214 protein-coding genes, 1 tRNA gene, 1 other RNA gene, 3 pseudogenes, 1 riboswitch and 1 other annotated feature (2 of these 221 running past the window's edge) are annotated in these 230686 nt (G+C 47.9%); of the genes and pseudogenes, 89 read left to right on the forward strand and 130 right to left on the reverse strand.

From position 1 onward, the window contains the following. A pseudogene (locus CWC46_RS13270) lies at positions 1-162 on the forward strand (vWA domain-containing protein) (it extends 1093 nt beyond the left edge of the window). Positions 163-249: 87 nt separating this feature from the next. On the opposite strand, the gene CWC46_RS13275 reads toward CWC46_RS13270, so the two are convergent. Further along, positions 250-915: an HAD family hydrolase gene (locus tag CWC46_RS13275; protein ID WP_021016088.1), complete on the reverse strand. Its 666-nt coding sequence runs from the start codon at positions 913-915 to the stop codon at positions 250-252. Between the two features lie 568 nt (positions 916-1483). Between CWC46_RS13275 and CWC46_RS23675 the strand changes: the two genes are divergently transcribed. Beyond that, positions 1484-1990: a DUF2946 domain-containing protein gene (locus CWC46_RS23675; RefSeq protein ID WP_416354406.1), complete on the forward strand. Its 507-nt coding sequence runs from the start codon at positions 1484-1486 to the stop codon at positions 1988-1990. Further along, entirely contained in the window at positions 1942-3435 is a 1494-nt protein-coding gene (locus CWC46_RS13285; protein WP_021016086.1) for a PepSY-associated TM helix domain-containing protein, read from the forward strand. The genes CWC46_RS23675 and CWC46_RS13285 overlap by 49 nt, the downstream gene beginning before the upstream one ends. A 248-nt stretch (positions 3436-3683) precedes the next feature. Here CWC46_RS13285 and ychF read toward each other — a convergent pair whose 3' ends face one another. Together ychF and pth are read right to left on the reverse strand one after the other, a co-directional pair. Then, entirely contained in the window at positions 3684-4775 is a 1092-nt protein-coding gene (gene ychF, locus CWC46_RS13290) for a redox-regulated ATPase YchF (RefSeq protein WP_021016084.1), read from the reverse strand. Between the two features lie 128 nt (positions 4776-4903). Then, on the reverse strand, positions 4904-5494 hold the full coding sequence (pth, locus tag CWC46_RS13295) for an aminoacyl-tRNA hydrolase (RefSeq protein ID WP_021016083.1): 591 nt from the start codon (positions 5492-5494) through the stop codon (positions 4904-4906). A gap of 362 nt (positions 5495-5856) precedes the next feature. On the opposite strand from pth, the gene ychH reads away from it, so the two are divergent. After that, positions 5857-6123 carry a stress-induced protein YchH gene (gene ychH, locus CWC46_RS13300; protein WP_021016082.1) on the forward strand — a complete coding sequence of 89 codons (267 nt, stop codon included), beginning with the start codon at positions 5857-5859 and terminating at the stop codon, positions 6121-6123. A gap of 222 nt (positions 6124-6345) precedes the next feature. Here the strand turns inward: ychH and prs are convergent, their stop codons facing one another. The 3 genes from prs to lolB form a co-directional block, all read right to left on the reverse strand. After that, entirely contained in the window at positions 6346-7293 is a 948-nt protein-coding gene (gene prs / locus CWC46_RS13305; RefSeq protein ID WP_021016081.1) for a ribose-phosphate diphosphokinase, read from the reverse strand. A gap of 132 nt (positions 7294-7425) precedes the next feature. Next, entirely contained in the window at positions 7426-8289 is an 864-nt protein-coding gene (gene ispE, locus CWC46_RS13310; RefSeq protein WP_101377558.1) for a 4-(cytidine 5'-diphospho)-2-C-methyl-D-erythritol kinase, read from the reverse strand. A 12-nt stretch (positions 8290-8301) separates the two neighbouring features. Next, positions 8302-8925: a lipoprotein insertase outer membrane protein LolB gene (lolB, locus tag CWC46_RS13315; RefSeq protein ID WP_021016079.1), complete on the reverse strand. Its 624-nt coding sequence runs from the start codon at positions 8923-8925 to the stop codon at positions 8302-8304. 210 nt (positions 8926-9135) lie between these two features. Between lolB and hemA the strand changes: the two genes are divergently transcribed. From hemA to kdsA, 5 genes are all read left to right on the forward strand, one after another. Further along, a complete protein-coding gene (hemA, locus tag CWC46_RS13320) occupies positions 9136-10392 on the forward strand; it encodes a glutamyl-tRNA reductase (protein WP_021016078.1) in 1257 nt (418 codons plus the stop codon). 42 nt (positions 10393-10434) lie between these two features. Next, positions 10435-11517 (forward strand): peptide chain release factor 1, encoded by a 1083-nt coding sequence (gene prfA / locus CWC46_RS13325; RefSeq protein ID WP_021016077.1) that lies wholly within the window; start codon positions 10435-10437, stop codon positions 11515-11517. Next, positions 11517-12383: a peptide chain release factor N(5)-glutamine methyltransferase gene (gene prmC, locus CWC46_RS13330; RefSeq protein WP_021016076.1), complete on the forward strand. Its 867-nt coding sequence runs from the start codon at positions 11517-11519 to the stop codon at positions 12381-12383. The genes prfA and prmC overlap by 1 nt, the downstream gene beginning before the upstream one ends. Before the next feature lie 228 nt (positions 12384-12611). After that, on the forward strand, positions 12612-13421 hold the full coding sequence (gene sirB1, locus CWC46_RS13335) for an invasion regulator SirB1 (protein WP_021016075.1): 810 nt from the start codon (positions 12612-12614) through the stop codon (positions 13419-13421). A 38-nt stretch (positions 13422-13459) separates the two neighbouring features. Next, on the forward strand, positions 13460-14314 hold the full coding sequence (kdsA, locus tag CWC46_RS13340) for a 3-deoxy-8-phosphooctulonate synthase (RefSeq protein WP_021016074.1): 855 nt from the start codon (positions 13460-13462) through the stop codon (positions 14312-14314). Positions 14315-14375: 61 nt separating this feature from the next. Here the strand turns inward: kdsA and ydgH are convergent, their stop codons facing one another. After that, entirely contained in the window at positions 14376-15323 is a 948-nt protein-coding gene (gene ydgH, locus CWC46_RS13345) for a DUF1471 family protein YdgH (RefSeq protein ID WP_021016073.1), read from the reverse strand. A 532-nt stretch (positions 15324-15855) separates the two neighbouring features. Here ydgH and pntA point away from each other — a divergent pair. Together pntA and pntB are read left to right on the forward strand one after the other, a co-directional pair. Then, positions 15856-17385, forward strand: coding sequence for a Re/Si-specific NAD(P)(+) transhydrogenase subunit alpha (gene pntA / locus CWC46_RS13350; protein ID WP_021016071.1), 1530 nt, complete (start codon positions 15856-15858; stop codon positions 17383-17385). A 10-nt stretch (positions 17386-17395) separates the two neighbouring features. After that, positions 17396-18784 carry a Re/Si-specific NAD(P)(+) transhydrogenase subunit beta gene (gene pntB, locus CWC46_RS13355; RefSeq protein ID WP_021016070.1) on the forward strand — a complete coding sequence of 463 codons (1389 nt, stop codon included), beginning with the start codon at positions 17396-17398 and terminating at the stop codon, positions 18782-18784. A gap of 94 nt (positions 18785-18878) precedes the next feature. Here the strand turns inward: pntB and uspE are convergent, their stop codons facing one another. The 4 genes from uspE to CWC46_RS13375 all read right to left on the reverse strand — a co-directional run bounded on the left by uspE (position 18879) and on the right by CWC46_RS13375 (position 21979). Next, positions 18879-19841 carry a universal stress protein UspE gene (uspE, locus tag CWC46_RS13360; protein ID WP_021016069.1) on the reverse strand — a complete coding sequence of 321 codons (963 nt, stop codon included), beginning with the start codon at positions 19839-19841 and terminating at the stop codon, positions 18879-18881. Between the two features lie 125 nt (positions 19842-19966). Further along, entirely contained in the window at positions 19967-20719 is a 753-nt protein-coding gene (gene fnr / locus CWC46_RS13365) for a fumarate/nitrate reduction transcriptional regulator Fnr (RefSeq protein ID WP_021016068.1), read from the reverse strand. Between the two features lie 266 nt (positions 20720-20985). Next, a complete protein-coding gene (locus CWC46_RS13370; RefSeq protein ID WP_021016067.1) occupies positions 20986-21711 on the reverse strand; it encodes an SAM-dependent methyltransferase in 726 nt (241 codons plus the stop codon). A 10-nt stretch (positions 21712-21721) separates the two neighbouring features. Further along, entirely contained in the window at positions 21722-21979 is a 258-nt protein-coding gene (locus CWC46_RS13375; RefSeq protein WP_021016066.1) for a YjhX family toxin, read from the reverse strand. A gap of 373 nt (positions 21980-22352) precedes the next feature. Between CWC46_RS13375 and CWC46_RS13380 the strand changes: the two genes are divergently transcribed. Continuing rightward, positions 22353-22943 (forward strand): hypothetical protein, encoded by a 591-nt coding sequence (locus CWC46_RS13380; RefSeq protein WP_021016065.1) that lies wholly within the window; start codon positions 22353-22355, stop codon positions 22941-22943. Between the two features lie 124 nt (positions 22944-23067). Here the strand turns inward: CWC46_RS13380 and CWC46_RS13385 are convergent, their stop codons facing one another. Then, positions 23068-23571: a phenolic acid decarboxylase gene (locus tag CWC46_RS13385; RefSeq protein ID WP_021016064.1), complete on the reverse strand. Its 504-nt coding sequence runs from the start codon at positions 23569-23571 to the stop codon at positions 23068-23070. 99 nt (positions 23572-23670) lie between these two features. Between CWC46_RS13385 and CWC46_RS13390 the strand changes: the two genes are divergently transcribed. Further along, positions 23671-24567, forward strand: a complete 897-nt coding sequence (locus tag CWC46_RS13390) for a LysR family transcriptional regulator (RefSeq protein ID WP_021016063.1) — start codon at positions 23671-23673, stop codon at positions 24565-24567. A gap of 65 nt (positions 24568-24632) precedes the next feature. Here the strand turns inward: CWC46_RS13390 and CWC46_RS13395 are convergent, their stop codons facing one another. Together CWC46_RS13395 and CWC46_RS13400 are read right to left on the reverse strand one after the other, a co-directional pair. Further along, positions 24633-27341 carry a response regulator gene (locus tag CWC46_RS13395; protein ID WP_021016062.1) on the reverse strand — a complete coding sequence of 903 codons (2709 nt, stop codon included), beginning with the start codon at positions 27339-27341 and terminating at the stop codon, positions 24633-24635. A 251-nt stretch (positions 27342-27592) separates the two neighbouring features. After that, positions 27593-28720, reverse strand: coding sequence for an ROK family transcriptional regulator (locus tag CWC46_RS13400; protein WP_084297657.1), 1128 nt, complete (start codon positions 28718-28720; stop codon positions 27593-27595). A gap of 517 nt (positions 28721-29237) precedes the next feature. On the opposite strand from CWC46_RS13400, the gene CWC46_RS13405 reads away from it, so the two are divergent. The 6 genes from CWC46_RS13405 to CWC46_RS13430 all read left to right on the forward strand — a co-directional run bounded on the left by CWC46_RS13405 (position 29238) and on the right by CWC46_RS13430 (position 34773). After that, positions 29238-30317: an ABC transporter ATP-binding protein gene (locus CWC46_RS13405; protein WP_021016060.1), complete on the forward strand. Its 1080-nt coding sequence runs from the start codon at positions 29238-29240 to the stop codon at positions 30315-30317. Then, a complete protein-coding gene (locus CWC46_RS13410) occupies positions 30314-31168 on the forward strand; it encodes an ABC transporter permease (protein ID WP_021016059.1) in 855 nt (284 codons plus the stop codon). Before CWC46_RS13405 ends, CWC46_RS13410 begins: the two co-directional genes overlap by 4 nt. 4 nt (positions 31169-31172) lie before the next feature. Further along, positions 31173-32006 carry an ABC transporter permease gene (locus tag CWC46_RS13415; RefSeq protein WP_021016058.1) on the forward strand — a complete coding sequence of 278 codons (834 nt, stop codon included), beginning with the start codon at positions 31173-31175 and terminating at the stop codon, positions 32004-32006. A 31-nt stretch (positions 32007-32037) separates the two neighbouring features. Then, positions 32038-33153: an extracellular solute-binding protein gene (locus CWC46_RS13420; protein WP_021016057.1), complete on the forward strand. Its 1116-nt coding sequence runs from the start codon at positions 32038-32040 to the stop codon at positions 33151-33153. A gap of 77 nt (positions 33154-33230) precedes the next feature. Then, positions 33231-33992, forward strand: a complete 762-nt coding sequence (locus tag CWC46_RS13425) for a glycerophosphodiester phosphodiesterase family protein (RefSeq protein ID WP_021016056.1) — start codon at positions 33231-33233, stop codon at positions 33990-33992. A gap of 16 nt (positions 33993-34008) precedes the next feature. Then, positions 34009-34773: an inositol monophosphatase family protein gene (locus CWC46_RS13430; protein WP_021016055.1), complete on the forward strand. Its 765-nt coding sequence runs from the start codon at positions 34009-34011 to the stop codon at positions 34771-34773. A 291-nt stretch (positions 34774-35064) separates the two neighbouring features. Here the strand turns inward: CWC46_RS13430 and CWC46_RS13435 are convergent, their stop codons facing one another. From CWC46_RS13435 to CWC46_RS13445, 3 genes are read right to left on the reverse strand one after another with little or no spacing between them, the layout of a single operon-like run. Further along, on the reverse strand, positions 35065-35691 hold the full coding sequence (locus CWC46_RS13435) for a LysE family translocator (protein WP_021016054.1): 627 nt from the start codon (positions 35689-35691) through the stop codon (positions 35065-35067). Positions 35692-35726: 35 nt separating this feature from the next. Beyond that, complete coding sequence (locus tag CWC46_RS13440; RefSeq protein ID WP_021016053.1) at positions 35727-36329, reverse strand: formyltransferase family protein; 603 nt, start codon at positions 36327-36329, stop codon at positions 35727-35729. Positions 36330-36361: 32 nt separating this feature from the next. Beyond that, positions 36362-36670, reverse strand: a complete 309-nt coding sequence (locus tag CWC46_RS13445) for a PLP-dependent aminotransferase family protein (protein WP_021016052.1) — start codon at positions 36668-36670, stop codon at positions 36362-36364. Between the two features lie 32 nt (positions 36671-36702). On the opposite strand from CWC46_RS13445, the gene CWC46_RS23005 reads away from it, so the two are divergent. Further along, positions 36703-36942, forward strand: a complete 240-nt coding sequence (locus CWC46_RS23005; protein WP_162300155.1) for a hypothetical protein — start codon at positions 36703-36705, stop codon at positions 36940-36942. Positions 36943-37021: 79 nt separating this feature from the next. Here the strand turns inward: CWC46_RS23005 and CWC46_RS13450 are convergent, their stop codons facing one another. Then, the gene (locus CWC46_RS13450; protein ID WP_021016050.1) at positions 37022-37429 is read right to left on the reverse strand and encodes a hypothetical protein; all 408 of its coding nucleotides are present in this window, start codon (positions 37427-37429) and stop codon (positions 37022-37024) included. A gap of 218 nt (positions 37430-37647) precedes the next feature. Here CWC46_RS13450 and CWC46_RS13455 point away from each other — a divergent pair, with 218 nt between their 5' ends. Next, positions 37648-39072, forward strand: coding sequence for an aminotransferase class I/II-fold pyridoxal phosphate-dependent enzyme (locus tag CWC46_RS13455; protein WP_051391500.1), 1425 nt, complete (start codon positions 37648-37650; stop codon positions 39070-39072). Between the two features lie 232 nt (positions 39073-39304). Here CWC46_RS13455 and CWC46_RS13460 read toward each other — a convergent pair whose 3' ends face one another. From CWC46_RS13460 to CWC46_RS13480, 5 genes are all read right to left on the reverse strand, one after another. Beyond that, entirely contained in the window at positions 39305-40939 is a 1635-nt protein-coding gene (locus tag CWC46_RS13460) for a ferritin-like domain-containing protein (RefSeq protein WP_021016048.1), read from the reverse strand. A gap of 113 nt (positions 40940-41052) precedes the next feature. Continuing rightward, a complete protein-coding gene (locus CWC46_RS13465) occupies positions 41053-43551 on the reverse strand; it encodes a putative virulence factor (RefSeq protein ID WP_021016047.1) in 2499 nt (832 codons plus the stop codon). Then, entirely contained in the window at positions 43548-46535 is a 2988-nt protein-coding gene (locus tag CWC46_RS13470) for a virulence factor SrfB (RefSeq protein ID WP_021016046.1), read from the reverse strand. The genes CWC46_RS13465 and CWC46_RS13470 overlap by 4 nt, the downstream gene beginning before the upstream one ends. 2 nt (positions 46536-46537) lie before the next feature. After that, complete coding sequence (locus CWC46_RS13475) at positions 46538-47881, reverse strand: SrfA family protein (RefSeq protein ID WP_021016045.1); 1344 nt, start codon at positions 47879-47881, stop codon at positions 46538-46540. A 237-nt stretch (positions 47882-48118) separates the two neighbouring features. Further along, complete coding sequence (locus CWC46_RS13480; protein WP_037382004.1) at positions 48119-48481, reverse strand: winged helix-turn-helix transcriptional regulator; 363 nt, start codon at positions 48479-48481, stop codon at positions 48119-48121. A 170-nt stretch (positions 48482-48651) separates the two neighbouring features. Here CWC46_RS13480 and CWC46_RS13485 point away from each other — a divergent pair, with 170 nt between their 5' ends. Then, positions 48652-49509, forward strand: a complete 858-nt coding sequence (locus CWC46_RS13485) for an SDR family oxidoreductase (RefSeq protein ID WP_021016043.1) — start codon at positions 48652-48654, stop codon at positions 49507-49509. Between the two features lie 717 nt (positions 49510-50226). Then, on the forward strand, positions 50227-51474 hold the full coding sequence (locus CWC46_RS13490) for a cellulase family glycosylhydrolase (protein WP_021016042.1): 1248 nt from the start codon (positions 50227-50229) through the stop codon (positions 51472-51474). Positions 51475-51552: 78 nt separating this feature from the next. Here the strand turns inward: CWC46_RS13490 and CWC46_RS13495 are convergent, their stop codons facing one another. The 3 genes from CWC46_RS13495 to CWC46_RS13505 form a co-directional block, all read right to left on the reverse strand. After that, positions 51553-52830 carry a right-handed parallel beta-helix repeat-containing protein gene (locus tag CWC46_RS13495; protein WP_021016041.1) on the reverse strand — a complete coding sequence of 426 codons (1278 nt, stop codon included), beginning with the start codon at positions 52828-52830 and terminating at the stop codon, positions 51553-51555. 535 nt (positions 52831-53365) lie between these two features. Next, positions 53366-54376, reverse strand: a complete 1011-nt coding sequence (gene gap / locus CWC46_RS13500) for a type I glyceraldehyde-3-phosphate dehydrogenase (RefSeq protein ID WP_021016040.1) — start codon at positions 54374-54376, stop codon at positions 53366-53368. Positions 54377-54456: 80 nt separating this feature from the next. Further along, positions 54457-55422 (reverse strand): GlxA family transcriptional regulator, encoded by a 966-nt coding sequence (locus CWC46_RS13505; protein ID WP_021016039.1) that lies wholly within the window; start codon positions 55420-55422, stop codon positions 54457-54459. A gap of 219 nt (positions 55423-55641) precedes the next feature. On the opposite strand from CWC46_RS13505, the gene CWC46_RS13510 reads away from it, so the two are divergent. Both CWC46_RS13510 and CWC46_RS13515 read left to right on the forward strand, forming a co-directional pair. Continuing rightward, positions 55642-56247 (forward strand): transglycosylase SLT domain-containing protein, encoded by a 606-nt coding sequence (locus tag CWC46_RS13510; RefSeq protein WP_021016038.1) that lies wholly within the window; start codon positions 55642-55644, stop codon positions 56245-56247. Positions 56248-56377: 130 nt separating this feature from the next. Next, positions 56378-56734, forward strand: a complete 357-nt coding sequence (locus CWC46_RS13515) for a cupin domain-containing protein (protein WP_021016037.1) — start codon at positions 56378-56380, stop codon at positions 56732-56734. 74 nt (positions 56735-56808) lie between these two features. Here CWC46_RS13515 and CWC46_RS13520 read toward each other — a convergent pair whose 3' ends face one another. Further along, positions 56809-57003, reverse strand: a complete 195-nt coding sequence (locus CWC46_RS13520) for a hypothetical protein (protein WP_021016036.1) — start codon at positions 57001-57003, stop codon at positions 56809-56811. Positions 57004-58340: 1337 nt separating this feature from the next. Between CWC46_RS13520 and CWC46_RS13525 the strand changes: the two genes are divergently transcribed. After that, entirely contained in the window at positions 58341-68537 is a 10197-nt protein-coding gene (locus CWC46_RS13525) for a non-ribosomal peptide synthetase (RefSeq protein WP_101377502.1), read from the forward strand. A gap of 440 nt (positions 68538-68977) precedes the next feature. On the opposite strand, the gene CWC46_RS13530 is transcribed toward CWC46_RS13525, so the two are convergent. From CWC46_RS13530 to CWC46_RS13560, 8 genes are all read right to left on the reverse strand, one after another. Beyond that, positions 68978-69655 carry a DUF2971 domain-containing protein gene (locus tag CWC46_RS13530; protein ID WP_157831374.1) on the reverse strand — a complete coding sequence of 226 codons (678 nt, stop codon included), beginning with the start codon at positions 69653-69655 and terminating at the stop codon, positions 68978-68980. A 20-nt stretch (positions 69656-69675) separates the two neighbouring features. Next, positions 69676-69852 carry a hypothetical protein gene (locus CWC46_RS22875; RefSeq protein WP_021016033.1) on the reverse strand — a complete coding sequence of 59 codons (177 nt, stop codon included), beginning with the start codon at positions 69850-69852 and terminating at the stop codon, positions 69676-69678. 248 nt (positions 69853-70100) lie between these two features. After that, positions 70101-70433, reverse strand: coding sequence for an AzlD domain-containing protein (locus CWC46_RS13535; protein WP_021016032.1), 333 nt, complete (start codon positions 70431-70433; stop codon positions 70101-70103). Continuing rightward, positions 70423-71118 carry an AzlC family ABC transporter permease gene (locus tag CWC46_RS13540; protein ID WP_021016031.1) on the reverse strand — a complete coding sequence of 232 codons (696 nt, stop codon included), beginning with the start codon at positions 71116-71118 and terminating at the stop codon, positions 70423-70425. Before CWC46_RS13540 ends, CWC46_RS13535 begins: the two co-directional genes overlap by 11 nt. Further along, entirely contained in the window at positions 71105-71998 is an 894-nt protein-coding gene (locus CWC46_RS13545) for a sugar phosphate isomerase/epimerase family protein (RefSeq protein ID WP_021016030.1), read from the reverse strand. Before CWC46_RS13545 ends, CWC46_RS13540 begins: the two co-directional genes overlap by 14 nt. Before the next feature lie 29 nt (positions 71999-72027). Continuing rightward, positions 72028-74382, reverse strand: a complete 2355-nt coding sequence (locus tag CWC46_RS13550) for an ATP-grasp domain-containing protein (RefSeq protein ID WP_021016029.1) — start codon at positions 74380-74382, stop codon at positions 72028-72030. 4 nt (positions 74383-74386) lie between these two features. Next, a complete protein-coding gene (locus tag CWC46_RS13555; protein WP_021016028.1) occupies positions 74387-75652 on the reverse strand; it encodes a PLP-dependent aminotransferase family protein in 1266 nt (421 codons plus the stop codon). 13 nt (positions 75653-75665) lie between these two features. Next, positions 75666-76382, reverse strand: a complete 717-nt coding sequence (locus CWC46_RS13560) for a 2OG-Fe dioxygenase family protein (RefSeq protein WP_157831375.1) — start codon at positions 76380-76382, stop codon at positions 75666-75668. Positions 76383-76676: 294 nt separating this feature from the next. Between CWC46_RS13560 and CWC46_RS13565 the strand changes: the two genes are divergently transcribed. From CWC46_RS13565 to CWC46_RS13600, 8 genes are all read left to right on the forward strand, one after another. Beyond that, complete coding sequence (locus CWC46_RS13565; protein WP_021016026.1) at positions 76677-76949, forward strand: YjbD family protein; 273 nt, start codon at positions 76677-76679, stop codon at positions 76947-76949. A gap of 267 nt (positions 76950-77216) precedes the next feature. Next, positions 77217-78044 carry a mannosyl-3-phosphoglycerate phosphatase-related protein gene (locus CWC46_RS13570; RefSeq protein WP_021016025.1) on the forward strand — a complete coding sequence of 276 codons (828 nt, stop codon included), beginning with the start codon at positions 77217-77219 and terminating at the stop codon, positions 78042-78044. 16 nt (positions 78045-78060) lie between these two features. Beyond that, positions 78061-79287 (forward strand): glycosyltransferase family protein, encoded by a 1227-nt coding sequence (locus tag CWC46_RS13575; RefSeq protein WP_021016024.1) that lies wholly within the window; start codon positions 78061-78063, stop codon positions 79285-79287. A gap of 95 nt (positions 79288-79382) precedes the next feature. Beyond that, a complete protein-coding gene (locus tag CWC46_RS13580) occupies positions 79383-80438 on the forward strand; it encodes an aldo/keto reductase (protein WP_021016023.1) in 1056 nt (351 codons plus the stop codon). Between the two features lie 23 nt (positions 80439-80461). Further along, the gene (gene ydfG / locus CWC46_RS13585) at positions 80462-81211 is read left to right on the forward strand and encodes a bifunctional NADP-dependent 3-hydroxy acid dehydrogenase/3-hydroxypropionate dehydrogenase YdfG (RefSeq protein ID WP_021016022.1); all 750 of its coding nucleotides are present in this window, start codon (positions 80462-80464) and stop codon (positions 81209-81211) included. A gap of 108 nt (positions 81212-81319) precedes the next feature. Next, entirely contained in the window at positions 81320-84085 is a 2766-nt protein-coding gene (locus CWC46_RS13590; RefSeq protein ID WP_021016021.1) for a cation-translocating P-type ATPase, read from the forward strand. Then, entirely contained in the window at positions 84082-85161 is a 1080-nt protein-coding gene (locus tag CWC46_RS13595) for an AI-2E family transporter (RefSeq protein WP_021016020.1), read from the forward strand. The genes CWC46_RS13590 and CWC46_RS13595 overlap by 4 nt, the downstream gene beginning before the upstream one ends. A gap of 240 nt (positions 85162-85401) precedes the next feature. Further along, complete coding sequence (locus CWC46_RS13600; protein ID WP_021016019.1) at positions 85402-85770, forward strand: DUF1283 domain-containing protein; 369 nt, start codon at positions 85402-85404, stop codon at positions 85768-85770. Between the two features lie 76 nt (positions 85771-85846). On the opposite strand, the gene bioD is transcribed toward CWC46_RS13600, so the two are convergent. The 3 genes from bioD to CWC46_RS13615 form a co-directional block, all read right to left on the reverse strand. Further along, positions 85847-86512 (reverse strand): dethiobiotin synthase, encoded by a 666-nt coding sequence (gene bioD, locus CWC46_RS13605; RefSeq protein WP_021016018.1) that lies wholly within the window; start codon positions 86510-86512, stop codon positions 85847-85849. 168 nt (positions 86513-86680) lie between these two features. Then, positions 86681-87898: a sugar metabolism global transcriptional regulator Mlc gene (gene mlc / locus CWC46_RS13610; protein ID WP_021016017.1), complete on the reverse strand. Its 1218-nt coding sequence runs from the start codon at positions 87896-87898 to the stop codon at positions 86681-86683. 141 nt (positions 87899-88039) lie between these two features. Next, positions 88040-88933 carry a LysR family transcriptional regulator gene (locus CWC46_RS13615; RefSeq protein WP_021016016.1) on the reverse strand — a complete coding sequence of 298 codons (894 nt, stop codon included), beginning with the start codon at positions 88931-88933 and terminating at the stop codon, positions 88040-88042. A gap of 139 nt (positions 88934-89072) precedes the next feature. On the opposite strand from CWC46_RS13615, the gene CWC46_RS13620 reads away from it, so the two are divergent. Continuing rightward, positions 89073-90329 (forward strand): MFS transporter, encoded by a 1257-nt coding sequence (locus CWC46_RS13620; protein ID WP_037381750.1) that lies wholly within the window; start codon positions 89073-89075, stop codon positions 90327-90329. Positions 90330-90453: 124 nt separating this feature from the next. Further along, positions 90454-91392 (forward strand): DNA replication terminus site-binding protein, encoded by a 939-nt coding sequence (tus, locus tag CWC46_RS13625; protein WP_021016014.1) that lies wholly within the window; start codon positions 90454-90456, stop codon positions 91390-91392. 122 nt (positions 91393-91514) lie between these two features. Here tus and CWC46_RS13630 read toward each other — a convergent pair whose 3' ends face one another. The 3 genes from CWC46_RS13630 to fumC all read right to left on the reverse strand — a co-directional run bounded on the left by CWC46_RS13630 (position 91515) and on the right by fumC (position 95319). Beyond that, positions 91515-92687, reverse strand: a complete 1173-nt coding sequence (locus CWC46_RS13630) for an MFS transporter (RefSeq protein ID WP_021016013.1) — start codon at positions 92685-92687, stop codon at positions 91515-91517. 98 nt (positions 92688-92785) lie between these two features. After that, a complete protein-coding gene (locus CWC46_RS13635) occupies positions 92786-93784 on the reverse strand; it encodes an ROK family protein (protein ID WP_021016012.1) in 999 nt (332 codons plus the stop codon). Between the two features lie 131 nt (positions 93785-93915). Further along, positions 93916-95319: a class II fumarate hydratase gene (fumC, locus tag CWC46_RS13640; protein ID WP_021016011.1), complete on the reverse strand. Its 1404-nt coding sequence runs from the start codon at positions 95317-95319 to the stop codon at positions 93916-93918. Positions 95320-95495: 176 nt separating this feature from the next. Here fumC and manA point away from each other — a divergent pair, with 176 nt between their 5' ends. The 3 genes from manA (at position 95496) to add (ending at position 99478) form a co-directional block, all read left to right on the forward strand. Next, the gene (manA, locus tag CWC46_RS13645; RefSeq protein WP_021016010.1) at positions 95496-96680 is read left to right on the forward strand and encodes a mannose-6-phosphate isomerase; all 1185 of its coding nucleotides are present in this window, start codon (positions 95496-95498) and stop codon (positions 96678-96680) included. Between the two features lie 81 nt (positions 96681-96761). Further along, positions 96762-98300: a YdgA family protein gene (locus CWC46_RS13650; protein WP_021016009.1), complete on the forward strand. Its 1539-nt coding sequence runs from the start codon at positions 96762-96764 to the stop codon at positions 98298-98300. A gap of 164 nt (positions 98301-98464) precedes the next feature. After that, complete coding sequence (gene add, locus CWC46_RS13655) at positions 98465-99478, forward strand: adenosine deaminase (protein WP_021016008.1); 1014 nt, start codon at positions 98465-98467, stop codon at positions 99476-99478. Positions 99479-99558: 80 nt separating this feature from the next. Here add and CWC46_RS13660 read toward each other — a convergent pair whose 3' ends face one another. From CWC46_RS13660 to CWC46_RS13735, 16 genes are all read right to left on the reverse strand, one after another. Then, a complete protein-coding gene (locus CWC46_RS13660) occupies positions 99559-100017 on the reverse strand; it encodes an SgcJ/EcaC family oxidoreductase (protein WP_021016007.1) in 459 nt (152 codons plus the stop codon). A 29-nt stretch (positions 100018-100046) separates the two neighbouring features. Further along, positions 100047-100925: a F0F1 ATP synthase subunit gamma gene (locus CWC46_RS13665; RefSeq protein WP_021016006.1), complete on the reverse strand. Its 879-nt coding sequence runs from the start codon at positions 100923-100925 to the stop codon at positions 100047-100049. Beyond that, positions 100922-102469, reverse strand: a complete 1548-nt coding sequence (locus CWC46_RS13670; RefSeq protein ID WP_021016005.1) for an alternate F1F0 ATPase, F1 subunit alpha — start codon at positions 102467-102469, stop codon at positions 100922-100924. Before CWC46_RS13670 ends, CWC46_RS13665 begins: the two co-directional genes overlap by 4 nt. After that, entirely contained in the window at positions 102459-103262 is an 804-nt protein-coding gene (locus CWC46_RS13675) for a F0F1 ATP synthase subunit B family protein (protein WP_021016004.1), read from the reverse strand. Before CWC46_RS13675 ends, CWC46_RS13670 begins: the two co-directional genes overlap by 11 nt. Positions 103263-103265: 3 nt before the next feature. Continuing rightward, positions 103266-103547, reverse strand: a complete 282-nt coding sequence (locus tag CWC46_RS13680; RefSeq protein WP_021016003.1) for a F0F1 ATP synthase subunit C — start codon at positions 103545-103547, stop codon at positions 103266-103268. Positions 103548-103565: 18 nt separating this feature from the next. Beyond that, positions 103566-104267 (reverse strand): F0F1 ATP synthase subunit A, encoded by a 702-nt coding sequence (locus CWC46_RS13685; protein ID WP_021016002.1) that lies wholly within the window; start codon positions 104265-104267, stop codon positions 103566-103568. After that, positions 104257-104553 carry an N-ATPase subunit AtpR gene (locus CWC46_RS13690; protein ID WP_021016001.1) on the reverse strand — a complete coding sequence of 99 codons (297 nt, stop codon included), beginning with the start codon at positions 104551-104553 and terminating at the stop codon, positions 104257-104259. Before CWC46_RS13690 ends, CWC46_RS13685 begins: the two co-directional genes overlap by 11 nt. Next, entirely contained in the window at positions 104546-104881 is a 336-nt protein-coding gene (locus CWC46_RS13695; protein WP_021016000.1) for an AtpZ/AtpI family protein, read from the reverse strand. Before CWC46_RS13695 ends, CWC46_RS13690 begins: the two co-directional genes overlap by 8 nt. Beyond that, the gene (locus CWC46_RS13700; RefSeq protein ID WP_021015999.1) at positions 104874-105278 is read right to left on the reverse strand and encodes a F0F1 ATP synthase subunit epsilon; all 405 of its coding nucleotides are present in this window, start codon (positions 105276-105278) and stop codon (positions 104874-104876) included. Before CWC46_RS13700 ends, CWC46_RS13695 begins: the two co-directional genes overlap by 8 nt. After that, on the reverse strand, positions 105253-106683 hold the full coding sequence (gene atpD / locus CWC46_RS13705; protein ID WP_021015998.1) for a F0F1 ATP synthase subunit beta: 1431 nt from the start codon (positions 106681-106683) through the stop codon (positions 105253-105255). The genes CWC46_RS13700 and atpD overlap by 26 nt, the downstream gene beginning before the upstream one ends. Before the next feature lie 296 nt (positions 106684-106979). Then, the gene (locus CWC46_RS13710) at positions 106980-107978 is read right to left on the reverse strand and encodes a bile acid:sodium symporter family protein (RefSeq protein ID WP_021015997.1); all 999 of its coding nucleotides are present in this window, start codon (positions 107976-107978) and stop codon (positions 106980-106982) included. Positions 107979-108071: 93 nt separating this feature from the next. Then, on the reverse strand, positions 108072-109121 hold the full coding sequence (locus CWC46_RS13715; protein WP_021015996.1) for an oxidoreductase: 1050 nt from the start codon (positions 109119-109121) through the stop codon (positions 108072-108074). Positions 109122-109401: 280 nt separating this feature from the next. Continuing rightward, entirely contained in the window at positions 109402-110343 is a 942-nt protein-coding gene (gene araC, locus CWC46_RS13720; protein ID WP_021015995.1) for an arabinose operon transcriptional regulator AraC, read from the reverse strand. Positions 110344-110441: 98 nt separating this feature from the next. Further along, entirely contained in the window at positions 110442-111434 is a 993-nt protein-coding gene (araH, locus tag CWC46_RS13725; RefSeq protein ID WP_021015994.1) for an L-arabinose ABC transporter permease AraH, read from the reverse strand. A gap of 18 nt (positions 111435-111452) precedes the next feature. Beyond that, on the reverse strand, positions 111453-112976 hold the full coding sequence (gene araG, locus CWC46_RS13730; protein WP_021015993.1) for an L-arabinose ABC transporter ATP-binding protein AraG: 1524 nt from the start codon (positions 112974-112976) through the stop codon (positions 111453-111455). Between the two features lie 170 nt (positions 112977-113146). Then, complete coding sequence (locus tag CWC46_RS13735; protein ID WP_021015992.1) at positions 113147-114130, reverse strand: arabinose ABC transporter substrate-binding protein; 984 nt, start codon at positions 114128-114130, stop codon at positions 113147-113149. 375 nt (positions 114131-114505) lie between these two features. On the opposite strand from CWC46_RS13735, the gene CWC46_RS13740 reads away from it, so the two are divergent. The 10 genes from CWC46_RS13740 (at position 114506) to dtpA (ending at position 126553) form a co-directional block, all read left to right on the forward strand. Then, entirely contained in the window at positions 114506-116191 is a 1686-nt protein-coding gene (locus CWC46_RS13740) for a ribulokinase (RefSeq protein WP_021015991.1), read from the forward strand. 61 nt (positions 116192-116252) lie between these two features. After that, positions 116253-117758, forward strand: coding sequence for an L-arabinose isomerase (gene araA / locus CWC46_RS13745; protein ID WP_021015990.1), 1506 nt, complete (start codon positions 116253-116255; stop codon positions 117756-117758). 381 nt (positions 117759-118139) lie between these two features. Further along, positions 118140-118721: an electron transport complex subunit RsxA gene (gene rsxA, locus CWC46_RS13750; RefSeq protein ID WP_021015989.1), complete on the forward strand. Its 582-nt coding sequence runs from the start codon at positions 118140-118142 to the stop codon at positions 118719-118721. After that, complete coding sequence (gene rsxB / locus CWC46_RS13755) at positions 118721-119299, forward strand: electron transport complex subunit RsxB (RefSeq protein WP_021015988.1); 579 nt, start codon at positions 118721-118723, stop codon at positions 119297-119299. The genes rsxA and rsxB overlap by 1 nt, the downstream gene beginning before the upstream one ends. Next, positions 119292-121427 carry an electron transport complex subunit RsxC gene (gene rsxC, locus CWC46_RS13760; RefSeq protein ID WP_021015987.1) on the forward strand — a complete coding sequence of 712 codons (2136 nt, stop codon included), beginning with the start codon at positions 119292-119294 and terminating at the stop codon, positions 121425-121427. The genes rsxB and rsxC overlap by 8 nt, the downstream gene beginning before the upstream one ends. Further along, positions 121428-122483, forward strand: coding sequence for an electron transport complex subunit RsxD (gene rsxD, locus CWC46_RS13765; protein WP_021015986.1), 1056 nt, complete (start codon positions 121428-121430; stop codon positions 122481-122483). It abuts the gene before it with no gap. A gap of 9 nt (positions 122484-122492) precedes the next feature. Next, positions 122493-123122 (forward strand): electron transport complex subunit RsxG, encoded by a 630-nt coding sequence (gene rsxG / locus CWC46_RS13770; protein WP_021015985.1) that lies wholly within the window; start codon positions 122493-122495, stop codon positions 123120-123122. After that, a complete protein-coding gene (locus CWC46_RS13775; protein WP_021015984.1) occupies positions 123119-123814 on the forward strand; it encodes an electron transport complex subunit E in 696 nt (231 codons plus the stop codon). Before rsxG ends, CWC46_RS13775 begins: the two co-directional genes overlap by 4 nt. Beyond that, the gene (gene nth, locus CWC46_RS13780; protein ID WP_021015983.1) at positions 123811-124446 is read left to right on the forward strand and encodes an endonuclease III; all 636 of its coding nucleotides are present in this window, start codon (positions 123811-123813) and stop codon (positions 124444-124446) included. The genes CWC46_RS13775 and nth overlap by 4 nt, the downstream gene beginning before the upstream one ends. 589 nt (positions 124447-125035) lie before the next feature. Continuing rightward, a complete protein-coding gene (gene dtpA / locus CWC46_RS13785) occupies positions 125036-126553 on the forward strand; it encodes a dipeptide/tripeptide permease DtpA (protein WP_021015982.1) in 1518 nt (505 codons plus the stop codon). Positions 126554-126612: 59 nt separating this feature from the next. Here dtpA and cysB read toward each other — a convergent pair whose 3' ends face one another. Next, positions 126613-127587, reverse strand: a complete 975-nt coding sequence (cysB, locus tag CWC46_RS13790) for an HTH-type transcriptional regulator CysB (RefSeq protein WP_021015981.1) — start codon at positions 127585-127587, stop codon at positions 126613-126615. A 341-nt stretch (positions 127588-127928) separates the two neighbouring features. Continuing rightward, positions 127929-130526, reverse strand: a complete 2598-nt coding sequence (topA, locus tag CWC46_RS13795; RefSeq protein ID WP_021015979.1) for a type I DNA topoisomerase — start codon at positions 130524-130526, stop codon at positions 127929-127931. Positions 130527-130958: 432 nt separating this feature from the next. Between topA and CWC46_RS13800 the strand changes: the two genes are divergently transcribed. After that, positions 130959-131228: a YciN family protein gene (locus tag CWC46_RS13800; RefSeq protein ID WP_021015978.1), complete on the forward strand. Its 270-nt coding sequence runs from the start codon at positions 130959-130961 to the stop codon at positions 131226-131228. Between the two features lie 27 nt (positions 131229-131255). Continuing rightward, entirely contained in the window at positions 131256-131933 is a 678-nt protein-coding gene (locus tag CWC46_RS13805; protein WP_021015977.1) for a class I SAM-dependent methyltransferase, read from the forward strand. A 240-nt stretch (positions 131934-132173) separates the two neighbouring features. Here CWC46_RS13805 and sohB read toward each other — a convergent pair whose 3' ends face one another. Then, positions 132174-133220, reverse strand: a complete 1047-nt coding sequence (gene sohB / locus CWC46_RS13810; RefSeq protein ID WP_021015976.1) for a protease SohB — start codon at positions 133218-133220, stop codon at positions 132174-132176. Between the two features lie 317 nt (positions 133221-133537). On the opposite strand from sohB, the gene CWC46_RS13815 reads away from it, so the two are divergent. Together CWC46_RS13815 and cobO are read left to right on the forward strand one after the other, a co-directional pair. Then, positions 133538-134299: a YciK family oxidoreductase gene (locus CWC46_RS13815; RefSeq protein ID WP_021015975.1), complete on the forward strand. Its 762-nt coding sequence runs from the start codon at positions 133538-133540 to the stop codon at positions 134297-134299. 44 nt (positions 134300-134343) lie between these two features. Further along, the gene (gene cobO / locus CWC46_RS13820) at positions 134344-134934 is read left to right on the forward strand and encodes a cob(I)yrinic acid a,c-diamide adenosyltransferase (RefSeq protein WP_021015974.1); all 591 of its coding nucleotides are present in this window, start codon (positions 134344-134346) and stop codon (positions 134932-134934) included. 68 nt (positions 134935-135002) lie between these two features. On the opposite strand, the gene rluB is transcribed toward cobO, so the two are convergent. From rluB to rnm, 3 genes are all read right to left on the reverse strand, one after another. Further along, on the reverse strand, positions 135003-135875 hold the full coding sequence (gene rluB, locus CWC46_RS13825; protein WP_021015973.1) for a 23S rRNA pseudouridine(2605) synthase RluB: 873 nt from the start codon (positions 135873-135875) through the stop codon (positions 135003-135005). Positions 135876-136049: 174 nt separating this feature from the next. Next, the gene (locus CWC46_RS13830) at positions 136050-136670 is read right to left on the reverse strand and encodes an L-threonylcarbamoyladenylate synthase (RefSeq protein ID WP_021015972.1); all 621 of its coding nucleotides are present in this window, start codon (positions 136668-136670) and stop codon (positions 136050-136052) included. Between the two features lie 81 nt (positions 136671-136751). Beyond that, a complete protein-coding gene (rnm, locus tag CWC46_RS13835) occupies positions 136752-137627 on the reverse strand; it encodes an RNase RNM (protein WP_021015971.1) in 876 nt (291 codons plus the stop codon). 229 nt (positions 137628-137856) lie between these two features. Beyond that, positions 137857-137960 (forward strand) — a sequence feature (Trp leader region). Positions 137961-137982: 22 nt separating this feature from the next. Here rnm and CWC46_RS13840 point away from each other — a divergent pair. The 5 genes and pseudogenes from CWC46_RS13840 (at position 137983) to trpA (ending at position 144549) form a co-directional block, all read left to right on the forward strand. Further along, positions 137983-139545, forward strand: coding sequence for an anthranilate synthase component 1 (locus CWC46_RS13840; RefSeq protein WP_021015970.1), 1563 nt, complete (start codon positions 137983-137985; stop codon positions 139543-139545). Continuing rightward, positions 139545-141136 (forward strand): annotated as a pseudogene (gene trpD / locus CWC46_RS23765) (bifunctional anthranilate synthase glutamate amidotransferase component TrpG/anthranilate phosphoribosyltransferase TrpD). Before CWC46_RS13840 ends, trpD begins: the two are co-directional and overlap by 1 nt. Before the next feature lie 7 nt (positions 141137-141143). After that, positions 141144-142550: a bifunctional indole-3-glycerol-phosphate synthase TrpC/phosphoribosylanthranilate isomerase TrpF gene (gene trpCF, locus CWC46_RS13855; RefSeq protein ID WP_021015967.1), complete on the forward strand. Its 1407-nt coding sequence runs from the start codon at positions 141144-141146 to the stop codon at positions 142548-142550. Next, entirely contained in the window at positions 142547-143737 is a 1191-nt protein-coding gene (gene trpB, locus CWC46_RS13860) for a tryptophan synthase subunit beta (protein WP_021015966.1), read from the forward strand. The genes trpCF and trpB overlap by 4 nt, the downstream gene beginning before the upstream one ends. Further along, the gene (trpA, locus tag CWC46_RS13865) at positions 143737-144549 is read left to right on the forward strand and encodes a tryptophan synthase subunit alpha (protein WP_021015965.1); all 813 of its coding nucleotides are present in this window, start codon (positions 143737-143739) and stop codon (positions 144547-144549) included. The genes trpB and trpA overlap by 1 nt, the downstream gene beginning before the upstream one ends. Before the next feature lie 228 nt (positions 144550-144777). Here the strand turns inward: trpA and ompW are convergent, their stop codons facing one another. Next, positions 144778-145413 carry an outer membrane protein OmpW gene (gene ompW / locus CWC46_RS13870; RefSeq protein ID WP_021015964.1) on the reverse strand — a complete coding sequence of 212 codons (636 nt, stop codon included), beginning with the start codon at positions 145411-145413 and terminating at the stop codon, positions 144778-144780. Between the two features lie 282 nt (positions 145414-145695). Here ompW and CWC46_RS13875 point away from each other — a divergent pair, with 282 nt between their 5' ends. The 4 genes from CWC46_RS13875 (at position 145696) to yciA (ending at position 148101) form a co-directional block, all read left to right on the forward strand. Continuing rightward, positions 145696-146058: a YkgJ family cysteine cluster protein gene (locus tag CWC46_RS13875; protein ID WP_021015963.1), complete on the forward strand. Its 363-nt coding sequence runs from the start codon at positions 145696-145698 to the stop codon at positions 146056-146058. A gap of 116 nt (positions 146059-146174) precedes the next feature. Then, on the forward strand, positions 146175-146927 hold the full coding sequence (locus CWC46_RS13880; protein WP_021015962.1) for a YciC family protein: 753 nt from the start codon (positions 146175-146177) through the stop codon (positions 146925-146927). Positions 146928-147055: 128 nt separating this feature from the next. Beyond that, complete coding sequence (locus tag CWC46_RS13885; RefSeq protein WP_021015961.1) at positions 147056-147619, forward strand: septation protein A; 564 nt, start codon at positions 147056-147058, stop codon at positions 147617-147619. A 53-nt stretch (positions 147620-147672) separates the two neighbouring features. Beyond that, entirely contained in the window at positions 147673-148101 is a 429-nt protein-coding gene (gene yciA, locus CWC46_RS13890) for an acyl-CoA thioester hydrolase YciA (protein WP_021015960.1), read from the forward strand. A gap of 213 nt (positions 148102-148314) precedes the next feature. Here yciA and tonB read toward each other — a convergent pair whose 3' ends face one another. Beyond that, positions 148315-149043, reverse strand: coding sequence for a TonB system transport protein TonB (tonB, locus tag CWC46_RS13895; RefSeq protein WP_021015959.1), 729 nt, complete (start codon positions 149041-149043; stop codon positions 148315-148317). Between the two features lie 231 nt (positions 149044-149274). Here tonB and CWC46_RS13900 point away from each other — a divergent pair, with 231 nt between their 5' ends. Together CWC46_RS13900 and CWC46_RS13905 are read left to right on the forward strand one after the other, a co-directional pair. Then, positions 149275-149571, forward strand: coding sequence for a YciI family protein (locus tag CWC46_RS13900; RefSeq protein ID WP_021015958.1), 297 nt, complete (start codon positions 149275-149277; stop codon positions 149569-149571). A 130-nt stretch (positions 149572-149701) separates the two neighbouring features. Beyond that, positions 149702-151369 carry a methyl-accepting chemotaxis protein gene (locus CWC46_RS13905; RefSeq protein ID WP_021015957.1) on the forward strand — a complete coding sequence of 556 codons (1668 nt, stop codon included), beginning with the start codon at positions 149702-149704 and terminating at the stop codon, positions 151367-151369. Between the two features lie 92 nt (positions 151370-151461). Here the strand turns inward: CWC46_RS13905 and CWC46_RS22880 are convergent, their stop codons facing one another. Beyond that, positions 151462-151638, reverse strand: a complete 177-nt coding sequence (locus CWC46_RS22880; RefSeq protein WP_021015956.1) for a YciY family protein — start codon at positions 151636-151638, stop codon at positions 151462-151464. A 208-nt stretch (positions 151639-151846) separates the two neighbouring features. On the opposite strand from CWC46_RS22880, the gene cls reads away from it, so the two are divergent. Both cls and CWC46_RS13915 read left to right on the forward strand, forming a co-directional pair. Continuing rightward, positions 151847-153307 (forward strand): cardiolipin synthase, encoded by a 1461-nt coding sequence (cls, locus tag CWC46_RS13910; protein WP_021015955.1) that lies wholly within the window; start codon positions 151847-151849, stop codon positions 153305-153307. A 55-nt stretch (positions 153308-153362) separates the two neighbouring features. Further along, on the forward strand, positions 153363-153686 hold the full coding sequence (locus CWC46_RS13915; protein ID WP_021015954.1) for an HI1450 family dsDNA-mimic protein: 324 nt from the start codon (positions 153363-153365) through the stop codon (positions 153684-153686). An 87-nt stretch (positions 153687-153773) separates the two neighbouring features. Here the strand turns inward: CWC46_RS13915 and oppF are convergent, their stop codons facing one another. The 6 genes from oppF to CWC46_RS13945 form a co-directional block, all read right to left on the reverse strand. After that, entirely contained in the window at positions 153774-154781 is a 1008-nt protein-coding gene (gene oppF, locus CWC46_RS13920) for a murein tripeptide/oligopeptide ABC transporter ATP binding protein OppF (protein ID WP_021015953.1), read from the reverse strand. Continuing rightward, a complete protein-coding gene (oppD, locus tag CWC46_RS13925) occupies positions 154778-155767 on the reverse strand; it encodes an ABC transporter ATP-binding protein (protein ID WP_416354407.1) in 990 nt (329 codons plus the stop codon). The genes oppF and oppD overlap by 4 nt, the downstream gene beginning before the upstream one ends. A gap of 17 nt (positions 155768-155784) precedes the next feature. Beyond that, the gene (oppC, locus tag CWC46_RS13930; protein ID WP_021015951.1) at positions 155785-156693 is read right to left on the reverse strand and encodes an oligopeptide ABC transporter permease OppC; all 909 of its coding nucleotides are present in this window, start codon (positions 156691-156693) and stop codon (positions 155785-155787) included. Positions 156694-156706: 13 nt separating this feature from the next. Continuing rightward, the gene (gene oppB / locus CWC46_RS13935) at positions 156707-157627 is read right to left on the reverse strand and encodes an oligopeptide ABC transporter permease OppB (protein WP_021015950.1); all 921 of its coding nucleotides are present in this window, start codon (positions 157625-157627) and stop codon (positions 156707-156709) included. Between the two features lie 88 nt (positions 157628-157715). Beyond that, a complete protein-coding gene (gene oppA / locus CWC46_RS13940) occupies positions 157716-159353 on the reverse strand; it encodes an oligopeptide ABC transporter substrate-binding protein OppA (protein WP_021015949.1) in 1638 nt (545 codons plus the stop codon). Between the two features lie 1149 nt (positions 159354-160502). After that, positions 160503-161147, reverse strand: a complete 645-nt coding sequence (locus CWC46_RS13945) for a YchE family NAAT transporter (RefSeq protein ID WP_037381742.1) — start codon at positions 161145-161147, stop codon at positions 160503-160505. Positions 161148-161666: 519 nt separating this feature from the next. Here CWC46_RS13945 and adhE point away from each other — a divergent pair. Both adhE and hns read left to right on the forward strand, forming a co-directional pair. Then, entirely contained in the window at positions 161667-164366 is a 2700-nt protein-coding gene (gene adhE / locus CWC46_RS13950; RefSeq protein WP_021015947.1) for a bifunctional acetaldehyde-CoA/alcohol dehydrogenase, read from the forward strand. Positions 164367-165931: 1565 nt separating this feature from the next. Then, a complete protein-coding gene (hns, locus tag CWC46_RS13955) occupies positions 165932-166339 on the forward strand; it encodes a histone-like nucleoid-structuring protein H-NS (protein WP_021015946.1) in 408 nt (135 codons plus the stop codon). A gap of 130 nt (positions 166340-166469) precedes the next feature. Here the strand turns inward: hns and galU are convergent, their stop codons facing one another. The 3 genes from galU to rssA form a co-directional block, all read right to left on the reverse strand. Next, positions 166470-167372 (reverse strand): UTP--glucose-1-phosphate uridylyltransferase GalU, encoded by a 903-nt coding sequence (gene galU, locus CWC46_RS13960; protein WP_021015945.1) that lies wholly within the window; start codon positions 167370-167372, stop codon positions 166470-166472. A gap of 199 nt (positions 167373-167571) precedes the next feature. After that, positions 167572-168588: a two-component system response regulator RssB gene (gene rssB, locus CWC46_RS13965; protein WP_021015944.1), complete on the reverse strand. Its 1017-nt coding sequence runs from the start codon at positions 168586-168588 to the stop codon at positions 167572-167574. A 72-nt stretch (positions 168589-168660) separates the two neighbouring features. Continuing rightward, complete coding sequence (rssA, locus tag CWC46_RS13970; protein WP_021015943.1) at positions 168661-169563, reverse strand: patatin-like phospholipase RssA; 903 nt, start codon at positions 169561-169563, stop codon at positions 168661-168663. Between the two features lie 127 nt (positions 169564-169690). On the opposite strand from rssA, the gene CWC46_RS13975 reads away from it, so the two are divergent. The 4 genes from CWC46_RS13975 to CWC46_RS13990 all read left to right on the forward strand — a co-directional run bounded on the left by CWC46_RS13975 (position 169691) and on the right by CWC46_RS13990 (position 171495). Continuing rightward, positions 169691-170158, forward strand: a complete 468-nt coding sequence (locus CWC46_RS13975) for a YchJ family protein (RefSeq protein WP_021015942.1) — start codon at positions 169691-169693, stop codon at positions 170156-170158. A gap of 77 nt (positions 170159-170235) precedes the next feature. Then, positions 170236-171084, forward strand: a complete 849-nt coding sequence (gene purU, locus CWC46_RS13980) for a formyltetrahydrofolate deformylase (protein WP_021015941.1) — start codon at positions 170236-170238, stop codon at positions 171082-171084. A gap of 151 nt (positions 171085-171235) precedes the next feature. Further along, positions 171236-171320, forward strand: a tRNA-Tyr gene (locus CWC46_RS13985). A 46-nt stretch (positions 171321-171366) separates the two neighbouring features. Then, positions 171367-171495: non-coding RNA, RtT sRNA (locus CWC46_RS13990), on the forward strand. A 67-nt stretch (positions 171496-171562) separates the two neighbouring features. On the opposite strand, the gene CWC46_RS13995 is transcribed toward CWC46_RS13990, so the two are convergent. Further along, positions 171563-172183 (reverse strand): trimeric intracellular cation channel family protein, encoded by a 621-nt coding sequence (locus CWC46_RS13995; protein ID WP_021015940.1) that lies wholly within the window; start codon positions 172181-172183, stop codon positions 171563-171565. Between the two features lie 21 nt (positions 172184-172204). Beyond that, a riboswitch (glycine riboswitch) is annotated at positions 172205-172301 on the reverse strand. Positions 172302-172534: 233 nt separating this feature from the next. On the opposite strand from CWC46_RS13995, the gene xthA reads away from it, so the two are divergent. After that, a complete protein-coding gene (gene xthA / locus CWC46_RS14000; RefSeq protein ID WP_021015938.1) occupies positions 172535-173341 on the forward strand; it encodes an exodeoxyribonuclease III in 807 nt (268 codons plus the stop codon). A gap of 39 nt (positions 173342-173380) precedes the next feature. Here the strand turns inward: xthA and CWC46_RS14005 are convergent, their stop codons facing one another. From CWC46_RS14005 to CWC46_RS14015, 3 genes are all read right to left on the reverse strand, one after another. Then, the gene (locus CWC46_RS14005) at positions 173381-173683 is read right to left on the reverse strand and encodes a DUF1496 domain-containing protein (RefSeq protein WP_021015937.1); all 303 of its coding nucleotides are present in this window, start codon (positions 173681-173683) and stop codon (positions 173381-173383) included. Continuing rightward, positions 173680-175602: a DNA topoisomerase III gene (locus CWC46_RS14010; protein ID WP_021015936.1), complete on the reverse strand. Its 1923-nt coding sequence runs from the start codon at positions 175600-175602 to the stop codon at positions 173680-173682. Before CWC46_RS14010 ends, CWC46_RS14005 begins: the two co-directional genes overlap by 4 nt. Before the next feature lie 73 nt (positions 175603-175675). Then, a complete protein-coding gene (locus CWC46_RS14015; protein WP_021015935.1) occupies positions 175676-176227 on the reverse strand; it encodes an NAD(P)H nitroreductase in 552 nt (183 codons plus the stop codon). 182 nt (positions 176228-176409) lie between these two features. Between CWC46_RS14015 and sppA the strand changes: the two genes are divergently transcribed. The 3 genes from sppA (at position 176410) to pncA (ending at position 180017) form a co-directional block, all read left to right on the forward strand. Continuing rightward, positions 176410-178260: a signal peptide peptidase SppA gene (gene sppA, locus CWC46_RS14020; protein WP_021015934.1), complete on the forward strand. Its 1851-nt coding sequence runs from the start codon at positions 176410-176412 to the stop codon at positions 178258-178260. An 87-nt stretch (positions 178261-178347) separates the two neighbouring features. Next, on the forward strand, positions 178348-179367 hold the full coding sequence (gene ansA, locus CWC46_RS14025; protein WP_021015933.1) for an asparaginase: 1020 nt from the start codon (positions 178348-178350) through the stop codon (positions 179365-179367). An 11-nt stretch (positions 179368-179378) separates the two neighbouring features. Next, complete coding sequence (pncA, locus tag CWC46_RS14030) at positions 179379-180017, forward strand: bifunctional nicotinamidase/pyrazinamidase (RefSeq protein ID WP_021015932.1); 639 nt, start codon at positions 179379-179381, stop codon at positions 180015-180017. Between the two features lie 78 nt (positions 180018-180095). Here pncA and CWC46_RS14035 read toward each other — a convergent pair whose 3' ends face one another. Both CWC46_RS14035 and msrB read right to left on the reverse strand, forming a co-directional pair. Beyond that, entirely contained in the window at positions 180096-180371 is a 276-nt protein-coding gene (locus tag CWC46_RS14035) for a YeaC family protein (RefSeq protein ID WP_021015931.1), read from the reverse strand. Positions 180372-180434: 63 nt separating this feature from the next. Continuing rightward, positions 180435-180851 (reverse strand): peptide-methionine (R)-S-oxide reductase MsrB, encoded by a 417-nt coding sequence (gene msrB / locus CWC46_RS14040; protein ID WP_037381983.1) that lies wholly within the window; start codon positions 180849-180851, stop codon positions 180435-180437. A 349-nt stretch (positions 180852-181200) separates the two neighbouring features. Here msrB and gapA point away from each other — a divergent pair, with 349 nt between their 5' ends. Both gapA and CWC46_RS14050 read left to right on the forward strand, forming a co-directional pair. Continuing rightward, complete coding sequence (gene gapA / locus CWC46_RS14045) at positions 181201-182196, forward strand: glyceraldehyde-3-phosphate dehydrogenase (protein WP_021015929.1); 996 nt, start codon at positions 181201-181203, stop codon at positions 182194-182196. Positions 182197-182281: 85 nt separating this feature from the next. Then, positions 182282-183151, forward strand: coding sequence for a D-hexose-6-phosphate mutarotase (locus CWC46_RS14050; protein ID WP_021015928.1), 870 nt, complete (start codon positions 182282-182284; stop codon positions 183149-183151). Between the two features lie 51 nt (positions 183152-183202). Here CWC46_RS14050 and CWC46_RS14055 read toward each other — a convergent pair whose 3' ends face one another. Further along, positions 183203-184057: an aldo/keto reductase gene (locus tag CWC46_RS14055; RefSeq protein WP_021015927.1), complete on the reverse strand. Its 855-nt coding sequence runs from the start codon at positions 184055-184057 to the stop codon at positions 183203-183205. Between the two features lie 117 nt (positions 184058-184174). Further along, positions 184175-184924 carry a MipA/OmpV family protein gene (locus CWC46_RS14060; protein ID WP_021015926.1) on the reverse strand — a complete coding sequence of 250 codons (750 nt, stop codon included), beginning with the start codon at positions 184922-184924 and terminating at the stop codon, positions 184175-184177. A gap of 469 nt (positions 184925-185393) precedes the next feature. Between CWC46_RS14060 and CWC46_RS14065 the strand changes: the two genes are divergently transcribed. Together CWC46_RS14065 and CWC46_RS14070 are read left to right on the forward strand one after the other, a co-directional pair. Further along, on the forward strand, positions 185394-187328 hold the full coding sequence (locus CWC46_RS14065; RefSeq protein ID WP_021015925.1) for a PrkA family serine protein kinase: 1935 nt from the start codon (positions 185394-185396) through the stop codon (positions 187326-187328). Positions 187329-187365: 37 nt separating this feature from the next. Next, a complete protein-coding gene (locus CWC46_RS14070; RefSeq protein WP_021015924.1) occupies positions 187366-188640 on the forward strand; it encodes a YeaH/YhbH family protein in 1275 nt (424 codons plus the stop codon). A gap of 143 nt (positions 188641-188783) precedes the next feature. Here CWC46_RS14070 and CWC46_RS14075 read toward each other — a convergent pair whose 3' ends face one another. Next, a complete protein-coding gene (locus CWC46_RS14075; protein ID WP_021015923.1) occupies positions 188784-190034 on the reverse strand; it encodes a D-amino acid dehydrogenase in 1251 nt (416 codons plus the stop codon). A gap of 287 nt (positions 190035-190321) precedes the next feature. Here CWC46_RS14075 and CWC46_RS14080 point away from each other — a divergent pair, with 287 nt between their 5' ends. After that, on the forward strand, positions 190322-191857 hold the full coding sequence (locus CWC46_RS14080) for a SpoVR family protein (RefSeq protein WP_021015922.1): 1536 nt from the start codon (positions 190322-190324) through the stop codon (positions 191855-191857). A gap of 84 nt (positions 191858-191941) precedes the next feature. Here CWC46_RS14080 and fadR read toward each other — a convergent pair whose 3' ends face one another. Continuing rightward, on the reverse strand, positions 191942-192661 hold the full coding sequence (fadR, locus tag CWC46_RS14085) for a fatty acid metabolism transcriptional regulator FadR (protein ID WP_021015921.1): 720 nt from the start codon (positions 192659-192661) through the stop codon (positions 191942-191944). 230 nt (positions 192662-192891) lie between these two features. Between fadR and nhaB the strand changes: the two genes are divergently transcribed. The 4 genes from nhaB to CWC46_RS14105 all read left to right on the forward strand — a co-directional run bounded on the left by nhaB (position 192892) and on the right by CWC46_RS14105 (position 197376). After that, complete coding sequence (gene nhaB / locus CWC46_RS14090; protein ID WP_021015920.1) at positions 192892-194466, forward strand: sodium/proton antiporter NhaB; 1575 nt, start codon at positions 192892-192894, stop codon at positions 194464-194466. A 318-nt stretch (positions 194467-194784) separates the two neighbouring features. Next, complete coding sequence (gene dsbB / locus CWC46_RS14095; protein WP_021015919.1) at positions 194785-195315, forward strand: disulfide bond formation protein DsbB; 531 nt, start codon at positions 194785-194787, stop codon at positions 195313-195315. A 519-nt stretch (positions 195316-195834) separates the two neighbouring features. Beyond that, on the forward strand, positions 195835-196845 hold the full coding sequence (locus CWC46_RS14100; protein WP_021015917.1) for a TIGR00341 family protein: 1011 nt from the start codon (positions 195835-195837) through the stop codon (positions 196843-196845). Between the two features lie 309 nt (positions 196846-197154). Further along, positions 197155-197376: a hypothetical protein gene (locus CWC46_RS14105; protein WP_021015916.1), complete on the forward strand. Its 222-nt coding sequence runs from the start codon at positions 197155-197157 to the stop codon at positions 197374-197376. Here CWC46_RS14105 and CWC46_RS14110 read toward each other — a convergent pair. The 14 genes from CWC46_RS14110 to CWC46_RS14175 form a co-directional block, all read right to left on the reverse strand. Then, positions 197373-197909, reverse strand: a complete 537-nt coding sequence (locus CWC46_RS14110; protein WP_021015915.1) for a hypothetical protein — start codon at positions 197907-197909, stop codon at positions 197373-197375. The two genes, CWC46_RS14105 and CWC46_RS14110, sit on opposite strands and share 4 nt — an antisense overlap. Before the next feature lie 2 nt (positions 197910-197911). Further along, positions 197912-199987 carry a tail fiber protein gene (locus CWC46_RS14115; RefSeq protein WP_021015914.1) on the reverse strand — a complete coding sequence of 692 codons (2076 nt, stop codon included), beginning with the start codon at positions 199985-199987 and terminating at the stop codon, positions 197912-197914. A 71-nt stretch (positions 199988-200058) separates the two neighbouring features. Beyond that, positions 200059-200910, reverse strand: coding sequence for a baseplate wedge 1 family protein (locus tag CWC46_RS14120; protein WP_021015913.1), 852 nt, complete (start codon positions 200908-200910; stop codon positions 200059-200061). Then, entirely contained in the window at positions 200903-202105 is a 1203-nt protein-coding gene (locus tag CWC46_RS14125; protein ID WP_021015912.1) for a baseplate J/gp47 family protein, read from the reverse strand. The genes CWC46_RS14120 and CWC46_RS14125 overlap by 8 nt, the downstream gene beginning before the upstream one ends. Next, on the reverse strand, positions 202105-202455 hold the full coding sequence (locus CWC46_RS14130) for a contractile injection system sheath initiator (RefSeq protein ID WP_021015911.1): 351 nt from the start codon (positions 202453-202455) through the stop codon (positions 202105-202107). The genes CWC46_RS14125 and CWC46_RS14130 overlap by 1 nt, the downstream gene beginning before the upstream one ends. A gap of 61 nt (positions 202456-202516) precedes the next feature. Beyond that, on the reverse strand, positions 202517-203119 hold the full coding sequence (locus tag CWC46_RS14135) for a Gp138 family membrane-puncturing spike protein (RefSeq protein WP_021015910.1): 603 nt from the start codon (positions 203117-203119) through the stop codon (positions 202517-202519). Beyond that, positions 203116-204006 (reverse strand): phage protein, encoded by an 891-nt coding sequence (locus tag CWC46_RS14140; protein WP_021015909.1) that lies wholly within the window; start codon positions 204004-204006, stop codon positions 203116-203118. Before CWC46_RS14140 ends, CWC46_RS14135 begins: the two co-directional genes overlap by 4 nt. After that, complete coding sequence (locus CWC46_RS14145) at positions 203999-204289, reverse strand: phage baseplate plug family protein (protein ID WP_021015908.1); 291 nt, start codon at positions 204287-204289, stop codon at positions 203999-204001. The genes CWC46_RS14140 and CWC46_RS14145 overlap by 8 nt, the downstream gene beginning before the upstream one ends. After that, positions 204286-204933: a phage baseplate protein gene (locus CWC46_RS14150; protein WP_021015907.1), complete on the reverse strand. Its 648-nt coding sequence runs from the start codon at positions 204931-204933 to the stop codon at positions 204286-204288. The genes CWC46_RS14145 and CWC46_RS14150 overlap by 4 nt, the downstream gene beginning before the upstream one ends. Before the next feature lie 2 nt (positions 204934-204935). Further along, on the reverse strand, positions 204936-206663 hold the full coding sequence (locus CWC46_RS14155) for a glycoside hydrolase family 24 protein (protein ID WP_021015906.1): 1728 nt from the start codon (positions 206661-206663) through the stop codon (positions 204936-204938). A 44-nt stretch (positions 206664-206707) separates the two neighbouring features. Next, the gene (locus CWC46_RS14160; protein ID WP_021015905.1) at positions 206708-207298 is read right to left on the reverse strand and encodes a hypothetical protein; all 591 of its coding nucleotides are present in this window, start codon (positions 207296-207298) and stop codon (positions 206708-206710) included. 106 nt (positions 207299-207404) lie between these two features. Further along, positions 207405-208175, reverse strand: a complete 771-nt coding sequence (locus CWC46_RS14165) for a phage antirepressor KilAC domain-containing protein (protein ID WP_021015904.1) — start codon at positions 208173-208175, stop codon at positions 207405-207407. 66 nt (positions 208176-208241) lie between these two features. Beyond that, a complete protein-coding gene (locus CWC46_RS14170; RefSeq protein ID WP_037381732.1) occupies positions 208242-209051 on the reverse strand; it encodes a phage antirepressor N-terminal domain-containing protein in 810 nt (269 codons plus the stop codon). Positions 209052-209118: 67 nt separating this feature from the next. Next, positions 209119-209298, reverse strand: a complete 180-nt coding sequence (locus tag CWC46_RS14175) for an Arc family DNA-binding protein (RefSeq protein WP_021015902.1) — start codon at positions 209296-209298, stop codon at positions 209119-209121. A gap of 54 nt (positions 209299-209352) precedes the next feature. Here CWC46_RS14175 and CWC46_RS14180 point away from each other — a divergent pair, with 54 nt between their 5' ends. Further along, complete coding sequence (locus CWC46_RS14180; protein ID WP_201797185.1) at positions 209353-209820, forward strand: Arc family DNA-binding protein; 468 nt, start codon at positions 209353-209355, stop codon at positions 209818-209820. Between the two features lie 187 nt (positions 209821-210007). Here CWC46_RS14180 and CWC46_RS14185 read toward each other — a convergent pair whose 3' ends face one another. The 16 genes from CWC46_RS14185 to CWC46_RS14255 form a co-directional block, all read right to left on the reverse strand. Next, a complete protein-coding gene (locus CWC46_RS14185) occupies positions 210008-210409 on the reverse strand; it encodes a hypothetical protein (protein ID WP_021015900.1) in 402 nt (133 codons plus the stop codon). 3 nt (positions 210410-210412) lie between these two features. After that, positions 210413-210817 carry a hypothetical protein gene (locus tag CWC46_RS14190; RefSeq protein ID WP_021015899.1) on the reverse strand — a complete coding sequence of 135 codons (405 nt, stop codon included), beginning with the start codon at positions 210815-210817 and terminating at the stop codon, positions 210413-210415. A 6-nt stretch (positions 210818-210823) separates the two neighbouring features. Then, positions 210824-211981 carry a DUF3383 family protein gene (locus tag CWC46_RS14195; RefSeq protein WP_021015898.1) on the reverse strand — a complete coding sequence of 386 codons (1158 nt, stop codon included), beginning with the start codon at positions 211979-211981 and terminating at the stop codon, positions 210824-210826. Positions 211982-211988: 7 nt separating this feature from the next. Then, a complete protein-coding gene (locus CWC46_RS14200; RefSeq protein ID WP_021015897.1) occupies positions 211989-212513 on the reverse strand; it encodes a phage neck terminator protein in 525 nt (174 codons plus the stop codon). A gap of 1 nt (position 212514) precedes the next feature. Beyond that, a complete protein-coding gene (locus CWC46_RS14205; protein ID WP_021015896.1) occupies positions 212515-212934 on the reverse strand; it encodes a hypothetical protein in 420 nt (139 codons plus the stop codon). Between the two features lie 2 nt (positions 212935-212936). Then, a complete protein-coding gene (locus CWC46_RS14210; RefSeq protein WP_021015895.1) occupies positions 212937-213524 on the reverse strand; it encodes a hypothetical protein in 588 nt (195 codons plus the stop codon). Continuing rightward, positions 213521-213931 carry a DUF4054 domain-containing protein gene (locus tag CWC46_RS14215; protein WP_021015894.1) on the reverse strand — a complete coding sequence of 137 codons (411 nt, stop codon included), beginning with the start codon at positions 213929-213931 and terminating at the stop codon, positions 213521-213523. The genes CWC46_RS14210 and CWC46_RS14215 overlap by 4 nt, the downstream gene beginning before the upstream one ends. Positions 213932-213972: 41 nt before the next feature. After that, positions 213973-214350 carry a hypothetical protein gene (locus CWC46_RS14220; RefSeq protein ID WP_037381725.1) on the reverse strand — a complete coding sequence of 126 codons (378 nt, stop codon included), beginning with the start codon at positions 214348-214350 and terminating at the stop codon, positions 213973-213975. Positions 214351-214352: 2 nt separating this feature from the next. After that, positions 214353-215288 (reverse strand): DUF2184 domain-containing protein, encoded by a 936-nt coding sequence (locus tag CWC46_RS14225; RefSeq protein WP_021015892.1) that lies wholly within the window; start codon positions 215286-215288, stop codon positions 214353-214355. A gap of 17 nt (positions 215289-215305) precedes the next feature. Continuing rightward, positions 215306-215812 carry a structural cement protein Gp24 gene (locus tag CWC46_RS14230; RefSeq protein WP_021015891.1) on the reverse strand — a complete coding sequence of 169 codons (507 nt, stop codon included), beginning with the start codon at positions 215810-215812 and terminating at the stop codon, positions 215306-215308. After that, complete coding sequence (locus tag CWC46_RS14235; RefSeq protein WP_021015890.1) at positions 215812-217011, reverse strand: DUF2213 domain-containing protein; 1200 nt, start codon at positions 217009-217011, stop codon at positions 215812-215814. Before CWC46_RS14235 ends, CWC46_RS14230 begins: the two co-directional genes overlap by 1 nt. Positions 217012-217022: 11 nt before the next feature. After that, positions 217023-217889 (reverse strand): minor capsid protein, encoded by an 867-nt coding sequence (locus tag CWC46_RS14240; protein WP_237160185.1) that lies wholly within the window; start codon positions 217887-217889, stop codon positions 217023-217025. Beyond that, positions 217822-219213 carry a DUF1073 domain-containing protein gene (locus CWC46_RS14245; protein WP_021015888.1) on the reverse strand — a complete coding sequence of 464 codons (1392 nt, stop codon included), beginning with the start codon at positions 219211-219213 and terminating at the stop codon, positions 217822-217824. Before CWC46_RS14245 ends, CWC46_RS14240 begins: the two co-directional genes overlap by 68 nt. Before the next feature lie 2 nt (positions 219214-219215). Beyond that, complete coding sequence (gene terL / locus CWC46_RS14250) at positions 219216-220856, reverse strand: phage terminase large subunit (protein ID WP_021015887.1); 1641 nt, start codon at positions 220854-220856, stop codon at positions 219216-219218. A gap of 94 nt (positions 220857-220950) precedes the next feature. Further along, entirely contained in the window at positions 220951-221112 is a 162-nt protein-coding gene (locus CWC46_RS22885; RefSeq protein WP_021015886.1) for a hypothetical protein, read from the reverse strand. Positions 221113-221318: 206 nt separating this feature from the next. After that, complete coding sequence (locus CWC46_RS14255; RefSeq protein WP_021015885.1) at positions 221319-222335, reverse strand: terminase small subunit; 1017 nt, start codon at positions 222333-222335, stop codon at positions 221319-221321. Between the two features lie 218 nt (positions 222336-222553). Here CWC46_RS14255 and CWC46_RS22890 point away from each other — a divergent pair, with 218 nt between their 5' ends. Then, the gene (locus CWC46_RS22890; RefSeq protein WP_021015884.1) at positions 222554-222715 is read left to right on the forward strand and encodes a hypothetical protein; all 162 of its coding nucleotides are present in this window, start codon (positions 222554-222556) and stop codon (positions 222713-222715) included. Then, positions 222708-223031 (forward strand): hypothetical protein, encoded by a 324-nt coding sequence (locus tag CWC46_RS14260; protein WP_021015883.1) that lies wholly within the window; start codon positions 222708-222710, stop codon positions 223029-223031. The genes CWC46_RS22890 and CWC46_RS14260 overlap by 8 nt, the downstream gene beginning before the upstream one ends. Before the next feature lie 107 nt (positions 223032-223138). Here the strand turns inward: CWC46_RS14260 and CWC46_RS14265 are convergent, their stop codons facing one another. After that, positions 223139-223381 carry a hypothetical protein gene (locus CWC46_RS14265; RefSeq protein WP_021015882.1) on the reverse strand — a complete coding sequence of 81 codons (243 nt, stop codon included), beginning with the start codon at positions 223379-223381 and terminating at the stop codon, positions 223139-223141. Positions 223382-223508: 127 nt separating this feature from the next. Here CWC46_RS14265 and CWC46_RS14270 point away from each other — a divergent pair, with 127 nt between their 5' ends. Continuing rightward, positions 223509-223952, forward strand: coding sequence for a hypothetical protein (locus CWC46_RS14270; RefSeq protein WP_021015881.1), 444 nt, complete (start codon positions 223509-223511; stop codon positions 223950-223952). A 207-nt stretch (positions 223953-224159) separates the two neighbouring features. Here CWC46_RS14270 and CWC46_RS14275 read toward each other — a convergent pair whose 3' ends face one another. The 14 genes and pseudogenes from CWC46_RS14275 to CWC46_RS14340 form a co-directional block, all read right to left on the reverse strand. Further along, positions 224160-224708, reverse strand: coding sequence for a hypothetical protein (locus CWC46_RS14275; protein WP_021015880.1), 549 nt, complete (start codon positions 224706-224708; stop codon positions 224160-224162). Positions 224709-224860: 152 nt separating this feature from the next. After that, entirely contained in the window at positions 224861-225067 is a 207-nt protein-coding gene (locus CWC46_RS14280) for a hypothetical protein (protein WP_021015879.1), read from the reverse strand. After that, positions 225064-225180 (reverse strand): annotated as a pseudogene (lysC, locus tag CWC46_RS23770) (Rz1-like lysis system protein LysC); the annotation flags it as partial. The gene CWC46_RS14280 and the pseudogene lysC, both read right to left, overlap by 4 nt. A gap of 51 nt (positions 225181-225231) precedes the next feature. Beyond that, the gene (locus CWC46_RS14290) at positions 225232-225765 is read right to left on the reverse strand and encodes a hypothetical protein (protein ID WP_021015878.1); all 534 of its coding nucleotides are present in this window, start codon (positions 225763-225765) and stop codon (positions 225232-225234) included. Next, the gene (locus CWC46_RS14295) at positions 225738-226268 is read right to left on the reverse strand and encodes a lysozyme (RefSeq protein WP_021015877.1); all 531 of its coding nucleotides are present in this window, start codon (positions 226266-226268) and stop codon (positions 225738-225740) included. Before CWC46_RS14295 ends, CWC46_RS14290 begins: the two co-directional genes overlap by 28 nt. Before the next feature lie 2 nt (positions 226269-226270). After that, on the reverse strand, positions 226271-226510 hold the full coding sequence (locus CWC46_RS14300; RefSeq protein WP_021015876.1) for a phage holin: 240 nt from the start codon (positions 226508-226510) through the stop codon (positions 226271-226273). A gap of 176 nt (positions 226511-226686) precedes the next feature. Further along, a complete protein-coding gene (locus CWC46_RS14305; protein ID WP_021015875.1) occupies positions 226687-227094 on the reverse strand; it encodes a type II toxin-antitoxin system HicB family antitoxin in 408 nt (135 codons plus the stop codon). Positions 227095-227142: 48 nt separating this feature from the next. Next, positions 227143-227319, reverse strand: a complete 177-nt coding sequence (locus CWC46_RS14310) for a type II toxin-antitoxin system HicA family toxin (RefSeq protein ID WP_023220365.1) — start codon at positions 227317-227319, stop codon at positions 227143-227145. Between the two features lie 169 nt (positions 227320-227488). Then, entirely contained in the window at positions 227489-228064 is a 576-nt protein-coding gene (locus CWC46_RS14315; protein ID WP_021015874.1) for a DUF1133 family protein, read from the reverse strand. Next, positions 228061-228420, reverse strand: coding sequence for a RusA family crossover junction endodeoxyribonuclease (locus tag CWC46_RS14320; RefSeq protein ID WP_021015873.1), 360 nt, complete (start codon positions 228418-228420; stop codon positions 228061-228063). Before CWC46_RS14320 ends, CWC46_RS14315 begins: the two co-directional genes overlap by 4 nt. Then, positions 228417-228701 carry a DUF1364 family protein gene (locus CWC46_RS14325; RefSeq protein WP_021015872.1) on the reverse strand — a complete coding sequence of 95 codons (285 nt, stop codon included), beginning with the start codon at positions 228699-228701 and terminating at the stop codon, positions 228417-228419. Before CWC46_RS14325 ends, CWC46_RS14320 begins: the two co-directional genes overlap by 4 nt. Beyond that, positions 228698-229291, reverse strand: coding sequence for a DUF1367 family protein (locus tag CWC46_RS14330; protein ID WP_021015871.1), 594 nt, complete (start codon positions 229289-229291; stop codon positions 228698-228700). Before CWC46_RS14330 ends, CWC46_RS14325 begins: the two co-directional genes overlap by 4 nt. A gap of 41 nt (positions 229292-229332) precedes the next feature. Further along, positions 229333-229581 carry a hypothetical protein gene (locus tag CWC46_RS14335; RefSeq protein ID WP_021015870.1) on the reverse strand — a complete coding sequence of 83 codons (249 nt, stop codon included), beginning with the start codon at positions 229579-229581 and terminating at the stop codon, positions 229333-229335. Between the two features lie 97 nt (positions 229582-229678). Beyond that, on the reverse strand, positions 229679-230686 hold the 3' portion of the coding sequence (locus CWC46_RS14340) for a DNA cytosine methyltransferase (RefSeq protein ID WP_021015869.1). It continues 732 nt past the right edge of the window; the window shows 1008 of its 1740 coding nt (coding positions 733-1740); its start codon lies off the right edge, out of view; it ends in the stop codon at positions 229679-229681.

Raw genomic sequence — 230686 nt, forward strand, 5'->3', positions numbered from 1 at the left:
CTTGAACAACTGGATGACTTCACCGATCGCCGGGTTGATAATACCGGATTCTTCCCTATTGATGATTTTGCGAAGATGAGTGATGAAAAACTCTACGATTTGCTGCTCGAAGAGTTCAATGGTTGGAATCAGGCGGCAAGAAAAGAAGGCATTATCTCGTAATTTGAAGCCCCCAGTGCTGGGGGCTCGTTATTTTTAAGCAGTTTGCTGCAGGGCGGAAGAACCTCGCTTTCAGGTATTCCTGCCTATTTAAGAATGGCCTTTAATTTTGTCAATCGGAGGATTACGCTTTCCCCATGCACCGTGAAAGTGACGCCAGTACGGTTCCTGCGCCGCGGCCAGCATCTCATAGTCTCCACGTGTATCACCCCAGGCTCGAAGATGGTATGAGGAAAGTGGACCGTACTCAGCTTCCAGACGCTTGACTTTCTGGGCACATCGGCAATTTTGACCGCTTATCCGCCCGGTAAGCACGCCATCTTTCATGTCTAAATTTGTACCTATCAGCCGGATACCCAGACGCGCTGCGAATGGTTTCAACACTATCGCCGGAGACGCTGAGCAGATCGTCACGATAGCACCAGCGTTGATCTGTGTTGCCACCGCTATCAGTCCGGATGGGCGCATTAAACGCATCCAGTACCGATCGCAAAACTCGGCAGCCTTCTGTTCAACCCACGTAGCCTCGACACCGCTTAGGAACGTGTGGATCAAGGCATCTTTCAGTTCATCGCGAGTCAACTGACGGCCAATATATTTCATTGCGGGTAATATCAGTCTCATTAGACGCCAGGCAAATACACGATTACCAAAGGCGAATCGCAGGAAAGGCACAAAGCTGTCACGCTTGGTCAACGTGCCATCAAAGTCAAAGACGGACAGTAATTTTCTCTCGCCTGATATATCGCTAACCATCGTTTAATGCACTCCATCTATGGTGATTGTTACCAACAAACTGCGGGAAGGATACCAACTGTTATAGTCGATAGCGGAATTGTACTCACACTTCAGGCACTAGAAACAAAAATCCACGCAGTTGTATGGATTTTAATGGTTTCACCTGCCCGGCAAAGATATTCAGATATCGCTACAAGGCGATGACGTTGAACGGTGAAATAAATTCCATCTCATTGTTTTATAATATTTATTGAAATGGATAATCACTTCATACTCACTATTGTACTCAGATTGGTTCTTTTATTTTTGCTTTCTTTTTCCCTGGTACTTAAAGATGACAGAGAGGAACTGGGACACGTGTCCTGCCCGGCAGGACGCTCATTGATCCCGCAACCGTGTTGTTGGGAAAGTGATAGCTTTTCAATTATGGTGTACTGCGTTTCTTTGTTTCATAACATTTGATTTGTTTTTGGTTTACTTTTCTAAGCAAAACCTTAACATCTAGCCTCGTTTTCCTGACTCTGACGCATTCCTTTTAATGATGTATTCGCGCCGACTGATCGCTCGCCTGACCACATATGCTGCGATGTTCACCATATTGATGCTGTCTGGTGCGCCCATAATCTCAAGGCATTTGCAGTGTGCGGGATTACTGACGTCTGTACAACATGACAAAGGTGAACATGCTGGGCACTCATCTATGCGTGTGTCCGGTATGGCGAACGCATCTATGGAAGAGGAGGCAGGGCGTTCTTTAGTTCATCATGGTATTGACGGAGAAGACAGTGCCTGCGGTTACTGCGATTTGTTGATTCATGTTCCGCTGTTACTGTGGTTATTCGTCCCGGCTCTCCGGTTTATGCTGTCCTCCCGGCGAGAAGCGGTTAGCATCACAGCTCCTACTCTTTATTTGTGTCTGAATGCTGCTTTCTTCCATCGTCCCAGAGCACCACCGTACGTTTCAGTTCGTTGCAAATTATCATCCGCGCGGAAAAGAGTGGCTTCCGCTGTCGGATATTTTTCGATAACTGAAACGGTGAAATCATGTCAAATTCTTCGACAAACACACGGGCAGTTCGTGGTGCGTTTTTAAATCTCATCCGGCGTCTGCACTTCTATATTGGACTATTTGTCGCGCCTTTTATTTTTGTTGCGGCACTGACCGGAACGCTATATGTGCTTACGCCACAGCTGGAAAATTACCTTTATAAAGATGCGTTGACTGCATTGCCCGTTGGTGAGGCAAAACCTCTGTCGGTACAAATCACCGCGGCTCGCCGCTATGCAGGTGAAATGCTGAAAGTTTATGCGGTTCGGCCCGCGCCACAGGCGACGGAAACTACACGTGTGCAGTTTGTCAGCGGTGACTTGGGACCTTCAGAGTCGCGTTCCATATTTGTTGATCCTTATTCTCTGGACATAAAAGGTGATATGACCGTGTACGGGACTTCCGGTGTGTTGCCGTTGCGGTTGTGGCTGGATAGGCTACATCGCGGGCTATTGCTGGGCGATCCTGGGCGAAACTACAGTGAACTGGCGGCATCCTGGCTCTGGGTCGTGGCGCTGGGCGGTGTTGTACTCTGGCTGGGAACTCGCCCTCGCCGTAAAGCGAAGAAGGTAAAGGACCATTTTGCTGTTTCCCGATACTGGCATATTACGCTGGGGCTGACGCTACTCGCCGGATTACTGTTTTTTTCTGCAACGGGATTAACCTGGTCGCAATGGGCGGGCGGAAATATCGATCATTTACGCACCTCGCTGAACTGGCTCACACCACAGGTCAATACTGACCTCGGAGTTGCAAAACGGACTGCGCCAACCGATCCACATGCTGAGCATCATGCAAGTATGTCCCTGTCAGGAATGAACATGGCAAATACATCCCCTCATCAGATGGCGATAAATCAGCCTGACAGTGATTGGGATAAGGTGCTTGTCGCTGCGCGAGCTGCCGGAATCTCTGCGGGAAAAGTTGAATTGCGTCAGCCTAAAGGAGAAGGGAAGGCATGGACTGTAACCGAGGTGGATCGTAGCTGGCCGACCCAGGTGGATGCGGTATCGGTAAATCCGCGGACGTTTGCAATTGTCGACCATGTATGGTTTGACAACTTTCCGCTGGTTGCTAAATTGACCCGTTGGGGGATTGACGCGCATATGGGGATTCTGTTCGGACTGCCGAATCAGTTGATACTGGCGTTTTTTGGCGTTGCACTGTGCGGCATGATTGTCCTGGGTTATCGGATGTGGTGGTTGCGACGCCCATCTATTGCACGAGTTAGCCCGCTGGATACGCTTTCCGGCGCGTGGCTGATGTTGAATGGTTTGCAGAAAACGCTGGTGTTAGTTATCACGGTCCTGTTGGGATATGCGCTGCCGGTAATGGGAATCAGTCTCCTGTTCTTTATGCTGATTGATATCTGGCGCTGGCAACGTCTTAACCGTGATATTCCCCACCATAAAAAGCACGCAAAATTTACTGTTGAGGCTGATTATGTTCAGGCGAAATTTGCCGGTAAGCCTGAGCAGGTACGCAGATAAAATTCAATCTCATCACGCCACACATTTCCGTGTGGCGTTGCACATTTCTTATCTTACACCGTCATTGCTCTCACCTAAAAATGAAGATGAAAACTGATTGTCTCTATCCATGTACTCATTTTTAGCTGCGCTTCTACGAAACCATTTGAGACGTTATGAAATGAAAAATCCACGCAATTGCGTGGATTTTATAGGTTTTTGTGATCTTTATGAGATGCATTGAGATCCCATGAGACAGCAGAAGCAAATTAGACGTTGAACAGGAAGTTCATAACATCGCCATCTTTAACGACATATTCCTTGCCTTCAGCGCGCATTTTGCCGGCTTCTTTCGCGCCTTGTTCACCCTTATAAGTAATGAAATCCTCATAAGAAATCGTCTGGGCGCGGATAAAGCCTTTTTCGAAATCAGTATGAATTTTACCGGCTGCCTGCGGAGCCGTCGCACCGACAGGAATGGTCCAGGCGCGAACTTCCTTTACACCAGCCGTGAAATAGGTCTGTAGGTCGAGGAGTTCGTAACCAGCACGGATAACGCGGTTGAGTCCCGGTTCTTCCAGGCCCAGTTCAGCCATAAATTCATCGCGTTCGTCATCATCGAGTTCAGCAATATCGGATTCCACTGCCGCACAGACAGGCACCACAACAGAACCCTCTTTTTCTGCGATCTCACGAACTTGATCAAGATACGGGTTGTTTTCAAACCCATCTTCGTTGACGTTAGCGATGTACATGGTGGGTTTCAGCGTCAGGAAACTCAGATAGCGGATAGCCGCTTTCTCTTCCGTACTCAGATCCAACGCCCGTAACATTTTTGCGTTTTCCAACTGTGGTAAGCATTTTTCCAGTGCTGACAGTTCGACTTTTGCGTCTTTATCGCCACCTTTGGCTTTTTTCTGTACGCGGTGAATCGCACGTTCACACGTATCCAGATCTGACAGCGCCAGCTCGGTGTTAATTGTGTCAATGTCGTCAGCGGGATTCACTTTTCCTGAAACGTGAATGATATTGTCATTTTCGAAGCAGCGGACTACGTGACCAATGGCTTCAGTTTCACGGATATTCGTCAGGAACTGGTTTCCCAGGCCTTCACCTTTTGATGCGCCTTTTACCAACCCGGCGATATCAACGAATTCCATCGTTGTTGGAAGTATTCGTTGAGGCTTTACGATCTCTGCCAGTTTCTCCAGACGCGGATCCGGCATTGGCACTACGCCGGTATTTGGCTCGATGGTACAAAACGGGAAGTTGGCCGCTTCGATACCGGCTTTGGTCAGCGCATTGAACAGTGTGGATTTACCGACGTTAGGCAGCCCAACAATACCGCATTTGAATCCCATGTTTATATCACCTTAAATAACTTATTAATCAGGCCATTAGATTCATTGGCCTGTCAAAATGAAAATATTCCGGCCAATTATACACATAATGATGCTTTAACTCGATCTGCCGTCATCATGCCGTATGACTATGATGACGCTTTAAAGGCGTGCAGACGGTTCATCGCTTTGGTCATGTTTTCTTTCAACAGAATATCCGTGCAGTAGATAGCTTCGTCAATCGCCTGATCAATCAGCGACTGTTCACTGACAGGCGGCTTACCCAGAACAAAACCAACCACTTTATTTTTATCACCCGGATGGCCAATACCGATCCGTAAACGGTGGAAATTGGGATTGTTTCCCAGCTTATTGATAATGTCTTTCAAACCGTTATGACCACCATGGCCGCCACCTAGTTTCAGTTTGGCAATCCCTGGCAATAAATCCAGTTCGTCATGGGCGACCAGAATTTCATCTGGTTGAATGCGATAAAACGTTGCCATCGCTGTAACCGCTTTACCACTCAAGTTCATGAAAGTGGTAGGTACCAATAAGCGGATGTCGTGCCCGGCAAGTGTCAGACGTGAGGTGTAACCGAAGAACTTGCTTTCTTCTTTGAGTGGCTGCCGGTGGGATTCTGCCAGACGGTCAACGTACCAGGCGCCAGCGTTATGACGGGTCGCAGCATATTCAGCGCCCGGATTTGCCAGCCCCACAATGAGTTTGATGCTGCTCACAATACAGTTCCAGATTACGCGTTACATGCCGTAACGCAGAGTAAAGTCACTAAAACGGGTGCGTTAGTTTACACGGACAACCTGGCAATCACCAAGTATCGGCGATGTTTGCAAGAGAAAGAAGCGAAGCGCAGGGATAAGCGAGTAACTGAGCATAACCTGCGTGCCTGCAACTTGATAGATGGCGGGTATCGCTTGGTTATTATTGACCTGTGTTTATTGTTTAACATGTGTACGGAATTTGTTTTTTATCTGTGACCTTTCACTCAATGTCAATAGGGATAATGTCTATAATTATAAAGAATAGTAATGGAATGCAGCGACATCCTCATTATTTCCACAGATATTTCTGGAGGTGAAATATGAAACATAAACATTCTGTAGCTGTAGGTAACATATTTATGGGGTTGGGTATGCTACTGATGATCCTGGGGATCGCTTATTCTATCATTGGTCAGTTGCCTAAGTTGGATTTGCCCGGCGCATCAAATTACGTTGAACTGATAGCTATTTTCGTCGGAGCCATTTTATGGTTGGTGGGGGCGCGTGTCAGTGGCAGAGAGCATGTAGCTGACCGCTATTGGTGGGTAAAGCATTTTGATAAACGTTGCCGCCGGCAAAATCATTAATCATGGTAATAAAATCATGTTGGATGTGAGGTAATAAAAACCCACAAGACTATAACGGTTCTTTATTATCTCTTTATTTTTAGTATTTTGGGTTGTTGCTTTTTTCTATTTACAGCCATACAGGCCATTACATCGTTTAATAACCTATTGAAAATAATTATAAAAACAAAAACGCCACCGGTAAATTGGTAGCGTTTTTTTCTGCTTATCGTGTTGTGTGACTTAATGTTCAAACATGGCAGAAATAGATTCTTCATTACTGATACGGCGAATCGCTTCCGCCAGCATGCCAGACAGCGTCAACATGCGTACATTCGGTAAAGATTTGATTTTGTCAGTCAACGGGATGGTATCGCAGACAATAACTTCATCAATAACCGAATTCTTGATGTTGTCATAGGCATTGCCGGAGAAAATCGGGTGCGTGGCGTAAGCAAATACACGCTTGGCACCGCGTTCCTTCAGCGCTTCGGCTGCTTTGCACAGTGTTCCGCCCGTGTCGATCATGTCGTCAACCAGGATGCAGTCACGCCCGGCGACGTCACCGATGATGTGCATTACCTGAGAAACATTAGCGCGCGGACGACGCTTGTCGATGATAGCCATGTCGGTATCGTTCAGCAGTTTGGCGATAGCGCGGGCACGTACCACACCACCAATATCCGGAGAAACCACAATGGGATTATTCAGATCCTGTTGCAGCATATCCTCCAGAAGGATCGGGCTACCGAAAACATTATCCACAGGGACATCAAAGAAACCTTGGATCTGTTCAGCGTGAAGATCAACCGTAAGTACCCGGTCAACACCTACGCTAGAGAGAAAGTCGGCAACCACTTTGGCTGTAATCGGCACACGGGCAGAACGTACACGACGGTCTTGGCGCGCATATCCGAAGTAGGGAATAACCGCAGTGATACGTCCCGCAGAAGCGCGGCGCAGGGCATCTACCATGACAACCAGTTCCATCAGGTTATCATTGGTGGGTGCACAGGTGGACTGGATGATGAATATATCACCACCGCGTACATTTTCGTTAATTTGCACGCTGACTTCACCGTCGCTAAAACGACCAACAGCGGCGTCGCCAAGGCTAGTGTACAAACGGTTGGCAATACGTTGTGCTAGTTCCGGGATGGCGTTACCAGCAAAAAGCTTCATATCAGGCACGAGAAGAACCTCAGGCTTGCGTCCAGAGAAATACCATATCGGCGTGAAACCGGGGTGCATGCCACGCAGATACAATATGCATACGGGTGTAGGAATAAAAGGCGTTAAAACACCACTGATGCCGGTGGTTTTTTAGCGACCCTCGAGTTGCCCGGAAAGCGTGCGTTGCAAAGGTGAAATGTTAACACCTTGTGCGACAAAGCCATTCAGCCATCCCGGGGCCCGGTCAAGCACCTGACGAGCAGCAGACTCAGTGTCGAATTCAGCAAACACACAAGCACCAGTGCCAGTCAGGCGCGCCGGGGCGTATTCTAACAGCCATGAAAGTAGCTGTTCAACCTCACGAAAACGTTTTCTTGCAATAGGTTCACAATCATTGACGAAAGTCTGCTTTAACCGTGCCTCCAGCGGACAAACGGGAGAGTCACGTTTTAGGTCAGGATCGTTGAAAATGAGTGGTGTAGGAATATTAATGCCCGGGTGAGCGACCAAATACCATTTTTCCGGCGGTGACGCGGGGGTGAGTTTTTCTCCCACACCTTCAGCAAAAGCGGCATAACCGTGAACAAAGACTGGCACATCTGCTCCCAGCGTCAAGCCAATCTCTGCCAGCGTGGTGCGATTTAATCCACATTGCCATAGATGATTTAGTGCCACCAGGATAGTGGCGGCATTGGATGAACCGCCACCCAGTCCGCCACCCATAGGCAGCCGTTTTTCAATGGCGATATCGGCTCCCGCCACGGGCAGTCCATGTCGTTGACCGTAACGCTGTAACAGGGTTGCCGCACGGATTATCAGATTTTGCTCGTCTGGTACCCCGATAATTGGGGTGAGGAGCTTAATAATGCCATCCTGACGTGGCGTAATGGTGACAGTGTCACCATAATTCAGAAATTGAAACAACGTTTGTAGATTATGATAGCCATCGGCACGCCGTCCGGTGATGTACAGAAATAAATTTAGCTTGGCGGGGGAAGGCCATTGATTATCCAGTGAATATGTCACTTACTGAACCGTCCAGTTATCCATCTTGAGTTTGATGCGTTGTTCACCCTGTGTCAGTTCCAGACTTTGTGGCAACGGTGGAATGCTGTCTTGCATATACCCCAGGTAAGTGACATTCCAGCGTTGATTCCCCTGATGATACGTGAGGTTACGCAGCAGGTAATGATCATCCAGTGAATAATCCTGGGCATCTCCCGGGATACCGAGCATCCATTGACGTAGACTGTCGAGCGGAATCGCCATGCCAGTCAGTTGCTGTACCATATATTCCGCATCTTTCCCGACATAGCGCTTACCTTGACTGTCGATAATCTGCACATTTTCAGGTTGAGCTCTCAGTTCCAGTTCGGTGCTACCCAACGGGCTGGTCAGTAGCAGGCGATAGCGTTGAGGTGAGAATTGCTGCAGGAAGAATCGGGCATAAAGTTTCTTCCTATTAGAGATATAGGCAAAGGATCCGCGTGTTTGATATTGGGTCAAATGCTGTACCTTGCTTAGGTGATCCTGCCACTGAGGTGAGGTCGGGCTTTTACCCGGAACGTTGGGTTGAGTAAGGCTACAGGCTGTCAGTAATAGACAGGCCAATGGCAGTAACCGCAGGCAACGGACGGGTTTTATTGACATATGACTATTGTCCTATAAAGCATGATGGATTCATAACAATGCGTCACGCTAACGGGCTTGGTCCTCAGCGTCAATCATTGTTATTTTACCCGTCAGATATAATTTCGAATAACGAGAGGCATATAGTGTCGCTTTTCTTGCTTGTCTGCATCAAGTAGAATGCCTAACAGATGAAACCCATACTAACATCGGTATTACTCAGAACTATCCATGACCCTGCTTGCGCTTGGTATTAATCATAAAACTGCACCTGTTTCTCTGCGAGAACGTGTAGCCTTCTCGCCAGATACTCTGGGGCAGGCATTGCATAGCCTGTTACAGCAACCGCTGGTGCAGGGGGGCGTGTTGCTGTCTACGTGCAACCGTACCGAGTTATATCTCAGTGTTGAGGATCGGGAAAACCAGCGTGAACAGTTAGTCAACTGGTTATGTGAATACCACAGGCTAGACCGGGATGACGTGCAAAAAAGTGTCTACTGGCATGAAAACAATGCTGCAGTCAGTCATCTGATGCGCGTCGCCAGCGGATTGGACTCCCTGGTGTTGGGTGAGCCACAAATTCTGGGCCAGGTGAAAAAGGCGTTTGCAGAATCACAGCGTGAACACTCTCTTTCTGGTGAACTTGAACGGTTATTTCAAAAATCTTTTACCGTAGCAAAACGAGTACGTACCGAAACGGATATCGGTAGCAGTGCTGTGTCTGTCGCATTTGCTGCCTGTACGCTGGCCCGTCAGATTTTCGAATCACTGGCTGAGGTCAATGTTCTGCTGGTGGGGGCGGGCGAAACTATTGAGCTGGTTGCCCGTCATCTGCGAGAGCATCGGGTAAAACGCATGGTTATTGCCAATCGTACTCGTGAGCGGGCCCAGGCATTGGCTAATGAAGTGGGGGCGGAAGTTATTACACTGGCGGAATTGGGTGAACAGTTGGCGTATGCCGATATCGTAATCACTTCCACGGCCAGTACGCTGCCAATCATTGGCAAAGGCATGATGGAAAGAACACTAAAGGCGCGACGTAACCAACCCATGTTGATGGTGGATATTGCTGTTCCGCGAGATATTGAGCCGGAAGTAGGGAAACTGCCCAATATCTATCTTTACAGTGTGGACGACCTGCAAGCGATTATTCAGCATAACCTGGCGCAGCGTAAGGCTGCCGCCGTTCAGGCTGAGTCTATTGTTCAACAGGAAAGTTCAGAGTTTATGGCCTGGCTGCGGGCGCAGTCGGCTGTTGAAACCATTCGTGATTATCGAGCTCAGGCAGATAGCCTACGTGCAGAAATGACAATGAAAGCCATGGTGGCAATCCAACAAGGCGGCGATGTTGAATCCATTGTGCAGGAATTGACATACCGCCTGACAAATCGCCTGATTCATGCTCCTACCAAATCTCTCCAGCAGGCTGCCCGCGATGGTGATCTGGATCGTTTGCAGATTTTGCGTGACAGCCTCGGACTGGATTAGCATTCTTTTCTCTTTATATTCAAACAGGATTTAACATCACGCATGAAGCCTTCTATTGTTGCCAAACTGGAAGCGTTACAAGAGCGCCATGAAGAACTCCAGGCGTTGCTTGGTGAACCTACTGTTACTGCCGATATGGATCGTTTCCGGACGTTATCCCGTGAGTATGCGCAGCTTACGGATATTACTCGTTGTTTTCAGCGTTGGCAGCAAGCGCAGGACGATGTCGCCACAGCGGAAATGATGCTGGACGATCCGGAAATGCGAGAAATGGCACAGGAAGAACTTAGAGACGCAAAAGTTTCAGGTGAAGTAATGGAACAAGAGTTGCAAGTTCTGCTCCTGCCCAAGGATCCTGATGATGAACGTGGCTGTTTTCTGGAAATTCGAGCCGGTACTGGTGGTGACGAAGCCGCGCTTTTTGCTGGTGATTTATTCCGCATGTACAGCCGCTACGCTGAGTCATGCCGTTGGAAAGTGGAAATCATGAGCGCCAGTGACGGCGAGCATGGCGGCTATAAAGAAGTGATTGCCAAGGTTATTGGCGAGGGAGCATACGGACAACTGAAGTTTGAGTCTGGTGGACATCGCGTGCAACGGGTTCCTGCCACAGAATCTCAGGGCCGTATTCATACGTCGGCCTGCACCGTGGCGGTCATGCCGGAAGTTCCAGAGGCCGAGTTGCCGGAAATCAGCCCGTCGGATTTACGCATCGATACTTTCCGTTCTTCAGGGGCGGGTGGGCAGCACGTCAACACGACAGATTCCGCTATCCGTATTACGCATATTCCGACCGGTATCGTGGTGGAATGTCAGGATGAACGTTCACAACATAAAAATAAAGCCAAGGCGTTGTCAGTGTTGGGTGCCCGTATTCGTGCGGCTGAAATGCAGAAACGCCATCAGGAAGAGGCTTCCACGCGACGAAATCTGCTGGGGAGCGGCGATCGTTCAGATCGAATCCGGACATATAACTTCCCACAGGGAAGGGTGACCGATCATCGCATCAACCTGACGTTATATCGTTTAGATGAAGCGATGGAAGGCAAGCTGGAAATGCTGATTCAGCCGATTGTGCAGGAGTATCAGGCTGACCAGTTGGCTGCGCTTTCAGAGCAAGAGTAATGGATTATCAATGCTGGCTGGCTCAGGCCATCGCACAACTCTGCGGTAGTGAAAGTCCGAAGCGGGATGCGGAGATTTTACTTGGTTTCGTCACTGGCAAGCGGCAGACATTTTTACTGGCTTTTGGTGAAACCCAATTGACAGTAGAACAGCACCAGCGGTTGGATATGCTACTGGCTCGGCGGGTAAAAGGTGAACCGATTGCTTATCTGACCGGCGAGAAGGAGTTTTGGTCATTGCCGCTGTCCGTTTCACCAGCCACGCTGATTCCTCGGCCAGATACAGAATGTCTGGTGGAGCAGGCTTTGCGATATTTGCCTGCTACTCCGTCATCCATTCTGGATCTCGGTACTGGTACGGGTGCTATTGCGCTGGCTATAGCCAGTGAGCGTCCAGATTGCGATATTATCGGTATTGATATTCAACCAGAAGCTGTTGTGTTAGCCCAACATAATGCTGTGCGTCTGGGGCTGACGAATTGTCGGTTTTTAACCGGGAACTGGTTTTCCCCTCTTACGTCTCAACAATTCACGTTGATTGCCAGCAACCCACCTTATATCGATGCATCGGATCATCATCTCGCTGAGGGTGATGTCCGATTTGAACCTGCCAGTGCATTGGTGGCAACCGAATCGGGCATGGCTGATTTACGTATCATCATCAAGCGTTCGATAAATTTTCTGCAGGAAGATGGATGGTTACTACTGGAGCATGGTTGGCAACAGGGTGAAGCAGTGCGTCAACTTTTACAACAACAAGGTTTTTGTCAGATCGTTACCTGTCGGGATTATGGAGGCAATGAACGGGTTTCGCTTGGCCAATGGACAAAGCAGGATACTAACGCATTATCGTCTGCCATTGTGTAGCTGCATTATTCTGCTGGTGGTTACGCATTTTATCTGCTTTCCGTTAGCGAAAGCTGGCTGACGAAAAAACGGTTTGGCATTATTATTGACATTCCTTTGGCGCTATGGCGCGGAAGGTCACGCCTATACGGATCAAAATCCGCTGCTGGCGTTCGTAACTCACCTTGGTGACCTGTTCCCGATTATTCGGGTGCCGCTTATCAAGTTACCTGTGCTGATGGAATACCTATGAGTTCTATTGCTGATTTTGAATTCAACCGTTCACAGTTAAGTGAAGGCATTATTTTAGTTTCTCAGGCCATACGTCGTGATTTCCCCACACAGCGTGTACGACACGATCTACAACAGTTAGTTGATGAGGCCAGGAAAGTCATTCCTGAAAACCTGGATCATGATCAACGGCTTGAAAAGCTCATCGTGCTTTTCTTCAAAACCTGGGGCTTTGGTGGCGCTGGCGGAGTGTACTGCCTGTCTGATGTCTTGTGGTTGGATAAAGTGCTTGAGTCTCGTCAGGGGATGCCTGTCTCTTTGGGGATTGTTTTCCTGCATATTGCTCACCAGTTGGCGCTTCCATTGATGCCGGTTGTTTTTCCCACCCAGTTGATTCTGCGCGCTGATTGGCTGGATGAGGAGATGTGGCTGATCAATCCATTGAATGGCGACACGCTCAATGAACATGTGCTGGAAGTCTGGCTAAAAGGCAACATCGGACCTTCTGCCAAGTTGATAGATGAAGATCTCGACGAAGCAGAAAATATCATGATTGTCAGAAAAATGCTGGATACGCTGAAAGCGGCTCTGATGGAAGAGAAACAAATGGAACTGGCGTTACGCGCCAGCGAAACTGCATTGCAGTTTGACCCGGAAGACCCTTACGAAATTCGTGATCGCGGATTGATTTATGCTCAGTTGGATTGTGATCACATTGCGATTTCCGATCTGAACTATTTTGTCGAGCAATGCCCGGAAGACCCGGTGAGTGAGATGATCAAGATTCAGATTCATTCTATTGAGCAAAAGCAGATAGTGTTGCATTAATCGCTGTTTTTTGATTTATCCGACATAAAGGTAAGAATATGAATAACAAAGTGGTCAAAATCGGGGATATCCCGGTTGCCAATCATCTCCCCTTTGTCCTGTTTGGTGGAATGAATGTGCTTGAGTCGCGTGACTTGGCAATGCGTATTTGTGAGCATTATGTCACGGTCACACAAAAACTCGGTATTCCCTATGTTTTCAAAGCCTCTTTCGACAAGGCCAATCGTTCATCCATCCATTCTTATCGTGGTCCGGGCCTGGAAGAAGGGATGCGCATTTTTCAGGAACTGAAACAGACTTTTGGTGTGAAAATTATCACCGATATTCATGAGCCACAGCAGGCACAACCCGTTGCTGATGTGGTCGATGTGATTCAATTACCGGCGTTTTTGGCCCGACAAACTGATTTGGTTGAAGCGATGGCGAAAACAGGTGCGGTTATTAATGTGAAAAAACCACAATTTATCAGCCCGGGGCAAATAGGCAATATTGTTGATAAATTCAAAGAAGGGGGCAATGATCAGGTTATTTTGTGTGATCGTGGCACAAATTTCGGCTATGACAATCTGGTCGTCGATATGCTCGGTTTCAACGTGATGAAACAAGTGTCTGATGGTGCGCCGGTTATCTTTGACGTCACTCATGCGCTGCAATGCCGTGATCCGTTTGGTGCAGCGTCGGGTGGACGGCGTGCTCAGGTCGCAGAATTGGCGCGGGCAGGAATGGCGGTGGGGCTGGCAGGCTTGTTTATTGAAGCACATCCTGAACCCAACAGTGCCAAGTGTGACGGTCCCTCAGCATTACCATTGGATAAGCTTGAACCTTTCCTGTATCAGATCAAAGCTATTGATGATCTGGTGAAAAATTTTCCGGAACTGGACACCAGCCATTAATTGAGCACGGATGCGTTTCATAAAAAACCCGCTTCCGGCGGGTTTTTTATGGGGTAAAGATTTACTTATACAGGTCGGCACTGATTGTGTAGCGATTGCCTCTTTCCTGCCACTCTCTGGTGATGTGATAGTACTTAGCCCCTTTCTTTCCCGCTTCCTTAGCAACAGCTTCGGAGATATCCGTCGGGGAAGTAAAATTGTCCCGCAGGGTAATAGAATCAAACGGCGCCATTTGGGCGGCGGTGGCATTGTTCAACTCCTGAACCTTTTTGCCATTATCCAGGGTGACAGTGTAACGGTTATTGGGTGAGCTTTGCGTCTGAAAGAAATTACCTACTTTATTACTTAAACTGGAGGAAAACGCTACACCAGGAATTTCCACTTTAGAAGCTGCCGCACCGCCTTCCGCTAAAGCAGCTTTGCCAGCATCAGAATCTGCCGGGATAACATCGGGACTCTGAACCCGACGCTTAGGTGCATCTTTTTTATAAATAAACGCCGTAATACTCTGACTATTGCCATCAGAGTTGATATCGACTTGTCGCACAATAAAGAATGAGTATGCGCCTTTTGCTTTTGCCGCGTTGGCTATGCTTTCCTCGATGTCTGGCTGATTAGAAAAAGAGCCATTAACGGTTACGGTATCATAAGGTTCCAGCTTGACGGCTTCATTTTTGGGTAACTCTTTAACACCGTTAAATTCCCGATAAACGACATCGTGGGTAGCCGGAGGCGCATCTTTATGGTACAGATCTACCGTAACAGCCCATCGCCCACCGTTAACTTCCGAAGTGCCCTGAATATAAAACGCGTCAGCCCCATGTTTGTCAGCCTGTTTGGCAGCATCTGCTGCGGCTTGATAGATGGCGTCATAGCGTCCCATGAACGTGATACGCTCAAAGGGTTTTATTGATTGTGCTTTTTCTGGAGTAAGTTCCTGCGCAGCCTGCGCCGAAAACGTTAATATTGAAAAGAGGGTGGATGCAATAACGCTGGTTTTCAGCTTCATAAAAAATCCTTTCTTCTGACGTAATACGGTTAATTCGTACTGGCCACTCTAGGTTCTATGTTGTAGCGGATGATTATGACACGGAACAATCTCCATTGCTTCAGCATTTTAAGTAATATCCTAGAGGGAGTGGCTACGAATAATGGCGATAAATTGGCTGCAATGAAAACGATTAATAATAGTAGTGAATGGTATTTTTTGCATCATAAAGCGTATTTATAGACATTAGCATTATTTAACAAGCATGTAACACGTGGTTTTTGTGAATTGGTGCAGAATATTGTTATGTTATTAATGCTAAAAAAGCGTGTAATAAGTGTTATATCTGACCGAAAATTGGGGTTGTCACCCGCCATAACTCCGCTTTTAGCACAAAATGGCTTTACATGTGGATTATCAATCATATTTTCAGTAGGTTATAACTGAGTTTGCCGTCATGGCAATGGGGTTGAACAGTGGCGGTAAACTGTTTTTCACGTGGGTGACAATAATAGATGGTCTTCGTTAAAAAATAAGCGAAAAGGGATTCAGTATGCGTATTGGTGTACCAAAAGAACGGTTGACCAATGAAGCCCGGGTCGCAGCTACACCGAAAACGGTGGAGCAGCTGCTGAAGTTGGGTTTTGAGGTCGCAATAGAAAGTGGAGCAGGGAAACTTGCCAGTTTTGACGATTCTACTTATGAACAGGCTGGTGCGACCATTCTGGGAAAAGAGGATGTTTGGCAAAGCGATATTATCCTGAAAGTCAATGCGCCGCAGGATGATGAAGTTGAGATAGTCCGTGCAGGCAGCACGATAATCAGCTTTGTCTGGCCGGCTCAGAACCCTGAATTACTGCAAAAGCTGGCTGAGCGACAGGTAACGGTATTAGCCATGGATTCAGTGCCGCGTATTTCCCGTGCGCAATCCATGGATGCGCTCAGTTCAATGGCCAATATCGCGGGTTATCGTGCCATTGTGGAAGCTGCACACGAATTTGGCCGCTTCTTTACTGGGCAGATTACCGCTGCCGGTAAAGTGCCTCCGGCAAAAGTCATGATTATTGGTGCTGGTGTGGCGGGTCTGGCGGCAATTGGTGCGGCGGGCAGTCTGGGGGCTATTGTCCGTGCGTTTGATACACGACCTGAAGTGAAAGAGCAGGTCAAAAGTATGGGGGCCGAGTTCCTCGAGTTGGATTTTGAAGAAGAGGCAGGCAGTGGTGATGGCTATGCCAAAGTCATGTCTGAGGCTTTTATCAATGCCGAGATGGCCCTGTTTGCGGCGCAAGCCAAAGACGTGGATATCATTGTCACTACTGCATTGATCCCTGGGAAGCCTGCACCACGTCTGATTACCAAAGAGATGGTATTGAGCATGAAGCCTGGAAGCGTAGTCGTCGATTTGGCGGCGCAAACAGGCGGTAACTGTGAGCTTACGGTCGCCGATCAGGTTACGCTTACGGAAAATGGCGTCAAAATCATTGGTTACACCGATCTGCCGAGCCGTCTACCAACCCAATCTTCACAGCTCTATGGCACCAATCTGGTGAACCTGCTCAAGTTGTTGTGTAAAGAGAAAAACGGTGAAATAGATATTGATTTTGAAGACACCGTTATCCGCGGTGTTACCGTGGTTAAAAATGGCGAAATTACCTGGCCAGCGCCGCCAATTCAAGTCTCAGTCCAACCGCAGCAAGCGAAACCCGATGTGGTAACGGAGAAAAAGGAAGTCAAAAAGTCTTCACCATGGAATAAATTCATTTTCATGGCGGTGGCTATTGCGTTGTTTGGCTGGTTGGCTAATGTGGCTCCAAAAGAATTTCTCTCGCATTTCACCGTGTTTGCACTGGCCTGCGTGGTGGGATACTACGTGGTGTGGAACGTGAGTCATGCTCTGCATACCCCGCTAATGTCGGTCACCAATGCAATATCAGGCATTATTGTGGTGGGCGCATTACTGCAGATTGGCCATGGTGGATGGGTATCGTGTTTATCCTTCATTGCCGTATTGATCGCCAGCATTAATATTTTCGGTGGTTTTACCGTCACTCAGCGCATGCTGAAAATGTTCCGCAAGAATTAAGGGGTAGCACATGTCTGGGGGATTAGTTACAGCAGCGTACATTGTCGCTGCCATTCTGTTTATTTGTAGTCTCGCTGGGTTATCCAAGCATGAGACATCCCAGCAGGGAAACATTTTCGGTATTACCGGGATGGCTATCGCCTTACTGGCAACGATTTTGGGACCTCATGCCGGCAATATCGGCTGGATCATCATCGCTATGCTGATTGGTGGCGCGATTGGTGTCTATCTGGCACGTAAGGTGGAAATGACTGAAATGCCGGAACTGGTTGCCATTTTGCACAGTTTCGTGGGTATCGCCGCAGTACTGGTAGGATTCAACAGTTTTCTTGATCACGGAGAAATTACCGATGCAGTAATGGTAAATATCCATTTGACGGAAGTTTTCCTGGGGATCTTTATTGGTGCGGTGACCTTTACCGGTTCAGTGGTGGCTTTTGGTAAACTGCGCGGCCTTATTTCCTCTAAGCCGTTGATGTTGCCTCATCGTCATAAGATGAATCTGGCGGCGCTGGTCGTTTCTTTCCTACTGCTCCTGTTATTCGTAAATACTGGCAGTGTTGCATTGCAGTCCATTGCGTTGTTATTGATGACCGCTATTGCGCTGGTCTTTGGTTGGCATCTGGTGGCATCCATTGGTGGTGCGGATATGCCAGTGGTCGTTTCAATGCTGAACTCCTACTCTGGTTGGGCGGCGGCGGCGGCGGGTTTCATGCTGAGCAACGATCTGCTGATTGTCACCGGGGCATTAGTCGGCTCATCGGGTGCGATCCTGTCGTATATCATGTGTAAGGCGATGAATCGTTCTTTCATCAGTGTAATTGCCGGTGGATTCGGGTCTGATGGTTCTTCTACCGGAAGTAGTGAAGAAGTGGGAGAGCATCGTGAAACGTCTGCGGAAGAGGTTGCAGAGTTGCTGAAGAATTCCAGTTCGGTGATTATTACTCCGGGGTATGGAATGGCGGTGGCACAGGCACAATATCCAGTGCATGACATTACCGACAAGCTGCGAGCTCGGGGTGTGAAGGTTCGTTTTGGCATTCACCCGGTTGCTGGACGTTTACCTGGGCACATGAACGTGTTGCTGGCTGAAGCCAAGGTTCCGTATGACATCGTGTTGGAAATGGATGAAATCAATGATGATTTTGCTGATACCGATACGGTGCTGGTTATCGGTGCTAATGACACGGTAAACCCGGCGGCACAGGAAGATCCGCATAGTCCGATCGCAGGTATGCCGGTGCTGGAAGTGTGGAAAGCACAGAATGTTATCGTCTTTAAACGTTCAATGAATACCGGTTATGCAGGTGTTCAGAATCCACTGTTCTTTAAAGAGAATACTCAAATGCTGTTTGGTGATGCCAAAGCGAGTGTGGAAGCGATTCTGAAAGCACTGTAACGGGTGGATAGGCTATAGCGTTTCATTGAAGGGTGCACAATCAGGGGAAATTAACCCCCTGATTGTCAATAAACCCAGGTATGAGATCGGAATTTTACTCTGTTTTATCCTCGTTATTATCGTTTCCCTGAACGATTGGAGAAACGAAATCCTCGGGTTTTATCGCCAGCAAATCGCATTTTAGGTGATCAATAACATGCTCGACAGTGTTACCGATAAAGGCGGCGGACAGTCCTGTACGACCCAGAGAACCCAACACCACCACCCCAGCCTGTAAGTGTTCCGCTAGATCAGGAATGACTTCTTCTGGCAGCCCTTTTTCAACATGGGTTAGTCGTTCATCCAGATTAAATTTCTGACGTAGCGCTTTCATGGCAATCAAATGTTGCCCACGAATGGCATCGTTGTAGACACTGGGGTCAAAATCAGGCAGTTCAATGGCAATATTGATGGGGGTTACCGGGTAGGCACCAACAAGATGGACTTCTGTTTGGTTCACCTGCTTGGCCAATTCCAAGGTTTCGGTAACCAGTTTTACATTAAGTGGGTCGTGATAAGGGTCTTCACTCGCCAGATTGACAGCAACCAAAGCGCGTCCGCCTTCCGGCCAGGGCTGATCTTTTACCATCCATACCGGGCAAGGACATTTACGCAACAGTTGCCAGTCAGTAGGTGTAAAGATAACGGCTTCCAGCCTGTCATGCTGGTGAGCCATTTTGAGCAATAGATCATGCTTCCCGGTAATGACTTCCTGAATGATGGCTTCAAAGGGTTTATTGTGCCAGACCACTTTAATATCAATAGAAACGCCTGCATCAATATAGTGTTTGCATTGTTCTGCAATCCATTCAATACGTTGAGCGATGACGCCCTGTCGCATCTCTGTTCGTTCATCGGGTGAGAGCAGAGTGGTCATTTCGTAAGAAAAGTCGTAAATAGGCAGGAACGCCTTGATACGGCCGCCAAGCCGTTGAATCAGGTAAACAGCGCGACGTAATGCCGGTTGGTCATCTTGATCAGGGTCAATAGCTACCAGTAGGTTCTGATACTTCGCCATAGGGTCCTCCTAACGACTGTCAATCCACAGCCAGTAAATTAAGAGTACCTCAATGAAATCGCTTTGAACAACTGATGATGGGCGCTGGATCAATAATTCAGAAAAATCATTGATCCGGCAATAGGTTAGGCGTTGCTTTTGGCAGCACCCGCCAGCTCGGCCAGCGTCTCATTGTTTTCAATAGTGATATATTTCCCTTTCACCGCTAACATGCCGCTTTTCTGGAAGCGTCCCAGCAAGCGACTGATAGTTTCTACCGTCAGTCCCAGGTAGTTGCCAATATCGCCACGGGTCATGGTGAGACGAAACTCGCGCGGAGAGAAACCGCGTTGGGCAAAACGACGCGAGAGATTATAGACAAATGCCGCCAGACGTTCCTCGGCATTTTTCTTTGACAACAACAGTATCATGTCCTGATCGCCTCGGATTTCACCGCTCATCAGGCGCATTATCTGCTGGCGCAAATTGGGCATTTTACCGGAAAGGTCATCAAGTGTTTCGAAAGGGATCTCACAGACCATAGACGTTTCCAGAGCTTGCGCAAAACTGGGGTGCAGGGCACTGCCAATCGCGTCAAACCCCACCAGGTCACCGGCCAAATGAAAGCCGGTGATCTGTTCGTCACCCTGTTCAGTAATTGTATAGCTTTTTATGGTGCCGGAACGAATGGCGTACAGCGACTTGAGTTCATCACCCGCTTTAAACAACGCTTGTCCTTTCTGGATTGGTTTTTTTCGTTCAATGATATTGTCGAGTTGATCCAGCTCGTGCTCGTTCAAGGTAAACGGAATGCAAAGCTGGCTTATGCTGCAATCCTGACAATGAATTGCACAACCACCAGACTGAATGCGTCGAATTATTCGCTTTTCCGGGATCATAGATTTTGCTCAGGCAATAATTGATATTGGTCAATTTTAACAGCTTTTATTGCGCCTGATAAGAGCCCTTATTCCAAGAACAGATTTATAAATAGTGAGCTAACTAATGTTTTAAGCGACTATTTATCGAAAAGGGATGCTGCGGGCGGGTGTTGCGTTGTATCATTAATTTTATAGCGAAAGGTTTTCTGTGGCAGTAAATACCGTTTATTTCGTGGAAATTCTCCCCGCCTTTGACGGGCGGGGAGGAAATTAGAGGCGAGGTCCTATAAAACTTTCCGCCCTACGATTTGGATAATGTTGAAATATTTTCCGGCCCCTGCCTGCATTATGGGAATCATTTTTTGAGCATGCCAACTGGGTGATTGCAGATATTCATCCCATGCCTGCTGGCATGAGTTCATTTCGCGCAGTATGGTAATTTTTATGCCCGGTTCTTTTACCCATAAAGCCTTCCACCAGTTACAGGAATAAAAATACCAGTCTGGTGTCCAGAAAGGTTGAACCTCCTCCGGCAACTGATCTTCTGGGTAGTCTTGTATAAATCCAGGTACGGCAACCGCTATCAGTCCATTTTTTTTTACAAAAGGCAGGAGTTTCGACAGCATGGCTTCGTTACTGCCGAAGTACTGATAAGCATCCACACTTATGATCATGTCAAAGTATTCATGAGCAAATGGGATCTCTTTCGTTGCATCGACCAAAAGAGGAATTATTTTGGATTCAAGCCCCAGCCCCGCGAACCGCTTTGCGTTTTCGGTAGGGGAGATCCATAAATCGGCTGCAAACACGGTCACATCATATTTTTCCGCAAGCAGAATGGAAGAAATTCCCGTTCCGCAACCGAGGTCGAGAATACGCATTCCCGGAGAAATGGGGAGCATATTTGCCATTTCTTCCATAATGCGCATGGCATTCGGCCCCATCATCGTTTCCAGAAGAAACGATTTGTCATAGTTGTCGGTAAAAGGTGTGCTCATCGTCATATTCATGACTTACTCCTTAGCGATTGTCCGGCTGGGCGCGAACGTTGTTCAGCCCGGTGGTATTGATGCGGTAGGGCTGACCATTGACAGACTTAATCAGCTTTTTAGTTTTGAGTTTTTTGAAGACGGCAAGTGTGCAGTCGCTGAGCAACAGTCCTTCGCGGCTGTAGCATTCAACGGATGTGACGCGGCCTGAATCATTACGGACGTGCATGATACGTCCACCTTTGGCGAGAACATGTAAGGTACGTTGTTCCTGACGGGATAAATTCATACTGAAAAACCTGCTAATCATCATGTGCAAAAACGAACTAACACCCGCAGGTGTTTGCGTAAGGTTTAAGCGCAGCGATAACCAGTCCGGCCTGAGAAGGTCGGGAAGCTGATTATCTGATGATTACATTCTCCAGCATCAAAGCCTCGGTATGAGATGAACGGTATTTACACTGTCAATAATAACACGCTCCACATAATGCCTCCAGGTAGATACGGGTTATTTCATGGTTCAGATGTACGCTTTCCTTCAATGGGGTTAAATGCCGAGAAATCTTGGGGTTGTGTGACAACGACAACGAATTATACATCTCACAGACACACAGCTCTTTGGTCTCAGGTATATTCATATTTAAATGAGGGAGGATGAATTAATGCAATTTAATTTTCTAAGTAAGCGTGTGATCTATGGAATGTTGCTGGCGCTACCACTGTATGGCTATGCGGATCAGAATAATGCTGATGTTATTGCCGGTTATACCACTCAGGATTTGGCTGCTGCATTACCCACTTCGGCCGATGGATTAAAACGGCGTAGTATTAACGTCGACCCCGCCAGTCATGCCGTTGAGGCCGAATATATTGAATCAGCGACCAAACGCAAAGCGCTGGTTACCCTTTATGCACTACCTATGGACAGTAACGGCAAAATACCTGAAGCAAAAAACGAAGGTGAGCCTTATCTGAAAGCTGTGCTTGCCAGTGCCGAGAAAGAGATGATTCGCCAGCGTATCAGACCGGAAAAACGGGAATTGGTGACGGATTCCGGGCTTACGTTTAATTGTCTGGAGGCAATGATTAATAATAAGGTGCTGCATTTATTATGCGCGACCACCGTTAAAGGGCGGGTGATGGAGGTTCAGCCGGTGACCGTCGTTGATGATAAAACATTCGATGCAGTTAGCAAAAAGAGTGATGATTTAATTGCGGCGCTGGCCAGGAGTGTGGTGGGTTTCAAAAAGTGAGGGATTCATCCTGGCATAAGTGGACACTTTTTATGCCTTCCGGAACGCTTGATGGATGTCATCAAGCGTTCCGTAGGTATTTGATTTTTCGTTGACTCACTGACGTGGTATGACGCATGAAGTGTTATAGATTATTCGGGAAATCAGCTGGTAACTCGTTGGCTGGGCAGTTAATCACACTGTCATCGTTCTCACCGCAGTCACGTATAAAGGTGATAGTGGCAAATTCATCAATCACCTCTGTTGGATAAGCCGGGCCTGCCTCGCGGTAAGCTTCCATTTCAGCGATATGATCATTCTGGAAGCACACGGTTTTCTCCGGGTTATTGATAACCCAGCGAGGGAAGAAGATAGTGCCGTGGAAAATCCGCTCACTCAGATTGATGGACAGGCTAACATCCGTTCCAGTAGGCTCGGTCCAGGAAACCTTATAGACCTCACTGGCAATACGCACGAGATAAACTAACTGATCTTTGACCCAACGGTTACCGACGATACCGCTGTGAATGCGGTAGTCTATGGTTTTCGCGTTTTTAATGTAAATCTCATAGTTCCAGCCATTATCGTAGGTATAAACCAGATGCTTACCTACAAACCCATTCAGATCATGCTGATTAAAACTTGGCATCGTTTGCCCTCCGTTTATGATGCAAAAAGTATATATATGAATTAAATTGATTAATAACGCTGTTTTTAATGTTATTTAATTCAAAAATTCGATGAATCAATGTTGACTAAAACCACACTAGAACAATGGGAATTATTGCGCGCCGTGATTGAATATGGCGGTTTTGCTCAGGCAGCCGAAGCATCTAATCGCAGCCAGTCGTCAGTGAGCTACCAGATTTCCGTATTGCAGAAACGGATTGGCGTGCCATTGCTAAAACAGGTGGGCAGAAAGGCCGAGCTCACTGCACAAGGGCAATTACTGTTGTCACAGGCATTGCCCTTATTAGCGGCTTTTCGAGATTTGGAATCCCGTGCGGAGGGATTAAAACGAGGAGTGCGAGCCCGGATTGACTTGATCGTGGACTGTATTTTCCCTAAAAATCATCTATTTGCAGTATTACGAGCGTTTCAGCAGCGTCATCCGTTGACGCAAGTACACTTAGCCGAAGTGTTGCGTAGCGAAAGTCCGGCACAATTAACTGATAAGGATGCGGATATCTGGTTGATAACACAACCTGCTGACGGGATAACCCGTGGTCGGCTATTAATGGACATAATGTTTGTCGCCATTGCACACTGCGATCATCCTCTGCATCAGATTCCGGCACCGCTTTCCAATAATGATCTGGCACGCTATCCACTTATTGAATTTGTTGACCGACGCCAGCAAAAGAACAGCCGTCGTATGCCCGTCGCGGCAGAAAATTGGACGTTTACTACCGTTGAAGCAGCAATTGAAGCGATTACTCACGGGGTTGGTTATGGCTGGTTACCTGAATCGCGTATCCGACACTGGTTGGACTGCGGTGAGCTGAAACCGTTGCCGTTGATTCAGGGCGCACGCCGTGCGACGTCGTTGTATTTGGTGGTAAATGAAGAGAAACAGTTTTTTGATCAGGAAGTAAACACCTTGGTACAACTACTGATGGACGAAGTGTCAGATGCAGTGGGTTGACATTCGTGACAATGTCACGAATGTCACGGCTGTCACGGCTGATAAAGCGTCTCCTGTGGAAAAAGTCACCTTGTATAGCCGTCACCAACTATGGTTTGCAGCGATTTTAGCAGCCGGAAACTCAATGGCTTCAGTTCGATTGCCAGTTCATCAAGTTGGGGTAGATCATGCTGCCTGGCCGCGTGTTCTATCCGTTGCAATAGTGCTACCAACTCATCGCAACCAAAGTTGCTGCTTTCACCTCGTAATTTATGTGCTTCCTGCTGAACTGTTTGTAGTTTACGTTCGTTAATCGCGGTATGAAGCGTTGTGATCGAATCCGGGAACCTTTGGATGAAAATGCCTGACAACTCTTTCATTAATGCGGTATCGCCATAAAAGCGTTGTAATAGCGTCTGCTCATCCAGCGTCTCACTTGTGGGATCAGGTAATGGCGTAAGTTTCTGCTCTTGAGTCATCACCCGGTGAATTTCCTGCTGTAGTGCCTTCATGGTAATAGGTTTGGCAAGATAACCGTCGAAACCGTGTTGCAAACAATACTCCCGGTCCCCCTGCATGGCATGAGCGGTTAGCGCGATGATGATATGGTGCTGTAATGCGGGCTGATGGGACTCCATGTCGCGGATAATCTGTGTGGCTTTTCCGCCATCCATTTCCGGCATTTGCAAGTCCATAAAAATCAGGTCGTAACTAGTCTCATCGAGTTTTTCCAGCACTTCCATGCCGTTGTTGGCAACATCACATTGATGGCCCAGCTTATTCAAAAAATTGACCGCCAGTTTCTGATTTACCAGGTTGTCTTCCGCCAGCAGTATGCGGTAAGCCTCCAGGGAGTCTGGCTGGGGCGTTGCCGGTTCCTCTGGCACCGCCAGACAGTGCTTTCCGGTAAACGATTTGACGATAATGTTGAACAGTTCGCTCTGCGCGATAGGTTTACTGAGAACGTGGGACACACCAAGCGCTGTTAATGCGGTCGAATCCATAGCGCGACCCATGGAACTCAGCATGATGAAAGTACTATTGTGGAACGCGGGCATAGCGGAAAGAGTGGCGGCCAGCGATACACCATCCATGTCAGGCATCTGCACGTCGAGCATAATCAATGGAAAATCACTGTTGCTTTCCACCAGTGACAGCGCTAATGCGCCACTGCTGACTGTAATGGGGCGGAGTCCCATATTGCGCAGCATATCTTTCATCAGACGCAGGTTAGTTGCATTGTCATCCACCACCAGTACCGGTGTACCGAGGAGTTCGGCGGGAAGTACCAATGATCGGATATCAGTATGGTGGGAAAGGGGAAAAGGCAGGGTAAAGCTAAAGGTACTGCCTTCCCCTGGCACGCTTTCGACCACCAGTTTTCCTTTCATCATTTCCACCAATCGGGAAGAGATTGTCAGCCCCAGACCGGTTCCGCCGTACTTGCGAGTGGTGGATGCATCGACCTGACTGAAGGATTCAAAAATCAGTTTCTGTTTTTCGTCGGGAATACCAATACCGGTATCATGTACCAGAAACAGAAGACGGTCGTTGTGGGGGACCAGGCTGATTTTCAGTAAAATTTCGCCATGATGAGTGAATTTCAGTGCATTACTGACCAGATTGTTTAGCACCTGACGTAAACGGAGGTTATCACCCCGTAGCATCTGTGGAACATCTTGAGAGATATCGACCAGCAATTCGATGTTCTTCTCTGTCGCGTCCGGCATAAAAGGGCGGATTATTTCCTGAATAAAAGGGCGTAGCTCAAAATCCTCTTCATTCAGGATAATCTTTCCCGCTTCAATTTTGGAAAAATCGAGAATATCGTCAATGATGTGTAACAGGGAGCGAGCGGAGTTATACACCATGGTGATGTAATCATGCTGTTCATGGGTCAGTTTCGTATCCAGACAAAGTTGCGCCATACCTAAAATACCATTCATCGGTGTGCGAATTTCGTGACTCATGTTTGCCAGAAACAGACTTTTGGCTTCGTTGGCGGCTTGCGCGGCGGCGGCGGACTGACGTGAGAACGCTTCAGCTTCCTTACGGTTGGTGATGTCCTGCATGGTGCCGATAACACGTTCTATTTTTCCTTCTATCGTCAAGCTGCTGATTTGTCCGGACAGCAGCATCCAGCGATAGTGACCGTTGAAATGCCGAATACGGATTTCACAGTCAAAAATAGGAAGTCGTTGGTTACTGGCGGCATGTAACAGATTGGAGACGGTTTCCCGATCATCAGGATGGGTTAGCTCAGCCAGCAGGTTGGAAGAGTAATACCAGGCGATGCGTGGATATCCGAGCAATGCCAAAAAAATATCACTTACCTGCAAAATATCTTTTCTGGCGTTCCAGTCCCACACGCCAATATGAGTGGATTCTGCTATCAGCAAAAAATCTTCATGGAGTTGTTTGCGAGAATTGAGGACTTCAGTGTAGCGGGTAATATCGGTATGCAGACTGACTCTGCCTCCATCCGGTGTATGACTGATCTGAATAAACAACTTGCGGTCAGGTAACTGCCGAACTTCGTAGTGTCTGTCCAGACGACTGCGTTTTACCAAGGCATCAATTAATGATTGTCTGTTTTCTGTGTCATCTGAAATATATCCGGCAGAAACGAAACTGGCGACCAGATCATGAAGGGTGATGCCTACTTTCAGCACATCCTTGACTTCCGGATAGAACTCAATGGCTTTTTGGTTAAACGCTATCAGCCGGTCATCTGCATCATAAACCAGTATGGCGGCATTCAGATGATCAAGCGCAGGGGCAAGTAGCTCAGTCATAAATCTCCCTAAGACAGATTGTTGGTAGCATCCCTTTAATGACGTAATTACGTAGCACAGTGTTAACTGAAACATGAGCTAATGGTGAAAGTAATTTAATGAGTGTAGTCGTCCATTACGCTTATGGCGCATTATGAAAGTGTTTGACGAATAAAACCCATTTGGTCTGTGTAACCAAATGGGTTCAGGAACGGTATCTAAGAGAGGACGGCATTATGCTCAGGATGAACAGCGTCGGAATGAGAAGATATTCAGGCAAAATAGCACGCTTTGAATGGCATCATCGCCGCGCCGACTACGGAAGGATCGCCTGGGATCTGACTGATCAACATACGCGGATAGTAGGCGTTGCATCCATAGCGCTGTATCTGGACCGTCAGTGGAATCTGTAACAGCATTTCTCCCAGCGCATGAGGCAGTTCACCACCGAACACAATGGCTTGCGGATCGATTATAGCGCGCATGGCATCAATAGCCCGATTAAGATAAGGGCCAACTTCTTCCACCCACTCGGCGACGCCAGGCCAGTCAGGATTGAAGTCGCGCCTCAGGGCACTGACGGAATGGATATCAATACCACGGTTGTTCAACCGCTTGATGAGTTCTCCCAGTGCCGGACGGGAATGGCTCTCTTGTGCGGTATAAATACGGCTTATTTCACCGGCATTTCCAAATGAGCCAACAAATGGTTTGCCATCAATAATAATGCCGCCGCCAAAACCGTAATTAAAAGAAAAATAACCGAATGTGGGGTAATCCAATCCAGCGCCGAGTAGGGATTCTCCCAGTGCACCAGTCGTGCCGTTATTTTCCGTCCAGACTGCCATATCGAACAGGGCGTGTAACTCATGTCTAAGATCTACCAGCGACCAGTCACGTAAAGGTTCGGGAGCATTAAACATACGCATTTCCCCTATCAGGAAACCCGCCATGGCAAATCCGACACCAACCACATCTGATGCAGAAATATGTTTATCCAGCAGTGCCTGACGGACACGATCTTTTAGCATGATCATGGCTCGGGCACGGTTATCAAGCGGGATATCCAGTACCTCTTCATGAATAACATGGCAGGCAAAATCACACAGGCAGAAAGAGACGCTATCCGTATTGACGGAAATGCCGATGCTATAGCGTGCTGTAGACATTAATGTCAGTGCCGGACTGGGTTTGCCGCGCCCATGAACAATGGTTTCTCCCAGCTTCAATAAACCGCGTTCCAGCAAGGCGTCAATAATGCGGTGCACGGAAGGTTGAGTAAGGTTGGTTAGTGGCGAAATAGCTGAACGCATCACGTTTTTATGACGGCGAACTATCTCCAGTACCATCCGCTCATTTACTGACACGCTGTCATTACTCTTGCCATTCAGCAGAGGCATGTTATGGATTTTTTCATGGTTATTCATCATCAGTCGAAAGTGCATTTCCGTTGTATTTGAACATGTTCCTGCCGTGTTATCACGATCCCGAAAGTAACGGGGAACTCAGTTGGGTATTGCATTGTTAATTATTAAACACAATGAATGATAAATGAATTTTTTTTATTTAAAAACAAAAAATATGAGATTAAAAGTGGATTTATTTAATGGCTATAAATAAATATATTTTATTTTTCAGTAAGTTATTTTAATTAAATTTCTATTCACTTTTATGAAATATAATTGAAATTATTATCATTCACAATGCATTATAAATGAAGAATCAAGAAGCATAAAGAGTGATGACATCAATATATACCCAATAGATTGCGAGCCGCAGGACGGTGGCAAATGAAGGAATCCCGATGAGCAAAAGGTGAGTGATTTGGGTAACAGAGCGCCACCAGTGCACCTGAAACTTGCAAGATGGCAGGCATACCGTGACAGAAATTGACGCTTTGTTTAAGGAGATACAAACATGAGTAAGCTAGCAGTCGATGGTGTCAGCCTGCGCTTCGATAATACTCCGGTACTGAAGGAGATATCATTTAAGGTCGAGGAAGGGTGTTTTATTACGCTTCTCGGCCCTTCGGGATGTGGGAAAACCACTTTGCTACGGGCCATCGCCGGGTTTATTCCTCTGGATGCGGGGAGTATCCATATTGGTGGGAAGAATATGGCGGGGGTGACACCGGAACGGAGAAATACTGCGATGTGCTTCCAGTCTTACGCACTGTTTCCTCATTTGACCGTAGCGGAGAATATTGCCTTTGGCCTGAAACAAAAACGATTCCCACAGAAAGAGATTACCTATCGTGTTATGGAAACGGCGCTGAGCGTGTCGTTGGCCGGGCATCTGGATAAATTGCCGAGCCAGCTCTCCGGCGGGCAGCAGCAGCGCGTAGCACTGGCCCGTTCTATGGCGGTTCGGCCTGATGTAATGCTGTTTGATGAACCCTTGTCCAATCTGGATGCTCGGCTACGGGAACAACTGCGTCTGCAAATTCGAACACTTCAACGTAAACAGGGTTTTACTGCTGTGTATGTGACGCATGATCAGGCGGAAGCGTTGGCGATGTCCGACGTGGTCATTGTAATGGATGCCGGCACCATTGTGCAGATGGGAACACCACAGAATATCTACTATCAGCCGGTAAATCGGTTTGTGGCTGATTTTGTGGGTACTGCCAATATTATGATTGGCAATGTAATTGCCAGTGACGAGGTCGGCGGTTGTTACCGAATCACCACTGTGCTGGGTGAAATGATAGTAACGTCTGACGAACCGCCGTTGTTTACTCGCGTTTATGTCTGTTGGCGGCCAGAAGATGCGGCTTTACTGCCCGAACGGAGCATAGGGCAAAACATTTTTCCGTTAAAGATTAAGCGACAAATATTTCTCGGTAATCTGACGGATATTGAGGGGTGCTCTGACAATAATGATAACGCTACATTCCGTGTGCAACAGCTGGGATATAAACCGCTGACAGAAGGGACGATCTATTCTTTCTCCGTTGCTTCCGACAAGCTTCATTTCCTGAAGGAGAAGGTGGCATGAGATCGCCATGGTATGCCTATCTGCTGTTACTTCCAGGGTTGGGAACCATTATTGTGCTGATAAGTGCCGTGATTGGCATGACTATCTCCCAGTCGTTTGGATTCTTTAACTTTGCGGGGCACAGCGGTTTTTCGTTGCATTTTTGGCAAACCATCCTGAATGACTCCCAGCTTTGGCGTGCCTTTTTCTATTCGGCACGTATCGCCGTACTGAGCGCCATATTCTCTATCGGGCTTGCCTATCCAGTGGCTATCTGGTTGCGCAAGCCGTTTCCGGGGTCATCCATGATTGGCGCATTATTGAAAGCACCGCTGCTGGTGCATGGGCTGGCAGCCGCGTTTCTGTTTGTGAATTTCATTTCTTATCAAGGTTTTCTTAATGCTGCGTTGGTGAAACTCGGTCTGATTGAACGCCCGATACGGATGCAGAACGACACCTATGGCATTGGGGTGATCTTGCTGCAAATCTGGAAACAGATGCCGATGGCTTTGCTACTCCTCACCGGTTCCGTGCAAGCAATCAGTAGTGATCTGCTGGATGCGGCTCGCAATTTGGGTGCGGGTCGCTGGGATCGGTTTCGTCGCATCATTCTACCGTTGACACTGCGTGCGTTGCAGACAGCCACAGTATTGATTTTCATTGGTGCGGCTGGCGATTTTTCGTTTCAGGTAGTGGCCGGGCCTGTCAGCGTTAATTCCATGGCACAGTTCATGTTACGCACTCAGCAAGAGAGTGCCGCTGGCTGGAATATGGCGGCGGTAGTGGCCGTCATGCTGATGCTGTTATCCCTGTGTGGTGCTGCCCTGATGGCGCTGTCTGTTCAGTCATTTGTTAAAATAATAAGGAATTGATTTAATGCCACGTACCCGTCTGGATACCCTGAACAAATTGTTGGTTCTAGGGATACTCGCACTAGGGATGGTCTGGATAATTCTACCGTTTGCCATGGCGGTGTTGTGGTCGCTGGTGGACCCGGCTCACCCCTGGTCTTATCCGGCAATTTTCCCGCCGAAGCTATCGTTTGAACGCTGGATAACATTGTGGAATACCACATCGTTACCGTTGACGCTGATGCACAGTTATTTGCTGGCCCCGACGGTCACAGTGATAACCTTATTGCTGGCATTGCCTACGGCATATGCCTTTGGACGGCTGACTTTTTATGGCAAGAATGTTGCCTGGCTATTGACACTGTTACCGTTGGTATTACCCAGTTTTGTGATTGCGGTCTTTTTTTCATCGTTGTTAACTCGGTTCAACATCTATTCACGTTTCATCGGGATTCTCATCGGTCATACGGTACTTTTTCTGCCTTATGCCATCCGTATCCTCAGTGTTTCTTTCAGCCAGGTTCGGCAGGATTTGATTGATGCCGCTCGCAATCTGGGGGCATCCAGGCTGGCGGTGTTCTGGGTAGCTCATTGGCCAATACTGAAATCAGGTCTGCTGGCATCTTTGATCATCGTGTTTGTTCTCTCAATTGAGGAGTTTTCTGTCTCCTTTATCATTGGCGCCCCTGATTTTATTACCGTACCGACCATGCTCTATTCGTATCTCGGATATAACTTCATTCGGCCTGACGCTGCCGTTGTCACGCTTATTCTGGTCGTCCCCAATGTACTATTGATGCTGATTCTGGAAGGTTTCCTGAAAAATGTCACACCAACAGCATTGATTGGAAAAGGCTAATGACGACAGTTACTGTTAAGGAAATCTACCGATGCTAAAGATTTTTACAGTCATGCTTCTGGTAACACTGTTTTTGCCATTTTCATGGGGATACGCCCAGGATCTGTCATCAATGCGCTGGGATGAGGTGGTGGCTGAAGCGCGTAAAGAAGGGCAACTTAACTGGTTTAACTGGTATTTTCAGGATCGTTTCCGACAGCAAGTGAAAGCGTTTGAATTGGAATACGGGGTTAAAGTCACGATTCCGGATGGTAGTTTACAGGCCAATATTAATAAATTATTGGCGGAAAAGAACCGGACTCAGGGCGATATCGATGTGCTTTCCATTGGTGCGGATCAGCTTGATTCTTTTGATGTGACGAAATTGTTCTGGGGTCCATTGCAGAACCGGCTCCCCGATAGCGAAAAGCTTCGTTTCAAGATGGCGGGGGTGGATTCGCATGGCTACGCCGTCGCATTTTGGGGAAATCAATCGGTTATAGCTTATAACTCGGCTCGATTAAACGAGGCTGATGTGCCACGAACACTGGATCAGTTTGAACGCTTTATCCAGAAAAACCCTGGCGAACTGGCCTTTAATGTGGAGAACGGTGGATCCGGACCGGCATTTATTGAAGCGATTACCCGCAAACTGGTGCCTGATGTGAATTATCGCCAGGGTGATGCCTCGCCAGATGTATTGCGTCGTCTGGCTCCGGCCTGGGCATGGTTCAACAAATATAAAGGCGATTACGTGATTACCGCCTCTAATGCTGACAGCATCACCCGCCTCAATGCAGGTGAATTCGAAATATCCCCTTCCTGGGAAGATTTTGTGCTCGGGTTACAGCATCAAGGTGAAATTTCACGGGACATCAAATTTTATATTCCTGATTTTGGCATGCCCGGTGGCGGCAACGTGGTGGCTATCCCGGCGAATGCCAAACATAAAGCGGCCGCGCTGGTCTTTATCTATTGGTTGACCCGCAGCGACACTCAGGCGCATTTCCATCAGGTATTTGGCTCTGCTCCACAGTCGAAGGATATGAATAACAACATTAGTCATCCTTCCACTGGACTTGATCGCGCCAAGTCGCTTGTCTGGGCAAAAAAGCCACTTGGGGATGAGATAAGAAAACAGTTTGTCGACAATGTATTGATGAAATAAACGCTGATTTTCATTCAGAAGTGCAGGTTAGCTAAAGTATCTGGCTACCTCTTATGCCTATACACCAGGGAAATATTATGTCTGAGACGATATGTCGCTATCCGCAAGAACATCGGATTGTGGTACCGGAAACGTTGATTGCACACCGTGGTGCGTCGACACTGGCTCCGGAAAATACGCTGGCCGCGATGTGTAAAGCGGCGGAGATGGGCGCCAAATGGCTGGAAGTGGATGTGAAGCTCTCGCGTGACCGCCACCCGGTGATCATTCATGATGACAAAGTCGATCGTACTACCAACGGTCAGGGGTATGTTGCCGGGCTGACGTTCGAACAGATTCGTTCACTCGATGCACGCGCTACGTTTGGCAGTGCATTCGCCGGGATCAGGATACCGTCTTTGCAAGAGCTGATTGAATGTGTATTGGAACTGGATGTTGGATTACAACTGGAGCTGAAACCTACTGCCGGGGATGATATCGAAACCGCAGAAATTTCGCTCAACATACTAAAAACCCTGTGGCCTGCTAATCGTGAACAGTTATTCATTTCCAGCTTCTCCATCCGTGCGATTCACGCTGCGGCGCGTTTGTTGCCGGATGTTCCCCGCGCATTTGCTGTTTCGGTGCCGCCACGAGATCCCCGGGCATTATTGCAGGAAACACACTGCCAGATTTTGCATTGTCAGGCACAACTGACGGATATCGAGGCGCAGAAACGGCTGGCTGACAGCGGTGTTGAATATGCGGTCGCGGTCATCAATGATGCCGGGCGGGCACGCGAGTTTCTTAACGGAGGGGCGCAGACTATTTTGTCGGATATTCCCAATCTACTTGGTTAATTAAGGGTGGTTCTTCATGTCTGAATTACAGCGGCGTTTTGAGACGGCTAACTCGGTGGTTGAAGAGGCTGCACAATTGGCACGCCAACTATTTGCCAAACGTGAAACCCTTATGCCGGAACAAAAGGCAGTGCATGATTTTGTCTCTGATGCTGACCGACAGATAGAACAGCTTATCTGGGATCGTCTGCGGCATGAGTTTCCCAACGATGCCCTGTTGGGCGAAGAAAGGGGGGATGACGTGAATGACACATTCTGGGTAATTGATCCGATTGATGGCACCAGCAACTTTTTACGAGGTTTGCCACTGTGGGGAATTTCTCTGGGATATGTCGAAAATGGTCTGGCGTTGGTAGGAGCCATCGTGTTGCCGATGCTAGGTACAGCACTTTCGGCGGCAGTTGGATGTGGGGTGTGGCGCAATGGCATGCCTTATAAACGGCAGGTGGATTTCCCAGAGGTTCGACTGGTGGGAATGGGGGACAGCGCAGGCTGGCCGATTACCGAAGTCATGCTGATGGATAGTTGCCTGCGGGATGAAGGATGGGCGGTGGCCAGATATCATTGTGCAACCATTGGCCTGAGTTTTGCCGCATTGGGGTTTACCGACGGTTATATCGAAAAGAATACCAGCATCTGGAATGTCGCCGCAGGCACGGTTATCTGCGCGGAAGCCGGGCTGGTGGTGAAGTATCACGGTGCATATATGACGGGCAAAATGAATATTTCTACCGCGGTACCGGCGGTTCAGAAAGTGGTAGAACCATTTTTTTATTCATAAGACTGGCGCTGTATAAGACAGCCTGATGATACCGAAGTGCTTAGCCATATTCATAATCTCTTCGGGAAACTGCCCACACACGGTTATCGATGTGCATGAGGTAGGAAAAATAGGGACTCTGACATTGTCCCTCAGCATGTCTCATCTGTTCTGCTTACTCCACTATTTCATCATGAAAGTTATTGTTATGGGGCCGGCCTCATACCCCTACGCTTACAATGAAAAGGCCCGAGTCAATGGAATCTTGAACTCAGGCCTTTAACTGTCCATTATTTGCGAACAGCGCTTCGCTTAATGAAGTGAAAGCAAAAAGCCGATCGCCACCAGTGCATAGAAGCCGGCGCAGATTAAGTCAAAGCTGCGCCGGGCGCGGTTAAGGTACTTTTCTGCCGTGTGTGAGGCGAAAATCAGCGCATACAGGCCAAATATCACTACGCCTAAAAGCGCACACGTCGCTACCAGAAAGTAGCCTTCCCACTGCGGAGCGCCACTCGACAGCCCCACGCTGGTGACGGTAAACCAGGTTAATGCAGCTTTGGGATTGCTCAAGTGTAACCCCAGGCCCTGCAGATAATAGCCGCGCAAATATTGATGCTGTCGCGTCGTCCGGGCAGAGAGATCGCCCGGACGAAAAGCGCTGCGCAACGCTTTGAAAGCCAGCCAGAGTAAATAGGTCGCCCCCAGCAGTTTAAGCCAGACCATAAAACTCTGCGAAGAGATCAAGATGGCTGACACACCCAGGGCCGTTAACATTCCCCAGCAAATTGAGCCTGAAATCACACCGGTTGCCAGCATCAGACCGGCTTTACGGCCATAATTCATCGCCGCATTGGCGATAGAAAGATTTCCCGGGCCCGGCGAAGCCGTACCTATGCTGTAAACCAGCAGTGCCGCAAAAAACGAAGACATATCCCACATACATTCACCCGACTAAAGAGCACTTCTGAGCGGTATCACTTGAAACAGCGGTGATCCGGTTCATTTTCCCGTACAGTTAACATCCAGTTTTTTAATTCAGACTGTTTATAAAGCCGCTCTCCCCAATGATATTCAGAAACCGGTAACGGTTTACCCTGAACGATATAGTCACACATCAATCGCGCAAATTGTTGCAGGCAGGAAATGCCAACGTGCATACGCAGTGAAGAAGCCGTTGCACCGGGGGCAATCGTAAAATTGGCAACGTCAATGATTTGTCCGCTGTCTACTGAATGGGCCATATGATGACAGGTTGAACCGTAGGTCTCATTACCATAATAAATCGCATAGTGCTGGCTGCCTAAACCCCGGTAACGAGGTGGGGCCGGGTGAAGGTTAATCGCCCCTTTACGCGCTCTTTTATAGATGCGCTCAGGAAAGATAAAGTCTCCGCGATACGAAATAATCCAGTCACCCTCCCAGTTTTCCAGGTGTTCTGGCCACGCATCACCGGGATCCCAACAGAATACTTCGACGTCTGAAAAGATCGTTTTCGCAAATTCAACGCCCAGGTCACACCAGTCCATGGTGCAGACTGAAAGTAATACTTTATCTTTACAACATAAGTCTTCAGACATTGTTCATCCTCTTCCTGTTAAATTTCGTCTTTTTACTTCAGATATAATTTTGAAAGCACTGTGGTGAACCGTTCGACCATCAGCGCCAGCTCGTCATCGCTGGCAATAAAAGGGGGAGCAAACAACATATGTTGCCCATTGACGCCATCGACCGTACCGGTACCGGGATACAGCAGCAGACCGTGCTCTAATCCTGCAGTTTTTAAACGTGACGCGAAGTGTTGAGGTGGTGTTAAAGGGTTCATGCTGTAGCGGTCAGTGACAAATTCAATACCCGTGAACAAACCTCGCCCGCGGATATCACCTATATAATCAAGACCGTGCAGCGACTCTTTCAGCATGGCCCGAAAAAATTCTCCAGCCCGATATATGCGTGGAAGTAGCTGCTTTCTGCCTGCAAAAGCAAGCCTGCCAGGCTTTTTTAGCCTGCTCAGATCACGCTTTAATTTCAGCCGCCAATAGCTCAACGGAAGAAATAGCAGAAGAGCTTTTTATTCTGATTGTCAGGGTCAGTGTCTCATCACCGATCCATATTTCTGGAACCTGCGTGTCTTTGAATTTTTTACGCCACAGTTACTTCCTTTTTAATGTCTTAAAACATGGGGTAAATTGAGGAGTCGTTCTTTTTTTCTTTTTTTTTCGAGAGAAAACAGAGAGTATTTTTTTAAAAACTGCATCTTTCTTTCCTTTTGTTAAATGGCATCAAGGATAATTTGTGAAACTTTCCTGTGACCGTGGTCCGTAAAGTGGATACGATCCACAAATATCCATTCGTCGTCTTTAATGGCATCGCGAATTAATGGCGTACTATTTATGAAAGGAATGCCCAGTAAAAAACGCACCGTTGTCGCACCGATACCAAATACAGTCGAGTTTCCGGCTAAAAGTTTGTATCCCTTCTCACCATTATGTTCTGCAACAGAGAAGATTCTTTTATCTTTCTCTGCATATCTGAAGCCAAATTTATCAGTATTTACGACGGGAGAAACATGCGAGACAGGATGGAAATACATCAGGTAAGGCAGCCATCTTACCAGCCCACCATCGGTAAATTTTTCTTCATATTCTCTCATGTACGGAATAAGACTTTGACGATTCATGGTTACCGGCACACTCGCTAAAGGGTGATATTTACCGTGAATTAGTTAACCATGACGGTCTGACAGATATAAGATACAAATATAATTTTTTTTCATGATAATGTTGCGATAATTAACATTAAAAATCGGATAACTGATGTCGAACTGTGCTTTTTTTCAGTACAGTAATGTTAAAACCCCCCACTGTCAGGTTTAACTAATTAATCATGAAACTTTATATGAGCGTGGCAGAACACCTGCGTGAACGGATCGAAAAGGGCGTTTTTTCTGGCGGGACGCGTTTGCCTTCGGTACGGACCTTGAGCAACGATCACGGTGTCAGCTTAACCACGGTGCAACAGGCCTATCGTCAGCTTGAAAGTGATGGTTTAATCGAATCAAAACCCCAGTCTGGCTATTATGTTAAAACGATACAGACATTGCCTCACCCCGCAGAAGCCAAAGATAGCGTTGATCTTTCGACTGCGCACTCAGAGTTCCAGGAAAGCATAGCGTTTGAATACTATATGGAGCATCCCGGCCTGCTGTTTGGGACAGGCTATCCATGCATAAATGCGCCCTCCATGACCCCGTTGTTTACCGCTTTACATCGCCAGACAAAATATTACGTTAAGTTTCCTCAGACGCGGCGGGATCCTGCGGGTTTACTGGTTTTGCGCGAGCATATTTCGCGTTTGATGCTGGATGCGAGCTGCCAGAGCCAGGCAGAGGATGTCATTATTACCAACGGGTGTAAGGAAGCGCTGTTCATTGCTTTAAAAGCCTGCTGCGAGCCAGGAGATTTAGTGGCTGTTGAATCACCTTGCTACTTTGGTATTCTGGAACTGTTCAAAATTGCGGGCGTTAAACCGGTAGAAATTCCTGCCGATCCTGTGCACGGTTTAAGTCTGGAGGCACTTACCGTGGCGCTGGAAACATTGCCGATTAAAGTCGCTTATCTTTCGCCAAACTGCAACAACCCGCAAGGATACACAATGTCAGATGTCCGCAAGCGTCATTTACTTAATATGGCGGATAAATATGACATTACGTTGATTGAGGACGATATCTACAGCGAGCTCAGCTACCTGTTACCCCGGCCACGGCCGATAAAATCCTGGGATAGCCAAAATCGCGTTATTTTATGCAGCTCTTTCTCTAAAACTTTGACGCCTGATATTAAAACGGGGTGGATCTATGCCACTTGCCAGCAGAATAAGCTACTCAATTTAAAATTGATGACCTCCGGTATGACGGCATTAACACCACAGCTGGCAATTGCTCAATTTATCGAACAGGGCCACTATGCAAAACATATTCGCAAAATGCGCCGACTCTATCGACAACACCTGACCATTGCTCAGGAGAATGTATTAGCGCATTTCCCTGAGGGCACGCATTTTACTCTGCCGCAAGGCGGCTACCATTTGTGGATTAACTTACCAGGTGAATTACGGGTTAGCGAACTCTGCAACCAGTTAGAGCTGAAAAAAATTAAAATTTCCCCGGGCACCCTATTTTCTCCACGAAAACGCTTTTCTTCTTCGATAAGATTGAGTTATTCCTCACTGCATCTGTGTGATGCTCACGGGATGATCGCATCGCTGGCAAAATCAGTGGAGCAATGTCTTATCGAGGCAAAAACGCCTGCGTTTGGCCTTTAACATTTAATCAGGCAGACCGGGTCGGCAATGGCTACGACTCAACGATTGTTCCTGAGTGAATCAGGACAATGCGGGGCAGAACATTATCATGACTGGAACGCGTACCACACACGGTTATTAATGTGTCTGAGGTAGGAAAAATAGAGATCTGGCATTGTCCCTCAGCATGTCTCATCTGTTCTGCTTGCCCGTTCGTCGCAAGGACGGACTGCGGTGAAAACCGTAATCGTCGTTATGACGTGGGATGAGGTAGATCGGCGGGCAGGGTGGAAGCATGAGGCGCAGCCAGTGCAGCCTGAATGCGCATTGGGTTAAAATATTGACGCATCAAGGTGACTTTATGGTCATCATTGAATTCATAGCGGATCGCCCAGTCATAGCTGTAAGGTACCCGCGTAGATTTTGTAATACCTTGTTCGCCACCATAGGTCATCGCCTGGTTATCGCTGAAAAACATTTTATCGATGCCAACACTGCTGAACTCGACGGTTTGTTCCATCAGTGACCAAAACCGACTAAACCCTTCATGTCCATAGAACACCCCGGCATAGGGGACATCTAATGGGCCGGAAATATCCCAAATGATATTTTCAGCCATACAGGCCATCGCCATTTGCAGATTACCGGTGGAATAGGCATGTTGCAGTTTTTCCAGTGTCACCTGATTGTTGGCGAAAACCAGTGACTGACTTTTGACCGGTTTCGACGTTTTGTTCGGTGTATATTCAAAAGTAGGTGCGCAGTGATACTCGCTATCACCAGGATACGGATTGGCGGTAATTGCCCGGAAATCGTCGCGCAGTGAACACATGGCGATCACGGCAGGCATCAGTTTTTGTGGCTTGCCGGTAAGACCGGTTTGCAGGTTTTCCAACAACTCACAGTAGTGGCGGTTAAAGCGAATAATAGCCTTACGAGCTTCACCTTCCGGATAATCACTGACTTTTGCACCACTGTGCGTTTTCACTGCACTATGCCATGGGATCTCCAGCGGTTCGCCGGTAGGGCCGCTGGCAATGGTATCGTCAAGGGTATAGCGGCGTTCACAGTGAATCTCGTTAAAACGGAAATAGTGGGCGAGTTCGTTATCTTCACTGCGCCAGATAGAATGAGCGGTACCTTCACCCTGGTGACTAATCAACCGTATCGCCTTAACTGCATTTTCCAAATTCAACACCGTAATGACACGACTACCCTGATTATACTGAAACTGCTCCGGGCAGATTTGCCGCTGAGGGTCGCCGCAAAATATGGCAGACTCACCAAAAGTAGCGACTGCTGCTCTAAGACGTGATTCGATATAGATATAAAACTCACCGATGGTCATATCACTACAGACATGGCTGGCAATTACTTCGGGGCGGATATGTTTGGGATGCTCAATCTGCATCGCTTGCGCGATGGCGTGCTGAGAAAAAGCATGTAATTGTATTTCAATATCATCTATGCCGTAAGGCAAGGGGGCCGGGTAGTCGGGTAAAAAATCAGGGCTATTTACTGTAGGTGTACCGCCGATAGCATTGAGAATATTGGCAACCAGAACAAAATGCAGCATCTCTTCAATCACCACCGAGCGAATAACGTCCGGTACCCGATTGTCTATGTGTTCATCCAGGCTGTAAAGCATGGTTAGGTAAGGCGGGATGGTGGCATGTTCCAAGACCATTGCCTTTTGCAGCAATGTTCTGATATCTGCCAGTTCCTGAGCCAAATCTTTATGACTGGTCAGTTTGACGTAGCCGTACTCCCTGAACATGACTTCCGACTGTTTTTGTGCGGTTTGCTCATGTAGATTCATGGTGATAATCCCGTCCTGATTAGATTTCAGCGGTCGCAATTCTGGCTGTGACAAATCGTCTGCTGTCATGATGAGCGTACCGGCTATAAATATCATGAAATCATAGTAGCTTCACGTTACATGCTGGTTTTTCGTTCGATATCGTGTGCTATGACACACTCTCTATTTACGCGGTCCAGGCATTATTTGGTTTCCGGTTTAATCTGTGCCAGTAGTTGACTTAAGCGTTCACGCTGAACAGGGCTGACATCTTTTCCGGCGGAATAGCCCGCATTCTGAATAATCATCTCGTTGAGACCTATCAGCCAATCATAGATATAGAAGGCGGTATTGTTGGTTGGTGTGACTGACAGTTTTGTCAGTCGTCGTGAGGCTCCGAAATTGACTGCCGGTTGCTCCGGTTTGGCGAAAATTTTATGCCCCCGGTTAATGCGACTGTCAGGGCGATCGGTTTCTTTGATCTGATGGAAACCCAACCAGGCCACAAAGTCGCCTAATACAGTCAGCACCCGTGAAACCTGGCGATCAGCCTTATTCTCACGATTAATGCCCAACTGTTCGGAATCAATCAGCATGGTGCGAAGATTTTCTTCGATATTCAGCCGAATACTGGCAGTAATAAGTTCTTCAACCAGCATCTCTATGGTTGGTTTGGTGATGCCGAGCAGTTCTATCATGGCCGCATTTTCTGGCATGCTACGCAAGTAATTGATCCAGAAACGGTAGACGTTACGGGCAAACTCGGCTTCATAGCCATGATTTTCCAGTGGTTCAGTCTCAAGAGGAATCTGTGCTTCCTCGTTTTCTACTTCCGGTTCTTCGCTAAACAGATCGATATCCATCCCTACGCCAAAAGGCTCAAAACTTGCCAATGGTGTGACAATGTCACTACTTTTTTGATGATGAATATAATGGTGTTGCTGCACTTGCTGTTGCAAGTACAGCCGACGTAAATCATCACGAGACGGAAGCAAACGCTCCAGTAATTCGCCGTGTACGCCGGTACGGGTTTGCAGCGATTTGAGCATGGTTTCGGCGATATGCTGTTTTTTTATCGGGTCATCAGCGCCTGTTGGTTGATACCAGCAGCCCAGCAGGTTATCCGCCAGATCACGTTGCAATTCACTCAGTTGTTCATCGATACGACCTAATTTTACTTCTCGGTGTACCTCTGCATTCAGCCAGGTGGTCATGCGATTGACACCTCGTTTGTCCATCGCCAGCATCGTTCCCCAGGCATCACCAGGACTCCCCACATAGCGCTGCACTGCTTCATCATTGTTTTGTCCATGTGTAAAGCGACGATCAAATTTGGTGACAGCCCATATCAGGCCGGGTTTACGGCGGCTACGCGTCTGGGTATTTTCCCCCTGAGTGTGCCGCACCCAATAATCCAGTGATTTTGCCACGGGTTTGACATCTGATTTATTACCAGCGGCAGTACATACCATCAGCAGGTTCATCTCTTGATTATCGGTATAACGCTCAAGTAGATAAGCGCGTTTGGCCCGTAACAGCATGTGCGCCAGCGGATGAGGTTGGATGTGGACGGATAGGTTAGGTTCATCGTCCTCATTTTTTACTTCATTCGAGGTGATGACTTCTTGACTAAATCCCGGAAAATCCAGCAGGTCAACTTGTTCAAATAAGGCTTCCCGGGGCGGTGACTGCAAGGGAATCTGTAATTCGGTGGTTAACATGACCAACTCGGCCAATGACAGCTCGACGGATTTTGCTGCACGACCATTGACTATCGGGCGTACCTGCACACTGAAATCGGAAGGGCTGTTAAGCTTATCCAGCATGGCGGCGTTAAGAATGCCATTGTCGGGCTGTAGGTTTTCATCCACCAGAATGCTGATCGGCGCCAGCACTTTGTGTGAGCCGGAAAGATGCTGAATTGCATAAGCAAAATGGCGATGAATAGCGGAAAGATCGCTGAGTTCTCCCCATAGAATGGAGAACAGGCTGGCACGGTCATCAATACTAAGATAGGGTGCTAAATCGACTGCCAGCGGCCAGAATTTACTTTCCAGTTGTTTTTGCCGTTTTGCATCGTGTCGCACCATATAGTCCCATAGCGCGACCACGTCGTCACCACTCATACCTGCAACGGGTTCTGGCTGGCGATGCATGATAAACATCTTCAGATGTTCGTCAATATGCTGTTCATCGAGCTCGTAAAACGTGGTGTGCTGATTGAAATCATGCAGAAAGACATTGGCAATGATTTTGGCGATATCCGTCTCATTCAACAGAAATAACTGAACCGGATTGGGGGTATTTTTACCTTCCACCTGTCGAGTGAAACGGGTGACAAACGCGTTAGGGCGATTATCCGGATTAAGGTGTTTCTGATAGTCCAGCGTTAATCCTCCCACAGAGGTTTCCAGCTGGTTATTTTCACCGGATGCCAGTGAGGTAATGAGATAGGATTTTCCGGCTTGCGCGAGTCCAAAAAAGCCGATGGCAATTTCTTTTGGTGAAGAGTCGGCAAGACCACGCGTTTTGTTGCGGCTGCGGCGCAACTTGACGATCAGACGGTCAGCTTCCATATCCAGTCGCGGTACATGGCGACGGTTTTCCTCCACCCAATCTATCGCCTGATCGACACCTTGTAATACTGCCTGTAACTGGCGGCTGAGGCGGGTTGATAGCTGCTTGGGTGTTAAAGGTTTCATTTTCTGAATACGCTCCCGCTATCGATCCAATAATGTGTCATGCCGGGTCCAGTACTGGATAATGTGTTCAATCTGAGCCTCAAATGTTGTAGCGGGACAGGATGTCCATTGCCCAGGATGGCTTCTGCTATTTGAAAATATTCAGGCGTATCATGATTTTCACCTTTTACGACCGCCAGTCTGACGCGCAATACGCTGTCGCCAGCGACTTTACGCGCCAGTTCCGCATCAACAATAGATAGCATATAGAGCGGGGAGGCTGGCCAGCGTTCATTGTCCAGTTGGCGAAAGCCAAGGCACAGTGAACCCCGTACCTCGAAGCCGTCCTGAGCGTCGAGTGTAAAGTCGATCTGGTCCAGATCAATGTCACTGTAGTAAACATTATCTGTAGTCAGGGCATTGTTGCTATCCAACATTCCGAGGTAACGGATGGTGGAATAAGGTTGGAAGTCGCCCGCTTTGAAATAGAAACCGGGTAAACGTAAATCCAATGCTAGCAGGCATAGCATGGCGCCTACTGCTGCCGTAGATTTCGGGTTTTCAATTCGTCCGCGTTTGTTGAATGGATACCAGTCACTGGTGTGATAGCCATCCAGTGACAGCATACGATTGATCGGTAGTGGTTGTAGATGACGGAACAGCGCTTGAATGCCCGGAAAGCGAGAAGGTCGACCCGTTAGCAATAAAACATCACAGGAATACAGCGAAACCACCTCGGACATTAACCGCAAATGCTGGGTAATACTCATCCGATTAGACAGAAATTCGCCATGCAGCTTGCTTAACCGCACAATCAGTGGTACCCGCAGGATATCAAACGCAGTTCCTTCCTCGGGGAGTTCGCGCTGTACTTCGTTATTAACGTAATCCAGAACCTTTTGGGTCGGAACCTGAGACAGACAGTCGGCAAAAAGAGTATCAATCTCGGCATTGAGATCCAGAGGATCAAAACGTTCATAAGCTTCAAGAATGGCCTGTCCAATCGGAATGAAAATCTGCAATGTCACCTGCTGGCGCAATGTCAGTTGCCCATCCATCCGACCTTCACTGCCAAATAGACGTGTCATCAACCCGTCAGTGTTGGTCATCCCCGCCTTTTTGAGTGCGGCCTGTAGTGCTGGCAGAATGTACAGCTGGATCACATCCAGCAGAATATCGTCGCCGGCGACTTTGAAACCTTCACGAAACAACAGGCGTGGAATGATCTTGACGTTACTGCCAACGCCATCGTCCAGCCAATATTGGGTTATGGCCAGATCTGTCGTGCCACCACCGATATCAATGGAAGCGATGCGCAACGTCTTTCCTGGCTGTTCATCTTCAGTCAGCTCTTTGTCCGGGCGAGCCATACTGGCAAAAAACGCTTCCGCTCGCCCGCCGAAATTGACTTGCGCCTCATTATAGAGGTACACCATCTGTCCGCAGGTGGCTTCATCCCACTCCATTTGCACATCAGGGACTGGTACCTGGCTTTGGCGTTTATCTTCCGGTGTTTTGAAATCATCATCGGCGGGATGCCATCCGATGGCTTTCCATACCAGACCAATTGCTTCATTCATTCTGCGGCGGAAAATTTCACGCTCCGGTTTTGGCATGGCGGAGGGTAAGGTCAGAATGATATTACGCAATTGGCGCGGGGCGGTGGTGTGGATCATTTTTGAGCGTTGTGTCGCGCTATTTATTTGCATCAACGCTTGCGCCAGCAGTTCAGACAACATGAAAGTCATCAGTGAACTGCGGCTGTAGTGCGGCGCAAACACTGGCAATCGGTCATCAAGTGGTAAATCGAATAAGGGCTGACCTTCGTCATTGACCAGCATTGTCAATGGCATAGTGGTCGCCAGCGGTTCTTGCATACTGGTTCCCATTACCTGACTGAAACGCCAGCCTGGAACATATGGCTCTTCATCCCACAGATAACGTCGTGGGCTTGAGATACCGCTTGATCCTTCGGTTCCCTGCCGTTGCAACGCCAGGCGAATGGCCTCTCGGCCTACGCGGATAATAGAGGGCCAGACAAAAGCATCATCACGGCCACTTTCAAAGGAAAAATCCGGTTTGCCAAATTTGGCTGGAGAGAACTCGGCCCGGCTGTTAAACAGTTCGTTATATACGTAGTGTGGCTGGCTGAGATCACGTATTTGCAATTCATAAGTTTGTTTCAGACCATTGCTTTCATCGGCATGATCTTCCACCAGAATACCGGCCGTATGAGAGTTGCCAACATCCAGAATCAGGTCGACATTGACCGCGGGCTCCTGCAATGTGCTGGCATTAATTCGGATTTCCGGCATATTGAGCTGACTACCCAGAATATCCAGTAGGTTGAGATAGTGTGCCTGATATTCAAACTCCCGCAGAGCAAGCTTGATATCACGAACGCTGCGATTCTCCAGCAACGTCGCCTGCTGAGTAAAGACTTCGCGCAGCCAACCGTCCACCCAGGTGAGATCCAGAAACTCATTCAGTTCGTCACTATGGTATGCCAGGGTAAAGCTGCACCCGCTCTTGATGTCGTTTTCATTGGGGGCCAGTGATTCATATTCATGGCCTTCCGGATACACTTTCGTATCAAAAGCTACACAGATGCGGTAGGCATTACCTTCATCATCGGGTTCATCCAGTGCTAAAATCTGTACTCTGGCCCAGTTATCCGGCCCGCCCATAAAAGTACGTGGCGGGTTGAAACGAAAAAAAGGCAGTGGTAACCAGACTTTATTTAGCAAAGTCAGTGACTGTTTCAGCGTGAAACTGGATTCGGGTTTTGCTATTTCAGGTAACATGCCCATGTCACCCGGCAGAATATATTTGCCGTTATTTTCATTGTAGATCAGTCGCAATAATGGCCCGTTACTGCTTTTACGCACGAAACGATTAGCCATACCCGCGTCTCCGTCTGACTTTAATGCAAAGTCCAGAAACTGAATCCCGCTGTTTTGAATCAGCGTAATGCGCTGTTTATAATCAGTGATTGTTGCCAGCATTATTATTTACTCTCACGCTTGATCGTTACCGGTAAGATAGTGTCAGCATCGTAATGGGCGTTACATTCGGCGACATCAGTCAATGCCTGCCGGGCACAAATAATCTCCGGTATCCGATATCTGGAACCATCGCTACAGTGGGCTTTATACCGGCTGTTAATCACCAGATTACCGGATCGATGTAACCCGGCTGAAACGTCAGCCTGACAGGTAATTCCTTCGTTATAAGTGAACCGCACTTTACCTTTACCATTTTTGATCTGGTACTTCAGTACTGGCGGCGTGCCGGTAAGCGGATTCTTAACATTAACGGTCGCGCTCCACTTACCACTCAGGAAGCTGACTGACCCTATTTTTACGTCGGTTGCCGACATCATCAGCAGGTCTTTGGTTTTATCTATCGTGGCTGGCGTTTCCGGCGCTTTTTTAACCGGTGTGGGCGGTATATATAAAATGGCCTGGTCTACAGGCACGGATATTACTGGTAGCGCCTGAAGGGTTTCCTGCGGTTTTGTCACTGTGATTTCTGATGTACCCAGTACCCGCTTTTCCGGTTTTATAGTGGCAACGACCAAGGCCTTGTTCTCCGGTGTTTCAGACACGCAGCCTCTAATCTGCATTACCAACGTGACCAGCAGCGCCGCACCGGGAGCAAGCCACCAAAACCTGAGCCACGGGGTGCTGGTTGCCAATGTGACCGTCGGCGGAGTGGGTTCTCCGGGTAACGGGGCAGGTGGGGGCGTGAGGGGCTCTGGCACTATTGGCGTAACCGTGGGTTTATTATCAACAGATGAGACTGCTGGGATGGGCGTCGGTTCTGGCGTGATTTTTTCTTCTATTATTACTTCTGGTATCTCCGGCAGTTCAACCGGTCGGAGACATGCCAACGCATCCAAACGTGATTTTTTACCAAGATTGACGAATCCCCAGAATGTCAGTACCGGCTTGTCATCAACCAGATAAACATGATTAGGGCCTGGAAATTGGATGGCCTTGGCCAGCAGGACACCAAACAGTTTCTGCGCCGGTTTGTCTGAACTTTGTGCTCTCAGGCTGATCTCAGCAACAATCTTCTGATATTGCTCAAGCTGTTGAAGTGCGGTCTCTCGTTGTTCATCGCTGGCCGCTACCCAGGATGTGACGTTGCCATCAATAGGCGAATACCAATTGATGCGTTCACCGTTCTCATTGGGTTGGGGGATGGCCAGACAGTTGGCAATGTGCTGTTGTTTACGAAGACGCAATGTTTCCCGTAGCTGAAGCGCTGAAGTATAAACCGGCTGACCGTTCTCACCCAACGCAAGAAAATCGTCTAAATTTCCACTGCGTAAAAATATTTTTGTCACGCCAAAGGGACCTTTTGTTATAAACAGCCAAGGCAGAGAAGCCGTGTGTAATCTGCAATTATAGATAGTCTAATTCTGATGATAGAGAATCAATGCGTTGAAGAAGTGACAAAACTGACAAATATTCGCGTCATTAGCATACGAATACATCAGTATTACGCTAATTGTGTGCGACAGAATGCCAAAAAAAATAGATGAGAGCCCGTTTAGGTGAAGAATGTCGGATTAGCATCGACTTCATTTATGATTTTCATCATACAGATGGCGCTGTGCCATAATTTGGTGGATGTTGGTTTCCAGCCAGTCGGCCAATCCGGCAATTCGTTCCTGTATTTCTTCTCCTAACGGCGTCAGCGAATATTCAACATGCGGGGGTACAACGGGGTAGGCGATACGTTTGATGAAGCCATCCTCCTCCATATAGCGCAGCGTCTGTGACAGCATCCTTTCGCTGACACCGCCAATTTTCCGACGCAGTTCGCTGAATCTTAATGTTTCATCTTTTAGCGCAATGAAGATCAATACGCCCCAGCGGCTGGTGATGCGTTTAAGAATGTCTCTGGAAGGGCAATTGACATTCAGTAACTCTCCACGCTGCATCTTTTCTGAGAGTGAATCGAAAACAGGCTGATTTTTTTTCAAACTAACACTCCTGTAAGTACTTACTTAAAGTTAGTTTAAGCTATATGCTTTATTTCAGACAACTTTTTTTGTCATCCCCTCATCATGATCTACGCTTGATGTTGAAACTTTTTAAAAAGGAGTTCGTTATGATAGCGATCACAGGTGCGACAGGTCAGCTTGGCCATTTGGTTATCAATATACTGCTGAAAACTATTCCACCAGATCAAATTATTGCTGCGGTGCGTAATCCTGATAAAGCCAGTGAGTTGGCTGCACAAGGTGTCATTGTTCGTCTGGCGGACTATAACCGGCCTGAAACGCTGGAAGCAGCATTTGTCGGTGTGGATAAATTATTATTGATCTCATCCAGCGAAGTTGGACAACGGGAAAAACAACACAAAGCGGTTATTCAGGCGGCGAAAAAATCAGGGGTTGGCTTGATTGCCTATACAAGCCTACTGCATGCTGATACGTCCCCGTTGGGACTGGGTGTTGAGCATCGTGCCACTGAAGCGGCTCTGAAGGATTCCGGTATTCCTTATGTGTTGTTGCGCAATGGCTGGTATACCGAAAACTATGCTGCCAGCACTGCGTCGGCATTAGCCCACGGCGCTTTTATTGGTGCGGCGGGAGAAGGGCGTATTGCATCTGCTCCACGAAAAGATTACGCCGAAGCGGCTACCGTTGTTTTACAGCTTGATGATCAGGCGGGGAAAGTCTACGAACTGGCAGGGGATAGTAGCTATTCTTTGGCCGAGTTTGCTGCTGAAATCAGTAAGCAGAGCGGAAAAAACGTCAACTATGTGAATCTTTCCGAAGCCGACTTTGCCAAGGCTTTGAAAGATGCAGGGCTTCCGGCAGGATTGACTGAGATGCTCGCTGATTCCGATGCCGGTGCAGAGAAAGGCGCTCTTTTTGATGACAGTCATACTTTGAGACATTTGATTGGTCGCACAACAACCCCCTACGCCGATGTTATTAAAGCAACACTAGCTACGCTTTAAACGGCTGCGTGAGATATCGTGCTGGACAAACCTGACCGCGGTTGGTTTGCTATTCTCTATTTCCCTATCCCTGCGTAGCAGGGATTTTTCTTGTACAGTCATCTTCTGATGACTGAATTATAGATTTCTGACATAGCATTCTGTATTGAATAGTCCCTGTCGTATCAAATCATTAGTTAAATTTAATCTAACGGAAAGTTAATTACCATTTTGCTTTGAAATTCCATTTTTAATACGCCAGATATTATTTTTGTGCGGATGTAAATACGTTCTGGCACTATCATGAACATGGTACTGGAAAGATTAACAATAAACCTTCTTATACGGTGGAACAGGCAGCGTCTCAGATTGAACGCGGGAATTCGAGCGTAATCGTGCCGGTCCAAAGCCACGAAATAGTCACCCATACCGGCACTGCATATTGCGGATCATTATTTTGTTGAATCAAAGTCACCGTTATAAAATAACATACAACTATTAGCACATTAATTAGTCAAATAAAAAATCATTAAGTTATGAAATAAGCCAATACCTAAATATGACAGAACATCTGGATTTATAGGTGAGTGTTTACTATAAATAATAATGCTTCATCATAATTCAGTATCATCATACTACTGCATAAGTAATGATATAAAGAATGAATATAACCAAGCTATTTGTTTTTTTAAAACCCAAAAAAACAGTATTTAACCACTGTGAAATGGAGATTCATATATGCCTCTTTTCCGTTTAAATGAAAAATCAGTAATCAATAGTGAAAACCATTTTCTCTGCAAAAACGTTTTTCTATCTTGCGTTTATTTAGGATTAAGTATTGTCTGTCTTTCCCATAATGTGTGGGCAAGCGTTGAGCCTTTATCTGTCAGCGGTAATAAAATTTATGCAGGTGAACAAGTAAAAAGCTTTGCTGGGAATAGTTTATTCTGGAGTAACAATGGCTGGGGGGGAGAGAAATTCTACAAATCCTCCACAGTTACCATGCTAAAAAATGAGTGGGGGTCAAGTATTATTCGTGCCGCGATGGGAGTTCAGGAAGATGGTGGTTATATTCAAGACCCGGCTGGCAACAAGGCAAAAGTTGAAACCGTTGTCGATGCGGCGATCGCCAACGATATGTATGTCATCATTGATTGGCACTCACATAGTGCAGAAAGAAATCAGAGTGAAGCGATCAGCTTCTTTCAGAAGATGGCGCGTAAATATGGCGATAAACCCAATGTCATTTATGAGATTTATAACGAACCACTACAGGTTTCATGGAGTCAAGTTATTAAGCCTTATGCGGAATCCGTCATCACCGCTATTCGTGCAATAGATCCGGATAATCTGATTGTCGTTGGAACTCCGAGCTGGTCACAGAATGTTGATGAAGCCTCATTGGATCCTATTAGCGCAACCAATATCGCCTATACATTACATTTCTATGCTGGTACTCACGGAGAATCATTACGAAATAAAGCTCAACAAGCTTTGAACAACGGTATCGCTCTGTTTGTGACAGAGTGGGGTGCCGTGAATGCTGATGGTGATGGCAGTGTTAATACAAGTGAAACCGATGCTTGGGTAAGTTTTATGCGTGATAACAACATCAGTAATGCGAACTGGGCATTGAATGATAAAGATGAAGGAGCATCAATTTTCTATCCAGATTCAGAAACCTTGACTGAGTCAGGCAAGAAAGTAAAAGCGATTATTCAAAACTGGCCATACAAAACGGGTAGTGACACCTCGGCAACGATGGAGACCACAGCAACTACAAGTGAGTCAACAACGTCTACAAGTTGTAATAATGTCAGTATTTATCCTGACTGGGTTAGTAAAGACTGGGATGGTGGACAAGCAAACCATAATGAAGCTGGTGAGTTAATCATCTATAAAGGCAATCTTTATAGTGCGAACTGGCATACGTCATCAGTGCCAGGTAGCAATAGTTCCTGGACTCTTATGGGGGTCTGTGACTGATATTCCAATCTTATTTAAGTCATGAAAAACAGGGCTGCATAATATTAATATGCAGCCCTGTAAAAAATGAATAGCCGACTAATCCCGCTCAAATGCACCTAAATCAGGTGCACTTCCGGAATAACTGATGCCGCTTTCTTTAGACCCAGCGTCAATTAATTGCGAGGTAGAGGATAAACGGAATAAGGCGGTGTCCGGTAATGACCCATCAGTGTTACGTGATGTTGTCGCCAATGACGTATCCAGGCTGACAAAATCAGAAGAAGAAGCGCTTGGGCCTGTATCCCATGAGTCATATTTTGCATTGGCATTTTTGACAGTGACCGATCCCGATAAAGACACGTTATTGCGGAAATAATGCGTTTGGCCGGAATCAACGCTGCTCCCAAAACCAAAATTAATACCGTTTTTGTATGCGGTGTTGTTTATAACGGTAACACCGCCGGCATTATTATTCTGATCGAAACCTTTATTTACATTGCCGAAAGCTACAGAGCGAGTGATAAGATGGTTACCAACAGCGGCATTTCCACCTAACTTGAAACCGTTGCCGTTACCACTGAATGAACTGTCATTCCAGTAGTCGATTCCATTACGAAAGGCCCAGCTATTTTTAATGACAACTTTCTCAGAACTGTCATATAGATCAAATCCATCATCAGAGTTTTCCCAGGCACGACAACCAACAAAACTATTCCCCGGCCCTTGAGTTTGTTTCGGTCCAAAGCCATCAGCCATACTGCCATTCTTCTTAGGATCATAGTTGCGGTAGGCATCCGAATTAATCACTGTGTTATATGAGCCACCTTTATTAATTTCCAACCCCGTATTTCGGTTATGGTGAAAAGTCATATTTTCGAAAGTATTGTGACTGCCAGTAACGTAGGTACCTTGATAGCCAGCGCGAGTTACATCAATTCCTTTGAAGTACCAATAATTTCCTGTCACATAGAAACCGAAGGAATTCTGTACCCACTGGTCATCCGGGAATGAAAAATCAAACACCGCCCGACCACAATTTGCAGTAGCAATATAAATGGGTGAGCTACTACTTCCAGACTTACTGAAGGTAATCGTATTTTTGTTGCCTTTGGTATAAGTAATCGTATAAGTACCGGGTTTCAATAAAATCATTTCTCCTGCTTTCACTGCTGTTACCGCAGTATTAAAACTCATCGGAGAATCAAAACTACTGCCACTATTACTGCTCGACCCCCCTGTAGTAACATAATAAATACGACTCGCACTAACACCACTGATACCACTGCTACTGCACGCCGCGGCTAATACGACTCCGCTGTTTGCCAGCATAAATATTGCCAATCCGGTATTGAAAATATAATTTAAATTTTTCATTTATTGCCTCATTACGTTATAAAAACCATATACTCAAGCAGCCTTAAGTGGTATTTCTCTATAAATATCACTTGGGGTAAAAAGACAGGCAGCAATTTGAGTGACAAGTGATACTTGTCGAAAATTCGCATTGGAATGGAATACCATTCCTTCGGTTATATTCCACAACGATGGTGATAAGCACGCTATATCCTGCATATTGAGGTAGCTTGAGTATACAAGGTTTGTCGCATAGCGATATGCAGACGATCTAATAGAATAGTGACAGCTGTAGATGTATATTCGGTAAATAAATTTTTTTTATAATAAAATGCCATTAGTAATAAAATTTCATAACTTAATATTGCACTAATAAAAATTGGCACAATTAGGGCGTTAGTTTCGATCGGTATCACACAATCATAAATTGGTAGAACAACCATTATTAGTTACAACATACAGTAGATAATTTAAAACAGAGTGCTCATCTGTAAGTCATGTGAAAATACCGCCAAAAGGCGGTATTCATTAAAACGTCTAGCAGGGAGAAAAGGGATTATAAGCCTCGTTTTTCCATCAGCAGGGCCAGATCGACCAGACGGTTTGAAAAGCCCCATTCGTTATCATACCAGGCAAGAATTTTGACCAGCTTACCACCGATGACTAGCGTAGAGAGTCCGTCGATAATGGATGAGCGTGGGTCGCCGCGGTAGTCGCTTGATACCAGTGGTTCTTCGCTGTAGCCCAGAATGCCTTTGAGCGGGCCGGATTCAGCGGCGTTACGGAACGCCGCATTAATCTCTTCAATTGTCACTTCACGTTTCAGATTTACGGTCAAATCGACGATGGAGACCACCGGAACGGGAACCCGCAGCGAATAGCCGGTCATGCGGCCATCCAGTTCCGGGATGACTTTACCTATCGCTTTCGCCGCACCGCTGGAATAAGGGACAATCGAAACCGCGGCGGCACGCGCACCACGTAGATTCTTTTCAGGTTGATCGTGCAACGCCTGACTGTTGGTATAGGCGTGAGTGGTGTTCATCAACCCGTGCTCAATCCCAAAGGTTTGATGTAGAACCTGGGCAGCCGGAGCCAAACCATTTGTTGTGCAACTGCCGTTGCTGACCACTTTGTGTCTGGCCGGATCGTACTGCCCGTCATTCACACCCATGACGATAGTGATATCGTCGTTCTTAGCCGGTGCGGAAATAATGACACGTTTCGCGCCACCTTTGATGATATGCACTTCAGCTTTGGCTTTTTCAGTGAAGAAACCGGTAGCTTCAATCACGATATCCACACCAACGCTACTCCATGGAATCGCTGCTGGATCTCTTTCGGAGAAAACCCGGATGGCTTTGCCATCGACCAGCAACTGGCCTTCACCAGCTTCGACATTAGCTTTTAACGTGCCGGATAATGAATCGTATTTCAGGAGATGGGCAAGAGTCTTACTGTCGGTGAGATCATTAATTGCAACCACCTGGAAATCGTTACGACCCAGCGCGGCGCGCAAGACATTTCGGCCAATCCGGCCGAATCCATTGATACCTACTTTGACCATGATCAATACCCCTTTGTTATCTGACTTGCATTTAATGTAGAGCGAAAGGAGATTGGCGTAAATGACAATAAAGGATCAATTTACGCCATCAGGCGTGAGTAGAAGCGTTCTCTGTATTCTGTTGGTGTGAGCTGTAAATTTCTTTCGAAAACACGCCGCAGATTGAGGCCATTGCCAAACCCAGTAGTGAACGCGATGTGTTCGATGTTTTGTTTCGTTTGTTCAAGCCGTTGTCTGGCGGCACTCAGACGAACTTCCTCAACATATTTAGCCGGGGTAATTCCAATTTCACGGGTGAACACACGGGTGAAATTCCGCGGGCTCATGGCGACGCGTTCCGCCAGATTTTCGACAGATAAGTCATCAGCAAGATTTTCAGAAATCCAGGACTGAAGATCACGAATCGGCCCTTCACTGGCCTGATTCAAAAGATAGCGGCTGAATTGTGACTGTCCCCCAGGACGGCGGAGGAACATCACCAGATCCTGTGCCACATTGCGAGCCAAATTGAACCCATAGTCGTCCTCAACCAGAGCGAGAGTAAGGTCAAAACCAGAACTGACGCCGCCTGATGTCCAAACATTTCCATCCTGAACATAGATCGGACCGCGCTCGACTGTCACCTGAGGAAACTCGGCTTGCAGAGTATCGAGCAGTCGCCAATGCGTGGTGGCATGACGTCCGTCAAGCAGACCGGTTTTAGCTAAAAGCATTGCACCGCTACAGATGGAAACCACACGCCGAGTGTGGGGCGCCGCACGTTGAATCCAATCAACGACGCTGGCGCCTTCTTCTTCGCTCAGGCCTTTGCCGGTAATCATGATGGTATCACGCGGAAGTTCAGGGTTGAGATCGCAAAGTCGGTGGTCGGCCAGCAGGTTCAAGCCTGACGCACCGTGAACCACATGATGCGGTTGCGTGGTGGCAACGGTCACCTGATAGGCCGAATTTGGCATCAGGCAATTCGCCTGCATAAGAATGTCGGCGATACCCGCCGCTTCGAACAACAAGCCCCCATCCGGGACGATAATCAGAAATGTAAGCATGGCATTAAAAATACAATTTGTATTAAATATGTCAAGTGATGGATGTCTATGATAAACCGGATAGACAGAGAGTAGGGTACTGACGCAGGTATTCGCACTTTTAGTAAACGAGATCAGCGTAAAACGCCATTTAATATATGACCCTCGGTAACGATAACGGTATCTTGTCAGTGTCCGAAATCACGTACTTACTTTTGCTTATTTAACCTTGGTAATTCCATGACTTCACTACTCAAACATTCGTCACGATTAGGCATGTTGATCATACTGATGATTTTGGCAGGCTGCTCCAGCAAACCTCATTATAAGAAATATGACCCACACGCCTATGATGATGAGATTAAGGAAGCTGCTGACAATTATAAAGTCGATCAAAAACTTATTAAGGCGATCATCCAGGTCGAATCCAATTTTAATCCGGAAGCGGTAAGTCCTTCAAATGCAATCGGTTTGATGCAACTTAAAGCGTCCACCAGTGGCTGTGATGCGTACCGTTACAAAGGTAAACGTGGCTGTCCTGATGACGACGATTTACTGGATCCGGAAACCAATATTGACCTGGGAACGGCGTATATCAGCTCGTTGCAGCATCAACAACTAAATTGGATCAACAATCCGGTCACGCGGCGTTACGCAACCGAAGTGGCCTATGTCAACGGTGCGGGGGCATTGTTGCGGACTTTTTCAAGTAACCGGCAAGCTGCTATTCGGATGATTAATCAACTGACACCGGCAGCTTTTAGCTGGCATATCCGTCAACATCATCCAGCACCTCAGGCACCGAGATATATGGCGAAAGTTGAGAAGGCCTATGCCGGTTTATAGTCGTTAACGTATTAAATCGACGGATGCGCTACGTGAATTCTAAGATTTCATCAGTACTGCAATGCAGCAGAATTCACGTAGCGCGATCACATAGAAAGATGAAAAATACGCAGCGAAAGGAGATAGTTGAATGATAACCAATTTGCTCACCAATTTTCCTGAAGCGGCTCTTGGAAGAGAAACTGAAACTTTCGAGGTATTACTCACGCGGCCAGATATTCGCATCGAGAGAATTATTTCAACCGGGCAATCGAGTCCACCAGGATTTTGGTATTGTCAGCCGCAAAGCGAGTGGGTAACGGTGTTACAAGGTTCTGCCGGGTTACGATTTGAAAATGAATCTGATGTGCGGGTAATGAAAACCGGTGACTTTGTGAATATTCCGGCGTTGTGCAGGCATCGTGTTGAATGGACAGATTCCCAAAAACCAACGATTTGGTTAGCCGTTCATTATAGTGTGGCTCCGGATGAGGCAGGAGAGGCGTAATACCGTAATAGTTGCCTAGTGCATCATCATAAATCGTATTTAACATAATATACATTATGCGTATCAACATAGAATCAGACAGAATCCGACGTTTTGTGGGTACCGTTGGCCTGGTTGCTGATGGCCTCTGAAAGCTCTTTCTCCAGCGCTGATACCATCACGCTGGCCATCTGATAATTCGACTTGCCACCATGACTGCTTTTCCAGCCATCGCGTTCACGGCGTGCGCGCTCCAGATCGTACTCAACTTTTTCAACTGTTCGTGCCATTCCATCTTCCTCAATTATTATCGGTCGTTCGTTAAACACATACTGACGCGCCTACGGCTTGTCCAACCCGCCAAAACACCGGAAAGAATTTCCGGGCATTCGTCTCGTTCCTGAATGGTCTATCATCACAATCGCAGTCTGCGAGTGATTATGCTAAGCGGATGGTCACGCCGATACTTCACCAGTTAAAACGTGGCAAATACGTCTGCGATGACATAGGCCGAACGAATTTTGCGGTAATGCAATGGCTCATTCACCTTACTTGTCTCTTGCCACACAAAGACTTCGGTTTCCTGAAGATGTCAGGCTGATAATGCCAGACGAAGACGTATTTATGTCTGGCGATATAAAATATAAAACGGCTCCAGAGACGTCATGTGCCCATTGGGAAGACGGTCGCGCGCCCTGCTCTTTACAGACATAAATAATCCTCTAAGTAAATGAACTACCTAGAAGATGTCGTATTGTTCATACCCCGTATTATTGCTCGTGGCCACATAAGTTGCTATCTGAGCGTCATTAGATAGCAGTGCTTTACAGCTTTTTATAGCGATCCCACTGCAATTGTTTGCACTTTATTCACAAACTGTAGCTATTTTTCAATATAGGCAATGGTGATTATTAATTTTTCCAAAAGAGAATTATTTTCTCTTATAATTTTTGATCAAATTACATGATAATTTTAAAATATGCACAACAAAATCGTATAACTACGTAAAATGCCAAAGAGTTAAAATCATTTATTACATTTTATTAAACATTGAATCATTTTGATATGAAGAATTATTTTCTGTTTTTTTCAAAAAAAAGTACCTTTTAGAGAAAATAAATCTCCATAGCTATATTATTTACCCGCAGTTAGTTAGAGATAATATTATTATCTCACAAATTCAGTTGGAGATTTAAATTATAAGCATGGAATTAATTTTATAAAAAATCATTCTATAATGTAATCGAATTATAATGTAATAAATTCTTTTAATTTAATTTTTATATTGCTATGCGATTTTACAATGAGGGTATACCATCAATAACGCATTAATTATCTGTTTTTATTGATAAAAAATTATCTGTTATAAGCATTTTTGCACATAAATAATTGTTAACTTTTATCGTGTAAAAGGTTAACAATAATGGGATATAGTAATTTACCTCTTCAGTTTTTAATTATGGTAATTTATTTTTACAATAACGGACTTTGATATAAAGTACGGTAGAAGTTATTTTGTTGTTTCTCATATGGGAATATTATCTTTCCCATAAATAGGAATAAAAACATCATAGGTTAGTATCCCTTTGCGTAAAGTAAGGGGGCTATATATTTAAAAGGTATCCACATGGACGTCATTGAAAAAGATAGCGAGCTATTTTTACTTCATCCCGCGCAAGAAAATATTTATTTTGACCAGATCAGAAAACCTGACGAACCGCTTTATAATATTGGCATCTATCAAATAATACCGTTCAATGTAAACTCAGGTACTATGCGATATTGCTGGCAGTTGCTGCATCAACATCTGGATGCGTTCCGCATCATGCTTATAGAGCAAACTGACTCAGCACCTGTTCAGCGCATAAGAAATACAGTCGATGCTGTTATGGAGGAATACGATTTCTCAAAAGAACCCCTGCCCCACAAAGCAGCAATGGAATGGATGTATGAACAACTTTCCCTACCAATGGATTTTCTTTCAGGCCAGGTTTCCGCTGCTGCGCTGCTGAAGATTAATGAAAATCAACAATATTTATTCTTCCGTTTTCATCATATTTTTATCGATGGTGTTGGCGTGACGGTGATGTTGGATTATCTCTACAAACTCTATGACTGCGCGATCGGCAAAAAAGATATCTCATGGCTTACGCAGATTCCTCAATATCGCCCATATGCGGAAAATGCGGCTGCCTACCTTGGCAGCAAGCGCTATGAAACAGACAGAAGCTATTGGCAATGTAAAACCAGCGAAAACAATAATACGCGACTCCCTCGCCGCTACGATAAGAAGGGAAATTTGGATGTCAGCTTACCGCTGCCTGACCATGTAAAATCATTACTTTCAGATTTCTGCCGGATGCATAAAGTCAGTCCACTGGCAGTGCTGACCTCTGCCGTTCATCTTTATTTTTCAGAGGATCAACACAGCACACTGCAGGTTGTGGTTCATGGGCGGAAAGGCAAAACGGGCATGCAAGTCGTGGGCATGTTCTCCGATTCAATGCTGGTCACCTGCAATCATAAGCCAGAGTGGGACTTCAGCCAGTTGGTGCAACAGAGCAGTAAAGAAATCACTGCTGGCCTAAGGCATTGCCGATTCCCAACCAGCCATTTATCACGCTTGCTACAGAGCGACGGAGAATCATTACCTGATATCATCGTCAATTATGAGCGGTTTGAACATGAGGTGCTGGAAGACGACATAAAAATTCCATTAATCCATCTTAAAGGTGGGTGGGAACAGCAGCCTTTGCAGGTTCGACTGATTCATTATGCGTTTAATGAAAACTTGAGTTTGAAAGTGACTTGTGGAAAAGGTTATTTTTCTCATCAAGAAGCAGAACATCTTGCCCAACAGTTGATCAGCATTATTGAACATGGTCTTAAAGAGGCGGACTGGGTAGTAGAAAAACTGTTAATTATGTCGGCGTCCGAACGCCCAGATCCCGATTATTTGGCCGCTTACAATGACACTGTAGCCGATATTCCCGTCACATTACTGCATCTTCCCATCATCGAACAGGCAAGACGCCGACCCGGTGCAACGGCCATTGCCTGCGATGCCAGGCATCTCACCTACCGGGAGTTGGTGCGGGAAGCGACCCAGGTTGCCTATCAGCTGGATGCCAGAGGGGTGCAGACCAATACCCTTGTTGCGGTGGTCATGGAAAAAGGCTGGGAACAGGTGGTCGCCGTTCTCGGGATCATGATGGCCGGCGCCGCCTATCTCCCCATTGATGCCAGCCTGCCGCCCGCCCGCAGAGCACAGCTGCTTGCATCCGGTCAGGTCAATGTGGCCCTGACTCAACCCCATCTGTCAGCATTGGGTATTGAGTCCGAAGGTGTTGACTGGTTGCAGGTTATTCCCTTGAATGACGCGCAGTTGGTCGAACCGTGGCCATTCTCCCCCCGCCAGTCATTGACCGACCTGGCCTATGTGATCTTTACCTCCGGCTCTACCGGCACGCCCAAAGGGGTGATGATGAGTCACCAGGCGGTGTCCAATACCGTACTTGATATCAATGCCCGTTATGAGATCACGCAAGATGACCGGGTGCTGGCCATCTCAGCACTCAACTTCGACCTTTCGGTCTGGGATATCTTCGGTGTGCTGGCTGCCGGTGGTCAGATGGTGCTTCCGCCGGTTGAGGGGTTACGTGAACCCGCTGACTGGTATCGGTGCATGCAGACCTACGGCGTCACGCTGTGGAACACCGTTCCCGCATTACAACAAATGTGGCTGGACTGGGCGAGCGAGCAAGATGTGGACGCCATTCCCCTGCGGCTGGTCATACTGAGCGGCGACTGGATCCCGCTGGGGTTGCCGGGGCAACTGCGGGGGATCCATCCTTCCGCTGTTCTGCACAGCCAGGGCGGCGCCACAGAGGCGGCCATCTGGTCTATCTGCTATCCGGTTGAAGCGCTGGATCCGTTGTGGTCAAGCATACCCTATGGCTATCCACTGGCTAACCAGCATATGTATATTCTGGATCGGCAGCTGGTCCCCTGTCTGGAGCGGACCTGCGGCGAGATCTATATAGGCGGTGTGGGGCTGGCAGATGGCTACTGGGCTGATGCAGAACGTACCGCAGCGCAATTTATCGTCCACCCGAGAAGCGGAGAGCGTTTATACCGAACCGGTGATCTGGGCTGGATGCACCCGGACGGCTATATGGTATTCGTTGGCCGGAATGACTCCCAGGTCAAAATCCGCGGCTACCGTATTGAACTGGGCGAGGTGGAAAACGCGCTTAGCAAGTTGCCGGATATCAAACAGGCCCTGGTTATCGACCGTGAACGCGACGGCGGCAAGTATCTGGCGGCATATGTCGTGGCGGAATGCCCTGTCGATTTCTATCTGTTGCGTCAAACCGTGGCGGAGGTCCTGCCGGACTATATGGTGCCGACCACTTTTAGCCAGATTGAAGCCATCCCACTGACGGCCAACGGGAAGCTGGACCGCACTTCCCTGCCTGAACCCCTGTGGGGTTGTGAAGATAACTATGTTGCCCCACGCAATGACATCGAGGCACAGCTATGCCATCTCTGGCAGCAGGTGCTGAGGATCGATCGAGTGGGTATTTACGATAACTTCTTCCAGATTGGGGGGAACTCCATCAGTGCCTTACGATTGTCGACTGCCATCCGACAAACTATGGATACTAATGTAACACTGGCAATAATATTTGAAACTAAAACGGTGGCGGCGTTAGCCTCTGCTATTGTAGGAAGTCAGAGAGGCCCCGTTCTCACATTAATCCCGCATATTGATACTGACCATTATCCGCTCTCTTTTGCGCAAGAGAGCCAATTGTTCATTGAGCAGTATGAGCAACAGGTAAGTGCCTATCATATTCCTCTTCTCGCAGAACTCCTTCCTGATGTACGGTTAGATGTTCTGATGGAGTCACTGGAAAAGACCATTGCTCGTCATTCAGTCCTCAATTCAATCTACGTACAGGAGGATCCTACTGGAGAGTCCGTGCAACGGATTTTGAAGAGACCCATAGCGATAAATCATCATCAATGTGATAGCGATAAAACATTGCGCGAATCAATCACAGCAACGATCCAACAACCATTTTCCCTCAGCACCAAGCCGCCAATGCAGATACATTATTATCGTGTTGGTGAGCAGCAATATTTGCTGTTACTTTGGCACCATATTGCCTTTGACGGCTGGTCAACCGACATCTTCCTGAATGAATTAGCCATTATCTATAAAGCATTGTGTGAACAAAAGCAGCCTGTTTTGCCTGAGCACACCATCAGCTATGGTGATTATGCTTTGTGGCAACAGCAATATTTACAAAGCAAAGTGTTGGAGCAACAGCTGGCCTATTGGAAAACGACCTTATCCGGTTATGAAAATCTCACGCTCCCAACCAACCTGCCACGTCCAGAACAGCTGGATTACAGAGGGCAAGACAGGCGCATTTTTATCGATGCTGATTTGTCCACCCAACTGCGCGCTTTAGCCGCCGACCGGGAAACGACACTGTATACGGTACTGCTCAGCGCCTTTTATGCAACATTGGCGATGATATCCGGTCAGGATGACATCGTGGTCGGCACCCCGTCGGATAATCGTCATCATCCTCAAACTCAGGAGCTGGTCGGTCTATTTGTCAATAGCCTGGCACTCAGAGCCAGGGTACAGCCGCAAATGAGCATTACCGCATTAATTGCTCAAGTTCACCAAGTGATCACTTCCGCAAAAATACATCAGGAATTACCCTTTGAGCGGTTAGTCAATGCGTTGAACGTCACCAGAGATCCGTCACGACATCCTGTTTTCCAGGTCATGTTCAGCGTGCAACACTTTGCTCAGGCTGATGTTTGGCAGGAACTACCGTTGATACCGTTAGAATCCGTCAATGGGCAAACACTGTATAGCCCGGCCAAGTTCGATATTACGCTGTTTCTCGATGACAGCCTGACATGCATTACGGGATGTCTAAATTTTGCGGAAAGTTTATTTGAAGAAAAAGTAATTTCACAAATAATTGATTTATATATTGAAATCCTAATATTTTTTGTGAAAGACACTGCCCTGATGATAGGCGAGATCGCCGCAAATTCAGCCTTGGTATGTCGGGAGCCCGATTATTTGGCTGCTTACAATGACACTGTAGCCGATATTCCCGTCACATTACTGCATCTTCCCATCATCGAACAGGCAAGACGCCGACCCGGTGCAACGGCCATTGCCTGCGATGCCAGACATCTCACCTACCGGGAGTTGGTGCGGGAAGCGACCCAGGTTGCCTATCAACTGGATGCCAGAGGGGTGCAGACCAATACCCTTGTTGCAGTGGTCATGGAAAAAGGCTGGGAACAGGTGGTCGCCGTTCTCGGGATCATGATGGCCGGCGCCGCCTATCTCCCCATTGATGCCAGCCTGCCGCCCGCCCGCAGAGCACAGCTGCTTGCATCCGGTCAGGTCAATGTGGCCCTGACTCAACCCCATCTGTCAGCATTGGGTATTGAGTCCGAAGGTGTTGACTGGTTGCAGGTTATTCCCTTGAATGACGCGCAGTTGGTCGAACCGTGGCCATTCTCCCCCCGCCAGTCATTGACCGACCTGGCCTATGTGATCTTTACCTCCGGCTCTACCGGCACGCCCAAAGGGGTGATGATGAGTCACCAGGCGGTGTCCAATACCGTACTTGATATCAATGCCCGTTATGAGATCACGCAAGATGACCGGGTGCTGGCCATCTCAGCACTCAACTTCGACCTTTCGGTCTGGGATATCTTCGGTGTGCTGGCCGCCGGTGGTCAGATGGTGCTTCCGCCGGTTGAGGGGTTACGTGAACCCGCTGACTGGTATCGGTGCATGCAGACCTACGGCGTCACGCTGTGGAACACCGTTCCCGCATTACAACAAATGTGGCTGGACTGGGCAAGCGAGCAAGATGTGGCCGCCATTCCCCTGCGGCTGGTCATACTGAGCGGCGATTGGATCCCGCTGGGGTTGCCGGAGCAACTGCGGGGGATCCATCCTTCCGCCGTTCTGCATAGCCAGGGCGGCGCCACAGAAGCGGCCATCTGGTCTATCTGCTATCCGGTTGAAGCGCTAGATCCGTCGTGGTCAAGCATACCCTATGGTTATCCACTGGCTAACCAGCATATGTATATTCTGGATCGGCAGCTGGTCCCCTGTCTGGAGCGGACCTGCGGCGAGATCTATATAGGCGGTGTGGGGCTGGCAGATGGCTACTGGGCTGATGCAGAACGTACCGCAGCGCAATTTATCGTCCACCCGAGAAGCGGAGAGCGTTTATACCGAACCGGTGATCTGGGCTGGATGCACCCGGACGGCTATATGGTATTCGTTGGCCGGAATGACTCCCAGGTCAAAATCCGTGGCTACCGTATTGAACTGGGCGAGGTGGAAAACGCGCTTAGCAAGTTGCCGGATATCAAACAGGCCCTGGTTATTGACCGTGAACGCGACGGCGGCAAGTATCTGGCGGCATATGTCGTGGCGGAATGCCCTGTCGATTTCTATCTGTTGCGTCAAACCGTGGCGGAGGTCCTGCCGGACTATATGGTGCCGACCACTTTTAGCCAGATTGAGGCCATCCCACTGACGGCCAACGGGAAGCTGGACCGCAGCGCTCTCCCATCAGCCGTAGATTACAGTATGCAGGAATCCTATGTAGAACCGCAGGGGGAGACCGAAACGCTGTTAGCCGCGATCTGGAGTCAACTTCTGGGCGTTGAGCGTGTCGGACGCCACGATAATTTCTTTGAGTTGGGTGGTCATTCACTCTTGGCGGTGAAACTCATCGTACAACTGCGCAAAGCCAATCTGACCGCCGGTATCCAAACATTGTTCTCTGCCCCTACCCTTGCCGCTTTGGCGCAGGAGTTGGTCACGCAATGTGAAATCAAACTTCCTGAAAACCTGATCACAGTGGATACTCAGCGAATAACGCCAGAGATGCTGCCGCTTGTCGAGTTGAACCAAACTGAGATCGACAACCTGGTTTTGCAAGTGCCGGGAGGGATAGAAAATATACAGGATATTTATGCGCTATCCCCGCTGCAGGAAGGCATTCTATTTCATCACCTGCTAACGCAAGATGGTGACCCGTATTTATTGTCGGCGCTGCTGCTTTTCGATAATCGTGCACTGTTGGATCTATGGTTAGCGGCTATGCAACAGGTCATCGACCGTCATGATATTCTGCGTACTGCATTTTTCAGCACAGGATTAACTGTTCCGGTTCAGGTCGTGTGCCGTCAGGCACGATTTTCAATGACTGAAATTATACTTAATCCGGCAGATGGGCCGATAGAGCAGCAGTTGTTAGCGCAGTACGATCCACGCAGCACCAGACAGGATATGTCGGTTGCCCCACTACTGTATTTTATCGCTGCTCAGAAACCGAACGGAAGCTGGTGCGTACTGCAACAGTGGCATCATCTGATAGGCGATCACTCTACGCTGGAGCTGATCGATGAGGAAGTCAGCGTCATTATGGCCGGGCGCAGTCATGAGCTCCCCCGCGCACAACCGTTCCGCAATGCAGTGGCGCAGGCTCGGTTGGGAATGAATGACGCCGAACACGAGCGCTTCTTCCGTAATATGCTAGAGGATATTAATGAGCCCGTGCTGCCGTTTGATCTGAAAGATGTTCACGGTAGTGGCCGGCATGCGGTAACGACGCATCGCTTACTGCCTGCGGAATTGAATATGCGATCACGGCAACAGGCAAAAAGGTTGGGCGTCAGTTTGGCCAGCCTGTGCCATTTAGCCTGGGCGCAAGTGCTGGCATGCAGCAGTGGTTGCGATGCGGTGGTTTTCGGCACGGTGCTTCTCGGACGCCTGGCGGCCGGAGGCGAAGCCGATCGGGCAATGGGACTATTTATTAATACATTGCCGCTACGACTGGATATTGATGGCCGTAGTGTTAAAGAGGCTGTTCGACAGGCCCATCTAAATTTAAGCAATCTTTTGGCGCATGAACATGCCTCACTAGCACAGGCGCAACGCTGCAGCGGCGTGGATTCCGGCATGCCATTGTTCAGCGCCTTGCTGAATTATCGCCACCATAACCATCGGGAACAATCGCCGCGTCCCAAAGGCATTCAACTACTGAGTGCTCAAGAACAAACTAACTATCCTTTGGTGTTATCTGTAGAGGATGGTCTGGATTCGCTTGGTTTAACTGCGCAGGTGGTTGACTCGCTTAGCGCGGAGCGGATATGCGATTATATGCAACAGGCGTTAACCTCCCTGATTAACGCCCTCGAACACACGCCGGATGTAGCAATATGCGACCTGCCGATAATCCCTGACAAAGAATATAACCTGCTGATAAACGAATGGAATAACACGGTCAGGGAATACCCTCGACATCAGTGTATTCACTCGCTGTTTGAGGCTCAAGCGTGCGCTGTGCCTGACGACACTGCAGTGGTACATGCTGCAAAAAGCCTGACCTACGCGCAGTTAAACCGTAAGGCAAACCAGCTGGCGAATCATTTGATTAAGGTCGGTATTGAACCGGGACAAAGGGTAGCGACCTATATTGAACGCAGCTGCGAATTAGTTATCGCCCAATTAGCTATTCTCAAAGCGGGAGCCCTATATGTTCCAATAGATCCTGGCTTACCCATCACGCGCCAAAATTGGATTATTGAAGACAGCGGAGTGGAATGGGTCATTATTGGGGAAAAAGATGCGGCGCAAATCAGCGCTAAGGTGGGCCGACTATTTGTTCATTCAGGAGTAAGAGAATCCGCTCACAACCCAACGCTGAAGCTTTCAAGCTCCGCCGCGGCCTATATCATGTATACGTCAGGCTCTACCGGCATGCCGAAAGGTGTGATGGTCACGCATCAGGGTATTAGCCGATTAGTTATTAATAATGGTTTTGCCAACATAGATCATACCGATCGTATTGCCTTTATCTCCAACCCGGCATTCGATGCCTCTACTTTCGAAGTCTGGGGCGCGTTGCTAAACGGTGGCTGTCTGGTTGTGGTTGATCCGTCCGACGTGATTGATGCCGAACGATTTTCAACGATTCTTAAGCAGCAAAAAATCAGCACACTGTTTCTAACCACCTCTTTGTTTAATCAGTATGCGGATACCATAAGTTCAACGCTGGCTCAACTGAAGTATCTACTCAGCGGTGGTGAAGTGGCCAATCCACATGCCTATTCACAGGTGCTGAAGGAAGGCGGACCGGTTAATCTGATCAACGCTTATGGGCCTACTGAAACCACCACCTTTGCGACTACAGCGCATATCACGGATGCAGCGTCTCAACTGCGGGTGCCCATTGGCCGTCCGATTGGCAACACGAGCATCTATTTGCTGGATGCTCATGGCAAGCCGGTGCCTTTGGGTGCTGTCGGTGAGATATATATTGGCGGCATTGGTGTCGCGCTGGGGTATCTGAATCAACCAGTACTCACGGCTGAGCGCTTCCTGGCGGATGCATTCACCCCCGGCGGATATCTTTACCGTACTGGCGATCTGGCCCGCTATCTTCCTGACGGCAATATTGATTATTACAGACGTAACGACCAGCAGGTTAAAATCCGGGGATATCGTATTGAGCTGGGTGAAATTGAAAATGTTCTTATCGGGTTGCCGCACATCAGGCAGGCGGTGGTGATTGACCGTGAGCTGGATGGAAACAAATACCTGGCTGCTTACGTCGTGGCGGATAGTGCAGTTGATTTCGACGAGCTGCATCAAACACTAGCGGATCGTTTACCGGACTACATGGTGCCGTCAGTGGCAGCCTTTACCCAGATAGATGTGGTGCCGCTCACGTGTAATGGCAAACTGAATCGCAGCTTATTGCCTGAACCTGACTGGGTGAATGAGGATAATTACACCGCTCCCCGAAATGATATGGAAACGCGACTTTGTCATATCTGGCAGCATGTTATTGGGCTGAAGAAAATAAGTGTTCACGATAACTTCTTCAACATAGGTGGCAATTCAATTTTGGCGTTGAAATTAGTTTCCAGCATTAATCAACAGGTTCAGAATGGGATATCCGTAGCGGATATATTTATTCACCCAACGATTGCAAAACAGAGCGAATATCTTAGTTTGACGGTGGGCGGTTCTTTGCTAAAACGTTTGTCCTCGAGTACAGAATCTTTACCGCCGTTATTGATGATTCATCCATCCATCGCTGGCTGTGAGGTTTATCATTCTCTGGCGGCATGCCTGTCATCTTATTTCAATTGTTATGGGCTTGATAACCATAATCTTTTGTCAAATGATAAAATTAGTTGCTTGTGCACTCTGGCAAACCGCTATCTGAATGAGGTCGAGAAGGCAGGACTACTAAACAAGCCGATTCGTCTGTTGGGGTGGTCACTCGGTGGGGAAATCGCCTTGGAGATGGCGGCTATTCTGGAAGCGCGTGGGATAAAAGATATTGATGTCTTGCTGCTTGATAGCTTTATTTACGCCAACAGATCTTCTGTTCCCAACGCAGTATCGGTGGCGGGTATGGCGCAACTTTTACCTCAGTTAGGATACGATAAAACGTGTATTGAACGAGCGCTAGCCAATGTAGATTATGACGCCAAACTAGCCGGTTCAACTCTGTCTGGTATTTTAGAATATACTCGGGTGACATTATTAAAAGCGGGAAAATCCTCGCCATTCGAATCAAATTGCAAATATTTTTCTGTCCGGCAACTCCTGGATATCCCTGATAATTACATTTCGGACTGGGTTAAGCAGTTACATGTTCAACTGCTCCCTCATCGGCATCATCACGATATTATTGAGGAGGAAGAATTGATCACTGAAGTGGTTAAAACCTGGCTACAATAAATCAGACATAGGAACGTTTCCCTCACTTCAGATTTGTGACTGAGGTGGGGGAATCCCCTTTGCCATGCGAAAAGCACAGTGATTCAAATTGAATTCGATAAGGGAAATGATACCTACGTTGATTTGAAGCCTAATCAGAAGTGTTTCTGTGGCCCTGGAATCAAATTCAAGAAGTGTTGTCGAGGCAGGACAATAGTTCGTCATGTACATTATGGTTTCATTGGGGTTGGTCTAGATATTGAGGGCTCACTGTAAGAAAATTATTGTTATTACGCTCAGTGGATAGTGAGTTGTACAAAAAAAATTCTTAGCGTGGGATGTTTTCCCTTTTCCAACCGGGCCTCTCTTAATAGAGATTTTTTCGGAGTAAATTAGAAGGTTTAGTATGGAATTTAATTATTTTCCTTCGTTAAATAAAGTGATATTTATAGGTGTAAAATTCAATTTAAACTCATCATCATCAGGAGATGCTTTGTAAACCCCATGTATTGAGCCATCGAGTTTGTGAAAAAATTTTCAGGGATATAAGAATTACCACTTATATTACTCTTGCAGCCAAAATAAATTCCGGTTAGTTTATCATAATTAACACGAACAACAAAAATACAGTCATCACCTTCATTTTCCCATATGTCACTTAAGGTTGTAATGTGATTATTTCCTAATAAGAAACTTAAGCTTAACCCGTTTATTTTAAAAGGATATTTGTCGTTTGAATTTTCATTTATGAACCTTTGCTCAAAGCCTTCAAATTTAATGTTATGCAATGCTTTTTTTAGCCCTTTAGAGGTAAATAAAATTTCCCAATATTCTGCAAAAGGTAAAATAAACCTATACTCGTTCTCTTTATCCCAGTTATGTGATTTTATGAAATAAGATTTACTTATAATATCGTTTAACTTATTGCTTGATTTGGATATTACCCTCGAACTCTGATACTCTACTGGACCACATTGAAAACCACTTGGCGATTTAATGTGACTATTTTCAAAAACATTTCCCATTCCAAAAAATAAAGACTTAGGATCGCCTTCATCAAAAGTAAACTCAAGTAAAACTCCTTTATGATTATCTGCATAATGAGACCACATATATATACTTTCTTTAGTCGTGGACATTGATATGCAACCCGACATATTTAAATACTCATTGAAATTTTTTTCCCATCATTGACTTTAAATAAACCATCCAAGTAGGTGGCACTCAAAAGAAATTCGAAGGGGTCATTCTGAGAGTGCGCCTTTGTAAGCCTTAACGTTTTATTTTTCACAAACTCTTCATAATTTCTCATGCTCATATACTTGTAGGCTTTCACGTATAGCTCCTTATTTTTTTATAATATTAAAGAAAACCTAAGCGGTGGATTCAACTCCGAAGTGCAACGCTAAGTAGCCTTTCTTAACTCTGCAAACACCACCGAGGGTTGTCTGAACCCAAGACACTTGCGTGGCCTGTTGTTCTTTCCGTTTTCCAAGCGGACACCAGTTAGCGGGTTTCAGAGGACAAAGGACTTGGTTATCATATCCATTTAAGTCGTCAATTCATCATTGCATTGCATCTCTGTTAAAACATCCATGTCAGAATACCCCAGCATCCCAGAGAAAGTAGAAATACATGCCACGATTTTAATGACGTTGCCGCACTCATCATCCAGGCCAATACAATGGGAATCAGCCAGTGAAAATCAAATCCCTTACGATCTCCCAATTGATGCACTGCTCCTGCCAGGATTGTGGCCAGTAGCACTACGGAGATATATTTTGCCAACCGCGCAATTATTTTCTGTATGGGATGCGGTAGCCTTTCTACATCAATCATTAGCGGCAATAACCGGCACAAACCAGAAACCAGTGCACAAGTAATAATAAAAACCCAAAAATAATGCTTATCTGTCATAGCAAAAACTTATTAAAAGCGTGATGGCGAGAATCATCATCAGATTGATAACGCCTCCCCACCATAAACTGACTGCGCAGGAAAGAAGCGCCACAATTTGTGCTAACAATTGGTCTCCGTCTTTGCCCATTTTTCCCAAAGAAGAAGCGATAAAGATAGCCACGATAATCGTTATATTTTCAGCAAAATCTTTTCCCGCTACAGAAGCAAAAAAATAACCGACCAAGGTTCCGGTCAGCGCCGTGCCATAAAGTGTGAAACTCACTGTATTACAGTAACGACGGGTCAGCGGATATTGTTCCCTGCGTAATGACATCAGGGTAAACGCCGCGTTCGCCATAACCAGAATGGAAGGAATATAACCAACCACTCCTTCTTTCATGCTGCCGCGTAAACTCAACGTAAATACCATAAATCGCAGGTTGATGCTTAACGCAGAGATTAACACCACCACAAATGACAGAGTATGTTGCGAAACCTCTAGTAACGTCATCTGTAAAGGGGCTGACATTAGTGCTCCACTGAATAATAAACTGTGGAAAAAACCCAGCCCTTGTTGATAACTCAGCAGTCCAATCATGCTGAATGACAATAAAAGCGTAAATACAAAGGGCAAAGCATCCCCTACCCCTTGTAAAATCTCACTCTGGCTACCAGATATCATTTTGGAATCAGGCGGCGGCATTACGCATCATCTCTATTTTTTGCTGATAATCAGTCGCTTTTTTCAGATAAAACTCTGTGCTGTAACGGGGAATAAACTCCTCCACGACCGCCACACCCCGGTAACCGGCTTGGGCAAATTTATTTAACACATCACTTAGGGGTAAATTGCCTTCTGTGATCGGTAAATGCTGATGATGTGTATCTTCCAAGTCAGCAATATGTAGATGGCGGGTTACAGGCGCAAGTCTGGTAATAGCATCAAAAAGCGCCTCACCATAAGCATGCACCGAACATAAGTGTGTTACATCAATGGTAATAAAACATCCTGTTTTTTGATGAAAATGGATATGCTCATCAACCGTGAAGACAGGATACTTCGGCCGCTCCCCTCCCATATTCTCCAGACACAATACCAGTCCGGCAGTATTACATTGCGCCATAACGGCATTGATCGATTCAATAAGGCAGTTAAGCAATGTCGTATTGTTGTACTTGTCTTTATAGCCGGGATGGAACGTCACACTGGTTGCGCCAGCCTCGTAGGAAAAGTTAACTGCAGCGGCAAGGCACTTTACCGCCGTTACTCGTTCCTGTAGATCAGGTGAACACAGATTGTACTGTCGCCCCCACCATCCCGCATGTACGGTAAAAACAACTCCATTTTGCTGGCAAAAATCTCTGATTTGTTTTGCCAACGCCAGGCGCTGCACCTCACTCATTGCCCAGAAAACATTTTCAGCAGCTTCCCCTATTTCAAACTCAACCGCTTTAAAATGTTGGGAAAGATCCTTTATGGATCCAAAAATATCAGCAGGATTGTCATAAACGTTGGTTGAGAATGAAATAACCGGAAAATCAGGGTGCATTTTCCCTTCAATATGATAAGTAACATTATTCATGAAGGTCTCCTCCGTTTTATACGCAATTTTCAGATCACAGATAATGTCGAGACAAATGCCACCCCATCTTCTTCACTACACCCGTAAAGATAATAGCCGTAGCGGTCGGATGAGCACTGTACAGGACGTCCTATTTTCTGTCTGTCAATGTGTGTACGAAATAGCCAGGGATTGTCATCTCTAGGCACAGTGGTATTCGTGATGAATCTGATGGCCATTCGGTCAAACTGGACATGGTCAGGTGTCAGCTTCTGTCCGGCCATTGCGGCAATAGTGGCACCAGCCTGATGAATTCCTGTGACTCGCCAGACCATTTCCCAGATCTGATCGCCACCAAAACGTGTTTGGGTTTCAATAAAATGCAGCGTATCACCACTAATCTTCACCTCAGTATGCGCTGGCCCCCATTGGTGTCCCAACGCATCCAGCAACCATTTCACCGCGTCATGAATTCGCTGCTCATCTTCAGGAGGTAAACTCGCTGGAAAATCGTGCCCCGTCTCGACGTAATGAGGTGTGCCGGTAGTGTATTTGCGGGTGATGCCAAGTATATGATGCTTACTATTCAGAGTGAGGGTCTCGACGCTGAATTCATCGCCTTCAACAAACTGCTCTATCTGTTGGTTACCATCAAAAACAATGTGACACAAGTCAGCAGCTTTATTGACAGCATAAATACCCTTGCTCCCGGAACCATCCACCGGCTTAATAATCGCGGGGCCATGCTGTTTAATAAATTCCAGCGCTTGTTGTGCACTATTAACTTTCGATGCCGGGAGTGCCCAGCAGCTCGCCGACATAAGTTCGCGAAATTGTAGTTTGTCCCGACTCAGTTCCACGCTACGACGAGGATTGTGCAGTATCCCCAGTTGTTCACCTGCTTTTGCCGCAGGTAATAACCCCAGTTCAGTAAAAGAGACAATCGCGACAAAGGGGCGTTTCTCGTGGTACTCAAGCAGTTGTGGTAACCAGCTATCGATATCAGTAATATCGTTTGTCAGAATTATATCAGCATAATGGCGCTGATATTCCGTAAGCTGATCTGGCGTCTGAACAAAAGTAAAGTCGAATGCAAAATTGCCAGGCCAGTTAAGAGAAGAGTCTCTCCCACCCACAATAATTACCGCTGGTTTTTGTAATTCGCCAAAGACATCAAGATTTGTTACCTCTAGCAAAGATGTCCGCAGCCCGGAAGTATTCGAACAGCGAAACTCCGCATAGACATAATTCTGAAATCCATTGCTCGCGGGGCCAATTATTTCCCCCTCTTTTACCCAAGCGTCCCAACGCACAAAACCAGGTATTCGGCGTAAAAGCTCTTCATGCTGTAATCCCTGCCAGGGACGATTGTGTCGAGCAAAAGGAGTCGCAATACCAAACGCGATTGGCAATATTTCTTTTTTAGGGACCGAGTTTCCAGCTAGAACGCAATGGTAATAATAGTCCATTTCAATTCCCCAAGCTTCACGAATAACATATATCCGGCTTCCACCTGGGCGAGCACCGACTTCAAGGATACGAGGTCCTTTCACTGTCATAATAAATTCGACATGGGCAAATGTGCCTCTCAGCCCTAGAGCAGCAACCGCATCACAGGCCAGTTTGTGGCATCTCTCCATTTGATCTTGATCGGGTTGCAGGATTGACGGAGAGTAACGAGCAAAGTGATGAAAATCATTGCGTTGGATGTCAATCCCAGCGATGACATCAACAATCGGGAACGTAGTTACCTTTCCATCGGCAGAGATCACACAATCAATAGAGTGGTTGGAACCTTCCAGATACTCTTCCAGTAGCAAGACATCATTTTCGCGACTCTTGTTAGCTACATAAGCCTGTAGTTCAGGCCATTCCTCAAGAGAATAACGTTCCAGCTCATAATTACTGTGTAGGCACTTAACAAACAGACTACTATACAAACTTGCAGGCTTCAGAACGCATGGCCATGTCAACGTCGCGGCTTGTTGTAACAGTTCACTCATCGTGACAGTACGTGACATAACGTGTAAGTCAGGGTTCGAGCTACGATTAAAGCAAGCCCGTTGTTTGGTTTTATCCAGCGTGATTGAGATATTCTGGTGCATATGGGATAGCTCTGTCTGCCCACGACAAATATGTTCTGTGATAGCAACATAGCTTTCCCTGTAATTCAGCACGCTGCTAAAGGCGTATTGCTGATACAAATCATTCACCAGTTGCTGTAAATCTTCACTATATCCTTTTGAAAAATCATAGCTGGCAACAGGTTGTATTTTCGACGGATCGGCTTTTTTAGTGACCTGCTTCGTATCGGAGAGAAGCAGGATAGTCACGCCCTGTGCCAGCAAACCTTCATATTCGCCTTCACGAACATTGCCAATCACTAAACAACATACTTTTGCCATTATATTAATCCCTACTATCAAAACTATAGTGCACATGCTGTAACTGCTGACCCAGAACTTCTATCTGGTGTTTCGTTGCTGTAGTACCAGCCTCTTCCAGTAAAATCTGCCGTAGCACCCCCGATACGATAGACAACTGTTCGTTGTTAATCCCTAGACGAGTTATTTCCTGCACACCAAGCCGCAGACAGGAACGACCATATAAAGATTTATTGTTGACCCGTAATCCCAGTTCATTGAAATAAGCTGCCATATCGGAACTTTTTTCTCCCATCAGCAGGATCTTATGAGTGCTGGTCGGAAGTACTTCCCACCCAGGGATATCTGTCAGACTCTGTGCAAGAAACTGTGCATTGCTACACATTTGCTGTGCATAGGATTCACCGTATTGATCCATCTCCAGTAAAGTGACAAATAGCTGTAATAAAGAAGATAAATTCGGTGAAGAAACCATGCCGGTTTCCAGCCCTTCGCTGATTCGACGAGCCAGCAATGGACACCGTGCGGCGATGATTGCCCGATGAGGCCCAGGGAATGATTTATGCGTATTTCCCTGTAAAATATCAGCCCCTTCATCGAGAGGGTTAGGCACTGTTTTTCCAGCAATTAATCCCAGCAAATGAGATGCGTCATAAATAATCAGCACTCTCTCAAGTCCCTGACGCACTAACCACTGTCTGATATGAGAAACTGAAACGATATTATTTGCCAGACCATGATCTATCACGATGGCGGAAGGAGGATTTGTTAGTAAAAGCGCTAGGGCGTGTTCATCGAATTTGCTGTTGTCTTTCAGTAAAAGGTACTGGTATTTACGCCCCAGCCGTTCAATGAGCGGTCCAGTTGCAAAATGCCCACCACAACGGGGATCTAGTGCCCAGACAGTATCTCCGGGTTCTGTAAGAGAGGCAATCATCGCTAATGTACAGTGAACGCCGGACAATACTCGAAACTCGATAAAAGATGCAGAGAATAATTTTTGGGCCGCCACCATAGCAGCTTCTTTTAACTCTGAAACTTCTGGAAAATTTTCAAATTGCATCCCATTATAATAGGATGCATATCGACACCCGCTATTAAGTTCCCCATCAAAATAATAACGGTCATAATAACGATTCTGGCCTAATAATCTTGCCGTATCTGATAATATATTTTCATTTGCCGTTAGAGAAATAGTCGTTTTGCGACGTCTTCTGGCAAATGAAAATAATTCCACGACTCTATCAATATAGTTATCCACTGTAGATGATGACGATGTACTTAGAAACATTTCTATTATAACCTCACTGCATCTTGTCAAAATCAATAATCAGCATGTCTCGCCAGCCAGGATTGCCTACATCATTTCCAGGAAATAATGGGGTAACATTATGTTTTATTGCACGATCATCAATCAGTAACGTTTCCAGAAAATGCTCCAGGGTATGTCTGAGAATCAGTTCTCCTTCAGAAGAATATATTTCGCTTTCGCCACCAGACACGTTATTCCTGTTAATAATGTGTTGGAAAACATAATCATGTCCATCTGAATGTATTCCTTCAGGAGTCGCAAGGCCGATATTGTCATGGTCACACAGAATACGAAATTGATGACAGGTAATCAGCCACCTACAAGCACTACACACCTGTTTTAATAATCTAATATGGTGATGTATGAGGTGTGATAAGAGCTGAGAATTAATAAAATTCGTCTCGCTTCTTTGGTATACTCGTTCTATCCCACCGAGCAATACATTGACTTCACCACTTTGATAGAAACGGCAATCATTCAGTGGAATTAGATAACCTCCAGTATCTATTTCAAATTTACAAATACGCCGTTCCCGGAGGGTCTTCTCTTGCAGATAATCATCAATGGTAAGGTTATCCCACGTATTTATAAACTGTTTCTTGTTCCCCTCTGTTATATTTTTACATATTGATTGATATAAATTATTAATATGAAGGTAATAATTTTTACGGAAAGAATACATTTGTGTTGATAAATAATTATTTTCCATAGAGTAATAACCCATCATCAGTCTATTGACCATAATGCATATCAAAATTCCATAATTAGTTTAAAAATAGCATTGGTTAATAAAAAGTAAACAATGTGTTCATGGCATGTTTGTTAAGAATTATTTCAGAATGATAATTTGCAGTGATATCAGAACAAAGCAAAAAACAGATTACAGACTACCTAGCTAGCGCAGTTGATATGGACGCTTGATCACACAGTTTCCGATTTTTATGAGTTCATCGCTGTTTTCCTCTACAATGATAGCACCCTCTCTTTTATCAGGCCGATTCTCATGCCAGAACCCAGACTGACCCAGAAGGACATGACGGAAAGTGAACAGCGTCAACTTAAGACACTGCTCGATCAGGAAAGAAAAAAACACGGACGTCCGCTCACTAATTCTGAAAACAATCATATTAAAGATGACTACATCGATAACCTCATGAAGGAGCGCGAGACTGCCGCGAAGCAACTCACCGCGCGTAGAAAGAAAAACAAATTCAAACCTGATACTTCCGTGACTTACGAATGGTCTGCCAACATTCATCTGCGTGGCCGCCGCTAGGTTTGTTATTGTTGACGATGTGAGTTTATGGCGGCTATGCCGTAAATTCACGTCGCTGGCCGCGTTACCTTTATTATCCAATATCTTATTGAACAAACTGATTTAGTTCCCCTTCTCTATTCTCGCTGTTTCATGCTTGTTGGCGTTAATTATGATAACCGCTATTCTTATATAGAATAAGTAAATGTGATTTTTATTATATTTATCATATTGATACGATACATACCTCTCCAATTGGGAAACGGTTCAGAACCAGAAGGAGATTGAATGCCTGAATTGAGTTCTGCGTTGATAGTTTTTAGCGATTTGGATGGTTCTCTGTTGGACCACGATACTTATAGCTGGGAACCGGCAATTCCCTGGCTGGTCCGGTTGCAGCAGCATCAGGTACCAGTGATTATTGCAAGCAGTAAAACGGCTGCTGAAGTGGTACCACTACAGCAAACAATGGGACTGCATGAATATCCTTTTATCGCTGAAAATGGTGCACTTGTTACTTTACCGCGCAGTTGGTCATCACATCCCGATTATCCCCGTAAGATTTTTAATGCTGACTATTCGTTTATCTGCCAGGTATTAGGCACATTACATAAAGAGTATCAATTTGATTTTCAAGGGTTCTCTGACATGGATGATGAGAAGGTCTCCGATATCACAGGTCTGGGGATCGAGGAGTCTGCATTAGCCCGTCAACGTGAAGCTTCTGAACCGTTACAGTGGTTTGATGATGACATCGCTTTAGGTCGATTCCGGCAATCATTGGAGAAATACGGCTTGTCTTTGACACAGGGTGGCCGTTTTTATCATGTGATGGGTCGTGGTGTCAGCAAGGGAAATGCCGTCAATTGGCTGACATCACAGTATGTGCAACAACGAAAAACAGAAATGCTCACAATTGGGTTGGGCGATAGCCCGAATGATATCTCAATGCTGGAATCCACTGATTACGCTGTAATTATCAAAAACAAATCTCACTTGCACGTGACAATGTCACAAAAAAATCATACTAAGATATACCTCACTCAGCAATCTGGCCCGTCAGGATGGAGTGAAGGCCTTAACCATTTTCTCGCTGATGGCGAGTCGATTATTTAACGTGAGGGGAACCGGTATGAGTGATTTTTATCAGGATGGCATTATTACGAACTTTCATAATCTTACTCAGCGCAGTGTGGAAGAGCTTGAATATGAACTACAGGTTTTTTCCGGGCAGAACAGTATGGGACTGATCCTCCCTTCCCTGTTTTCTGAGCTGGAGGGACCGGCGCTTAGTAAGATTATTGATCTATTGGCGCAGGTTCCCTATCTCGGTGAAATAGTGATCGGATTAGATCGTGCCGATCGTGATCAGTTTGAACATGCACGCACGTTTTTCTCTCGGTTGCCACAACGGCACCGTATCTTATGGAATGACGGCCCTCGCCTTACGGCGTTAAGTCAGGAATTGGCCGAAAAAGAGTTGGCGCCGATGGAACCAGGCAAAGGACGTAATGTCTGGTTTTGTGTCGGGTACACTTTGGCTTCACGGCGTTCGTCTTGCATCGCTCTACATGATTGTGACATTGTCACGTATGACCGTAGCATGTTGGCCCGGCTGCTCTACCCGGTCGCCAACCCAAACTTCCATTACGACTTTTGTAAGGGTTACTACGCTCGGGTAGCTGAAGGAAAGTTGAATGGGCGTGTCGGGCGTTTGCTGGTGTTTCCGCTGCTGAAATCGTTACGTCGTGTCTACGGTAATTCAGACTATCTGGAGTATATGCGCAGTTTCCGTTATCCCCTGTCAGGAGAATTCGCCATGCGCAGCCATGTGCTACGTAACTTGCGAATACCCAGTGATTGGGGGCTGGAAATCGGCGTGCTGTCGGAAATTTACCGAGGCACGTCAATCAGCCGCATCTGCCAGGTGGATATCGCTGATAATTATGATCACAAGCATCAGCCGATGTCGGAAACAGATCCAACGTCTGGCTTGCAACGCATGGCGCTGGATATCACCAAAGCGCTGTATCGTAAGCTGGCGATTCAGGGGGTGAATATTACTACAGATTCATTCCGGGTACTGCGCGCCACCTATTACCGAACAGCGCTGGATATGATCGATGCATTTGAACATGATGCGCGTATGAATGGTTTGCATTTTGATCGTCATACTGAAGAGTCTGCGGTGGAGTTGTTCTCGGATGTTATTACCCTATCCGGCCAGATTTATAGCGAAAGCCCCGGCGATAAACCGTTTGTTCCCAGTTGGAGCCGGGTTCAGTCAGCATTCCCCGATATTCTGGAACGCCTTTATGAGGCGGTTGAGGCAGACAATCAGGAAATCAACGACGGATGAATATTCAGTAATTGCTACGGTATCACTTTACTGGATTTTTTGTATAAAGTGGCACAGAGTCATTACTGTCTTGCAACCAATCAGGGAGTTAAATGATGGAATATCGTCTGTTAGGCCACTCTGGTCTCAAAGTGTCAGTCCTGAGTTTGGGCACCATGACATTTGGCGGTCAGGGAAAGTTTGCGAAAACCGGAAACACGGACCTGCAAGGTGCGCGTCGCCAGATTGATCGTTGTATTGATGCCGGGATAAATCTGTTTGATACCGCTGATGTTTACTCCAGCGGTGAATCGGAAAGAATTCTTGGTCAGGCAATCAAGGAAAAACGCCACCAGGTGTTGATCGCCAGTAAAGCTCGTTTTCCCATGGGTGATGGACCGAATGACCGAGGGTCATCACGCCATCATATTATTCGTGCTTGTGAAGCCAGTCTGAAGCGATTGGGTACGGATTATATCGACCTTTATCAATTGCATGAATGGGATGGCCTGACACCACTGGAAGAGTCGCTTGACGCATTGGACTATCTGGTACGCAGCGGTAAGGTTCGTTATGTCGGGATTTCCAATTTTTCCGGTTGGCACCTGATGAAAACGTTACATCTTTCTGAAAAATCAGGTACCGCGCGCCCAATAAGCCAGCAAATTCATTACACGCTACAGTCTCGGGAAGCAGAGTATGAATTGCTGCCTATAGCGCAGGATCAAGGCGTCGGCGTATTGATATGGAGTCCGCTGGCCGGTGGGCTGCTATCCGGGAAGTATCGGCGTGACCAGGCACCCGATGGTACGACACGGCATCTGGAACACTGGAATGAGCCACCGGTTCGGGATGAAGGTTTGTTATACAATATCGTCGATGTGCTGGTTGATATTGCCGGGCAGCATGGTGTTTCGGCGGCGCAGATTGCACTAGCCTGGCTATTATCTCGCCCGTCGGTCAGTTCAGTGATCATCGGTGCTCGTACGGATGATCAATTAGAGGATAATCTTAAAGCGGTGGATATTGTGCTTAACCCGCAAGAGATTGCACGGTTGGATGAAGTCAGTCGCCCGCCACTGATCTATCCCTATTGGCATCAGGCTCAGACCGCCGCGGATCGTCTTTCCCCCGCTGATTTATCGTTGATCGCCCCTTATCTGAAAAAATGAAATAGCCGTTAGAGGAAAACAGCATGATTATTTTTGTTACTGGTGCCACAGCCGGATTTGGTGAAGCCATTACCCGAAGATTTATTAAAGAAGGTCATAAGGTTATCGCCTGTGGACGTCGCCAGGAGCGTTTGGATGTACTGAAAGATGAACTGGGAGCGTCTCTGCATACCCTGCGTTTAGATGTTCGCAATCAAAAATCAATTGATCAGGCTATCACGTCGTTACCTGCTGCATGGCGTAACATCGACGTTCTAGTGAATAATGCCGGGCTGGCGCTGGGTTTAGAACCCGCTCATAAAGCTTATGTGAATGACTGGGAAACAATGATCGATACCAACAATAAAGGGCTGGTCTTTGTGACCCGCGCACTGTTGCCTGATATGGTAAAACGTAATATTGGCCATGTTATTAATATGGGTTCCACTGCGGGTAACTGGCCATATGCCGGCGGCAATGTGTACGGCGCCAGCAAAGCGTTTGTACGTCAGTTCAGTCTGGGGCTGCGTGCTGATCTGTTTGGTACCCGTGTACGAGTGACCAATATTGAACCAGGACTGGTCGGTGGTACCGAGTTCTCGGCAGTGCGTTTTAAAGGTAATGAGGACAAAGTTCATCAAACTTACGATAAAGCAGACCCTCTGATGCCGGATGATATCGCCGAAGCGGTATTCTGGGTGGCTACTCTGCCTGCACACGTTAACATCAACACACTGGAAATGATGCCGGTCAACCAGACTTTCGCTGGGTTGAAGGTGTATCGAGACAAGTGATAGCGTGGGTTTTACCCTAATACTGCTTATTCAGCCGATTTTTAGAGAAAACATCACGTTTGGTTTCCAGAGGGACACTGAGCGTGATGGGTACATTAGGGTACTTGAATGGAAAATTCATCCGATCCTCTGCCTACATGGCACGCACTCCCGGTCGAACAGACCTTCAGTATACTGAAAAGCTCCGACGACGGCCTGTCATCGACGGAAGCCTTGGCTCGGTTGAGCAAGCACGGGCCGAATCATATCGAGCACGGACCACGCCGCGGTGTGCTTAAGATCCTGCTGCGTCAGTTGTCCGACCCGTTAATCTACGTGCTGATCGCCGCCGGGCTGATCGCTGCGTTGATGGGCAAGGTTACCGACGGAGTGGTCGTTCTGACGGTCGTGGTGATCAACACCTTGGTTGGTTTCGCGCAGGAAATGCGTGCGAGCAAAGCTATCGAGGCATTGAGCAGCTTAATGCCGCAGCAGGCAACTGTCACGCGCGACGGCGATGTGACCGTTGTACCTGCACATGAACTCGTACCTGGCGACGTATTGCTACTACAGCCAGGCGATCAGGTGTCGGCCGACGTCCGGCTGTTTGAAACCAACGGGCTACAAGTCGAAGAAGCAATGCTTACCGGTGAGTCGGTGCCAGCAAATAAGTTCGAAGCACCGGTGAAGGCCGAGGCGGTGCTTGGCGATCGGCGCTCAATGGCGTTCGGCGGCACGCTGGTCGTTGCCGGCACCGCGAAGGGCATCGTCATCGCCACCGGTGCCCGTACCGAACTCGGCCGCATTTCGCAACTGCTGAGCGAAACGGTCGAGCTGGAGACGCCGCTGACACGCCGGCTAGGCCACATGGCGCGGACCATCACGCTGGGGATCGTGATGGTCGCCGTGCTGATCTTCATCGTCGGACTGCTGCGCGAGTACCCGTTGATCCACAGCGCACTGGCGGCGATCACGCTGACGGTTGCATCAACCCCCGAAGGGCTGCCAGCTGTGATCACGATCGCCTCGGCGATCGGTGTGCGACGGATGGCGCTGCGCAAAGCGATCATCCGCCATTTACCTGCAGTGGAGACGCTCGGCAGCATTACCGTCATCTGTACCGACAAGACCGGAACGCTAACGCGAAACGAGATGACCGTCAAAGCGCTGTGGACACCGACGGGAACCGTCGCAGTCACTGGAACCGGTTATGCGCCCGAAGGTGAACTGCATAATAACGATGATTTGGCACCTGCCGCGTCCGCAGTGGCGACCGAACTGCTGCGCGCTGCTGTTCTTTGCAACGACGCCACGTTGGAAAACGATGGCGGTCGCTGGAAGATCGTCGGCGACCCTACCGAAGGTGCGCTCGTCGTTGCCGCGCGCAAGGCGAAGCTCAATGAAGACGAGCTGCGCGAGGCTTACGTGCGCTTGGACGAGATTCCCTTCAATTCCGAACGGCAGTTCATGGTGACTTTACATACCAACGCTGAGGGTGGCCAGCTGGTTTGCATCAAGGGTGCACCGGAGGTGGTGGCCAAGCTGTGTCCGGTGATTGATGACCAGTCGATTGAGTTCGACATTGTCCAAGGGGCAGCGCATTCACTGGCCGAACGCGGCATGCGCGTGCTTGGTATCGCCACTGCCCAGGTCGACACTATCCCGAGCCTCGAAGACGCCACATGGCGGCGTGAACTACGCCTGCTCGGTCTGGTGGGAATGGTCGATCCACCCCGAGAAGAAGCTACCGAGGCCGTTCGCGCCTGCCAGCACGCCGGTATTGTAGTAAAGATGATGACGGGCGATCATCCGGCTACTGCGCGTACGATCGGCGCCCTGTTCGGGTTATTCGACGGCGAAGGTGATGGTGCACAAATTGTTACTGGCCACCAGATCGAGACGACCTCCGATGCCAATCTCGTCGCCCTGGTACGTAAGACGCACGTGTTTGCGCGCGTGGCGCCCGAACACAAGCTACGGCTCGTCACGGCACTGCAGGCCGATGGCCAGGTGGTAGCGATGACGGGCGATGGCGTCAACGACGCGCCGGCACTGAAACGCGCCGAGATCGGCGTGGCCATGGGAATAAGTGGCACGGCGGTGGCTAAGGAAGCCGCCGACATGGTGCTCTCCGACGACAACTTTGCTTCGATCAGCGCGGCGGTGGAAGAAGGCCGCCGCGTCTATGACAACCTCTTGAAGTCGCTCGCCTTCATCCTGCCGACGAGCCTTGGGCAGGCGATGATCATCTTGGTTGCCGTGTTATTCTTCCCGATCGTCGACGGACATTTGCAGATGCCGATCGAACCGGTGCAAATCCTGTGGGTCAACCTTGTCGTGGCGATCGCCCTCGCCTTACCGCTCGCGTTCGAAGCCCGAGAACCGGACCTGATGGACCGCCCACCAAAACCACCGGACGAACCGTTGATCGGACCTTTCCTGGTTTTTCGCACGTTTTTGGTTGGCGCACTGATGACCATGGGTGCAATGAGCCTGTTCTTCTACGAGTACCACTCCGACCTCGCGGCCGGCATTGCGCCCGTGCTCGCACGTTCGCAGACAGTAGCCGTTACGACGATAATCCTGTTCCAGTGCGCTTACCTGCTGAATTGTCGGTCGCTGACGGAGAGTGCGTTCCGCATTGGGCTGTTCAGCAACCTCTATGTCTATTTCGGGATCGCCGCCACGCTCGTGCTACAATTGTGCTTCGTCTATATGCCGCCACTGAACGCACTGTTCCACACCCATCCACTCGACGCGACGGACTGGATCGCACCCACGCTAGTCGCGCTGGCCGGGCTACCGGTGCTGTCGCTCGAAAAGCACTTCTGGCGTCGGCGAAGTAAGTCCGCACACGACGCAGTGGAAACGCAACGAGAGGCACGAAGACCATGAACGAGTCCGATCCCGTCAATCGCCAGCAACCATCTGCTGCGGGCTTCTGGTCCGAGCGTGGATTGTCCGACCTCGCATTGCTCGCGCTCACCGTTCTGGCATTGCTGCTATGCTATCTGATCGCGCGACCATTCATTACCTCACTGGCTTGGGCCACGGCGCTTGCGGTGATCGGCTGGCCGCTGCACCGTTGGATTGTCCGTCGCATTCACTGGCCCACTGCCGCGGCCTCGCTGTCCGTCACCATACTCTCGTTGCTACTGATAGTGCCGTCCGGCATGGTCATCCCCAGCATGATCGACGAGGCTCTCAGCGGATACAGACTTCTCCGGACACAGATCGAGTTCAATGACTGGGACGAAGCGCTCTCTCAGCATGTCTGGATCGCACCGGCATGGGAGTGGCTGCGACAGCGCCTGGATCTCGGCGATTTGTTGCAGCGTGCGGGATTGGTGCTGACTGCGATCGGTTCTTTTACGGTAAAGTCATCGTTCGTGGGAACGATCAAATTCGTTCTGACGTTCTTCTTCCTCTTCTATTTTTTGCGGGATCGTGACGAGTTGCTTGCGAGCGTTCGATCTTTATTGCCACTGTCGCAGACCGAAACGGAACGGGTCTTCCGCGTGGTCAGCGACACGATCTTTGCGACGATGTATGGAAAGGTGCTCGCCGGTATCGTCCAGGGTGCTCTCGGTGGCCTCATGTTCTGGTGGCTCGATCTGCCGGCGGTTTGGTTTTGGGCGATCGTAATGGGGTTGCTGTCGATCATCCCGCTGCTGGGACCACCGATTATCTGGGCACCTACAGCACTGCTCCTGCTGCTCAACGGTGAATGGGGACATGCATTGCTGCTGGTGGTCTGGGGCGCGGCCGTGGTCGGGCTCGCGGACAACCTACTCTATCCGATCATCGTCGGCAAATACCTGCGCTTACATACTGTGCCGCTGCTGATTGCGCTGATCGGCGGGGTCGTCGTGTTCGGCGTGGTGGGATTCTTTGTCGGTCCAGTCGTACTCGCGCTTACCATGGTGGCGTTCGAGATCTGGCGTGCGCGAGCTGGGAGCTCATCAACCTGACCGGCACTTGTGATGCAACAGCGCCAAGTTCAGTTCGCTACATCCATTCTCCAAGTATTAACTTACAATTTTCCCGTTTTCTGAGATGAATATATTAGGATTTTTCCTGCGTTTTTGATATTTTCACCAAGCGGATTATGGTTTCATCAATATCAGGTATGGTATATCTCCTTTGTTGCTAAATAAGCGCTTGTATTTAATTAATTGTATTAACCAAAACTGTTTTGTCAGGGTGACAACATGAATCGAAAATTTCCCACATCATTGCTGCGTGCCTTGATTCCTCTGTCGCTGGTTGTGTTTGCTGGTATTAGCACTCCCAGTATTGCTGAGACACACCAGATTATTATTGATAATGGTAATAGCGCCATATCAAAAGAAGCTGTTCGTCAGAGTAGAGAAGATCGGAACGAGACTCGAAATCTACGTAACAAAAAAGTGAAGATCGAAGAAAAATTGGCAGATCGTCAGTTAAGAAATATCGATCGTGAAGATAGGGCGCTTGATTCTGCCGAAAGATGTAAAAACAGCAGCAATTTTAATGTCTACTGGGAAAGTTCTTCCGCACGTTGTCTGGACCGTAGAACCGGTCGTCCAATTAATCCGTAAACATGTCCCCTGCTTCCTGTTCCTTTTTAGGGCAGGAAGCAGTGATAATCCGAACATCTTTTCGATACAGTAACCGCTATTGATTGATGGCGGAAAGATCAATATAAGAGGACAAATCCCGCTGTTCCGCTCGAGGCAAATAAGGTAATTCGCCTAGCTGCGGGGCCGGGATTTTTTTACGCAGTGCATTAATGATGTCAGCATAATTAGCCAGACCAGGATTGATACGGTTGGCTACCCAACCAACCAGTGGCAGACCATCATTCAATATGGCCTGTGCGGTTAACAGTGCATGGCTGATACAACCCAGCTTGATGCCAACCACCAACACGACGGGTAATTGTTCCTGCACGACCCATTCAGAGTATATACGCATGTCGTTCATGAGTGTACGCCAGCCGCCGCTGCCTTCGATAATGACCACATCTGCCAGATTACTAAGTTGTTGCAAACCTTCAGTCATGGCACTGTAATTAATCGGTGTTTCGCTGGCACTGATCTCATCTTCCAGTAGAGCAATTGGATTGATGAGATTATAAGGAAGGTCCAACGTTGATGCTTGTTGCAGAATGAGCGCATCTTTGCTGCGTAGCCCTTCTGCAGTTTCCATGCACTCTTTGGCTATCGGTTTATAACCCACTACTGCCTTTTGGGTTTTCGATAGCGTTTGTAATAACGCTTTGGATACAACCGTTTTACCTACGGCGGTATCAGTACCAGTAACAAACATGCGTTTTAACATGAAAACACCACTCCAGAAGTACCATCTGAAAACATAGACCAAGAGCCTAAACAGACTGCTGAGAACCAAAGTCTAGGCTAAGGGGGATCAGAGCAGTTTGCGTTAGCTCAATGTTTTGTTTTTCAGTGGAAATCAATGGTATTTCTGCGAAAAGTCTGACAGGGAAGATTATCCCTGTAACAGTTTCACCAACAGCGATCCGTTATAGAGCGCATCTTTGACCAGTGCGGCGCCCGGCATTGTGCCCTGGTTATAGAAATAAGTGGCTTCTACGTGAAGATTATGACTGTAAGCTGGCAACGATTGTTGTTGAATACACGCCATAATTGCTGGATAGAGAATACTTGATGCCTTGTTCAAGGGCGAGCCTACCAAGATTTTATCAGGGTTAAACAGGTTTACCATAATGGCCACGATGCGACCGACATTGTTCCCTACCCCGATGATAATATCCTTTGCCAGTTGGTCACCTTTTAGTGCTGCTTCGCACAATGAATCAACTGTAAGCGGCGACCCATGCAACAGGGAACTCATGGAAGCATTAAGACGTTGTTGGGCTAGCTCCAGCATGTTTTCAGTGCTGGCAACGGTTTCCAGACAGCCATGATTACCGCAGTAACAACGTTTGCCATACGGGTCAACCTGCGTGTGGCCAATTTCCACCAGATTACGACTGCCAACATGCAGAATCCGCCCATCGGTGATAATACCCGCCCCTACGTTATGATCGATAACAATCTGAATGACGTCCCGACATCCACGGGAAGCACCATACAATGCTTCCGCCATCGTCCAGGCGCAAATATCATGCTGTAAGAAAACAGGAACACCGGTTCGTTGTGATAATTCCGGACCGATGGCCATCTCTTCAACATCATAAAATGGCATCCGGTGGATAATGCCAGTGGTCGAATCGATCATCCCTGGGGCAGTAATAGCAATCGCGGTGAGACGTTCGAGCTTTTTCTGATGCCGAATGAAGAACTGATCGATTTCCAGCAGAATTCTATTCAGTAATGGCTGTGGGTGTTCGGTGGGCAATGATACCGTCTCTTCAACCACCAGTTTACTGCTCAGATCGCGCAGTGCCAGGGTAATGATATTGCGGCTGATCCGGATTGAAAGGTAGTGCCAAGCCTCGGTATCCAGTATCAGTCCGATGGCGGGACGCCCCCGACTGCCAACATCCTGATATTCTGTTTCCTGTACCAGATGGGCTTCCATCAGTTCCCGGACAATTTTGGTAATACTGGCTGGCGCGAGCTGAGCCTTTTTGGATAATTCTATGCGTGACACGGGTCCATGTTGATCAATCAATCTATAAACCGTTCCCGTATTCATTTGCTTGATTTGATCAATATGTCCGGGCTGACCGCTGGCTATCACTCTGACCTGACTCCTGGTTTTTAACGCATTGTTGGTATTTTTTACACTGCAAAATAAAAAAACTGTCGCTATGGTGTAGTTTTTATGAAAAGCCGTCAAATATTTGATTCGTTATGTGATTCGCTGCACACATTTACGACATTATTGACGCAGCATAAGTGAAATAAGCGTCTGTGCCGCTGTATTGATTGGCCGATTTCGATGAGTAACCAGCCACACCTCACTGATGGCATCCGGTTCAGACAGCGACAGATATTTCACGCCATCCACCCGGATACGCATAAATGAAGCGGGAAGAAGAGACACGCCCAATCCTGATGACACCAATCCAACAATGGTCATTGCCTCACCGACTTCCTGCGTAATATACGGTGTGATGCCATAGTTTTTCAGCAAGGTCAGCGTCTCATCGTAAAGCGCAGTGCCGACTTCACGGGCAAAAAAAACAAAAGGTTCGTTTGCTAACTGCTGAATGCTAATGGTTTTACCCGGTGTCGAAGCGAGCGAGTGTTCCTCATGAACCACCGCGACCATCGCTTCATGCAGTAACAATTGATGGCGCAGTGCATCCGGCAAAGGATTATTACGCATTACTCCCAGATCAAGTTTGCCGTTGAGTAATGGTTCAATTTGCTGCTTGGTATTGGTTTCCTGCATTTGGATATGCACTTCCGGGTAGGATTGACGGAAGTGCAGCAAACTTTGTGACACGGCCTTGATAAATGGGGCTGACGAGGTAAAACCAATATTCAGTTCGCCGATCTCTCCCCGCTGGATACGGGCAGCCCGTTCTGCGGCCTGATTGACCTGGTTGATGATAGCCCAGGCTTCTTTTAGAAACTGGGTGCCGGCTGGCGTCAAACGTACAGTTCGATTGTTGCGCTCTAATAGCCTGGCGCCAATCTGCGCTTCCAGCAATTGTATTTGCTGACTCAACGGTGGTTGGGAGATCCGCAGTTTTTCAGCTGCACGTCCAAAATGTAGTTCCTCGGCGACCGCGATGAAGTAGCGAAGATGTCGTAGTTCAATATTCATATTTTAAACATATCATTTATTATTATTAATATATTATACAAAACAATCGATTAATCCTATGATCCCCATCACTAATTGATTATTGCTGTACCAGCTTGGATAAGGATTTATTTTGAGTACCCCGCTGTCTTCCCAGGGAATGTCGGTTTCCGTCATTGATGACATTCAGGATTATCGTGAGAAACACACGTTCGATCACAAAGCGAAAACCCCTTTTATCAAACGAGGTACTCCCGCTTTTATGCGAGTCACACTGGCACTGTTTTCCGCCGGTCTGGCAACATTCGCGTTGCTGTATTGTGTACAACCCATTTTGCCCGTGCTTTCGGCCGATTTTGGTATATCACCGGCAACCAGCAGTCTGTCATTATCCATATCCACCATTATGTTAGCGGTCGGTTTACTGTTTACCGGGCCGCTATCGGATACGGTAGGACGTAAAAATGTAATGGTGGTTTCTCTACTGCTGGCATCAATTTGTACTCTGATCAGTACCTTTATGACCAGTTGGCATGCCGTGTTGATTATGCGTGCCATGCTTGGATTATCGCTGAGCGGCGTTGCCGCCGTTGCCATGAGCTACCTTAGTGAAGAAATACACCCCAGCGTATTGGCTTTTTCCATGGGGCTATATATTAGTGGTAACTCTATTGGGGGAATGAGTGGTCGTCTGATTACCGGCGTATTGACCGATTTTTTCTCGTGGCGGGTGGCTGTAGGTGCTATCGGCGTATTGGCATTACTGGCAGCGTTGACCTTTTGGCGCATTCTGCCTGAATCCCGCCATTTTAGGGCCGGATCATTACGACCAAAATTCTTACTGGTTAATTTAAAACTGCACTGGCGGGATGACGGTCTACCGCTGCTGTTTGTTGAAGGGTTCCTACTGATGGGCACCTTTGTCACGCTTTTCAATTATATCGGTTATCGTTTGCTTTCCGCCCCGTACAACCTGAGCCAGGCTGTCGTTGGTTTACTGTCAGTGGTCTATCTCACCGGCACCTACAGTTCACCTCGTGCGGGAGCCATGAGCGTCCGATTTGGCCGTGGACCCGTATTAATCACGGCAGTATTACTGATGATGTCCGGTTTAATATTGACGATTTTTTCATCATTAGCGATCATTTTGATCGGTATGATGCTGTTCAGCGCTGGTTTTTTCTCGGCCCACTCAGTCGCCAGCAGTTGGATTGGTATACGTGCTCGACGGGGTAAAGGACAGGCATCATCAATGTACCTGTTTTTTTACTATCTTGGTTCTAGTCTGGCGGGTACCACCGGCGGTATTTTCTGGTATGCCTATGGCTGGACAGGAGTTACGTTATTCCTGATAGTCTTGCTTTTCATTGCATTGTTTATCAGCTATCGCCTCAAATTACTGCCGCGCCTGTCATAATAAAATCCATGTAATGATGGCCTGAATATTTTTTTTTCCCTGCTTAACGATAATGAACTCATTGTCTAAGTGGGGGATTTAAAGTATATATTAATGTATGTTGTAACTAAATGGCTCGGCAATAATGTCACGCTACGATCTGATAGCTCGAATGAATACCTGTTTTACCACTCTGGAATATCATTTGACGGAAATGGTTTCTCTATTTTCTGGTTTCCAGTTACTGGCGGGGAACGTTTTTGTTTTACCAGACATTCCAAAAGGTAAAGAACATGACCCAATAACCCAGATAACCGTAACCCCATTGATGGGTTCTGCGGCTTGCCAACTGGGATTGGCGCATTTCCAACGTTTGTTTATCCACCATCACGCAGAATCAATTAGCAGTAAAGCTGCCATTCGCTTGCCAGGAGCGTTGTGCTTTTCCGTCGATCATCAACAATATCTGCAAGCCTATCAGCTGATTGACACCATCAATGCGCTGAAAAAAGAGCTGGAACACATGATTACCGTTGAATCCGGGTTGGAACCGGAACAACGCTTTGATTTCGTGCATACCCACTTACGAGGGTTAATCACATTAAGCGTTTATCGAACCATTACGCTGATTACCAACCCCACCTCCGTGCGTTTTGGCTGGGCCAACAAAAATATTATCAAGAACATCAGCCGGGATGAACTACTGGAAAAATTAGAAAAAAGCCTAAAAACCGGCCGTAGTATGGCCCCGTATAGCAAAACACAATGGTCAGAGTTACTGGAACAGGAAATAGCGGATGTTAAACGCCTGCCAGAACAGGCGACACTGAAAATAAAGCGACCAGTAAAGGTTCAGCCTATTGCCAGAGTCTGGTATCAAGAGCAACAAAAACAGGTACAACATCCCTGTCCATCGCCATTGATTGTGCTTTGTCAGCACGAGTACGGCGACTCAAGACCAACGCTCGGAGAATTGAAGGATTACGATGTAGATAACATTCAGTACAAACACAAACCCAAGGCAAAAGCGCTGCGTCTACTTATCCCCCGCCTGCACCTGTATACCGATGAAGGAATATCATGACGGCGATATATTCACGTTACCGGAAGGATATTAGGGTCTGACGTTCAGTGGAACGAAAACTCACCATCTGGGCAAGCTGTCTCTAACTAAGTTTGTACTTGCAGTCCGATATGCGAAAAAAATTAATATTTCAACTTATAAGCACCGAACGTAATGATCAAGAACGCCGCCGCGACGGAGGAGAATGCAACGTACAAGCTAGAGAAATGAGCGATAAAACCGATCAGCGCCGGGCCACCGAGTATACCTAGGTAACCAAGCGTGGCGACCATTGCGACCGACATGTTCACCGGCATTACTTTCTCCTGACCAACAAGAGTAAATAACACTGGTGCGATATTTGCCACACCAACGCCGACCAGTGCAAAACCACATATTGGTAGGATCCACCCCGGTAACAGCACCACCATCAGATAACCGGCAATCCCCAGAATACCGCCGACAACCAGCACTCGCTTACGCCCGAGTGCGCTGACAATCGCATCGCCGGTGAAACGCATCAACGACATGACAATCGCAAACACAGCAAAGCCCCAACCTGCATATTCAAGCGCCAGACCTCGCTCGCTGGCCAGGAATACGCCACTCCAGTCGAGCACTGCGCCTTCGGCCATGAAACATATCATCATCATGACCGCCATCAGTATCAGGCGAAAATTCGGTCTGGCCTTCGGCTGTCCTTCCGCGCTATCCTCCTCATGCGCGCCGAATGGCAACAGGCTGCGGAGTGAATATGCTGTCCCTAAGATGACCAGCGCGACAACAAAAAATGTACTGCCTTGCGGCGTAACGCCTGAACTCAGAAGCAATGAGCCACCGCCAGCTCCGACAATCCCGCCGACGCTCCACAGACAGTGAAAACCAGACATCAACGGTTTACCCGCCGCCTGCTCCACCATTGTCCCCTGCACATTGACCGCGACATCCGCCAGCCCGATGCCCATTCCGAAAATAAATAGGCTCATCGCCAACAGCCAGATATCGCTGAACGTCGCCAACAACGGTAACGTCAGGCAATACATCACGACCGCAGCGATGATCACATTACGGCAACCAAAGTGACCGATGATCTTTCCCGAACCCAGCATCGAGAGCAATGAACCTGCGCCGAGACACAGCAACAATAACCCCAGCTCGCCTGCTTCAGCATGGGTACGCAACTGCGCGTAAGGAACTAGCGCACCCCACAAGCCCATCGCCATGCCGGTGACAAAAAATATCGTCCGTGTGGCAACCCGCCTGACCGATGCTCCGGTGCCAGCCGGTATATTTTCAAGTTCTGATGACTGTGACAAAACGTTATCCTATTAAGAGAAAATACAGTTATTAAAAGTCTTTTATTAATTAATGAGTATATCGACGTGAATGAACGGAAGTCAATGCGCGCGGCGCATTAAACGCCGAAGGCGACGTGCCGATTGTAATTGTTTAAGGTCAGTTCGGTGATGCCTTGCAGATAATCCTGGCGCATCGAAGGACGGTAGGTCAATGTGGGCATATGTTGCACAGGGATATGCATATGGCAGCGCTGAAGCAACTGGGGAATCAGCGCTTCACCGATTTTCCGGCCTGAAAGTGCAATGGTCACCGGGTTGATGATGGCAGCAAGCGAGACGATCACTTTCGCCATTTCATCGGCAACCGGCAGCTTATCCATATCTTTAAATGGCAGATTCGACACTTCCCCGGCAAACTGGCTGGCACCATGTAATACTTGGCCGTTAATCACCATTCCGCACCCGAGACAAGGGACATCTGGTTTAAAAATATAGGCCACAGGTGCTGTGACACCGTCACAACTGCTGCGATAAAATCCATACACAGTATAGTTCATGTCGTTATCCGCCTGCACGTAAACGCCGAACCGCTCCCACAACTGTTGCTCTAGCGCAACACCGGCAAATGCGCTGATATCACAGGTAGCTACTGACCCCTTTACCACTACGCCCGGCAACCCGACCCCCAGCGCTTTGATACTGGGATACTTCACCAGCAGGCTGGCAATCTGCTGATAAAACGTCTCAAGCACCAGTGGCAAAAAACGGACTTCGCCCTGCGCCAGACTTCCCCCCGTCGCCGAATTCACCGACCAGATAATTTGCGCCGCCGCATCGCTGCCCTGTGCATATAGGCTCAGGACCGAGAAGTAATCAGGGTTATAGGCATAACGCTGCGCAGGCCGTCCACCGCGAGAGACTTCCTGCCCTAGCGCCAGCACTTCGCCGCTAAGGCTCAGTTCATTGAGCACCGCACCACACGTCGCGATACTCAACCCCGTCATCACCGCCAACTCAGCCTTCGTCGCCGAACCCAGTGACTTCAATGCATCAGTGACCAGCACTACATTGTTTATCTTCATTTCACGGGTTGTACGGTTTAAGGGAGTAATCATGGTGTCTCGGGTGCTTGAGGAAATCTGTGCAATTTAGCATAGTCTACCTTGAATAACGCGCAACTGCATGTTTACAAATAGAAATGGTACAACTGACACCACTTACCGGCGGGTCAGCTTCAGCATGACCTCTATGATTTCAATTTCAGGCTACCGACCATATCTTCGGGACGAACCCATTGTTCAAACTGTTCATCGGTCAGATAACCTAACTTCAGTGCAGAAGCCTTTAATGTTAGCCCTTCCTTATGGGCTTTTTTCGCAATTTCTGCGGCTTTATCGTAGCCAATATGCGTATTTAACGCCGTAACCAGCATCAGTGAATCATTCAGTAACTGCGTAATTCTGTCTCTGTTCGGCTCTATACCCACCGCACAATGCACATTAAAGCTGTTCATCCCATCGGCCAGTAAACGAACCGATTGCAGAAAATTATGAATAATCATTGGCCGGAAGACATTGAGCTCAAAATTACCGGCAGCGCCCCCCATATTAACGGCGACATCGTTCCCCATGACCTGACAACAAAGCATCGTCATGGCTTCGCACTGAGTGGGGTTGACTTTACCAGGCATAATTGAGCTTCCTGGTTCATTTTCCGGAATGCGTAATTCACCAATACCGCAGCGGGGGCCAGAAGATAGCCAGCGCACATCATTGGCAATTTTCATCAGCGAGGCAGCCAATCCTTTCAGTGCGCCATGTCCATGAACCAAAGCGTCGCAGCTTGACAGGGCTTCGAATTTATTCGGTGCAGTCACAAAAGGATGCCCTGTCAGTTCGGCCAACTCGGCTGCCACTCGAGTGGCATATTCCGGATGGGTATTCAGTCCGGTTCCCACAGCAGTTCCTCCCAGAGCCAACTCGCACAAATGGGGAATGCTGTTCTCAATATGCCGGTGACTATGTTGTAGCATGGCGACCCAGCCAGAAATCTCCTGCCCCAGAGTTAACGGAGTGGCATCCTGTAAATGCGTACGGCCAATTTTCACAATGTTGCTAAACTGCCCGACTTTGGTGGTCAGCGTCTGTTGTAATGTTCGTAATGCCGGGAGCAAATGTTCAGTTAGCGCAATAACCGCCGCCACATGCATCGCCGTAGGGAAGACATCATTGGAACTCTGGCTCTTGTTAACGTCATCATTTGGATGCACCAACCGGCTATTGCCCCGCTCACCGCCCAGTAATTCGCTAGCCCGGTTAGCCAGGACTTCATTCATATTCATGTTGGTCTGGGTCCCGGAACCGGTCTGCCAGATGGCCAAAGGAAATTCGCCAGCATGGTCTCCAGCCAGCACTTCATCAGTGGCCTGAATGATGGCCTTCCCACGCGCCTCCGGTAGTAGTCCCAGATCAACATTGACTTTCGCCGCCGATCGCTTGATTTGAGCCAGTGCATACAGCAATGCTTGTGGCATTTTTTCTTCGGAAATACGGAAATGTTCTAAAGATCGCTGTGTCTGCGCACCCCATAGCCGTTCAGAAGGCACTGTTATTGATCCCATAGAATCGTTCTCGATACGTGTAGCTACCATTATTTTCCCCTTGGATAACGCGTTGATCGAATAGCAGAATCACCGTTACATCGTCTGGTATCGCGGCACATAAAGCATTACCATGATTGCAAACTGAAGTAGTTAATTAATACTCTCTTATTATTAACCATTTTCATCATAAAAATTAACAATCCTTTTAATGGCAGGAATCCGTTATGCAAAGAATGCTTAATCGCATCCAACACTATGCCTGGGGCAGTAAATGTGCATTAACAGAGAAATATGGAATTGATAACCCTGATAATTTGCCCATGGCCGAGTTATGGATGGGTGCCCACCCCAAGAGCAGTTCCTGCCTGGTTGATGAACAAGGACAACAACACAACCTGCGAGAGGTGATAGCCCAAGATTTAACCGGCCATTTAGGGGCGGCGGTAGCACAACGATTCGGGGAACTCCCTTTTCTCTTTAAAGTGTTGTGTGCAGCCCAACCACTTTCCATTCAGGTTCACCCCAGTAAAACAGCGTCCGAATTAGGGTTTTCTCGTGAGAATGCGGAGGGTATTCCTTTAGATGCGGCAGAAAGAAATTATAAAGATGCCAACCATAAACCAGAGTTAGTATTTGCGCTGACGCCGTTTCTGGCTATCAACGGCTTTAGAGATTTGTCTGAAATTGCCACCCTGCTACAGCCAGTCGCCAACGCACATCCCGCCATCACGACCTTTTTGGGTCAGCCGGATGGCAAGAACTTGTCCATATTATTCGCCAACCTGCTGAGTATGGACGGAGAGCAAAAAGAAAATGCGATTGGCGTACTAAAGAATGTATTAAAGAACCGGAACGACGGCCCCTGGGCGGCCATTCATTACATTATTCAGTTCTATCCAGATGATAGTGGTTTATTTTCACCACTATTGCTGAATGTGGTCACGTTGCAACCGGGTGAAGCAATGTTCTTATTCGCAGAAACACCTCATGCCTATTTGCAAGGCGTAGCATTAGAGGTGATGGCCAACTCCGATAATGTGTTACGTGCCGGTCTGACGCCCAAATATATTGATATTCCCGAATTACTGGCTAATGTGAAATTTGAACCCAAGCCCGCTGACAAATTACTTACGGTGCCAATCAAACACGGTAATGAACTTGATTTCCCTGTTCCGGTCGATGACTTTGCTTTTTCTCTGCATTATCTTGCCGATGAGGCACACGCGTTGACTCAGGATAGCGCGGCGATTGTCTTTTGTATGGATGGAGAGGCGGTATTGGAAAAAGGCCGCCAGCAAGTCGTACTTCACCCGGGTGAATCGTGTTTTATCCCGGCTTATGAATCTCCAGTTCAGGTTCGGGGACAAGGATGCATTGCACGCGTCTATAATAAGTCATTAACTGCCTGATGTTACTCATCTCCAATTGCATGCATACCCTGGGTATGACAGGTATATTGCACAAAAATCGACTAAAAGGATGTATATAAAGTGACAAAAAAATCATTAGTGGCCGCTGGGATTATTGTTGCGCTTGGTGCCGTCTGGACAGGAGCGTCCTGGTTCACAGGAAAGCAAATAGAAAAAAATGTCGCTAAATTTACCGTCGACATCAATGCCCGGTTGAAAGAAGCTTACCCGAATGCCGGGTTAACTGTTGTTTATCAAGATTACCAGCGTGGCATATTCAGCAGTCACCTGACGTATGTACTGCAATCTGACGGATCCGCTAATGGCCATCAACTCTTATCCGCCAGTGATAAAGTGATATTTAATGAAACTATTTCTCATGGCCCATTTCCACTGGCACAGATTAAAAAATTCAATCTGATGCCGGCCATGGCATCAGTACACAGTGAACTGGCGAACAGTGATCCCCTGAAATCGTTATTTAAATTAACCAAGAATAAGCCATTCGTCACCGCAGAAACCCGAGTTGCCTACAATGGAGATACCCGCTCTGAAATTGTATTGATACCAGTCGATTACCAAAGCGAAGAACAGAAGTTTTCTTTCAGCGGCGCAACAGTAGAGGCCGATATCAGCCACGATTTGCGAGCAGCTCACGCTGTAGGAACAGTCAGTGGACTGACGATTGAGAAGAAAAACCCGTGGGGACAGACAGAAACACTGAGTATTCAGGGATTGGCGCTAAACAGCGATACACACAAAGGCAAGTTTGATATCAATCTGGGTGATGGGAAAATTGTGCTAAAGAGTATGGAGCTGCAAGTTCAAGGTGGCGCTCCGGTCACTATCAACAATTTTGTGGTATCCAGCCATATAACAGAAGATCAAACCAATATAGCGGGTCAACTGGCATTGGGTATCGATTCCCTCATTCTGCGCGATCAAAATCTGGGGTCAGCCAAGATGAACATCAGCTACGACAGATTTGACGGATTGGGTGTGAAACAATTCGCTGAAGATTACCAGAAAAAAGCCGAAGAGCTGATGCAGGTCGACCTGGATCCTGAAACATATCAGCAGCAGATTGCCATGTTGGTACTTCAGCATCTTCCTCAGTTGCTTAAGGGCAATCCCAGCATAAAAATTTCACCTGTCAGTTGGAAAAACGCCAAAGGGGAAAGTACATTTACCCTATCTCTGGATCTGACCGATCCATTGAAAACAGACACAGCCCCTCAATCTCAACTGTCTGATGAAGAGGCCATTTTCCGCAAATCAGTCAAAAATCTGGATGCGAAATTAAATGTGCCGATAGATATGCTGACAGAATTAATGGTTCAGGTTGCGCCAAAAACGTCAACCGATGAAGAAAAGAAACAGCTCGAAGCCATGGCCCGCCAGCAAGCGCAACTCATGGCCAGTCTGGGTCAGATGAGCCAGGTAACCGTAACCAAAAACAACGCCATTACCAGCTCACTGCAATACAGTGATGGTATGGTAACCTTTAATAATCAAAAGATCCCGCTGGCTAAATTTATTGCCCCACTCATCACGCAGCCGGAAGGAAATAACATAGAAGAACAGACGCCCAACGCTCAGAAAAAACCCGTAACACAATAACCATCTGATTGCCCCCGTGAACTGACTTTCACGGGGGTTGCTTTAAGTAATATCTACGTAGTGATACCCACTTTTTTCCCAACAAATGGTAATTCGGTGGTGTTTGTTCTTATACTGCACAGTAATTCACTGCCAATTGATTTTATTGATAACAAGAGTAAAAAATGATTGATCCGCATATCCCTTTGACGGATATCCACCGCCATCTTGATGGCAACATCCGCCCACAAACTATTCTTGAACTGGGACGTCAATTCAATATTGACTTGCCGGGAAATACCCTGGAATCACTACTCCCACATGTTCAGGTTACTGACACTGAACCCAATTTACTGAGTTTTCTGCAAAAGCTGGACTGGGGCGTATCCGTGCTGGGGTCGTTGGATGCCTGCCGACGAGTCGCTTACGAGAACGTTGAAGATGCGTTGCGCGCCGGTCTGGATTACGCCGAACTACGCTTTTCTCCATATTACATGGCGATGAACCACCAATTACCCATTGAAGGTGTAGTTGAAGCGATCATCGATGGCGTCGCTGCCGGTTGCCGCGATAATAATCATGACATCATGATCCGTTTGATTGGCATCATGAGCCGCACTTTTGGCACTCAGGCCTGTCAACAAGAGCTGAGTGCCCTGTTAGCGCATAAAGACCATATTATTGCACTCGATCTGGCGGGTGATGAACTGGGTTTCCCTGGCGAGTTGTTCACCCCCCATTTTAATCAGGCGCGAGATGCCGGTTGGCATATCACGGTACATGCCGGTGAAGCCGCTGGCCCGGAGAGCATCTGGCAAGCGATTAATCAATTGGGCGCGGAACGTATTGGTCATGGCGTGGCGGCTATCATTGATACATCACTGATGAAGTATATGGCTGAATATCAGATAGGCATTGAATCCTGTCTGACATCAAACCTGCAAACCAGTACCGTAAACTCGTTGGCAGAACATCCACTGGCGCATTTCCTGCATCATGGCATCCCGGCTACCATCAATACCGATGACCCCGCTGTTCAGGGAATTGATATTGCCCATGAATACCAGATTGCGGCACCACTGGCAGGCCTTTCACCAGAAGATATTCGCCAGGCACAAGAAAATGGTCTCAGCGTGGCGTTCATTACCGACCAGGAAAAACTACAGATCCGTCATCGGGTTCAGCAGCGGCAAGCATAAACCATATTGAGCATAAAAAAAGGCAGGGACTTCAGTTACCTGCCTTTTTATTTAGAACCGAATGCCAATGGGGTAAAGCATCAATCTTTCGGAACAAGAGATGAATGGTGGCTGGTGATCAGCCATTCCTTACCATCCCAACCATAAGTGAAAGTGTAACGCGCCCTAGCCTGTGATTTATCACCAAACGTGAAGGTATAGTTCCCAGTATCCAGTGCCTCATTACACCCTACTCTGATCGTGCGGCTGTCAATATGCCCTACTGGTTTGTCATGCAAGAAGTGTTCAAAATAATCGATTCGTTCTGCTGAATTCTTCCGTGCTCTAGACGACAGCGTCGGTAACAGAACCGCATCAGCGGCATAATTGGCATTGACCTTTTTCGCATTACCCGTTTTTAAAGACTGATTCCAGCGATCGAATAATCCGGCAATGGTGTTCTGATCAGTTTGCACACACTGTACAGACTCAGTGGCATAAGCAGATGAACCCGCGATAACACCTGATATTGCCAATAGCAAAAATGTATTCTTGAACATAACACCCCCATTATTTTCAGGTGAATGGATCACCGGTCATAAGCCCCAAAACCAGAAACAACGTCGAACAACTCTTCGTCGATAGCACTCTGACGCAATCGGTGAAAATCACTGCTCAGCGTTTCTAAAATCTCACCAATATTTTTTTCTGCACGTTGCATTGCCGTCAAACGGCAGATATTTTCACTGGCCAGTGATTCCGCGCACGCACGGAACAAAGAAACAAAAAAATACTCTCGCACAAATGCAAACATGGTTCGTGCAATATCCGGCATTACCTCTGGCAAGTTATTAGATGGCCAGTGACGACTGGCCATCTCACGGTACCATTCGTCATCCAGTGGCAATAAACGCTGACAGATCGGTTCACTGATAGCCCCTGAAATAGAGCGATTGTAAAACAGGTAAACAGGGCCAATTTCTCCCCGAGTTCGCCAACTTTCCATTTCAAGCAAAACATGTCCGACCAGTGATGTGATCGCACCGATCGAATTAGGTAACTGAAAGTTTGCCCCAACGCTGAGCTCGCTGTTGGCCAGACGAGCCTTGATTCGCTCCCCAACGGCCCAGACTATTTTCCGTCCAGGCAATTTTCCCAGCGTCTCGACAGCGAACTCAACAAGAAGATCATTGAACTGGCCAACCAGCCCCTGATCTGAACCGAAAATCACCGCGCCGATGGCACCTTCACTTTCGCGGTTTAACTGACCGGTAACAGCGGGATGCTGCTGCTGACAGCAAGCAAGAAGGCCGAGTTGTATTGTTCGATTATAGTCATCCAATGAGCGTACGGCATTCTCATACTGGCTGATACTCGACGCCGCCATGGCTTTCATTGTGCGTACCACAGATTCGAGATCAGTCGCAGTGCCAATCTTGTGATGCAGGCTGACGGTGGTATTACTCAAGATCCCTCCTTGATAGCCAGTTCTGGCAAGAAGGCGATCAACGCCTGCTCCGCAAGTTGAGTTATCAACGCCTTGTCCGCCTCACTCAGTGTATCGGCCGTCTCTAATTGTGCCGCTAATTCGTCCGGCATATCGGCAGCCGCGGCATAAATGGCCAGCTCGGCGTCAACCATTCGGGTTAGCGGCACCCGGTCAAACAACCCGGCAGTCAATGCCAATAAAACCGTAATTTGTACGGGTACCGGCAATGGCGACAATTCCTGCTGCTTAAGACAAGCTCGTATACGCAACCCATGATCGAGCTGTTGGCGGGTTGATTCATCAAGGCGGGCACCGAAGCGGGAGAAACTTTCAAGTTCCTCAAACTGGGCATAAGACAATTTCAAATCACCCGCTACCATCCGATAAGCAGCGCGTTGCGCCTTACCACCGACACGTGACACTGATTTACCAACATCAACCGCCGGCAACACGCCGAGTTCGAAAAGCACGGGTGACAAGTAGATTTGCCCATCAGTGATTGAGATCAGATTGGTCGGAATGTAAGCCGATATATCCTGAGCCTCTGTTTCAATGATCGGTAAGGCAGTCAGCGACCCTCCTCCCAAATCTGGACTTAAATGGGTAGCTCGCTCCAGCAACCGCGAGTGAATATAAAAAATGTCGCCGGGAAAGGCTTCACGACCTGGTGGTCGACGTAGTAACAAGGAGAGTTCACGATAGGCGCGAGCATGGTGAGTCAAATCATCATAGACCACCAGCACATCCCGCCCCTTCGCCATGAAATATTCAGCTATGCTGGTCGCCGCATAAGGCGCGATATAAGCTAACCCAGGCGGGTCATTACCTTCCGTGACCACCACGACGGTATAAGCCAATGCGCCCTTTTCACGTAGCGCAGCGATAACTTTTGCCACACCGGAAGCACGCTGACCGATGGCACAATAAACACAGAGGACGTTCTTATCGTGTTGATTGAGGATGCTATCAAGCGCAATGGCCGTCTTACCGGTCTGTCGATCTCCGAGGATCAACTCACGTTGACCACGACCAACCGGGATCAGCGCATCGATAACCTTGATACCCGTCTGCAACGGTACCGTAACCGGGGCCCGATCCATGATCGGCGTCGCCGGTCGTTCAACCGGCAAGCGAGTACCGCCCAACAGCGGCTCTAACCCATCGAGCGGTCTTCCTGTTGGATCAATGACCCGACCAAGCAACCGCTCACCGACAGGCACATCAACCACATGACCACCACGCTCGACGAGATCACCGGCCTGCAATAACCAGTAATTGCCAAGCAGGACAACGCCAATTTCGTCTTCGTCGACATTGAAGGCAATACCCTCAATGCCGCCAGGAAAATTAAGAACTTCCTCAAAACCCACACCTGGCAGGCCGGATACCTTGGCAATACCGGCCGCAATGCTAGAAATTCGACCAAATTCACGGGGTTTCAGCTGTGGAGCGAACACTTCACACGCCGTGTCTATGCTGGAGAATGTCTGATCCAGGATATCGCTTAGTGGCTTAGTGCTCATTGACAATACCCTCTTCCGGGATGGCATTCTGAGCCGTCTTCACGTTGAGTAGTTCAATAACACCGTTTTCCATCTCGGCCAGGTATTCGGCAATACTCCATGCCACCTTTTGCCCATTGGCGCTCAACTCAATACCGCTGACCATTTCTGGGGCCGTTTCAAAACATAACGTCGTTTTAGCGCCAAACAGTTCTCTGATTTGAGTTTCGATAATCGTCCGGTCTGTGGCTGGCAGCTCAAAAACCGTGCGCACAACAATCGGCTGGGCCGCTACGAGCAAAGCATCCACCAGCTTTTGCTTTTCATCCGTGCTCAAATTTTGTAACCGAGCCACAAAAACCAAAACCATCCGTGTTTCCAGCGTCACATCAGCCAGATCAACCAATGTTTTGCGAGCAATAGAAAATATCTGTTGTCGCGTGCGACGGCTGATCTCCTGCTGTAATTCCTGCGCTTCACTTTGCAAACGTTCCTGACATTTGGCACTCAGCGCTATCGCCTCCTCACGGGCAATATCAAGCAGGCGCTGACGTTCATCATTCGCCGTCTTCTTTGCCTGACTCAGCAATGAGGCTCTCTCTTTGTCAAAGGCCGTATTCTTATGTTGAAATTCGTCGCGGGCCTGCTCTGCTTCCGCCTTCTTGGCATCAGCATCGGCCAGTTCTCTTTCTATCCGTTGCTCTCGTGCATCAATGGCATTAAGTATGGGAAGATAGAGAAAGTGCTTCAGTAACCAGACCAGAATCAGGAAGTTGAGAACCTGCGCGCCAACGGTGAACCAGTCTATAAGCATGGTCTACTTTCCAGTTATCTGAGTGATGGCATAGTTCCAGAATGGATTGGCGAAGAGCAGGATCATCGACACCACAAAGCAGTAGATGGCTACCGACTCGATCATCGCAAGCCCGACGAATAGAGTACGTGTAATGGTTGCCGATGCATCGGGTTGTTGTGCCAAAGAACTGAGTGCTATGGCGACAGCCCGACCTTCGCCTAGCGCTGGGCCAATGCTGCCAATAGCGATGGTTAAGCCGGCTGTAATGATCGAGACTACCGCAATAACTGTCATACTATCCATGGTAATTCCTTTCGTTGTTTATGTTTTTACTTCAGCGCTATCTTCTTGGTTGGGTGTACGAGCGCGTGTCGCTGCCGCGATGTAAACCGCTGCCAGAATACTGAAAATGTATGCCTGCACCATGCCGGTCAACAGCCCCAAGACACTCATGACGATCGGAAAAATAAACGGGGTAATGGTCAGCAGGATGGCAAGGATCATCGTGCCACTCATCATATTGCCAAAAAGTCGGGCAGCCAGAGCCAGAGTGCGTGAGAGTTCACTAATGATATTGAAAGGCAACATGATGACTGTCGGCTTCAGATAGGTATTCAGGTATTCCCTTGGGCCACAATTGGCGATACCGAACATAGGGACGGCGATGAAAACACAGATAGCCAGTGCCGTCGTAGTAGATAACGAACCCGTGGGTGGCTCGTAACCAGGCACAATGGTGCATAGGCTGGCCAAGCCGATGAACAAAAACAAGGTGCCAAGAAAGGCCAGGTACTGGCGTGGGTTTGTCAGGCCCACCTCGCCAATCTGCGTGACAATGCCCGTCACGACAATCTCCAACAGGTTCTGCCAGCGACTACGCGTGAGCCCGTGCGACAAACGCCGCGTAACAAGATAGGACCCCAGCGTCAGCACCAGCATCAACACCCAGGTATAAACAATGGTGGCATTGATATTGAACCAGCCCCACTGCCAGAAAATAATGCTGTCGGGACTAAGATGCATGATTGTTTTCCTTAATCACGATACTCGGACGGGTTACCCGTGAGATGGCCCATCGAGCCATGCTGAATCCGAGCAAGGCCGCTAGCCAGTTTTGCCAGTCTTTGCCGCAAACCCAATAGAAGCCGGGTAACACAATCATCAAACGGACCAACAGGCTGGCGAAAAACCACTGAGCCACACGCGGCGACGACATCGCCCGCTGAACCGTCCACCACAGGCCACCAAAAAATACGACACCAAATACAACACCCGCCAGCAACGGCACTAAAACTCCTGAGTCAATCATCGTCGTCAGACTCCTGTTTGCGTATTTCCTGACCCTCTTTGACCACCCAGCGCCACGCGCTAAAGCACCCCAACATCAGACCAGCGACCAGCAGTGCCAGTGTCCATGATCGTCCACCTGGGTACCGAGCATCCAGCCATAGGCCCAACGCCGCACCGAGCAGTGTCGGTAGCGCCACAGACCAACCGATCATCCCCATCATGCCCAGCCCAGTCCAGACAGTTCGCGTCACATGGCGCTGCGCGTTACGCTTGCGTGCGGCCTTGAGGCCAACCCGCTGGCTGAAATCACTCTTGCCAGAGGAAGACTTGCCATTTTTATTACTCATGATGCCAGACAGTAAAATGGCGAATAAAACTGCTCTCAAGTTTCGCTAGTACCGAACGCACATTTTTTTCCTGTTCATTCAGCTTCAGAAACTCCTGTTCGATTGCCTCATGGAGCTCCTCCAGCGCCATGCCACCGATGGCATTACGCACGGAAACCAATACTTCCTTACCGGTTTTAACCAGTACGCCTTCGTCAACCGCAAGACAGACCTCTCCCTCGTCCGCAGTTTCATAAACCAGGATGCCGGGCACCAGCGACGAGACGCAGTCGAGTCGGTTTGGCAGCAAACCGAAGGATCCGCCAGGTGATTCAGCGACGATCCGCAACACATCATGTTTCTCAGCGAATACTTTAAAAGGCAGCAAAATCTTAAGCTGCATGTTCGTTATCGACATGTCTATCCTCCGCCGTTTCCTTGATAATCGCTTCGTCAATGGCTCCGATCATATACAAGGCGCTTTCCGGTACATCCTTGAACTCATCGCGCAGGATACGTTCACAACCGTCCAGAGAATCCTCAAGACTCACCTGCCTACCTTTCAGACCAGAGAATTGTTCAGTGGTAAAAAACGGTTGAGTAAGAAAACGCTCCAGTCGACGCGCCCGCCCGACTATCTGGCGGTCTTCGGTTGATAATTGTTCCAGGCCGAGCATAGCGATGATGTCCTTGAGGTCGGCATATTGTGCCAGCGTCCGGCGGATCTCCTGCGCCAACGCGTAATGCCGTTCACCGATAATACTAGGCGTCGCCATTTTTGAGTTTGACTGTAGAGGATCAATGGCTGGATATAGCCCCTCGCTGGACATTTTTCGTGACAGAACAATAGAAGCGGAAAGATGCGAGAAGGTATGTACCGCCGCCGGATCAGTAAAATCATCCGCAGGGACATAGACCGCCTGAATAGACGTGATGGCGCCAGTATCAGTATTAGCAATACGCTCTTCCAGTTGAGCCAGTTCCGTACCCATGGTCGGCTGGTAACCGAGCCGGGATGGCATCTGTCCCATCAGTCCAGACACTTCCATGCCAGCCTGAATAAACCGGAAGATGTTATCAACCAGCAAAAGAACATCTCGATGTTCATCATCACGAAAATATTCAGCCATCGTCAACGCGGCATGACCGACCCGAAAACGGGCACCCGGTGGCTCATTCATCTGGCCAAAAACCATCACCATATTGTTAAGCACACCCGCGATCTTCATATCTCGATAAAGTTCTTCCCCTTCACGGCAACGCTCACCAATCCCACAGAAGATGCTGACGCCCTCATGCTGCCCCACCATGTTGTGGATCATCTCCGTCAACAACACAGTCTTACCCACACCCGCGCCACCGAACAGGCCGGCCTTGCCACCGCGTTCCAGTGGAACCAGAACATCAATGACCTTGATACCCGTTTCAAAAACCGTCGATTGGGTCGAACGATGCTCCAGTGAAGGTGGCGTGTTATGCACACTGCGCCATTGAATGGCTGCCGGGGCGGGAAGTTGGTCGATAGCATTACCAAAGACATCGAACATCCTCGATAAAATTCCCTTGCCAACCGGTGCCAACAAAGGGCCTCCACTATCCACAACTTCCATGCCGCGGGCCAGTCCCTGCGTTGGCGTCAGAGCGATACCCCGCACACGCTGTGCATCAAGTTGCGACTGGATTTCAATAAAAATTTCGCCATCCTTCCCCGCATGCAACAGAGAATGAATTGGCGGTAGTATGGACTGAAAGAAAATATCGACTACACTGCCACGGATTGAAACGATGACGCCTTTATTTAATGAATTATCAATACTTGTCATACACTTCTCCTCGGCCCAGTATTAGTCTAGTGCAGAATCGAGGGATTTGTGACATGACGGGAAATCAGAGCGCGCTAATCGATGGAAAAACATCATGATTAACGCGCTCTGAATGCTTCAGCTTATTTCAGGCAGGCATCAGCAACCTGATGCCAGGCGTGACGATCAGAAAGGTAGAAGGTAGATAACCACCTCAATGACCACGACAGATAGCCTTGTCTAAAAAGGCAGACGGAATCAACTGTCGTGGCGTCGAGAATATCAGTGGTAGCATTCCGTGATAGAACGCTTATTGATCAAGCTTTATCGATCACCGCAATATCTTCATTTTCAGCACGCTTGGCATAGCGCTGTGCCAATGCAGCACAAACCATTAGCTGAATTTGATGAAATATCATCAACGGCAACACCATTGCCCCAACCGCAGCAGCAGGAAATAAAACATTCGCCATGGGGATCCCATTAGCCAGGCTCTTTTTCGAGCCACAGAACACAATCGTGATTTCATCTGCCGTGCTGAATCCCATTTTACGGGCCACTACCGTGTTGATCACCAGAACAATCGATAACAGCACAATGGAGCAAACGACGACAGATAGCAGAGCCCAGCCATCAATCTGCTTCCAGATGCCTTGCACGACCGCTTCACTGAATGCGACATACACCACCAGCAATATAGATGACCGGTCAGTAATATTTATCCATTTCCGGTGGCGTTCCACCCAATGGGCAATCAGCGGACGGGATAAATGCCCCACCACGAAAGGCACCATCAACTGCATGATGATCGAGCCAATCGCATGCAGCGTATCGGTTTTCCCGCCCTGGGAGTGCATCAATAATCCCACCAGAACCGGCGACAAAAACACGCCCAGGATGCTGGAAGCTGACGCACTGCAAACCGCGGCGGCGATATTACCTCTGGCCATTGAGGTATACGCGATGGCGGATTGCACCGTTGCAGGCAAGGCGCATAAATAGAGGAAGCCAAGATACAGTGTAGGTGTCAGTACGCCAGGAACCAAAAAGGACATACCGATTCCCAACAATGGGAAAAGAATAAACGTGCTACTGAAGACGACCAGATGCAAACGCCAGTGGCCAAGGCCTGAAGTAATTGCCTCGCGAGACAGTTTGGCACCATGCATAAAAAACAGTAATGCAATGGCCGCCGTAGTCAGTCGCTCGAAAAACACCTTCGCAATCCCTTCACAAGGGAAAAATGATGCAGTAACCACCACCAGAATTAAAACCAGTAAAAACTTATCAATTCTCAAGCGTTGTAACCATGCCATAGCCAGCTTATATCCTATGCGATAAAAAGACAGACAACCCTAGGATCATCTGCCTAAACAAAACGTTAATATCGACAATAAAAAGCAGAATCGCTAGCTATTTTTAAGCGTAACCGTTTTTTTCTGTTCATAGGAAATCAATCCCAGCTCAATTAACTCCATCACTTTGATAGCCTGGTATATCGGGACCGGGTTTTCCCCTTTTCCAAGTAGCGCACCGCTCACCGCTGCGTAATAAGCTGGATAGTTACCCGGTATGGTAGGTACGTTCTGTTCAGTAACAGTACCATCACGGTATAACGTTAGCACGCCATCGCGTTTATCTTGCCCCCAATCTGCGTGTGCCTCTGGGCGCTCACCCGCTTTCAGACGGGCTTCCTGCGGATCCAGCCCGTACTTCACATAACTACCGTGGGAACCATGAATGATGTAACGAGCCGATTCTGCCGCCGCCAGCATACTGGCATGCAATACGACACGACGTTGCGGATAAATCAGCGTGGCATGAAAATAGTCGATGGACTTACCACCTGGACGTAACTGGGCCATATCCGCCTGAATCGCTACTGGCATACCAAACAGTTGCAGTGCCTGATCCAGCACATGAGGACCTAAATCGTACCAGATGCCGCTGCCCTCACTACCATCTTCACGCCAGCGTTGCCGTATTTCCGGGCGATAGCGGTCAAAATGGGATTCCATGTAGATGACATCCCCCAGAATTCGGGTGTGCAGCAAACTCTTCAGCGTCAAAAAATCGCTGTCCCAGCGGCGATTGTGAAACACCGAGAGTAACTTGCCGACATGTTCTGCCAACAGATTCAGTTCATAGGCTTGTGACAACGTCACGGTAAAGGGTTTATCTACCACGACATGTTTACCCGCTTCCAGTGCCTGCTTGGCCAATGGAAAGTGCGTATCGTTAGGGGTTGGAATGACGATTAAATCAATATCAGGATCGTTGAGCAGTATTTGCGGATCAGGCACAACCCGCATCGCTGGCCAATCAGTATGGACTTTGCTGGCATCACTGCTGGAAATCGCCGCCAGTTCCATGCCGGGTGTTGCGGCAATTAACGGCGCATGAAACGTTTTACTCGCATAACCATAGCCCAGTAACCCAACACGAATAGTATCAGCCATAAAAATTCCCCTTAGCCTGAGAACCTGCCCGACAGGTTCTTATTTACGGTCATGAGACCTCAGTATATACCTGTCATCTTTCAAGTTGCAGGTATCGGCATCACTGCCCGGCTAAGGCATGTTTTTTGGAATTCACTGTAAGCAACATTCAAATCTGTTCCAGGCGGATCAAATCACGTAGGCAAAAACACCAGGACTTATTCGATTGTGTTTTCCCGCATTTTTGATATCTAGGGGGATACTTATGTTTCTATAAAAATTTATTTATCAGATAGTTCTATCATGTTGTTACCACCCGAACCCCTTTAGTCTCATCCACTTCCCAGTTAGCGGCGACGGTGATCTTCTCTGACAGATGATTAATTTCACTGTTGCGGCGGCGAAAATCACTTGGGCTGACACCCACACGTTTACGGAAAACACGGGAGAAATAGAGCTGATCGTCATATCCTACTACCCGACCGATGTTGGCAATGGATTCCTGCGTCGTCTGCAACAGAAGCTTGGCACGGATGACGCGCTGATCTTCACGCCAACGCAATATATTGATTCCCACCTGTTCGCGGAACAAATGCGCCAACCGTGACGGCGACAGACAAACATGCCGGGCAACTTCATCAATTCTCAATTCATCCGACAGATTACTGGTAATAAACTGACAAGCTTCGATCACTCGAGGATCCATGATTCTTTGCGGACTGAGCGGGTCTTCCTCCATCGCACGTAACAATAACCGCTCTAGCAGATTCATCGCCAGTTCTTCCGAAAAACGCCGTCCAGACTGATGGGTTTGCTCAATACTGGCGAATAGCTGGTCAAACTCTTTTAACAGGTGCGCCGGCAGGCTCAATCGTCCAACATCGCAACTCTTGCTGTGCCATTCCAGCCAATCCGTCCAGTAAGCCCGGGGACGAAAATAAACCCAACGATGATACCAGCAGTCATTATCAGGTGAACGTCCATAATAATGACGCGATTTGGGTGGGAACAAGAGCAGGTCGCCAGAATTGCAATAGAACGTATTATCGCCATCCAGCACTTTTCCCTGCCCTTTAATGGTCAGGTTAATGATGTATCCTTTCATGCCGTCTGGACGATCGATAAAAAAATCCAACGGCCCACCTGCCAATATCGGTGTTAACCCCGCCACCAGATACGCGTTAAACGAGTAGCCGGGTAGCAACGGATTGGACTGAAATTCATGTGCCATACGGTGATACATTAAGCCTCCCGTACCGGGTAAAAGGGAACTGGCAACGCCGACAGCATTTAGAGTGCTGTCGGCGGCGTCAGTGCTATTAGTCATTAACCTGACAACAGCTATGCTACCTTTTTCGATAATACTTGTTTATAACGGTCAAAGATTACTGCCACCAGCAGAATCAAACCGCGCACCACATACTGGGAAAACGGCGAAATGTTCAGCAGGTTCATGGCATTTTCTACTGTTCCCAGAATCATGACCCCGGCGACCACATAGGAAATCTTGCCAATCCCCCCTTTTAACGACACCCCACCCAATACGCAAGCGGAAATAACAGTTAACTCATAACCGATAGAGGTCATTGGTTGACCACTGGTCATGCGGGATGCCAAAATAATACCAGCCGCCGCAGAAACCAGCCCTGACAAACCAAAAATAATGATTTTGGTACGCACGACGGGGACACCGGCCAGACGGGACGCTTCTTCATTACCACCAATGGCCAGTGTATTACGACCAAATGTGGTTTTATTAAGCAGCAATCCAAATATGATCATACAGCCGACAGTAATCCAAATAGGCGCTGGCAGCCCTAACCAATTGGTATAGCCAAGCGCGAAGAAATGTTCATTTTCGATCCCTACTGCTCTACCATCAGAAATAATGTATGCGAGACCACGCACGATCTGCATCGTCGCCAGGGTGGTGATCAATGCATTAATTTTCAGTCTGGCGATAACAAAACCGTTCAACAGACCGAATGCTACACCCAGCAACAAGCCCGCCGCGATACCTACCAATAAACTGCCGCTGAGGTTGATCACCACGGCAGTGGTTACCCCGGCGCAAGCAATTATCGAGGCAACCGACAGGTCGAAATCACCGGAAGCCAGGCAAAACAACATACCGCACGACACCATGCCGGACATGGAAACCGCCAGCCCCAGTCCTTTCATGTTAATAAACGATCCAAAATTGGGAACAAACACACTACACGCAATAAATAACACTGCAAAAACCACTAGCATGCCGTAGTTATCCCAGATGCGGGACATTCCGATGCCACTCTTGTTGTTCTTCTCGGGTGTGGTAGACGTAACCGTTGACATTATTATGCTCCTTTGCGGTTAAGCAACCGCGGACTCAATAGCAGGGGTTTGTAACATCGCCAGGCTCAATACTTTCTGTTCGCTGGCCTCATCGTGCAAGAGTTCACCGGAAACGGCACCTTCACGCATCACAACAATGCGATCCGCTAATCCAAGCACTTCAGGTAAGTCACTGGAAGCAAACAGGACCGCGATCCCTTGCTTGGCCAGCGTATAAATGACGTGATAAATTTCATGCTTCGCTCCCACGTCGATACCGCGGGTCGGTTCATCAAGCATGATGACGCGCATCTCTTCCGACAGCCAGCGGCCCAAAATGACCTTTTGCTGATTACCGCCGGAAAGATTCATGATCAACTGTTCTGGTGACGGTGTTTTAATATTCAGCGCTTTGATTTGCTGATCTGCATTTTCGGCTTCCCAGCGGTTATTAATAAGAAAACCACTCTTCACGCTTTTACGCCGCGCACTGATATTGATGTTATCGCGCACCGAATGTACCGGGATGATACCGTCCGCCTTACGATCTTCCGGGCAAAGCATCAGCCCCAGGCTAATGGCATCAATCGGTGAGGTAATTCGGGTCGGTTTCCCATCCAGCAACACTTCTCCTCCGGTAATTTGCGTAGCGCCAAACAGTCCTTTCATTAACTCACTGCGGCCCGCCCCAACCAGCCCGAACAACCCGACAACTTCGCCACTGCGCACACTGAACGATATGGGGGATTTCACTCCTTCAGCTTTTACCTCATGCAGGGTCAGACGTTCTTCACCATGTTCCCGAGATTCATACCCATAGATATCACCAAGATTACGGCCCACCATGGCCTTTACCAGCAAATCATGATTGGCCTGCCGTGTATCTTCGAACGTTTTTACATAACGGCCATCCTTGAACACAGTAATGGCATCGCTGAGCGTAAAGATCTCTTCCATACGATGTGAAACATACAGGATGACCCGTCCCTCACTACGCAACTCACGGATCACCCGGAATAATTGTTCAATTTCGCGGGCAGATAACGAGCTGGTCGGTTCGTCAAAGGCAATGATTTTGGCGTTTCTGGCCAACGCTTTGGCGATTTCCACCATCTGCCATTGGCCGATGGAGAGATATTTCATCGGTGTATCAGGATCAATATCCAACCCCAGATGTTGCAATTGTAGTTTAGCTTCATAGCGCAACAGGGAGTAATTCACTATTCCGCCTTTATGGGGTAATTGTCCCAGATAAATATTTTCTGCGACTGTCATCGTCGGTATCAGATGCAATTCCTGATAAATGATCGCCACACCGGCGTTTAGCGCCTCCATGGTGTTATTAAAATGGACAGGCTCGCCCTTAATACGGATTTCTCCCTGTGACGGGGTATAGTTACCGCTCAGAATTTTCAACAGCGTTGACTTTCCAGCGCCGTTTTCACCCATCAACGCATGGATTTGTCCTGCATGGCAGGAAAAACTGATATCGTCCAGCGCCTTAACACCGGGAAAGTTTTTACTAATCCCGTGAAACGATAAATAGGGTGACTGTGCTGTCATTTCGGCTTCCTCATGGTTAATGCCTGTGATTACCCTTGTCGGGCAAACACGGCAGCCCTTCGGTTACGGATCGGGTTTTTTAGTATTGTTATAATCCGTTGATCAACGGTCTTGACACCAACACTGGCGTTTTGCCTGCCAGCGTTGGTGTCATACCATCCTGTCTCTGATTACATCAGGCCTTTCTTCTTCAATTCGGCTCTAAAGTTCTTGCGCGTAATTAACACCACGTCCGTCACTTCGGTGAATTTCGGCGGCTCTATACCTTTAGTCACCCAGTTAAACAGCATCTGAATACTCTTGTAGCCGTGGATGTCCGGGCTCGGCAGCAGAGAACCGTAGAAACCGGTAGCTTTATCTTTGGAAAGTTCGTTGATCGCATCCACACCATTGATCCCGATACCAATGACATTCTCGGGCTTGAAGCCTTGCCCTTCAGTCGCGCGCACGCCACCCAGGACCGTATTGTCATTCATCCCGACTATCAGCCAGTTTTTCACTTCAGGATGCTGTACCAACATTGAGTTCCCGGCATCAAATGCCCCAGGGATGTCGTTGGATTTGGTCGGAACCTGATAAATCTGTTTTGCCGGGAAACCGGCGGCTTTCAGAGCATCCATCGACCCGGTGGTACGACGGCGGGCCGTATCAAGTTCATCGTCTGTAATGGCCATAACCGCCGTGTCTGATATTTTCCAGCCACGTTTATTCATCTCTTTCCACAGTTCCTGGCCCTGACGTTCACCAATTTTGGTGGCTGCCATCATGACCAGCGGAACATTGGTCATCGGTTTGCCTTCAGCGTTGACAAACTGATCATCAACAGCGATCACTTTCAGTCCATAGCCACGAGCTTTCGCCACAATCGCAGGGCCCAGTCTCGGATCAGGAGTACAGATAACGAAACCTTTCGCTCCATTGGCTGCCAGGCTGTCGATGGCATTCAGGGTTTTTTCACCATCCGGTACAGCAATCTTGATGACTTCAAAACCAAGATCCTTGCCAGCCTTATCAGCAAACCTCCATTCGGTCTGAAACCAGGGCTCTTCGGGTTGCTTGACCAGAAAACCCAATTTCAGAGTTTCCGCTATAGCTGATTGTGACATAATTGCTGTCAGTCCAATCACCGCTAGCGCTTTAGTGAATTTATGCATGGTCTTCTCCGCTGTTTTTTTCTCTATAACACTTCAATGATTTAAAGTGTGTAAGCGTTATTAGTAAGGTAACGTCGGTCTGAACAACGTAAAAATGCACTGATTTATTGAGGTTGAGATATTCAGCATCGCTCAGACGCTGTTTGTTTTAGCTGTTATCTTCACCAAGAATGGAGAGCGTTATCACAGAAGAGAACTACAGCTGGTTTATGCATACATTTAGCGAATTTAACCTAGCGTTAACTTTTGACAGACGTCACAAAATGATTAGTAGTGACAGAAAAATGCATACATCTAGCTAACGGCTCCTCACGTCATGCCGACGTCCTGTCTATCGTAACTAACAGTTAAAATAGAATTAACGGGAGCAGAAAGATGAGTGCGGGTGCGATTACCATTGGTCTCGACTTTGGCAGCGACTCAGTACGTGCCTTAGCCGTCGACTGTCAAAGCGGGCACGAGCTCGAAACAGAAGTTATCTATTATCCGCGCTGGCGCCTGGGACAGTATTGCCAGCCTGCCAATAACCAATTTCGCCATCATCCTTTGGATTACATAGAATCATTGGAACAGGCCATTCGTGTGGTGGTATCACGGCTTTCCGTGGTTCAGCGTCAGCAGATTGTAGGTATCGGTGTGGACTCGACCGGCTCAACGCCTGCGCCGATCGATGAACAAGGCGAGATTCTGGCTCTGCATCCAGAGTTTGCCGAAAATCCCAATGCCATGTTTGTGTTGTGGAAAGATCACACAGCAATAGAAGAAGCGGAAGAAATCAACCGTTTGTGCCGTAGCGGACAGTTCCCGGACTATAGCCGTTACATCGGTGGTGTTTACTCATCGGAGTGGTTTTGGGCCAAGATTCTACATGTTTCTCGGCAAGACCCTAACGTACGGCAGGCTGCGGTTTCCTGGATTGAACTGTGCGATTGGGTACCCGCGTTACTGTCGGGAACCACAGCGCCACAACACATCCGCCGTGGACGTTGCAGTGCTGGACACAAGTCACTCTGGCATCCTGACTGGGGTGGCGTTCCGCCAAAAGCCTTTCTGGAAGCGTTGGATCCCTGCCTGACAGAACGACTGCAATACCCGCTGTTTACCGATACCTGGACTGCCGATCTCCCTGTGGGGAAAATCACGCCAGAATGGGCGCAACGCCTGGGCGTCCCGGAAACAGTGATGCTTTCCGGCGGGGCATTTGACTGCCATGTCGGCACGGTAGGTGCTGGCGCCCAACCTTACACACTGGTTAAAGTCATTGGCACGTCTACTTGCGATATTTTAATCGCGGATGAAGCTACAGTGGGTGAAAAGACCATCGCTGGCATCTGCGGCCAGGTCGATGGCAGCGTGGTGCCAGGTTATATCGGGCTGGAAGCCGGTCAATCCGCTTTCGGTGATATGTATGCCTGGTTTGGTCGATTACTGGGTTGGTCACTGCAACAGGCAGCTAAAGATCATCCTGAATTAACGGCCCAGATGGAAGCGACCCAGTCCAAACTACTGGAGCGCCTTACCCAAGATTGGGCAGCTAATCCGACACTGGATCATCTACCGATTGTGCTCGACTGGTTTAACGGTCGCCGCACCCCTTTTGCCAATCAGCGACTGAAAGGTGTTATTACCGATCTGAATCTGGGCACTGACGCCCCTACACTGTTTGGCGGTTTTATCGCCGCGACCGCCTTCGGTGCACGCGCCATTATGGAATGCTTTGAATCACAAGGCATCCCGGTAGAGAACATTCTGGCATTAGGCGGCATTGCCCGTAAATCACCCACCATCATGCAGGTCTGTACCGATGTTATGAACCGGCCATTGCAGATTGTCTCTTCCGATCAATGCTGTGCTCTGGGTGCCGCTATTTTTGCCGCCGTAGCCGCTGGCATTCATGCCGATATTCCAACGGCTCAACGTCATATGGCCAGCAGCATCGAGCGAACATTGACACCAGACAAATACCGTGTAGCCCGTTACCAGCAGTTGTATGAACGTTATCAACAGTGGTGCCAAATGGCTGAACCCGCTTACCGCGCCACATCAAAACCCGGGGCCTAGTCAGCCAACAACCGTATATAGACGATTACATCTCCCTCTGGGATAAGAAACAGGAGTTATCATGGATCACTTTAAGCAGCTTGAGGTCTGGTTTGTTATTGGCAGCCAGCATCTTTATGGCCCGGAAACTTTACGTCAGGTAAAAGAAAACGCCGAAAAAGTGGTAAACGGCCTGAACAGGGACGCCGCACTACCGGTTAAACTGGTGCTTAAACCGCTAGTCAAAACCCCGGATGAAATCACTGCGTTATGCCGTGATGCCAATTATCAGGACAACTGTATCGGTTTGTTAACCTGGCTGCACACCTTCTCTCCCGCCAAGATGTGGATTGGTGGTCTAAGTATTCTGAACAAACCCTTGTTGCAGTTCCATACCCAGTTCAACGCCGAAATTCCGTGGGATACCATGGATATGGACTTTATGAACCTGAACCAGACCGCGCACGGAGGTCGGGAATTTGGTTTCATTGGTGCCCGTATGCGTCAGGCGCATCAGGTCATCGTCGGTTACTGGAAAGATAAAGCCGCTCACGAACGTATTGCCCAATGGATGCGTGTCGCGTCCGCTATTCAGGAAAGCAAACAACTGAAACTGGCCCGTTTTGGCGACAACATGCGTGAAGTTGCGGTGACCGAAGGGGATAAAGTTGGTGCACAGATTCAGTTTGGTTACTCCGTCAGCGCCTGGGGACTGGGTGATCTGGTCGGAGTGATAGACGATGTCGGCCAAGGGGATATTGATGCCCTGATTGAAGAGTATGAAACGACCTATACCCTGACGAACGCCGTGCAACTACATGGTCCAAAACGCCAGAATCTGTTAAATGCCGCACGCATCGAACTGGGGATGAAACGTTTTCTGGATCAAGGCGGATTCAAAGCGTTTACCACTAACTTTGAAAACCTGCATGGTCTGAAACAGTTACCGGGTCTGGCCGTTCAGCGCTTAATGCAACAAGGTTACGGTTTCGGTGCCGAAGGTGACTGGAAAACAGCAGCACTGCTGCGCATCATGAAAGTGATGTCCCACGGTTTAAGCGGCGGCACCTCGTTCATGGAGGATTACACTTACAACTTCCAGCCGGGAAACAATCTGGTTGTCGGATCACACATGTTGGAAGTGTGCCCCAGCATAGCGAAAGAACCAAAACCCATTTTGGATGCCCAGCATCTGGGAATTGGTGGCAAGGAGGACCCCGCTCGCTTGATCTTCTCTGCTCCGGCAGGGGCGGCGCTGAATGCCAGTCTCATTGACCTGGGAGATCGCTTCCGCTTGCTGGTGAATGCCGTGGATGCGGTTGAACAGCCCCACCCACTGCCAAAACTACCCGTCGCCCGAGCTATCTGGCAGGCACAACCCTCACTGGAAGTGGCAGCCGAAGCCTGGATTATCGCCGGTGGTGCGCATCATACGGTGTTCACTCAGGCCTTGAGCCTTGATTACCTGCGGATGTACGCGGAAATCAATAACATTGAACTGGTAGTGATCGACAATCAAACCAGCCTGTCTGCGTTTAAAGATGCGCTACGCTGGAACGAAGTCTATTACAAACTGTGCAGCCGATAAGATAACCGGCCATTATCAGTCAATAAGCTCGCGGTATATTCAGGGGTTTTCATCATGAGGCATCGGTTATCGGTGCCTCACATTGCTGATTCATGTCGTCCACATACCAAAATCAATCTGCTGTTTTGCGGCTTAACCGTGTCTTACTACCTACTGCTATTCCACTATTTTTCATTACTTCCGACAATCTCTAGGTCTGGCGGTTTTCTTTTTGGCTGTCACTGACGGCAGTCGTGATGCTTTTTCACCTTTATTTCAACAACAAACGATGTATTCTCTCTCTCAAAAGAATCGCTCAGCCGAATATCCCTACATTGGGTAATGTTGTCGAATGGCGGACAATGCCTGATAATATGCCGGTTTTATTTCTTAGGCACTGCAATGACCGATTACGCACTTTTATTTGTTGGCACCATCCTGGTCAATAACTTCGTTCTGGTGAAGTTTCTGGGACTCTGTCCGTTCATGGGGGTTTCCAAAAAGCTGGAAACCGCTATCGGGATGGGGCTGGCTACCACCTTTGTCATGACGCTGGCGTCCATTTTTTCCTGGCTGGTAAATGCCTTTATCCTGCTGCCACTGGATTTGGTCTATTTGCGGACACTGGCGTTCATTCTGGTATTCGCCGTCGTCGTTCAGTTCACCGAGATGGCCGTGCGTAAAACCAGTCCGGCGCTTTATCGCCTACTCGGTATTTTCTTGCCGTTGATTACCACCAACTGCGCTATCCTCGGCGTCGCTCTGCTCAACGTAAACCAGTCACACAACTTCTTTCAGTCCGCCGTGTATGGTTTCGGTGGTGCAGTCGGCTTCTCCCTGGTGCTGGTATTGTTTGCTGCTATTCGTGAACGTATTGCCGTTGCTGATGTGCCAGCGCCGTTCCGCGGCGCTTCCATTGCCTTGGTTACCGCCGGGTTGATGTCTCTGGCCTTTATGGGCTTTACTGGCCTGGTGAAATTCTGATGAGCACGATCTTCATAGCCATGATGGCATTAAGTGCTCTGGCGTTAGTGTCCGGGTTAATTCTGGGCTTTGCTTCCCGCCATTTTAAGGTAGAAGAAGATCCGATTGTCGAACAGGTGGAAAACATGCTGCCGCAAAGTCAGTGTGGTCAATGTGGCTATCCTGGTTGTCGCCCTTATGCACAAGCCATCGCCCTGAATGGTGAGCAAATCAATAAATGCGTACCTGGCGGCGAACCGCTGATGTTGAAACTGGCAGAGCGGCTGAATGTTAAACCACTGCCGTTAACCGATGCGGTGTCCTCACAGAAACCCGAACGTAAAATTGCCTGGATCGACGAAAGCAATTGTATTGGCTGTACCAAGTGCATTCAGGCTTGCCCGGTCGATGCCATTGTCGGCAGTACCCGCGCCATGCATACGGTAGTCAGTGATTTGTGCACTGGGTGCGATCTTTGTGTTGCTCCCTGCCCGACCAATTGTATTGAATTACGACCTGTCGCCCCGACACCAACAAGCTGGAAATGGGATCTCAATACCATTCCGGTGCGCCTTATCCAAGTAGAAAACCATGTTTAAGCTGTTCTCAGCCTTCAGAAAAGACAGAATTTGGGACTTCGAAGGGGGAATACATCCTCCGGAAATGAAAACGCAGTCCAGCCGAATTCCTTTACGCCAGGTTCCGTTACCGGCATATTTCATCATTCCGCTCAAACAGCATCTCGGACCGGAAGGTGAACTGTGCGTTAGCGTCGGCGATAGCGTACTGCGTGGTCAGCCGCTGACTCGTGGCGTGGGAAGAACGCTGCCTGTTCATGCACCAACGTCAGGCACAGTTAATGCCATCCGCCACCATATGACGGCACATCCGTCAGGGCTGTCGGAACTCAGTATTATTATTATCCCGGATGGAGAAGACCGCTGGGGAGAGCGTCAGACTATGACAGATTATCGTCGCGCCTCCGCGGACACCCTATTGGCACATTTGCATCAGGCCGGTATCGCCGGACTGGGTGGTGCCGGTTTTCCTACTGCCGCCAAATTACAAGGTGGGTTGCCTGGTATTGAAACCCTGATTATCAACGCCGCCGAGTGTGAACCCTACATCACCGCGGATGACCGTCTGATGCAGGAGTGTGCGGATGACATTGCGCTGGGTGTGGATATCCTCGATCATTTACTACAGCCGCAACGCATTCTGCTGGGCATTGAGGACAACAAACCGGAAGCGATCACGGCACTAAAACAGGCATTGCAAAACTATCCCAACATTCAGATACGGGTTATTCCCACTAAGTATCCTTCCGGCGGTGCCAAGCAACTAACAAAAATTCTGACCGGGAAAGAGGTGCCTTTCGGCAAACACTCCTCCTCTATCGGTGTACTGATGCAAAATATTGGAACGGTATATGCGATTAAACGCGCCGTAATAGAGGGAGAACCGTTAACTGAACGGGTCGTCACGCTGACAGGGGAAGCCCTGCGCCAACCCGGCAATGTCTGGGCGCGTCTTGGGACACCGGTAAGACATTTACTGCGCCACGCCGGATACCATGTTAATAACGCACGCCCGATGGTAATCATGGGAGGTCCGTTGATGGGCTTTACCCTGCCTGCATTGGATGTTCCCGTTGTAAAGATCAGCAACTGCATTCTCGCCCCCTCCAGTGATGAGTTTCAGCCGCCGGAAGATGAACTCGCCTGCATTCGTTGCAGCAAATGCGCAGATGCCTGTCCGGCGGGGTTATTGCCACAACAGCTCTTCTGGTTCAGCCAAGGTCAGGAGCACGAAAAAGCCCGTAACCATCATCTATTCGATTGTATTGAATGTGGTGCCTGTGCTTATGTCTGCCCCAGCAATATTCCACTGGTACAGTATTATCGTCAGGAAAAAGCGGAAATCAGAGCGCAGGATCAGGACGCCCAGCGTGCGGCACAAGCCAAAACCCGTTATGAAGCCCGTCAGAGCCGCCTGGCACGGGAGAAACTAGCGCGTGAACAGCGTCATAAACAGGCTGCATCCACCACACCAACGACAGATAAACAGGCAGTGATAGCCGCGCTGGAAAGAGTTCGTAACAAACAGACTGCACCAACACTGCAAGTGGCTATCCCCATTCAGCCAGGCCAAACACCGGATAACCGTGCCATTATCGCAGCCCGGGAAGCACGTAAAGCACTTGCACGGGAAAAGCAGGCAGAAAAATCGCCCGATACGATAACCGACACCGCAACTACGCCGCCTAAAGCTGCTGTGGCTACGGCGATTGCGCGTGCCAAAGCACGCCAGGCTGAACAGCACATTCAGCCATCGGCCACAACGGCCGCCGTGTCACACGAAACTCCCCCATCGACTACCGATCCTCGTAAAATAGCGGTTGCCGCCGCAATCGCCCGGGTGAAAGCCCGTAAAGCCGCACAGGCTCAGAACGGCGTTGATGAACCGAAGAACACCGCAGAAGACGCCCTATCACGGGTAAATCAGGCGGAGAACAGTTGTTCGTCGTCAACGGAAAGCATACGCGATAAAGCACGAACAGTTGCTCAACAGCGCGAGGTCATTACCCGTAAAGAAGCGGAACCCGTCACGATCCCCCATGACGACGGTATTCTTGCTGATCCGCGTAAAGCGGCGGTTGCCGCCGCGATCGCACGGGTAAAAGCCCGAAAAGCCATACAGGCATCGCAAAAGTCTCAAGAGGAATAAATGGCTTTTAAAATAGCGAGTTCCCCGTTTACCCACAATCAGCAGACAACCCGTAATATCATGCTGTGGGTCATCATGGCCAGTATTCCCGGTATAGCGACCCAGGTTCATTTTTTCGGCTACGGAAACCTGATTCAAATCGGGATTGCCATCGTCACGGCATTGATGGCAGAAAGCCTGGTGTTGTCGCTCAGAAAATATCCAGTCATCGGCACGCTCACAGATAATTCCGCATTATTGACAGCCATATTGCTCGGTATCAGTTTGCCACCATTGGCACCTTGGTGGATGATCGTGCTGGGTAGCGCATTTGCCATTATCATCGCAAAGCAACTTTATGGCGGTCTGGGCCAAAACCCATTCAATCCAGCGATGATTGGCTATGTGGTATTGCTGATTTCTTTTCCAGTACAAATGACCAGTTGGCTTCCTCCGGCAGGATTCCAATCCGTGCCCATCGGTTTTCACGATACCTTGCTGGCCATTTTTACCGGCCACGATGCGTCAGGCATGGCGGTTCAACAGCTTATTCAGGGTGTTGATGGGATCACCCAGGCGACACCGCTGGACGCGATTAAAACCGGGTTACGTTCTGGCCATTCCGCTTCAGTTATCCTGCAACAACCGTTACTCAGCGGCATAATTGCTGGGCTGGGCTGGCAGTGGATTAACCTGGCGTTCCTGCTGGGCGGCCTGTTCCTGCTGCTGAGCAGAATCATCCATTGGCACATTCCATTCAGTATGTTACTGGCACTTTCCCTTTGTGCGCTGATCGGTTGGTTAATCAAGCCGGAAACCTGTGCGCCACCCATGATGCACCTGTTCTCCGGTGCCACCATGTTAGGGGCATTTTTTATCGCTACCGATCCGGTTACTGCCTCCACCACCAATCGAGGCCGCCTTATTTACGGTGCATTGATAGGCGTGCTGGTATGGGTCATCCGCACTTACGGCGGATATCCAGACGGTGTGGCTTTTGCCGTTTTGCTGGCCAACATCACGGTGCCATTGATTGATTACTTCACCAAACCGCGGGCATATGGCCATCTTCGCTAAGGAATCATTATGTTGACAACCATGCGTCGCCATGCCGTGACGCTGGCGATATTTGCCGCGCTGACCACGGGTCTAACAGCTGTGGTTTACCACCTGACCCAAAACGCCATTTCCCGGCAAGTGCAGGAACAGCAAAAAATGCTGCTGGATCAGGTGATTCCTGCGACGCTTTATGACAACGATCCTCTGCATGAGTGTTACGTTGTCACTAATGATGCTCTGGGCAACACCGCCCCCCATCGAGTATTCATCGCCCGTAAGGGTGGCCAACTTATTGCTGCCGCACTGGAGAGCACCGCCCCTGATGGCTACTCTGGTTCCATTCAATTACTTATTGGCGCTGATTTTCAGGGTACGGTATTAGGCACCCGGGTGATTGAGCAGCATGAAACGCCTGGATTAGGCGATAAAATTGATATTCACGTCTCGAACTGGATCCTGAGTTTTACTGGCAAAACAGTACAAGGACAAAATGACCCTCGCTGGGCAGTGAAAAAGGATGGCGGGGAGTTTGATCAATTTACCGGAGCGACCATCACGCCTCGCGCCGTGGTCAACGCGGTTAAACGCAGCACGTTATTCTTGAAAACATTGCCGCCACGTCTTGCCACCCTTACCCGCTGTGGAGAAATCCAATGAGTGATCCCAGAGAACTTTTTATACAAGGATTATGGAAAAACAACTCTGCATTGGTGCAATTGCTGGGGTTATGTCCGCTGTTAGCCGTTTCCTCCACCGTCACCAATGCACTGGGGTTGGGGTTAGCGACAACACTGGTTCTGCTGTGTACCAACGTTGCGGTATCGGCACTGCGCCGCTGGGTTCCGGCAGAAGTCAGGATCCCTATTTATGTGATGATTATTGCTTCGGTAGTCAGTGTGGTACAGATGCTGATCAACGCCTATGCGTATGGCCTGTATCAATCACTGGGGATTTTTATTCCCTTGATCGTCACCAACTGTATCGTCATTGGTCGTGCTGAAACATTTGCTTCTCGGAATCCCATAATACCTTCGGCGCTGGATGGATTAGCGATGGGACTAGGCGCCACCGGAGCCCTCCTCGTGCTGGGAGCCATGCGTGAGATTTTAGGCAATGGTACGGTGTTTGATGGGGCCGATCGCCTGTTAGGGAGCTGGGCCAGCGTATTGCGTGTCGAGGTGATCCACCTTGACTCTCCATTCCTACTGATGATCCTTCCACCCGGTGCGTTTATTGGTCTGGGGCTGATGCTGGCGGGTAAATACGTAATTGACGAGAAACTCAAACAGCGCCATCAGGCGGTACAACACTCTGCGACATCTTCAAAGGCTGAGGCAAAATTATCATGAACAAGGAAAAGCGGATTACCATTTTAGCTCGACTGCGAGAAAACGATCCTCATCCCACAACAGAGCTTCATTACGCCTCTCCGTTTGAATTGCTGATCTCTGTATTACTCTCCGCACAGGCTACCGATGTCAGTGTGAACAAAGCCACGGAAAAACTTTATAAAATTGCCAATACACCACAAGCAATGCTGGATTTAGGCGTGGATGGAGTCAAAACCTACATCAAAACTATCGGGTTATTTAACAGCAAGGCGGAAAATGTGATAAAAACCTGCCGTATGCTGATAGAGCATCATCAGGGGCAGGTTCCGGAAGACCGCGCCGCACTTGAAGCTCTGCCCGGCGTAGGTAGAAAGACAGCCAATGTTGTACTGAATACCGCTTTCGGTTGGCCAACCATTGCCGTCGATACGCACATTTTTCGTGTATGCAACCGAACAGGGTTTGCACCGGGCAAAAATGTCGAACAGGTAGAAGAAAAACTGTTAAAAGTGGTACCCGCCGAGTTCAGAGTCGACTGCCACCACTGGCTGATTCTGCATGGTCGCTATACCTGTATTGCCCGCAAACCACGCTGTGGTTCTTGTCTGATTGAAGATCTGTGCGAGTTTAAAGAGAAAACATACGCGTAACATCGGTTACGCTCCTTTCCTCAACGCATGGCGCATCAAAGCATCGCGTTTTATGACCGTCACGTCGTTTTATTTCCTTTTTGTAACTATTACCTAATCAACCAATAATTCTGGTCGATTTATTTTTTTCTATCGTAAATTTAGTCATGAAGTATTGATCTAAAACTCTGTTCATTTTTATCCAAAACCGATCACTTTCATTTATTTTAGTTAATTCCGTATGAAATAAGTAAAACAACATATATATCTTGATAACTACACATAACTGCCAAATAAATTCCAACATATAGCTAATAGTCAAGATTATTATTCTTAATTAAATTTTACACTGATTGTTTCAATATAAAGATTCAAGTTAAAACGAAGATACAAAATTAAAATCTACATAACAATTCATTTTTAGTCTTATTACACTGGAAAAACCATGTGTAACCAAACATGTAAAATGACTTGTCTGTGTCGAGAATAGAGTCAATATAAGCGCCCTTTGTCCTTCTCATAACAACAAAATCAGATACAGAACAGCTGTATCACGCTTGTTATTTTCTCGCTTAAAAAAACGAGATACCAACAATCAGAGGTTTTTTTAGTGTCTTCAGCAAACAAAAACAACACGCCTTCTGAAAGCGTCAGTATGAATGCGTTCAAACAACCAAAGGCGTTCTATCTCATTTTCTCTATCGAACTATGGGAGCGTTTTGGCTACTACGGTTTACAAGGCATTATGGCCGTCTATCTGGTCAAAATGCTGGGAATGTCGGAAACAGATTCCATTACACTGTTTTCTTCGTTCAGCGCCCTGGTTTATGGCTTTATTGCCATTGGTGGCTGGCTGGGAGACAAAGTATTAGGAACCAAACGCGTCATTGTACTTGGCACAATGACGCTGGCGATAGGTTATGCCATGATCGCCTACTCCGGCCATGATCTATTTTGGGTTTATGCTGGTATGGCAACCATTGCGGTGGGTAACGGGCTGTTCAAAGCCAATCCCGCCGCCTTGCTCTCTACCTGTTATGCCAAGGATGATCCACGCCTTGATGGCGCGTTCACCATGTATTACATGTCGGTGAACATCGGCTCATTCTTTTCCATGCTGGCGACACCTTGGCTGGCGGTACATTATGGCTGGAATGTAGCATTTTCCCTCAGCGTCATAGGCATGGTATTAACCCTGGTCAACTTCATGTTCTGCCGTAAGTGGGTGAAAAAATATGGTTCACAGCCCGATTTTGTACCGATCAACATTCGAAAACTGCTGATGACGCTGGTCGGGATTGTTGCCCTGATCTGTATTTCAGTCTGGCTACTGCATAACCAACTCGTTGCCCGTTGGATGCTGGCTATTATCTCTCTGGGCATTATCCTGATTTTCGCTAGAGAAACATTCCGCTTGCACGGTACGGCACGTCGCAAAATGATCGTCGCCTTTATATTAATGATTGAAGCCGTCGTATTCTTTGTGCTTTATAGCCAGATGCCGACCTCACTTAACTTCTTTGCCATCCGCAATGTTGGGCACTCCATTTTTGGTATTGCCTTTGAACCGGAACAGTATCAAGCACTAAATCCGTTCTGGATCATGGTTGCCAGCCCGTTCCTGGCGGCAATATACAATAAAATGGGCGATCATCTGCCTATGCCACACAAGTTCGCTATTGGTATGGTGCTCTGTTCCGGCGCATTCCTGGTACTCCCCTGGGGAGCCAGCATGGCCAATGAACAAGGTATTGTTTCGGTTAACTGGCTGATAGCAAGTTATGCGCTACAAAGTGTGGGTGAGCTGATGATTTCCGGTCTGGGTCTGGCTATGGTGGCACAGTTGGTGCCGCAACGCCTGATGGGGTTCATTATGGGAGCCTGGTTTTTGACTACGGCGGCGGCGGCGCTGATCGCAGGTAATGTTGCCAACCTGATGGCTGTACCGAAAAATGTGGTGGACGCTCATGAGTCACTGGCTATCTACAGCCATGTCTTTCTACAGATTGGTATCGTAACCGGCATTATCGCCATACTCATGCTATTGACCGCGCCGAAGCTGACGCGTATGACGCAAGAAGAACACACCACAGAAATAGCGACTGGTATTATCAACATCACCCAGTAAAACCTTCTCATATAAAAAGCCTGAAATGTATATATCTCAGGCTTTCCATTTTTACTGCCTTACTTTACTGGCAGACTAATATCTTTAAACATCAATTCGATTTCTTCATTGGAACGTAATGCAACGGCTGTGTCGACGACATCCCGAGTAAGATGTGGAGCAAAACGCTGAATAAAATCATACATATAACTACGCAAAAATGTACTGCGACGAAAACCGATCTTCGTCGTACTATAGCCAAAAATGCTATCCGCATCGAGGGTCACCAAATCGGGATCGGTCAGTGGATCGACGGCCATATTCGCAATCACACCCACCCCTAACCCTAACCGTACATAGGTTTTAATCACGTCTGCATCTGTGGCAGTAAACACAATTTTCGGGGTGAGACCTGCACGGTTAAACGCGGTATCCAGCTCTGAACGGCCGGTAAAACCGAAGGTATAGGTCACGATAGGATAGGAAGCCAGTTCTTCAATAGTGATAGTGGTTTTAGACGCCAGGGGATGATCAGGGTTCACCACTACCGCACGGTTCCAATGGTAACACGGCAACATAATCAAATCGTCATAGAGGTGTAGTGCTTCCGTTGCAATGGCAAAATCTGCGGTGCCTTTTGCTACCGCCTCCGCTATCTGAGTCGGTGATCCCTGATGCATATGCAGAGATACCTGAGGATAACGCTCTATAAAGCCTTTAATCACACTTGGCAGCGCGTAACGAGCCTGAGTATGTGTCGTTGCGACATAAAGCGACCCTTTATCTGGATAAGTATGTTCTCCGGCGACGGCCTTGATGGCATCTACCTTGGATAACACTTCCCGGGCAATACGGATGATTTCCTGACCCGCAGGCGTTACCTGTGTTAAGTGTTTTCCGCTGCGGGCAAAAATTTGAATCCCCAGCTCATCTTCTAACATTCTGACTTGTTTACTGATCCCTGGTTGAGAAGTGTAAAGGCCTTCTGCAGTAGAGGAAACATTCAGGTTGTGATTAACAACTTCAACAATATAACGAAGCTGTTGCAGTTTCATAATATATTCCATCCCAGATTGAATAATGCGCACACCATCTTTAATTTTTTGATCATCACTGCAAAAGAACTCACTTCACCCCTAATAAACGGCATATTTTTTCACCATTTAAATGACATTTAATCATAAAAATATATTTTATATAACCACTTTCTTTTTCGCCCACAGAGAAACTATCAGTATGAAGAAAGCGTTATATTTCTCTCATGACCCTGGTAGCGTATTATCACCCTTGACAGATTACACTCACCTTATGCAGATCAAAAAAGCCAGCCTAAACAGGCTGGCCATAAAGCATTTGGTTTTATTAACCGGGATACCTGAGTCTATCGGCAAAAAAGCTATTTCTTTGTCTCAACCCATTTTCCGTCTACATAAAACGCTGACCACCCAGTAGCCTTACCCTCTTTCTCTGAAGAAACATACTGCTGTTTGGTCTTACGGCTAAAGCGGACCAATGTTTTATTCCCCTCGTTATCCGTTATCGGAGCATCAGCCAGATAACGTAGTTTCTCCGGCAACCGATCTTTGAAACGAAACAGCTCTTCGACCAATGGTGCCCTCGTCTCACGAGATTTCGGGAACGTATTGGCGGCCAGAAAAACACCCGCAGCACCATCACGTAGTACGAAATAAGCATCGGATTTTTCACAAGCCAATTCAGGCAGCGGTACAGGATCTTCCTTCGGCGGAGCAACCTCACCACTGCGCAAAATCTTGCGGGTATTACCGCAGCTCTCATTCGTACACGCCATATACTTACCAAAACGCCCCATCTTCAGATGCATTTCCGAACCACACTTCTCGCACTCCACCACTGGGCCATCATAGCCTTTGAGACGAAACTCGCCGTTTTCTATTTCATAGCCATCACAAGATGGATTATTACCGCAGACATGCAGCTTACGCTGATTGTCGATCAGATAACTATCCATAGCAGTGCCACACTTCGGACAACGACGGCGAGCACGCAGTGCATTGGTTTCGGCTTCATCACCTTCCAGTATGTTCAGCACTTCAGCTTCTGGAATCAGATTGATGGTGGTTTTGCAGCGTTCTTTTGGCGGTAGAGCGTAACCTGAGCACCCCAGAAAAACGCCCGTACTGGCGGTACGAATCCCCATCTTGCGACCACAGGTCGGGCAATCGATGCTGGTCAGCACCATCAGATTGGGTCGCATTCCCCCCGCTTCTGGTTCCTGCTCAGCGGTTTCCAGTTGCTGGCTGAACTCGGCGAAAAACTCGTCCAACACGGCTTTCCATGCCGCCTGATTGTTCGCGACCTGGTCTAAGCTACTCTCCATGCGAGCAGTAAAATCATAGCTCATCAGCTCGCGAAAATTATCTTCCAAACGGTCAGTAACAATTTCCCCCATTTTTTCGGCATAGAAACGACGGTTTTCAACCCGCACATAACCACGATCCTGAATGGTGGAAATTATTGATGCATAAGTGGAAGGACGGCCAATGCCACGTTTTTCCAATTCCTTCACCAAAGACGCTTCACTGTAACGCGCAGATGGCTTGGTAAAGTGCTGGCTTGGTAACAGTTTTTCTAACGTCAGTGTTTCGCCCACCTCAACGGATGGCAATGTACGATCTTCATCACCTTTGCGTAACGCCGGAATCACTTTGGTCCAGCCATCAAAACGCAAAGTACGGCCTTTGGCACGAAGCTGGTAATCATCGGCTTTCACCACCAGCGTGGTGGAGTCGTACTGTGCAGGCGTCATCTGACAGGCCAAAAACTGACGCCAGATCAGCTGATACAATTTCTGGGCATCCGCTTCCATATCTTTCAGTTGTTCAGACAAAACCTTGACATCTGAAGGACGGATTGCTTCATGAGCTTCCTGCGAATTCTCTTTACTGCTGTAAAAATTCGGCGACTCAGGCAAATAACGCTGACCGAATTCGTCGCTGATATATCCGCGCACCATATTCAACGCATCCTGACTCAGGTTAGTCGAGTCAGTACGCATATAGGTGATATAACCCGCTTCATATAAGCGTTGGGCCATCATCATGGTTTTCTTGACGCCAAAGCCCAAACGGGTACTGGCTGCCTGCTGAAGCGTCGATGTAATAAAAGGAGCGCCAGGCTTACTACTGGTCGGTTTATCTTCACGCTCAGCCACGACATAACGGGCTTTTTCCAACAAACTGACGGCCGACTGCGTCTGGACCTGATTGACTGGCTTAAACGGTTTTCCGTTATGGTGCGTTACCTGCATTTGCAGCATGATGTCATGGGCCGTTTGCATCTCGGCGTGAAGTTCCCAGTATTCTTCTGGGACAAACGCCTTTATTTCTCGCTCACGATCCACCACCAAACGCACAGCCACTGACTGCACACGTCCCGCCGATAACCCTCGGGCAATTTTCTTCCATAGCAAAGGCGATACCATGTAGCCTACGACCCGATCCATAAAGCGACGGGCCTGTTGGGCATTAACACGATCGATGTTCAACTCTCCAGGGTTTTTAAATGCCTGCTGGATCGCATTTTTGGTGATTTCGTTGAACACCACACGACTGAACCGTTTTTCATCCCCACCAATTATTTCCCGCAGGTGCCACGCAATGGCTTCCCCTTCGCGGTCAAGGTCGGTAGCGAGATAAACATGGTCTGCTTGTTCTGCCAATGTCTTCAGCTCAGAGACGACCTTTTCCTTGCCCGGCAGGATTTCATAATTCGCATCCCAACCGTGATAAGGATCGACCCCCATTCGGTTGACCAGCGCCGATTTTTCATCTTTTTTGACGGCTTTTTTAGTTTTGCCGTTGGTTGAGTCCGAACTCTTCTTACTACCGGAGCCACTGGTTGGCAAATCGCGCACATGACCGACGCTGGATTTCACCACGTAGTCATTGCCTAGATATTTATTGATCGTTTTGGCTTTTGCCGGGGACTCAACTATGACGAGAGCTTTACCCATATTTATGGTTACCTACTGAATTCTTTAAAAAAGTAAAAATCTTCGCAGGCATCTATCGCTACTTTCAGCATCAGATGCTCAATTAGCCGCCTGTTACGGGAAAATCGTTCTGTTATCGTGGTATCAGGCCGGATATCACCGTCTACCTTACCGCAACGCTATGATCTATCTGTGGTATTCATTTACTACATTGTAGTCACAAACAAACGCAGGCAGCTATGGTGTAAAGAAATTATTCCGCTGACTATACAAAATCCCACACTCTACCTGATAAATAACGTCACGCAACCTAATTAGCATATCTCGCTCTTTTCACTGATGAAGAGACTAAGCAGTATCGGCAGATTGTATGAAAAAATGTAGTCCAATTGCGGGAAAGTCACGTCAGGCAGTACAATGCCCTGAAGATTGTTGATGCAGGAGTATGAGCACATGTCCGATTTTATACACTCAAATGAAGAAAAAATATCGATCGATCGCCAGGCACTACTGACTGAAGCCAACATGCTGATAAAAAATCATGACGATTATCTGCATGGTATGGAGGCCAACGACGTGGAGCAGAAAAATGGCATACTGATTTTTCGCGGTGAGTATTTTCTCGACCAGGATGGACTACCGACACTGAAAACTACGGCCGTATTTAATATGTTTAAACATCTGGCTCATGTGCTGTCGGAGAAGTATTACCTTGCGGATTAAAGAAAGTTGACGCTATGAACAGTGACAATGTCTATTTATGAGCGGCTTTACCAGACATTAAAAAGTAAGGGTGACCCGGCCTGGACCGGCGCAGGTTACGAGAGGGCCTGGCATTATCTGACAGCCACGATACAAACTTTGCAACAGGCTGGCATTATACCTGCGCCCGGTTCCACCTGTCTTGAACTGGGATGCGGCAATGGTGCCATGGTATCATTGTTGCTGGCCCGGCAAGGGTATCTGGTTGATGGTGTGGATATTTCACCTACCGCAATTACCTGGGCGCAGGAGAAATTTTCCGCCGAAGGCCTGATTGGTCGTTTTCAACAAGGGGATGTTTGCGTGCTGGATAACTATGCTTCCCAACAATTCATGGTGGTCTACGACGGCAGTTGTATCCACTGCCTGATTGGGGAACAACGGCCACGTTGCTTCAGCCAAATTAAGCGCGTCCTCAAATCCGACGGGATATTCATCGTCAGCAGCATGTGTGGAGAACCCAAAAGACCGCAGGACCGTGAAAATTATGATGCGGAACACTATCAGCTCAGGAAAGAGGGCCAACCCTGGCGAACGCTTATGCCTTTGCCATTGTTACGAAAAGAACTGGCTGAACATGGTTTTGAGGTATTCCATGAATCGGTCAATGATAACCCATGGTGGAACCATGCGACGCTTTGCTGCCGTATATTGGACAAAACCTGAGGGAACGTGTTAATTAACACTCTACTCCACGTCCACCCAGTTTCAATACTGACAATATATGATTATGGTGAGCAATAATTTGCTCAAAAGAGACTCCTCTCCCGCTACAGGTCGAATCGTCAACACCCTTTAAGACAAAAAAATCCCGCCTGATATTGATAGCCCTTTGCAGAGTTGTCAGTTATCCAACTCTTGTGGGCCTTGCAAAACGGCGGGCCTTTTCATTAACAATCGATTCAGTTACAACCGCGGCTGGTTCCCCCGCTGCCACCAGCGCAACATCATTCTCTCTATCGTGTCCCCGGTGCTACCTGTCAATCGATCAATCAGGCGTTTACGGCGGGTATAACGCACGGACAACACCTCATGTGTGGCAATTTCCGCAATCAGTAAATCGTCGCTGGTACCAATGGCATCAACCAATCCCAGATCTCTCGCCTGTGATCCAAACCAATGCTCCCCTGTCGCCACCGCATCAATATCCAGTGAAGGGCGCATTTGTTGAACAAACTGTTTGAACAACTGATGAGTTGCATTCAGCTCCTCGCGAAATTTCTCACGTCCTGCTTCCGTGTTTTCGCCAAATAGCGTCAATGTCCGTTTATATTCGCCAGCCGTATGTAACTCGACATCAATGTCTTTATTTTTCAACAGCCGGTTGAAATTAGGGATCTGTGCTACAACACCAATGGAACCCACAATAGCAAACGGGGCTGCAACAATGCGATCCGCCACGCAAGCCATCATATAGCCGCCGCTGGCAGCCACTTTATCCACTGCCACGGTAAGACGGATCCCGCCCTGGCGTAAACGCTGTAACTGAGATGCAGCCAACCCATAACCGTGAACCACACCGCCAGGACTTTCAAGACGCAACAAGACCTCATCTTCCGTTCTGGCTACTGCCAGAATGGCGGAAACCTCTTCTCGCAGTGAACTGACTTCGCCAGCATCCATACTGCCATTAAAATCAAGGACGTAAAGACAGGGTTTGATCGCTTTCGTATCCCCCCTTTTAACGCGCTGCTTTTCCTGTTTAGCGGTTTCCTTTTCCTCTTTTTTATTTTTCTTCAACAACACCTTGCGTTCAGCATCGCTTATCGCAGCCGCTTGCATATCCCGCTGCATTTCGCGATATTGCTCACCCAGATTAACGACCTGTAACTCACCTTTACGCTGGCGTTTACGTTGGGTCATACTGAATATCAACACCACCAATACGCCGATTGCGACGACGATGGTCAGGATTTCTGCCAGGAATAAACCATACTGAGAAAGTAACTCCACAAATACCGCCTTCATTGACCAAATTATGAATATAATCTTGATTATTAACTAACTACAACATTGCGTACGTTGTACGCTGTCTCTATAACGTAACGTATGGCGCGACCAATGGCGATGATCTTCATGCTTAATCCATACTTTCCGCTACTTTTTGTGACGCAGTTTGAGGTAAATCGCCGCAGTCTCATTGAAACCCCTTATTGTTTCAGGCATAAAAAACCATTATTGCCTTTTCTATTATCAGGTTGTTCACCTGAGTAAAGACAATAGACAACCTGAAAATCGGCATGCCACAGCCAAGGCAAGAGGATATTGCTGTGTATTACACACCTAAAAAAGACCTTTTAAAACGAAGAATTATATTAGTTACCGGTGCTGGAGACGGTATTGGACGAGAGGCTGCACTCACCTATGCTCGTTTTGGTGCCCACATGGTTTTGTTGGGCAGGACAGAAAGTAAGCTACATGATGTAAAACGACAGATTGAGCAAGAGTGTGGTACGTCGTCGTTGGTAATCCCCTGCGATATGCTGACAACCACTTCAGAGCAATTTTTCTTGATAGCAGAACAGATGTCTCAGTCCATTCCTCAACTTGATGGTGTGCTGCATAATGCTGGTCTGCTAGGTGATATTGCTTTAATGGCGGATCAATCAGTGGAGCATTGGCATCAGGTAATGCACGTCAACGTCAACGCAACATTCATGCTTACCCAGGCATTGTTGCCGTTATTACTAAAGTCCCCGAGCGCCTCATTGGTATTCACCAGTTCAAGCGTAGGCCGTCAGGGACGTTCCGGCTGGGGAGCCTATGCAGTTTCGAAATTCGCTACTGAGGGAATGATGCAGGTACTGGCAGAAGAGTATCGCCACAAAAATCTGCGAGTGAACTGTATTAATCCCGGCGGCACTCGTACCGCTATGCGCGCAGCTGCTTTTCCGAATGAAGACCCGGACAAGCTCAAAACACCAGCGGATATTATGCCGCTTTATCTTTATTTGATGGGTGATGACAGCCGACGTAAAACAGGAATCAGTTTTGACGCCCAACCCGGTAAAAAACCGGGGACCGTCGACTAATTGCGACATCCCACACCATAAATAAGCACTGGGGAAACCCCGACATGAATGATGAACGACATCAGCAGCGTCAGCAACGTTTGAAAGAAAAAGTCGATGCCCGCATTGCCACCGCAACCCAGCTACGCGGCATTATCATGATATTTACTGGCAATGGAAAAGGAAAAACCACCGCAGCCTTCGGCACGGTAACTCGAGCTGTCGGACATGGACTGCAAGCAGGCGTGATTCAGTTTATCAAAGGAGAATGGCCCAATGGTGAAAAAAACCTGCTGCAACAGCATGGTGTTGAATTTCAGGTCATGTCTACTGGCTTTACCTGGGACACCCAGAACCGGCAAACCGACACCGAGGCGGCACATCTCGTGTGGCAACACGGAAAACGCATGCTGGCTGACCCGCAATTGGATTTAGTGGTGCTGGATGAGCTGACATACATGATCAGCTACGATTATTTACCGCTGGATGAGGTGATTGAAGTATTGAATGCGCGACCTTCGCACCAGAGTGTGATTATCACCGGACGAGGCTGCCATCGTGATTTACTGAACCAGGCCGATACTGTGACCGAAATGCGCCCGGTGAAACATGCTTTTGATTCAGGGATCCAAGCTCAGCAAGGCATTGACTGGTAATCACACAAATAACATCAGGATCAAATAACATCAGGATACTGTGCATTGTGCAAGTATCCTGACGCATGCTAACCGTTACGTTTAGGCGCGTTACGGCGCGTGGTACTCACTTGGCTATGTCGTTTCACGGCACGACGGATTTGATTGGCTTTGACACGCCGACGTTCGCGTTCCACGGGTAGTTTGCTAACGGTTTCTGGTATAAGTTTAACCAATTCACGCAGATAATTGACATCCGTGAGGTTCATTTCTGCCCAGCCACCACGGGGCAACCCTTTGGGTAGTTGGATATCACCGTAACGAACACGGATCAACCGACTGACCTGTACGCCAACGGCTTCCCACAAACGACGCACTTCACGGTTACGTCCTTCGGTCAATGTCACGTTATACCATTGGTTTAATCCTTCACCCCCCTGGTAGCGAATCTTGCGGAATGATGCCGGACCATCATCCAACTGTACGCCCTTGCTGAGTTGTTTGATTTTTTCATCATTTACCTCACCAAACACACGTACAGCGTACTCCCTTTCTACTTCCTGGCTGGGATGCATTAATCGGTTTGCCAGTTCACCATCCGTAGTAAACAACAGTAATCCAGACGTATTAACATCAAGACGACCTACTGCTACCCAACGAGACCCTTGAATTTTTGGTAAACGGTCAAACACGGTAGGACGACCATCTGGATCGCTGCGGGTGCAAAGTTCGCCTTCCGGTTTGTAATACATCAGCACGCGGCATACTGTTTGCTCGGTATCCCGAACAACAACCACATGACCATCAATGCGGATTTTTGTCGCGTTGGTGACCTCAACACGATCGCCCAGCGTGGCAATTTTACCATCAACGCTAATTCGTCCCTGCTGGATCATACTTTCAATTTCACGGCGCGAACCATGACCTGCGCGCGCCATCACTTTCTGTAGCTTTTCGCTCATCGAGCAACCTCTAAGTGTCGCCTTCCCAGGCGTCGGGGGGATGGATCTGTTACCAGCTGTAGCGGTAACTCATGGAAAAATAATGAGTTATAAAAAATAATGGCGCGATTATACAGAGATTCGCGCCATTTGTATGCCAAATGTTAGACCCAATGAAGGGAAATCCACCACCCTCTATAGAAAAGGGGTGACATCTCCGGTACCTTCCCGAACGATCTGCGGCGACGTGTCGGTCAAATCAATCACGGTGGTCGGTTGTTGCCCCAAAGAACCACCATGAATAACCAGATTCACTCGTTTTCCCAAACGTTCCTGTATCTCCTCCGGATCTGACTCCGCAAAATCATTGCCCGGCAAGATTAATGTCGTGGACATCAGCGGTTCGTTCAACGCTTCCAACAGTGCCAATGCTATTGGGTTAGAAGGAACACGCAGACCGATGGTTTTACGTTTTTCATTCATCAGGCGGCGCGGAACTTCTTTTGTTGCTTTCAGGATAAAGGTGTAATTCCCAGGGGTATTGTTTTTAATCAGACGAAATGCCGTATTATCCACATAAGCATAGGTGGATAATTCGGACAGATCGCGACACACCAGTGTGAAATTATGATTATTGTCCACGTTGCGTATACGGCAAATCTGTTCCATCGCGGATTTATCTTCCAACATACATCCCAGTGCATAGCCAGAATCCGTAGGGTAGACAATAACCCCCCCCTTATGCAGCACTTCCACCGTCTGATTAATTAGTCGTAATTGAGGGTTCTGTGGGTGAATATAGAAAAACTGACTCATACTACCTTATGCCTCCCAAAACACAGCGCACCAGTCTTTTGCTCATCAGCAGTCCGCTGATCTGATCGCGCCAGCAGATACTCACCGTTGCGTCAGCGCCGCATGCTGCCACACTGGCTCAACATCGCCAGGTAACCACAACTTACGACCTAACTCAATCCAGGCACAGGGTTGATGAAAATCTGAACCCTGAGATCCCAGCAAACGATATTCCCGCGCATAACGCGCCAATTGCAAACGCTCATCAGGTGCCTGCTGGCACTGCGCCACTTCCATTGCATCACCACCACAATCGGTGAAATGACGCAGTAGCCGTTTCAACCACTTAGCCGTTAAATCATAGCGTCCAGGGTGAGCCAGCACTGCAACACCTCCTGATTGGTGTATTGCGTCTATAGCCTGTTGTATTGTACACCACTGTGATGGAACATAACCGGTTTTCCCTTTTGCCAGGTACTTCTTAAAGACCTGACTGATATTCTCCGCACGCCCTTGTTCTACCAGATAGCGGGCAAAGTGCCCACGAGTTATCGTGCCGCCAGCGGCCAGTCGGGCGGCACCGGCGAACGCGTCAGGAATTTGTGCCTTTTCCAGCCGCAAGCCGATATGCTCCGCCCGTTGCAAGCGATAGTCGGACTGTTGCTGCAACAGGTTTACCAGTGCCGGATGACTGCAATCCTGCCCCAGCCCAACAATATGAATTTCATGGTTTTCCCACAATGTTGAGATTTCAACACCGGTAATCAATCGCAACGGCAAAGAACACTGGCGAATCGCGGTCTGCGCCTCATCCAGTGCAGCCGTCGTGTCATGGTCGGTAATAGCCAGCACACCGACCCGCATCTCAACGGCACGCTGAACTAGTTCTGTTGGCGTCAGTAGTCCGTCGGATGCTGTCGTATGGCTATGCAAATCATAAAGCGGAAAAGAAGAAAGTATCGAAGACGCTTCTGGCACAGTGGTTATTTATCCAGTCAGGAGTGAAGACTTGACGGCATCATGCCATTAACAAGGGGAAAAGGATAAGAAAGAATCGGATTTTCTGACTATAGGTACTCTGTGTGAAACACCTTAAAAATAACCTGAATTTTTTATTGACTTATTTACTTCGTTCCAGTTAACTAGTACACAAGTTCAGCAAAACGCAAGGGATACGATAATGGCAATGCTGTTTAAAAAGAAAAATGCAGGTTGGTGGCGCTCTTCCCTTTCGCGGGCGGAGTAATCACGCATAGCTGTTATCAGAACATGCAGATATCCCAAAGCCCGCTCATCAGCGGGTTTTTTTATGGGCAAAACAAGAGTAAAGATAATGCAGACAACACAATCCGAACTTGAACTCCTGAGTACTGAGGCAACTTACCACAACAATCCCAGTGCGATGTTTCATCAGCTCTGTGGTGCCAGACCTGCCACACTGTTGCTGGAATCGGCTGAAATTGATAGTAAGCAAAACCTGAAGAGTCTGTTGATCGTTGACAGTGCATTGCGCATTACCGCACTGGGTCCCCAGGTTTTCATACAGGCGCTAACCGCTAACGGCGCGTCATTGCTACCATTACTGGATGATGCCTTTCCGCCCAGTGTGATTATTGAAGCGCGCCCCAATTGTCGCGAACTGACTTTTCCTGCTACAGACATGATACAGGATGAGGATGCACGTCTGTGTTCCCTTTCCGTATTTGATGCCCTTCGTCAGTTACTGACTCTAGTAAAGTGTCCCCCCAACGAACGTGAAGCCATGTTTCTAGGTGGACTGTTTGCCTACGATCTGGTCGCCGGATTTGAGGCATTACCACCGCTGGGACAACAACAGCGTTGCCCGGACTACTGTTTTTATCTGGCTGAAACCTTGGTGATTGTTGATCACCAACAACAAGTCACTCACATTCAGGCCAGCCTGTTTACGTCAGACAGTGCCGAACGTCAGCGTTTGCAGCAACGACTGAAACAGTTACAGCATCAGTTGCTTCAACCCGCCCCGCCTCTGCCTTGTCAGTTCGTTGAGAGTATGACTCTGAGCTGTAATCAAAGTGATGAAGACTATGGTGAAGTAGTCAGTCAGATGCAACAGGCTATCCGCATCGGGGAAATTTTTCAGGTCGTTCCCTCCCGACGTTTCTCTCTGCCCTGTCCTTCCCCGCTGTCTGCTTATCAAACGCTGAAGGATAACAATCCCAGTCCGTATATGTTCTACATGCAGGACCAGGATTTCACCCTGTTTGGCGCTTCACCGGAAAGCTCCCTGAAATACTCAGCTGATAGTCGTCAGATTGAAATTTATCCAATTGCCGGCACCCGCCCCCGAGGACGCCATGCGGATGGTTCCCTGGATCGCGATCTGGACAGCCGTATCGAGCTGGAAATGCGTACCGATCATAAAGAGCTGGCAGAGCATTTGATGCTAGTGGATCTGGCACGCAACGATCTGGCGCGTATCTGCGAGCCGGGTAGCCGTTACGTGGCCGATTTGACCAAAGTTGACCGGTATTCATTCGTGATGCATCTGGTTTCCCGCGTAGTCGGCACGTTACGAGCCGATCTGGATGTACTACATGCCTATCGCGCCTGCATGAATATGGGTACGTTGAGCGGGGCCCCCAAAGTACGCGCCATGCAGCTGATTGCCAATAGCGAAAAGAACCGGCGAGGCAGCTATGGCGGCGCCGTCGGGTATTTTACCGCACACGGTGATCTGGATACTTGCATCGTCATTCGTTCCGCCTATGTGGAAGATGGCATAGCCACGGTTCAGGCTGGCGCCGGTATCGTGCTGGATTCCGATCCCCAGTCTGAAGCCGATGAAACCCGTAACAAGGCCCGTGCTGTTTTACGCGCCATTGCCAGCGCCCACCACGCCAAGGAGGTGTTCTAATGGCGGATATCCTATTGCTCGATAACATCGACTCGTTCACGTACAACCTGGTCGATCAACTGCGGGCCAGCAAACATCATGTTGTGGTTTATCGTAATCAACTCCCCACCAGCGTGATAATCGAGCGTCTACAACAAATGGAAAACGCGATTCTGATGCTGTCTCCCGGTCCCGGCACGCCCGCTCAGGCCGGTTGTATGCCCGAGCTGTTGCAGCAATTACGTGGACGATTGCCAATCGTCGGTATTTGTCTTGGGCATCAGGCCATTGTCGAAGCCTACGGCGGTCATGTTGGTCAGGCCGGGGAAATCCTGCATGGCAAAGCCTCTTCTATCGAACATGACGGACAGGAAATGTTTAACGGCCTGCCAAACCCCTTACCGGTAGCGCGTTATCACTCGCTGGTAGGCAGTAACATTCCCGACGAACTTACTGTCAATGCCCGCTTTAACGATATGGTGATGGCGGTTCGTCACAATGAACATAGGGTCTGTGGTTTTCAATTCCATCCTGAATCCATACTGACCACCCACGGTGCACGGTTGTTGAATCAAACCCTGGAATGGGCACTGGCATAGCCAAGGAAAAAATCATGAAAAGTATTCTCGAAAAACTCTATTGTGCAGAAACGCTCAGCCGCCAGGAAAGTCACCAGTTATTCCGTGCCATTGTCCGGGGTGAACTGGAGCCGACCCAATTGGCCGCCGCGCTGATTAGCATGAAAGTCCGTGGTGAACATCCAGACGAAATCGCCGGGGCTGCCGCCGCACTACTGGAAGATGCTCAACCGTTTCCACGCCCCGACTATCTGTTTGCCGATATCGTTGGTACCGGTGGCGACGGCACCAGCAGCATTAATATTTCCACAGCCAGCGCATTTGTCGCGGCCAGTTGCGGAGTGAAAGTGGCTAAACATGGTAATCGCAGCGTATCCAGCCGCTCCGGCTCTTCCGACCTGCTGTCAGCATTTGGTATTCGTTTGGATATGTCGGCACAGACATCTCGTCAGGCACTAGACGAACTTGGGGTATGTTTCCTGTTTGCTCCGCAATATCACACCGGGTTTCGTCATGCAATGCCGGTTCGTCAGCAGTTGAAAACTCGCACGGTGTTCAACGTACTGGGTCCGTTAATCAACCCGGCACATCCACCACTGGCGTTGATCGGCGTTTACAGCCCGGAACTGGTTCGTCCTATTGCTGAAACACTGAAAGTATTGGGTTATCAGCGCGCCGCAGTAGTACATGGCGGTGGTATGGATGAAGTGGCCATTCATGCTCCGACTCAGGTAGCCGAGCTACGTGACGGTAATATAGACGTGTATGAATTGACTCACCGCGATTTTGGATTGGACAGCTTTCCACTGGCGGCATTGCAGGGCGGCACGCCCGAAGAAAACCGTGATATTCTGGCACAACTGCTACAAGGTCACGGTGAACGTGCCCATGAAGCTGCGGTCGCCGCCAACGTCGCGTTGCTGTTGAAACTGTTTGGACAGGAAGATCTGCGACAAAACGCGCAACAGGCACTGGAAGTGATACATAGCGGGCAGGCATATCAGCGCGTTGTTGCCTTGGCCGCCAGAGGATAATGATGTGATGCAAGACACCGTATTAACTAAAATTGTGCGCGACAAAGCGTTGTGGATCGAGGGACGTCGGCAACAGCAGCCACTGGCAGATTTTCAACATCTGGTGAAACCCAGCCAGCGCAGCTTTTATCAGTCACTAAAACGTGCTCACCCAGCGTTCATCCTTGAATGTAAAAAAGCGTCTCCCTCAAAAGGGTTGATTCGTACCGATTTTGATCCGGTGGCGATAGCCCGGGTTTATCAGGATTACGCGTCGGCAATTTCCGTATTAACAGATGAAAAATACTTTCAGGGCAATTTTGAATTTTTGGCTCAGGTCAGCGCAACAGTCCCACAACCGGTACTGTGCAAAGACTTTATTATTGACCCTTATCAAATCTATCTGGCCCGGCATTATCAGGCGGATGCCATTCTGCTAATGCTCTCTGTTCTGGATGATACGCAGTATCGGCAATTGGCCGCGGTGGCGCACAGCCTGAACATGGGCGTATTAACAGAAGCCAGTAATGAAAGCGAATTACAACGCGCTATTCATCTTGACGCGCAAGTTGTCGGGATTAATAACCGGGACTTACGTGATCTCTCCATCGATCTGAACCGAACCCGCACGCTGGCACCACGTTTACCCGCCAGTGTTACCGTGATTAGCGAATCAGGCATCAGCCGCTTTGCAGACATTCAGGCGCTCAGCCCGTTCGCTGACGGTTTTCTGATTGGCAGTTCCCTGATGTCTGAGCCGGATCTTGCCTTGGCCGTACGCCGGGTCATTCTGGGAGAAAATAAAGTCTGCGGGCTGACTCGACCCGAAGATGCTGCCGTCGCCTATCAGGCCGGTGCTGTTTATGGTGGGCTGATTTTTGTCGAGTCATCTCCCCGGTATATTTCCGTCGCACAGGCTGAAACCATCATCACGGGTGCGGCGCTGCGTTATGTCGGTGTATTTCGTGATGCAACAATTGCCGATATCGTCACAACAGCAGAGAAACTTAATCTGGCTGCGGTTCAATTGCATGGACATGAAGATCAACACACCATCAACGCATTACGCCAACAACTTCCAGCACAATGCAAAATCTGGAAGGCACTGGGTGTGAATACCACACTACCTGGGCTTGAACTGGAAAACGTCGATCGCATCGTGCTGGATAATACCCAAGGTGGCAGTGGTAAGACGTTCGACTGGTCCTTGCTGCACGGACACACACTAAATCATGTGTTACTGGCTGGCGGATTGAGCACAGAAAATACAGCCCAGGCCACTACGTTCGGTTGCGCCGGTCTGGATTTTAATTCCGGCGTGGAAAGCCAACCGGGTATCAAGGATCCACAGAAAATCGCGGCGGTGTTTAACATCCTGCGCACTGCGCAGCAACATCGCGCCCCATTGAATCAAATAAAGACAGGCTTATTATGACGTTACTTAATCCTTATTTTGGTGAGTTTGGTGGACAATACGTACCACAAATACTGATGCCAGCGTTGCGCCAGCTTGAAGATGCATTCGTCAATGCACAGCGTGATCCTGAATTTCAGGCCGAGTTTACTGATCTGTTGAAAAACTACGCCGGGCGCCCCACAGCGCTGACCTTATGTAAAAATCTGACGGCGGGAACCCGCACCAAACTTTACCTGAAACGGGAAGACCTCCTGCACGGTGGCGCGCACAAAACCAACCAGGTTCTGGGACAGGCATTGCTTGCCCTGCGTATGGGGAAAACAGAGATTATCGCTGAAACCGGTGCGGGTCAGCACGGAGTGGCAACGGCGTTGGCCTGTGCGCTTCTTGGGCTAAAATGCCGTATTTATATGGGAGCGAAAGATGTAGAGCGCCAGTCGCCGAACGTATTCCGTATGCGACTGATGGGAGCGGAAGTCATCCCGGTACACAGTGGTTCCGCTACACTGAAAGACGCCTGTAATGAGGCGCTGCGAGATTGGTCTGGCAGTTATGAACAAGCACATTATCTGTTGGGAACGGCCGCCGGCCCACATCCCTATCCCACGATTGTTCGGGAATTTCAGCGGATGATCGGCGAAGAAACCAAGGCGCAAATGCTCGAAAGAGAGGGCCGCCTGCCAGACGCCGTACTTGCGTGTGTTGGGGGGGGCTCCAACGCCATTGGTATGTTTGCCGACTTTATTGACGAGCCAACGGTTCGCCTGATTGGTGTTGAACCTGCAGGGTTAGGCATTGAAACCGGACAGCATGGCGCTCCGCTAAAACATGGCCGGGTCGGTATTTACTTTGGTATGAAATCGCCAATGATGCAGACGGCTGAAGGCCAGATTGAAGAGTCCTATTCACTTTCCGCCGGACTGGATTTCCCATCAGTCGGGCCACAGCATGCCTATCTCAATAGCATTGGTCGGGCGGATTACGTCTCAATAACCGATGATGAAGCATTGGATGCCTTTAAAGAATTGTCCCGCCATGAAGGGATAATTCCGGCGCTGGAGTCTTCTCACGCATTGGCTTACGCGATCAAAATGATTAAAGCAGAGCCGGAGAAAGAACAAATCCTGGTCGTTAACCTTTCCGGTCGTGGGGACAAAGACATTTTTACAGTTCACGATATTCTGAAAGCTCGGGGAGAAATATGATGGAACGTTACCATGCCTTGTTTAGTCGATTGGCAGAAAAGAAGGAAGGTGCTTTTGTACCTTTTGTGACACTCGGTGATCCCTCCCCTGAACTATCACTACAAATTATTGATACGCTGGTTGCTTCGGGGGCCGACGCGCTGGAATTAGGCATTCCGTTTTCCGATCCGCTGGCGGATGGCCCAACGATACAGAATGCGACCTTGCGAGCCTTCGCTGCCGGAGTGACGCCTGAACATTGTTTTGAAATGCTCACTGTTATCCGCCAGAAATACCCTGAATTGCCAATGGGATTACTGATGTATGCCAATCTGGTGTTCAGCAATGGTATCGACACATTTTACCAGCGCTGCGCCCAGGTTGGCGTCGATTCTGTACTGGTTGCGGATGTTCCTCTGGAAGAGTCAGTACCATTCCGTACTGCGGCGCAGCGTCACAACATTGCGCCTATCTTCATCTGCCCACCCAATGCAGATGATGAACTGCTACGCGAAATTGCATCTCACGGGCGTGGCTATACTTATTTGCTGTCCCGTGCCGGAGTTACTGGGGCGGAAACCCGGGCTCAGTTACCGCTGCACCATCTGTTGGCCAAGCTGCATGAATACCACGCCGCACCGCCGCTACAAGGGTTTGGCATTTCCGATCCCACCCAGGTCGAGCTGGTATTAAAAGCGGGTGCCGCCGGCGCCATTTCTGGTTCTGCCATTGTAAAAATTATTGAACAACACCAGAAGCGACCAAAAGAAATGTTGGAACAACTAAGTGAATTTGTCCGTAGCATGAAAGCGGCGACCCGCCCTTCACGCTAAAAGTGTCTCATTGTGTAATGAGTAATAATCAACTCATTCATCTGACATCATGCAGGAAATAAATACCCGACAGAATGAGATAAAAAAGCGGCGGGATAACTATTCCGCCGCTTTTATTTCACATAAAGTACCCTTTCGTCGTTAGTTTATTGTGAAATAAATTCAGTTAACAAGCCGTACAATAACTAAGCGAAGGCTACCGCTTTTCCATCATATATTGATATCAGCTCAGAACTTGTAACCTACGGCAAACATAAATAACCAGGGATCAAGACGAGTGCTGACAGTTTGATCTTGACCGCCTGACTTGAATTTCACATCAGTGCTGATATCCATCCACCAGAGAGACATATTCAGTAACCAGTTTTTATTCAGGTTATAATCCAACCCGGCCTGGGCGGCTATCCCCCAGGAGTCAGTGAAACTTAAATCACTTAAACCCGCGTTTGTACCCGTATCATTGAATTTTTCATCAAAGAAAGTCGTATAGTTCACACCAACCCCTAAATAAGGGCGCAACTTGTCTTCTTTTTGTCCAAAATAATACTGAGCCATTAATGTAGGGGGCAGATGTTTCACTTCCGCGATCGTGCCCATACCATTCAGTCCTACTTTATGCTGGAACGGCGTAGCTGCCAGTAACTCCACACCAATATTATCAGTTGCCATATAAGTGAACGTTAATCCCAATTGAGTATTGTTATCAACGTTAAAAGATCCTAATGACCCCAGCACATTATCTGAACCCTCATTAGGACGTAAAGTAGCCGTACCTGCACGAACAATGATATCACCCGCTTGATTAGCCTGCGCAAAAGCTGGCATTAACGCTGCTGCCATTAATAATAAAGACGCCTTTTTCATTACCCACCCCTTTTGTATGGTTTAAAGTCGAGCGCAATATACCCCCGGGTAAGTATTCTTGTTTTAATCCAGATCACATCCTGACATGTTTCTTGGTAAATTTTTACACACATCAATTTGCTCTAAGTCATTAAAAATACAAGACTTGATCTAAATCAAAAATCGACCTTAAGGCATAAAAACGGCATTGAAATAAAAACTGTCACAGGATTCATTTAGGCGTAAATTTCTTCTTCTACTGCGCATGATTCAATACTGACGAAAGTCGGCGGGATAATCAGAATGAGTGAATACATCAGCCCCTGTATGCAATGCGGTGCTTGCTGTAGTTATTTTCGCGTTTCTTTCTATTGGGCCGAAGCTGATGACGGTGTGGGCGCCGTTCCTGTCTCGCTAACGGTACCTATATCTCCTTTTCTGCGTTGCATGCAGGGAACAAACCGTAAATCGCCTCGTTGTTGTGCATTAGACGGTGAAATTGGTATTGCGGTCCGGTGCCGAATTTACGCCAATCGACCTTCCACCTGCCACGAATTTTCTCCGTCAGGAGAAAATAGCCAGATAAACGAAGCTTGCGATCGTGCCCGCGCCTATTACGGACTTCCTGCGCTTATAGCAACCAGAGTGATTAAACTTAAGGATTGAAGTTCGGAACAAAAAGAAACAGATAATCGTGATTACTGTCGGGGTGCCACTGTCTAGCGTAACGAGTTACAATCAGCCACCAAGTTAGATTGATAACCTTTTGCCAAGGAGTTTTCATGCCTATCACGGCCAGTACGTTGTACCGTGACACGATGTATTTTGCGCGTAACCAGTTTGCCAGCATTCTGATGTTGGCACTGTCGGCAGCGTTGATTACTGTCGTTATCAACCATGTTTTTACACCAGATAGCGACCAACTACAGCTACTGAACAGCGACAGCCTTAACCTCTCTTCTGTCAACCAGCCGGGATTGAGCGAGCTCATTCAGCAAATGACGCCAGAACAACAACTCGTCTTGTTAAAAGCGTCAGCGGCAGGGACATTTGCATCACTTGTCGGTAATGCATTGCTTACGGGTGGAGTGCTGATGTTGATCCAGATGGTATCCGCCGGTGCCCGCACCAGCGCCTTGCGAGCAATCGGCGCGGCGGCACCATTATTGCCAAAACTGTTACTACTGCTCCTGATATGCACCTTGCTTATCCAGGTCGGTGTATTGCTGGTAATCGTACCGGGCATATTATTGGCAATTGCATTGAGTTTATCGCCCATCATAGCCATTAGTGAAAAGCGCGGGATTCTCTTCTCCATGCGCGCCAGTAGCAAACTGGCCTTTGCCAATTTACGGATTACCGCACCGGCGGTTATGTTATGGCTTATCGTCAAAGTTATTCTTTTACTATTGGTTGCTAAAATGCCGATGGTTTCACCGACTGCATTGGCAGTGATAATAAATGGTGCCAGCAACTTTATTTCCGCGCTGTTACTGATTTATCTGTTCCGTCTGTATATGCTCTTACGCGCCTGACATCCAAGGTGCTACTATTCAAGTGGCACCAGCCTCTGGCTTTACCGGTGGTGATGTGACAGTATGACTTCCGATAGAGCCATAAGATGGTCTATCGCCAATACAAGGTTAAGCGACGGATTACCACAATGAAGCAACTTCTTGATTTTATCCCCCTTATTGTTTTTTTTACTTTTTATAAGCTTTACGACATCTATGTTGCCTCCGGCGCATTGATCGCCGCTACGGCCGCATCACTGCTCATCAGTTGGTTTATCTATCGCAAAATTGAAAAAATGATGCTGATTACCTTCGTTATGGTTGTCATATTTGGTTCCCTGACGCTGATATTTCATAACGACCAGTTCATAAAATGGAAAGTCACTTTTATTTATACCCTGTTTGCAGCTGTGTTATTAGTAAGTCAGTTTGTCATGAAGAGACCTATTATCCAGCAGATGCTAGGCAAGGACATCACTCTGCCACAGCAGATATGGGCAAAACTTAACGTCTCATGGGCGCTCTTTTTCATTATCTGTGGCCTGGCAAATATTTATATTGCCTTCTGGATGCCGCAAAGTGTTTGGGTTAATTTCAAGGTGTTTGGATTAACCGGTCTTACGCTGGTATTTACCTTACTGTGTGGGCTCTACATTTATCGCCATCTATCGATTGAACCGGGAAAGCCGGAACATGATGAACGCGATACCTAATTTGACGCTTAAACACGCATTCATATTACTCACACTTTTTAGTTGATACTACGATGAACAAACAAGACGTAATACTACCCCATGGTGAATTGGTACTCCGAACACTGGCGATGCCTGCGGATACCAATGCTAACGGTGATATTTTTGGTGGCTGGTTAATGTCCCAGATGGATATTGGCGGCGCGATTCTGGCTAAGGAAATCGCGGAAGGTCGAGTGGTTACCGTTCGTGTAGACGGTATGACCTTTCTCAAATCAGTGGCTGTCGGCGACGTAGTTTGCTGTTATGCCCTTTGTACCCGTACTGGTCGCAGTTCAATCACCATCAATGTTGAAGTGTGGGTGAAGAAAGTCTCTTCCGAACCCATTGGACAACGTTATCGAGCCACCGAGGCACTGTTTACCTATGTAGCGGTTGACGATGACGGAAGACCACGGGAATTACCCTCTGGAAAGAGCCATTTTACGCTAGATAAGGGATGATATCCCGGCTCAATGATAGCGCCTAAGTTTGATGACAACGTCTCTATAGCGGCGATAATGAGAAGATCGTAAAGACGCTGCAAGTATCTCCCTGTAAGCTCAAGCCGCGCCATCCCTGGCGCGGATGCTTTACTCTTCTTCCTCATTATCACCGTTCTGACGCTATACGTAGGTTTGTCAACGGTCTGGCCTAATATCCCGATATTGAGGCAATCACTCCATCGCCGCCCCACCATTAATTTTGAACATAATGGTCACCACCAAATCCTTGGCTGGCTTATTCTCTTCATAACGCCATTTACGCATCGCTTGTTTGATAGCACGCTCAAACATATTTTTAGGTTCAGCCGATAACACGCGCACATTATCCACTCTGCCGGATGCATTAACGTCAAATTGCAACTTAACTCGCCCTTCAATGCGCAAGGCAAAAGCACGCTCCGGATATTCCGGCTGCGTACGACTGAGCGGCCGAGGACCGGACGATGGCACGTTAACGGTTGGAGACTGCCTAACTGGCGCCGTGTTTACCGACAGTAACGGCTCATCACTGGTGAGATGTGACGGTGGCTGTTTCTCTACAGCGCGCTGGCGAATAGGCGGTTTGGATGGTTTGACTTTCTTCACCGGTCTTGGTTTTGGTTTTGGCTTGGGCTCAGGCAATGGAACCGGAACCGGCTCAGGTACGGGTTTTGGCTGTAGTTCAGGTTCATGCATTGGCTCCGAAGGTGACGTTTCTTTGGGCCGTGGCGCCGGGGCAGCCTCCAGTACAGCGGGATTAACCATCACCACACTGATGGGTTGCGATTCCGTTGGTAAGGTTGTTGTGGGATTATTCAGGGATGCGTACAGCAGTCCGGCAATCACTAGACAATGAAAGCCAACTGAAAGAATGAAAGGCCATGAGAATCGACGAGCAAGGAAAAACTTTTTTTGCGGCATAGTATTACATTGTCCTCTTAGGACTCCGATTTTAAATGCAAATAGCAATCATATTCAATACCGTTAGACTACATTGTTAAAAACCGGTGATTAAGATGGATATTCAGCTACAGCGTCAATCAGTTTCCCTTTTACAGACATTCCCTATGCTAGAATCTCCGTTCTGAAACGTTATCTCAAAACATCTCCCGCTATCACTCGGCATAGCGATGACTACTGAGGGCTACTTTAATGCTTTATCTTATTTACGCTACTGACACACCTGATGCCTTACCGCAACGTCTGGCTGCCCGACCAGATCATCTGGCCCGACTGCAAACACTGCGAGATCAGGGCCGTCTTTTAACCGCTGGGCCGCTCCCCGCCGTTGACAGTGAAGACCCCGGCACAGCCGGTTTTACCGGTTCGGTTATCATCGCTGAATTTGACTCCCTGCATGAGGCCGAACTCTGGGCAGAGGCCGACCCTTACACCGCAGCAGGCGTCTATAGCAGCGTCACGGTGAAACCGTTCAAGAAAGTCTTTTAATTCTAAAATGATGGAGATCAATAGCAGTATCAATAAGTCAGATCTCCATTCCTTCGACTATTATCTGAAATATTTTAGTCATTTAACGATGATATTTTGACGACTCTTAATCTGTAGAGAGTCAAAATATATGTTAATGTCCACAACATCACAAACCAGGAAATGGCGCAGACTCCATCAATATCGGCTGAGTTTCCTTTCCGGTTTGTTGTTGATTATCGGGTTATTCTCTTTACTGCAAATTTTTTCAGTCGGGATTATCTCAAAAACCATGACTCAGGTACGGCTAGATAGCGCCGCCAATGAAACATTACGACAGCAACAAGCATTAATGGATCAATCCCGCATGGAGATCATGAATGCCAGTGACAAACTGAATCGCGCAGGCATCTATTTGATGGTTGATAAAGAAACAGGCTCTGTCGGCAGCTGGCACAGCCTGATGAGTGAGGCAGAAACGTCTTTACAACAAGCCGAGAAACATTATCAACAACTCAATACCCGCACCGCAGCACAGAAAGATCCAGCCTTTGCCGCGTTGAAAGTCAGTTACCAACAACTCTATGCCGGTCTGCGAGAAGTGGCGGAAAGCATTAAAAAAAGCAATCAGATTGATATTTTCTTCTCCGTCCCTATTCAGGCTTACCAAAACGACTTCACCAAAAAGTACTCTCGTTATCTACAGGACAATGACACTCGACAAAAGCAACACAGTCAGAAATTACTTAACAATCTGGATGAAGCGCATACCATTTTCATCATCGTGCTGGGGTTATTAATGATGGTATCCGCCATGGTATGGGCAGGCGTTAGTAAAACCATTATTCGCCCCTTGAAGCGTATTACCGATCATTTGCAATTAATTGCCGCAGGTGATCTCTCTCATACGATAAAAACTGAAAAACGCGCCACCCGTGAAATATCCCAATTAAATGACAGTGTGATCCAAATGCAAAGCGGATTGGTTGACCTGGTAAATCAGGTTCGCCAAGGCATCGAAAATATGGTGGTACAGCTTGATCATGTCACCAATGATAACCAGACGCTATCGACTCAAGCTAACCGTCAGTCACTGGAGCTAAAAGCCACCACTGAGCATATTATCCAGCTCAGTCAGCATTTGGAGCAGAATTCACATCATACTCAGCAGGCCAGTCACCATGCAGAAGAAACCAGCCACATCGCTGAGCGTGGCGAAAACATGATGAATGATGTCAAAAGCGCCATGTTGAATATTTCCGGGCGCACCAAGGAGATGACGGAAGTTATCAGTATGATTGAAAATGTTGCGTTTCAGACGCACATTTTGTCGTTGAACGCCGCCATTGAAGCTGCCCGCGCCGGTGATATGGGGCGGGGATTTTCCGTTGTTGCGCGGGAAGTGGGAACACTAGCGGCACAGAGCAGCAACTCTGCACAAAACATTAATGTCCTGATTCGTGAATCCGATGACAGTGTAACCACCGGCGCACAATTGGTAACCCGTTTGAATGACAGTTTGCAGGAGATCATTCGGGCAGCTAAAGAGACATGCACATTCCTGAACGACATTGCCACTATTTCACTGCAACAAAACCAGAGTATCCACGAAGTCACCAACCGAATCAGTACGCTTAACGATACGGTCCGGCAAAATGCCGGGCAGGTAGCAGCATCGGCTCAAACTTGCACATCATTACTGGAACAAGCGGAACAACTAACCGCTTCGGTCTCTCTGTTTTCATTACCCCGACCGGCTGATCCCGCGCCACATGGTGCCGCAGCAGCAGCAGCATCAATGATACCGGTATTATCCTAGCGTCAGGACACCACTAACATTTCTATTCGGGACGATAGCTCTGCGCCAAGGATGGTGCAACATCAAACAGAGCGCATCAGACAGTATCGGTTTTACCATTCATACGCTACCGCATACAGTAAAGCTCGGCGCTGGTGTTTCTGCTGTAGGTAACGAGCATAGCGAATATGACAATAGCTGCGAGACTGGGCTTCAAGCCAACGGCTGCGGCGGCGTTGTATCTGACGCTGCATTCTCCAGCGACTGACTTCATTCCGACTGCGTTTCATAGCATGACTCTTTTTATCAAGTGATGATTTTTTTCGGGGAACGTGCGGCGCACATTATAGTCTCTTCAATTAATGCGCCAAGCCCTGTTTGAAATTTAGTGTGGTGTAATGCGCTATTTTATTCAGACTAAAGGAATTTCCCCTTTACGCAAACTATGCGTACACTCTGAAGACATACACTTGCCAAAAGGAATGATGTCTCTTAATCATGACAACATTTTATACCATGCTTAGTGGAGTAATTGTTTTCGGTTACTGGCTACTGATTGCAGGTGTCACGCTGCGGATTCTGATGAAACGGCGTGCAGTTCCCTCAGCCATGGCCTGGCTGCTGGTGATTTATATCCTTCCACTGGTAGGTATTGTGGCCTATCTATCTTTTGGTGAACTCCATTTAGGAAAGCGTCGGGCCGAACGAGCGAGCAAAATGTGGCCGTCAACCGCAAAATGGCTGCGTGAACTCAAAGAATATCACCATATATTTGCGACTGAAAACAGTGTGGTTGCCAGCGCACTATTTCAACTTTGCGAGCACCGTCAGGGTATCGGCAGCGTAAAAGGGAATCAACTTCAACTGCTAACCTCGTTCGACGACACAATCAAGTCACTGGTTCGCGATATTGAACTGGCTCGTAGCAATATTGAGATCGTATTTTACATCTGGCAACAGGGCGGATTGGTAGAACAAGTGACACAGTCACTTATAGCAGCGGCACAGCGTGGTGTTCACTGTCGAATTTTGTTGGATTCAGCAGGCAGTGTGCAGTTTTTTCACAGTACCAATCCTGATGAGATGCGAGCCGCCGGTATCGAGGTGGTACAGGCGCTAAAAGTCAACATTCTGCGTGCTTTCCTGCGCCGCATGGATTTACGTCAGCACCGCAAAGTCATTTTGATTGATAACCGCATTGCTTATACCGGTAGTATGAATATGGTCGATCCACGCTACTTCAAGCAAGATTCAGGGGTTGGGCAGTGGGTTGATTTAATGGCGCGCGCAGAAGGTCCGGTTACTACCACCATGGGGGTCATTTACAGTTGTGACTGGGAGATGGAAACCGGAAAACGCCTGCTGCCACCGCCACCGGACGCCAACATTATGCCGTTTGAACAAGAAAGTGGTCACACCACCCAGATTATTGCCTCTGGTCCTGGCTACCCGGAAGAGCTGATTCACCAGGCATTGCTGACATCGGTATACGCAGCCCGCAAACAGTTAATCATGACCACCCCCTACTTCGTGCCAAGCGACGATTTATTGCATGCCATCTGCACAGCAGCTCAGCGTGGTGTAGATGTCAACATCATTGTACCGGACAAAAATGACTCGGTGATGGTCGGTTGGGCCAGTAAAGCTTTCTTTAGCGAACTACTGGCCTCCGGAGTAAAAATCCATCAATTTAAAGGCGGTTTGTTACATACCAAGAGTGTGCTTGTCGATGGACAGCTAAGCCTGGTTGGTACTGCGAATCTGGATATGCGCAGTTTGTGGTTGAATTTTGAAATTACACTGGTCATTGATGATGAAGGGTTTGGGAGTGATCTTGCCTGTGTGCAGGAGGATTATATCGCCCGGTCTCAACGATTAAATATCGATGTGTGGCAAAAACGTCCTTATTGGCAGCGGATTGTTGAGCGTTTATTCTATTTTTTCAGTCCACTGCTATAACTGGGCTCTGCCCCCGTGTTCTAATAGTCTCATTATATTTTCACAGGAATGTTGTATGGATTTAAATAATCGTCTGACCGAAGATGAAACCCTGGAACAGGCTTACGATATTTTTCTGGAACTGGCGCCAGAAAACCTGGACCCGGCAGATATTTTGCTGTTCAACCTTCAGTTTGAAGAGCGCGGCGGTGCCGAGTTATTTGATCCGGCAGAAGATTGGCTGGAGCATGTGGATTTCGATCTGAATCCTGATTTTTTTGCCGAAGTCATTATTGGCCTGGCAGAACATGACGGTGAAGATATTAATGATATTTTTGCCCGCGTTCTGATTTGCCGAGAAAAAGACCATAAGCTTTGCCATATTCTATGGAAAGAGTAATCCAGGTAAATAATCATTCATATAAGCGTTGAAAACGATTGCACTGTTCTTGAAAGTCGAGCCGGGATTATCCCGACCCGGCTTATTTCATTGTGGCAGAGGGTCGACTTTCAAACATGAAACCGCATGGCGAAAACTACCCTCCAGCACGGGGCGTGTTTTAACACACTCCGGTCCGGCAATCGGGCAGCGGGTACAGAACACACATCCAGTCGGTGGGTTAATGGGTGAAGGAAGGTCACCTTCCAGCAACTGAATCTGCTTATTCCGCTCTTTATCCGGATCTGGAATCGGTACCGCCGACATTAACGCCCGAGTGTAAGGGTGCAGTGGATTATGGTACAGCTCATCATAAGTGCCCAGTTCTACCGCATGGCCCAGATACATGACCAACACCCGGTCAGAGATATGTTTAACCACAGATAAATCATGCGCAATAAAGATCAATGATAATCCCATTTCACGCTGCAACTGCTGCAACAGATTCACTACCTGTGCCTGAATTGATACGTCCAGCGCCGACACGGGTTCGTCGCAAATGATCAGTTTTGGCTCCAGAATCAGCGCTCGGGCGATCCCGATTCGCTGACACTGTCCACCGGAAAACTCATGCGGATAACGGTTGATCAGGTTTGGCAACAACCCCACTTTCATCATTATCGTCTTAACCCGATCCTTGACGTTCTGGCGGGATAACTTCGGATGATAGGTACGCAGTGGTTCAGCAATAATTTCCCCGATGGTCATCCGTGGGTTCAGCGAAGCCAGCGGATCCTGAAATATCATCTGGATATCGTTGCGCACTTCCCGCCACTGTGTATTTCCCATCCCCAATAAATCGTTACCCATCCAGGTAATACTGCCACCGGTGGCTTTCACCAGACCGATAATGGCGCGGGCCAGTGTGGATTTGCCACAACCGGACTCTCCAACGATCCCCAGCGTTTCACCTTGATACAATCGCAGAGTGACGCCATCGACTGCTTTCAAGCGCATTGGCGGCTGCCAGAACCACTGCTTTTCATCCCGGACATCAAAATGAACTTTCAGCTCGTCCACTTCAAGCAGGATTTTTTTATCGTCCATCAGGCTCATAGCAACTCCTCCACGCGTCTAAAACAAGCGCGCAGTCTACCTTCTCCAAATGGTGTCAATGCAGGTGGCTGATTGCAACGTTCCTGCGCATAAGGGCAACGTGGTTGGAAAGGACACCCTTTCGGTAAACGCAGCAGATTAGGAGGATTACCTGGAATAGTGGCCAACACTTCATTTTCAGCATCCAGACGAGGAACCGCATTAAGTAAACCGATGGAGTAAGGATGAGTCGGATTATAGAACACCTCGCGCGCTGTACCGTATTCCATAGTACGTCCCGCGTACATCACCAATACCTTGTCACAGATACCGGCGACTACGCCCAGGTCGTGAGTAATCATAATGATAGCTGTATTAAATTCACGCTTGAGCTCATTAAGCAACGTCATGATCTGCGCCTGCACCGTCACATCCAACGCCGTGGTGGGTTCGTCAGCGATCAGTAGTTTTGGGCGACATAACAACGCCATGGCAACCATCACCCGTTGGCGCATCCCACCAGAAAATTCATGTGGATACATACGCATACGTTTTCTGGCTTCTGGCATTTTCACCGCATCCAACATCTGGATTGATTCTTCAAACGCTTCACTCTTGCTGAGCTTCTTGTGCAGCATCAGCACTTCCATCAACTGCTCCCCTACTCTCATATAAGGGTTAAGCGACGTCATCGGATCCTGAAAAATCATGGCGATTTCTTCAGCACGTAGCCGGTTCAACTCACGCTCAGGCAGATTCAGAATTTCCCGTCCATTGAAACGCGCCGAACCAGTAATATGTCCATTGGTGGCCAGCAATCCCATCAGAGCAAACGCGGTCTGGGATTTACCCGAACCAGACTCGCCAACAATCCCCAATGTTTCACCTGAATTCAGCGTAAAATTAAGATCATTCACGGCGGTCACATCACCATCCGGCGTATCAAAAGTTACGCGCAAATCTTTTACGTCCAACAACACGTCCTGGGGCTCTGACGTATTCATCATGGTCATGAAGCGTCTCCTTAGCGATCTTTCGGATCGAGGGCATCGCGCAAGCCATCGCCGATAAAGTTAAAACAAAACAAGGTGATTACCAGAAACCCTGCCGGATAAAACAGTAACCAGGGTGCAACCTCCATCGAGTTGGCACCATCGTTCAGCAGTGCGCCCCAACTACTTAGCGGTTCCTGCGTACCTAAGCCAAGGAAACTCAGAAAGGATTCAAACAAAATCATGCTGGGAACCAGCAATGATGCATATACCACCACCACACCCAACACATTGGGAACGATATGGCGTAATACAATCCCGCGCGTGGATACGCCACAGACCAGTGCGGCCTCGATGAACTCTTTGCGCTTAAGGCTCAGAGTTTGCCCACGCACAATTCGCGCCATATCCAGCCATGACACCATGCCAATAGCCACAAAAATCAACAAGATATTCTGACCAAAAAATGTCACCAACAGAATGACGAAAAACATAAATGGGAAAGAATTCAGAATCTCCAGCAGACGCATCATTACCGAATCGACTTTACCGCCAAGGTAGCCGGACACCGCGCCGTACAACGTCCCCACGACGACTGCAATCAGTGCTGCTGCCACACCCACCATCAGGGAAATCCGGCCGCCGATGGCAACCCGTACCAGTAGGTCGCGACCCGATGAATCCGTACCAAAATAGTGTCCGGAAGCCAGATCCGGCGCACTAGACATCATGTTCCAGTCAGTATCGGCGTAATTAAATGGCGAGAGCATCGGCGCGAGAATGACAAACAGGGTAATGAGTATCAGAACGATCAAACTGGTCAATGCCGCCCGGTTATGTATAAAACGACGCCGGGCATCCTGCCATAGACTGCGCCCTTCAATTTCAAGTCGTTCACTAAAGCTATCTACTGCCTCAAGGTTACGTTTATTCCAGAACATCAGCTCCCCCGGTTCAGTAACGGATCTTCGGATCGATAACGGCATACAGCACGTCAATGATCGCATTAAACAGAATGGTCAACCCACCCACCAGGATGGTAAGACTAAGCACCAGCGAGTAGTCGCGGTTCAATGCCCCGTTGACAAACAACTGGCCGATACCCGGCAACCCGAAAATGGTTTCTACCACCATCGAACCGGTAATAATCCCGACAAATGCCGGCCCCATATAGGACAGTACCGGCAACAGTGCCGGTTTTAGTGCATGGCGGAAAATAATATGTCGCATTGGCAAGCCTTTGGCCCGGGCGGTACGAATAAAGTTGGAATGCAACACTTCAATCATTGAGCCACGAGTAATACGAGCGATACTGGCGATATAGGCCAAAGACAGTGCCACCATCGGCAAAATGACATACTTTGGTGCCCCACCATTCCAGCCACCACCTGGTAGCCAATGCAGTGTGATGGAAAAAACCAATACCAATAACGGCGCCACCACAAAGCTGGGAATCACCACCCCGGTCATGGCAAATCCCATTACGGTATAATCCCACTTGCTGTTTTGATGCAGTGCTGCGACCACGCCAGCGCTCACGCCCAGAACCACAGCCAGCAGAAAAGCCGCCAGCCCAAGCTTGGCGGATACCGGAAAGGCACTTCCCACCAGATCATTCACCGAATAATCTTTATATTTGAACGACGGTCCGAAATCCCCATGCGCTAACTGCCATAAATAATCACCATATTGTTTAATCATGGGATCGTTAAGGTGATATTTGGCTTCAATATTGGCCATGACTTCGGGAGGAAGCGTTCGCTCTCCGGTAAACGGGCTGCCGGGTGCCAATCGCATCATAAAAAACGAAAGGGTAATCAAGATGAACAATGTTGGAATTGCTTCAAGACATCGACGAAAAATAAATTTTAACATTGACCTTACCTATAAAGCCGGTCTGAAAGTTTAACGTTAATTACCAAAACCAAACGGGACTGCGTGGTAACACAGTCCCGTAGGAATATTAATGTTTGATAATGTAAAGGTTCTTAACGTAGACATTATCCAGCGGATCTTTACCGGTTAAGCCACCCACATAGGGTTTCACCAAGCGGGTGTTGGCGTAGTAGTAAACCGGAACAATCGCGGCATCTTTTTCTAACCGTATTTCCGCTTGTCGATAAAAATCGGCCCGTTCATCTTCGGTTTTGGCCGCCATTGCTTTTACCATCAACGCATCAAACACCGGGTTCTTGTAATGGGCGGTGTTGCTGCTGCTGTCGGAAATCATAATGTTCAGGAACGTGGACGGCTCGTTATAGTCCGCACACCATCCCCCGCGGGCCAGGTCATAATTCCCCTGATGACGGTTATCCAGGAAGGTTTTCCATTCCTGATTATCCAGTTTTACCTCAACGCCAATGTTGTGCTTCCAGATAGACGATGCTGCGATCGCCATCTTTTTATGCAAATCGGAAGTATTGTACAGCAGATTAAACGTCAATGGTTTTGCGGCAGTATAACCGGCTTCAGCCAGCAATTTTTTCGCTTCAGTATCGCGTTTTTCCTGTGTCCAGCTAAACCACGCCGGCGCGGTTAATTTCAGACCGTCAATATAAGGCGGGGTAAAACCATAAGCCGGAATATCACCCTGATTTTTCACTTTGTTAGTGAGGATATTTTGGCTCAGACCTAAAACCAGCGCCTTACGTACTCTGGGATCGTTGAACGGTGCCTTCTGATTATTAATTTCGTAGTAGTAAGTGCAAAGATAAGGATTGACTTTAACTTCGTTCGGGATCTCTTTTTTCAACTTCTGGAACAGTTCTATTGGCAGATAGTTATACGTCATGTCGATTTCACCGCTGCGATAGCGGTTAACATCAGTCACTTCAGATGAAATAGGCAAATAGGTAACTTTGTTAATCACAGTGTGGGCGTTATCCCAGTAATACGGATTACGTACCAGCACCATTTTTTCGTTAACCACCCACTCTTTCAGCTTATAAGCACCATTGCCAACCCAATTTTCTGGCCGCGTCCATTTTTCACCAAACTTTTCGACAACGGCTTTATTTACCGGGAAAGTCGATGGATGAACCAACAATTTATAAAAATATGGAACTGGTTCGCTCAACGTCACTTCCAGCGTATGGTCATCCAGCGCTTTTACACCCAGCGTATCCGGGGATTTTTTACCGGCCACCACATCATCAATATTGACAATATGACCAAACTGCAAATAACTGGCATAAGGCGAGGCGGTTTTCGGGTCGGAAACACGCCGCCAACTGTAAACAAAATCTTGAGCGGTAACCGGATCGCCATTAGACCAACGGGCATTTTTACGCAAGTGGAACGTCCAGACTTTAAAATCCTTGTTATCCCAGCTCTCCGCCACCCCCGGTGCCGGATGACCATCAGGAGAAGTGACCAGCAAGCCTTCCAGCAAATCACGCGATACATTGGACTCAGGAACCCCTTCAATTTTGTGTGGGTCAAGTGAAGAGACTTCAGCACCATTATTACGCACCAGTTCTTGCTTGGCTGCCAATTGCACACCGGCTGGCACATTAGCAGCCCAGGCAGAGGCACCGGCAGACGCCCCCAGAACTGAGAGAATCCCGACGACAAGTCGTTTTTTTGTTGTTTTAGTTAACATTATTATCATGCTCCTGTATTTACTATTAGCGCACCAATAAGCGCCACATAACCCTGCTTAAAGCACCAAACGTTTGACATCAGAGGAACGTATCTGGTGATTTCAACATTTAGTGATTGAGAGATCGTCTATTTATATAGCATCTGACCGATTACCGACTGTACATCACTTAAAATAAGGCAGTGATTGTCTGAGGCAGGCGGGGTCAGAAATGTCATTACGCATCTCATCTGCTGCCAGAAATCAACAGCGTATATATGTCCTTCCCTACCTATAGAAAGGTGATTAAATACTCAAAATACATCTTTATAATATCGCAGTGACACATGCCATCTTTTCAAGAAAACACAAAGCGTTTTGGAAGCCATGGGCTGCCGATATCCGTTTCTGGGAAGCCACAAAATCAGAGATACTGTTATCTATCATTTGCCCTGTTATCTAATCTAGTACAAATATGTTTTCCATAAAATTAACTTATGCATAACTACAGTATGAAAAGTAACGGTTCCGAACGTATCAAAAGAATTCACCTGCGCCAATAGATTTTATATGTTGTTACTTAATTTTCTTTTCTATCCTCATAACGATACACCTACCTTAGATTACTAACAGCAACGCTGTTCTGATGAATTCCACAAATAAGTAAATTGCTTATTTTTTAGATTATAACTTTAATATACAACACATTGACAACATAAAATTTACACACATGAAATAAAACAATATATTATTCTTTGTCGTAAAACTGTGATCATAGCAGCACAAAAACGTAGATTTGTGAAAAAATTAACAACATGCTGGGTATGGGCGACAAGGATAGATTGTTCAACATTCCTCAGTTCACGTAAGTATCAATGTCTTAACGGCATGAGAAATAGATAAGATTTTTTTATCTTAATATCCATGGTAAAAATAATGGGAAGGCAGGATATAATCAGACCGTTGACAAACCTACGTATAGCGTCAGAACGGTGATAATGAGAGAGAAGAGTAAAGCATCCGCGCCAGGGATGGCGCGGCTTGAGCTTACAGGGAGGTACTTGCAGCGTCTTTACGATCTTCTCATTATCGCCGCTATATAGACGTTGTCATCAAACTCATATAATCCTGCCTGATCATCAGAGGACATAATTAAAAGAGAGAAGAAAATTAAAGCAGTCCAGGGAAAATGGCTTTTATGCCTGTCACAATAAACTCAATGCCCAGAGACATCAGTAGTAACCCCATAATACGGGTGACAACGTTGATTCCCGTCTGTCCCAATACTTTGACCAAAATAGGTGCCACACGGAATAACAGCCAACAGCAAAAAGCAAAAATGGCAATCGCCAGAGAAAGTCCAAATAAATTCAACCAGCCATGATACCGGGAACTCCATACAATGGTTGAACTGATAGCGCCAGGCCCGGCCATCAAGGGTAAAGCCAGTGGCACAACACCAATGCTTTCACGATTGGCAGTTTCCGTTTTTTCTTGCTTATTCTGTTTATCTTCCCCTAATTTACCGCTGATCATTGACATCGCAATGGTGACCACCAATATTCCTCCGGCAATACGGAATGAATCAATAGAAATTCCGAACAACCGCAGAATACTGTCGCCAAAGAAAAGAGACCCCCACAGAATACCGACGACTGAAAGATTGGCGGTCAAATTGGTCTTGTTACGCCCAATCGTCCCTTGATAATTAGTCATGCTAATGAAAACAGGCAAGATACCAATAGGGTTGATCAACGCAAACAACCCGATAAAAAACTTGATATAGCCGGAAAAATCTAACATGGACTGCATCACAAACTACCTCAAATGGATTAATGTGAAAGCTAGGAACCTTCGCGGCGCTACTGTAATGTAAGTAATGGCGCTAATCCATTACTTGATAGACATCTCACCTGTCATTTTTTCTCTATTTTCGATATAAACAGTGAAAGATTGCATTTGATGATGCTGATTGTTTTATCTACAGATGCACAATGTTGATAATGATTCTCATAAACGCGCTGCTGAATGGAGTCAGCATGGATAATTTTAGATAGAGATCACAAAATTACTCTCTGTAAGTCGGTATGCTTCTTCTATAGCAAAGGACGGAAACCAGTAAGACATTCATAGACAGGAATTAAAACTATTTGGGAAATTGAAAGAGAAAAAAGGGAAACTACCAAGCTCTTTGAGTCAATGGAATAAGGACTAATGACACAAGTAATCCATAAGACTTTTGTCATCACCGTATAATCAAGTGTGATTATCTATACTTCTTACTTGTTCGACAGACCATTGACTGAAAGAATTTAACATTATCAGGAGAGCACTATGGCCGTAACAAATGTTGCTGAACTTAACGCACTGGTCGCACGCGTGAAAAAAGCACAGCAGGAATTTGCTAACTATTCTCAAGAGCAGGTTGATAAAATTTTCAGCGCTGCCGCACTGGCTGCCTCGGACGCTCGCATACCGCTGGCAAAAATGGCTGTCACTGAATCCGGTATGGGGATTATTGAAGACAAGGTCATCAAAAACCATTTTGCCTCTGAATATATCTACAATGCTTATAAAGATGAGCAAACCTGTGGTGTCTTATCTGAAGATAAGACCTTCGGAACAATCACCATCGCGGAACCTATCGGTATTATTTGTGGTATCGTTCCTACGACCAACCCGACGTCAACCGCAATTTTCAAAGCATTAATCAGCCTGAAAACCCGTAACGGCATCATTTTCTCCCCTCACCCACGCGCTAAAAACGCGACTAATAAGGCCGCTGATATCGTGCTGCAAGCCGCTATCGCTGCAGGCGCACCGAAAGATATTATCGGTTGGATTGATGAACCTTCTGTTGAGCTTTCCAATCAGTTAATGCATCACCCTGATATTAACCTGATCCTGGCTACCGGTGGTCCTGGCATGGTGAAAGCCGCATACAGCTCAGGCAAACCGGCTATCGGCGTCGGTGCGGGTAATACCCCGGTCGTCGTTGACGAAACCGCTGATATCAAACGTGCAGTCGCCTCCATCTTGATGTCAAAAACCTTTGATAACGGTGTTATCTGCGCGTCTGAACAATCCGTTATTGTGGTAGACAAAGCTTATGATGCCATGCGTGAGCGTTTTATGACTCATGGCGGTTACATGTTGAAAGGCAAAGAATTGGAAGCCGTTCAGGGTGTTTTACTGAAAAATGGCGCACTGAATGCAGCTATTGTCGGCCAGCCCGCGCCTCGTATTGCGGAAATGGCAGGTATCACTGTTCCAGCTGAAACCAAAGTGTTGATCGGCGAAGTCACCAATGTTGATGAGTCCGAACCTTTTGCTCACGAAAAACTCTCCCCTACGCTAGCTATGTATCGGGCCGATGATTTCGAAGATGCCGTCGTCAAAGCTGAAAAACTGGTGGCTATGGGGGGGATCGGTCACACATCCTGTCTGTACACCGATCAGGATAACCAGACTGCGCGGGTTAATTACTTCGGCGACAAGATGAAAACCGCCCGTATTCTGATCAACACCCCAGCATCCCAAGGTGGGATTGGGGATCTTTACAACTTCAAACTCGCACCGTCATTGACATTAGGTTGTGGTTCTTGGGGCGGTAACTCCATCTCCGAGAACGTCGGGCCGAAACATCTGATCAACCGCAAAACAGTCGCTAAGCGAGCAGAAAATATGTTATGGCACAAGCTCCCCAAATCAATCTACTTCCGTCGTGGCTCTTTGCCAATCGCACTGGAAGAAGTGGCAACAGATGGTGCTAAACGCGCCTTTATCGTGACCGATCGCTTCTTGTTTAATAACGGTTACGCTGATCAGATCGTTGATGTACTGAAAAATTGCGGATTAGAAACCGATGTCTTCTTCGAGGTGGAAGCTGATCCAACGCTGAGCATCGTTCGCAAAGGCGCCGAACAGATGAATTCGTTCAAACCCGATGTCATTATCGCGCTTGGCGGTGGTTCACCGATGGATGCTGCCAAAATCATGTGGGTCATGTATGAACATCCTGATACCCACTTTGAAGATCTGGCATTGCGCTTTATGGATATCCGTAAGCGTATCTACACCTTCCCGAAAATGGGTGTAAAAGCGAAATTAATCGCGGTCACGACAACATCCGGCACGGGTTCTGAAGTGACACCGTTTGCGGTAGTTACCGATGATGCCACTGGTCAGAAATATCCGTTAGCAGACTATGCACTGACACCCGATATGGCGATCGTTGATGCCAATCTGGTTATGAACATGCCAAAATCCTTGTGCGCTTTTGGTGGCCTGGATGCCGTTACCCATGCACTTGAGGCTTATGTTTCTGTCCTGGCGAATGAATATTCCGATGGTCAGGCTTTACAGGCGCTGAAACTGCTGAAAGAAAACTTACCTACGAGCTACCACGAAGGCGCAAAAAACCCGGTCGCCCGTGAACGTGTACATAACGCGGCCACTATCGCCGGTATCGCTTTTGCCAACGCCTTCCTTGGGGTATGTCACTCCATGGCGCATAAACTGGGATCTGAATTCCATATCCCACATGGTTTGGCTAACGCCCTGCTAATCTCAAACGTGATTCGCTACAATGCCAATGATAACCCCACCAAACAGACAGCATTTAGCCAGTATGACCGCCCACAGGCTCGTCGTCGCTATGCTGAAGTGGCTGACCATCTGAAACTCGGCGCTGCGGGTGATCGTACCGCACAGAAAATTGAAAAACTGCTGATCTGGCTGGACGAAATAAAAACAGATCTGGGCATTCCAACGTCTATTCGGGAAGCTGGCGTGCAAGAAGCCGATTTTCTGGCCAAAGTTGACAAGCTTTCCGAAGATGCGTTCGATGATCAGTGTACCGGCGCTAACCCACGTTATCCGTTGATTTCTGAATTGAAACAGATCCTGATGGATACTTACTATGGTCGCCCATTCACTGAGCAATCTGGCGCAGGCAACAAGCCAGCGGTTACACCTGTCGCGACTGCGCCGGTAAAACAACAGGAAAAGAAAGCGAAAAAGTCCGTTAGTTAATCATGGACAATAATGTACTGATTTAACTTGCTAAAAAAGCCCTGTTTTCTATGAAAGCAGGGCCTTTTTGTTTCTGTATGGTGATTCTTTGTATCTGTAGAATCCTTCTACTGATACACCATAATTCCCGATGGACACCAACATCCTGCCATAGGCAATAAAACGCTGTAAAACGCAACATAACGCGCTTATTGCTTTCTACATATAGACCCCAAGCTTAGACCGTATAAATCGTTTCTGATGCCTATTCTGAAAGGTATATCAACAATCTACCCACATCACCGACACGGCTAATCCGTTACAGACCAGCTACCGACAAAATGATAAGGGTGGTTAATACATGGCCAAATTATCTGTTACCAACAAACCAAGTCCGCAATAAAATAGCGGCTGATATTTATCCATAACGCTGAAAGTCTGAGTCAGGTTGGTCCAAAAAATTTTCCTGTTATCAGGAACACGCTTCCATACCGTCCGTGCTCCCAAACGTAACGAATGTTAATTTATGCACCCGTAATCCAATAAACAAATAGGCATGCCGAGCCTTAAAATAAGGTCAATTATTAATATGGAAAGTTAAGGTTTCCAGATGAATAACCACCTATTAAGCGCCTTGCTCCGACCAGTCGTAATATACGTTTATAATGCTCATAGTAAACAAGTTTGTCGCTTTCATTCCCCCTGATACGGGACTGTCCACCATCAATATCAACCCACACCGAAGCATCCAGAGTAATACATTTACCCGCAACCGCCCCCTACAACACGCCGTTTTAAGTTCAACTCTTCGACAATGCCAGCTAATAAATAATGACTATCACTAAATGGTTAGCAACAAAAGCCACTGCCTGTACCATACAGAAAATGGAAATACTCAATGTGCTACAGCATCTGACTACCCGTAAAAATTACCAACCTTCGCCATATCAATTAACACGGTGAATAGTTTGCTGGCAATACGCTTTCCTCAACAGATCAAATAACATCAACCAACACTTCAAACGATATTTCTGATGATTAAGAGGCCAGGTCACTGGTCTACTTACCCATATCGACCTGATAATCTAATTCGTTTTACTGCCGCTAAACAGCCATATCCCTCGCCTGTCAGTTATAGGAAAATAACAATAGCATCATGAGTTTTCTGTGTTTCTTTGTTTGAATAGAAATAAAACAAGAACACATTGTACCGTACTCAAAAGCCCCCAGATGCCACGATAAGATCGTTAAAACTTGTTGAAACATCGTCACATCAAACCAGTATCATGTCAGTATTATCCTATGGATTCGTCTGATAAACGTTCATCCACGCAGAAGATAAACAATTCCAATAACGTTTCCCTCTGTAAACTATATGCCCGGCGTTAACTGATTTGATACAGACGACATCTGTAACGGAATGTATTACGAACTTCCACAACTTTTATATTGAGTAGTCATAACGTGATTATCGTTTTAAATCTGCCAAATTTTATCATTATTACAAATCTACCTATTGCAGAAAATAAAATAGCGCTCTATTATCTTACCACTGCCACCAATAATATTATTTTGAGATTAAAACAATGAGCGAAGCACTTAAGATTCTAAACAACATCCGTACTCTGCGTGCCCAGGCAAGGGAATGTAGTCTGGAGACTTTGGAAGAAATGCTGGAGAAACTGGAAGTCGTAGTTAATGAACGCCGCGATGAAGATAACCAGGCTCAGGCAGAAATTGAAGAACGTACACGCAAATTACAGCAATATCGAGATATGTTGATTGCTGATGGTATTGACCCGAACGAATTGCTACAGTCACTGGGGTCTGCCAAAGTTGCAGGTAAAAGCAAACGTGCTGCACGTCCAGCCAAATATCAATATACGGATGAAAATGGCGAACTAAAAACTTGGACCGGTCAGGGTCGTACACCTGCAGTTATCAAGAAAGCCATTGAAGAACTGGGCAAATCTCTGGATGATTTCCTACTCTAATCGATATTGGAATAAATTCTGTTTTTTAAAATACCTCCTGTCAGACAGGGGGTATTTTTATATCATACGACTAGTCGTTTTTATCCCTCGGCAAGGTACTATGCCAAGGGATAAAAGGATATTATTTGACTTATTTGTTAATCGTTTCTTTCAGCCATTGTGTAAATTCATTGCCTAGCGTGCCATGCCGCATACCATATTCAACAAAGGCAGACATATAACCAAGCTTATTACCACAATCGTGACTGATACCTTTTAGGTGATAAGCATCAACCGTTTCTTTTTCCATAAGCATGGCAATGGCATCAGTAAGCTGAATTTCGTTTCCTGCACCAGGAGGTGTCTTTTTCAACAGATCCCATATCTGGGCGGAAAGGACATAACGGCCAACAACAGCTAAATTGGAAGGTGCTTCAGATGCTTTTGGTTTTTCAACAATACCGACCATCGGCGCGCTATCACCAGGTTTCAACTCTCGCCCCTGACAATCTACAACTCCATAGCTGCTGACATTATCTACAGGCTCGACCATAATCTGGCTGTTTCCCGTATGATAAAAACGCTGCAGCATTTCACTCAGGTTGTCGTTATTCAGATCGGATTCGTATTCATCAATAATCACATCTGGCAAAATAACGGCGACAGGCTCATCACCAACTAATGGATGTGCACAAAGTACTGCATGCCCTAACCCTTTTGCCAATCCCTGACGGACTTGCATAATAGTCACATGCTCTGGGCAAATAGACTGAACTTCATCTAATAGCTGACGCTGAACTCGCTTTTCCAGCATGGCTTCCAGTTCAAAGCTAGTATCAAAATGGTTTTCAATAGAATTCTTGGATGAATGGGTAACCAGAATAATTTCGTTGATACCTGCTGCAATACATTCGTTAACAACATACTGAATTAAAGGTTTATCTATCAGAGGTAGCATTTCCTTAGGGATAGCCTTGGTTGCAGGGAGCATTCGTGTTCCAAGTCCAGCCACGGGAATAACCGCTTTTTTTACTTTTTTATTAACAATTGACATAAACAACCTCGTATATCTTGTTCAAATAATAAGCTTTATTTATCCGGGACGTAAAATAGCGAAAGTATATCAGCTTCAATGGACAATACTCATCCAACCTAGCGTACTGACAAAATAGAACATCAATAAGTGACATAATAGGAAATAATAACGGCAAAGCCACATAAACTGCAGCAAACAGACCACAGTGACTATCAGATTATTCTGTAGAAAGCATCAAGCGTAGTCGCCCACCGCTCCCCCATATTTGACATTGCCATGACTCACAATGATAACTGAGCTGATTCAGATAAGCGCCGTTCATCGTCCCCAATGGAACACCACTGTTTAGTGCCAGCTGATTCTCGTTTACGTTTAACGTGGCATGCAAACCAGCAGAAATCAGAATCAATCTATTTAGTTCTCGATGATAATAACCCACCAATAGTGGAAACTGGCCTTTTAGGCTGGCTTTACGTAACAGCTGATTTACCTGCTTTAGCAGAATAGGTAACTCTGGTAGCCGTCGTCGCTGGTGAGCCAAATGCTCCTGCAGCAATTCATTAAATAGAGTCCGCAATAATAATGCAGCCAGGACCCCATTATTATTGACTCCCTGGGTAACATCCAGGCAGTAGAAAGCCAATTCGTTTTCAGATAATGCAGCAATATCCAATACCAGCCCAGAATGGTCTGCTACGGTGAGTTGGCGATAATTGATCCGACATCCGGCAATAGTTTGCTGTACCGGCGGTTGTAATTGTTTAAGCAGTTTAATCGCGGCCGTTGGTGACTGATTCAGGGAATCCATGTCCTGCATTAATTGTTCCACTTCATTAGCCTGGGACATAAACATATCAGGATATAGACAGGACATCACGGATTCACGCAAGCGTGAATAGTCACGAATCGGTTTTAACAGCACATCCTGCACACCTAGACGTAATATTTTTGCGACATCAGCCATTTGACTTGTCGCTGAAACGACGAGAATGGGTGTAGTCGCATCATGTAATCTCAGACGCTCAACAAATTCAAATCCCCCCATTGTGGGCATATTGAGGTCACAGATAATCAAATCAGGTGGATGATGCGCTGCCAGACTTAGTGCTTTCAAGCCGTTTCCAGCTTCATGAATATTGGCTCCCAGTGATGTCAAATAACCCGCCAGCACAGAACGGAAAACAGCTTCATCTTCGACGATTAAAATATGTTTACCCGTTAGTGGTTGTGCCATTGGCGACCTCTTTCTCCCAACATATTTATTGTTACTCTTATTTTTTGTCTCAGGTTCACAGCCAAGCGAACTTTACACGGATCCATCTATAAGTAGTAACAACTCATCCCTTTTTTTTTCAACTGCCAGCCGTCCCGCATCAATAGCCTCTTGCGCACGGTGAAAATCAAGCGTAGAGATTTGAGGGCAATGGGGTTGAATCAGTATATCGGGAGGGTCACCCGCCATACGATTCATCTTGAGACGGTTTTCCAAGATATGGATAGACGTACTCATGATCTCCATAGCGTTAGGTATGTTTCCTGGCGTCCGTCGCAAACTGCGGGTTAACCGATCACGAATTCGTCGGGGCCAGCCTCGCAAGCGTCTATCAGTCTCATTTCCTATTAGCTTCTCTGACATGAGGTCATGGTGTCTCAAATTGGCATCATGTTGTAAATCAACGGCAATAACCACATCCGCCCCCATGGCCCTAGTCAACGAAACCGGAACCGGATTGACAACAGCCCCATCAACTAACCAGTAGCCATTAAACAACACTGGAGATAGCAACCCTGGCATGCTGCATGAGGCTCGGATAGACAGATGTAGATCTCCTTGCGTCAGCCACAGCTCTCTGCCAGTACTCAGATTAGTCGCTACAGCTCCGTATTTGATGGCACAGTCTTCAATATATCGTGTATCAAGCAAGTCTCTTATATAATTGAACACCCGATCACCTCTCAATAACCCTCCTTTACTCCAGGAAAAATCCATCATCCGAATAACATCCCAATAGCGGAAACGGCTGACCCAACGTTCCATGTCGTCCAGATGATGCGTAGCATATGCCGCACCAACCAATGCCCCAACCGAGCAACCAGCCACGATTTCGATCTCCACTCCCATATCCTTCAATGCGTTAATCACTCCGATATGAGCCCACCCCTTTGCCGCTCCCGAGCCTAGTGCCAGACCGACTTTTACCTTCCGCATGGTTTTGCCTCCATCTGTTTTCATTCTAGCTTACATTGCTACTTTCAGGACTTTGAGTAACATACGAGATGCCTTATTGAGGCTTTCTCATTATTTCAACGTTATACCAAGTCTTGTAGGAGATATTGTGTCGGAATGTTGCCCGTGTGGTAGTGGTCAGTCGAATGAAACATGTTGCCAACCCTATATAAACCAGATGATTGCTGCTCCCAATCCAGTCTTATTGATGCGTTCACGCTACACAGCCTATGTTAGACAAGATGTAAATTACCTGATCTCGACCTGGCACCCCGACTGCCAAGCAGAAAACTGGCGCAGTAGCATTACCGAAAGTTGTGCAGACACTCACTGGCTTGGTTTGACGATCATTGCCCAGACACCCGGTAAAAATAAGGATGAAGGATACGTTGAATTTGCAGCACGCTACACCCCAACCCAGACACCCCGGCATTTGATGATCATGCGAGAACGCTCGCGCTTCCTTCGTTATGATGATCGCTGGTACTATGTCGATGGTGTTCATCTACAGACTGGCAGAAATGACCGTTGTCCATGTGGTTCCGGCAAAAAATACAAAAAATGCTGTGGACAGTAACATCTATAGGCAGAGACTCCGGTGCGATATAGCGATACAATCCGCCGATTTACGTTTTAGACAGGATTCACATTTCTATGCAATCCCATAATATACAAAGAAAAGTATTACGTACTATTTGCCCTGATGCGAAAGGGCTGATCGCTAAAATCACCAACATTTGCTACAAGCATGAACTTAATATCGTGCAAAACTCAGAATACGTAGACCACCGAACGGGTCGTTTCTTCATGCGTACAGAGCTGGAAGGTATTTTTAATGATACAACCCTGCTGGCCGATCTTGATGGCGCATTACCGAAAGGTTCGATCCGAGAACTGAGTAGTGCCGGCCGCCGCCGAATTGTTATTCTGGTAACAAAAGAAGCACATTGTCTGGGTGATCTGTTGATGAAATGTGCTTATGGTGGTCTGGACGTAGAAATAGCCGCAGTTATTGGCAACCATGATACCTTGCGGTCCCTGGTCGAACGTTTCGACATTCCGTTCCATCTGGTCAGCCATGAAGGGTTAAGCAGAGAAGAACACGACCTCAACATGATCGCTCAGATCGACCAGTTCAAGCCCGACTATGTCGTGTTGGCAAAGTATATGCGCATACTGACGCCGGCTTTCGTACAGCATTACCCGAATCAGGTCATTAATATTCACCACTCTTTTCTACCTGCCTTTATCGGTGCACGCCCGTACCATCAGGCTTACGAAAGAGGAGTAAAAATCATTGGCGCCACAGCGCACTATGTCAATGACAGCCTTGATGAAGGTCCGATCATCATGCAGGACGTTATCCATGTTAATCATACTTATACGGCAGATGATATGATGCGTGCCGGTCGTGACGTGGAAAAAAATGTATTAAGTCGGGCACTCTATCAGGTGCTGGCACAACGCGTATTCGTTTACGGTAATCGCACGATTATTCTGTAATTCTTACAGCTACGTTATTTTTCGCTCACAAGACCGACAGATGGCATAAAAAATCGGCAAACAGCTCTGTTTCTGCTGTTTCCGTCTTTACAGGGGCGCGACATTTGATATGATGCGCCCGCTTAACGCGAAAGACGATTTTTAGGCCAGTGGTGGGGTTCCCGAGCGGCCAAAGGGAGCAGACTGTAAATCTGCCGTCACAGACTTCGAAGGTTCGAATCCTTCCCCCACCACCATCTCAGGTATACTCCAGCACTCCCCCCTGTAGAGACAATTCAGAAGGTTCCCATGTGAAGGGGAAGGTGAAGAACCTTCGCCAAGGTTCGACAAAACCGTAGGTTTTGAACAATGCCTATGCATTGGCCCGCAGGGCAAGGAGCGCAGCGACGCGTAATCCTTCCCCCACCACCATCTCAGATATACTCCAGCACTCCCTCCCTGTAGAGACAATTCAGAATGTTCCCAACGCTTGCCAGCGCTACTCTTTCCAGCGTCCCGGTATATAGGAGAATACCGGCAATTTCCAGGACCAGCGGATAGCGGCCAATCGCACAACCAAACCGATAACAAATGAGATTAATTGGTTGACGTCATGATTGAAAGACAGTTTCCCCAATCCCAAATAAATCAAGGCAACCAGTAGCGATACACTGGCATACAGTTCTTTGCGCAATACAAGCGGCGTTCGGTTACAGAAGATATCCCGCAGAATGCCACCGAAGATACCAGTGGTAATCCCGGCCATCACCACGACAGTCACCGAGTACCCTAGCCCCAGAGCAACATTACAACCGATGATGGTAAAAGCGATCAACCCCATGGCATCCAGTACCAAAAACAGTTGCTGTAGATGATGCATAACCCGGGCAATAATAATAGTGAACAAACCAGCCCCGATGGTGAGGTAAATATAAGCCGGATGTTGTGTCCAACCGATGGGGTAGTTTCCCAGCAGGATATCCCGCACGGTGCCGCCGCCTAACGCCGTGATGAAGGCGATAAGAGAAACGCCAAAGATATCCATATTACGACGTCCGGCGGCCAGCGCCCCCGACATACTTTCCGCAGTGATGGCAATCAGATAGATGTAGGTCAACACACAAGAACCCCTGTGAAATGCGCCCCTCCCTCTGTCCTGTTTACCTGAGAGTTTAGCAGCCAACGCTGCTTGCCCCTTCGGTGGATTACCTGAGCAATCTCTCTCCAGTTGGCATCAATGGAATTCGCAGTATGGCAGCCTGAGCGATTATGGGAGTTTGCGCCTTCGGCGGGGTACTAAATTTAGTGCCCTCTCTCCTGCGAGTCGCGGAGTATACGGGCTCCGATAAAGGTGTTCAACCAACCATCAGTGATTCTTATTACAAAAAATACGCCTTCACACCCTGTGTCGTGACTCTGTGTACCGGTTTCTGCTAACATCAGTGCACATTCTTTAACAATGGCAGCGAACATGAAGTTTGTTTCTTTTAATATCAATGGGCTGCGAGCCAGACCACATCAGCTGGCTGCACTCATCGAACAGCATCAACCTGACGTTATTGGCTTACAGGAAACCAAAGTTCATGACGACATGTTTCCACTGGAAGACGTTAGCCAGTATGGCTACCATGTTTTTTACCATGGTCAGAAAGGGCACTATGGCGTAGCGCTATTGACCAAAAATAAGCCACTGGACGTAAGACGCGGATTCCCCACTGATGAAGATGACGCGCAGCGGCGTATCATCATGGCTGATATTGCAACATCCCGCGGCAAACTCACCGTTATCAATGGTTATTTTCCTCAAGGTGAAAGCCGTGTTCATCCAGTGAAATTCCCGGCCAAAACCCGCTTTTATCAAGATTTGCAAGAATATGTTGAACAGCATCATAAAGCCGATCAGCCGCTGATTATCATGGGGGACATGAATATCAGTCCAAGCGATCTGGATATTGGTATTGGTGAAGAAAATCGCAAACGCTGGCTGCGGACAGGCAAATGTTCATTTCTGCCAGAAGAGCGTGAATGGATGGCTCGTTTACAGAATTGGGGGCTAGTTGATACATTTCGGGCCGCTAACCCAGAGTCAAATAATCAATTTTCATGGTTTGATTATCGTTCCAGCGGCTTCGACACTAACCGCGGACTGCGTATTGACTTGATATTGGCAAGTCAACCGTTGGCGGACTGCTGCACCGGAACCGGTATTGACTATGTCATCCGGGCAATGGATAAACCATCCGATCACGCACCAATATGGGCGGAATTTTCACTTTAAACCAATAATGGCCTGCGCATTTTGTGTTAAGGCCATTGCTTATTTGACTATCTGCCATATCAGGTTATTGGTACCCAATGACTGTTTGTCCCTCACGCATTGCAGCAAAACGCCTTCCGCTTTCAATACCGCACCTTCCGAATAGCTTTTATTCTGATAAATGCAGCAACTCATGCAGTTGGTGGGCACTTCACGTGATGTACTATTCCCGTTTCCCCAGACCACTTGTGGAGGCACGGGTACCACAATGTCAGTATTCGTTTGGCCCGTCTGATTGGCCTGAACCAATGAAGGCAGCATCGCAGCTGCACCGACAACGAACAGAAAAATAAACCGTCTCATGGATGTTGTTCCTTTGCTTTAGACTGTGGCTTCCGCCGTTTTTTCCCGCTCACCTGTGCAGGTGGCAATCCTTTAAACGCAGTAATATTACCGCTCTGTTTTGCCTGCTGAATCAACTCATATAGCGACTGAGTCAACGGTTGCATGAAATCCTGATAGCGGCAGTGCTTTTCACTGATTTGTGTCAACGTCGCCTCCCAATGCGCTGTCATGTCCGGATGTGCCGCGCTGGGTGGTAATGAATGAATCAGAGCCCTGCCGGTTTCACTGGCGTGAATATAACGCCCTTTTTTGATTAGGAAGGCCCGTTTGAACAGTAACTCAATAATACCCGCTCGCGTGGCTTCCGTCCCTAACCCATCGGTAGCACGCAGGATCTTCTTCAGCATTTTATCTTGTACAAACCGGGCAATCCCGGTCATGGCTGAAAGCAACGTCGCATCAGTGAAATGACGTGGTGGTTGCGTCTCCCGCGCCACGACCTCTCCTCGTTCGCAAAGTAATTCATCGTCTTTGGCAACAACAGGCAACGGCATTCCTTCATTCTCTTCATCCCGTTCTTTGCCACCCAACAAGGTTCGCCAGCCCGCTTCCGCCAAAAAACGCGCTTTAGCCACAAACTTTCCCCCGGCAATATCCAGCTCGATAACACACTTGCGGAATACAGCATCCGCGCAAAACTGCATCAGATATTGTCGGGCGATAAGACCATAGACTTTGCTTTCATTATCAGTCAGCACCGTGCGGGTACTGCGTGCTGTTGGGACGATGGCATGATGCGCATCGACTTTACTGTCGTTCCAACAGCGATTGCGTCGTTCACTATCTACTGCCGGCTGAGGCAACAAATCTGGCTGATGCGTGCCAATCGCCTTGAGTACCGCATGACGTCCGGCAAAATGCTCTTCCGGTAAATAACGGCTATCAGATCGAGGGTAAGTGATCAACTTATGGGTTTCGTATAGACGCTGGCAAATATCCAGCACTTGCTGGGCACTAAGCCCAAAACGTTTGGCCGCTTCAATCTGCAACACAGACAGGGAGTATGGCAACGGCGCCGTTTCTGATTCCCGTTTATCACTATAGCTCGTAACAGTGGCTGGCTGCCCTTCGATGCGTTTGACCACATGTTCGGCCAACGAACGATGTAACAAACGGCCCTCTTCATCCTGATAAGGCTCACAGGACTCACTGGGTTGCCACAGTGCGATAAAGCGTTCGCCAGCAGGTGTCAGAATATGGGCTTTTACTTCAAAATAATCTTTGGGTACGAAATGCTCAATCTCCTCATCGCGCCGGACCACCAGTCCAAGAACCGGCGTCTGGACGCGGCCAACAGACAACACACCGCTATAACCGGCGTTTCTTCCCAACAATGTATATGCCCGGGTCATATTGATGCCATATAACCAGTCAGCACGCGAACGAGCCAGTGCGGACACACATAATGGGATAAACTCCCGGTTTTCACGCATCCGGGAAACTGCACGCTCCACGGCTTGTGGGTTAAGATCGTTAATCAGACAACGATGTACATGCTGTCGCTTTTCATCCGAAAGTGAAAGATATTCCAACACTTCATCCACCAGCAACTGCCCTTCACGATCCGGGTCGCCAGCATGAATAATTTCATCCGCCTGCGCCAACAGCCGTTTAATGGCATTTAACTGCTTGCTGACCGACGGACGCGGCTGTAACAGCCATTTTTGCGGAATAATCGGCAGGTCAGCCAATGTCCAGCGCGTATAGCGGCTGTCATAGGCATCCGGCTGTGCCTGTTCCAGCAAATGCCCGATACACCAGGTAACAACATCGTGCTCACCACAGGCGATATAGCCATCACCGCGCCGATGTGGCTTGGGTAGAACATCAGCAATCGCACGAGCAAGGCTGGGCTTTTCGGCAATAAACAGTCGCATTTTTCACCGCAATACAGACAGTCATTTCTTGTAAGCCATCTTCATAAAGGAATGAAGATGGCATTGATAATCATCAGAAATAATTAACAAACTTTTTCGTGTCGAGTGGCGTTACCGTTAGGGAGGCTTTGAGTTGAGGTGTACCAAGGTAAAGGAAACCGACAATCTCATCCTGCGGTCGACAACCAAATGCCTCACGTACCAGATTGTGATGAGTCCAGGCACCACTGCGCCAAATGCCATTAAACCCCTGGGCTTGCGCGGCCATTTGCATAGCATGAACGGCGCAACCAGCCGAAACCACTTGCTCCCACTGAGGAACTTTGGGGTTTTCTTCACAGTGCGCAATCACGGCAATGATCATTGGCGCCCGAAACGGAGACTGACGGGCTTTTTCTATAACCTCTTCATCCAGTCTATCCTGCTGTGCAGCCTGCGTCAGTACAGCACTAAAACGGGACAGCCCCTCATCCTGAATAATAAAAAAGCGCCAGGGTTGCAGCGCGCCATGGTCGGGAGCCCGCATCCCGGCATGAATGATATTATCAAGCGCATCGCCGGATGGTGCAGGGGTAATCAATCGAGATGCCGAACGACGATTTAGTAATAATTCAAGAGCATCCATCACACTTCTCCTGTATTACATCGAGTGCCAGTGATAAGACAAATATGCGCGCCACGTTATCACAGGTAGAAGTTTTGTTACAAGTTAGCCACCTGACCGCATATTTCGGACATGATAAAAGCTGACTTTTTTCTATCGGCTCATTAGGATACTAAACTGTTTCTTCCGTTTTCGGAGTTATCATGCGCACGATGTGGCGAATTTTTAGTGGGTTAGTTAAGTGGATCTGGGGTCTACTCAATCTTATCCGTGAATTTATACTCAATATTTTTCTTATCCTATTGATTTTATTAGGTATCGGGATTTATAACCAAATCAGAGCCCCTCAGGAAGAACCTTCCCGTGGCGCACTGTTGCTTGATTTAACCGGTGTCGTGGTAGACAAACCCTCAGTCAACAACAAACTACGTCAGTTTGGCCGTGAGTTTTTGGGGGTTTCCGCCAGCCGGCACCAGGAAAATTCCCTGTTTGATATTGTTGACAGTATCCGCCAGGCTAAAAACGATAGTAATATCACCGGGATAGTAATGGACCTGACGGATTTAACCGGTGCTGACCAGCCTTCCCTGCAATATATTGGCAAAGCACTGCGCGAATTCCGTGATAGTGGGAAACCCATCTACGCGGTCGGTGATAATTACAACCAGATACAGTATTACCTGGCTAGCTACGCGAACAAGATTTACCTGACTCCGCAAGGCAATGTCGATCTGCATGGCCTTGCGACCAACAATCTCTATTACAAAACGCTGTTGGATAAATTGAAGGTAACAACCCACGTCTTCCGGGTCGGCACCTATAAATCAGCGGTTGAGCCATTCATCCGTGACAATATGTCTTCAGCGGCTCGCGAAGCCGACAGCCGTTGGATCAACATCCTGTGGCAGCATTATCTGGATACTGTTGCAGCCAACCGTCAAATTACACCGCAACAACTTTTCCCTGGAGCTGAAGGGATTCTGGCGGGATTACGCGCAGTTGACGGCGATACAGCGCGCTACGCGCTGGAAAATAAGCTGGTCGATGAAGTGGCCTCACACACAGTAATCGAACAGTCATTTATAAAAGCGTTCGGCTGGGATGCGAAAGACAAAAATTTCAACTTCACCAGTATCTACGACTATACACCGACTAAACCGACACCGGACGCCAACAAAATTGCGGTGATCTTTGCCGATGGAATGATCGTCGATGGGTCGGAAACCCCAGGTTATGTTGGTGGTGATACCACTGCCGAGCAAATTCGTGAGGCCCGGCTCAACCCTAAAGTTAAAGCGGTTATTTTACGGGTTAACAGTCCAGGTGGTAGCGTTAATGCCTCCGAACGAATCCGTTCCGAACTAGAGGCAGTTCGTCTGGCTGGAAAACCGGTTGTCGTTTCTATGGGCGGAATGGCGGCTTCCGGTGGCTACTGGATATCAACTCCCGCCAATTACATTATTGCCAGCCCCAGTACACTAACTGGCTCTATCGGTATTTTTGGTGTGATCAATACCTTTGAGAACTCACTGGATAGCATTGGTGTTCATACTGACGGTGTAGCCACATCACCATTAGCCGATTTGGCTGTAACCAAGCCATTACCCCCAGTATTTAGTCAGCTTATGCAATTAAACATTGAGCGCGGTTATAAAAACTTCGTGTCACTGGTTGCTAAATCACGGAAGAAATCGACTGCGCAAATTGATGAAATCGCTCAAGGACACGTTTGGGTGGGTAGCGATGCCAAAACCAACGGTCTGGTGGATCAATTAGGCGATTTTGACGACGCAGTGAAGAAAGCCGCCGAGCTGGCAAAACTCAATCACTACCAACTAAGCTGGTTTACGGAACAGCCAAGCCTGTTCGACGTCATGTTCAATCAGGTTAGAGGTTCCGTTTATGCCATGCTGCCTTCAGCGTTACAGGCCATGCTACCCGCGCCAGTAGCGCAATTGGCGGAAACCATTCGTTCACAACCGTCTATCCTGAATAAGATGAACGATCCACAAAATCGGTATGCGCTCTGTCTCACCTGTGGAGATATCCGCTAAACATACTGACAGCCCGGTAAGACAGCCGGGCTGTTTTCCTGCTGGTTACATTTATCATCCAGCGTTTTATCTCTTGTAATGATATCCATGCAAAAAAAATCCATTTATGTTGCCTATACCGGCGGTACCATCGGTATGCAACGCTCAGAAAACGGCTATATTCCCGTCTCCGGTCATCTGCAGCAGCAGGTAGCCAACATGCCGGAATTTCATCGACTGGAAATGCCGTCTTTCACCATTCATGAATACACGCCGTTAATCGACTCTTCGGATATGACACCAGCGGACTGGCAATCTATCGCCAATGATATTCAGCAACACTATGACAATTATGATGGTTTCGTCATTTTGCATGGCACAGACACCATGGCATTTACAGCATCCGCACTCTCCTTCATGTTGGAGAATCTCGCCAAGCCGGTAATAGTGACAGGGTCACAAATTCCATTGGCCGAACTGCGCTCGGATGGTCAGACTAATCTGCTGAATGCGTTGTATGTAGCCGCCAATCATCCAGTGAATGAAGTCAGTCTGTTTTTTAACAACAAACTGCTACGTGGAAACCGAACCACTAAAGCGCATGCTGACGGTTTTGATGCGTTTGCCTCCCCCAACTACCCTCCATTGCTGGAAGCCGGTATCCATATCCGTCGATTGGCGCCACTACCACAAACACCCGCCTCCGGTGCGCTGATCGTCCATGACATTACGCCGCAACCCATTGGCGTTATCACTATTTATCCCGGTATTTCCGCCGATGTTGTCAGCAACTTTTTGCGCCAGCCCGTCAAGGCACTGATATTACGATCTTATGGTGTCGGTAATGCCCCACAAAGTTCTGGACTGCTTAATGAACTTCGCCAGGCGTCAGAGCGAGGCATTGTGGTCGTTAATCTGACACAGTGCATTTCAGGACGAGTCAATATGGAAGGATACGCTACCGGTAACGCACTAGCACAAGCCGGTGTCATCAGTGGTTTCGATATGACGGTTGAAGCCGCACTGACAAAACTACATTATTTACTCAGTCGTGATGATCTCTCGCCAGTCGATGTCCGCCGTCTGATGCAGCAAAATCTACGCGGTGAGCTGAGCGACAAAGATTAAGAGGAACAGTTATGAACAGAGCGTTATTACTGATCGATTTGCAGAATGATTTCTGTCCAGGCGGCGCGTTGCCGATAACTGACGGTGACCAGGTTATTTCAGTAGCCAATCAAGCCATTGAAGCTTGCAAGGCAGCCACTGTTGCAGTCATCGCCAGTCAAGATTGGCATCCAGCAAATCATCGTAGCTTTGCCATCAATTCTGGCTCAGTGGTGGGGGAAATAGGTGAACTGGACGGTTTGCCACAAGTTTGGTGGCCAGTTCACTGCGTACAAGAACAGACTGGTGCCGATTTTCATGCCGATCTCAATCGCCAAGCCATAAACTGGGTTGTACGTAAAGGTACGCAAAGCAATATCGACAGTTATAGCGCCTTTTTTGATAACGGGCATCGTGCTAAAACCTGCCTGGACGATTGGCTGAAGGCACACAGTATTAACCGACTCACCGTTATGGGACTGGCGACAGATTACTGCGTTAACTATACCGTGCTAGACGCTCTGTCCTTGGGATATCAAACAGAAGTATTAGTCGAAGGATGTCGGGGCGTCAATCTACAGCCGCAAGACAGCCAACTGGCGCTTCAAAACATGGCGCATCATGGTGCCACATTGATAGACTTGCCGACGTTTATCGACTCTCTTTCATAAAGTGTGTGAGTCGATCGGAATAACCCGTAGTAACATCAATTACGACGGGTTACTTAAAATCAGGATGCTTTCAGTTGCCTAATCCTGTGGTTTCAGTGTAATTATCGGCGCTTCCTGAAATTGCTGTTTCAGTGTTTGCTTACTTTTTATTTCAACTTCACCTTGTGTATTAATGCTCATGTGTTCCGCATCAATATTATGCCGGGACTGCCACAGCATCACTATTTGCAACGAATTTTCTTTCTGTTCCGCAGTCAGTGACACACCATCCGGCCATTTACCCAATTCGACAGCCGTTACCAGTCGCTGATAAATTTCCGGGGTCATAGTATTGATCAAGTCATCAAGTTGCATCTGTTTTCCTGCCATCCAACACGTTTTGCTGAAACGTTTCAAGTCATTAGATTACGAAACGAATTATCCGTCTATTTTTTCTCCATCGTCCGTATCAGTGAAACTGAGTGACGTGGAGTTCACACAGTAACGCTCACCAGTCGTCTCCGGGGGACCATCAGGGAACACATGACCTAAATGAGCATCGCAATGGCCACATCGGATTTCAATCCGTTGCATATTGTGTGAATAATCATCCAGATAACGAATCGCGTCGATGGATACCGGTTGATCGAAACTCGGCCAACCACAACCAGAATCATATTTCCGGTCAGAGTAGAACAACGGCTGCTGGCAGCACAAGCAGTGATAAACGCCTGTTTGCTTGTTATGAAGAAACTTGCCTGAGTATGCCGGTTCAGTGCCCCGCTGTTGTGTGACATAACGCTGCATTTCAGTCAGACGCTCCAGCGCAGGTTGAGAAGATGTATCTTTTGTCATAGCTTTCTCACAGAGACTTAAAGCATTATCTACCGATGTGGTTTTTAATTCTAACAAAAAATTAACACCTGAGCAGGCCATTTTGGCCTACACTATGGCTCAATAGCAGGGCATAATTTTAATTGTGATCTCCGTCTCAATTATGTCTGTGATAGGTGTTCTATTGATGAGGTATTCCTCATATCATTGAGGCATATGATCTAGTTACACTGATCGCTGTTTTATCGTGCAAAGATTGTTCAGAGTTTTGACTTATAGCAACTATTGACACGATTCCGCTTGACGCTCAGTAAGGTTTTTGTAATTTTACAACCAACCTTTATTCACTAACCCATAGCTGGTGGAATATATGACTATTAAAGTAGGTATCAACGGATTTGGCCGCATCGGCCGTATTGTTTTCCGCGCTGCACAAGAACGTTCTGACATCGAAATCGTTGCTATCAACGATCTGTTAGATGCAGACTATATGGCTTACATGCTGAAGTATGACTCAACTCACGGTCGCTTTAACGGCACCGTTGAAGTGAAAGACGGCCATTTGGTAGTTAACGGCAAAACTATCCGTGTTACCGCTGAAAGAGATCCGGCTAACCTGAAATGGGGCGAAGTTGGCGTTGATGTCGTTGCTGAAGCAACAGGTATCTTCCTGACCGACGAAACTGCTCGTAAACACATTCAGGCTGGAGCCAAGAAAGTCGTTCTGACCGGTCCTTCCAAAGATGCTACCCCGATGTTTGTAATGGGTGTAAACCACAAATCTTATGCTGGACAGGACATCGTTTCCAACGCATCTTGTACTACTAACTGCTTGGCTCCGTTGGCAAAAGTTATTAATGACAATTTTGGTATCGTTGAAGCATTGATGACCACTGTTCATTCAACTACCGCTACTCAGAAAACAGTTGATGGTCCTTCTCACAAAGACTGGCGTGGTGGCCGTGGCGCGTCTCAGAACATCATTCCATCGTCTACCGGTGCAGCCAAAGCTGTAGGTAAGGTCATTCCTGAACTGAATGGCAAACTGACAGGTATGGCGTTCCGTGTACCGACCCCGAACGTATCTGTGGTTGACCTTACTGCCCGTCTGGCAAAACCGGCTTCTTACAAAGAAATCTGTGCGGCCATCAAGGCGGCTTCTGAAGGCGAACTGAAAGGCGTTATGGGCTACACGGAAGATGACGTGGTTTCTACCGACTTTAACGGTGAAAAACTGACATCTGTGTTCGATGCCAAAGCCGGTATTGCTTTGAGTGACACTTTTGTGAAGCTGATTTCCTGGTACGATAATGAAACTGGCTACTCCAATAAAGTTCTGGATCTGATCTCCCATATCTCTAAATAACCGGGTGATCGATAGATGAAAAAGGGCGACACTGTGTCGCCCTTTTTATTTGCTGGTTAGTAACAAACAACAAACGGGCAATATCATGAACGATAAAGTTTTCTCTCTCCCCATACTTCAACAAATCACACCTACAATCAGTCAACGTCAGTTAGATCACCTACCGGTGATCGTGGTGGAACATCCGCAAGTTCGTGCTGCCATTACACTACAGGGTGCACACCTGATAAGCTGGCAACCGCAAGGAGAACACCCGGTATTGTGGCTGAGCGACAATACACCGTTTACAGAGAATGTTGCCATCCGCGGCGGCATACCAATCTGTTTCCCCTGGTTTGGTCCAGTATCAGAACCGAATCATGGCTTTGCTCGTCTGCTGCCGTGGGAGTTCACATCTCACAGTGAAGATGAGAAAGGTGTTCACCTGGCATTCACTCTGCGTGATAATGCCAAAACACGCGAACAATGGCCGCATGAATTCACGCTCATTGCACGTTTCAATTTAGGGAAAGAGTGTCACATTGAATTGGAATCACATGGTGATTACAGCATTACCAGCGCGTTACATGCTTACTTCCAGATTGGTGACATCAAGCAGATCAGTATTAGCGGTCTGGGCGAGACATTCATTGATAAGGTTAATCAAGGGAAGATAGCAACTCAGCAGGGCGATTTGCGCTTCACCGATCGCACCGATCGCATTTATACCCAGCCACAAGCAATCAGTAAAATTCACGATCCTGAATTGCATCGCACTATTGAGATACACCACACTCATCACAGCGATGTTGTGTCATGGAATCCAGGTGCAGAATTGTCCCACACTATCGCGGATATGACGGATGACGGTTATAAAACATTTGTCTGTGTGGAAACTGCACGCATCAACCAGCCGTTTACCGCGACGACACATACGCCAGCCAGGTTATCGACGACCATTAAGATCAAAAAATAGCCTACGTATTACGTCTATGGCTGGCAGATACCAGCCATATTTCTCGGGTGGTTACACCACGTCCAGCATTTGCTTGTGTGATAGTGCAGGGAAAGCCTTGTCCAACAAGGCAATATCTTCCGTGCTCAATGTTACCGACAGTACCTTTGCGTTTTCTTTTACATGTACTTCTGAGCTGGCTTTAGGAATGGCGATTACTCCATGCTGGCGAATCACCCAAGCCAATAGTACTTGTGCTGCCGAAAGCCCATGTCGCCGCGCAACCGTCATCACTGTTGGCGCTTTCAATAAATCACATTTCAACTTTCCAGCCTGTGCCAACGGGCAATACGCCATGACCGGAACATGTCGTTGTTGACACCACGGTAATAAATCATACTCAATACCACGCGAAGCCAGATGATAAAGAACTTGGTCGGTCATGCACTGTTCACCGCCATTCAACGACCACAATTCCTGCATATCATCCACAGCCAGATTGGATACACCCCAACGGCCAATTTTCCCGGCCTGCTGCAATTGCTCCATGGCAGCAATCGTATCCACCAGAGGAACACCGCCTCGCCAATGCAGCAGATAGAGATCAATATATTCCGTCTGTAAGCGCTTCAGACTACGTTCACAAGCCGTTATGGCTTTCTCACCTCCCGCATTATGCGGATAAACCTTAGAAACCAGATACACCTGGTCGCGACGCCCTCGAATAGCTTCGCCTACGACGTCTTCGGCCCCGCCCTCTGCATACATTTCAGCAGTATCAATCAGTCGTAATCCCTGTTCTATTCCAACTCGCAGCGCCCTGACCTCTTCAGCTTTTTGCTGCGGGTTTTCTCCCATATACCAGGTTCCCTGACCGATAGCCGGCACACTCGAACCATCAGGAAATGTTACCGTTTTTACTGCCATAATTGTCGGGCCTCTTTCTACGTGGGCAACACTAAACTTCACGCACTGAAAGTATGCAAATAGAGTAACAGCGCCCCATTACTGTGCAACAAGCGCACAATAGGTGAGCAGAACAACTCAGAAAGTATAACTAACTCCTGCACCGAACAGCAGACTGTAGTTTTTATCTACTATCGGGCTATTTTTTACCTCATCAGCCAGATGAGTGTAACGGCTGGTTACCCACGCGTTCCATTTTTGACTGATTTTGTAGTTTGCTAGCAGTTCCACATAAGGAGACCAACTGTCATTCGGGTTATAGCTACTCAAGCCCGAACGTGCGGATTCACTATCAGAAACACCATAATAATAGCGGTTCTGATTCTTGCTGTCCCAAGTTACCCCGACACCAGGTGTTATGCTCCAGTCGTCCATGTTAAAACGATACAAATAGGCGAGATCCCCGGTAAGACCATTACTGTTATCCAACGTATCCCCTACCAGTGACGTGCGTATTGTCCCCCAATCTTCATCATGCCTATATGCAATACCGGCCATCAACGTACTACGGCGTCTATCTAACTTCTGTACTTGGGCATCACTACTATCGCTGGGCTTGAAACCAAAGGGAAAATAACTGGCAGTTAGCGAAAGTTTGTTCCGCTCATCATTCCATAGGTAATATCCCCCTCCCAAGCCATGAAAATAAAAATTTTCACTCTCATAGGAAAAAAATGGAAAGGGATCTACATGAGTATCGTCTCCCTTATATACCGAGTTTTCCCCGATAATCCCTCCCCCTAATGCGAATTCGCCCGCATAAGCAGAGGATGCGACTAACGTTCCGGTAACCAATACCGTTAAAAGTGATAGTTGACATTTTTTCACAGTTATCTGTTTCCTGTTCAGATTTGCATCGTATTAAGATTGAGTCGTTATCATTTCTGGCAGTTACCCGATCAACCACTTCTAGCAGTTACTTGTCCAACCAGATTGGAGGCTGATACATAGTAACCACTTTATCTGTTAAAAACGATAACAATTCGAATGCACATGTTAGCTATGGCAAATGATATTATATGTAATGCTACTGAAGTGAGTCATTGAAATATCTTAAAAAATGTTGGGAGAATAGAGGAAATTTCACGGATGCAAACTACGCTTTAAACAGAAGGAGAAATTTTCCTTGAGTTCATGCTGTAAATTTATTATCACAGCACTCTGCACCACAAGTTGGCATAAGGGTTGCTGTACTCAGAGAGAGTTTCTTCTTTTGGGAGAGCCAACCATTATATAGGCCACATGCATTCTATTCGCTCTCTTACTCTGTGTTAATCGACGAAGGACGGGCATCGCTATGAACATATTTGATCACTACCGTCAGCGCTACGACGCTGCCAAAGATGAAGAGTTCACTCTGCAGGAATTTCTTGCCATCTGTCAGCAGGATCGCAGTGCGTATGCAAATGCTGCCGAACGGTTATTAATGGCCATTGGCGATCCAGTAATGGTGGACACCGCACAGGAATCGCGTCTGTCCCGTTTATTTTCTAACCGGGTGATTGCCCGGTATCCTGCGTTTGAAGAATTCTATGGCATGGAGGAAGCGATTGAACAGATCGTGTCTTATCTCAGACATGCCTCACAGGGTTTGGAAGAGAAAAAACAGATTCTCTATTTGCTGGGTCCGGTTGGTGGGGGGAAATCATCCTTGGCGGAACGCCTAAAAGTACTGATGCAGCGAGTGCCCATTTATGTGCTCAGCGCCAATGGCGAACGGAGTCCGGTTAACGATCATCCGCTAAGTCTGTTTAATCCACAGGAAGATGCCTCTATTCTGGAAAAAGAGTACAACATTCCCCGTCGTTATCTCGGCACAATCATGTCCCCATGGGCAGCTAAACGCCTACAGGAGTTTGGCGGAGACGTTACCAAATTCCGTGTTGTTAAGGTCTGGCCGTCAATTCTGGGCCAACTGGCTATTGCCAAAACCGAACCTGGCGATGAAAACAATCAAGATATTTCAGCCCTGGTCGGCAAAGTAGACATCCGTAAACTGGAACATTATGCTCAAAACGATCCCGATGCCTACGGGTATTCCGGTGCATTGTGCCGTGCCAACCAAGGCATAATGGAGTTCGTGGAAATGTTCAAAGCACCGATTAAAGTGCTGCATCCATTGTTGACTGCGACTCAGGAAGGCAACTATAACGGTACGGAAGGCATCGCGGCCCTGCCATTCAACGGTATTATTCTGGCCCACTCCAACGAATCCGAATGGGTACAATTCCGTAATAATAAAAACAATGAGGCCTTTCTTGACCGTGTTTATATCGTGAAAGTTCCTTATTGTCTGAGAGTGTCTGAAGAGGTCAAAATTTACGATAAATTACTGAAAAACAGTGAATTATCAGACTCTCCTTGTGCACCTGGCACGCTGGAAATGCTGGCTCGTTTCTCCATATTGTCACGGCTTAAAGACCCGGAAAATTCCAGCCTTTATTCAAAAATGCGGGTCTATGATGGTGAAAGTCTGAAAGATACTGACCCTAAATCAAAATCATATCAGGAATACCGTGACTATGCCGGTGTGGACGAGGGAATGACTGGCCTTTCCACCCGCTTCGCCTTCAAAATTCTGTCTCGAGTATTTAACTTCGATCACGGTGAAGTGGCAGCAAATCCAGTACATCTGTTTTATGTGTTAGAGCAACAGATTGAGCGTGAACAATTCCCACAAGATATAGCGGAAAAATATCTGGAGTATCTGAAAGGCTATCTGATTCCAAAATATGCGGAATTTATTGGCAAAGAAATTCAGACCGCCTATCTCGAATCCTACTCGGAATATGGACAAAACATTTTCGATCGCTATGTCACCTACGCCGACTTCTGGATTCAGGATCAAGAATACCGAGATCCAGATACCGGACAATTGTTTGATCGTGAATCGCTTAACGCCGAGCTGGAAAAAATCGAAAAACCGGCTGGTATCAGCAATCCAAAAGATTTTCGTAACGAAATTGTCAATTTTGTGCTGCGTGCCCGAGCCAACAACAATGGGCATAATCCAAACTGGACCAGCTATGAGAAATTGCGCACCGTCATTGAGAAAAAAATGTTCTCCAACACGGAAGAGTTGTTGCCGGTCATTTCGTTTAATACCAAAACCTCGACAGACGAACAGAAAAAACATGATGACTTCGTTGACCGCATGATGGAAAAAGGCTACACCCGGAAACAGGTTCGCTTGTTGTGCGAATGGTATCTGCGTGTGAGGAAGTCGTCTTGATGCAGCATATCGCCAGGCAACATCGTTTGGGGGAATCATGGCCTATTTCATTGATCGACGGCTAAACGGAAAAAACAAAAGCGCGGTTAACCGCCAGCGCTTTTTACGCCGTTACAAGTCGCAAATAAAACAGTCGATTTCCGAGGCCATCAACAAGCGTTCGGTAACCGATATAGATAACGGGGAATCCATCTCGATTCCTAATGCAGATATCAGCGAGCCGACGTTCCATCAAGGCCAGGGGGGCGTGCGCCATCGTGTCCATCCAGGCAATGACCACTTTGTCGAGAATGACAAGATCGAGCGGCCGCCGAGCGGAGGTGGCAGCGGTTCTGGTCAGGGGGACGCCAGCCAGGACGGTGAAGGACAAGATGAATTTGTCTTTCAGATTTCAAAAGATGAATATCTTGACCTGTTGTTTGAGGATCTGGCTCTACCAAACTTGAAAAAAAACCAGCACCAACAGTTGACTGAATATAAAACACATCGGGCAGGCTATACCGCCAATGGTGTTCCTGCCAATATCAGCGTGGTACGTTCACTGCAAAACTCCCTCGCCCGTCGAATGGCAATGACTGCTGGGAAACGCCGTGAACTGCATCAACGGGAAGAAGACCTCGCGTTACTGGAAAATACCGAGCCAGTGCAATTATTGGAAGAAGAACGCCTGCGTAAGGAAATTGCCGAACTACGTCAACGTATTGACAGAGTGCCATTTATTGACAGCTTTGATCTACGTTACAAAAACTATGAGCGGCGACCCGAACCTTCGAGCCAGGCCGTCATGTTCTGTCTGATGGATGTGTCAGGGTCAATGGACCAGGCAACAAAAGATATCGCCAAGCGCTTTTATATTCTGCTGTACCTGTTCCTCAGCAGAACCTATAAAAATGTTGAGGTGATATATATTCGCCACCATACTCAGGCCAAAGAGGTCGACGAGCAGGAATTTTTCTACTCACAGGAAACCGGGGGCACAATTGTCTCCAGCGCCCTGAAATTGATGGAGGAAGTGGTAAAAGAACGTTACGACCCTGCACAGTGGAACATTTATGCAGCACAAGCTTCAGATGGCGACAATTGGGCTGATGACTCACCGCTATGCCATGATCTGTTGGCTACCCATCTGCTGCCAATAGTACGGTACTACAGCTATATAGAGATTACTCGCCGTTCTCATCAAACCTTGTGGCGAGAATATGAACTGCTGCGGGATAAATTCGATAACTTTGCCATGCAACATATCCGCGATCAGGCTGATATCTACCCAGTGTTCCGGGAATTGTTCCATAAACAAACAGTTGAAAAATAATCAGTTATCAGCCAGCATTGGATCGTGCTGGCTGACCATTTCTCAATTATTCATCTCAGTTTAATCATTCTTTAACCAAGCGACTTGTGTTTTATCTTTCAATATGTCTTTAGCCTATCGCCGGTCAGCGCAACATGGGAAGATTAGGCATAACGGGAAAATGATAGGTCATCTGATTCAATATCCGGCGTTTTTTCAGAGATAATATCCGCCAAGAGCTGCCCTGAGCCACAGGCCATGGTCCATCCCAATGTGCCATGGCCCGTATTTAGATACAGATTTTGCAGCGGCGAACGTCCAACCAGCGGAGTACCATCTGGAGTCATCGGTCGCAGACCAGTCCAAAACGTTGCCTGCTCTATCGATCCGCAATGAGGGTATAGATCGCGGACCACCATCTCCAGCGTTTCACGCCGTTTAGGATTCAGCGAAAGATCAAACCCAGAGATCTCTGCCATACCCCCGACACGAATACGTTGATCAAACCGGGTAATAGCGACTTTATAGGTTTCATCCAGTACAGTCGAAACCGGAGCACTCGCTTCATCCGTTAACGGAATAGTCAAAGAGTAACCTTTCAAAGGATAGACCGGGATTTTGAACCACTGCTGCAGTAAATTGGCAGAATAAGAACCACATGCCACGACATAAGCATCAGCAGTGATTTTTTCGCCATCGCATTGCACACCGGCAACCCGCTGCCCCGCTACCTCCAGGTACTGGACAGTATGACCGAAACGAAACGTTACGCCTGCCGCCGCCGCCATCTGCGCCAGTTGTTTGGTAAACAGCTGGCAGTCACCGGTTTCGTCATGAGGCAAGCGCAATCCCCCAGTCAGACGGTGACTGACACCGGCCAAAGCAGGCTCTACGGTTATCAGTTCGGATGTCTCCAGCAATTGATAGGGAACGCCTGCATCCTGCAACACCGCGATATCACGGTAAGCGTTCTCATATTGCTGCTGGGTACGAAACAACTGCAATGTCCCGCCCTGCCGGCCTTCATAATGAATAGCTGTTTTTTCACGTAATACCTGCAGGCAATCACGACTGTATTCCGCCAGTCGGACCATCCGAGCCTTATTAATCTTGTAATGTGAAGTGTCACAGTTGAGCAACATTTGCCACATCCAACGCAATTGTTCTGTCGAAAAATCGGGACGAATAGCCAATGGTGCATGGCGTTGAAACAACCATTTTATCGCTTTAATCGGTATACCCGGCGCAGCCCAGGGAGCAGAGTAACCGGGAGAAATCTGTCCGGCGTTACCGGCACTGGTTTCCTGTGCTGGTTCTGGCTGCCGATCAATAACAGTGACCTCGTGCCCTGCCTGTGTTAGATACCAGGCCGAACTGACACCAACAACACCACTCCCTAAAATAACCACCTTCATCGTTACTTATCTCCCCATCCTTTGCTTTTTTGCCGCGAAATCTGCTGAATAAAGGCTCTTATACTGGAATAAAAGACTACTTTAGCATTTAGATAATAATTGTCATCAATTGCAGATATAGTTTTTATCTATTATGAGAGGCAGTAGACTGGACGTATGATTGAATATCGACCCTAACTTGCTTTTTCTGCCAAGCTACCGATTTACCATCATTTTTCCCAGATTGAACTACGATTTAGTTATGTCGGCACGATAATGTGATGACAGCAATTGTGAGGGGCGCACTGATGGCTATGACGATTGATGATCGGATACAAAACCCACAACGTCTGAATGATGGACCTGACTGGACGTTCGATTTATTGCAAATCTATCTGGATGAGATAGATCGGGTAGCCAAACTGTACCGGTTGGATACCTATCCTCACCAAATTGAAGTAATCACCTCCGAACAAATGATGGATGCCTATTCCAGTATTGGGATGCCCATCAATTATGCACACTGGTCATTTGGTAAGAAATTTATTGAAACAGAACAGCGCTACAAGCATGGTCAACAAGGGCTAGCGTATGAAATCGTTATCAACTCTGATCCTTGCATCGCCTACCTGATGGAAGAAAATACCATGACAATGCAAGCGTTGGTAATAGCCCATGCCTGTTATGGACACAATTCTTTCTTCAAAGGAAATTATCTGTTTCGTAGTTGGACCGATGCCAGTTCAATCATTGATTACTTAATATTTGCCCGTCAATATATTGCACAGTGTGAAGAGCGTTATGGTGTTGATGAAGTCGAACGGCTATTAGATTCTTGCCATGCATTGATGAGCTACGGTGTTGACCGCTACAAACGCCCACAAAAGATCTCACTGGAAGAGGAAAAGTCACGTCAAAAAAGCCGCGAAGCTTACCTGCAAAGTCAGGTCAATGATTTGTGGAAGACGCTTCCACGCAAAGAGCAGGAAATCTCACCAGAAAAATCACGTCGTTTCCCATCAGAACCTCAGGAAAATCTGCTTTACTTTATGGAGAAAAATGCGCCGTTACTTGAACCATGGCAGCGTGAAATACTTCGTATCGTGCGGAAAATAAGCCAGTACTATTATCCGCAAAAACAAACACAGGTTATGAATGAAGGTTGGGCCACATTCTGGCACTACACCATCCTTAATCACCTCTATGATGAGGGGCGGGTATCTGATCGTTTTATGATGGAATTTCTGCACAGCCATACTAATGTCATTTACCAGCCGCCTTACAATAGCCCTTACTACAATGGTATTAATCCGTATGCATTGGGTTTTGCCATGTTCCAGGATATCAAACGCATCTGCCAGAATCCGACGGATGAAGATCGTTATTGGTTCCCGGATACTGCCGGCAAGGACTGGTTAGATACTCTGCACTTCGCCATGCAGAATTTTAAGGATGAAAGTTTTATCAGTCAGTTCCTGTCACCCAAGATAATGCGTGATTTCCGTCTGTTTACCGTATTGGATGACGACAACAACAATTACCTCGAAATTGCGGCAATCCATGATGAAAAAGGCTATCACAAAATTCGGCAGGAACTTTCTGCCCAATACAATCTGAGTAATATAGAACCTAATATTCAGATTTGGAATGTGGATTTACGAGGCAACCGTTCATTGACACTGCGCTACGTTCCACAGAACCGGGCTCCACTGGATAAAAGCGCGCATGAAGTGATGAAACACATATACCGACTGTGGGGGTTTGACGTTTATATGGAGCAAATGAACGAGGATGGCAATATCGAACTGTTAGAACGCTGTCCGCCTCGGAATAATCCGCTATAGCTAGAGTTTGCGTTATATCAGCGTACATAACGATAAACGGGGAGTCTGCAGTGCAGATTCCCCGTTATTATTGCCTTCTGACGACTATCGATGACCTTCCGCCAGATCGTGCGGGATGGCACTCTGCATACTGTGCCAAATCACACTGCTTTCCTTGCCATAATGACGAACTGTCTCTAATACTTGCTCATAAAGCCCATCATGGCACATGGCATCCAACCGACGATAGAATGCCAACGCCAGCTTACGCGCATCCGGGTTAGAGAAATAGTAACGCCCAACGCGTAAATACATCCCTTTTAATCCATTCAGAATTAGCCCATATATCGGATTGCCGGAAGCAAACGCCAGCCCACGGAAAATATTGTAATCCAGTTCAGCGACAGCATCAGCGCTATCATTTACTGATTCAACTGGCTTAAGAACTTCCTGAGCTTGTGCTGGATTAATCCTCAGTGCCGTGCGAATAAAAATGCCGGCGATATTGGTACGAACAGCTAACAGATTGTCGATCAATTGTGGAACGCTGTCGTGATCCAGTCGAGCCAGTGTCTCAAGAATATTGAGACCTGACGTTTCCCAAAAGTTATTGATTTTTGTTGGCTTACCGTGCCGAATTGTTAACCAGCCATCACGTGACAACCGCTGCAATACTTCACGCAGCGTAGTACGTGTCACGCCAATCAGTTCGGAAAGCTCCCTTTCTGCCGGCAGAATGGACCCAGGAGGAAATCGATTATTCCATATACTTTCAATAATATACTCTTCCGCGAATCCCGCCGGACTTTGCGCCTTTATAACCATAAGTTTATATTCCGTAGCGATGTTTACCAATGAAAGTCAACATCATCATACCAAACGAACTCTTCAGCACATAGCATACAGGACTTTAAAAGACAAATTCGACATAAAAACTGTGATTAAAGACAATTCCATTCAAACAAACAGGGATATACTTTCCGTTCTGATATAAATTTCTTCAAATACAATTTATATTGTTAAACAATTTTAACGGTAAGGGAAAAAACACGACAATGTTGGACATACCTGTTCACAGTATTCTCCTCAAGAATTTTTTAGGTAAATCACCAGACTGGTACAAACTCACCATACTGCTGTTTCTCGTTATAAACCCATTGCTGTTCTTTTTTGTCAGTACTTTCGCTGCTGGGTGGTTACTCGTCATCGAATTTATTTTCACTCTGGCCATGGCATTAAAATGTTACCCCTTGCAGCCAGGCGGATTACTGGCACTGGAAGCGATATTCATTGGCATGACCAACCCAGACCAAGTGTGGCATGAAGTCACTGGCAACATTGAAGTTTTATTATTGTTAGTATTTATGGTTGCCGGCATCTACTTCATGAAACAGCTGTTGCTGTTTGTGTTTACCCGCTTACTACTAAATATCCATTCAAAAATTGGGTTATCTCTTGCCTTCTGTATTGCGGCAGCGTTTCTTTCCGCATTTCTGGATGCATTGACCGTGATTGCGGTTATTATTAGCGTAGCAGTTGGTTTTTATGATATTTATCATCGATTTGCCTCGAGTCAGGGTGAGTACACGGATATCAATGATGATAGCGGCCTGACAGAAGAGGCGCATAAACAATCACTAGAACAGTTCCGCAGCTTCCTACGCAGCCTGTTGATGCATGCCGGTGTTGGCACAGCATTGGGAGGAGTGATGACCATGGTAGGCGAACCGCAAAACCTGATTATTGCCAAAAGCGCGGGTTGGGATTTCGTCAGTTTCTTTCTGCGGATGACCCCTGTTACCATGCCAGTATTCTTATCCGGCATTCTAATTTGTGTTCTGGTTGAACGCTTTAAGCTGTTTGGGTACGGCAGTACATTGCCCGCCATTGTGCGCAATGTGCTGCAAGACTATGACCGGGAAGCAACAGCCAAACGTACGTCACAGGATCGTGCTCGTCTGGTAATACAGGCTCTCATTGGCATCTGGTTGATTATCGCGCTGGCGTTTCATTTTGCTGAAGTAGGATTAATCGGCCTATCGGTGATTATCCTTGCCACTTCTCTCGGCGGCATCACAGAAGAACATGCTATTGGGAAAGCCTTCCAGGATGCGCTACCTTTTACCGCCCTGCTGACAGTCTTTTTTACTATTGTGGCAGTGATCATTGATCAGCATTTGTTTAGCCCTATCATTAATTTTGTCTTGCGATCATCTTCCAGTTCACAGATGACGCTGTTTTATCTGTTCAATGGTCTACTGTCATCTATTTCAGATAACGTGTTTGTGGGTTCGGTTTATATCAATGAAGCACGGCACGCCTACGAGCAAGGAAGCATTTCTCTGCGACAGTTTGAATTGTTGGCCGTGGCCATTAATACCGGGACCAATCTACCTTCAGTGGCAACACCAAATGGTCAGGCAGCATTTCTGTTTCTGTTGACATCTACACTGGCCCCCTTGATTCGTCTCTCTTATGGCCGAATGGTTTGGATGGCGCTACCTTATGCCATAACGATGACACTGGTCGGCTTGCTGTGCGTCGAGTATACACTGGTCCCACTTACCGATATCTTTTTGAAATTGCAATGGATTACCTATCCGACAATTCCTTTATCAGTCGGTCATTAATCCAGATAAGTTGTATATAGTATGGGGTAGGACTGGTAATATTAGCACCGGTCCTGCCTCAGGCAGTATTGAAAACCAACGTGATTTTACGCAGCAAAAGCCTATCCTGTCAGGCGTTGTTGACACAGCCACTTGATAATGATTACAACACCCAGGCGCACCAGAAAAATATCTTTCTGACATTAGAAAACAGTCGTTGTTGCATGAGTATGATCTGATTCAATATGGTAAATGATTGCGTCCTAATGGGATAAGTTTTACATGATGGCAGTGAGTTTCCACTACCAATTCGATTGTTTCTAGTATGGAATTTTTGTTATGTTGCGATTTTTGAACCGTTGCTCCCGTAAGCGCGGCACTTGGCTACTAATGGCATTAACGGCCTTTGTCCTTGAATTGGTCGCGCTTTACTTCCAGCATGTGATGCTACTGAAACCCTGTGTGCTGTGCATTTATCAACGTAGTGCGCTGTTTGGCATTATGGGTGCCGGTCTGGTGGGAGCTATTGCTCCGTCAACCCTTCTGCGCTATCCCGCTATTGCATTATGGATATACAGTGCGGCAGAAGGCTTGGGGCTGGCCATAAAGCATACTGATGTTCAATTGCATCCTTCACCATTTAACACCTGTGACTTCTTTGTCAGTTTTCCATCCTGGCTACCGCTGGATAAATGGCTACCTGCTATTTTCAGCGCTACCGGAGACTGTGCTGAACGTCAATGGCATTTTATGAATCTGGAAATGCCACAATGGATGATAGTGATCTTTGGTGCCTATCTGCTGGTCGCTGTACTGGTCTTGGTTGCACAACCTTTCCGGCCTAAACGGCGTGACCTTTTCGGACGTTAATCCACTCCCCGCCATGATTGGGCATTATTTGGCCCAATCATGCTTATAAACATAGCTAGCATTAAAAAACGTTGATCTGCTCCCCCTTTGGCTAGAGCTTGATAGCCGTTTCCTGTCACTACTATTTGTCATTTCGTCGTTAAAGATATTCAACCCGTGTTCAATTGGGCCAAGGTGATCCTGAGTTATCACATCTGAGACTTCTATTTGAACATTTAGCATATTGTCCTCTTATGATTGACTACTATTCTTCCTTGAACCGTTCCCCTGCCACCTTATTCCCGGGATTCAGATCAGAGTGCAACGTCTTGACGAGGCGGTGAGCTCTTGGCCCCATTTTCTTGAGCTATTATTTATAATTGAAGCGCTAGAGAACGACTAGCATTGAGATTAACGCTGGCAAGAGTGGAATTTCCATCGAGATGGCAGTAACACTGTGTTGCCCGTGTGGGAATTGCTAAAACAGATAACAATACGGTGACAGCCTGACTCGATCGTGCATCAAAAGGGAGAGACTCAATGGCGCTACGCTTGCTCGAATTGGTGTTGCAGGAGAGGGATAGCGGCGACGTCCGCGAGCTTCTTAAGGATTGCAAGGTACTTGAACACCGACATATCCGGTTGACCGATGACGAAGTGCTGGTGCGCATTCTGTTGGATGCTGTGCAAAGTGAAACGGTATTGGATTTACTGGAGAAACAATACACCGGCAGAGAGGGCTACCGGGTAATGGTCCTGCCGGTCGAAGCGACATTGCCACGCGCCCAAGTGGAACCAGAGGAAACTGCCGCGCCCGAACCATCTGCGCCAGAAGAAAAAACGCCCGAGCGGATCGGCCGTGAAGAGTTATATGAAGACATTAAGAACGGCGCGCAATTGTCACGGGTCTATATGGCACTGGTGGCGCTGTCCACGGTGGTGGCGGCCATTGGCCTGCACCATAACAACGTGGCTGTCATTATCGGAGCAATGGTAATTGCGCCGCTGCTCGGTCCAAGCATTGCGCTGTCGCTCGGCATTACATTAGGCGATGTGTCGCTGCTTCGAAAAGGGCTCCTGACGGCGCTGGCAGGGAATGCGTCGGCATTGGTATTGTCCGTGCTCATCGGTTTACTTCTGAACGTGGACCCGACGTTGTCCGAATTGGCGTTGCGCACCCAAGTAGGTCTGGGCGACATCGTGCTGGCACTGGCGTCCGGCTGCGCAGGCGCGTTGGCATTCACAACGGGAGTATCGACTGCATTGATTGGCGTCATGGTGGCGGTAGCAATGTTGCCGCCACTAGTGACCTCAGGTCTGCTGTTTGGTGGTGGGCATCCTACCTTGGCCATGGGAGCCCTTTCGCTGTTTCTGGTGAACTTGATTTGTGTGAATCTGGCGGGAGTAACGACGTTTTTGATACAGGGTATCAAACCGACGAACTGGTGGGATAAGGTTCAGGCCAAGAAAGCCACGCGTATTGCGATTGCGCTATCGATTGTCCTGTTGGCGGTGCTGGTCGGCATAATCCTGCTAGTACACAAGGGTTGAATAGGATGGGAAAAAACATGCCCCACGCATATTCTGTGTGACCAATAATACCATATAAATCAGATGTTCAACGCGCCCAATCAGGCTTGTTGAGGACAGGCAGTAGTATTTCTCAGCTCTGCGTCTTTGTCCGAATTATCTGAGTAAAAAGCCATAGTTACCGCAGTCGATTTATGCTCTTACGTTCTCTTTTAGATCGTCTGCGGTATTTTTATGTCCCATCCATGCCCCACAGTCCGCAGCTCTCTTTATTCGTCACTCATATGCCTGTACTATCAATAGTGTTACTTCACATACAAAAACGAAATCATGAAAACCATTGATTATCACGGAACGACGATCTGCGTATTAGACGACAACGACATGCTGACAGATTGCCCGATAGGCTCTTATGCAGTTATCGAAGACTCTGGATTTTATGTTGCTGTTCGTGTCGATGAGAAAGACGCGCCAACAATTCACACAGACCCAGTCCCCACACTTGAGGATGCACTCGACATTATCGCCGAGCAGCATGCGTTCTTTTCTTAAGATGCGCGAACAATCCTATTAGTAATGTAGAAATAATCAATACCTCTATATCTCCAGTCAAATCTGAACCTGACCGCTCGACCGACAAAAAAACCGTTCAAGTAGAATCCGGAAAAATTTAGGCCGAGTCGTATTGGCGTAACTTTAGCTTTAAATGAAACGGGATTAGGATATGGAGTCTTGTAGGCTTCAGTGCCATTTGTAGCCATGGAATATTCCATGTCATCATCATCTATAGCGACAACTTGCGAGCTAGTAAGTTGGTAATCAGTTCCTGTTGGATAGAATGCAAATCCGTCACCTGTTTGAGTCATAGTTACCCACGTAGATGTGGAGGGGGTAATATACAGGCTATTCCCCTCACTAGGGTCCCACTGAACCGGTTCGGACGGAGTTGCGGGGAATATTTTTTTAAACGTCCCGTTATCATTAATCCATGCTGCAGCGACGGATTTAAATTTTCCACTATCATTGATATTCAGCGCAGTGACCGGGGCGAAAACGCCCCCAGAATTTTTGCGATAAATCGGCATGGTTATTCCTCCACCTGATACCAGATATGGCCTGCACTATAACTGCTGGCATCGGTCGGCACCGCATCGGTCGAAATGGTGTAACTCACTCCGAGGTTTTGTCGCGCCACTGTCGCATTCGTCACATCAGAAAGGTTATTAGCAGACGTCAAGAATCCGCTCCCCTCTTTTAACCACGAACTAAAAGCTGGCGTCGTGGCTGTGGTATCAACACAGTAGCGGTGATAAACCTCCGTTGTGTTATAGGGATAATAAATCTGGCGAAGACCAGTGGCGGTGGTTTTAATTACATCCAGCATGCCGGCCAGTGCAACCGGATAATTCCGTGCCAGCGTCGCACTGCTGGTTAAGGACTGAAACTTACGGCCCGGTGAAAGCACAGTATTCAAATTTTCAGTGCCGAGCGTTACGTTAGCCTGTGGAACGGCACCAACATCATCAGCGGTCAGACTGTCTTGGGTTGCCAGTGCTTTTAATCCCAGATTGGTTCGTGCCGTTGCTTGTGCTGTGCTGCCCTTTCCCGCTATTTCAGCGAGGTTTTCGTTAATCTGGAGATATGTTTCCTCCTCCTCAATTTCTATTGACGTAATCACTAATGACTCAGTGACTCCCGAGTTTGTCCCTGTCAGTGACAGCGTTGCCGTTCCTGCTCCACTGATGGTCAGCGTGCCACTACTGGACAGTGATGCGATAGATGAATCAGAAGATGAGGCGTTTACTGTCTCGGTATAATTATCAGGGAAATAGGTTACCGCGATCGAATAGCTGTTACCGGCAATCAATTCTGAAGGAGCAGAACCGATGGAAATGGCGGTCAGATAAACATGCTGGGTGATCGTTGCCGTTGACGCCAGGCCAGTAGAGATACTGGCAATAATAGTCTGCGTGCCGCTTTCGCCCGTCTTTGACGTATACAGACCGTTACTGTCAATACTGCCCAGCGAACTATCCGATACAGTCCACGACACTGGATAATTGTCAGCCAGGGTACCCGGTAATACCGTGGCCGAGAATAGCTGTGTCAATCCCGCATTCAGCGTTTTGGTTCCCGGCGTAATGACAATCGCAGTAGGTGTCTGTTCTCCGGCAACGGCCTCGGCCTTGTCGGTTTTAATAATATACATCGCAGCAATGTTGGTTGGTCGAGTTTCAGTGGCTGTACGCACCACACGCGATGCATCAAACGAATATTTACGCAACTCAAGATCGTCCTGATTGCCAGGATCACCAGTGCCGACACCACCTTCATCAGCAAACGCCCCAGAGACACCCTGACCCGCTCGACTGGTGGCCACAATATCAGCAATAAACGAACCGGTAATGTTCTGCAATGCATCGTCCTGATAAGACCCGATGCTTCTCGATGAGTCAGGATCAATGGTAGACCCATTGGCCCAGGCACGCACAAAACGCCCTCGCCAGTCAGGAACGCGCCCGCCTGGATATATTGCGACCAGCTTCGGGTTTTCGCTTATATCAAAACTCTGCCCGTTCAGTTCCAGCCATCCATCCGGCGGTGTAGAAGCACTCCATAGGATGATCGCTCCAACTGGTAACAGGTAGGGTGCCATTGCCTCGGTAATGGTCGATTTCAGCTTGTTGTCCAGATAGGATGCCGCAGCATGCAAACGTCGGGGGGTGATCACCTGCGTGCTGCCTTCACCAGCAATCGCTTCCTCTTCGGTCGCCTCAAGCTGGATATACACCTGCCATTTAGTTTCGTCGACACCCGGTGTCGCGGTGTTATTGTCGACGAGCGACAGGTACAACACGCCGTTATATTCTACGACGACACCAGCATCATAGCCGAACGCGGCGCCGTTGTTATTCGCTGTCGTGATCCACTCTGGATATGTGTTTGTCTGGTACTGACGAATAGCCGTGGTAATAGCGTTCAGTACACTATTCATCGCCTCGCGTTCAACGGGTTTCGCGTTCGCATCAGCCGCCGGGTCTTTTGCGTAGTCCGGCCCCCATCCCGAGGGATAGTTCACACTACCATCGCTGGTAGTAGTGTCGGGAATGGCCTGGGTATCTCCGCTTGACGCGAACGGCACACGGAAAAATTTCTGATCCATTTATTGATCTCCAGAAATGAAAAAACCGCGAGGTGCGGCCATTGGAATATTGGTTTAGTGGGTTATTACAATTAGGGGTATGACGCCTCAACGTTCACCCATTCGCATAGTGGCGTCAGGACCTGAGCACGAGCTACAACAATGAAATCGGCGCCGACATTTGGTGTGGCACTAAAATTACCATCAGCATCGGTGACCAGTCGTTCTGTCACCGTAGCGCCACTTGGCAGCGTGTAAATCAGCGTGATATCGACATCAGACACGATAATACCCGCATTCGCTGTCAGATCGCCGGATAACACGCTATTGGCGAGCGTGATGGTTAATTTCAGATTGGTGTAAATCTTAATGCCGTCGCCGTGCCAGAATGGAGCGCAGAAATTGGCATAGTGCTGGCCGAATCCGAACGGTTTGTATGTGAGAACGCGAACATCCTTCATCCCAACACCTTGCGGTCTGGGTATCAGATCGTAATCACGGATTAATTTTTGCGTGCCAACATCGACGTTATGCGTGAACCAGATCAGGCGCATTGTCATGTCCTGCCCGTCCAATAACCGAGTTGGTTCATTCATGATGTAGTCGGCAGAAAACTGGATTTCGTCAATTGTGGCCGCGCTATTGTTCTTGAATATTTTCGCCTTGATCATTCGGCGAAATAGCTCGTCATTAACTGGTGCGGGTTGGCACGCTGGATAGAACGTCCCGATCGGGCGTGTGCGATAACCAACGATTCGCCCGCAGATATCAAGTTGCTCCCCCTCCGCCGTGTTGATATTCAGCATCTGTTGAATTTTGTCGGCCTGGTCTTCTATGTTGGCCTGTGCGATATCCGGTAATGTTTTTAACCATGCAATCAGTTTCGTGGCGTTTTTATACTGCCAATAGGCGCGGGAAAGTGCTTTTTTCTGGTGGTCATACATAGGTCACCTCGATGTTGTCTACACTAAAAACACCGAGCTGGTTAAACGCAATATCGACAGCCACACCATTCATTGTTGCCGCCGAGGTGCCAACGTAAATCGTATTCACAAATCCATCGCCAGCAACAATATAGTTAACAGGCGTAAACAGTCGCCCCGCGCCAACGTTCTCTCCGATATGAAACCCGGTTTTTGCAAACCCGGGAGTCCGTCCAAATCCAATACTGGCATATTCGACGATTGCGCTTTTGATGCTCGCGTCATCAAATCGACGATCACTGGCGATTTCGACACGGACAAAAATAGAAATGAACTCAGGTCGGAAAAATGTGGCATTAAAGGGATTTCCGCCAGGCGTAACCGTATCAATGCTGATCTTGTTGGGGATACCTTCGTTATAACGATTCAAACCACAACCAGGGTTTTTCCTTTTCGCCATAGTTGCCACGATGTCATCTATCTCACCACCATCGATGAAAATCGCCATGGAATGCCCATAAACACCGTTTTTATCCAGCACCGATTCGGTATTCTCGTAAATGCGACGCTGTTTAACCCCGTCCAGATTGACCAGCGCGGCATCGATATTGTCAATCTGGTTATTGCCGGGGAACGCAACAGATTCATTGCGGCGAATGCGAAATACATTATCGGATTCCTCATCCTTCCCCAGCGATGCCGGATTATTATTTGTAACTGAGGTGATGCCACCAATTGGCGTAGCAATAATGGACAGGTTGTTGCTATTCCCTCCCTGAGCACCAGCCGTTGTGCATGTCACATTAACGGAGGACGAACCGCTATTGTTTGTCACTACAGTGTTGTCGGTTGCCCACAGCGTGTTAGTAATACGATTGCGAACCAGCGTACCCACCGGGATTTCTACTAATGGGATGCCTGTAAATGTGACGGTGGCAGTGGAGAACGTCGCATCAAGCCGTGTAATACCAGCAAACGCCGCGATACGGTCAAGTTGCTGGCCGATGGCTGAATTCGGATCAGCGGAGTGGTAAGCGCTGATAACAGCCTCATCAAGATTTGCCAACATCTCGCACCATGCAGCAATAATGAGCCCGTCCGGTGATTCAGGATTGATATTCCAGCCATCATCAATATCCAGGTAGCGCTGACGCATCACCATAATATAGCTATTCAGCGTTTTGCCGGTTACACCGTCTTTGGTAATTTCAGCCATCAGATAATTTCCTCGTCAAACAGCAATTCGAACTGTTCGTTATTGATATCCATCAGCGCGGCGTAAATAGTGATTTTTCGTGTGGGCTGGTCGATGTTGAATTCAAAACGGGTGATACCGACTACACCCGGCGAAGTCAAAATTCGCTGCTTGATATTGGCTGCGGCAATGTCTGTTTGGGTTTTACCGAGGACGCTCTGAAACCACTGAGTACCCTCCGTGGCATCAAGAAAATACTCACTGAAAAATAGCCTCAACCGTCTGATAATTCCCTGCCGAGTCGCCTCTTTACCGGTTACAAAATGCTCATCGTGCGTGACAATGTCACCATCTGCAAAATTTCGGATCACGGCTGAATCCCCATAAAAAAAACCCAGCGGATGCCGGGACCTGATGTGTGATGGCTAGGTGTTACTGCGGGCCGTTAGTGTTGCCGCCACCTCGCTCTACACCGCTGTGAATGTGATCGCTACCGATGTTCGTACCGTTGTGCACCAGTCCGGAGGAAGTTAGCTCCAACGTCTGACCATCAGCGGTGAGCCTCACCCCTTTATCGGTGAGGTGAATTGTGATAGTGCCGGCGGAATTGCTCATGCCTATGCCAGACGTGGGCAGATCGGGAATGGCGGTTTTTAGTGAGCGATAACCAGGTGAGAAAAAAGCGTCACTCGCGCTGAACATTTCAGGGCCGGTAGGTGGTGCCGGCCCTCCCATATCCAGCCATGCATCAACTGAACGCTGACTAAAATGAATGTAACCCTCAGTACCTGCGGGTAACTCATGGAACACCGACCAATCAGCAGAGCCAGGGAATTGCACAGGGACATTGACGAGCAATGGCAACGTCTGAACAGTGCCATCGCTCATCTGGCGCTGAATACCACACTCTATCTGGGCTCGTTGAGTGCTGGGATAGTAGGCAACAACATGGCCGGGCATACCGATCATTAAGCCACCAACCATCTCCATGCCAGCGGACTGAATAGCTGAAAATAGCGGGTTCGTGCTTTTCATTGGGCTGTACTCCACTGGCAGCGCAACATAGTGCGCCAGTCATCATTCCAGAAATCGCCCTGATGTGTAGTTGATAGCACCCGGAATGATCCCGTCCGCCGCTGGATATTCGCCATATCATTTAGCCCGGTGTTGTACATACCGCTGTAATTTATCGTCCAAAAATCGGAGCGTATTTTTATCAAGTCACCGGGCTGAATAATATGGTTAAGGCGAACGTCAACCTCCAGATCTTTCTGATACCAGCGCGGGGAACTTTCCATGCCGTTATCAGAGTTGATTTCATAAATAGTTGGGCGCGTAGCCCCCTCACGAATTAGCGTGGTTTTATTCTCAGATAGTAGCCAGTCATAACGCCACGCCGCTTTCATGGCATTTAAAAAGTTTCGGCTTGATGTATACGGCAATGTATATCCATGATTGAAGACGGGGAGATCAGAGAAGTTGCCCACGGTTTCAACTGGTGGCCCGAATGAGCGCGCCACGTCCTGCAATATTTCTATTGCCTGCGTTTTTTCTCCCCACGTTTTGCCAATCGTTGCATCAGACCACATCACAGAGTAGCAATTTAAACGCAGGTATACACTGGCACCATCGCGACCCACTTCCACGCTGTTTATCTGGCCTGAGAATATGTCACCAGACGATTCCTCATAGCCCGCTGATAATCGAACCATTCCGTATCGTTGACTATTTTTATCGAATTTTTGGATAAATTGCCGATATTGATAAGATACTCCGTAAATCATAATCATGGCCGTTGCCACTTGATTATTGGGCATATTAGTAATCAGAAATTTAACCTGTGTGGGCGGCTCACAGGTCAACTTATTACCCTCTGCCGATGTAATTTCAAGATTGTAGGTTCGCCCGAATAATCTAGTCATTTGGATACCAAATCAGGTTATTAGTGACACCAAGATTAGTTAGTGTCGGCGTTTCACCCTCCAGCACGATTTTCCCGATGCTGGTATTCAAACCAGAAAGCAGATCAACACCGGCATGTAATCCACGACCGGGAGCGATCGGCTCGTTATTGGCATCACGAATATCAACGACGAAATAGCTATACCGAGTTAACCAGCGAACATTGAATCGTAGCAGCATGTTATTGAGCGTTGAGGTAAATGAAAAATCGGCCAGTCCACGAGTAAGAGGGATGGTCTTCATTGTGGTGTCACCTCCCCTAAATGCACATTTGCCTGCCCCTGAGTGGACGCTGAATCACCAGTTGGAAGCCTACTATTTATCGTCGTCGCCGCGTCGTCATTTCGGTTTTTTATCAGCAGGGAGCGCATTTCCACAACGATTTCCTGTCCACCCTCGTTCTGCTTATTCTTTTGAACTCTGGTGTTAGTGATAATCATGTTGTCGTATGAGGAGTTAATGCCAACAACGGTTAATATGTTTTTTTCGACCTGTAATTTTCGCAGGTCCAACAACGCTGACTCTGAACGTTTTGTTCCCGATGCCACAAATGACAGCCCTGCTGATGCCGCTAACCCAGCCAGCGCCGCCGCGCCGCCTCCCAGAAGAGAACTTGCAGCACCGACAGCGACACCAGTACCGATCCCCGCGATACCTGAAAACTGCCCTGCGTTGGCCATCAATGCTTTAACCGGATTGTCTGAAATCGCAACGGTCATCACTATAGTCATGGGGCGTGTGACAGCGTTGTCGCTTGCTTTCTCGCCCGTTTCTAACGGGTACTCGCTAACATCCGTTCGCAGCTCACTGGATTCCTCCAGTATTGCATCAAAAAAAATCCCGCCGATTTCCGGGCGGGATTTATTGAACACTCCGACGATTGACATGATCACCACCCGTTTCTGTTAAATGACTGCGCAAGGTTTTCCCCTGTCTCCGTTAATGCCTTTCCTATTGAGTCTTGCACTTGTTGTTCATTCAGACCCAATCCAGAAATATTCAGTTCTACATGCTGAGTAACGGTGACGGGCTGAGAAGACTCAGATCGGCTGGCAGATGGGTTGTACGGCGCGGCACTGCGTTGATAATTGTAGTCGGGTAGATAATACCCTTCCATTTCTGCAGCACTGCGTTTCGGTTGCGCATAGGGCGATGATGGTAGAGACGCCCATACACCACCCAGGTGATTAGTCGCATCCATGAAATTGCCGTTCAGCACGTTATCAAGCTGTCCCGCGCGTTGAATAAGCCATAGCGCAGCCAAATCCTGGCTTTGCGGTGAAAAATCGTTTAACCCCAGGACTTTTGCTGCCTCATCCCATGATTTTTGCGTGAATTGATAGCGCCCCGCTGCCGAGGTTTTGTTCCACGTTCCGTTTATCTGCTGGAAGTTTTTCAACTGTCTAGGATGATCGGCCAGGCTGGCAACCTGCCCGCCACCAAACATCGTGTGATAACCGGAATTCATGTATCCACTGGTGCCTTCGGCGCGTGAAATAGCATCGAGATAAGAACGGGCGTTGGGATTGTTGAGGACATCGTGAAGATTACCGCCTTGCTGCTGTTTCAATCCCTGTATTTTTCGAGGATCAATCCATTTTCCGTTAATCCATTTCCCCGACCCGTTGCCCAGCAGCGCATTACCAAAATCACCCCATGTGGGCGCAGCGCGGATGTTCTGGAAGTAATCAGATCCGCCGAACAATCCGTTTAATCCCATATCAATGAATGGCTCGCTAATTTCTGCTGCACTCCAACCATACCCGACAGCGCCAGTTACTTTTGAAAGACCTTTTAGCCCCAATATTTTCATACCTTGCTGGGTGATAGCAGTAGCGGCAGCTATCCCAGATCCTTTCAGTATTCCTTCGGAAGCTTCAGGATTTGATTTTGCGAATTCATTAACCTTATCCAATAAAGAATTAACTACAGGTAAGAGTTTTCTACCCATCGAATAAGCAAGAACCTCAAAGTTCCTGCTTAAATCAGCCATTTCGTCGTTAAATATTTGGGAATTTTTAAGTAAATTTTCATCTATCGCATATGGATTTTTATCTGACTTTTCTTGCGACTCTCTGAAAAAGTTTGGCCCCATTTCCATCAGTCTGGTTATAGGCGAGTCTTGACCAAACCCGCCGCCCTCACGCAGGAATGCTTGTTGGTCATAATTCATTTTTTGATAACTATCTATCAGGTATTTCAGTCCATCTTGTTGGCTCATTTGGGAAAATGCTGTCGGGTTAAACGCCTCGCCCCAATACGCCTTGCTATTGAGCTCCCCGTATTTGGCCTTTCTTTGCAATTCAGGAATTGTTTTTGCTATATCGTGTGCAGCATCTGGAGATAGATTTAAGCGACGCATCGCCATTTCCAGCCCCTGGATCTGGCGGATGGTAAAACCCGTATTATCGCTGAGGCGTTTCATTTCTAACGCCGAGTTAGCCACACCGCTAGTCAGAGCCTTAATACCAAGCCCTACACCGGCAACTGCGGCCAGTTGCAACATCCCATCAGTTACGCCTTTTATTGCGTCTGCGCCTTTCTGAAATGACTTTGCGTCAGTTTCAAGACCAAGCGAAACCAACAGAGAATCAATTGTTCCTGTATTTTCAGCCATTTATTTTCTCCGGGCATTAAAAAACCCGCAATGGCGGGTTTCTATTACATCGTTCGGTAATAATAGGCCCGTAAAGCCCACTCCCCGAAATCTATAAAACTGCCGTAATAACTCATAGTGTCGGCAAACACCTCGTTGCTAATTCTTTTATCGTTCACCGCACGCAGCCACAGCACCACCCCACGCTCAACAGAAACAGTACACTCATTGCGCTGAATTTTTCCCGAGTACGGAGAGGCGCAACTGATAAGCGCCATCTCTAAATATGCGCGGATACTATTCGGATCTAGCGGGATTGGTCGCCCATCAATTTGTAGATCATTACCTTTTTTACATGTTACCTGATGTTTGTTGATGATGCTGACAGCCCGCGAAATATGGGGAATAAATTGTGGATGGCTACCCGCCAAAGGAATTTCACACTTCACTCGTGGTGCGTTGCGTATTTCATCTAACTTCCGCTGCGCCTCCTGCTCTTCCTTAATCCTCGCATTTCTCTTAACCTCGGTGATCTTCCTATTCTTTTCCTCCATCATGGAATTCCATTTTTTATCCTGCTCAATCTTTTCGCTGGTAAGTCCTTGTGAGCAACCAGAGATAAAAAAAATCAAAGCGAATACTGTTAATCCCCTCACATCCTTGCCCTCAACCAGTGATATTCAGAAACATCCTATCATCGGCATCAGAGCAAGGGAAAGCAGGAAACCCGCAATTAAGCGGGTTGGACTTATGAATTAGTCGTTACGCGGCCACGCCGCTTACGCCAAGCATTTTCGAGATCTTAGCGATTCCCTTAGCGGTTACGAGCACCTGCTCAACAATCTTCTCGCTACCATCCGAACGGGAAACGGTCGTTACTTTATGTTCCAGGTAGCCGGACTGGATCTTATCCTGATACCCCAGCCACGCTTTCCCGCCAGCGCGTCGGTAAATCCAGTGGTTTTCTGACAAGGTTTTGAACAGAAACTTCGGTTGAACCTGTAAGTGCTTCGCGGCGTCAGTGATGCACATGCTGCCATCGGACTTAGTGGCTATACGGTCAAATGCCTCTACGTCTGGACGCATTTCATCGACCTGATGCTCAAGGTCAAGAACCTTTTCGGTATAGACAAGTAACAGGCCACGCATCGTCGCTGGATCGCTCAGCGCTTTCATCGGGTCAGCCACTGGAGCTAACTTCCCAGAGCGGTAATCAATGAACGTCTGGTTTACCTGTAATCGGAACGCTGGAGAAATCCAGCCGGCATATTCAACAGCCAGTAGTTCGTGGGCGAAAGTGCCGCCGTTCCTGCCTTCTTTCGTAACTACCGAGATCTGGGTAGTTTGAGTTTCGAGCTCAGCAATCAGTTGCTTCGTACCATCGAGAACCAACCAATAACTCGGCCCGTTCTTTTTCTCCGCACCACTCGCTTTATGTAAAGCGTTCAGGTTAAACCGCCCTTCTGCATCCGTGGTAATGTCCACGCCAGCGATGACAGGAAGGGATTTGTTTGTTACAGTTGATTTAGTCATATGACCTCATTTGCTACGGGTTTTGACGATGCCAGCAGTTCGCACCTGCTGGCGTTTTTATTTGCACTACTGCAAATTCTTTATTGCCCCAGTTATTTTTTCGAACACCTCCTCTTTGTGCATGACAATCCAGCCCTCGCGCCGTGCCAGTTCAGCAAATGTGTTCCAGCTCGCCACCAGCTCATCGGGCGCGATGGGAAGTGAGCCTGTCACAGAGCCGTTGGCGTCGAGGTACAGCAGAACACGGCGGGAACCCACGGGCGTCACGGCGGTTTTCGTTTCCTGTTGCCCGCGCTGGATATATTCACCCTCCAGTGCGTCGAGGTAATCAATGGCCTCATTAATTTGGTCTGGCTGTAACTGGTTGATGGTGGTGATTTCATAACGCTTGTGAACCAGCTTCCAGATATCGCCGTAGATATTACCCATGCCAGTGGCAATTAATCGTTCTACGGTCTGGCGCAGCGGGGTTAGCTGTTTGGCGGTGGATTGGCGGGCTTTCCGAGGGTTAGTCACCTGCCCTTTTGTCCAGTATTCGTATAGAACGTCGTCGCATTCATTCTGATAATGGATAACGCGATCGCGGATCTCGGCTTTAACTTTATTCGGGCTGATAGTGTTCAGCCATGCGGCCAGTTTACGTAGAGCCAAGCAAATCATCTTTTGAATGCCGCCAGTAGTGGGTATAGAGATTTCCTCTATACCTTTGGAAAATCGTTGTTTCAGCTTCGTATACTGCCCCATCCAATCCATTCCCATGCCTTCAACGATAGGTTTCATTGGTGTGTATGGTTCGCCGCAATAATTAACGACATAAAGATCTGTTCCGTAAAACGGTACATTGATGGCGCATGGTGCTGTTGCTATACTGTTCATGTTGGTTTTCCCGCAAAGGTTGGCTGACAAACAGAAGCCCTGACTATCACAAGTAGTCGGGGCTTTCTCATTTTTGGCTCGCATTAGCACGCTGCCCTTTGATGCGATTCATTCTTTCCGTAAGAAGCTTCACCAATTCCCCATTCAGTGAACGAGCATTAAATTCAGCCTCAGACTCAAAAAACTCCCTCACATCAGCAGGCATACGCAATGGATACGGTGTCGTTCTAGCTACTTTATGACTCATATGGACTCACTATTTTATTCATCTAATTAATGAAACCACACAAGAATGGATCACATGGACTCACTTGTCAAGCAAGCCATAGCTGATAGACTTTCTTTAGATGAGTCTTATGGAGTCATATTGATGTCAAGAATAACGCCATACCCTTTACGGATGCCCGCCGAAATGAGGGAGCGGTTAGAAGCTGAAGCGAAAGAATCTGGCAGAAGCCTTCAGCAAGAGGTAATGAAACGATTAGAAGTGTCCATGGCTCTTGATGAGATAACAGGGGTTGCTGTGGAATACCTGCCAACCTTAGTTGAAGACCTTCAGTCTGGGATAGAACAAGTCAAGATGCTGAAATCGGAGAATAATGAACTAAGCAAGAAGCTAAAAAATCTACAATCAGAGGTATCAGCTTCGTTCTCTATATCAGGCACGGAACGTTCAAACTTGGCTTTAATGAAGCTAAAGAAGGCATACGCTCACATCTCATCAGGGTTGGATGAAATAAAGAATCTCATACCCGAAGACAATAAATAGCCCAGTTAACCGGGCTACCCTTTCGCACTATCTCTGGCCTTTTCCACGCTATCGATCGCAGCCTCAATGACAGCGTGCATGGCTTGCACGTCATCAATCGTGTATGTGCCGTCGAGCATATCAGCCCATCTCGCCAACGGCGGGCAGACATCACCCGCCCCCACACACGGACGCCAGAGGAACCAGTCTACGCCGCTGCCGTCTCGCTCGTCGCTGCTGCTACGCTTGCGCCGTTTTCGCTCCCTGCGCTGAGCCGCCAGAAAGGGCCTACATTCTCCCGCAGTAACAAGCCGACCAGCAGTAGGTAGTTATGCACTGAATCCTGAAACAGATTCTCCGCCACCGGCACACCGTCGCCATCACGAACGATATTACCGTTTTTGATGCACAGTTCTTTCAGACGATTGAGCGCTAGCGTATCAGCACTGGCAAGAGACACAACCAGCCCCATATCAGACGAGCCCTCGCCCAGCGCCGGAAGAATGCCGTTTCTAGTGACAATCTGTAGCATTTCGAGCTGCTCTTTTGCTGATGCTGTGGCACCGCTATATATCACGCCGTCGATTTCAACTTCAATTTTACGTCCCATCGGTTAGGTTTCCTCACTGTCTGCAAATTCAAAAATAAACTGTTCGTCAGATATGCTGGTTTTACCGCCGCGCGTCACTGAACCACGGTTGATCATCACGCCATCGAATCCGGCGAAATATTCATTGGTGCCGCTCTGATAAAATGTGAATGTCGCATCTACACCCGTTTTCTCCACGGCCAGCAACTGACGTACCTGGTCTGAGCCTGGCATTAGATTGATGGTGACTCGTTTGGCCCGGGTCTGGTTATCCAGTCGAACAGATGAGCCACCAATGCCGCGTTTTAACGTTGCTCGTGGTTCAAGATCTTCAATCGTAATCGGCGGGTCAGTATCACCAAACTCATCAATAGGGATACCAAAAATCGTGAGGTTAGCGCCGTCAGCGCCGTATTGATGCATTGTCATTGGGTATTACTCCACGTAGACGTTGATTTCAGCGACGTGACCAGCGCGGGAAAGAATAACGAGTATCTTGGTTGCCGGATATTCACGTGCTCGGCGCTGGGCAGTAGTCAGATTGAGAACATCTTCCGGTTTTGCCTGAACGACGAAGCCATAAGTCGCCGTTTTTTCTTCCCCGGTTTCAGCGTCCGTGTAAATTCCCTCACCGAGCACACCGTTGTCATAGAATCGCTTACACGTAGCCGACACAGCAGAAAGCAGCCCTGCATAATCACGCGGCGTCAGGGCACGTTTTGAACCGGCATTGACGATGTAGTTGTAACCGTCCACCTGGATATGATTTTTCAGCACATCCAAGTTAATTACGTCATCCATAAATTCGTCATACGACGACATGGATTTGGTATTGATGGCCCGGCAACTGTCCGTTTCTCCCGCCAGCTCGATTTCAGTGAAAAAAGCGGTATTTTTCGATTTCAGGGCAATGTAAGCACTGGTCGCCAAATCGTCACCAGTAATACCAGTCAGCACCTGATATTCCGCAGTGATAGCCGAATTTTTAGACATGGGTTTGAACTTGTTGAAGGTGGCCGCAAGTTGGACCATCGTATAAGCCTGTGAAGCGTCGGTTTCGATGGCGCTTGCCAGTCGGTAGCCCATGAAGATATGGCGATTGCCCTTCGCTGACATTACCGCTGCAATATCAGTGGTAGACGAAGAGTTGGTGGCACCAGCTTCACTGGTCGTCACCCATATTGGATGCGCAGAGGTATCCGACCAATCGCCCAACAGAAGCAGATTTGCCGACGTCAGGTCGCTATTTTTAAAAAAGTAGTGATAGCGCCAGGCGGTGTCTTCCGCTTTATTTACAGTCACAAGGATGGTGGCATCATCAGGATCCTTCATCCACACCGTAATGGTTTTTGGTTTCGGGATCTGCGTAAAATACCGGGTGGCAATCAAGTAAATATCACTAGTGGTGGCAAGGTCTTCGGCAATTTCAGTAGGTGAACTGTAATCCCGATACGTATCAGCATCGAATGTTACACCGTTCGCAAGATCGCTTTGGTCAGCAAAGACGAACGCCGTAGAAAAATCACCGTACCCCAGCCCGGCAGAGGTCAAATAAAGATTGACCGGAATAATATTATCAACGGAATAAGACATAATCCCCTCAGTTTATTTCGGTTTGAATGAGACTGAACCCCGCCGCACGCAGCACAGCGTACGTTACGGTTTGTTCAATGAATAAGTGGATGTCAGCCTGCCAGCGCGGCTGGATGCCCGCCTGTAATATTCCGGTAAGGTTTCGGCATGTGCTGACGTGTCGCCAGGCTATTTCGTTGCGGTAAAGGAATTCACTGACGGGTTGGCGGAAATTGGCATTTTGCAACCGCATGATGGCCGTGTCTCCGCCCTCGTTAATGATGTTCACGGAGAGCATGAATTCCATCGATGTGACGACGGTTTCGCTTAAGTCCTGCCACTGCCCCAGTTCGGAATCGACGTCCTCCGTTGCCGAAATTAATTCACGCTGCGTCTTTGACCAGCCATAGGCGCGTACCGGGATCGGTTTATAGGTGGCATACAAGCCAGTCGGGGCGTCACGCCCTTGGTCAGCGAGAATGACGGTTTGAACGCCCGACGCTAAGGAGACCAGTTGTTGTAATACGTCGTGCAGTTCGTCAATAGTCTCCATATCAGCCGGCACCTCTGTAACGCTCAACCACGGCACGGCAGAAATTACGCCACGGCCGGTTATCACACGACATCACCCTCCACTGCCGCACCGTCTGCCCGTCACTGAATTCCAGCAGGTCAGAGAATTTGCCGTTGTCGTCCGGATAGAGATAGGTCATGCCATCGTTGATATGAACCACACGCACATCCTGCGGGTTAGCCGTGCCGCCCATGCCCATTAGTATCTGTATGTCTTTCCATTTGGCGGTCTGTACGTTAATGCGATCCAGTTTGATGGGATCATTCTGTTGCTGTTCCCATTTACCACCGGGTCCGGTATAACCGCCAGCACCGGCGCGAATCAACCAAACGCCACCAGGTATAGGGGAATTAAACGTTGAGTCGATATGTCCATGCATATCCAGACCGTTACCGAACATCGTTAATCCTCCACAACGTGCGTGATAGCGCCTTTCAGAGTGCCATGGTTGACCAGAGGCTTAGCCGAGCCTTTCTGACTGATTGTCGATGGTGCATTCGCTGGTTGAATCCCATGCTCAATGGCTTCCTTGCAGTAGCCAGCAGCCTTCGCCCCGATTTGATCCAGCATTTGAAAGGCGGTGATTTCTCCGCGTGTCACAGCGCCAGTAAGTGAACGAAAGGCTTTTTTGATGTTGTCCTGATTCTGACGTAGCGGGACGCGCAGAAAAGAACGCTCGGGAATGTTAATGGTGTGCGGGCCTGTAACACCCAGTTGCATGAGCCCCGCGCCATTTTTCATGAACCTTACTTTGCCAGCTACCGCATCTTTCTCGTTGCGGTAGCCGTAACTTGTGCCGCCTGGGTGTTGAATGGTGCCGCCGAACTCATTCACAGCGCCAATAACAACCAATGGCGTACCATCATCGCTATTGCCAGAGCCAGCAGGCAATCCCACCAGCACCTGTTTTTTAGCCATGACACGATCCTGAATCTGCTTGAGCTTATGCGCGATTTTATTACCGCCACGCACCTCCGCATTGAATTTCATATCATCAGTCCCCCGGTACCCGCGCGACGACGCAGGCGCATAAACTCTACGCCATACGTTGTTAGCGGCAGATCGCCATTAATCGTCAGGTCATCCATGGTCACAGATGGCACAGCAAACGATGTGGATTCATCCCCCACAGATTTACCTGAAATGGCGTAGGCTGCACCAACATCACCCGTAGCTGAACGTTGGCGCATAATGATACGGTGAGCGGCAAACGCGAACATGCCACGCTTTTTGATGCTCACCACCCGACCGTCCAGGTAAACGCCCCAGCGCTTACCGGTTTCTGCATCACCCTCTTCCAGAGCAATAATTACCGCCGAATTCGACCACGTAGTTTCGTTGCCAAATTCGGGGTAATAGTCTCGGAAATCAGTGACTATCTGCGCTGTGATTTCCATTGTTACCCCTGAAATAAAAAACCCCATCACAGTGACGGGGTTTATTCGGTTTCGGTGGCATCCGTGCTGACGCTGCTTTCACCAGAGTCAGAACCTGAACTATCGACAGCTTCCTGTTTCGCCGCCAACGCCTCATTAATGGCTTTCTGTAACGTGGCGGCTTTCGCTGCTGACGGCGATTTTTTGCCGATCAATAACTCATACTGCTCACGCAGCGTGGTAATATCGGTCTCGATGGCATCCGTGCTGACGCGTTCTGTTTCCACTTCAATCACGGAAATCCAGCCCCGCTTAGCGAACAAGTGATCAGTAAAATCACCTTCCAGCTTGAATATCAGGCCCGGAGCAATGGTATGCCGTTTTCCTTTGGCATCCGTTACTACGACCGGGGCGCTACTCTTGTTCGTTACTTTCTGCATAATTACACCCCATCGACATAGTGAGCCGCCTTCGGGATACGCCACTCGGTACCACCTGTGCGCAAGATTGCGGGAACCTTGAAGTTCACATTATCTGCCGTCGCCGGAGCGAGAAAACGGAGAGGCATTACGTCATGCCCTTTCACTACGCGGATTTCTTTCTTGTACACCGCTATGCGATCCGTTCCACCCGTTCCTACACCTTTCAGCAGAATGTCGTCATCGAACGTCATGTCCTTAAAGTTCATTCGCAGGAATTCCAGCAATGTAACGTTTGACGCGTTCTGCGAGGACAGCAGCGTACGCATCAATAACTGAAACTGTTCAGGCGGCAATACGAATGCGCTGGGACGATGAACGGTCAGCGTATTATCCAGGTAAACCTGGTTATAGGCCGCACCGAAGAAATCGAGGATCGGCTGCGTACCATTCGTCGGAATAGCCGCGACTAGAGCAGCCAGCTTAGATGTGGCCACTTCGAGCGACACGTTAGAACTGGTATAAAGACCCTCGCCGATATCGTCATGACCCAGCATGTAGATTTTATTCAGCCCCTGCTCTACCACATCACGAACAGCTTGGCCGCGCTCGGCATCCAGATTGACGTTGTTCATCATGGCAAAGCCGATTTCTTCCAGCGTGTAGGTGTAACCCAGCGCCGCAGTTTTGATTTCGTGGAATCCCTGGTTCATCGCGATATCCACCGTCGGAACATCGGTAGAGTTAGGACCAAAAACCTGTAACTCGCCGCGAGCATCAATCGAACGAAAAGCGACCACTTTCACCCAGTCTGGTGCGCTATTATCAAGCGGTAGCAGCGAGCTGTATTTATACTGCGGATATTCCAGTCGATAAATTTCCGACTCGATATATGCAGCCTGCTGAACCAAAAATGACAACGCGGATACCGGGCTGACATCAAAAACACTTCGTTTCATGAATTTTTTCCTTTCTCTTATGCGTTCAGGATGCCATCAACGCGGATCTCGCCAATCTCACCAGCTACCACGTCATCAACCCATTTAACCTGATTGAGAACCAGCAGACCGTCCCCTGTTCCAGTGGTTAATCGCCCCTGATTTTCACCAGCAACCAGGTTTACACTGACCGTATCGCCTGCACTAGCACCATCAATGCACAGCGCAAACATACCGCCGCGCCGCAGGATCGATGCCGTATGATCAACGTCATATCCAGTACTATAATCAGGAGGGTTAACGGGCACGCTGTTACTGAACTCTGCCATCGAACGCACAGAAAACCCGATAATGTCGTTAGCGGTCGTAGTGGTGGAAACCGGTGCGCACGATCGGGCTGCTTCGCCCCGAACAACTGCGCGTCCAAACTGAATCAGTGCGGTTTTCACGCGTCGAGACACAACCTCAACCACATCAATCGTAGAAATTTGCCCTTCGTACGCCTTACCTCGATAAAGTGTAAAATCACTCTGAGCAATAGCCATTATTTAGCCTCCTGTGTACCGTAGCGTTTATCCAGCCATGCCTGACGAACGCTGTCGCGTGTTGTCTGCGCGTCGCCAGTTTTGGCGCGTCTCATGTCTTTACTAAAACCACGTAGTGAGTCATTGGACGATTTATCAGGATCGCTTTTGTCTGGGTCTTCTTCTTCCTCGCTTTCCCGGCGCTCTTCTTCCGCATCAAAATAAGCGGTTACGTATGCATCGGGGGCTTTATCCCAGGATTCGTACTTGCGGCATTTAATGCCTGCTGAATCCAGTGCAGTGCGTTTGATTTTCAGCGGGTCGAGTGAATCACAGGAGAATTTTTCACCTGCGATTTTCACAGCGGAATCACGAACAGAAACCACCTCGGCTATCAACCGTGAAATCGAGTCTTCGGACGTTTTCTCCTTCAGCTTTTCGATCTCTTCGTCTTTCGCGTCAGCCTTGGCTTTTTCCTTTTCCAGTTCCTCTTCCGTTTGGTCTTTCGCCTCCTCGGCCTTTTCTTTCTCTTCCTCGGCATCCTTGACGCGCTGGCGCAGGCTGTCGATTGTCGATTGGATCAGCGTATGTGCGTTTTCGTCGGCCACTTCGACCTTTACGCCGCTGTCCAGCGTCACTTTTGGCATGGGTTTTACTCCCTTTGGTTTGTTGTCGAACAGACGTGCCTTGTGTCCGGCGCGAGCCTGGTCACACAACGCAATGTGATTAATGGTGATGTCGCGCTGGACATATTCGTATGCGGTACCGTCCGGCGCGATACCCGGCGTGTTGTCATATTCAGAGGTGTAACCGGCGGATAGCTCCACCTTGCCTTTGCCGATTTCATCAATGGCCTGCTGGTCTTTGATTAGCAAATCGACAACGACATAGCCCTCATCATCTGTGCGTCCGGGCGATGTTGCATGTCCGGCAGTCACCTCCTTAAACGTGGTTGAATTCACCAGGTCGTCAGGGTGATCGATGGTGACGTCCATATTGTCGTAACTCGCCAGACTATCCGGTTTAAACACCTCCTCCGGCGGTCTGTAGACATTAACGATTTGACCGGGTGGCCTGTCACTCAATCCCAACTCAGATGCCAGATACTGCTGGATACCGACGCGAGCAACCCGCCCGGGGACTTTTAAATAGCCCTCAGGAGTGATTTCGCGTTGAGACGGGATAGGATAGGACACGCGGTCACGAACAGTGATCCGCATAGTTTTTCCTGTTAGTAGTCGAGCCCTTTAATTTGGGGGATAGCGTGGCAGCGGCAACCGATGTGACATCTGCCGGGGAATAAGCCTGTCTGGCCGTTATATCTGGCTCCACGCGACCAAAGATAGACGCCGTCTCCATACCCGGCATTAGTGCGAGCAATCACAAAACATTTGATTTTCGCCAATGGGTATTTGCCCGCCGGATTACCAGAAACGCGCACATCCTGTGATGTTGACCAGCGAAAGCGATCAATACCGGCGTTCTGCTGTCTCGCACTGGTGATATCAGCCTGAATTCTTGCTGTCTGGTCACGGGCTATCAGATGAGCGCGGTTATAGGTTGCTCCAGTAACATGCTGGAGATTACGAACAATCGTAGTAAGAGAGTCGCCGCGCAGGATGCCGTCAAACACCTGCCTTTGAATGTCTTCAAAATAATCCGACGATAGCGATTTAATCAGCGCTACATTGCTCTCTATTGACGCATCGACATAATCAACAAGGTTGTTGTTGACCATTAACGCGGTCATATCGATACCGATGGCCCGATTGATTTGCTCGACGAACGCTTCTGTACTCGCTGACTCAGCACGACTGACAACGCGTTGAGAAAGCCGCTCGGTTTGCCGCCGAAACGTCATACTCATAAATCGCTCTGACGCCTGCCGTATGGCCTCTTTCAAAATATCAGTGAGATAACTGTCTGCCGTGTAATTCCGGCGCAACACCGGAACCAACGCCTCATCTACCGCCTGCGCCATTTGCTGAATGATTTCGCGCAACTGTGCCCGATAAAAGCGTTCAGCATCATCATTCGGTTGGATTGGCCGGATCGATGCCCGGCGGCGTATTGGCGTTTTCGCCAGCAGCGTTTGCAAGTTCTCCAAACCTGAACTGATAATCACCTTCTCGTTCGGCCTTTTCGTCAGACTCGATGTTGGTAATATCAGACTCGTCGATACCATAAACACCTTGCTCCATCAGTTTACGCGCCACCTGAGACGGCCTGACAACGCGTTGCTGTAGTCGGATATCATCCGCCTGCGCATCAGCCAGCCGCTGTGCCGACAGTTCAGAGTCTGTCGGTTGTGCCAGTGGCGCAAACTCGAAATCGAGACCATCAGGCATCGTACCCAGCGTTGAACGAATTAACACCTCGTCAATAGGCTTCAGAAACGGTCGATACTGCGATTCCTGTCCCCCCCGAATGGTGTTGTAGTAGTTATTCATATCGCCCTGGCCACTGTCGCCCACCCCTTTTGATTGAACACCAAACAATCGCGTCATTGGAATACCGGCGGCACCCGAGGTCCACTCCATCAATGCATTGAGTATTTCACCGAGTCCACCGAACGATAACTGCTTGCGGTCTAACTCCTCGTCTTTATCCAGCAATGCCAATCGGTATAGCGATTTCATCATGCCAAAAATGTTGTAGCGCTTCGCTATAGCGTCATCCATATCGCCGGATGATAAGTCGTTAGCTAAGTTAGCTCTGTTGATAACATCGATGTTCGCCTCTTGTATCAGGGCTGCTATACCGCCCTTGGCTGACACGGCATCTTTGATATCCTCCAGGCAGCGACGTAGCCGGCTATCATCCCATCCGGCATTAATCATTCTCAACCGCATGGGTAGCGGTGCGCCGGGGGCTTTAACGAAATGGCTGTAATGAATTCGCTGGGTACCGCCATTCACAACGTAGTAATCCGGCAGCATATAATTCTCTGCCATCGGATCGGTCACATTGAACGCCTGCCCGTTAATGAACATTCGATCCAGAACCAGAAGGCGCTTTAACGATCCTTTTTGTATTTTTTTTAGCTCCAGCGGCTTATCAAATGACTGATCGGTAATCATCAATATGCCAGCACCGCCGTACACCCCCGCCCACTTGAATGCTTCCTGCGTTACCGATTGGACGTTGTACTGCTTTTCGGCTTCACGAATTGCTGTAGCATCATCTGATGCGAACTCGCGCCACTCCCGGGTAGCGTCGTCAACCGGGAAATCAATAATTGCGCGAGCGATCCAGTTTTCGACGTAAGCCGCTTCCAGCTCGCTGAAATCCTGCATCATGCCAAACTGGAAACGGTTGAACATGCGGCGGTCACGATCAGTGCCCATGCCCGTCATCACGTTAGCGAGCCCGTCGCTAGTCACCCTGATTCGGGGTTTAGAACCGTATTTGTTATCGGTCATCGTTAAACCCATCCCCACCCGGCACCCGCGCCGGAAATTAATTCAATATCAATCGCATCCATGAACGTATCCAGGATGTCATCATTTTTGTGACTATCGTCAGCTGAGAAGTCGGCGCATTCGGCCAGCGCAGGCATAACCCAGTCGGTTTTTGCTGCTACCGTGCCGTCTTCGTAATAAACCTGATCAATACGCTGTCCGTCGTCCGTCATTAGCGCAGGGATGAACACCTTCCCGATTTTCATTTGGGGAACAGTGTTGAGGCAGCGGATCAGTTTGTTCTGTCCCGCGCCGCGAGGAATTTCCAGCACAGGAATACTCTTGCGTTTTTTCAGTGTGGTGATGAGTCCCTGTCCGGCTTGTTTGTCCTCGATCCCCATATGCCGCAGTGGCGCGGGTTTCTTGCGGTTAAATGGCTTCCACTTTTCCCACAGCTCGATGGCTTTTTTCAGCAGGTCTTCCGGGTCCCACTTTCCACGAACGCTATCGATGAGATAGAGATTGCCGTCAACGCCCATGCCCACCAGCGAAAACACAGTGTAATCGTTGAAGTCTTCTACCTTGCCAGAGTTGGTATCAACATAGACGGCGCGATGCGTCAATTGAGGGAGGTGCGAATAACGTTTAAACCAGTCGGTATCAATCAGCCCACCAGTCAGCGCGCGCGGCCGCTGCATGTACTGAGACATGAACGTGTATTCGTCACGCTCCCACAGCCGCATCAAATCGCCGACGTATTCGTTTACGGGCCAATACGACCAATAACGAACGCCACCGACAACAACACTTTCAGTATCCTTGACCGCAAACCAGCACAGCGAACGCCATGGCTCAGGCAGCGAATCGATGTATTCCTCGTTGACCAGCGCCGGAATAGTAACGTGATGGAAATCCATCCCCATGCCGCCCGCGAGCATGAATCCTGTCGCATCGTCTGTGTGTAGTCGTTGCTGGATACTGACGAACGGCGTCGGATGGTCTTTCGATTTATCGCCACGTCGTGAACGAATGGTGTTTACCAGCAGGCGATTTGCATTCTCTCGCTTGGTGCCGGAAAACATATCCTCCGGTTTGTTGTAGTCGTCGAGACAGACAAACCCGGAAAAGTCAGCGCCTGGGTACCCGGCACGACCACCGGTAATTTGCCCGCCACTGGAGCGTGAAACTGTCTGGCCTACAGTGCGCCCGCGACCATTCACCACCTCCCATTCTTCCGCCTGGTTCACACCAAATCGGCACGGCCATAGGGATTGATATTCAGGGCTGGCGATAATGTCACGGGTGCGTCTGCTGTTACGCTTAACCAGCGTGTCGGCGAATGATATGTTGAGATTACGAAATCGCCGAAGCCGTTCTGTTTGCACCAGCATGTTGATGTATGCCGGAAGATGAACAGAAACAAACTCCGTTTTTGTCCCGCCTGGCGGAACGTTGATAATCAAATTACGCGGTTGAAGCTTGTTGGCTAGCAAGTCGTCAATTTTCGACGCCATCATGCGGTGATGCCAGTTCACCAATAGGCGATCGCCCTGAAGCATTTCGAACCACAAGCGCGTGAAGTTTAAAAATGATTTTTCAGACTTGGATTTCAGAGCTACCCGTGCTGGGAAATCCAGATTTTCCCATTCGAGTAGTTCGCTCATGTTCCAGTCCTATTTTTCATCGAACTTAAGGGCTTAACCATCATGACTACTTCATGTCAGACACGAAAAAGCCCGCAAAAGCGGGCTTCATAAGTTAAAACACCCCACGACGTTGCAGCTCCTGGATAATTTCATCATTAGCAACCATAATCCGCTCGATATCATAGTAATAGGACAGCCCACTGCTGTTTATCTCGTCAATCAACCTGCGGTTATTACAAAGCGTTTTTATAAGAAAATCTGTAGTTCGGTGCATATAGCATCCTCCGTAAATAGTTAGTTATGAGCACCATGCTCACTTCTATTTATCAATCGGAGAGATATTAAAGTCATAATTCATTTAGCAAAAAGTGCTATTTTCAAGATTAATTCACCCTGTCGGCCATTCAACGCACCAGCGAAACCATACTCAACATAAAAACAGATCAAATTAGGTAAAAACCACACTATCCCTAGACTTAATCAGTCCAGATCGCGGAGTTTATTTTCTAACGCGGACTGCGCTTTCGCGTAGTCCTCTGGCGTGTAATTCACCTGGTTAATCGGCCCACCATTGGCACCGGTTAACTCGGTCCGATTTTTCAGCATACCCAGATGTTGAGCGACCATTTTCAGAGCGTCGTCCTGATTGCGGGTAATCATCTCTAGCCCGAACTTGCCTTCTTTGATACCGGCATATAACCGGCGGGCCGGGCCGCGCAAATCCCGCGTGTCGTGGAAATATGACCGGCTAACGCCCTCACCATTGCAACGTGGGCAATCAGGGTTCGGGTCGAGTTGAGCATCAAAGCCGTAGCCACCGTTATCCAGCGGTTCGCGTTTTTTACTCTCAACTGCGTTTAACCTGGCTTCTTCAAACTCTACCGCGTCCCGCCATTGGTACTGATGACCGAAGCCCCAGCAGTGACGGCAGCATAAGTGGCGCAGTTCGGCGAGTTGGTTCGCGTCGGCGGTCGCTATCTCCCACCACATTCTCAACACCTCATCTTGTGTGATTTGGGTGCGGCGTTCTCTCGCCTCCAGAGCGTCGCGAATGGCCTTATTAACCGATACATTCCGATACAAGCGTCGTGCTGCTGCCGCTGCTGTTTCGCCTTCACTTTTATACCCCGCCCGCTTATATGCGGCCGTTTTATCCATGTCGGTCAGGTACTCATTCACGAAACGAGCCTGCATGTCGTTCAGCCCGTAGTCATCGGGGGTTAGCGTCCATTCGTCATCCGTACTTTCAATTTCTGGGCGAACTGAATCAATTTGAGGAATTGATTTTGGGAGTTTAGTTCGCAGGTTCGCGTTTTTATTCGCACTCGTTTTCTGCGAACTTGACTTGCGAACTTTTTCAGGTTTCTCCCAGTCTTCTTTTTTCGCCATCTTTCTGATGGCTGTATCGCTTACACCGTACTGCTCCGCGATCGCCCGTATCGAAAGCTGACCGACAGCGTAATTGCGCTTGATCGACTCCCAATCCGGCTTTGCCATATTCTTTACCTTCATCTAATTCTGTAGGAATAAACTTCACCTTAAGAGTCAAAACAACAAAAATGCAGCATCGAATCAGTTACACTCATCTATTTACCATTCTTCTAAAAGTTAAAGTGGCTAAAGATCTGGGGAAAAATACCGATAACATTTGACTAAGAGGATCACGACTAATAGTTAGGTGATCCTCCTATTTCAAAAAACCAAGGAGGTAATGAGTGCTTAGCATTTTATCAAAAATGTTCTCCCTTTTTATGAGATTTTGGGATGGACTAAGTGACGAGAAAAAGGAAAAAATTATCGATATCGTGGTGGATGGTTTTGAACAAATCTTTCGACGCTTTTTTCAAGAAAACAAAGACGAGGCGAACAATGGTTAAGCTCAAAGATATAATTAACAAAGCAAGCAAAGCATCTACTTCTCTAATCAAATCTAGCCCTATAAAAACCAGCTTAAGCGCAGTAATTACTCAAAGAATAGATACAGAATTAGTCACAAGTTCTTTGTTTTCAGGCAGCGATTCAAGCAAACGGGAAAAGTTTGCAGAACAAGCTGCTCAAATTGTCACAGAAGAAAAATTTCTTGATGAACTGGAAGAAAGCATTGGAAAACCTCATCAAAATGAAAGCGAAAACGCTTTTGTCAATCGCGCGAAAAGACGCATGCGAGAGATGTTAAGAGCCAAGCTCAAGTAATTTGTCTCCAGATATTTGCCATTACCATGGATCTACCCATGGTAATGGCAATAAAAAGTCACCAGCGAAAGACAATATCTTAGGTATTTTTCCCTTTGGGAAATGTTTTAAACTGGCGTTGGTCGATATCGCATGATGGCTTCCGCTACATCCTGCATTAATGGCTCTCGATCCACATATCCAACCAAGTACATCTCGCCATCATCAGAAATGTATTCCTTAATGATGAACTCGATGGCCCTTAAATGTGGATCCTGGGGATGAGGAATATATTGATGCCTAATTGCTCCCTGCTCGACCTGCCGCACTTCGCCATCCCAACCTTCACCAAATAGCATAATGTCATGCATCGCTTGATCTCTGTTGAAAAACACATCGAAACATTATCACAGGCACTCAGTGAATAGGGATGGGAATGGGGATAAATTTTGTTTAATATTCAGAAATTATGCAAAGTTGCATTTCTGGACAAACGATATGACAAACGAGAAAAAATTAAGTGCCAAAAATGCTGGTGACGCCGCTGAGTTTTACGTGGCATACATGCTTTCAAGGCTTGGAATAAGTGCAGCCCTGACAACTAGTGGAACAAGTGCTGTTGATATCGTCGCCACAATTGATGGTTCAAAAAGCATTAGTATCCAAGTTAAGGGCTCATGGGCAAGAAGCCAGCCTCGCCAATGGATGATTGGGACACACATGCCCAGTGTGTCGCCAGATCTGTTTTACATATTTTGCAATATGCCAGGCGAATTCAAAGAACGTATTTCCCCTGAAATTTTCGTTGTACCAAGCGCTGACGTATTTGAAACTGCAACATGGCGCCACAAAGCCCCATTATTCAAAATTACTCCGGCCACAGAAGATAGCTATAAGAATAACTGGGATGCACTACTTACCGCGCTAATACACTTGGGGTAATGAAAAATACAGGTTGAAAGATTCCCCATTTTCCCCACCGAATATATTCACAATCGTTCGAGCACTTTCATCGGCAACGATGACATACTTTCCATGGTGATGATAAAAGCTAGCTATTACGGCTAATTTTGATTTTTTGAGCCTGCCTATAATTTGCTTATCTTCATTATCAGGAAAAACATATCAAAAACAGGCAATTACACAAATTCATCTGCAGGCTTCTATTTTTATCGATTTTATTGTGTCTTTATCAACTTTAAATTTAAACACTTTTCCCGTACCTGTTTTCACATTGAAGCAGAGTTTTGAAATTTCCCGGCCATGCTTTTCTACGTTTTCAATAAAAGTAGACGCCAAACAATTTTCATTGAATTCCAGGTAATATGATGCTGAATCTCCTACCCCTAATTTTCGTGGGAATGGATCGGAGTTAGTAGGGTTAAATATCTGAACAATGGTAAATTTAGTGCCGCAAGACCAGTGTATACTTTTCAAAAATATGGGAATATCGCCAATGTTAGCTACACTTATAACTATTCCTACCGATGTGCCGTGCGGCATCCGATCCTTTGAATAGTAAGAGATCGACGCTGTAATCAACGCCTTTGGTTTTCTGCTTGCCAAGTATAAGGACGTCAAAACCGCCATGAACGTTGCCACCCCAGTAAAACCGGTTGCAACCATTATCCAATAAGTCCATTTTGCGGTTTCTTCTGCTGCCAGCATACTTTCGTAACTGATGATATCAGTGTCCATTTATCCTCCCATTTTAAGTGGAACACATTGTATAACAAAGCATTATAAAGCACTCGACTTACAATGCTTGGCTTATAGGTATTTCTTGGCAAGTTCTTTCAGTTCGTCTTTCGTCGCTTGTCCCAATTGATCAACTTCGCTCTCAACGAAGATCAGCGCGCGTCAAAGTCTGAGACTCCTACCTTGGCTTCATCGACATTCGCTACTGCGGCTGGTTGAGCAACTGTTGCTACTCGTTCGGCGGCTGCTTGTGAGTCTACTAATGATTCTGACATGCTTTCTACCTCTGGTGTTTTTGTTTCGGCTAGTGCCGGTTTAAAATAAATGCTTTTCAGCCATGCAAGAAAGCGCTTAATCATTTCTGTCTGGCCTCTTCGATTTGTTTAATTCCGTTGATCTGGCTATTACAGTTCTGCAGGTCTGTAAGTAGCAATTCGTTCCATTGCACAGATGCCCCATACGTAAGTGGGTCACTTGGCGGCGGCGATGGCTTTTAGCCATAATTTGAATTCGGAGAGAAAGGTCATTTATGCCTCTTAGTTTCAATCTGCCGTATGCTTGCGCGGTCATTATTGACCTTGTCGATAATAGTCAGCAACGGGTCAATCCAGTAGACGGCTTGCCCATACGTCAATCGGCAGGCGGTGGCAGCGGAATCAGCACTGGCTGTGTCAGTTCTGCTGGCAGTGGCGTACATTGCGTTGGCACGTAAACGGTGCGTGTAGTCGAGCAACCGCTGAGCCACATCATCAGGCACACACTGACGACTAGCCGGATCGCGTTTGATGATCGTGCGGTATACAATCTGTTTCTCATCTGATTGAGCCTTGATGTTGATGGCGTAATGATTGGCCTGCTGTGCAATTTCGTTATAGCGCTGAAACTCCAACGCCTGACCTGCAATAATCACCTGCTGGCTCGCGCTGATATCATCAGATTGTTGTTTGATGCGTTCGGCAATGTCAGCATCCCATCGCAAACCCTGAACGTACCAACCGATAGCTATACCGACCATCAATGCAACTATCGTTACTTTCCAGCCTGGGAGGATAGACATAACGCACGCTCCTTATCCCGACGAACCACCAGCCCCGGCAATTTTTTATTGCCGCCGTATACCCAACGCGGGAACTGCTCACACGCCGCATGAATATTTCCGGCCCGGAATAACTGGAACATCGTTGATTTTTGCATCATCGGGCAACCGGCATTAAAAGCGATACTTGAGGCAGCGCTGAACGCACCATCTGGCAACTTTTTTCCGTTTGCGTATCTGTCAACGCAGCGTTCAGCGTCGAGAATGTTTTTCTGCCAGTCTGCAGCGATTTGCGCGTCTGTTTTACGGGTTCCATCTACCACGCCGTGAGTGTTTCCGATTCCATCAGTGAGAATGCCAGCTGGACAGACATACGGATCACGACGACAGGATTCAGCATTGCCGATCAACTCTAACCCACGTTCATTTGTACGAACCTGTCCGTTAGAAACCACGATGGCAATTATTGTCATTACGGAACACACTACACCAACGGCACCACCCGCTTTCTTAACGTTAGTCATGATTAATCTCCGCGAATAATCGTCTTTCCTAACGAGGCAGCGGCCTCTATTGCTCGGGTCTGTCTGCGTTGAAAATAAACATTTGTGAAATACGTCGCGATAGCCACTACGATCCCGATAATGACCGCCGCCTGGCTCCAGTCGATGTGGTGAAACCAATCGAAAAATTTTCCTAACGCGATTAGCAGGCCGGATGACGAATACGCCCCAGCCGTCGTTATTTTCTCAGGCATTTTAATCATGCTCCGGCCTCCTCGATGTTCCCGAGGGTAGTGATGTAGTAATAGGGATCTGCCCGTTGCCGTAGGCGCTTCGTAATTTAGAATTGATCGTCAGATTTAGCAGGGGCAGAAAAAGGAAAGGCCCACCGAAGTGAGCCTTGGAACTAACTTAACACATAGTGATTTAGGTTAACGCATTAAGCGGCGACTAGCTCCAGGCGTTTACCTAGTGCTGATATCGCCTTTTGAATGGTGTCTATTTTCGTTGAGTGATGCAGATCGAACAACCGTGTTACTTCCTGCTTTTTAATGCCCATACGCGACGCCAGCTCAACCTGAGTTAAGCCGGAATCTACAAAAGCATTTAGCATGATGACTTTCGCGGCCACGCTGGACGGAACCTCAACATAATCACCGGTGATTTCTCCCGGTAATGGCACGCGCTGATTGTCCTCGAAGTAAAACTCAAAGGATGTAACCAATGCACCAAGCGCCATCGCTAATGCTTCCTCTTTCGTATTCCCCTGAGTTAATGCTTCGGGGACGTCAGGGAAGCTCACCACATATCCGCCAGTGTCTGGCTCTAAATTTACAGGATATCGCATATCGTTATGATGAATCTCCGCGAGTACCAGCCCCGAAGGGCTGGTTTGTTATTTAAGACCTAACTGCTTGAGTATGGCCTTTCTTAGCGGTTCTTTTATCTCAGCGCCGGGATGTCTTGGCATTACGCTTCGATTTCCGTTATATCTCAGTTTCAAATGGTTAGTACCGTTTGAAACTTCGACTCCCTGAGATTCAAGCCACCGCCTGAACTCGCTTTGCTTCACCACTCCTCCATTTTGTTGAACATGTAATTATAGTAATCATTTACGCTTACCAAGTCAACATTTTTGCTTACTCATATGAAGTAAATTTCCGAATAAAAAACCCGCACTGATGGCGGGTTTCTGAAATTCTGTCGCTTACGATGTACAGCTTCGCGAAGCATATCAAAATTTAACCAGCTATTGGTTCAACTTTCAAGTAAAATCTTTCGCTATTTGTTTCGAATGCATCGCACATTGGCTTGTATAACATTGATTCAGCCATCCCGAGCCACATATCGACGCGGCGTCGGCAAGTCATTACGCTTAGCTCGGGGTATACATCATTCAGTTCTCTTGCCATTCCACGCAGACTCATTTTTTCCTGATACCGATGCTCCAGAACATGCAGCAATCCTTGATTGTTTTTCATTATGCGAGCGATAACCCTATCCATCAGTAAACCCTCATCATCCGTACAAAATACAAGACTGCTGTGCCGACTCTGCTGGAGCATGTCATTTACCCAAGACTCAAGTTCTATCGATGAGCATCCTCGTTTGCGCAGTACCTTTAACGCCTTACTGAGATCGTTCTGGGTGATAACATACTTGCTAAGCAGTTTTTTGAACATATCGCTGGCCGCGGGGTTCATGTTGATGGCAGACCACCGCCCCCACATGCGCAACTTCCCCTGGATCCACACACTCTCCAATGTCCGGAGGCGAACCAGTTCACCCGCTTTACCTGTTTCGGATGGATAAATCATTGTGCCGCCTCCTCTATTATAATCAGCCCCTTCTGGCCCCAGATTTTCGATACCCTGCCATCCCATACCCGGCTGTCGTCGTCGAAGATTGCATCCAGCAACGCTTTTTCCAGATTGTCTTTGTCGGGCTTCTGCTGGTGCGGTTTGCCGTTCATTTCATCACGCCGCTTCTTGCTCCAGCTCGCGGGCATCGGCAGCACAAACGTGACATGCCAGCCGGACTCTGACAGCGTGATTTTGTTCAGCCGAACCTCATCACAGAATGCGCGGTACCGAAGTACCGGCAGGCGTTTTTGCCATTTGTCGCGTTGCGTTTGCCGTGGTTTACCAATAGGCGTGATGTCGTAGGTTTTCATTTCGGCACCACCAGACCCTGGCGGGCGATTTGAATGATAGTCAGAACGATGGCGCGGTCCATCAGTTGACGACGCTCATCGCGGGAGAGATTTTTACCGTTGTCGATCTCGTTATGACAATGAACGCAGATCGCCGCCGTGGCGCAGTCGTCGGTCTTCATGCCAATACCTTTTGACTCGTTCCGATGTGCCACTTGCGTTCCCCACGTCCCGCACAGAACGCACTGCTGAATAGTGCCGACTGCCGCCAGCCATTTTTTATTGCGATAAATGGTTTTCATGCCGCATACCCCAATAGTTGCATTGCGGTATCTTCTGCAGCCTGATGCGTAGGAAATGTGCGGCGGAGAATGAAATTCCAGAGCACATCAAGGGTGGATTTATACAGGTCGTTGAATTCCAAATCGTCCATTTTAGCGAACGACACGGAACGGGCTTCTTTGTGGATACTGCCATCTGGCATGATGAAAGCATCATAGTGACCAGCCTCAACAGTCACCCAGCGGCGGAAGGCATCAAAAGATTTAGCAGCAGAAATATTGACGACACGTTGCTGTGACACTTCATCGAAATAGGCGTCAGCAACAGTATTCAGGGCATCTTCTACACCAATTTGACCAGCAAGGAAGCGGACGTAACCGCGAACGAACTCTCGTTCAGGTTGTGAAATGGTACCGCCGACCGGTTCCCAGTAATCAAAACCGAGGCCCAGCAGGGAGAAGTATTTGCGATGAAAGGCCGGATTACGCGCCTTTTTGAAGTCAGCAGAAATAACCGAACCAATTTTCAGTCGATTCAGGTAATCGCGTGTATCTGGTGCAGATGGGATGAGTATTCCACCAGCGGATTTTATAAGTGATAGTTGCGCCATGGTGTTCTCCATCGGCGCAGCAGGTCATAGGTTGTTCAGGCCTATGAGGGAATGTTACCAGAGGTGCTGGTAATTCGGTAGCCTGCTTTCTCCAGCATTTGCATAAACAACGAGGGCGTACCCACTATTTCATCATGCTGCAGAGGCATAAACGAAACCATATCTCCACTCCTATACATTAGCGCCCGATCACAATCCGGGAAATCCATGAACTTCGCTACAACAACCTGATCACGGCACCTAACCACCGCATAGCCAGTGGCTGGCAATTGTTCCTGTTCTTCGGCCACTCCAACTCCCTTTTTGAATAACTGTACAAATATACAGTAATAATTATTAACCTTAGCTAACACAATTGCAACGAAAAAGGAGTTGTTGTGGACTTGATCACGCAGCTACCTCCTGCCGTGCCACGCACATTTCCGGCAGATTGGCGCGAACAAGCGCCTCTGCGAACGGCGGCGGTACAGCATTGCCGCACCGCGCTACCTGCTTGTCTTTGGCGTATTTGGTTCCGCGATAATCTTGATCGATGATGTACCAGCTCGGGAAACCCTGAGCTGCGTAAAGCTCGTGCGGTTGCAGCATGCGCATGCCGATATCAACGATCTGATAGTCGATTCCCTCTACAGTCACCAGTCCGAACCGGTCATGGCTGACGACTGTATGCATAGGGTCATTGATATCGACGCCCTCTTTCTCGTTGCCGTAGTATTTCAGCAAGAATGCGCGCACTTCTCCAATGTGCAGGCCCCCGGCCGTAACTGTCGGCATCGGTTCAGTGACTGGCTGACCGTCTTTGCATGTGCCGCGCAACTTGACCAGGTGCGACGAAACCAATGCATGATGATCTGTTGTCGTCACTGTATGGGCGGGCTCATCCATCGCTGCGCCAGGCCCCGTATAGTTTCCGCCGTAATGTTTCGCCAGAAACGCGGATACCAGCTGCGATTTTCCTCCGCCACCGGCGGTAATTGTGCCGTTTGGCTCATCAGCACTGTGACCAATACTGTTCCCGAACTGACGAGCAATAACAGGAGCTATCACACACGCGTGATTCGTATTGCACAACGTATGCATGGGCTGTTCAACGCTGCGCGGCTTTGCTGAATATTTCGGACCGCCAGCGCCAGCAATAAACGGTTGTACCAGCGCATAGCCGTGCGTTTTAGTGATCGTCTGCAACGGCTCTCCCAGCGACTGACCACGAAAACAATCGTATTTCGTCCGGTTACTGGTGTGGTTGCACTTGACGATAAACGGCGTCGGGTTATTGATAACAAAACGTTCCACCCCACGCGCTATACGGCGCAACGTGTTTTCAGCCAGCGGCTTTTTGCGCTCGAAAATCGACGGGCAAGGAATCGACCAGTCGATACATTCAGCTGCTGTGCG

This window comes from Prodigiosinella confusarubida, from assembly GCF_002847015.1.
GTDB lineage: Bacteria > Pseudomonadota > Gammaproteobacteria > Enterobacterales > Enterobacteriaceae > Prodigiosinella > Prodigiosinella aquatilis.

Bases quoted from the DNA above. Each gene is read 5' to 3' on its own strand.
- CWC46_RS13275 (WP_021016088.1), bottom strand. From the start codon at position 915: ATGGTTAGCGATATATCAGGCGAGAGAAAATTACTGTCCGTCTTTGAC.
- CWC46_RS23675 (WP_416354406.1), top strand. From the start codon at position 1,484: ATGTTCACCATATTGATGCTGTCTGGTGCGCCCATAATCTCAAGGCAT.
- CWC46_RS13285 (WP_021016086.1), top strand. From the start codon at position 1,942: ATGTCAAATTCTTCGACAAACACACGGGCAGTTCGTGGTGCGTTTTTA.
- ychF (WP_021016084.1), bottom strand. From the start codon at position 4,775: ATGGGATTCAAATGCGGTATTGTTGGGCTGCCTAACGTCGGTAAATCC.
- ychH (WP_021016082.1), top strand. From the start codon at position 5,857: ATGAAACATAAACATTCTGTAGCTGTAGGTAACATATTTATGGGGTTG.
- lolB (WP_021016079.1), bottom strand. From the start codon at position 8,925: ATGTCAATAAAACCCGTCCGTTGCCTGCGGTTACTGCCATTGGCCTGT.
- hemA (WP_021016078.1), top strand. From the start codon at position 9,136: ATGACCCTGCTTGCGCTTGGTATTAATCATAAAACTGCACCTGTTTCT.
- prfA (WP_021016077.1), top strand. From the start codon at position 10,435: ATGAAGCCTTCTATTGTTGCCAAACTGGAAGCGTTACAAGAGCGCCAT.
- prmC (WP_021016076.1), top strand. From the start codon at position 11,517: ATGGATTATCAATGCTGGCTGGCTCAGGCCATCGCACAACTCTGCGGT.
- sirB1 (WP_021016075.1), top strand. From the start codon at position 12,612: ATGAGTTCTATTGCTGATTTTGAATTCAACCGTTCACAGTTAAGTGAA.
- kdsA (WP_021016074.1), top strand. From the start codon at position 13,460: ATGAATAACAAAGTGGTCAAAATCGGGGATATCCCGGTTGCCAATCAT.
- ydgH (WP_021016073.1), bottom strand. From the start codon at position 15,323: ATGAAGCTGAAAACCAGCGTTATTGCATCCACCCTCTTTTCAATATTA.
- pntA (WP_021016071.1), top strand. From the start codon at position 15,856: ATGCGTATTGGTGTACCAAAAGAACGGTTGACCAATGAAGCCCGGGTC.
- pntB (WP_021016070.1), top strand. From the start codon at position 17,396: ATGTCTGGGGGATTAGTTACAGCAGCGTACATTGTCGCTGCCATTCTG.
- uspE (WP_021016069.1), bottom strand. From the start codon at position 19,841: ATGGCGAAGTATCAGAACCTACTGGTAGCTATTGACCCTGATCAAGAT.
- fnr (WP_021016068.1), bottom strand. From the start codon at position 20,719: ATGATCCCGGAAAAGCGAATAATTCGACGCATTCAGTCTGGTGGTTGT.
- CWC46_RS13370 (WP_021016067.1), bottom strand. From the start codon at position 21,711: ATGAATATGACGATGAGCACACCTTTTACCGACAACTATGACAAATCG.
- CWC46_RS13375 (WP_021016066.1), bottom strand. From the start codon at position 21,979: ATGAATTTATCCCGTCAGGAACAACGTACCTTACATGTTCTCGCCAAA.
- CWC46_RS13380 (WP_021016065.1), top strand. From the start codon at position 22,353: ATGCAATTTAATTTTCTAAGTAAGCGTGTGATCTATGGAATGTTGCTG.
- CWC46_RS13385 (WP_021016064.1), bottom strand. From the start codon at position 23,571: ATGCCAAGTTTTAATCAGCATGATCTGAATGGGTTTGTAGGTAAGCAT.
- CWC46_RS13390 (WP_021016063.1), top strand. From the start codon at position 23,671: ATGTTGACTAAAACCACACTAGAACAATGGGAATTATTGCGCGCCGTG.
- CWC46_RS13395 (WP_021016062.1), bottom strand. From the start codon at position 27,341: ATGACTGAGCTACTTGCCCCTGCGCTTGATCATCTGAATGCCGCCATA.
- CWC46_RS13400 (WP_084297657.1), bottom strand. From the start codon at position 28,720: ATGCCTCTGCTGAATGGCAAGAGTAATGACAGCGTGTCAGTAAATGAG.
- CWC46_RS13405 (WP_021016060.1), top strand. From the start codon at position 29,238: ATGAGTAAGCTAGCAGTCGATGGTGTCAGCCTGCGCTTCGATAATACT.
- CWC46_RS13410 (WP_021016059.1), top strand. From the start codon at position 30,314: ATGAGATCGCCATGGTATGCCTATCTGCTGTTACTTCCAGGGTTGGGA.
- CWC46_RS13415 (WP_021016058.1), top strand. From the start codon at position 31,173: ATGCCACGTACCCGTCTGGATACCCTGAACAAATTGTTGGTTCTAGGG.
- CWC46_RS13420 (WP_021016057.1), top strand. From the start codon at position 32,038: ATGCTAAAGATTTTTACAGTCATGCTTCTGGTAACACTGTTTTTGCCA.
- CWC46_RS13425 (WP_021016056.1), top strand. From the start codon at position 33,231: ATGTCTGAGACGATATGTCGCTATCCGCAAGAACATCGGATTGTGGTA.
- CWC46_RS13430 (WP_021016055.1), top strand. From the start codon at position 34,009: ATGTCTGAATTACAGCGGCGTTTTGAGACGGCTAACTCGGTGGTTGAA.
- CWC46_RS13435 (WP_021016054.1), bottom strand. From the start codon at position 35,691: ATGTGGGATATGTCTTCGTTTTTTGCGGCACTGCTGGTTTACAGCATA.
- CWC46_RS13440 (WP_021016053.1), bottom strand. From the start codon at position 36,329: ATGTCTGAAGACTTATGTTGTAAAGATAAAGTATTACTTTCAGTCTGC.
- CWC46_RS13445 (WP_021016052.1), bottom strand. From the start codon at position 36,670: ATGCTGAAAGAGTCGCTGCACGGTCTTGATTATATAGGTGATATCCGC.
- CWC46_RS13450 (WP_021016050.1), bottom strand. From the start codon at position 37,429: ATGAATCGTCAAAGTCTTATTCCGTACATGAGAGAATATGAAGAAAAA.
- CWC46_RS13455 (WP_051391500.1), top strand. From the start codon at position 37,648: ATGAGCGTGGCAGAACACCTGCGTGAACGGATCGAAAAGGGCGTTTTT.
- CWC46_RS13460 (WP_021016048.1), bottom strand. From the start codon at position 40,939: ATGACAGCAGACGATTTGTCACAGCCAGAATTGCGACCGCTGAAATCT.
- CWC46_RS13465 (WP_021016047.1), bottom strand. From the start codon at position 43,551: ATGAAACCTTTAACACCCAAGCAGCTATCAACCCGCCTCAGCCGCCAG.
- CWC46_RS13470 (WP_021016046.1), bottom strand. From the start codon at position 46,535: ATGCTGGCAACAATCACTGATTATAAACAGCGCATTACGCTGATTCAA.
- CWC46_RS13480 (WP_037382004.1), bottom strand. From the start codon at position 48,481: ATGCAGCGTGGAGAGTTACTGAATGTCAATTGCCCTTCCAGAGACATT.
- CWC46_RS13485 (WP_021016043.1), top strand. From the start codon at position 48,652: ATGATAGCGATCACAGGTGCGACAGGTCAGCTTGGCCATTTGGTTATC.
- CWC46_RS13490 (WP_021016042.1), top strand. From the start codon at position 50,227: ATGCCTCTTTTCCGTTTAAATGAAAAATCAGTAATCAATAGTGAAAAC.
- CWC46_RS13495 (WP_021016041.1), bottom strand. From the start codon at position 52,830: ATGAAAAATTTAAATTATATTTTCAATACCGGATTGGCAATATTTATG.
- gap (WP_021016040.1), bottom strand. From the start codon at position 54,376: ATGGTCAAAGTAGGTATCAATGGATTCGGCCGGATTGGCCGAAATGTC.
- CWC46_RS13505 (WP_021016039.1), bottom strand. From the start codon at position 55,422: ATGCTTACATTTCTGATTATCGTCCCGGATGGGGGCTTGTTGTTCGAA.
- CWC46_RS13510 (WP_021016038.1), top strand. From the start codon at position 55,642: ATGACTTCACTACTCAAACATTCGTCACGATTAGGCATGTTGATCATA.
- CWC46_RS13515 (WP_021016037.1), top strand. From the start codon at position 56,378: ATGATAACCAATTTGCTCACCAATTTTCCTGAAGCGGCTCTTGGAAGA.
- CWC46_RS13520 (WP_021016036.1), bottom strand. From the start codon at position 57,003: ATGGCACGAACAGTTGAAAAAGTTGAGTACGATCTGGAGCGCGCACGC.
- CWC46_RS13525 (WP_101377502.1), top strand. From the start codon at position 58,341: ATGGACGTCATTGAAAAAGATAGCGAGCTATTTTTACTTCATCCCGCG.
- CWC46_RS13530 (WP_157831374.1), bottom strand. From the start codon at position 69,655: ATGTCCACGACTAAAGAAAGTATATATATGTGGTCTCATTATGCAGAT.
- CWC46_RS13535 (WP_021016032.1), bottom strand. From the start codon at position 70,433: ATGACAGATAAGCATTATTTTTGGGTTTTTATTATTACTTGTGCACTG.
- CWC46_RS13540 (WP_021016031.1), bottom strand. From the start codon at position 71,118: ATGCCGCCGCCTGATTCCAAAATGATATCTGGTAGCCAGAGTGAGATT.
- CWC46_RS13545 (WP_021016030.1), bottom strand. From the start codon at position 71,998: ATGAATAATGTTACTTATCATATTGAAGGGAAAATGCACCCTGATTTT.
- CWC46_RS13550 (WP_021016029.1), bottom strand. From the start codon at position 74,382: ATGGCAAAAGTATGTTGTTTAGTGATTGGCAATGTTCGTGAAGGCGAA.
- CWC46_RS13555 (WP_021016028.1), bottom strand. From the start codon at position 75,652: ATGTTTCTAAGTACATCGTCATCATCTACAGTGGATAACTATATTGAT.
- CWC46_RS13560 (WP_157831375.1), bottom strand. From the start codon at position 76,382: ATGGAAAATAATTATTTATCAACACAAATGTATTCTTTCCGTAAAAAT.
- CWC46_RS13565 (WP_021016026.1), top strand. From the start codon at position 76,677: ATGCCAGAACCCAGACTGACCCAGAAGGACATGACGGAAAGTGAACAG.
- CWC46_RS13570 (WP_021016025.1), top strand. From the start codon at position 77,217: ATGCCTGAATTGAGTTCTGCGTTGATAGTTTTTAGCGATTTGGATGGT.
- CWC46_RS13575 (WP_021016024.1), top strand. From the start codon at position 78,061: ATGAGTGATTTTTATCAGGATGGCATTATTACGAACTTTCATAATCTT.
- CWC46_RS13580 (WP_021016023.1), top strand. From the start codon at position 79,383: ATGGAATATCGTCTGTTAGGCCACTCTGGTCTCAAAGTGTCAGTCCTG.
- ydfG (WP_021016022.1), top strand. From the start codon at position 80,462: ATGATTATTTTTGTTACTGGTGCCACAGCCGGATTTGGTGAAGCCATT.
- CWC46_RS13590 (WP_021016021.1), top strand. From the start codon at position 81,320: ATGGAAAATTCATCCGATCCTCTGCCTACATGGCACGCACTCCCGGTC.
- CWC46_RS13595 (WP_021016020.1), top strand. From the start codon at position 84,082: ATGAACGAGTCCGATCCCGTCAATCGCCAGCAACCATCTGCTGCGGGC.
- CWC46_RS13600 (WP_021016019.1), top strand. From the start codon at position 85,402: ATGAATCGAAAATTTCCCACATCATTGCTGCGTGCCTTGATTCCTCTG.
- bioD (WP_021016018.1), bottom strand. From the start codon at position 86,512: ATGTTAAAACGCATGTTTGTTACTGGTACTGATACCGCCGTAGGTAAA.
- CWC46_RS13615 (WP_021016016.1), bottom strand. From the start codon at position 88,933: ATGAATATTGAACTACGACATCTTCGCTACTTCATCGCGGTCGCCGAG.
- CWC46_RS13620 (WP_037381750.1), top strand. From the start codon at position 89,073: ATGTCGGTTTCCGTCATTGATGACATTCAGGATTATCGTGAGAAACAC.
- tus (WP_021016014.1), top strand. From the start codon at position 90,454: ATGTCACGCTACGATCTGATAGCTCGAATGAATACCTGTTTTACCACT.
- CWC46_RS13635 (WP_021016012.1), bottom strand. From the start codon at position 93,784: ATGATTACTCCCTTAAACCGTACAACCCGTGAAATGAAGATAAACAAT.
- fumC (WP_021016011.1), bottom strand. From the start codon at position 95,319: ATGGTAGCTACACGTATCGAGAACGATTCTATGGGATCAATAACAGTG.
- manA (WP_021016010.1), top strand. From the start codon at position 95,496: ATGCAAAGAATGCTTAATCGCATCCAACACTATGCCTGGGGCAGTAAA.
- add (WP_021016008.1), top strand. From the start codon at position 98,465: ATGATTGATCCGCATATCCCTTTGACGGATATCCACCGCCATCTTGAT.
- CWC46_RS13660 (WP_021016007.1), bottom strand. From the start codon at position 100,017: ATGTTCAAGAATACATTTTTGCTATTGGCAATATCAGGTGTTATCGCG.
- CWC46_RS13670 (WP_021016005.1), bottom strand. From the start codon at position 102,469: ATGAGCACTAAGCCACTAAGCGATATCCTGGATCAGACATTCTCCAGC.
- CWC46_RS13675 (WP_021016004.1), bottom strand. From the start codon at position 103,262: ATGCTTATAGACTGGTTCACCGTTGGCGCGCAGGTTCTCAACTTCCTG.
- CWC46_RS13680 (WP_021016003.1), bottom strand. From the start codon at position 103,547: ATGGATAGTATGACAGTTATTGCGGTAGTCTCGATCATTACAGCCGGC.
- CWC46_RS13685 (WP_021016002.1), bottom strand. From the start codon at position 104,267: ATGCATCTTAGTCCCGACAGCATTATTTTCTGGCAGTGGGGCTGGTTC.
- CWC46_RS13690 (WP_021016001.1), bottom strand. From the start codon at position 104,553: ATGATTGACTCAGGAGTTTTAGTGCCGTTGCTGGCGGGTGTTGTATTT.
- CWC46_RS13695 (WP_021016000.1), bottom strand. From the start codon at position 104,881: ATGAGTAATAAAAATGGCAAGTCTTCCTCTGGCAAGAGTGATTTCAGC.
- CWC46_RS13700 (WP_021015999.1), bottom strand. From the start codon at position 105,278: ATGTCGATAACGAACATGCAGCTTAAGATTTTGCTGCCTTTTAAAGTA.
- atpD (WP_021015998.1), bottom strand. From the start codon at position 106,683: ATGACAAGTATTGATAATTCATTAAATAAAGGCGTCATCGTTTCAATC.
- CWC46_RS13710 (WP_021015997.1), bottom strand. From the start codon at position 107,978: ATGGCATGGTTACAACGCTTGAGAATTGATAAGTTTTTACTGGTTTTA.
- CWC46_RS13715 (WP_021015996.1), bottom strand. From the start codon at position 109,121: ATGGCTGATACTATTCGTGTTGGGTTACTGGGCTATGGTTATGCGAGT.
- araC (WP_021015995.1), bottom strand. From the start codon at position 110,343: ATGTATCACCGTATGGCACATGAATTTCAGTCCAATCCGTTGCTACCC.
- araH (WP_021015994.1), bottom strand. From the start codon at position 111,434: ATGTCAACGGTTACGTCTACCACACCCGAGAAGAACAACAAGAGTGGC.
- araG (WP_021015993.1), bottom strand. From the start codon at position 112,976: ATGACAGCACAGTCACCCTATTTATCGTTTCACGGGATTAGTAAAAAC.
- CWC46_RS13735 (WP_021015992.1), bottom strand. From the start codon at position 114,130: ATGCATAAATTCACTAAAGCGCTAGCGGTGATTGGACTGACAGCAATT.
- CWC46_RS13740 (WP_021015991.1), top strand. From the start codon at position 114,506: ATGAGTGCGGGTGCGATTACCATTGGTCTCGACTTTGGCAGCGACTCA.
- araA (WP_021015990.1), top strand. From the start codon at position 116,253: ATGGATCACTTTAAGCAGCTTGAGGTCTGGTTTGTTATTGGCAGCCAG.
- rsxA (WP_021015989.1), top strand. From the start codon at position 118,140: ATGACCGATTACGCACTTTTATTTGTTGGCACCATCCTGGTCAATAAC.
- rsxB (WP_021015988.1), top strand. From the start codon at position 118,721: ATGAGCACGATCTTCATAGCCATGATGGCATTAAGTGCTCTGGCGTTA.
- rsxC (WP_021015987.1), top strand. From the start codon at position 119,292: ATGTTTAAGCTGTTCTCAGCCTTCAGAAAAGACAGAATTTGGGACTTC.
- rsxD (WP_021015986.1), top strand. From the start codon at position 121,428: ATGGCTTTTAAAATAGCGAGTTCCCCGTTTACCCACAATCAGCAGACA.
- rsxG (WP_021015985.1), top strand. From the start codon at position 122,493: ATGTTGACAACCATGCGTCGCCATGCCGTGACGCTGGCGATATTTGCC.
- CWC46_RS13775 (WP_021015984.1), top strand. From the start codon at position 123,119: ATGAGTGATCCCAGAGAACTTTTTATACAAGGATTATGGAAAAACAAC.
- nth (WP_021015983.1), top strand. From the start codon at position 123,811: ATGAACAAGGAAAAGCGGATTACCATTTTAGCTCGACTGCGAGAAAAC.
- cysB (WP_021015981.1), bottom strand. From the start codon at position 127,587: ATGAAACTGCAACAGCTTCGTTATATTGTTGAAGTTGTTAATCACAAC.
- topA (WP_021015979.1), bottom strand. From the start codon at position 130,526: ATGGGTAAAGCTCTCGTCATAGTTGAGTCCCCGGCAAAAGCCAAAACG.
- CWC46_RS13800 (WP_021015978.1), top strand. From the start codon at position 130,959: ATGTCCGATTTTATACACTCAAATGAAGAAAAAATATCGATCGATCGC.
- CWC46_RS13805 (WP_021015977.1), top strand. From the start codon at position 131,256: ATGTCTATTTATGAGCGGCTTTACCAGACATTAAAAAGTAAGGGTGAC.
- cobO (WP_021015974.1), top strand. From the start codon at position 134,344: ATGAATGATGAACGACATCAGCAGCGTCAGCAACGTTTGAAAGAAAAA.
- rluB (WP_021015973.1), bottom strand. From the start codon at position 135,875: ATGAGCGAAAAGCTACAGAAAGTGATGGCGCGCGCAGGTCATGGTTCG.
- CWC46_RS13830 (WP_021015972.1), bottom strand. From the start codon at position 136,670: ATGAGTCAGTTTTTCTATATTCACCCACAGAACCCTCAATTACGACTA.
- CWC46_RS13840 (WP_021015970.1), top strand. From the start codon at position 137,983: ATGCAGACAACACAATCCGAACTTGAACTCCTGAGTACTGAGGCAACT.
- trpCF (WP_021015967.1), top strand. From the start codon at position 141,144: ATGCAAGACACCGTATTAACTAAAATTGTGCGCGACAAAGCGTTGTGG.
- trpB (WP_021015966.1), top strand. From the start codon at position 142,547: ATGACGTTACTTAATCCTTATTTTGGTGAGTTTGGTGGACAATACGTA.
- trpA (WP_021015965.1), top strand. From the start codon at position 143,737: ATGGAACGTTACCATGCCTTGTTTAGTCGATTGGCAGAAAAGAAGGAA.
- ompW (WP_021015964.1), bottom strand. From the start codon at position 145,413: ATGAAAAAGGCGTCTTTATTATTAATGGCAGCAGCGTTAATGCCAGCT.
- CWC46_RS13875 (WP_021015963.1), top strand. From the start codon at position 145,696: ATGAGTGAATACATCAGCCCCTGTATGCAATGCGGTGCTTGCTGTAGT.
- CWC46_RS13880 (WP_021015962.1), top strand. From the start codon at position 146,175: ATGCCTATCACGGCCAGTACGTTGTACCGTGACACGATGTATTTTGCG.
- CWC46_RS13885 (WP_021015961.1), top strand. From the start codon at position 147,056: ATGAAGCAACTTCTTGATTTTATCCCCCTTATTGTTTTTTTTACTTTT.
- yciA (WP_021015960.1), top strand. From the start codon at position 147,673: ATGAACAAACAAGACGTAATACTACCCCATGGTGAATTGGTACTCCGA.
- tonB (WP_021015959.1), bottom strand. From the start codon at position 149,043: ATGCCGCAAAAAAAGTTTTTCCTTGCTCGTCGATTCTCATGGCCTTTC.
- CWC46_RS13900 (WP_021015958.1), top strand. From the start codon at position 149,275: ATGCTTTATCTTATTTACGCTACTGACACACCTGATGCCTTACCGCAA.
- CWC46_RS13905 (WP_021015957.1), top strand. From the start codon at position 149,702: ATGTTAATGTCCACAACATCACAAACCAGGAAATGGCGCAGACTCCAT.
- CWC46_RS22880 (WP_021015956.1), bottom strand. From the start codon at position 151,638: ATGAAACGCAGTCGGAATGAAGTCAGTCGCTGGAGAATGCAGCGTCAG.
- cls (WP_021015955.1), top strand. From the start codon at position 151,847: ATGACAACATTTTATACCATGCTTAGTGGAGTAATTGTTTTCGGTTAC.
- CWC46_RS13915 (WP_021015954.1), top strand. From the start codon at position 153,363: ATGGATTTAAATAATCGTCTGACCGAAGATGAAACCCTGGAACAGGCT.
- oppF (WP_021015953.1), bottom strand. From the start codon at position 154,781: ATGAGCCTGATGGACGATAAAAAAATCCTGCTTGAAGTGGACGAGCTG.
- oppD (WP_416354407.1), bottom strand. From the start codon at position 155,767: ATGATGAATACGTCAGAGCCCCAGGACGTGTTGTTGGACGTAAAAGAT.
- oppC (WP_021015951.1), bottom strand. From the start codon at position 156,693: ATGTTCTGGAATAAACGTAACCTTGAGGCAGTAGATAGCTTTAGTGAA.
- oppB (WP_021015950.1), bottom strand. From the start codon at position 157,627: ATGTTAAAATTTATTTTTCGTCGATGTCTTGAAGCAATTCCAACATTG.
- oppA (WP_021015949.1), bottom strand. From the start codon at position 159,353: ATGTTAACTAAAACAACAAAAAAACGACTTGTCGTCGGGATTCTCTCA.
- adhE (WP_021015947.1), top strand. From the start codon at position 161,667: ATGGCCGTAACAAATGTTGCTGAACTTAACGCACTGGTCGCACGCGTG.
- hns (WP_021015946.1), top strand. From the start codon at position 165,932: ATGAGCGAAGCACTTAAGATTCTAAACAACATCCGTACTCTGCGTGCC.
- galU (WP_021015945.1), bottom strand. From the start codon at position 167,372: ATGTCAATTGTTAATAAAAAAGTAAAAAAAGCGGTTATTCCCGTGGCT.
- rssB (WP_021015944.1), bottom strand. From the start codon at position 168,588: ATGGCACAACCACTAACGGGTAAACATATTTTAATCGTCGAAGATGAA.
- rssA (WP_021015943.1), bottom strand. From the start codon at position 169,563: ATGCGGAAGGTAAAAGTCGGTCTGGCACTAGGCTCGGGAGCGGCAAAG.
- purU (WP_021015941.1), top strand. From the start codon at position 170,236: ATGCAATCCCATAATATACAAAGAAAAGTATTACGTACTATTTGCCCT.
- xthA (WP_021015938.1), top strand. From the start codon at position 172,535: ATGAAGTTTGTTTCTTTTAATATCAATGGGCTGCGAGCCAGACCACAT.
- CWC46_RS14005 (WP_021015937.1), bottom strand. From the start codon at position 173,683: ATGAGACGGTTTATTTTTCTGTTCGTTGTCGGTGCAGCTGCGATGCTG.
- CWC46_RS14010 (WP_021015936.1), bottom strand. From the start codon at position 175,602: ATGCGACTGTTTATTGCCGAAAAGCCCAGCCTTGCTCGTGCGATTGCT.
- CWC46_RS14015 (WP_021015935.1), bottom strand. From the start codon at position 176,227: ATGGATGCTCTTGAATTATTACTAAATCGTCGTTCGGCATCTCGATTG.
- sppA (WP_021015934.1), top strand. From the start codon at position 176,410: ATGCGCACGATGTGGCGAATTTTTAGTGGGTTAGTTAAGTGGATCTGG.
- ansA (WP_021015933.1), top strand. From the start codon at position 178,348: ATGCAAAAAAAATCCATTTATGTTGCCTATACCGGCGGTACCATCGGT.
- pncA (WP_021015932.1), top strand. From the start codon at position 179,379: ATGAACAGAGCGTTATTACTGATCGATTTGCAGAATGATTTCTGTCCA.
- CWC46_RS14035 (WP_021015931.1), bottom strand. From the start codon at position 180,371: ATGCAACTTGATGACTTGATCAATACTATGACCCCGGAAATTTATCAG.
- msrB (WP_037381983.1), bottom strand. From the start codon at position 180,851: ATGACAAAAGATACATCTTCTCAACCTGCGCTGGAGCGTCTGACTGAA.
- gapA (WP_021015929.1), top strand. From the start codon at position 181,201: ATGACTATTAAAGTAGGTATCAACGGATTTGGCCGCATCGGCCGTATT.
- CWC46_RS14050 (WP_021015928.1), top strand. From the start codon at position 182,282: ATGAACGATAAAGTTTTCTCTCTCCCCATACTTCAACAAATCACACCT.
- CWC46_RS14055 (WP_021015927.1), bottom strand. From the start codon at position 184,057: ATGGCAGTAAAAACGGTAACATTTCCTGATGGTTCGAGTGTGCCGGCT.
- CWC46_RS14065 (WP_021015925.1), top strand. From the start codon at position 185,394: ATGAACATATTTGATCACTACCGTCAGCGCTACGACGCTGCCAAAGAT.
- CWC46_RS14070 (WP_021015924.1), top strand. From the start codon at position 187,366: ATGGCCTATTTCATTGATCGACGGCTAAACGGAAAAAACAAAAGCGCG.
- CWC46_RS14075 (WP_021015923.1), bottom strand. From the start codon at position 190,034: ATGAAGGTGGTTATTTTAGGGAGTGGTGTTGTTGGTGTCAGTTCGGCC.
- CWC46_RS14080 (WP_021015922.1), top strand. From the start codon at position 190,322: ATGGCTATGACGATTGATGATCGGATACAAAACCCACAACGTCTGAAT.
- fadR (WP_021015921.1), bottom strand. From the start codon at position 192,661: ATGGTTATAAAGGCGCAAAGTCCGGCGGGATTCGCGGAAGAGTATATT.
- nhaB (WP_021015920.1), top strand. From the start codon at position 192,892: ATGTTGGACATACCTGTTCACAGTATTCTCCTCAAGAATTTTTTAGGT.
- dsbB (WP_021015919.1), top strand. From the start codon at position 194,785: ATGTTGCGATTTTTGAACCGTTGCTCCCGTAAGCGCGGCACTTGGCTA.
- CWC46_RS14100 (WP_021015917.1), top strand. From the start codon at position 195,835: ATGGCGCTACGCTTGCTCGAATTGGTGTTGCAGGAGAGGGATAGCGGC.
- CWC46_RS14105 (WP_021015916.1), top strand. From the start codon at position 197,155: ATGAAAACCATTGATTATCACGGAACGACGATCTGCGTATTAGACGAC.
- CWC46_RS14110 (WP_021015915.1), bottom strand. From the start codon at position 197,909: ATGCCGATTTATCGCAAAAATTCTGGGGGCGTTTTCGCCCCGGTCACT.
- CWC46_RS14115 (WP_021015914.1), bottom strand. From the start codon at position 199,987: ATGGATCAGAAATTTTTCCGTGTGCCGTTCGCGTCAAGCGGAGATACC.
- CWC46_RS14120 (WP_021015913.1), bottom strand. From the start codon at position 200,910: ATGTATGACCACCAGAAAAAAGCACTTTCCCGCGCCTATTGGCAGTAT.
- CWC46_RS14125 (WP_021015912.1), bottom strand. From the start codon at position 202,105: ATGGCTGAAATTACCAAAGACGGTGTAACCGGCAAAACGCTGAATAGC.
- CWC46_RS14135 (WP_021015910.1), bottom strand. From the start codon at position 203,119: ATGAAAAGCACGAACCCGCTATTTTCAGCTATTCAGTCCGCTGGCATG.
- CWC46_RS14140 (WP_021015909.1), bottom strand. From the start codon at position 204,006: ATGACTAGATTATTCGGGCGAACCTACAATCTTGAAATTACATCGGCA.
- CWC46_RS14145 (WP_021015908.1), bottom strand. From the start codon at position 204,289: ATGAAGACCATCCCTCTTACTCGTGGACTGGCCGATTTTTCATTTACC.
- CWC46_RS14150 (WP_021015907.1), bottom strand. From the start codon at position 204,933: ATGTCAATCGTCGGAGTGTTCAATAAATCCCGCCCGGAAATCGGCGGG.
- CWC46_RS14155 (WP_021015906.1), bottom strand. From the start codon at position 206,663: ATGGCTGAAAATACAGGAACAATTGATTCTCTGTTGGTTTCGCTTGGT.
- CWC46_RS14165 (WP_021015904.1), bottom strand. From the start codon at position 208,175: ATGACTAAATCAACTGTAACAAACAAATCCCTTCCTGTCATCGCTGGC.
- CWC46_RS14170 (WP_037381732.1), bottom strand. From the start codon at position 209,051: ATGAACAGTATAGCAACAGCACCATGCGCCATCAATGTACCGTTTTAC.
- CWC46_RS14175 (WP_021015902.1), bottom strand. From the start codon at position 209,298: ATGAGTCATAAAGTAGCTAGAACGACACCGTATCCATTGCGTATGCCT.
- CWC46_RS14180 (WP_201797185.1), top strand. From the start codon at position 209,353: ATGGACTCACTTGTCAAGCAAGCCATAGCTGATAGACTTTCTTTAGAT.
- CWC46_RS14185 (WP_021015900.1), bottom strand. From the start codon at position 210,409: ATGGGACGTAAAATTGAAGTTGAAATCGACGGCGTGATATATAGCGGT.
- CWC46_RS14190 (WP_021015899.1), bottom strand. From the start codon at position 210,817: ATGACAATGCATCAATACGGCGCTGACGGCGCTAACCTCACGATTTTT.
- CWC46_RS14195 (WP_021015898.1), bottom strand. From the start codon at position 211,981: ATGTCTTATTCCGTTGATAATATTATTCCGGTCAATCTTTATTTGACC.
- CWC46_RS14200 (WP_021015897.1), bottom strand. From the start codon at position 212,513: ATGGAGACTATTGACGAACTGCACGACGTATTACAACAACTGGTCTCC.
- CWC46_RS14205 (WP_021015896.1), bottom strand. From the start codon at position 212,934: ATGTTCGGTAACGGTCTGGATATGCATGGACATATCGACTCAACGTTT.
- CWC46_RS14210 (WP_021015895.1), bottom strand. From the start codon at position 213,524: ATGAAATTCAATGCGGAGGTGCGTGGCGGTAATAAAATCGCGCATAAG.
- CWC46_RS14215 (WP_021015894.1), bottom strand. From the start codon at position 213,931: ATGGAAATCACAGCGCAGATAGTCACTGATTTCCGAGACTATTACCCC.
- CWC46_RS14220 (WP_037381725.1), bottom strand. From the start codon at position 214,350: ATGCAGAAAGTAACGAACAAGAGTAGCGCCCCGGTCGTAGTAACGGAT.
- CWC46_RS14225 (WP_021015892.1), bottom strand. From the start codon at position 215,288: ATGAAACGAAGTGTTTTTGATGTCAGCCCGGTATCCGCGTTGTCATTT.
- CWC46_RS14230 (WP_021015891.1), bottom strand. From the start codon at position 215,812: ATGGCTATTGCTCAGAGTGATTTTACACTTTATCGAGGTAAGGCGTAC.
- CWC46_RS14235 (WP_021015890.1), bottom strand. From the start codon at position 217,011: ATGCGGATCACTGTTCGTGACCGCGTGTCCTATCCTATCCCGTCTCAA.
- CWC46_RS14245 (WP_021015888.1), bottom strand. From the start codon at position 219,213: ATGACCGATAACAAATACGGTTCTAAACCCCGAATCAGGGTGACTAGC.
- terL (WP_021015887.1), bottom strand. From the start codon at position 220,856: ATGAGCGAACTACTCGAATGGGAAAATCTGGATTTCCCAGCACGGGTA.
- CWC46_RS22885 (WP_021015886.1), bottom strand. From the start codon at position 221,112: ATGCACCGAACTACAGATTTTCTTATAAAAACGCTTTGTAATAACCGC.
- CWC46_RS14255 (WP_021015885.1), bottom strand. From the start codon at position 222,335: ATGGCAAAGCCGGATTGGGAGTCGATCAAGCGCAATTACGCTGTCGGT.
- CWC46_RS14260 (WP_021015883.1), top strand. From the start codon at position 222,708: ATGGTTAAGCTCAAAGATATAATTAACAAAGCAAGCAAAGCATCTACT.
- CWC46_RS14265 (WP_021015882.1), bottom strand. From the start codon at position 223,381: ATGCATGACATTATGCTATTTGGTGAAGGTTGGGATGGCGAAGTGCGG.
- CWC46_RS14270 (WP_021015881.1), top strand. From the start codon at position 223,509: ATGACAAACGAGAAAAAATTAAGTGCCAAAAATGCTGGTGACGCCGCT.
- CWC46_RS14275 (WP_021015880.1), bottom strand. From the start codon at position 224,708: ATGGACACTGATATCATCAGTTACGAAAGTATGCTGGCAGCAGAAGAA.
- CWC46_RS14280 (WP_021015879.1), bottom strand. From the start codon at position 225,067: ATGATTAAGCGCTTTCTTGCATGGCTGAAAAGCATTTATTTTAAACCG.
- CWC46_RS14290 (WP_021015878.1), bottom strand. From the start codon at position 225,765: ATGTCTATCCTCCCAGGCTGGAAAGTAACGATAGTTGCATTGATGGTC.
- CWC46_RS14295 (WP_021015877.1), bottom strand. From the start codon at position 226,268: ATGACTAACGTTAAGAAAGCGGGTGGTGCCGTTGGTGTAGTGTGTTCC.
- CWC46_RS14300 (WP_021015876.1), bottom strand. From the start codon at position 226,510: ATGATTAAAATGCCTGAGAAAATAACGACGGCTGGGGCGTATTCGTCA.
- CWC46_RS14305 (WP_021015875.1), bottom strand. From the start codon at position 227,094: ATGCGATATCCTGTAAATTTAGAGCCAGACACTGGCGGATATGTGGTG.
- CWC46_RS14315 (WP_021015874.1), bottom strand. From the start codon at position 228,064: ATGATTTATCCATCCGAAACAGGTAAAGCGGGTGAACTGGTTCGCCTC.
- CWC46_RS14320 (WP_021015873.1), bottom strand. From the start codon at position 228,420: ATGAAAACCTACGACATCACGCCTATTGGTAAACCACGGCAAACGCAA.
- CWC46_RS14325 (WP_021015872.1), bottom strand. From the start codon at position 228,701: ATGAAAACCATTTATCGCAATAAAAAATGGCTGGCGGCAGTCGGCACT.
- CWC46_RS14330 (WP_021015871.1), bottom strand. From the start codon at position 229,291: ATGGCGCAACTATCACTTATAAAATCCGCTGGTGGAATACTCATCCCA.